Genomic DNA, 169,059 nt, shown 5'->3' on the forward strand with positions numbered 1-169,059 from the left:
TCAGGCGTGTTGTTGCCAAACTCTACGGGGATTGTATAGTCTTTGGCAACTTTCCCTGCTGCTTTTGCCTGATCTAGCAATTGTTGCTGGAAGCGAGAGTCGGCGATTTTGATCAGCTCAGTGTATACAACGTGATCAGGTTTGCCGCGTAAATCTGCAATACCATATTCAGTAATGACAATATCCCTCAACTGACGTGGAATGGTGGTATGGCCATAGTTAAACATGATATTCGACTTCAACTTGCCATTTCGAACGCTACAGCTCCGAAGCTTCATTATAGAACGTGAATCCGGTAACTGGTGGGACTGGGCAACGAAGTTGTACTGACCACCGACACCACTGACAACCTGACCGTTTTCCAGTGCATCAGAGATCGCCGAGCCGTTCAGGGTGACCATCATTGCAGAGTTAATGAAGCGCGCATGCTTGCGTTGTGCCTGTTTTAGTTGCTGGCTGCCAATGAAGTGGTCATAGAGGTCATTGACATAGTTGACACTGGTCATGCAGAACTTCTTATGGTCTTCGTCACTTAAGTTATTGAGTGCTTCATAGAAGTCTTTCGGCCCGATGAAGAAAGCACCGTGCATCACGGCTCCGCCGCTAAGTTTGTCACCTAAGCAGAACTTGGTGATCCACTGCAATGCTTCGGCGTCACCTAAGTTGGCCTGCATGGTTTGATGCTGGGCCTGAAGCTGACCGTTGAAGAATTCGACAGAGTCACGGAAAACACCGATTCGTTTCAGGTAGCTCACATCTTTTGTCGTTAACTGCTGATGAATCGCGCCATGCTCAAGTAAAGTCAGCAAGGTAGAGACGCTAACGTCTGTCGTGATTTTTTTCTTGTTTAGTAAAGTCTGAACGGTGAGGTCTTCAAACACTTCCCGCTTAAGGATCCCTGCCTTATAGAGGTTCATGAAACCATCGACCATCAGCTCACTACAGCCATAGAGGCCTTCTTCGAAAATACCCCGATCACCGACGCTGCGGGTGACCGGGAACTTCTCGGCAACGTGCAGCTCGTCCACGATTTGGTTGTAGACAGCGTTGTTCTGGTGCCGAAGCAAGGTGCTGTAAATCAGTGCACTACTGAGTGAACCGATCCCAACCTGCAGTGTGCCGCCATCTTTTACCAGCGTGCTGGCGTAGAAGCCAATCATATGATCTTCAGGCGAAATACTGGCATGAGGCGCCGCGAACAGGGCGTAGTCCTTGTTGTCTGGCTTCAGGTTCTGATCGAGGACAAAATCAAAAACATTATCAGCCACCTCAGCATGGTTTTGCATGAAAGGCATGTTGGAATTGACTTCCGCTATCATCGCAACAGGTTTACCGCTTTCCTGCATTTCTTTGAGAACCGGCGCAAAATCGAGAGCCAAATCAGAGTTGCTGCACAGGCTATAGGTAGTAACGCCATCTATCGTGCGTTTGGCGACCAACTGACCAACGACATTGACCCCTTTGTCCAGCAAGTCGCGGACGGCGTGGGTATAGTTGGTACTGGTATAGTTTTGCTGTTGCGGGCTGTTGAGGAAGCTACCTGCTTTGAAGAAAAATTCACTGATAGTGATGTTGGATGGGACCTCACCTTTTCTTAGATCCATGATGTAGTCGATATCAGGGACACCTGCGAACTCGCGTTCGACAAAGGGTTCCAGAAAGTTTTTCTCCAGTTTGCTTTTACCAACAGGCTTTTCCAGCGTGATCCCGGTTTCTATACGCAGAGTAATACTTGGATCTGCCTTGGCACGTTGGTAAAGCGCATTGACGAAGGAGACAGGTTTACCTATTGCCAGCGGAGCACCAAGGACAATCTCCTTACCGACGACCTCAATGATGTGATCGACGAGCTTTTCGGCATCAGCGAATTCCGGTGCTGCTGGTTTGGCCTGTGAGGCCATATTGGTGGCAAGAGGGGTAACGTGGGTATCAACTAACTCTAATACTGACATTTTGCATTCCTTGTTCGATATTCTTATTGGAGACAGGCATTTTCTTATTATTATCGAATTGTATTCTTCGTGTTAAAACTAGAGTCGTCACTCTAGTTTTATAATTTGATGATAGTTGTATCTCAATAAATTGAACTTAGTCACAGTGAGCATATTTAGACTAAAAAAAACACAATTTGGTGGAGGATTCTAATTTTTGAGGTGAGCTATATTTGTTTTTATAAATCAATGATATATGAGCAAGATTTTTAGATTTACAGTAATCTGTGATCTTGCTATCAGTTCATAATCCAGATTAGAAAGAATGATCTAATTCTGATTGTTACGCTTTGGTTTGGTTATAAATTCGCTTGAAATACCCAACGAGATATTAATAGGGAAAGAGTTATGATTAATCCGATGAATATGATGGGGAATATTAAATCTGTGGCCAATATGGGTGAGAAGTCCCTGAAAAATGTCGTATTGGCAGGTTTGGGTGCATACAGTAAAGGTATCGAGCAGGCCGGCATGGCTCAGCACTTAGCGACCAAGCGTTTTAACGACTTGGTTGAAAAAGGCCAGGAGGTGGAAACGGAAACCCTTGAACGCGTTAAGGTGACTCAATCTGCCATTATGAAACGCTCGGAATCACAGTTTAATACCGCCTTAAATAAAACTTGTGGCCTGGATCGCAACCGACTGTCTGATTTTGAAGATAAAGTTGATCGACTGCAGCTTGCAGTGGAAAAGCTAGCGAAAGAAGTTAAATAGCAACAACCTGCGAGTGTTTTGATTCACCGATTATTGTTTGAGGCAAATTGGCCGCCAAGCAAGTTAGATAAGGAACATCATATGCCAAGTTTGTCTCTTCTTGACTTCAGCTTCATTGCCTTTGAAACGGCAAAGACACCAATGCACGTTACCGGATTAGTCATTCTAGAGCCGCCGGCAGAACATGCCGCGACATATGCCCAGGACTTATACAGTCATTTTCTGCAGCAGACAGAGACAGTTCCTCCGTTCAACTGGAAGCTAAACTGGTCGCTGGCAGGCAAACCTCGTTGGGATGTTATGCGCAATGTCAATTTGGAAGACCATTTGCGGATCACCATGCTGCCGTCACCGGGAACGGAACATCAGCTCCAGAAGGTTGTCGGTCGTTTACACAGCCAGGTATTGGACCGCAGCCGCCCAATGTGGGAACTGTGGGTCATCGGTGGACTTGAAAACAACCGTGTTGCCCTTGTGATGAAGATCCACCACTCAATGGCTGATGGCGTGCGTGCAAGCCGTATCTTTACCGATAGTTGTTCGGCCGATGTTGAGAATTCGTTCGAGAATAAACCGTTTTGGCAATGTGACTTGCGCAAGAGCCGGTCTCAGCGCCGTGAAGAAACGCATCTGACCGACATGGTGATGAAGACGGCAATGGCTGCATCGAAGCAGATATCACTGATCCCGTCTATGTTCCGATTGGGTAGCAAACTGGCATTAAAAGCGGTGAAACTTGCCGATTGTGATTTGAAAGTGCCGTTTACCGCACCCAAGACACCGTTCAACTTGAGTCCGAAGCGCAGCCGGGCTGTTAGCTTGGGTAACTTTTCTATTGGCCAGTTAAAGCATATCAGCCGGATCACCGGTGCATCGATGAATGACATCTTGTTTACCGTGAGTGATATCGCGCTGAACCGCTACCTTGTTGACCGTGCCATACCGCTAAGAAAGCCGTTGGTAGCGATGATGCCGATCAACCTGCGTGGTAAAGGTAGCGGAGGTGTTGAAGTCAAGGGTAACAAAATGTCGGTTGGGCATGTGGAACTGGGCAAGCCCCACCTGAGTGCTTTGGAAAGGCTAGAAGCGATCCAGCACGCGACGCTAGATCTGAAGAAAGAAGCTTTGAATATCTCACCGGATGCTTATGTAAACTATTCCTTGCTGGTCAATGGCGTTTCGCTGTTTAGTGGTAAGTTTGGCCTGAATAATTTTATTCCACCTGCGAGCAATCTGCTTATCTCTAACGTTCCCGGGGCGAAAGAAAAGCTCTATTTCATGGGCGCTAAAGTACAGGAGCAGTACCCGGTATCGCTCTTGATGCCAGGTCAGACGCTTAACATCACCTTCTTTAGTAATGCCGATACCATGTACTTCTCGTTAGTGGCTTGTAACCAGTCATTGCCTGGTTTTGAGGTGATAGCTGATTACATGGTTGAAGCGTTGGAAGATATTGAGGCAGAAGTGATGAATACTGCGGTATCAGCAGTTTCGGAGCAGCTTGAATTTCGCGAGGATGAAACGCTTGCGGTTGAGACGGCAGTAGAAGCGGCAAATTATTCATTAACGCCTGAAGATGAAGAGTTCGAGGTCCTTTTTGCCGAGAAACAGAAAAAAGTCGAAGAGCTTGAGAAGCAACTGGCGAAGCTGACGGAGATGCTGTCGGCTACTGTCGAAGTTGATCCTCAGGCGGCAGCGAAAAATCAGGATAGCCTGGAAGACTCAGAGAAGAAAGCAGCAAGCCTTCACTAGAATTAACCCCACTCACGTAAATAAAGGCCATATAACGCTATGTTATATGGCTTTTTTGATGGCCGAGAGAATGATGCGGTTTTGTGGTTGAGTCGAAATTAGCACATGCTCAACAACAGAGGTTCGTTTCTTGATGAATGGGCCGAACAAGTTCTTATCGTACGTAATATCATTTAGCTCAATCATTAAAATTATCTATTGAATTATTGTTTTTTCAATAGGTTAGGTTATGAATATAAGTAAGGTTGCGTTGGCGATTTCGGCTGCATTTATTATCTCTGGATGTGGTGGCGGTGACAGTGGTGAAAGTGGAAAAATTACGCCTAAGCCGCCGACTGTGCCGACACAAGTTGACAGTAAATCGCTGTCGGTAACAGTTATAGATGGATATCTGGAAGGTGCCACGGTTTGGTTGGATAAGAAAGAAAACCAGAACTTCATGCCAGATGGAGACGAACTGCTGGCGGTAACCAATAAACAGGGTGTAGTAGTCTTTAATGACATTGACCCTGAATCCTTAGACAAATATGTATTGGTAGCAAAAGCAACAGCGGGAAAGACCATTGATCAAGACAATGGCAAGACTGTTGCCAACTCGTTTTATCTCACGGCACCACTGGTAGTTGGTGAAAACGTACAATTGGGCACCTTCAAGCAATCTGCCACCTATTCAAGTGTTGTAACCCCTTTGACAACCTTGGTCGAAATGAAACTAAGGCAGTCAGGCTCCGCTGCCAGTGCGGCTTCTATAACTGAAGCCAGTAAACAGGTTGCCTCAGAGCTTGGCCTTAACGCCGATAATGCCCAAGTTGTACTGTCTGACTTTAAGAAACTCTCATCAGTAGAAGCTGCAAAAGTTGAACAGGCGGCTGTCTCACTGGTAGTTGCCGGGGCAATGCCAACAACGTTAGATGAACTGGCAGCACAGGCGGATATTGTATTGGGGCGCAGCGGTACGGTTACCAGCAGCGTGAAAGATGCTGGTAGCGATGAGATCGTTATTTATGATGCGGATGCTGCCGATAGTGTTAAGGTCGTGAAAAAAGCAGACAGTGATGGCGACGGTGTGATCGATGCACTAGATGCTTTCCCAGACGATGACACCGAGTGGTATGACTCTGATGGTGATAAGGTAGGCAACAATGCAGACACCGACGATGACGGTGATGGGCATGATGATGATAAAGATGCCTTCCCGTTAGAGCCTTCCGAGCACAAGGATGCAGATTCAGATGGCATTGGCAATAATGAAGATCCGAACGACGATAACGACAGCGTTTTAGATAATAAGGATGCCTTCCCGGAAGACCCTTCTGAAGACACAGATACCGATGCTGATGGCATTGGGAATAATAAAGATACCGATGATGACGGCGACGGGGTGGATGATGCCCATGACCGTTTCCCTCTGAATGGAAATGAATCGGCAGATACTGATAATGATGGTATCGGCAATAACAGTGACGACGATGATGATGGCGATGGCTACATAGATAGCCAGGATAATGAGCCGCTGAACAAACTTGTTATTCCTGAAACGTTCAATGCCTGCCTTGAAACTCTGCCTGATTACCCAGAAGGCACAACAGCACGCCCTGATGGCTCAAATAGCCTGTTATACACCATTTCAAAGCTAAAAAACGGCCAGACAGAGCGTAGTCAGTCAATACAAACAGAGAGTTATGTCGGTCAGCGCGTCGGATTGCCAGACGGTAACCTTGCGGGAAGAACTATTGATGTAACCCAGATTGTCACTCAAACACCGGGGGAACAAGCAGAGGCTTGGAATCCCGGCTTTGAATTATCTTACGTCGATGCTGATAACCAACAATATCTTGGCTATGAGGATGTATTCCGCCGTTGGTGGGGGATCAATCTTGCGACCAATGCGCCCAATGATATGACGTTGAAGGAAAAGACAACGAGTTGGGTGGACCGCATTGACCATCGTTCTCCTGAAGCCGCAATAAGGCATGAGAAAATTTCTTCTGTCTATGTCGGAAAAGAAATCATTGATACATTATTTGGACTTCGCGAAGTCTGTGTCGTACAGCATGATTCCGAGTTTACGTGGAATGATGCTGGCAAATATTCAGTTGAAAGCGCTAAGCGTTATCTGGATAAGGACCGGATAGTGGTTAGAGAGGAGAAAGATAACCTTGAATATAACCTTAATAACGAGGGGGAGCCAGAGAGAGAGCCAAGCTGGGGGTATACTGATTCTGTTAAAGTGCTGAACGGCATGATTTATAACGGGGTATTGTATGGCCAGGATCCTGTAACTAGCCATATTCCTGAAGATCAGCCTCTTACGATGGCACAGTGTTTGGCAGAGTTACCTGATGCTGGGTATGAACGGAATAAAAATGACAGCCTACTGTTCGATATGGACCGCTCTAGTCGCCAAGTAAATGCGAACAGTAAAGAGGTTGAGACAACAGAGCAGTATGGAACGTACGAACTCGTCTCGTTGGTAGATTCAGGGATATCTTGGCAAGGGTATGAAGGTTTAGTTGAAAGTTTGCTAAAAGGTACATTCACAAGTGGTTATGCGTTCAGTGAACGGTATTTCGAGCATGCTAATGGAATGATGGCGGGCTTTGAAGGCCGTGAGAATGGCACTGATAAAATCGCCTGGGGTCATAAGAACACCTTGAGTCAGCAGCGCTCAGTTGAGGGTTCTTATTTCATGCCGGAAGTTCATTATCATGAAGCAAGTTTGCTAAACCCGACAGAGCAAAAAGCCAGTTTTAAGCAGGTGCAGCATGTTGTGTTTGAGGGTGTAGAACAAGTTGTTGACTTCGCGTTAGATAAGACTGTTCCAGCATGTAAATATTATTCTCGCTTGGAAACCACCTTCTATCAGGCTGATGGCTCGCCGCTGTTGGATGAAGCTAATAATCCGGTTAAGGATTTTATCAATGAGACGGTATGGCGGGATAACAAAGGGATAATCAATCGTGATCGTAAGACTCAAAAATGGGATTACGAGCATTGGTATCGCAAGTCAGCAGTGAAGCAGTAATAGTTGCGTTCATGAAAAAAGGCCGCAAAAGCGGCCTTTATACTGTCATTATCCGAAGGAATTATGCGTAAGCTGCAGTCAGCTCAGTGACCTTATCAACATACTGCTGCATTGCAGTTTCAGCATCCATGCCTTTCAGGCCTTCCCATGCCTCGTACTTGGCAGCGCCTTTGAAATCAAACATACCAGGACGCTTACCGTGTACATCACCATCCGTTGCCTGCTTGTACAGAGAATACAGTGCTAGCAACTCTTCATTTGATGGGCGCTTGGTCAGTTTTTTAACGTCTAGTTGTGCTTGTTCAAAGTTTTCTTTTAGATCAGCCATGATTTTGTCCTTAAATAGTTGTTACCTAGCCACACCCTTGAGACGAGTGTTTGGTTGATTAAAGATGAATGCCTTTCAGCAGGGCAGAGAATGCAATGAGCTCTGCCGAAGAGGCTTTTTCGCTTCTTTGTTCTTTCCCTTGATCACTTTCTTTGGAGTCAGGGAACATTCGGAAACTGCTGTTCATGATGATTTCAGCCAGTTTCGGGAATAGTGCGTGAAGCAACGAACCAAAAATACCGAGGTTGGTCGCAATACGTTTTGGCTTGTCGATAATCGCAGTAGCCAGTAGATCGGCCGCTTCATCTGGTGTCAGTGTCGGAACCGACTTATAGATTTTGGTTGGTGCAATCATAGGTGTTGCAACCAGCGGCATGTTGATGGTGGTGAAGTTCACATTCAGGTCTGAGTACTCAGACGCTGCACAGCGGGTGAATGCGTCCAGCGCTGCCTTTGAAGCCACATAGGCAGAAAAGCGTGGTGCATTGGTCAACACCCCGATAGACGAGATATTGATAACATGGCCGCCACCCTGGGCTTCCATGCTTGGTAGCAGACCAAGGGTCAGCTTCAGTGAACCGAAGTAGTTCAACTGCATAGTTCGCTCGAAATCGTGGAAGCGATCGATTGAGTTAGCAATAGATCGACGAATAGAGCGTCCGGCGTTGTTGATGAGGATATCGACGCGGCCATGTGCTTCGAGTACATCCGCTACCAACTGCTCAACCTGATCGATAGCAGAAAGATCGCACTGGAAGGTGTGCGCAACGCCACCGCGTTTTTCGACTTCAAGCTTGGTGTTGGCCAGCTTTTCTTCATCACGGGCCACCAGAATCATTTCAGCGCCATTTTCAGCCAGTTTGAATGCTGTCGCTTGTCCGATCCCTGAGCTGGCACCGGTGATCATAATGATCTTGTTGCTGACGCGTGCGCTTAGGCTGCGATCGCCTGAGATCTCAGGATCAAGATGACGTTCCCAGTAGTCCCAGATAGCGGGTGCATACGTTGGCAGGCGAGGGCACTCGATACCAGAGCCTTTTAGCGCCTTCTGCGTTTCACGGCAATCGAACTCAGTCGGATAGGTGAAGAATTTGAGTACATCCGAAGGGATCCCTAAATCTCTCAGCGTCACGTCTGTGATTTGCTTGATGGTCGGCAGAGACAAAATGGCGCTCTTGACCTGGTTCGGCACCAGGCCAAATAATCTGGCATCAAGTCGAAGCGCCATACGCGGAGCGTGACCGGCCTCGGCAAAAATATTCATGATTTCGCCGGAGCGATAAGGTTTCGGATCGGTAAGATGGAAACACTGGCTGTCGAGCCCATCCTTATGAGCAATATGGTCCAGTGCGTTGACGACGTAGTCGACCGGCACAATGTTCAGGCTTCCGCCTTCAAGGCCAATTGTCGGTACCCATGCCGGCAGCACGGCGCGAATTCGCTGGATCATTTTGAATAGGTAGTACGGGCCGTCTACACGATCTGCAACACCTGTTTTGGAATCACCGATCACCATGCCCGGGCGGTAGATCCTAAACGGTATCTTGCACTGTTCGCGGACCGTCTTTTCAGCCAGATGCTTGGTTGAAAAGTAAGGATGTTCGAGGTGTTCGGCTTCCTCAAACATATCTTCCCGAAAGTGCCCCTCGTATAACCCGGCAGCCGCGATCGAACTAATGTGGTGGAAGCAGCCCGCATCCAATGCTTCGGCTGCTTCTACAGCGTTCTTAGTTCCTTCGATGTTCACTGCCTCTTGAGCCTCGGCAGTCGCATTGAGGTCATAAATTGCAGCAAGATGAAAAAAATGATGAATCTTTCCTTTTAATGCTGCAATTGTGCTCTTGGTTAATCCGAGTTGAGGCAGCGTCAGATCACCCATGATTGGCACAATACGATCAGCCGGAACATCCCATTCCGATATACAGGTTGTCAGTTTTTCCTGGGCCTTTTCATTCCGGCAAAGGATATAGATTGTTCCTTCGCGCTTGAGCAGTTTAGTGATGAGATTACGGCCTAAAAAACCCGTTCCACCTGTTAGAAAATATGCCATTCGCTCTCCTTAATTGATGGGCAATATTCWTTATTCCTTTAAGAAATATAACTTACACTGGTCTGAGTTGTTGTCTTTAGTTAATGGCGAATTTTATTAAACAGATCACCTTTTTATTTTGTAAATCGGCAAGTATTTCAATTTCATTAAGGAAATAAATCAAAAGCAGTTAAATTAATCTATGATTGAAGGTGTGAGAAATAATCAATATCAATGACTGGTTTTTTATAAATTGGCTGGCAAATCATCGCGATTAACTTGAGAGGGTATTATGTATGATTTCATAATTGTGGGGGCAGGATCAGCAGGGTGTGTACTTGCTAATAGGTTGTCTTCAGATCCGTCAATAAAGGTTTGCCTGGTTGAAGCCGGACCAAAAGATTCAAGTGTCATGGTTCATGTGCCGCTTGGCATCATTGGCATGATGCATTCTAAGAAAATGAACTGGCGTTACTACACCGAAGAGGAATCAAACCTCAACAATAGGCAGCTATTCTGGCCGCGGGGAAAAACCCTAGGTGGTAGCAGCGCTTCAAACGCGATGTGTTATATACGTGGACACGCCTGTGACTATGATGAATGGGCCTCGTTGGGCAATGAAGGATGGAGCTACAAGGAGGTATTGCCTTACTTTAAGAAGTCCCAGCACCAGGAGCGGGGTGGAGATACCTACCATGGCTCACACGGGCCTTTGAATGTGTCTGATTTGAGGATAAAGAATCCGCTGTCAGAGGCGTTTATCAAGGCAGCCAAACAGGCTGGGCATCGATATACCGAGGACTTTAACGGCGCTGAGCAGGAAGGGGTTGGTTACTATCAGGTGACTCAGAAAAACGGCCAGCGCTGCAGTACTGCTGTTGGTTATTTGAGACCGGCAGAGGAGAGAGATAACCTAACTGTAATCACAGAGGCTTTGACAACAAGAGTACTGTTTGAGGGAACCAAAGCGACGGGAATTGAATACCTTAAAGAGGGCCAGACACATACGCTTCATTGCAGCAAAGAGGTGTTGCTCAGTGGCGGGGCGATTAATAGCCCGCAACTGCTACTGCTTTCGGGGGTGGGAAACAAAAAGCAGTTAGATCAACATGATATTCCTGTTGTGTGCGATCTGCCCGGTGTGGGCGAGAATATGCAGGATCACCTTGATGTGCTGGCAGTAACCCGCGAAAAAACCTTTCACTCAGTCGGGTTTTCACCAGTTGCTCTAATGCGTTCGATAAAAGGCCTCTTTGATTATATCTTGTTTAGGAAAGGTAATTTCACCAGTAATATTGCAGAGGCGGGAGGCTTTGTGAAGAGCTCTCCAGAGCAGGCTGTGCCGGATGTACAGTTTCATTTCTCTCCCTGCTTTTTGGATAACCATGGCCTGAATTTGTGGCAAACGGTCAGGCATGGCTACTCGTTACATGCGTGTAATCTACGCCCGAAAAGCCGAGGAAGGCTGATGCTTCGGGATAGTGATCCGGCAACACCGCCAGTTATCCAAGCGAACTATCTCGACAATGAAGAAGACATTGCTGTGATGGTAAAAGGGATTAAGCTCTCTCGTGAAATCCTGAAACAGCCTGCTTTTGATCACTACCGAGGTGAAGAAGTATTCCCCGGTAAAGAGGTGCAGACAGACGAAGAGCTTGAAGCTTTTATCCGTCGTAAAGCCGAATCGATTTATCATCCTGTTGGTACGTGTAAGATGGGACAAGATGAAATGGCTGTTGTGGATCCCAGGTTAAAAGTCCGGGGCGTTTCGGGCTTGCGTGTGGTCGATGCTTCAATAATGCCGACATTAATTGGCGGTAATACTAATGCACCAACAATAATGATTGCTGAGAAAGCGGCGGATATGATCTTGGAAGATTATATAAAAAAGTCCCTCAATGAAGAGCTGATAGCCGCCGAGGTTTTATAATTATTTATCATCGTAATTTCAGGCTGTAAATATATAGCCTGAAATTATTTTTATTTAAATTGATAATTAGAGTGATTTTTCTAATTTTTATTGTCATACTTGTTTTGCAATTTTCTATGATTCTATTTTGAACCCTTCATATTATATTTAACTCCTGACAACCACTCTCTTCAATATTTAAAAATAAGCCCCTTCTTCTTGAGAAGTGCTTGATTTCAGTATTCAGCTAATCAATGATGGTTAGTAAATGTGGCTTAACAAAGGTTGAAGTATGATTTCTAGGAATAACCTAAGTCAGAAGTTTCAGGTGCTGATGGATGAGCTATCGTCAAAAGTGTCTGAAAACAGAGAGGTGGCGAAGGAAAAGCTTGGCGATTTCATAGAGCATGGCCTCCCGCCCGTTCAAAGTGACGCAGTCATTGCCACATTAAATGGCATTCTCGGTGATTATCTGGTTCAGCGAGACAGCCGTCTGAAGCAGGAAATGGCTATTCGTGATCAGCGCCAGACCCTGAGCCTTGAAACTGACATATTGAGTCAGCAGCTTTCCGACTGTAGTGAGCGCATTGTATTGTGTGTGCATGGCTGGTGTATGAATGATGTCCAGTGGAAGCGCAAGGATCACGATCATGGCCGAAGCTTGGCAAAATACGGATATACGCCGATTTATTTACGATATAACACCGGCTTGCATATCTCGACCAACGGCGAGGCATTCGCGTTAATGCTCGAACGACTTATTTCAGCCTGGCCGTGCCAGGTAAAGGAGCTGGTGATTATCGGCCATAGCATGGGCGGGCTGGTAACCCGAAGCGCGTGCTACTATGCCCAGCAACATGAACTTGACTGGCTATCGACTCTTCGCACTTTCATCACCCTTGGTACCCCGCATAATGGCGCTCCCTTGGCGCAGCTGGCCTGTTGGATAGATGGCAGACTTGCTGATGCTCCATACTTGAAGACACTTAATAAGTTGTCTGAAATTCGTAGTAGCGGGACGAAAGACTTGAGCCAGGGATTCGTTCGCCATGGGGATTGGGAGAGGGCAGGACAGGCTCCTCATTTGCCGGGACGTCCGTTATTACCAGAGGGAGTGGTTTGTTGTGCTATTGCGAGTTGCCTTGGCCAGAACCTCAAAGATGAGAATAATCTCAAGTTGGGTGATGGGCTGGTGCCGGTTTCAAGTGCTTTGGGTGAATCGACAGCTGATCAGCGAGCGCTGAACTATCTTGACGATAATAAGTGGGTAGGCGTCGGTATTAACCATCTGGACCTGTTAACGCACCCGCAGGTAACCGGAAAAGTAGAGCAGTGGGTACTGTCTAATAGCACAGATACTCGTGACGAGCTCCCCCCCAGTAGCTAACAGCAGCAGGCGCCTCTATGCTGGGGCGCTGCACCGCTTCCGCTGATACTTCCTTTCCTTATCTTTTTCCGTTTTTAGATGTGCCTATATATGGATGTTGTTATATATAGATAATCGTATATACTGACAGCGATTAAATTATTATAGAGATGATCATGAAGAAGAACATACTCTTTCTTTGTACCGGTAACTCTGCGCGTTCACAGCTGGCTGAGGCATTGATGCGTCACATGGCAGGAGAGCACTATCTGGTAATGAGTGCCGGTACGAAGCCGGAAGGCGTCGATCCGCGTGTCTATCAGGTGTTGGCTGAACAAGGGGTATGTGCAGATAATCTGCAAAGTCTTTCTGCGAGTGATGTTCATGATCAACACTTTGATATCGTGATTACCTTGTGTGACAAGGCCAGCAACGAATGTGCCTTGTTCGCAGACTCAGATGCTCTCATTCACTGGGATTTTAAAGATCCTAAGCCTGTGGCGGGGGTAGACAGCTTCCGAGAAACCTTCGAAGGGCTAAGAGATAGGATCGCGCTATTCCTCATGCTTAACGGCAAGGCGCAGGATAGTGTTGTTGGTCCGGTGGAGTTGTTCAAGATTATGAGCGACCCGCTTCGTCTGCGGATCCTGATGCTGATTGAGGACGAGCAGGCGCTCAGTGTTGGCGATCTGACCAAGGTACTGGATGTGAGTCAGCCGAAAGTGTCGCGGCATCTTGCCTTATTGCGTGACGGCGGGGTACTTAAAGATCAGCGTGAAGGGTTGTGGATCTTCTATCGCCTGGCCGATCATCTTCCGGTGTGGATACGGCACACACTAGCAACAGTACGAAACGGTAACCCGGGTATGATCAATCAGGAAAAACTAAAATTAAGTCAGATCACCGACAGGAAAAAGCCCGGATTTAGCCTAAAAGCCAACAACCAGGTTGGCGTTTGAAATATTTATTTAATTATATTAATTAACAGGAAAGAACTATGTCTAACGCGCATCCATTTTGGACATTACCGCTAGCAGGTGGTGCTAAATTGTTACTTACGCCATGTCCGGGTACCAAAGAGGCCAACCTGAAAGATTCATTGGCTCAGTTGAAAGACGCCGGGGCAACAGCGGTACTGACAGCTTTGGAGCCGGGTGATCTACCGGGTGAAGGACTGAGTCAGCTGGCAGAAGAGTGCAAGGCTCTGGGGCTGAAGTGGTTCCACTTACCTATCGAAGATGACTGTGCTCCTGGTGACGAATTTAATGCTAACTGGCCTGAGGCCAACAAAGCGGCTCAGTCTATGTTAGATGAGGGTGGGGCATTAGTTATTCACTGTATGGGCGGATCTGGCCGAACGGGGCTGATTGCTGCCCGTATTATGCTGGACCGTGGTGTAGAGCTTGAAAGTGCGATTGAGCAGATCCAGGCACTGCGCCCAGGGGCTTTCACACGTCAGCCACACATTGACTATATCCAGCAATATAAATAAATAGTCGACTAACGAGCTACAGTATCAATGAGCCTCACGTTTGTGGGGCTTTTTTATATCAGTTAATCAATGCCTTATCTTCCATGGTTCCTTAGTAAGATCTTTGCTTTGTAATGGCAGCGTAGGTTATGCGGTTTATTTCAAAAAGATCTAGCCAGATGAGCAAGAACTCGATACTATATCTGAAATTTCGTATATATGGTTTTTCGAATATTCGTTCACCATATAGTCAGCTTTTTAACTATATTGCTTGTAGCACTATCAAAAAGGACAGTAACAATGGCAATTAAAGTGGGTATCAATGGTTTTGGTCGTATCGGTCGTCTGGCACTACGTGCGGCTTACGACTGGGACGAAGTCGAGTTTGTTCAGATTAATGATGTCGCTGGCGATGCCCATACACTGGGTCACTTGCTTGAGTTCGATTCGGTGCAAGGTCGCTGGCATCATGCGGTGAATACCGATGGTGATGCGATTGTAATCGGTGATCACAGCATCCGTTGTACCAAAGAGCGTGATATTGATGCGGTAGACTGGTCTGGTTGTGATGTGGTTCTGGAAGCGACAGGTGTCCACCGTAAAACATCTTTCCTGCAGAAATACCTTGATCAGGGTGTAAAGCGTGTTGTCGTTTCTGCCCCGGTAAAAGAAGAAGGTGTGCTGAACGTTGTGGTAGGTGTTAACGATCACCTATTTGATGCTGAGAAGCATCGTATTGTAACGGCTGCATCTTGTACCACAAACTGTATTGCGCCTGTGGTAAAGGTTATCCATGAAAAACTGGGTATCGAGCAGTCTTCATTCACGACTATTCACGACTTGACTAACACCCAGACAATCCTTGATGCTCCGCACAAAGATCTGCGCCGTGCCCGCGCATGTGGTATGAGCCTGATCCCGACGACAACGGGTTCTGCTACTGCGATAGTTGAGATTTTCCCTGAGCTGAAAGGTAAAATTAACGGTCATGCAGTGCGTGTACCGTTGGCAAATGCATCACTGACGGACATCATCTTTGACGTGAGCCGTGATACTACAGCTGAAGAAGTAAATGCTCTTCTGAAAGAGGCGGCTGAAGGTGAATTGGCAGGTGTCCTTGGCTTTGAAGACCGCCCATTGGTATCAATCGACTATAAAGGTGATCAGCGCTCAACCGTCGTTGATGCGTTGTCGACCATGGTCGTTAATGACCGTATGGTTAAAGTTTACGCTTGGTATGATAACGAGATGGGCTACGCAACACGTACCTCTGAACTAATCCGCAAAGTTGGCCTGGCATAATTCGTTGCTGTTCCGTTAGTCAAATAGCCACACCGAAATAAGAGAACTGAGCATGTTAGCTGCTTTTTCAAATTTATCGAAAGATGTCCGTCAATACATGTTAGTGACGTTCAATTACTGGAATTTCACTGTCACGGATGGTGCCTTGAGAATGCTGGTGGTGTTGCATTTCCATCAGCTGGGGTATACCCCATTGCAAATCGCATCCTTGTTCTTGTTCTATGAGTTTTTTGGTGTGGTAACCAATTTAATTGGTGGTTGGCTGGGGGCTAAACTCGGTCTTAACCGTACCATGAATATTGGCTTGGCCATGCAGGTGGTGGCCTTGTTAATGCTGGCTGTACCGTCTGTTTATCTGACCGTACCTTGGGTCATGCTGGCACAGGCACTATCGGGTATTGCTAAAGATCTGAATAAGATGAGTGCCAAAAGCGCCATCAAAACCTTGGTTCCCGGAAATCAGCAGGGAGCATTGTATAAGTGGATAGCTATCCTGACAGGGTCAAAGAATGCCTTGAAAGGAGCCGGCTTCTTTGTCGGTGGTTTTCTATTGGCCACAATTGGCTTCAAAGGTGCCGTAATTGCAATGGCGGCAGTGCTGTTTGTGGTTCTGGCTATGAGCCTGCTCTGGCTTGAGAAAGACATGGGTAAGGCCAAGGCTAAGGTCAAATTTAGTCATATCTTTTCTAAGAGCAGCAGCATTAATATCTTGTCGGCCGCGCGGATGTTCCTGTTTGGTGCCCGGGATGTGTGGTTTGTTGTTGCTCTGCCAATTTACATGGGGCAGGTGTTTGGCTGGGATCACACCTTGGTTGGTGGCTTTTTGGCGCTATGGGTTATTGGTTATGGATTCGTGCAGGGGTTCGCGCCGCGGATCACCGGGAAGGCTCGGGGAGTCGTTCCTGACGGTAAAGCTGCACTAGGCTGGGCCGGGTTGCTATCAGTGATAACTGCGGCGGTTGCCTTTGGTGTCCAGACTGGTTGGCAGCCGGAGATTACCATTGTGGTTGGGCTGCTTATCTTTGGCGCTGTTTTTGCCGTTAACTCATCGTTGCACTCATACTTAATCGTGAGTTACGCCAAAGATGACGGAGTTTCGCTGGATGTCGGCTTCTATTATATGGCCAATGCGATGGGGCGCTTGATTGGCACTATCCTTTCAGGTTGGATATATCAAACCTCCGGCCTTGCGGCTTGCTTATGGGTATCGTTCGCGTTTCTTGCGATTACAACCCTGATATCAATACGCCTGCCTGCACACCCTAAAACTCAGGTTGCCAGTTAGCGACAGCAATGATGCTTTGGCTTTCACTGTTGGCGGTATAGTCAAAATCGGGTCATTCCCCACGGGAATGGCCCGAATGCTTTTGCTGTATATAGTGATGTTTATCAACATTTTTGGATAATCGCATAAGCAACTTGTAGAGTTTCCTTTAATAAAGATAACCCATGTTGTAAAGTTTCAGGCGTTTCGCATATATAACCAGGCCATATTCCTGGAGTTGCATTATAGTTCAGAGTGTTGCTAAACCAGTGATGAATAAAACAATCGAAAAATCGCTACAAAATTTGCATGGAAATCAGTTTTTTGACCAAATTACTCATCTCCTGTTTGAGCACCTTTCACCTAAGCATTGTTTTATTGGTTGCTTCGATGAATCACGCAAGTATGCGAAAACTCTTTCGTACCGTGAAGCCGGTAACCTAAAAGAGAACTTCACTTATCCGCTGGCAGGAACCCCCTGTCAAATCGTCAACGAAAAAAGTACTGCTTGTTACTACCCATCTGATGTGATTAACCAATTTCCTGATGATATCGCACTGCAGGAATTAGGGGCTGAGGCCTACTTGGGAATACCTGTTTTTTCTCAAAGTGAGGAAGCCGTTGGCATTATTGTTTGTTTATTCGAAGAACGGTATGAACACACAGCGGAAGTACAAAGTTGGTGCGACGATCTTAGTTATCATCTTGGTGTTGAATTAAAGTATTCGGCCTTGTTATCCAAGCAAGAGAAGTTGCAGTGGGAGCTGGAAGAAGGCCAGCGAGTCGGTAAAGTCGGGAGCTGGTTCTGGGATTTAACATCAGATACGATTTCTTGGAGCCATGAGGTATACCGTATTTATGGTCTTGAGGATATGTCGATCACACCAACGATCGATTTATTATCAGAGTTTATACATCCCGAAGACCGAGACTGGGTGATTAGTACGCTTACTGGTTCACTAGAGTCAGAATCGATTAACTATAGTCTTGTCCACAGAGCACAATTGGCAGACGGTACGATTAAGTATCTGCGTAAACGGGCTGATGTGACACGAGACAGCAAAGGCAAGCCACTTCTCATGCGCGGCACGGTACATGATGTTACCGATGTCTATCAAATCTCAGCTAAACTGACCAAAACCTCCCATAAGCTGAATACGACGTACAATTCAGTCGAAGAGGGAATTTGGGAGTATGATCTTGTTAGCGGTGAGTTTTTTACTTCGCCGAAGTTCTGGAGCATTCTTGAGAGAGAAAAACCGGCTGACGGCAGTGACTTTTCTGAATGGTTGGACTGTATCCACCCGGAAGATCGCATTGAGGGACTGAACTTTTTTCAGCGTTTTATCCAGCAAAACTTCACGAGTGTATTTCAGTTTGAGTTCCGCTTAAGCGACAGCCATTATGCCCAGCTTACTGATGGCAAAGAGCGTTGGTTGAAGCTGAAAGGGAGTGTGATTGCAAAGGATGTAAAAGGCAGCCCGATTCGGATTGCCGGTATTCAGCGAGACATAACTCATACTGTTGAAGCAAGACGACAGCTGAGCCGGGCCCAGGTTGTCTTTGATAATACGTCTGAATGTATCCTGATCACCGACAAGAACAACAATATCATTTCTGTTAACCGCGCATTTGAAGAAACAACAGGCTATCGGGAAAAAGAGCTGTTGGGCTTAACCCCTAGCGTATTGTCCTCTGGACTTCATGACAACGAGTATTACCAGTCGCTCTGGTTCAGCCTGAATACCAAGGGGCACTGGAAAGGGGAAGTGTGGAACAGGCGGAAAAACGGTGAAATGTACCCCGAAGAAATGTCAATTAACGTGATACGCGACAGTAACGATGAGATCATCAACTATGTTGCGGTATTTCGAGACATCAGTCATTGGAAGAAAGCCGAAGAGCAACTGACATTCTTTGCTTATTATGATCCCCTTACCGGTTTGGTTAACCGTCGCAGTTTTATTCATCGTGTTGAAAAGCTGATTAACTCGATCCATAAGAACAGCCACGTATTCTCTTTGCTATTTATTGATATGGATGACTTCAAGTCGATCAACGATTTATATGGCCATGACTTTGGAGATAGGGTACTGACCCGCATAGCCGAGCGACTGAAGAAGATCTTTCATGAGAAAGACAACATATGCCGCTATGGAGGCGATGAATTCTGTATTTTGTTGCCGAATATCTCGGCTGCAGGTGCCAAGGAGCGCGCCCAGGATATTGTCACCGCGATCTCCAAGCCGCTGTATATTGAAGGGATTGAAATCAATACCACGGTCAGTATCGGTATCTCGGCCTTCCCGGACAGTGGATTGACTCACCATGCCTTGCTCAAGAATGCCGACTATGCCATGTATAACATGAAGGGACAGGGGCGGAATGGTTTCTGTGAATATGACAGTGAGCTTCAGTCGGAGTATATCCAAAAGCTCAAGTTACGTGATCGCCTTAAAAAGGCCATTGCCGAGGAAGCACTGACTGTTCACTATCAGCCAATAGTGAATGCTCAAACCGGTGAGATAAATAAACTTGAGGCCTTAGTGCGTTGGTATGACGAAGTCGAAGGGCACATTTCGCCGGTAGAATTTATTCCCGTCGCTGAAAAGTACGGTCTGATTAAGCAGATTGGTGCTTTTGTCCTTCATCAGGCTTGCCGGGATCTGAAAAAGCTGCATGAGGCTGGCTTTAGTCACTTGAGTATTTCGGTCAACCGATCGGTGAAAGAATTCATTAACAGCAGTGATGAACCTCAGGTCTGGGAGGTGATTGAGCAATATGACTTGCCAGACAAATCAATTATCGTTGAAATTACTGAATCCACGGCCTCTAAAGAAAGTAGTGATATCCAGAGTTTGCTGGGCTATTTCAAGCAGCGGGATATTCAGGTTGCGCTGGACGATTTTGGTACAGGGTATTCCTCACTGAGTGCTGTGGTTGAACTGCGTCCGGATATCATCAAGATAGACAGGGGATTCATCAAAGAGCTTGGCTCAAGCCAAGATAGCCTGACATTGGTTTCTCTTATCATCGATCTTAGCCATAAACTTGGCATTAAAGTGGTTGCCGAAGGTGTTGAAACAGAAGCGCAGCTAGAGATATTGCGAGAATTAAAGTGTAAGTATGTCCAGGGCTTCTATTTTAGCAAGCCGGTCCCGCTGGAGTCATGTATTGCCTTTTTGGCATCCCGCTAACTTTATTTGCGTAAACAGAGGGGAGTCCCTACTATAGCGCCTCTGAAGTCGTTGTTAGCTAGGATGAAAGTATATGCAGGCAATTTGTTTTGACTTTGATGGCACCTTGGTAGACTCAGAAGTATTCCATGCCGACAACTGGTCAAATTATCTGGCGATAAACGGAATAGAAATGCCATCGGCACAGTTTCTTACTGAGTTTGCTGGCGTTACCTGGGATAAAGTCGCCGCCGCATTACAAACCCGCTTTTCTTTAGATCTGTCTATTGAGCAGATGCTTGTTCAAATGGAACAACGAACACGTGATGCGCTTATGAAAGGGACGATTCCGGCCAAGACAGGTGTCGATAACATGCTTCGCCAGTTACATGGCCAGTTGCCTTTGGCTGTTGTCACCGGAGCGCCAAGAGAATATGTCGAAGGAATTTTGCACCGCCACGGCTGGCTTGATCTGTTCGACTATGTCTTTTGTGGTGAAGATGTCGACAACAACAAGCCTGAACCAGATATCTATCACCATGCGTGTAATACATTGGGATACAGCTCCTCACAGGTAATCGCAATTGAGGATAGTTTTACTGGTGTTCAATCGGCCTACTACGCGGGTTTGAAGGTTGTGTTGGTGAATACTGAGCAGCACGATTGGCATATCAAGCCCGACTATCACTTCGAGACTATGACGCAGGCACATTTAGTTGTGGCTGACTTGATCCGCCGTCCTCGCGACGCTGCGGAAATAAAAGATGTTGTATACGCCTAGTGCCTACGATTACGCGTATAGTATAGAAAGCGAAACAAACAGGTTTAATTATGGAAAATGATGAAATCATGACTGGCGATATGCTGGTCGAAACCGTTGAAAACCAGTTGGCAGAGGGTAATCCGATTAAGGTCAAAGAGACCTTGATGCGCTTGATGATGACTGGTACGCCACGCGAAGAGGCTATTCAGATGATTGCCTGTGCATTATCTGTTGAGGTTTTTGACGTGGTCAAAAATGAAGGTAGCTTTGATCTGAAGCGCTATAGTGAAAACTTGAATGCTTTACCGGAGATGCCTTGGGAGTTTGAAGACTGAATAACAGTTCTTCACAATATTTTATATAAGCCGCTTTAGCGGCTTTTTTTATACCTGGAAAATTGTGCACTACCACACGGAAATATCACGTATTTGTTTATTTTTTGTGATCGCGTATTGTGTTTTGATCTGGTGTGTGCGCTTTTTTACATGTGTATATTTTGTCTGAAAAAAGCCATAATCCTGAATTTTATGCTTTATTGTCGATGATAAAACGTTGAATATAGCTGCTTTTTGCACGTGATTTCATACTTTCCTGCAGATATTACCACTGCTATGCGTTTTCAATTTGGCGAAAACAACTGGATGTTGGTAAAAAGCTGGTTTACTGGTCTACTTTCACTTAAAAATACGAACAAATATTGTGTGAGCTGGGTCAAAAACAGATTATTGTGCCACAACAGAACAAAATCCTAGATTCATTTGTTGTAAATAGGTTAAAAAACGGACGCACATTCCAAGAGTTTTTCATTATTGTGTATATAACTTTTAAACAAGGCAGCAAGGATACAAAGATGATTATTGGTGTACCTAAGGAAATTAAAGTTCATGAGTACCGTGTAGGTATGGTTCCAGCTTCAGTGAGCGAAGCGGTAGCACATGGTCATACTGTGTATGTTGAAACACAGGCAGGTACAGGTATCGGTTTCAGTGATCAAGATTTCATTGATGCCGGTGCTCAAATTCTTCCAACTGCGGAAGCTGTTTTTGCCGAATCAGAAATGATTGTCAAAGTTAAGGAGCCGCAAGCTGTAGAGCGTGCAATGCTTCGCGAAGGTCAAATTCTGTTTACTTACCTTCACCTTGCTCCGGATCCAGAGCAGACAACTGATCTTGTGAACAGCAAAGCAGTATGTATTGCTTATGAAACGGTTACTGATGACAAAGGTCGTCTGCCTCTACTGGCGCCAATGTCAGAAGTTGCAGGTCGCATGTCAATCCAGGCTGGTGCATTTGCCCTAGAGAAATCTAAAGGCGGCCGCGGCATGCTTCTAGCGGGCGTACCGGGTGTAGAGCCAGCTAAAGTCGTTGTCATTGGTGGCGGTGTTGTTGGTGCTAATGCGGCGCAAATGGCTGTTGGCCTGCGTGCAAACGTTGTTGTACTTGACCGTAACATTGACGTTCTACGTAACCTGGATGCGCAGTTTGGTGGCACAGTACAGTGCGTATACTCAACGAAAGATGCTATTGAAAAACACGTATTGGAAGCTGACCTTGTTGTTGGTGGTGTACTGGTTGCAGGTGCGGCTGCACCGAAACTGGTTACTGCTGAAATGATTAAGAAAATGAAGCCAGGTGCTGCGATTGTTGATGTTGCAATTGACCAGGGCGGCTGTGTAGAAACTTCTCACGCAACAACTCACAGTGACCCAACTTACATCGTCGATGATGTTGTTCACTACTGTGTTGCAAACATGCCGGGTGCCGTTGCTCGTACATCAACGTTCGCACTGAACAACGTGACACTGCCATACATCCTGAAACTAGCTGACAAAGGCTACAAAGCCGCGCTACAGGAAGATAAGCACCTAATGAACGGTCTAAACGTATACCGCGGCCAAATCACTTGTGATGAAGTTGCCGTTGCACTGGACCTGCCATACGTTCCAGCTGAAGAAGTTCTTGCTTAATTGCAACAGCTTTAACTAACAATATTTAAATCCCTGCTCAGGCAGGGATTTTTTTTGCCTCTCTTTTATATCACCCTACCCGCAGTAGAAAACACCACCAGAAGTCGTCTAGTATCATGAATAATGCGGATTGCTCTGCCTCTTGGGTATATCTGCCTGGTGCCGACTGTTAAAGGGGGGAGTTGGGGTATATGAATGCCGTTGCCTTAGTTGTTTTCGTTATTGTGCAAATTCTATTCATCCCTATGGCTTTGTTAGGAATGGTGCTGATCTGCTACAAGCAGATTTATATCAGTAAACAGCTGGGTGTACCGTCTACCGCTGTTGAAGTGATTAAAGGCCGTTGGCTGATGCATGTCTTTGGTTTGAGAGATGATCTGGTATCGAGTCAGCTCAGTTGTGTGCTTCCGAATAACTCAATACTCGGGTTATGGCTGGTTTTCCTGCCGAGCTATCTTCGCTATCGATTAAGCGGTAGCACCTATGGCTATCCTGTGATCCCGTCACCAGAACAAGAAGGGCTTTCCCATCTTGTTACCGCACGGACTTTATATATTGACTCACTGATAGATAAACATCGACGTAGTGTGGAGCAGTTTGTATGTATGGGCGCGGGTTTTGATACGCGGTGCTACAACATGTTTCAAGCTTCTGAGGTAGCCTGTTTTGAGCTAGACATGTTAAAGATTCAGCAGCTTAAGATCGAGAGCCTGAAGAAAGCTGGTATCGATATCAGCTCGGTGACATTTGTACCTGTAGATTTTTCTGATCTTGGGTGGTACGAAAAGCTCGAGGACGCTGGGTATGATCCCAACAAAAAGACATTGTTTTTGTGGGAAGGTGTCACTTTGTATCTTGATGAACCATCGGTTCGACAAACGCTGAAGATGATGAAGCAATTCTCCGCTAAGGGAAGTGTCCTAATTTGTGATATTTATGCTGAGCGCTTTGTAAAGGGAGAATATGTTTTCGGCATGAAGCTCCCTCAATTTATTTTGGGAACTAACAAAGGGAAAAACAGCTTTGGATTGCATCTGACGGCTGATAACAAATTAACGCTATCTGATTTCATGGCAAGCGAAGGTGCAGTAGTTCAAGATACTTTTCTAATGGGTGCCAAAACAGAAAAAGGTACATTTATGGCGGTTTTTGATGCGCTGTTGGAGTAGTGCAAATAATTGAATTGAATATTTTTGAATTTATTGCAAGTGGTGTTTAACTATTTGGTGTATAAATAAATCTACTCTTGATTTGGTCTTAAGTGTTTGTTTTCAATTCCTCATTTACTAGTTGTTATTGTATAAGTGGCTGTTAAATATATAGCAGCCACTTATTAGAGTGTTTTATTAAGCGTGAGCGTAAATAACACTTCCACCTTTAATCGTATCAATGATTTGTCGTGACAATCCTTTTGGTAGCGCAGGGCAGCCCCAGCTTCGCCCTAAATATCCATGTCGCTGAATAAAGGATTCCGTCGCGTAGTCAGCACCATGGACAACAATATAGCGCCTGCGTGCATTGTCGTTAACACCGTGTGTCATGCCATCAAGTCTTAACGAGTATCCGTTCCCACCGTAGTAGGTGGTGTCTGTTAGGAAGGTCCCCAAAGACGTTTGACGGGAATTTACAGTGTTTGAAAAACGTGTCGCCTCACGACCACCACTATTCACACCGTGTGATACGAATGTGTGGTAGACGAGCTTGTTCCTTTTCAGGTCAATAACAAAGAAGCGTTTCTCAGTAGAAGGCTTGCTGTAATCAATAATAGTCAGTAACTGTTTCTTTCTTCCCTTAGTATTATAGTAAGCCTTATAGCCCTCTTTAAATACTTGAAAATCAATAACTCCCTTTAAATTAGCTTCTTTATATACGTGCTTGATGACGACATCAGGACTATTAACATTACTATATGAGTTGCTGTGAGTACTACTGGCAGATACTTGCAGCGGCAAATAGCAAAAAACCAAGATGAACAGGTAAATCGCCTTCTTCATTGTTCTTATTAAACACTCTATTGTTTGATTTATGACTAAGATGGCGAGACTTTACCATAAAATAATAAAAAGTTTAGACTTGAATGATTGCTGTACCAGTGTGCTGGTGCGCAAAAAAATCCGGTTTAATTGATGCGTGAAGTGATGTTTGTTTTTAAATACATTACGTTAAAATGAGAATTTATTATTATCAGCAGTCAGTGTCAGGATTGTGCAAAATATCCTAAAGCTGAGACTGTTACATTTGAAATGATTTTATATTCTTGTTTTATAATGTAAAGACAGTGAGTAGGATACACAAAGAATGAATTATCCTTCTTTGAACTGTTTGTCTGTTTTTTGAGCACAATATCGCATTTATTTTGAGCTTTCATAGGGGCGTCAAATTCTTGTTAAGAGCTTGGTTGCACCTTGTGACGATATTTTGACGCTTGGTTTTGCAAGGTGTAGGCAGGTAAGTGGTCGAAAAGTAGACAATTCCATAGAAAAAGCGCGGGAAATATCCCGCGCCTGGTTGCTAGGTTAGCAAGTGCTTAAATTGTGCACACTGTCGACCATGTATTATCGCTACCGGGAACAGAATTTGTCCACCAGATCGCTTCGTACACAACGCCGTTGTGAATAATTTTGTCACCTTGGTTAGCGTGACTCGGGTTTCCTGCCCAGTCTGTTTGTGGCCAGTTAGGGTAGGTGTTGAGCCCGGTTGTTACACATTCGCCACCGCCATTGTCACCGCCACCTGTCGTGATATCACCGATAGGCAGGGCGGGTTGTTCGAACTTAAAGGCATAGTCTTTACCGTTTATATTCACGCTATAGTTTGCCGGTCCGGAAATCGGCAGGTAGTACACCATGTCCAGCTCGTACGTACCGCCTGCAGGTAGGCTCTTCCATGCTGGCAGGCTGAAGGCCACGCGATGCATAACGCCATCCAAACCACCAATATTATTGGCTCGGCTATGGCCGGAGGCTATTACTTTCAGGCCGCCGCCAGACTGGTCTTTTGCGTTATCAGGGGCTGAAACAGGAATATCGAACTGGAACTCGGTACCTCCCGGTATTTCCTGCCCGGTATTGTTGGTGAAGGTTAACTTCGGATTGATAGGGTAGTTTTGATCGCCAACTTTAAAGCCGCCCACTGCAACTGTGATATCAAGCGCTTCAGTCGCAATTGCGCCGGTGGCAATCTTATTGCCATACGGAGCCGCAGACTTAAACTTATCGTAGATAGCCTTGGTCATGGTGTTACCCATATGGTACTCACCATTGCCGGTCTTACAGGCATTTTCCGTAGCATCTACAGTAGTACGGTTACCGTTGGCATCAAGGACATAACAGTTATAGTCTCCGGCGAGTTCCCAGAACATAATGCCGCCGATTTCTTTGTTCATTACATAGTCAGCTTTGGCATTGATGGACTGTTCATCTTCAGTAGACAAGAATACTTTCTTCTCAGGGTTCCACAACCAAGGTGCGACCGCAACAGAATCATAATGACGGGTATAGTTACCGGTTAGCGGATGAGTTGCCGGAGTGAGTCCGTAAGCGGCAGTATATGAACCATAGACCCCTTGAGCGAGGTTCATAGCGTGCCACATAGGGTTGGAGCCAGCTCCCATTTCATTACCTGCGGCGCCCTTGTCGTGCCACAAGTTATCGATGCCCATTGCGCCATTACCGCAGTTATTCTTCTGTCCTTCACCGGTACCCGGCAGGCATTCTGCCTGATTTGGCAGCGGAGCTAATCCCCATAACCCGTTCTCACCACCATTTACCCCTTGCCAGCCACGGGTATAGTAAGGCACACCAATGTTGATTCGACCTGCTGGCATTGAGCCGCGGAAGTAGTGGTAGGCCCAGTCGGTATTGAGGTAGCCAATTCCACCGTATTGAGCCGTGTTGTACACGTCCCACATCGCCAGTTCCGAATCTTTACCGGTGTCAAAAAGTGCCGCATTGTGGCCGACATGCTCGTTCCATGCGCCATGCAGGTCATAAGACATGATGTTGACATAGTCGAGGTATTTGGTGACATCAAACGTCTCCATGCCACGGAGTAGGTAACCAGACGAAGGTGCTGCAATAGTCAGCATATAGTGAATGCCATCTTGCGCAGAGGCCTGATCAAGTTTCTGGCGAAGAACCTTCATCAACTCCTGATATGACGCCCAGAGGTACTGGCGGCGAGGTTCCATAAACGCTTTGTCATCCGGGTTACCGGCACCAGCCATTGATGTAGGGTATTCATAATCGATATCAAGGCCATCAAACTTGTACTTGCGCATCATGTCGACGGCAGAGTCAGCGAACTTTTGAATGCCCGCATGATTGATACTGCCATCGGCATTGGTGGTCATGGTATAGAAACCGCCGTCAGCAACACGTTTGCCGTCGGCTCCAAAGTGGCCGCCGGTTTCAGCCCAGCCGCCGATCGAAATCAGCGTCTTGACGTCATGTTTGGCTTTCGCTGTGGCCAGGGCACCAAAGTGACCTTTGAAGCCTAGTGCAGGATCTATTTCAACACCGTTCCACTCCATGCCGACCGCCGGGTTGGCCGGGTCATTGACATTACCGATGTTAACCTTGCCGTCAGAACCAATGCTAACGAAAGCGTAGTTAATGTGCGTCAACTGTTCCCAGGGAATATCTTTGACAAGGTAGGACGTTTGAGGATCACCACCGGCACGCCAGCTGGTAAAGTAGCCGATAACACGTCGTGGGTGATCAGCCCCCATCAGTTCACGGCCCTGATCATCATAGATCGTACAGTATGGTACGTTAATGCCTTCGGTCTGGTAGAGGCCGTCAGGACGGCAGTCCTTGGCCGTTGCGCCACCGTTGACGACAAGTTGGACTGTTGCTGAGTCTGAGGTTGCACCTAAGTTATCTGTTGCGCGGGCATGAATGTTAAGCGTACCAGCCTGAGCCGGGGTATAGGCCAGGGTGAATGGGGCGGTAGCTGAAGTGCCGACTAGCGCACCGTTGACGAAAAAGTCGACTTTGTCGACAGTACCGTCAGGATCGTTGGCCTGAGACGTCAAGGTGACGGCGGTGCCAAGGTTGACTGAGGTAGCGGAGAGCGTCAGGTCGACTGTCGGAGCGGTATTGCCTGTGTTGCCTTCCTGTACTGTAACAGACGTCGTGGATTCCGAAACGCCGCCCTGATTGTCAAATGCCTTGGCTTTAATGGTATGAGCGCCGGCTACTGCGGTCCAGTTTGCAGTGTAAGGAGCACTAGTGAGCGTTGCGAGAAGAGTTTGTCCGATATAGAACTCAACTTTGCTGATTGTGCCGTCTGAGTCAGAGGCATTGGCTGATACAGAAATGGTGTCTCCGGCTGTGAGGTTGGCAGAGCCGGAAGGTGATGTTAGTGATACTGTTGGTAAGACGTTCTCGTCGCCTACGCGACAGTTATCGACGAAGCTCCACTCTCCGGTATTGGCCGTTGGGTTATTGCCCCGGGTCCACCAGTTGGCCTTGTAAACTTTATTCGTCTCTTGTACCTGAGCTCCTCCGCTATAAGCAACGGCGCTATCCCAGTGGTCTACAGTGCTGCAATCCATTGCGGCGTGGGCGTTGAAAGCGAGCAGGCATGAAACGGTGAGAGCACTTAACCTGAAGGTATGCTTTAACACTTTTCCGTGTTTCAAATGAGTCATTTTTTCATCCTTAAGTCTTTGTTCTATTATCGGTAAAGTTAAATTTTCGGCGTGTTTATGCTTTAGTTTCGCCGTGAAATAACTATAGAAAAATAACCAAATAAGGAACCTGTTATTGTTGTCTTTTACATGTTAACTCGCAAAAAACTGCTGATAACATGTAATAAACGCTCTCTTGTTTCGTGTCATGAAGCAATTAATTTGTAGGATGATTAATTTGCTCGTAAAATAGCAGATGAAGTTACAGGTTAGATAATTACGATATTATCTAACCTGTAGTATTTTGAGGTAGACTGCTGTTCAAGTATTGCAACTTGTAGCATATAAATCAACTCGAATTTTGGCTGGATTACTGTGCGTTCGTATAAAAGTGATGGTATTCTTTCTGAGTAACTTAACGATGGAGTATTTTCTCTAGGTACGAGTCAGTATTAGAGAATAATAGAAATTAATGGAATTCTCTGCGGTTAGACAGCCGATATATAACGCAAGAAAAGCCAAGGTGGCATATCAAGTTAGTTTTATCAATAGGGAGCAGCTGAGTAATAAATGTATTCCTGCGGCAGTCTTCCAAGATAGGTCCGATCCCCGTAACCTCAATGAGCTTCTTGAGCGTGCGGGAATAGGTAACTATTCCGATAATAAAACGATGGTCATTTCTTTTGATCGTGAGACGCTGAAGGGGATTATTGACTATTTCTTCTCTTCGAGAAGCGTGGTGCTGGAGCTTTCTCCTGATGAGGTTTTTGATGCAGAGCTTCTTAAGCTAATTAGAGCCGCCAGGAAGAGCCAATATCATATTGTGTTGAACGAGAAGGCGCTGCTAAGCGGAAATGAAAAGTTTCTTAATTATGCCAGCCACATAAAAGTAAACGCAGCAGGTAAAAGCCAGGAAATAATACAGCTTCTGGTAAATAAGGCACAAAGGCACGGCGTCCGAATAATTATTGAAAACATTGCCTCCGATGAGGAATTTAATCAATACCGTACTTTAAGTGTGGACTTTTTCAAGGGTAATGTATTTGCTAAGCAAGATTTATTTGAGATTAGAGAAAATAAGTTGCAGGAAGGGTCATTACTGAATGTATTTCAGCATGTGATGACCGAAGATTATTGTTACCGGGAATTAACCGATATCCTTGCCTCTGATTCTAAGTTGACGCATAAGTTAATTTCGTTATTAAATTCAGTCATGTATGGACGAGAAGGTAATATTTACTCAATCAAGCAGGCTATTTGTTTTATTGGTGAAAATAAAATGCGTAAGTTCATTTCGTTACTGACGGCGCAGGAGCTTACGGATACTCGTCCTGAAGATATTTATAGCAAGGCGACCAGTCGTGCGCGTTTTTGTGAGTTGCTGGCTATTAAGATGGGCCGGAGAAGGGCTGTTGTTGATAGGGCTTTTTTAAGTGGTTTATTTTCAAACTTGCCGGATATCCTTGGCCTGGATATGGAAGAGGCTTTGGATATGCTTAAGATTCATGATGATATCAAGAAGGCATTGACAGGTAACGGCGGTGAGCTGCAGCAAGTGGTCGATATGGTTATTGCTTACGAATCTGCAGATTGGAATAAACTTGCCAAGCTGACGGAGGGAAGCCGCGTTTCATTCGATTTGGTCCCTCGGCTTTACAGGCAAATGCTCAGGGAAATGAAGAGCGACGCTTATTTGCTCAATTAAGGAATAAGCCGATGAAGAAAAGGCTCAGATCAACTGAGCCTTTTTTGATCGAGTAAGGTGCTAGAACAGTTAGATTATGACTGATTGATCCGCGCCTTAAAGCGCTCTCGAGTTGCTTCGTCAGCCTGGGAATACCAATAATTCAGCATACTTTCTGCAACGTTTTGGCCTTGTTGTGTGGCTTCAGCTGTTGGCTGGGTGCTGCCAGATGCCGGAAGGATGGCTGGTAGTGTGGTTGTTGCAATAGCCGATTTAAGCGCAGCAGGTTTGTCCGTAAGGTTATACTGTGCAATTTCCTTTTCAAAATCACGGCCGAACTGCAGGCCGTGCTTAATCAGCTTATCTTGTTGAGTCTCAACAGAGTTGCCTTGCTCATCCGTCAAAGTTATCGAAGGGCTACGGTTGAACCTCTGGGCGTCTTGCTCGGTACGTAGTTTTGGTAGCTTAAGCTGATAAGTGCCGTCCTGACCGGAGAATTTCATGATGACGACATCAGATTTAAACATCTGGTGCTCGCCGTTTTCACGGTAGCTGTCTTGATAGCGGAAGGCAATTTGGTTTTCACCGTTTTCGAGTGAAAGCGGATCGTTTCCAGACGTTTCAACGCCGTTAACTAAAACGAGTTCGGCGCTGTAGGGAAGTTCTAGTGTGACATTGGCGAGAGCAGAGAAACTTAGCCCACATGCAGCTAAGGCCAGAATGGCAGTACGAAATTTCATGTCAGTTCCTTGATGGTTCTATTATCACAGCAGTTTGGCGCTGATGGCCTGAATATAACCTGAATGCTGTAGCGTATAGCACAGAGATTAATGTATAACTGATAGAAATTTAAATAGGAAGTTGAAAAGTATATGGATATCACGCTTCTTGAAGTTGCCCTGCTGCTGGTTACAGGTTTTTTAGCAGGGATAATCAATACCCTGGCGGGCGGTGGTTCGAACCTGACACTGCCCGCATTGATGGTGATGGGAATGCCGGCAGAGGTTGCTAATGCCACGAACCGAGTCGGTGTAGCCATACAGGGGCTGACTGCTGTTGTCGGTTTCCGTAAGCACAATAAACTCGATACGTCGGATACGGGTCCCATTTTGGTTCCGACTATCATTGGAGGGCTGTTAGGAGCTGCTGCAGCCGCTTACGCACCATCCGGCTGGATAAAGCCCTTGTTGCTGGGCACAATGCTGGCGATGGCATTCATTATTCTCGTCAAGCCGTCAATTGTTGCACCGGAGCCGGGAACGCTAAGTCGAAAAGTTATGGAGACACCAAGCTCATGGTGGGGGCTGGGTCTTGCTGGTTTTTACGGGGGCTTTGTACAGGCCGGGGTAGGCTTTGTTCTGCTGGCAGCCTTGGCAGGTACGTTGCGTTACGACTTGGTCCGTGCCAATGCCCTGAAAATGCTTTGTACCTTGGTATTTACTGTTGTGGCGTTAGGGCTGTTTATCGCTGAAGATCTGGTCATGTGGGGACCAGGATTGATTCTGGCGTTCGGAACCATGTTCGGGGCAAACTTGGCGGTCAAGATGGCCATCAAAGCCAAGCCAGAAACCTTAAAGTGGTTTTTATTTATTATGACGCTCTGCGGCTGTATTGCTGCGACCTTGAGTGATTAAAAAGCCAGACCATATATAGTTGGTCTGGCTTAATTGCTAGGTTGTTATTTTTGCGTACGGCTATTTAACGTAGCACGCAAAGCCTTTCAGGTAGAAGCCTTCCGGATAGGCACTGTCCAGTGGATGGTCGGCTGCCTGGCTGAAGCGCTCAATAAACTGAACCTCGCGTTTGGCATCCAGTGCCGCATCGGCGATGATCTTCTGGAACAAATTATTGTCCATCAGGCCAGAGCACGAGTAAGTCAGCAGGGTACCGCCTGGCTTGAGGATTTGCATAGCCAGCATGTTGATATCTTTGTAGCCCCGGCATGCGCCAACCAGCTGAGATTTCGATTCTGCAAATTTCGGCGGATCCATGATAACTACATCGAACTCTTCACCGCGATCACGGTAGTCGCGCAGTAACTTGAACACGTCAGCATTAACAAACTCTGCATTCTCGACAGGAAGCTCGTTCATTTCTGCATTTAGGCGCGCGGTATCCAGTGCAGGTTGCGAGACATCAACGTTGACCACTTTGCTCGCACCACCCTTAAGGGCGTACAAGCCGAATCCGCCAGTGTAACAGAAGCAGTTCAGTACGCGTTTGCCGTCTACGTATTTGACAGCGCCTTGGCGGCTATCGCGTTGATCGAGGTAAAAGCCGGTCTTATGGCCACCAACAATATCGACGTTGATTTTGACGCCGTTTTCCTCGATGGTAACAAACTTTGGCGGCTCCTCGCCTGAGAGTACACCTGTACGCTGTTTCAGTCCTTCTTTCTTGCGTACTGAGACATCTGAACGTTCATAGACACTGCATTCCGGGTAGCAGATATTCAGCGCTTCAACCAGCGCCTCTTTCTGCGCTTCGGCACCTGCGCTTAATAGCTGGCACACCAAGAAGTCTTGATAGCGGTCGATGGTGATCCCCGGCATACCGTCAGACTCGGCGGCAATAAGGCGGTAGCCAGTCAGGCCGTCACGTTGAGCCAATATATCGCGTAGGCCTTGTGCGCTGTTTAGGCGGTTAACGAAGAAGTTAACATCTACAGCTTCGTTTTTATTGAATGTCCATACCCGAACACGGATCTGAGATTGTGGAGAATAAGCGCCACGAGCTAACCATTCGCCTTTATGGTCGAAGACTTCGACGGTTTCCCCAAGAGAAGGTTTACCTTCTATACGTTGAATACCGCGAGAAAAGACCCAAGGATGACGACGGCGAAGTGACTTTTCGCGGCCTTTAACCAGATAAATTGAAGCTGTCATGACATGCCCAGTAAGGAGTTCGGAATGGTCGCGTATTATGTTGTTCGCAAGGAGGAAAAGCAAATTTATCTTGTGGCCGGGATGGAAATGAATTTGCCTCTCTTTGCCTGGCTTGTGTTTGTTGTTTTGGGAGCTGAAAGAAACAGGGCGTGCACACTGGCACGCCCTTGGATTGTTACTGGTTAGAGTTAGGCTTTAAGGCCGCTCATTAATGATTCGAGGACTTCCGCCTGTTGGTTCAAATGTTCAATCTGATTGGCAGACTGAGTGATCACGTCGCAGATCTGATTTGACTGAGAGCGAACCTGCTCGACGCTGGTAGCGATATTGTCGGCGACAGCGCCTTGTTGCTCTGCGGCCGCTGCGATTTCAGTACTGCGGTCAGAAATCAGCTGGTTACGTTCGGTTATATGGTTGATCTCGCTATCAACCGAATCCATTAGCTGTTCGCTGCTGCTTGCGTTGGTCACTGTACTTTTCATCACTTCCATCAGCTGCTGGCTGTTTTGCTGCAGGGATTCAATCATTTGCTGAATTTCAACTGTTGCTCCCTGAGTTCGCCCGGCGAGTGTTCTGACTTCGTCGGCAACAACGGCAAAGCCACGTCCCTGTTCGCCGGCACGCGCAGCTTCAATAGCTGCGTTCAGGGCGAGTAGGTTGGTTTGCTCGGAAATACCATTGATAGTGGTGACGACATCATCAATTTTGGCCGCATTGCGATCAAGCTCAATAACTGCATCGGATGCCTGGCTGATCTCGGAGCTAAGTACTGAGATAGCCGTACGGGTTTGGTTAACCTGGGCTCGGCCCTGTTCCGAAACCTGCTGGGCTTCGCGGGTTTGCTCGGAAGTTTCATGGGCATGGGTAGCCACTTCGCGGATCGATGTTGCCATTTCTTCCGTTGCGCTGGCTAACGAATCCAAATGCTGTTGTTGGTCCGTAGACAGCGATTCACTTTCGTGGCTACGCTGGCGTAAGTCACTGCTGATTTGTTGCATTAGTGCAGTTGCTTGCTGGGTCGCCAGAACCAGTTTCTGTTCCCTCTCACTAACGCGGTCAATGGTGATGGCCAGGGTACTGAATTCATCCCGAACCTTGAAGAAATTCAGGCGGTTGGTTAAGTCGCCGTCAGCGAGTGCCTGTAGGGCTTTATTGGTGGTAAACATCGCACCACCAATGAAAGTCATGATGTAGTACACAGCAGCAAGAGCGACTACGAGTATAATGGCAGTGATACTAATTTGAGTTGTTGATAAGTAGCTGAGAAGGCCTGGAAGTTCATTTGCAGTGATTGAGTAGTTCATGCCCTGCACGACGGCAGATAGCTCGCCATTACCGATACGGGCACCGGTTTTCGCAAGCAAGACAGGTGCATCGGACAGGCTGACTTGGTACTCAGATAGCAGTGCCGCCGTTGAATTTAGCTGATTAGTCGTGATTTCAATACGTTGTTCATCGGCGGCATCAACTAAAATTGCACTGATACTTAGAATAGCAATGATTGGAAGTAGGAAGAGAAGATAAAATTTTTCCTGTATTGTTATATGAATTAGATACTTATCGATCCATCGAAAGGCTACTTCTTTCATTAGTGCATCCTATTTTTTTACGGGTGTTATATAGCGGCTTATTGATAAAGCACATATTAAGTTTTTATCGGGATAGTGCGAAAATTCTTGAGGTGATCCATGTCGCAAATTTGTGTAAAAGCAATGATCAAGGGAATGGTTCAGGGAGTTGGGTTCAGATTTCATACTGCGCATGAAGGTCTAAAGCACGGGCTTACTGGCTATGCGAAGAATCTACCCGACGGTAGTGTCGAGGTACTGGCCTGCGGCCACGAAGAGAAAGTGGGGCAACTGTTGCAATGGTTGAATACCGGTCCGAGATCATCAAGAGTGGACAGTGTCGAGACCGAAGAAGTTGAGTGGCGTCATATTGACGGCTTCGAGATTATGTAGAGTCAGAACCTAGAACCTAGAACGAGAAGATTCGTGTCTAGGAACCAGGTTCCAGTCACCGGGCTAGATAGCCTTAGATGCATTTTACCGGCTTGGGTAACCCTGCCAATTTAGTGGCTTGTTTGGCAGGCCCTTTTGGAAAAAGCTTGTAGAGGTAGCGTGAGCTGCCTTTTTCTTCGCCGTATTTTTTCGCCATTGCTTTTACTAGCATGCGAATAGCTGGAGAGGTGTTAAATTCCTTGTAGAAATCTCGTACAAAGTGAACAACTTCCCAGTGTGCTTCGCTAAGCTCAATGCCTTCCTCATCGGCAAGAAGAGGGACAAGCTCAACGGACCAGTCGTCAACATTTTTCAGATAGCCGTGAGCGTCGGTTTCGATTTGTTTACCTTCAAATTCAAGCATGATGCGCCTCGATATTTTGAACCGGGCAAGAATAGTGATTAAGGCGAGAGGCTGCAAGTAAAAGTCGTAACTGGTAAAGCTGAGATATGAAAAAAGCGCCTCGAAAGGCGCTTTTTGAAAAGAGTTAATCGTAATGATTAATCATCGCCACCCATAATACCCAAGATCTGAAGCAGGCTCAGGAATAGGTTATAGATAGAGACATACAGCGTTACTGTTGCTGAAATGTAGTTCGTTTCACCGCCACGGACAATGTTCTGTGTGGTCAGCAGGATAGCTGCAGACGAGAACAGAACAAACATGCCGCTAATAGCCAGTGAAAGCATTGGCATCTGTAGGAAGATGTTAGCAATAACAGCCACTACGATAGCCACGAAACCAGCAAGGATCATTCCGCCAAGGAAAGACAGATCACGCTTGGTAGTAAGTGCGTAAGCCGAACATGCCATAAAGGTCAATGCCGTACCGCCAAGTGCCGGAATAATGGCATGGCCCATACCTGCACCGATGTACATGTTCAGAATCGGACCTAGGGTATAACCCATGAAGCCTGTTAGAGCGAACGTAAAGACGATACCCAAACCGCTATCACGGTTCTTTTCTGTCAGGAACATCAGGCCGTAAAAGCCAACCAATGTAATGATCAGACCCGGGTGAGGTAGGTTCATTGCCATCGCGAAGCCTGCAACTACAGCTGACCACACTAGGGTTAGCGATAGTAGAAAGTATGTGTTGCGTAGAACTTTGTTGGTTGAAAGTACGCTTTCGTAAGCCGAGCCACGATTGACAATACGATCGTTCATAAAAAACTCCCTTCAGGGTTAGTTATGGAGATTGCTAATAAGACATATATTGGGGTATTCACTTATAAATGCAAGTCATTAGTACATAATCGAGTGAATACTATCAGCTATATGCTCTCTGTAAGTTGTTGACACAGATAATACTTAACAATTCATTATCTTGGTGCTCTAAGTTGTAAATTTATGTTTCAACTCCTAGTTGGCTCACAAAATTGAGAATTAATCCCGGGCTTGTTGGCGAGAATGACAACAGTTGATAGGTGAGGGGGGCTAACGCGCCGAAGAGGTACCGCTGATACCAAGGATGAGCCTGTGATAAAGCAATCAGGAGGATCGCTCCTCCTGATTGCGACGACAGAGGTTACCGGATAGGTGGGGCATACTGTATGCCGCCATCACGCCATAGCGCGTTGACATCACGTCGAACTTTAAGTGGAGAGCTCATACCGATAGTACGCTCGAAGCTTTCACTGTAGTTTCCGACTTGCTTGATCACCTGGAAGCTCCAGTCGTCATTTAAACCGAGCCCTTTGCCTTTCGGGCCATCGAGACCAATCAGGCGACGAATGTCCGGGTCATTGGAATTCTTCATATCATCGACACTGATTGATGAGACCCCTAAGTCTTCAGCATGGAGCATGGTATAGAGAGTCCACTTCACAATGTTGAACCATTGGTCGTCATCTTTACGTACTGCCGGTCCAAGTGGTTCTTTGGAAATAAGTTCGGGAAGCACGACGACAGAGTCAGGATCTTCCATACCTAAGCGATGGGCGTAGAGCGCAGACTGATCGGTCGTCATGACATCACAGCTACCTTCTTTAAACCCGCCAACAGTTTTCTCTTCGGTGTCAAAAACGACGGGGGTATATTTCATTTCACGGAAATTAAAATAGTCAGCCAGATTTAGTTCGGTGGTCGTACCGGACTGGACACATACCGATTTACCATCAAGCTCTGTGGCACTGGAAACGCCAAGGCTTTTTTTGACCATAAATCCTTGGCCGTCGTAATAATTCACACCGGCAAAATTGACTCCCAACGCCGTGTCTCGATGAAGGGTCCAGGTTGTGTTACGGACTAAAAGGTCAACTTCGCCAGACTGGAGTGCCGTAAAACGTTCCTTGGTAGTGAGTGGAATGTACTTTACCTTTGTTTTGTCACCAATGGTCGCTGCTGCAACCGCCTGGCAGAATTCGACATCTAACCCTTCCCATTCGCCGTTTTCATTTGGGTTAGAAAACCCTGGTAGTCCCGTGCTGACTCCGCACTGGAGGTATCCTTGTTTTTTTACTTTCTCCAAGGTGCCGCCGGGTTGCTCAGCTGAAGTCTTGTTAGCTGCCAGTTGTTTTTCGAGACTGAGAATTTTGTCTTCCAGTGCTTTCGTGTCTGTGTCGGTTGTTGCTGTGGTTGCGGGCTGTTCAGCTTGTTCAAGCTGTTTTTCGAGGGCTTGTACTTTTGCTTCCAGTGATTTGATCAGTTCTTTGTCCTGGGCATTGTTACTGTCGCAGCCGGAGAGTAATAGTGCCAGGGTCGTAATGGCCAGAGATAACTTTAGTGTTTGTTTCATAGTTTTGTCCCGTCGATCCAAATGAGGAGAAAACAAACCTCTTGATTTCATTTAAATTACTTATGCAATAAAACTATGTAATTCGTATCATTATTCAGTATAGGAATAGATTGTAATTCTTCTAGTTATCAACATATTTTCGGATCTTGAGGGTGATAATACATAGCGTCAGCTTGCCGCAATCACACAAGTTGTGTAGAGCAGTGCCAGTGGGCGGTATTCGTCACGCTGACCGTTACGCAGGTTTATAGATTCTATTTCACCAGAGTAGAGGCTAATTGTACTGCTCCAATAACTCGATTTGATCGGCCAGTTATTTCGTAACAAGAAATGCTGCCCGTGTGTTTGAAGTTCCTTAAGTTCTTCAGCTGTCGGGAGCCTTAGTCCGTAACGCTGGCACCATTTATTCGCAGCGGTATAGTTTACCTTTGACCAGTACTGGTTATGCTCACGCACAAACATCGGTGGCATATCTTGGGTAGAGTTGATGTTTCTTGGTACGTGATATTTTAAATTGTTAAAAGTAAATGAGTAGATAACAGAGTTTAATACCACTCTATTTTCAACTAAGGTTTTTTTGCTGTTGCTGTTGCTGTTGCTGTTGCTGTTGCTGTTGCTGTTGCTGCTTTTTGCGCTAGTTTTGGTTGTTTGCGGCTTAACTGGTGCTGGTGAGTATTTTACTTGGCCAGGCAAAGTGATCCGCGTGTTGGTCTGGCGGATGAAGGTATCTTTTAGCTGGTGGCGGGCGAGCTGTAGTTTAGCCCCTTGAGCCTGTGCATGGCTTTGAAATGGCCCTATCAGGCATCGCGATTTGCCATTATCCGGGACCAAATAGCTATTATTCTTAAACAGCTTATTTATTGTTGCCGTGGTTCTTGAATTGGGTAACGACTGACCATAATGGCATTGAATCCAAAAACTACTGTCTTTGTTTTTGGGGGCTCGCCCCCATAACCCCTTTCCGATATCGCACTGGGCATTCAGATATTGCCAGCCGGACTCGACCTTATCTACCCTGCAGTTTGCTGTGCTGGACTCAATTGCGTAACTATTCAATGAAAAGCAAGAAAGGGCGAGTATAAGCCAGTATGCAGGCCGTTGTATTTGCTGACAGATCATGGTGCTAATAACTCGAGGCTAAAGTATTACGTTTTCTATGAAATCATAGGAAATGTCATATTTAAGTGAAATATCTGATGAAAGTATAGAGATATGGTGTTTTTTTTTCGAATTTGAGTGATTGAGCCAATAACTTGTTTATCACAGGGAAGGCAAGCGAAGGAAAGCTGAACCTAACTTGCACGGGTGCTCGAAAAACAACCTGAGGTATTTGTAATCGTTATATTTTTAACCGTTTGGGCTTACTTTGAGCAGTTGCCATTTTTTTGCCAAAAAAGGCTTTACAGAAAAAACTGAAATCCGTATTATTCACCGCACTTACGGAGAGATGGCTGAGTGGTTGAAAGCACCGGTCTTGAAAACCGGCATACGTTTGTAGCGTATCTAGGGTTCAAATCCCTATCTCTCCGCCACATTCTAGAAATTGGGCACAAGCCGAGTTTCACACAGAATTGGAGCGGTAGTTCAGTTGGTTAGAATACCGGCCTGTCACGCCGGGGGTCGCGGGTTCGAGTCCCGTCCGCTCCGCCACTACACTAAAGGCTCAGTCGAAAGACTGGGCCTTTTTTGTATTCCCGCGACGAGAGTCCTTCGGCCTCTTGGTCGCGGCACTGGCCGTGCGCGTTGACTCCCGTCCGCTCCGCCACTGATTTAAGCCTGATGCGAAAGCGTCAGGCTTTTTTCGTTTTAATGCACCCGAAAGTACCGCGCAGCCTTGAAATATACATTGAAATGCAATGGTTAATCGTTTACACGTTTGTATATCTTAACCCTGAAGATATAGGGTGATTCATCAAGAATAGAGCGAATATCGAAGATATATTGCCAGTTTTTGGTTTGGGTTTTGTGTTTGATGTGTGGAAACGTTTACATCATCTGTGGGTTTGATCACGGAATTAGGGGCAATTTGGTTGATACACTCCTTGTCAGTTAGAGGTGGTTGGTTCTTTTCTGGTCGGTAAGTTTGCCGCCAACCAACCGGCAATCAAGATAGGGAGAAAAATAGTGAAGGTATTAGTCACTGGAGGGATGGGGTACATCGGCAGCCATACCTGTGTTCAGATGATAGAAGCCGGTTTAGAACCTGTGATTCTGGATAACCTTTGTAATAGTAAAGAAGCTGTTCTTGAACGCATTAATCAACTGACTGGCGTGACCCCCGTATTTTATAAAGGCGATATTCGTGACCGAGATATTCTAGATCAGATATTTAACGAGCAGAAAATTGACTCTGTTATCCATTTTGCAGGCCTGAAAGCTGTTGGTGAATCTGTCGAAAAACCGCTTGATTACTATGATAACAACGTACACGGCACTTTAATGCTAATGGATGCGATGAAGAATGCAGGCATCAATAGCCTGGTATTCAGTTCTTCGGCAACCGTTTATGGCGATCCGGCTGAAGTGCCAATCAACGAAAACACCCCAACAGGCAATGTAACTAATCCTTATGGCCGCAGTAAATATATGGTCGAGGAATGCCTGCGTGATATCCAGTCTGCAGCCCCTGAAATGAGCATCACCTTGCTGCGCTATTTCAATCCAGTTGGTGCACATCCATCGGGCATTATTGGTGAAGATCCACAAGGGATTCCTAACAATCTAATGCCGTTTATTGCTCAGGTAGCCGTTGGTCGTCGTGAGTTCCTCTCAGTATTTGGTAATGATTACCCAACACCAGACGGTACTGGTGTGCGGGATTATATCCACGTAATGGACTTGGCCGATGGTCACATTGCGGCACTGAATGCCGTGGGTCAAAAGGGCGGTCTTCACATTTACAACCTTGGAACAGGTAAGGGCAGTAGCGTACTTGAAATGGTCGATGCATTTAGTGAAGCGTGCGGTCATGAAATTGCTTACAAGCTCTGCCCGCGTCGTTCTGGTGATATCGCAGAATGCTGGGCCGATACATCAAAAGCCGCTCAAGAGATGGGCTGGAAAGCGCAGTTTGATGTGAAAGCGATGGCACAAGATACGTGGCGTTGGCAGTCAAATAACCCGAATGGTTACTAAAAGTTTCTAACCGGGAAGGTCTGATTCATCTCGTTACTTTCTCGGATTAATCCAAATTTAAACGCTCGATGCTGAGCAATTGAAAATTGAGAGCCCTATGTTAGAGAACACATTTGATCCGGTTGAACACCCGCACCGTCGCTATAACCCGCTAACTGATCAGTACGTCCTTGTTTCACCCCACCGTGCCAAACGACCTTGGCAAGGAGCGGATGAAACACCTGAAGTGGCGGATGATGCAAAATACGATAGTGGTTGTTTCCTTTGCCCTACCAATACTCGCGTGTCTGGCGACAAGAATCCGGACTACCTGGGTACATACGTTTTTAATAATGACCATGCAGCGCTAACGATCGATACGCCGGATGCGCCAGAGCCGAACAATCCATTATTCCGTTGTGAAAGTGCACGAGGCCTAAGCAGGGTGATTTGTTTTTCCCCCGATCACAGCAAGACACTGCCTGAACTGCCAGTGCCAGTGATCCGCAACGTTATCGATACCTGGAATGAACAAATTGAAGAGCTTGGCAAGGAATATATCTGGGTACAGGCTTTCGAAAACAAAGGTACGACCATGGGGTGTTCACAGCCTCACCCGCACGGCCAGATCTGGGCTAACAGTTTTCTTCCGAATGAAATAGCGCGTAAAGATGACAATCTAAAAGCTTATTACCAAAAGAATGGTAGCAACCTGCTTGTTGACTACGCCAAAGCAGAGATGGAAGACGGCTCTCGTACCGTTGTTGAAACCGAGCACTGGATTGCCGTTGTCCCTTACTGGGCTGCCTGGCCGTTCGAAACTATGCTGATGCCGAAGACACACATCCGTCGTATGAATGATCTGACTGGCGAGCAACGTGATGATCTGGCACTTGCGATCAAGAAGTTGACAAGCCGTTACGATAATCTGTTTAAGTGTTCATTTCCGTATTCCATGGGCTGGCATTATGCGCCTTTCTTCAAAGATGGTGATACCTCAACGGATCATTGGCAGCTTCACGCTCTGTTCTACCCGCCATTGCTACGCTCAGCGACTGTACGTAAATTTATGGTGGGTTATGAAATGCTGGCAGAAAGCCAGCGTGATCTGACGGCAGAACAAGCAGCAGACAAGCTACGCGCACTCAGCGATATCCATTTTCGTGAACAATAAGCAGAAATTAGTAGGAACAAGAAATGATCAATCTAAAATCACAAGCACTAATTGATGCCGTAAATACGTCTTTTTCTAGTGTGCTTGGCTATAGTGCGACACACATAATTCAAGCTCCGGGCCGTGTAAACCTGATTGGCGAGCATACCGATTACAACGACGGCTTCGTACTGCCATGTGCGATTGACTACCAGACCATGGTTGCTGCTGCGTGCCGTGATGACAACATCGTTCGCGTTGTTTCTGTCGATTACGCAAATGAAACGAAGGAATTTGACCTGACCAAGGAGATTACTTTCGACCAGGACTGTATGTGGATTAACTACATCAAGGGGGTGGTTAAGTGTCTGCGCGGTCGTGGTTATGAGTTTGGTGGCGCTGATATCTCTGTCAGCGGCAATGTACCACAGGGGGCGGGCCTCAGCTCTTCGGCTGCACTTGAAGTGGTCATCGGTCAGACCTTTAAAACACTATACAACCTCTCAATCTCTCAGCAGGATATCGCATTAAATGGCCAACAGGCCGAAAACGAGTTTGTTGGTTGTAACTGCGGCATCATGGATCAGTTAATTTCTGCGGAAGGTGAAGAAAACCATGCGTTACTTATTGACTGTCGCTCGCTAGAAACCAAAGCGGTTTCTATGCCTGATGATATGGCGGTGGTGATCATCAACTCTAACAAGAAGCGTGGCTTGGTCGATAGTGAATACAATACTCGACGCGAGCAGTGTGAAGAAGCTGCGCGTATTTTCGGAGTGAAAGCTCTGCGTGATGTGACTATCGAGCAGTTCAATGCCCGCTCTGCGGAGCTGGATAAAGTGGTCGCCAAACGTGCGCGTCACGTCATTACTGAAAACAACCGAACAGAAGAAGCCGCTATCGCATTAAGTATTGGCGACATGAAACGTATGGGAGAGCTGATGGCTGAGTCTCATGTCTCTATGCGCGATGATTTTGAAATCACAGTGCCTGAAATCGACTTTATTGTTGAAACTGTGAAAAAAGTGATTGGGGAGAAGGGCGGTGTACGCATGACCGGCGGAGGCTTCGGCGGCTGTGTGGTATCAGTGATGCCTCCAGCGTTAGTTAATGATGTAAAGGCGGTAATCGAGGCGTCCTACGAAGCAGAAACCGGACTAAAAGAAACGATCTATGTTTGCAAAGCTATGGTGGGTGCCGGTGTGGTTGATGCGCTAGAGACGGTAGCGGCTTAGGTCCAGTGAGGTGTTTTCCATGGTGGTAGAAAATTACTTAAAGGATACTATGACAGCGGAGGCGGCCTATGATGGTCGCCCGGCCCAAGTGTTCACTCTCAGTAATACAAAGGGAATGACTGTCACTTTTATGGACATCGGCGCAACCTGGTTGAGTTGTCAGGTGATGGTAGCGGGCAAGGCTAGGGAAGTGCTGTTGGGAGTGAGTACGATGTCACAACACCAGCAGCAACTGGCGTATTTAGGCGCTACGGTAGGCCGATATGCAAACCGTATAAAGGCAGGGAGGTTCAGCTACCAGGATCAGGAATATCAACTTAAGAACAATCAGGCTGGGAACTGCCTTCATGGTGGGCCAAACGGCTTCGATCAGCGTCGCTGGCATGCCGAGCAGTCTGGCGAGCAGGCTCTGTCGTTTTCATTGCATTCGCAAGATGGTGATCAAGGTTTTCCTGGCAACTTAGCTGCTCAGGTACGCTATGAGTTATCTGATGATAACGAGGTGACGGTTAGTTACACCGCTATGGTCGACAAGCCTTGCCCGGTTAATTTAACCAATCACGCCTATTTCAATCTAATGGGGGCAGAAGCAGGGCATGACTGCCTTGAACATCAACTACAGATAAATGCGGCTGACTACCTGCCAACGGATAATAAAGGGATCCCTCTCGGTGATCTTAAACCTGTTGCTGGTACGGGGTTTGATTTTACATTCAGTAAAACGATCGGCAGGGACTATCTGCTAGACGAGGATCAGAAACGGGCATCTGGCTATGATCATTCCTTCTTGCTTAACGATGCCTGTTATGGTGGTAAAGCAATAGCGGCAAGGGCTGTCTCTCCGGATGGGAAGCTTATGCTGGAAGTGACGACAACGAAGCCGGCCGTTCAGCTCTATATCGGTAGTTTTCTTGTTGGCTGTCCTAATCGCACCGGTGGCGAATATGCAAATTTAGCTGGTTTTGCACTTGAAACACAGTTTTTGCCTGATTCACCCAATCACCCGGAGTGGTCGCAGCCATCTTGTATATTGCTACCAGACCAAACTTACCGACATAGTACGGTTTATCGCCTGACGGCAGTATAAGCAGAACTCGGTGGATAAAAATGAAGAAGCCCCAACTGATGATGTCAGTTGGGGCTTTTTTCGTTTATCCGGTTTCGTTAACTCTGGTTAAGCGTGTTTTAACCCTCTGTTTGTGCCACAGATAGGCGACGGACCAGAGTAGGAACAAACATACGTGTTTCATTTTCGCTATTGCTGCTTTTCGCTAGTTTAAGGGAAAGCAGAGCGGCTTGTTCCGCCATGATCTGGATTGGATAGCGGACTGTTGTTAGTTTCGGGTGCAGGTATTTGGCGATCAGGCCATCATCAAACCCGATTAGTGACATTTGTTCAGGGGCTTTCACGCCGTTCTCGTCAAGCACCGACAGGGCACCAGCAGCCATATAGTCATTGTATGCGGCAACGGCAGTGATCGGTAGATTCTTGGCGAGTAAGTTTGTCATCGCACTTTCTCCACCTTGCTCGTCCGGACTTGCGTGCTCGATATAGCTGCTTGGACTGGTTAGACCGTGCGCATGAAGGGCATCAAGGTATCCGGCCTTACGTTGCTCGACGTCTTCAATGTCATGATTCGAGCAGACATAACCAATGTGTTTGTGGCCATGACGAATAAGATACTCGGTGGCTAGGTATGATCCCTTGTGATTATCGAGCGCAATACAGCGTTCAGCAATTTCAGGGATGTATCGGTTGATTAACACCATTCCCGGTACTTCATTGGCAAGAGCAATGAGCTCTTCGTTGCTCAACCCTTTACTGTGGATCACCAAAGATTCGCAGCGGCTGTTAATTAGCAGATCAATTGCTTCGCGCTCGGTTTCAGCATGGTGATAGCCATTGCCGATCAGAAGGTGTTTGCCGTTGTGACGGGCTACACTGTCAACGGCTTTGACGAGGGCACCAAAGAAGGGATCAGAGACATCACCAACCAAGACACCCATGGTGTTGGTTGATTGGCTCACCAAGGCCCTTGCATTGGCATTGGGGCGGTACCCCAGTTTACGCATGGCCTGACTGACAGCTTCGATAGCTGTCGGGCTTGCTTTAGGGGATTTATTGATGACCCGTGAAACAGTTGCAACTGAAACGCCTGCCTCTTTTGCTACATCTTTGATGGTTGCCATATTTACCTCTGTGTTGCCTGCGGCGCCATTAAACAATGGTTGTGAAAATAAGGCAAATCAAGATTACATAATTGAAGGATATGTACGTTTACCTCTTACGAATCATACCATAATGGGATGTATACGTTACCACAAAATGCGTGGTATCAGCGAGTGCGTCCAAGGGTGTGTGATTTTCGCTTACACTGTTTGATGAAGTTTTGTTCGGAGTGTTACAGGCTAGTGAGGCTGTTTTTAGAGGTTATGCTGCCAATTACAGTGGTGGGATTATGAAATGTGATCGAATCGATCTTTTTTAATAATGGATCTATCGGTAGGGTAAACGTTTCCACTAATGTCGTGTTGATCACGGATCATTCGAACAGCAGATATTAATCTTATACCTATTACGACGAGTGAGGATTGATACTCAGTAATAATAATAGCAGTCGAGAATAATCTCGACTTTTTATGACCAAGGTGTGTAAACGTTTCCACTTTAAGTCATGTTTAGATTAACCCAGTATATGAAGCAATTCTGAAAATAAGGAACCAACCATGGATTCAGTAATTCAGCTAATAGTGTTTATTGCACTGACTGCGCTGGTAGGGTATTTGACATACCGGAAGTGTGCCGAGGCAGGCCCGCGCGGCGACGGAACAAAAGATTACTTTCTGGCTGGCGGCGGCCTGTCTTGGGTATTTATCGCCGGTTCAATTACATTGACAAACCTAAGTACTGATCAGTTGGTCGGAATGAACGGTAACCAGATGGCCCTGCTGGCGATTTGGGAGCTATGCGGCTTTGTTGGCCTATTGATCCTGGCTAAAGTCTTTGTACCTATATATTACAAGTACAACTGTACGACTACGACAGAGTTACTCGAGCGCCGTTATAACAATAAGCATATTCGCGCGACCGTAGGTAGTTTATTTTTGCTTGGTAACATTTTCATCTACCTACCGGCAATGCTATACGGCGGTGCGTTGTTTATGCAGACCATGTTCAATGTTGAAATTGGTCTAATGCCTATCGCTATTATGTTCGCCGTTGTTGGCTCAGCATACGCGATTTTTGGTGGCTTGCGTGCTGTTGCGGTATCGGACACCTTCAGTGGTGTGGGCCTATTAATCATGGCTGTTCTGATTGTATTCCTGGCATTGAGTGCGATTAACTTTGACTTTTCCGGTATCCCGGCAGAGCGCCTGACACTGATTGGTGGTCCTGACTCACCTGTACCATGGCCAACACTGCTGACGGGTATGTTGTTTATCCAGATTTTTTACTGGAGTACAAACCAGACGATTACTCAGCGTGCAATGGCGGCCAAGAATGTTAAAGAAGCGCAGAAAGGGGTATTGGCGGCAGCGGTAATTCGTATTCTTATTGTTCCGGCGATTGTGGTAATTCCTGGTATCGTATCTTACAAACTTTATGGTCAAATTGGTGATGCCGCTTATGGTCGCATCGTGGGTGACCTGTTGCCGAGCTGGCTATCCGGTGCCTTCGCTGCAGTAATGGCTGCCGCGGTATTAACAAGCTTCAACTCAGTACTGAACTCTTCAGCTGCTCTTTATGTCTGTGACATTCACCAGAAATACTTCAATGAAACGCCGAACGTTAAGCGTCTGAGTACCATTGTTTCGATCAGCTTTGTGTTGCTGGCTGTATTCCTGGTTCCGGCTTTTGCTACCGCAGATAGTCTGATTAACCTACTGCAACAGCTTAATGGCCTGCTAAGTATGCCGATCCTGTCAGCATTCATTACTGGCTTGTTGTTCCGTAATGTCCGTGCTGAAGCGGTAATTATGTCGGTGGTATTTGGTACTGCGCTGTATGGCTTCTTTACTTTTGCCTGGACACCAATCCATTACATCCACTTGATGTTCGTTACGCTATGGGCATGTGTATTCTTTGCCTTGTCAGTGAACAAGCTAGTGTTCAAAAACAAAGCAGAGTTAGCATTTGGCTCAAAAAAGCAACTGGACGTTGCCACTGAAACAAATCAATAGTCAGATTTAGGCTACAGCTAATAAATCTATATTGAATAGGGCGCTTCTTCGGAAGTGCCCGGTTTTATCAAAATGAACCATGTTAGAGGTTGCTGTAATGAAAGGTCAGCTTGTTCACCTTCAAAGTAAAGTTACCAGTCTTGTTATCAAGCCCCATCCCATGCCTGAAATTCTCTATTGGGGTAAACGTATTCAAAATCTAGATCTGGGCATTATTCCTGTCACTGACCGCGCAGTTTCACAGGCTCGTTTAGATATTGATGTTCCCCTCACGCTTTGCCCTGAAAACGGAAGAGGGCTGTTTAGTTCTCCGGGGATTGAAGGGCATCGAAAAGGCCTGCAGTGGGCACCGGTATTTTCATTAACGGCTTTTGAGCAGGAAGAAAACACGGCCACTTTCCATTGCAAGGATGACAACGCGCAGCTAGCGCTGACGATTCAGGTTTCGCTTGACCCTGAGTCAGGGGTTATTGAAAAACAGATGTCGGTTACCAACCTCGGTGAGGAGGAGTACCAACTAGATAAGCTGGTGACGACACTGGCTTTGCCAAACCGGGTCAATGAATTATTAACGTTTCATGGCCGCTGGAGCCGTGAGTTCCAGACTCAGCGTGTTGCGTTGAGTCATGGTGGTTTTATTCAGGAAAACCGTCGTGGCCGCACATCCCATGAGTATTTCCCGGGCTTAATGGTCGGTCCGCAGGGGTTTTCTGAACAGCAAGGTGAAGTTTGGGGTTTCCATTTGGGTTGGAGCGGCAATCACCAGTTACGTGCAGATGTAAAAAGCGATGGTCGACGCTTCATTCAGGCCGGGGAGCTATTTTTCTCGGGCGAAATGACACTGTCTTGTGGTGAATCCTACACAACGCCGAGTTTGTATGCCTGTTATAGCCCACAGGGGTTAAACGGTATCAGTCAGGCTTTTCATCAATATGTTCGTACACAGGTTCTTTCTTTCCCAACCGATAAGGTGCGTCCGGTGCACTTAAATACCTGGGAGGGGATCTACTTTGAACATAATCCGGGTTACATCATGAATATGGCATCGGAAGCCGCCGAGATGGGCGTTGAGCGATTTATTATCGATGATGGGTGGTTTGTCGGTAGAGACCATGAACAGGCGGCCCTGGGCGACTGGTTCCTTGATGAGAAGAAATACCCTGATGGCCTGGAGCCGGTAATCGCACACGTTAACCAACTAGGAATGGAATTTGGCTTATGGGTAGAGCCAGAGATGGTGAATCCGGACTCTGATTTGTTCCGTTCTCACCCAGACTGGCTTTTGGCCATTGAGGGGTATGAACAACCGACTGGCCGATGGCAGTACGTACTGAATTTGCAAAATGAAGGCTGTTTTAATTACTTGTTAAGTTGCCTCGACGATTTGCTAACTCGCTACAATATTGGGTATTTCAAGTGGGACATGAACCGCGAGCTTGTTCAGCCGGCCCATGAAGGCAAAGCTGCTGTACATGGCCAGACCAAGGCTCTATACCGCTTGATTGACGAGCTGCGCTCTCGTCATCCTGAGGTCGAGATAGAATCTTGTTCCTCGGGTGGTGGGCGAATTGATTTCGAGGTACTCAAACGTACTCATCGTTTCTGGACGTCAGATTGCAATGATGCGCTGGAGCGTCAGAGCATTCAAAAAGGGATGGGGTACTTCTTCCCGCCTGAGGTGATGGGAGCGCACATTGGTCCGCGGGAAAGTCATACTACGCGCCGCTGTCACTCGATAAATTTACGTGGAGTAACGGCGCTTGGCGGTCATATGGGTGTAGAGCTTGATCCGGTAAAAGAGAGCGATGAGCAGAAACAAGGTTTTGCCCGCTACATTTCCTTGCACAAGCGTTATCGTCACTTGCTTCATTCGGGTACCAGCTTTCGTGTTGATAGTACGGATAATTCGCGCTTTGTGTATGGTGTTACCAATGAAAACGAATTGTTGGTGACGCTTTGCCAATTGGTGATGCCTGATTACTCAATCGCTGAACCTTTACGATTCGGTATGCTTGAACCGCAAAGGCAATACCGGGTTGAAGTAGTCGAAAGGTCTGAGGTTCATCATCAATTAATGAAAAAAGAACCGGACTGGATGAAAGCCCCTTTGGTAGTAAGCGGTGAACTATTGAACGAGGTGGGTTTGACTATGCCTGTGCTCGATCCTGAATCGGCTATGTTGTTGCACATTCAGGCATTGTAATAATAGGAGTTCGGCGGCCAATAAGGCCGCCGTGGGATAACAGAAATATGACATCACTTGCTCAAGTTCTTGCCCGTAGAGATTGGGAAAACCCGCAGTCAGTTCAGGTTAATCGTCTTCCTGCACATAGCCCTTTGCACGGCTTTTGTACTCAGGAAGAGGCACTGAATAAGAAATCGACACAGCGAAAATTATTAAACGGCGATTGGCAATTCCAGCTTTACGCTGCGCCCGATATGGTACCGGAGAGTTTTACTGACACCGCGTTTGATTGTGAAGGCTGGCACGCCCTTGCCGTACCCTCTAACTGGCAGTTGCAGGGCTTCGATAAGCCAATCTATGCCAACATTAAGTACCCATTTGAAGTTAACCCGCCTTTTGTGCCGGAGAATAACCCGACAGGGTGTTACCGGACATCTTTTGCTATCTCAGAGCAGCAGTTAACGCAGCAAAACCGTATTATTTTTGATGGCGTAAACTCTGCCTTTCATCTGTGGTGTAACGGTTATTGGGTAGGGTATTCACAGGATAGCCGGCTTCCTGCTGAGTTTGATTTATCTTCCTATCTGGTTGAGGGTGAGAATACGCTGGCGGTCATGGTATTGCGCTGGAGTGATGGCAGCTATCTTGAAGATCAGGATATGTGGTGGCTCAGCGGTATCTTCCGTGATGTGACCTTGTTGACTAAACCACACCATCATATAAACGATGTATTTATTACGCCGAGTCTTGATGCCTGCTATCGAGACGGCTGGTTAGACATCAAAACACGCTTCACCGGGCCGGCGAACTATCAGGTTCAGGTTCAGCTGTTTGATGCTCTGCAGGCTGTGTCCGAACCAATGATTGCAAGTGCGAATGATCGAGTGGTTGATGAAAAGGGCGGTTGGAGTGATGTGTGCTTCCACCGGTTGCCTGTGAGCGAGCCGAAGAAGTGGAGTGCTGAGGTTCCGAGTCTTTATCGCTGTGTGGTGAGCTTGTTAGATGTCAGTGGCAATGTGGTAGACATTGAAGCTTACGATGTAGGGTTTAGAGCTGTAGAAATACGAAACGGCCAGCTATGCCTGAACGGTAAGCCTCTACTGATCCGTGGGGTAAACCGTCATGAGCATCATCCAGAGCATGGTCATGTGGTGTCTGAAGCCGACATGGTCCGTGATATCAAACTGATGAAGCAATACAACTTCAATGCTGTGCGCACAGCCCATTACCCGAACCATCCGCGTTGGTATGAACTGTGTGACGAACTGGGGTTGTATGTCTGTGATGAGGCCAACATCGAAACCCATGGAATGTTCCCGATGGGGCGGCTGGCGTCAGATCCTGGCTGGACACATGCCTTTATGACACGACTGACCCAGATGATAGAGCGTGATAAAAACCATCCGTCAGTGATCATCTGGTCGTTGGGTAATGAATCAGGCCATGGCAGCACCCATAATGCCATGCACGCATGGGCCAAAGAATTTGATCCTTCTCGTCCGGTGCAATACGAAGGGGGCGGGGCCGATACCACTGCGACTGATATTATTTGCCCAATGTATTCCCGTGTTGACCAGAATCAGCCATTTGATGCAGTTCCTAAATGGGCCATTAAAAACTGGATTTCACGCCCGGATGAGGATCGTCCTTTAATCTTGTGTGAGTATGCCCACGCGATGGGAAACAGTCTGGGCAGCTTTGATAAATATTGGCAGGCATTTAGGGAGTTTCCTCGACTACAAGGTGGTTTCATTTGGGACTGGGTTGATCAGGGCATCAGCAAATGGGATGAACAAGGGCGTCACTATTGGGCCTATGGTGGAGACTTTGGTGATGAACAAAATGATCGTCAGTTTTGTATTAACGGATTGGTATTTCCCGACAGGACACCACACCCGGGTCTTGAAGAAGTAAAGCACGCACAACAGTTCTTCCAGTTCTCTCTTCTGTCTGAGAGTGAGTCGTCGGTTACTGTTGAGGTACAGAGTGAATGGCTATTCAGGGCAACAGACAATGAGTTGTTACGCTGGACGGTATTGGAAGATGGCCTGACTGTTAGAACAGGTACCCAGTTATTGGCAATTAGCCCGCAAGGCAAAAGCAACATTACAGTAGATACTGACTTTAGTCGTCAGATTGGTAAAACATACCACTTGAATCTGGATATCGAGACAATACATGATTGCAGTTGGGCTGACGCTGGCCACTGTATGGCAACGGCTCAGTTTTCGCTGGTAAACAAACAGTCGTTATTGGTACCAGAGTTAATGACAGGAAGCGCACCTGAGCTAAAGGCTAGCGATCAGCAGATCACTATTTCAGGTCGTGAATTCCAACTGGAATTTGATACCCAGACTGGTGTGCTAAGCAAATGGCTGGCAGAAGGAAAAGCGCCGTTGGCATTAGGATTGGCAGATAATTTTTATCGGGCACCGCTGGATAATGATATCGGCACCAGTGAAGCCGAGAACGTTGATCCGAATGCCTGGGTATCACGCTGGCAGGCGGCGGGGATTGGCGAGTGGCAAAGGGAGTGTTTGCAATGCCGGGCGGATCGCCTTTCTGACAATATTCAGGTCACTGCCGTGTTTGCTTATCGTCATGATGGAGAATTGATGGCCACATCGCATTGGCAGTACCGTATTAATGCTGATGGTGGCATTTTGCTTGATGTTGACGTTCAAGTTAGTGAATCTGTGCCGGAGTTGCCTCGTGTAGGTCTCGAATTTGCTGTACCTGTTTCTGCACAAACATCAACGGTAGACTGGTTCGGCCGAGGGCCGTTTGAAAACTATCCGGACCGTAAGTCAGCCGCTAGACTTGGACAGTATTCTCTATCGGCTGATGAGCTTCATACACCGTATATCTTCCCGTCAGAAAACGGTCTGCGCTGTGATACTCGCTGGCTGCGAGTGGGGGATATCAAGCTTGTTGGTGATTTCCAGTTTGCGGTGAGCCGTTACAGCCAAACGATGCTTGCAGAGGCTCGCCACACGAATGAACTTGAAGCTGGTTCCCTATTGTATGTTCGCGTGGATCACAAGCACATGGGGGTAGGGGGAGATGATTCCTGGAGCCCTAGTGTACATCCAGAATTTTTACTTCATCAACGTTGCTACAGTTATCAATTAAGACTAAATGTAATGAGTTAATATACTGAACAACGTTTGTATCTGAATCTGAAGTGCGTTTCTATGAGGTGTCAACTTATCTCAGGACGGGACATGCATAGGAAAAGCAAAGCCTGAGCAATATTGCCCAGGCTTTTTGGGGTTTGAAACCGCATTTTATCGAGTAACATTGATATTTACAGTTGCTACGTTTGATAGCGTGCCGTTCGTATCCATTACTTGGTATGTGAATGAATTATCAGTATCCCTAAATGCTCGGTAAGTAAATGTACCGTCACCGTTATCACTTAAAGAGCCATGACGAGAGTTTGGCTGGTTAACTATGACCACCTCGGTAGGATCGATAGGATGTGATCCAGCCTTATCATTAGCAAGGACATCGATGATAATTGGTCTCCGGAAAGAACCCGTAACATTATCATCGACGGCTTCTGCTGTTTGTGACGGTGTTGATGAATCGTCTGTATGGCCGCCATCGAGGAACGGCTGAACAGGAGGAAGTTTTTTGGCTGAACGACCATGAGCACCAATGGCTGGTAATTCCAACCATTTCTCTATTGCTCTACCTGAACCATCATTCTGCACGCTATTCTCGTCTCCTATTGCACCTGTCGGAACAAATAGTTGCGGACGGTCGAAGGGGGCTTTCTCCCAACGGACACGTTCATCTGTTAAGGATTTTAAGAAAGCTACAAGATCAGACTTTTCGTCTTCGGTCAGATCGAGTGAACGAATATCCGGGTCCAAGTTAGAGGTTGTGCTGTTGCCGTCAAAACCTGTTGAATCTGATGAATTATCACTGGTGTGGTTACCTCCCCGGTTATAAAAGTTGACCACTTGCTCTAATGAAGACATACCGCCGTTATGCATGTAAGGGCCTGTTAGCTCAACGTTACGCAAGCCTGGTACTTTAAATGCACCAAAGACAGCATCCCTTTCGGCTGGGTCGATAGGTTTTCCTGGATCAAACTCGAAGGTCGCCGGGTCAACTTCAAAGTTATCGGGTGCATTTTTACCTGCTGCTATATCTTTGGCCTGAATAGTAAATGACAGTGGGTTGCCCCATTGATCTATACCGCCAAGCCCGAGATCTTCTTTTGTTGGACGGACACCAATGTTGTAGAAGCCGTTATCATATATTGCAGCTTTACCGTCGCTCATCAGCATTCGTTCGACAAGTCCCTCTTCTTCTTCCTCAGCAATTAGGTGAGTGGCGGCTTTAGAAAACTCCGGACCGCTGTGGCAGTTTGCGCAGTTTCCTTTTCCAAGGAAAACTCCCATACCGCGTAATTCGGCAGCGGTTAGAGCGGATGCGTCGCCATCCATATATCGGTCAAACCGTGAGTCATCTGAAATGAGCGTACTCTCATACATTTGAATAGCTAATCCCCAGAAAAGACTGAAGTTATGTTCTATTTGACTGTAATCATCTACACGCTGTGAGCTCATCCAGTACTCGTTATTGAATGCATCCATGATCATTGTGCGATAACTTGATATCAGTCCGTTTGCCGGATAGGCACTCATAGAGCCTAGTTGGCTATCAGAGCGGTCGACTTGCTGTAGGCCGAGTGGCTTCAAATCAAGTAGCTTTCTGGCAACGTTTTGGAATGTTTTTCCATCACATGCCATTTCAAATGCACTTAGTACCGGTCCAACAGCTTGTGAGGCGGCACTTGAGTTAATTAGGTTGACAGTTTTGGGGGTGAGTTTGTTCGTTTTGGCATCATAATACCAAACGTGCGCATCTTTATTTCTGCGGCCGAAGGGGTCAATACCATTGAATGTGTTATTTGCCCGGCCATCCCAGAAGTTACGGAAGTTAAAAATAGCATTGATAACAGTTGGTGTATTTCTTGGCTCTACTTTACGCGTAGCAATGTGCGTTACGTTAAAGATGTCCGAGTCTGTCGTACACTTTTCCTTGCCGTCATTAAACTCTGGAGGGTAATCATTACCCGAAAGATCAATGAAAGTAGAAGCAAATACCCCTTGAGAAGAGGTTACATCGTTAGTATCAAAAAGAACATTTGAGTCCCGGTCGTCGGGGTTCTCGTATTTCCTGAAAGGGAAATCTGAGGCACTAAGGGTATAGTTAGGTCCGCCAGCGCCACCGGAGAGCGTTTCATCGAATATTTCTTTTAGTGTTTCATCGTTATGGTTCAAGCCAGGACTTAACTGATTTTTTACCCTATTGTCTGCACCTGCGCTAAAATGGCAGCTACCACAACTTTGACCTTGACTACCTACCTGCATGTCCCAGAAAAAAGCTTTACCTAGCTTTATTGCTGCTTTTTTATCTTTAATATACTCCTCTATTCCCGGAACTGATGCAGGCTGAATCCCTTTTAAAGAACTAATTGGAGAGGGTTCAACTTCTGCATAAACAAGGCTACTGGATAACCCTATTAAACACCCTGCTGTGACAATTGCATTTAAGCGCAATATTGGCTTGTTTGTTTTTTTATTCATAATTTACCTCTGGCATCCATTCATGAATAAGAAGTGTTACGAGAGCTAACGAGTCTCTCGTAATTTAATTATGTTCGGTTAAATTTTTCTCATTTATTAATTTTGTGAAAGATAAAATTAATTATAACCCCATATTTTATCCAGTTATGTGTTTATTGTATTGGTATGTGTGTCGTAAGTTAATGATTTTAAATGCTTTGATTGGTATATGGTTTGTTGAATATAAGGTTGAGCTTTAAATTCTATTTATAGTTTTCTGTTAGTGTTGAGTTTTTGCCTAATAATCATATTCTGTTTTTAACATAAAATGAACTAAGCCCGATGTTTCATCGGGCTTTTTATTAGCGTTAAGCATTACTGTGGTTTAGCGTGAAACTTTTATCTCAACCTTAGCAGGGCTGGAGAATAAGCCGTTTTTATCTTTAATTTGATAAGTAAAGCTCGTATCCATGTTCCGCATTGGGCGGTAGCTCACTTTACCGTCACCGTGATTTGTCAGCACACCGTAACGCATGTCAGGTGCTTCAACAATTTTCACAGAGGAGTAGTCTAGTGGTGCGCTACCCGCCTTATCATTTGCCATCAGGTTGATAGTGATCTGGTGAGGGTATTTGACTTCACCATAATCATCATAGGCTTCCGGCTCTTCACTGCTTTCTTCCAGGAACCCTTTTATTGGTGGAAGATTTTCTGCGTAGCGGCCTTCTTTACCGACACTTGGAATTTCTACCCATTGCACTTCTGCCTTGCCAGTACCGTCATCCTGCACACTGTATTCGTCACCTATGTGACCGACTGGAATGAATAGCTGTGGGCGGTCAAATGGAGCTTTCTCCCAACGTACACGCTCATCGGTCAATGACTTCAGGAAGGCCACCAGGGCTTTCTTGTGATCATCGTTAAGATGAGGTAGCGGACCTAGGTTAAACACAAGGTTGGAAGCCGTACCGTTATGACCTGAAGTATCTCCGATAGGGTTGTTAGGATCTTTCCGGCGGTTACCTCCGCGGAAGTAGAAGTCGATGACTTCCTCTAGTGTTGCCAGGCTACCATTGTGCATAAATGGACCGGTTAACTCGATGTTGTGCAGAAGCGGGATCTTAAACGCACCATCTATCGCTGTTCTTGCTGATGGGTCGACAGGTCCGCTGATAAGCTCGCCATCCGGAGTTTCACCGTTTTGCGCCTGGCGAGTAAATGACAATGGATAGCCAAAGTTACTCAGTCCACCAAGGCCGAGGTCATCAACTGTTGGTCTTACACCAATGTTCATGAATCCTCTATCGCGGACTGCCTGCGCAAATGTCGGACCTACAGGTCCTTGAGTGATAACGGCGTCTGTGTTTCCGGTTAGGTGCAGAGTTGCTTGGCTAAATGCCGGACCTCCGTGACAGCCGATACAGCGACCTGCATTGGGACCACCAAAGCTACTGAATATTTGCGCACCTTGCAGTTCGAGCGGGGTTAGATCTTCTCCTTTTTCAAACTTCGAATGGCCGAGTGAGACAAGAGTACTTTCGTACATCTGGATTGCCAGTCCCCAGAATAGCGAGAAGTTATGCTCGATCTGGGTATAGCCATCTTCGTCATGGCGCGGGCTCATCCAGAACTCTTCATGGAAGGCATCCCTGATAAGTGTACGGTAGTCAGTTTTCAACCCTTTGGCAGGGTAGGCACTCAAATAACCCAAGGCACTGTCGTTTGGATGTACTTCCTGCAATCCTAATGGTTTCAAGCGAAGCAATTTTTTCGCCATGGCCTTGAACGGTTTGCCGTCACAGGTCATTTCAAAGTTACTGCCTGGAGGTCCCACAGCCTGAGAGGCAAGGCTTGAGTTAATAAGGTGTGTTTTTTTAGGGACTGTTTTGCCATGCTTACGATCATAATAAAGGACATAGGCGTCTTCATTATGAGGTCCAAACGGGTCGACACCGTTAAATATGTTATTTGCCCGCCCATCCCAGAAGTTACGGAAGTTATAAACGGCATTAATAACAGTTGGTGTGTTTCGTGGCTCAACCCGTCGAGTATTGAGGTTATTAACGTGGAAGATATCCGTCAGGTTCTCACAACGCTCTTTGCCGTCTTCAAATTCAGACCCGTAGTGGTTACCTTCGAGGTCTTTAAACTTGGCAAAGGAAACACCTTGTGAAGAAACAACGTCATCAGTCTCGTAAACGACATTGGAATCCCTGTCTCTGTTATCTTCGAGTTGGTATAACGGATAATCATCTTTAGTTAACGTGTAGTTAGGTCCGCCCTTACCACCTGAAGGTAGCTCAGGGTAACCATCGTAGTTAAATTTGTCCTGGTTTTCGACTATGGTGCTGAGTACACCCGGGCTTATTTGGTTTTTGGCGCGAATGTCAGCCCCTGCCGAGAAGTGACAACTACCACAGCTCTGGCCTTGGCTACCCGTTTGCATATCCCAAAAGAACGCTTTCCCGAGTTTAATCGCAGCATCATAGTCTTTTATGTATTCTTCGATGCCGGGAACAGGGGGGAGGTTATCGGGAAGATAACTGCTTGGCTTTTCGGGGGATGCCGCCACGGCTTGTTGTATTGAAGCCGCGAGCAGACCCGTTGCTGCGATAAATACGCCTAGCCGGGCGCGTTTTCGCATATTAATATTTTCCATTGTTTGCTCCTGAAAAATCCCCAATGGGTTGCTTGAAGTGTTTATAGTTAGAGTAAATGTGTACTGCCATTTAATAATGATCGGAAACCAGATAACTGTTGTTATTAAATGTGGGAATTAATAGAGATGAAGTAAGGCTAGGAATTTAGAATTGGTGAATTTTTATCAGTGATGATTAAATAATTAAAAACAAAGACAATGTATTATTAATGAGTCATGGCTTTTATAAAACATTAATCTGAAAGGTAATTAAATGTAAGATGCTGTATTACTAATAAGAGGTTCATCAAAAAAATGATTTATATAAGTACTGAGTTGACTAAATTTGAGAAATAAAAAAGCCCGGCAGTGGATGTCGGGCTTTACTAACAGTTACTAAGATAAATGATGTTTATTATTATTTATGCTTTCACTAGCTTCTTTTCTAATACTTCTGGGTTAACTGGCTTGGTGATGAAAGATAGAATAACAGCAATAGCCATCATTACAGCACAAGTCGTGTATGCCATGGTATAAGTGCCAGTAGTATCGACAGCAATTGCTGCTACAACCGGGCCAATGAACCCACTGATGCCCCATGCCGTATATAGTACGCCGTAGTTTGCGCCGTAGTTTTTCAGGCCGTAAAAGTCCGCAATGATTGATGGGAAAACCGCAAGCAGGGTACCGTAACCGACACCGGCCAGCGCTGGTGTGAGTAGGGTAGTGTATAACCCCCCGTTCTAATGAATGGGGGGTTATCTAAGTAAGGGAAACGACAACTGCTGCTGCCATCTAGCCTGTTAGCAAACGTCTAATTGGTTAAGATGCTGTAGATTTTGTCCTTCAGTTGAGCCCGTTCCAGTTTGAGTTGGGAAAAATGTGTATCTTCAGTAGGGATGTTGTTTCCTTCTAGTCCTCGTATCCTATGGTCGAGTTTGTGGTATCTGTCTGACATAGCTTTGAAGTTTTCATCAGCCATTTTTAACTGCTGGATTTTGCCTTGTAGTTCAGGAAACTCAATGTAGAGTGCGTGATTTTCACCTAACATCTTAATACTCCATACTATTTGTGTGTGAAGCCCTGCTTTTTCTTTGGTTTTTTTATGATCATACCAACTTGCTAAAAGCCAGATGATATAAGAGTTTAGTTGCGCATAATTAACCAAATAAAGAATGATAATCCGTATTATTGGCGTGAATCACGAAAGTTTGTTGTTCTGTTTTTATTAATAATAGAACGAAAAATCGTTGATGCGACAGCGGAAGGAACAAAAAAGGCCAAGTGACATTGTCACTTGGCCTTTCTGTGATTTAGCGCAGATTTATTGGATGAAGCTGATATAAGTCTGCAGCACAATCAGGTTGGCAATATCAATGAAGAATGCACCAACGATTGGCACCACCATGAAAGCTTGTGGTGACGGGCCATTTCTGGATACCAAGGATCCCATGTTCATCACGGCTGTCGGTGTTGCACCCATACCAAAGCCACAGTGGCCTCCGGCGATGATCGCGGCGTCATAGCTCTTGCCCATCAGCCTGAAAGTGATGAAGTAGGCAAAAATAGCCAGTGTTACTGTTTGCACCGAGAGGATCAACAACATTGGCAATGCAAGCTCAAGCAGTTCCCAAAGCTGCAGGCTCATTAAAGCCATGGCCAGGAACAATGACAGGGAGATAGTTCCCAGCGCATCAACCGTTTCGTTGTTTACTTTGTAGAGCTTGGTGGTTTCGCATAGGTTGGTAATGAATACACCGATGAAGAGGGCGTAGACAAAATCTGGGATGCGAAGCCAGCTTATTCCGAATCCGTCGATAAACTCTTTAACGTGCGCGGCACCGGCAACGCATATAAGCAGGATAAAGAGAATTTCAATTGTATTTTTGGCCGTAATGCGATCTTCTTCGTGATCACTATAGGTAACCAGATCCGGGTGCTCGATATGGTGATGTTCACCGCCACCGAATTCGGACTTCAGCTTGTGCTTGTTGATCAGTCGCTGAGCGACCGGGCCGCCAATGATCCCGCCCATAATCAGGCCAAACGTTGCAGCCGCCATCGAGAGCTCAAGCGTATGCAGCCCGAAGCTGTCCGCGAACGTTTGTGACCATGCCGCCCCGGTACCGTGGCCGCCAGAAAGCGTAATAGAGCCAACAATGAGGCCGAGAAGGGGATCTAGGCCCAGCAGAGAGCTCAGGCTAACGCCGACAGCATTCTGGATAGTGATATAGAGGGTCGCAATACCGAGGAACAAGAATACGCGCGACCCACCTTTGGCTAGCAGTTTAAAGCTGGCTGCTAGTCCGACAGTCGCAAAAAACATCTGCATCAGAGTGTCTTTGATGCTTAACTTGAATGAAACATCAATACCTTGCTGATGAAGGATAGTAATAATTACAGCGACTATGAGGCCACCGACTATGGGTTCTGGAATATTATACTTTCTTAGAACCTTAACTTTGCTATTAATAAAGTAGCCAAGAAAAAGTACGATAATTGCAATGAGCAGAGATTCCAGCTCGTTAATTTGAATTAATGAGTTCATGATAATGTCTTTACATACTTTTTTAGGCGGCAATTTTAACCCTTAAAAAGCGCCCTGCCTATATTGCAATTGAATAGCAATTGGTGTAGAGGCTTGGTTGTTGATTTGTGTGTAATGTTGCTTTTTGTGGCTTGCTGGTTTTATATTTTGTGTGTGTTGTTTTGGTATTGTTTTTAATTGTGATTATGTTTGTGTTGTTGAAAGGGTGTTTGTAAATAATTGAATGAAATTTGATATTTCATGAACCACACGTGTGTGAACATATTAAAATATATAAATGTCTTTATATACAATGACTTAGATAAAAACTATCAACTTGATGCTCATTTTGATAAAAAAAAGCAGATGAACTGTTGATGTGAGTGTTTTGTTGATGGACGTGCTGGAAATATAAAAAAACGTATATTTACTTGCAAGTATGAAAAGTGTTCAGATGGCTTTATTTTTGGTCGGTTTTATTTTTGAAATTTTCAACGAAATATTTTCTTAGTATTCAATCTATCCTTGGCTCCACTAGTTTCTGTTTGTTTTTTGTACGGTTTTGCGGGTTGTATATTGTTCAATTAATAAAATTTACGCTTGGATACAAGTATTATGGTTGATGAATTAAAAGAGTAGAAGCATAAGGGAGATGAAATGCAAAGAAGAGCGCTAACTCGCTTAGGTATAACGATTGAATTGCTGATTAGCGCGATGATTTAAGCACGGTATATTTCGACTAAGAGCGTTTTTTAAGCTTCAGCTCTTTTCTAAGCTGCTTAATATAGTCAATGCGATTTGGGTTGGCTGGTGCTGCGTCAACTTTCAGTTGTTCAAGTGCCTGTGCCTCGCTTTCAGTCACACATCGTCCATTGACCCGAATATGGGGAGCCTTGGTATCTATGGTTGCTTGCTCAGAAGCATCTTCTTGTGCCTTTGCTATCGCTTCGCGGGCTACACTTTGGTTGGTTGGCTCCTGGACAGTATACTGACGGCGAAATGCCCCCTTGGCAGAAGGTTGAGCTTTTTGGTCACGCTGTTTAAGAAAGTTATCTAAGTGGTCACTAAAACTCATAAGATTACCTGTCAGGCTATTTGGTTTGACTTGGTTCGATAACATCGATTATATGCTTGAACGTGGGAAGCAACAAATGCTATTCGCCGATTATATACCCTGGCAAATCTGCTCGCTGATAAGCTGTGGATCTGGCAAGGTGAGGTACTGCTGCTCAAAGTCTTTTAGTGGCATTGGGGCGCCAAAGTAATAGCCCTGAAATTCTTCTACCCCAATGCTGGCTAGGAATTGCTCTTGCGCCTCAGTTTCTACACCCTCGGCAACAACAATCATCTCAAGGTTATGGGCAAGCTCAACGATAGAACGAGTGATCGTAATGTTATCCTTGTTTTTAGGTAGATCCTTAACGAACTCACGATCAACTTTCAGGATATGGACCGGGAAACGGCTGAGATAGGCTAACGATGAATAACCAGTACCAAAATCATCGATTGCGATCTTAACGCCAAGTGCCTCCAGTCCTCTTAATTTATCCAGTGCAGCTTTGACATCCGCCATGATCACGCTCTCGGTGATTTCAAGTTCTAGATATTGCGGGTCGCAGCCAGTTTCTTCTATAGCCTTGCTTACCGTCTCGACTATGTTGGAGTTCAGTAACTGGCGAGCAGAAATATTGAGGGCAAAATGAAGTAAATGGTTGTCTTCTTGCCACTGTTTTAGCTGACGGCATGCTCGTTGGATCAGGTCTTCTCCCACTTCGATAATGAGCCCGGAATATTCAAGAATAGGGATGATATCAAGTGGAGACTGTATATCGCCATTTTCGTCTTCCCAACGAAGTAGGGCTTCGATACCGCAGAGGTCGTGGGTGATCGCATTCACTTTGGGTTGGTAGTAGAACTGGTATCTAGGTGTGCCAATTGTTTTTCTTAGCTCAGATTCAAGCTGGATACGCTTGATACTGTCCAGTCCCATCTGCTGGGTAAAGAAGCAGAATTTGTTGCGGCTCTCTTCTTTGGCACGGTATAGGGCAATGTCAGCATTCTTGAACAAGGTCTCCACACTATCGCTGTCATCGGGGTACAAGCTAATACCCATACTGGCAGTAATAAACAGCTCTTTGTTGTCTATACAAAGAGGCTCGCTGATATGATGAATAATACGGTTTGCCATATTGACCAGATTCTCGGGCTCCACCTCTTGTTTGATGATGATGGCGAACTCGTCTCCACCTAATCGAGCGAGAAGATCATCGCCGCGTAGCGAATTGCTGATGCGCTTTGAAACCGCGAGGAGGACTTTGTCTCCGGTTTCATGGCTTAGCGAATCGTTGATTTTCTTAAAATGGTCAAGGTCGATGGCGAATAAAGCTATGCTGCTGTGGTTTGTTTTGGCATCTTCGATGGCTTTTTCCAGATATTGCTGGAGCAGCGTTCGGTTGGGTAGCTCGGTTAAGATATCGTAGTGAGCGAGTTTGTGCAGCTTACTCTCGAACAGTACGCGTTCAGTGATATCTTTCCCTGTTGAAATATAGTGGCTTATTTTTCCTCGGTTGTTAAGGATAGGGGAAATGGTCTTTTCTTCGTAGAGAATACCGTCGTCCTTCTGTCTTCGTGCGAGTACACGCTGGATTGTCTGGCCATCTTTTAATTGCTTCTGAACTTCTCTGACATCTTTCTCATCATTCAGTGTTCGCTTGAGAAGGTTGGATGACTGGGAACCAATGATATCTTCGGACTTCATGCCGGTGAATCTTTCAAAAGCTCGGTTAACGTATTCAATAATGCCGCGATGGTTGGTGATGATAATCGAATCATTGCTCTGCTCTAGGGCGCGAGACATGCTTTTAAGCTTTTCCTCGCGTTCAATCCAGTAGGTCACATCTCTGAAGTTCAACAGGATTTCACTGCTTGAGCTGTAGGTTGTCTCGGTTGCTACAAACTCTATGTGCCGGGTCTTCAGGTTTCTTAGTTGGATGCGTGTTTTTACCGGCCGTGGATTGTTTTTGGTTTTATTTTCGTGAACGTCGTCGACCAACTGCCTGATTTGTTCGCGGTTTTTGTGTCCGCTGATGAGTTTTAGAAGGCTCTTTCCCTTGGCAGACTGGTCATTGATATTAAGGATATGTGCTGCAGCTTTGTTGATAGTATTGATCGTCATGTCTTGATTGACTGTAATGAGCCCGTCAGGGGCATGTTCCAGTACGGTTGAATATTGAAGTGCAACATCCTCGATGTTCTGTTTTAGCCGCTTTTCATGACGAAGCATTTGCGAAAGATGCCAGGCCAGGACAATACAGCCCGAAACCAATGTCATGATCAAGAGTGAGAAAATAGTAAATTTCACAATTCGCTGTTGCGAAAATGCAAGCTCAAAAACCGCTTCATTCATGTTGATATGCGAAATGATCGTCCATGGTAGATCTGTACCATCAAAAGGAAGCGTGAAGAGTTCATCTCCTAAGAACCTGTCACCAGAGAAAAATCGGGTAAAGGTATAGAGATGATCCTGCTGGAGGATCTGCCCGCTTTCAGCTTTCTGGATTTGTTCCCACAGTTTAGAGTGAGCTTCGAAGAAATCTTGCCCGTTTGTTTTTTGCCGTGATGGCATGAATTGCCAGGCACTGTCTAATGTTGGGCCTAGCAACCAGCGTCCGTGGTTGTTGATAAGCCAATATTGTCCGCTGTTCCAGTTATATTGGTTATCCAGCTCAGTCAGATAATCGCGCCCGAGATAATTAAGTGCGATTAGCCAGCTTTCACCGTTGATAGTGAAGTGACTGATAAAGCGCAGCATAGGTTTGATGGGCGTTTCAACTTCACCATCTTCTATGTTCAAGTCAAACTGTGATGTATAGAAAGTGCCGGGATTGATCTTAAGTGACTCCTGTACATATGGCCGTAGGCTTTTATCTTGCAGCTGACTCTCCTGAACACGATATGCCTGGTCGTCTTTCATATTGATACGAATAACTTCTTGGCCTTGAGCATTAATCAGTCTTATTTGATCGTAATAGGCTCGAGTCTGAGTCATCCGCTTGAAGGTATTGGCAAGAATATCTTTCTTTTCGCTGCTACTGTGTGTGCTGATACTGACCTCATTGGCTTTTTGAGTCAGGTAGCGCAGATCATCAATAATGGGGGCGAAATGCAGTCGCGTGATATGCAGGGCCGACTGATGAAGATTGCGTTCTCTCTCCTGTATCCGTTGCTCTAGCTGGATCACATCACCATGATAGATATAGAAAGCAGCCGCTGCTGTTATTGATAATAACGGCAGTAGCAGTGCCAAAAAGCGGAGAAAAGCTAGCTTCATATATCATCCATGATGTCATTGAACACCTATCTGCTAACAGTATAGTGTAGCAATGAAAAAAGGCGCATATCGATGGCGGTAATTTATCGTCATGATCACATGAATGGTATGCAAGTCTGTGTGAATTGATTTCTGACAGCCAGGCAGGAGCTAAGGAAGAGGGGAAGGGATGCGTGCGGCCAGTTATAGATTTGACATGTTTAGTTTCCTAGATAGCAACTAGCCACGAGAAGTTATTATGAATTATACAGCATGTATGAAAATTATAAGAATTAATATGAAACTGCATGCTTTATTCTGCTTCTATATTTGATACAGGATTAAAGGTTCTGGAATAAATAAGTATATTGCCGGGAACTTTTCACCTATTTTTCACCCCAATAATGCCATTAAGGTATATTTATGACGTGTATTATAAAGGTGTGGTGTGAAAAATAAACAAACAGGGTTTATTCGCCTGATTTACGCAACGAAGTATTCGTGGCTAGGTCTGTGTGCTGCCTGGCATAGCGAGGCAGCATTTCGGCAAGAGCTTGTCGCTTTCTTTATTTTGTCTCCTGTCGCTTTATTACTCCCCGTAACTGGGCTGGAAAAGTTATTGCTAATAGGTTCAGTCGTCGCAGTTATCGTCGTTGAATTACTTAATTCTGCCATCGAGGCTGTTGTTGATCGTATTGGCCCAGAAAAACATGAACTTTCTGGCCAAGCGAAAGATATGGGCTCAGCTGCTGTGCTGCTTACACTTATTATGGCGATATTAACTTGGGTGTATATCGTTTTTTCAAACATGGTTATTTAACACCCGGTTAAATTACAGGATGTAACAATGGCAAATATAGTCAAAAAGCGGCTGGGTGTTATTTACCCAATCGCCGCCGCTTTTTTTATTTTTCTTTTTCTACTTTCTTTATCCCGTCTTGGTTTGAGCTTATGGCAAAGCGATCGGGTTTCGGACACAAATGGTTGGCTTAATATAATTATTAGCGGTATTCGGATAGATATTGCAACACTTAGCTATCTATTGATATTACCCGGATTATTAACATGCATATTTGCTGGTAAGGGCGTTATAGGCAGAGCATGGCTTTTTGTGCTGAGGTTATGGTTAGTCGCGGGGCTATGGCTATTGGTATACATGGAGCTGGCGACACCTTCATTTATCATGGAGTATGATGTCCGTCCTAACCGACTATTTGTTGAGTACTTGATTTACCCGAAAGAAGTGTTCGGCATGCTCTGGAGCGGCTATAAAGTTGAGCTGTTTATCGGCGCTGTTGTCAGCATGGCAACGGTATTATTTGGCTGGAAGCTGACTCGCCATCTGGTATCAGGCCTTGTTTTTCCTCGTTGGTACTGGCGTATCCCTTTAGGGTTTCTGGTTGTTGTACTGGGTGTTATGGGGGCAAGGTCAACTCTTGGCCACCGTCCGCTTAATCCTGCCATGGTTGCCTTTGCAACCGATCCGCTGGTGAATGATTTGGTTTTGAACTCGTCGTATTCAATGGTGTTTGCCGTGAAGCAGATGTCAGCGGAAGATAGCGCGAGCAAGTATTACGATGACATGGATCGTGACGATGTTGTTGAATTTGTCCGCCAGTCTACAGGCCGAGAAAGCAAAGCGTTTTTCTCCGATGACATCCCGACGATGTCCTACCATTCAGCAAGTTATAAAGGGAAGCCGAAAAACCTGGTTATTTTGCTACAGGAGAGCTTAGGGGCTCGGTATGTTGGCGGGTTGGGGGGCATGCCGCTTACACCGAACCTTGATGGCCTGATGCAAGAGGGTTGGAACTTTACCCGAATGTATTCAACAGGTACCCGTTCGATACGTGGAATTGAAGCGGTTATAACCGGTTTTTCGCCGACACCTTCACGTGCCGTGGTTAAACTTGGCAAGAGCCAGACGGATTTCTTTACGATTGCGGGTTTATTACGGAGCAAAGGTTATCATACCCAGTTTATATACGGTGGAGAGAGCCACTTTGATAATATGAAGAGCTTCTTTCTTGGTAACGGCTTTGAGGACATGCAGGACTTTCCGACCTTTGAGAATCCGACTTTTGTTGGTTCTTGGGGGGCGTCTGATGAAGACTTGTACCAAAAAGCTCATGAGCAGTTTACGAAGCTAGCGACTTCAGATAAGCCGTTCTTCAGCTTAGTGTTTACGTCTTCTAACCACAGTCCGTTCGAATATCCGGATGGCCGTATTACGCCGTACAACGAACCGAAACAAACGCGGGAAAATGCGGCGAAATATTCAGACTATGCATTAGGAGAGTTTTTCGAGCAGGCCAAAGAGTCTGACTATTGGAATGATACCGTTTTTGTTGTCGTCGCTGACCACGACTCACGCGCATACGGTAGCCAACTGGTGCCTATAGATAGTTTTCATATTCCAGCTGTCATCGTCGGTAAAGGTATTGAAGCCAAGCAGGATTCGCGTCTGGCCAGTCAGATTGACCTTCCTCCTACGCTGTTGTCTCTAATCGGTATTGATAGCTACAATCCGATGATTGGCCATGACTTGACTCAGGATATTGAGAGCAAGGACTTGCGGGCAATGATGCAGTTCTACAAGAACTTTGCCTGGATGGATGATAATAACAAAGTGGTCATTTTCCAGCCGGATAAAGGACCGAAAGGCTTTGAATACAATAAGGATACCTCTGATCTTATTGAGCAGGTGCAACCGCAAGAGATGGTGAAGATGGCGCATGCCAATGCCCTCTGGGGCAGCCTTGCCTATCAGAATGATTATTATAAGCCTCAGGCTGATAAATAAGCGTTAAGGCAGATAGCAAAGCAGAGTATTCTGCTTTGTTATCAACTCTTCAATTAATTGAGCGCAGCTTTCTAACTGGTTAGCTCTTGCAGTAAATCGCAGACGGCATTTCCGACCCCTTCTGCAGACTGAGGGTTTTGACCTGTTATAAGCCGACCGTCAGTAACGACATTGGCACTCCATGCTGGTTGCTCAATATATTTGGCACCGTTGATAATCAGTTCATCCTGAAGAGAAAATGGAACAACCTTGTTTAGCTGTACCGCCTCTTCCTCAGCATTGCTAAAAGCTGCTACCTGCTTGCCATCAATAAGCAGCGTATCGTCAGACAGTTTGATATTGAGCAAAGCGGCAGGTCCATGGCAAATGGCCGCGACTATTCCACCTTGTTCGTAAATGGTTGCCGCTTTGTCCTGCACGTCAGGATCATCGGGAAAATCCCACATGGTTCCATGACCACCAGCAAAGACAATGGCCTGATAATCAGTTGGGTCGATATCATCAAGCGAAGGGCTATTTTTCAATAGCATGGTTAACTCTGGCGTCGACATAAATCGTACATTCAGCTTGTCTTCTTCGTCCCAGCTACGCGGGTCGACAGGTGCTTCGCCGCCCTGGATCGAAACTATGTCGGCCTGAATTCCTCGATCGACAATGGCATAGTAGGGGTGGGTGAGTTCTGATAGCCAAAAACCGGTTTTCTCGTCTGTTTCACCCATCTGCGAGTGACTGGTCAATACAATTAATGCTTTCGCCATGTTCCAGTTTCCTCTTTCGTTGCTGCGATGCCTCATCGGCGCTATTAAAGAAGTGTATACCTAAAGTAGGTAACTACGAGTTGGTATCTCAGTTACCGTGAAAATATTTTAATGCTCAGATGGTTAGTGAATTTATGGTTCTATCTTGTGATGGAGTTGAAGCTCTTGCTGATGAGATGGATAGCTATATTATTGATTTAAAAAATGATATTACTGCTTCCTGTCGATGTTTGAGCCTAAAAGGAAAAGACTTTGTATATCGGTGAAATAGCCAAGCGGACTGGCGCCTCGCCAAAGGCCATCCGTTTGTACGAAAACATTGGGCTGCTTACCCATGTCCGCCGGGAAGGAAGCTATCGGGTCTACAATGCCGAGGATGTTGAGTTCGTCAAACTTATCAAACAGGCCCAACAGTTAGGGATTAGTTTATCGGAGTTACAGCAGCTGGTGGTGAGCCGCAACACGCTCGACTGGTATGCAGTAATGGAACTACTGGACCATAAGCAGCGTAAGGTTAATGCCGAAATCGAGGCGCTGAAGGAGATGAACAAACAGATATCTATGTATCGGACTGAAATTGAGGAGTGCCTTAAGGACACCTAATCGGCCTAATAGCGAATTGTAAAAAATTTATCGTTTATTACCACTGAGAGGCAAGTTTCTGCACAGGCAAAGAAGTGATAGCCACAAAGATTTGGGGCAAAAAAGCGCATTTGTGTTCAGACGTTGATGATTAATTATGCATATATGGCCAACGTTTTGTGAAATGACCCGAAGACTTACGATGCAAATGATAAGACAGAAAGTAGAAGCGTAAATGCGCTTGCTGCTAGTGGGAACTGCTGTCAAATTCCCTACCAAATTGATGTGTAAGGGAAATGATATGAAGTGGTTTATCCGGCTTAGTGCTGGTTTGGTTTGCATTTTAGTATTGCTGGTGGGAGTTGTTATGTTGTTACCACCTCCGGAGATACCTGAGCCCGAGGGTGAGCATAAAGTTGGAGTAACGGAGTTCGAAGTGCAAGATGGGGGGCGTTTTGTCCATGTGACAGCCTGGTATCCTGCAGTAAATAATGCAGATGGTGAACGGTTACCCTACATGCCAGCCTATTTAGCCGAAGCATTAGGTGAGCAACAGGGTTTTCCCGGAGAGCTGATGACGGATGAACGCCCTACAGAGTCGATTATTGATGCAGAGGTGTTGGCCGGACAACACCCTGTGCTGCTTTTTAACCACGGTTACGGCTCTTTTGCGCAACAAAACTTGACCAATGTGGAGCAGCTGGCCAGTTATGGCTTTGTGGTTCTGGCACTTGGCCATCCTGGCCATAGTCTGATTATGAAGCGTGTTAATGGTGATCTTGTGCCTCAGCAGCAGAGCGTTGCAATTAGTGCTAATGATTTTGATGTCGACATCGCAAACAGTATTTCGACACATATTGAGCGTATACGTCAGAGCCAATCGCTGGTTGAATGGCAGCAAAAAGCGCAACAATATGAGCAAGATATCATGAGTAAGGCGGTGAGTAATTTCCAACCGTGGCTGGAGAACAATCAGTTATTACTGGACGCACTGCCGAGTATTGCCAGTGGCACACAACAAACGCGGTTAACTGGACACCTTGATCTCGACAAACTAGCAGCTTTTGGTCATTCTTTCGGCGGTTCTATAGCATCACATTTGGCAATGAATGATGAGCGTGTGAAAGCGGGTGTTAACCTAGACGGTCAGCATTATTCCTTCTCGCTAAACCCAAATAATGATTCCCCGATTTGTTTCGTCTATACGACTGACACTCAGCTGCAAGGCGTGACTCATGATTATTCCTGGATGGATCAGCAGGTAGCAAAGGCGAATTCAGGAGGTGGTTGTGAGGCCGTGTTTACGGGGGCTGCGCACATGAATTTCAGCATTCTGAACCACCTCCCATATCTAAAATATGCAGGTATTCTTGGCAGCATTGACTCGAAAGTGATGCACAATGCCAGCAATGCTCTGCTGGTTCAATTCTTTGACCAGCATCTGAGGCAAGGTCCCGAGATGATAGCTCCTGCAGGTGTTGAGTTACGGATCTACTGAGGAAGTCACTGACTCTTAAAGACGGATAACGAGGCTCTGAAGGCGTTGAGTGAACGGATATCTCTATATCGTGCTGAAACTGAGTATTGCCTTCAGAGCCTTAAATCATCCATAAACCAATCGTAAAAAGCTTATTGACTCTTCCCCTAGGGACAAGGTTTATGCTGCCCTCAGTTATAGAGGAAGAGCGTTATGAGCCGAAAAATACTGGTAATCAATGGAAATCCGAAGGCAAGCAGTTTTTGCCATGAGTTAACTGAGCAATATGTTTTATCAAGCCAGAATAAGCATCAAGTGAAGGTGCTTTCTCTCAGTGAGTTGACGTTCGAGCTTGACTTGCACCATGGCTATGATGAAATCCAGCCCCTTGAAGCTGATCTGAGCGAATTTCAATCGCTACTGAAATGGGCCGAGCATGTGGTCTTTATTTTGCCGGTGTGGTGGGGAGGAATGCCTGCAAAGTTAAAAGGGCTGATAGACAGGACTTTTTTATCGGGTTTTGCCTTTAAATATCAAGAAGGCAAGATGACTCCAGACAAGCTTCTTAGCGGGCGAAGTGCCGATATTATTCTTACTATGGATACACCGCCTCTTTATTATCGTTGGATTCAGGGTAATCCGGTCTACAAACAACTTAAGAGAACAGTGTTGGAGTTCTGTGGCATCAAAGTCGGATCGCCAACCTATATTGGCCCGGTCATTAGTTCATCTGAGCAACAGCGAGAAAAATGGAGTAAGCAAGTTTTTGCTCTGGCGGCGAAGTTGTAGCTTTCAAAGGTAAAAAGCCCCGAACCACGGTTTCATATGTGGGGCGGGGCTTTATGTCACTTAACAGCTAAGGGCAGAGGCTTAGTGTATTTCGATTGGTCCGCCGAATGACGTCACAGGCGGTACCTCACCGGTGAACTTCTCGAAATCAACCAGACAAGTGTTGGCACTGGTTGCCTGAGCAAGCTCGGATGACGGGATATCCTGAGTCAGGGTGTTCGGATCGCCATAGGTACAAACCGCACCGATTTTCTCGTTAAGCGGACCATACCAGGCACCTTCTTCAATACGGATCACGCCGCGTGCATAGCTGTCGGTGAGTACAGCCCCCGCAAGTAGCTGGCCACGGTCATTAAATACGCGAACGATATCGCCATCTTTAATGCCTTTCTCCGCTGCATCTTTCGGGTTGATGTAAACCGGTTCACGACCTTTCACCGCATAAGTTGCACGGTACTCTTCTGACTCACACATCTGGGAGTGCAGACGTTTGTCAGGGTGACACGACTGCATCCAGAACGGGTGTTTTTCAGAGCCCGGGCCGCCGTGGGAGCGTTCACTTTTCTCGAACCACATTGGGTGGCCCTGACAGTGTTCGTAACCAAAACGGTCGATTTTACGGCTGGAGATCTCGATGAAGCCTGATGGCGTACCTAGTGCATTGATCTCTGGGTCCTCACGGAAATCAGCATGGCGAACCCATGGCTTACCTTCACCAAAATCAAGTACACCTTTTTCCCAGAACTCGTCAAACTCTGGCATGTCGAATGACGCTTTGTTTGCTTCACGACAATCGGCGTATAGCTTGCGTACCCATTCCATCTCGTCCATACCACGGGTGTATTCCTTATGGCGACCGAAACGGCGAGAGAGCTCAGTGAAAATCTCGAAATCAGTCTTAGACTGATACAGTGGATCAACCAGTTTGTGCATGGCAATCAGACCGCGACCACTGTATGAGCCGTAGACATCGATATCGTTACGTTCGAACTGCGTACAGGCCGGTAGTACGATATCTGAGAAGCGGCAGGTAGCCGTCCAGGCGAAGTCTACGGTGACAACCGTTTGCAGCTTCTGGAACGCTTGCTTCATGCGGTTGCGATCCTGATGGTGGTGCCAAGGGTTGTTGCCGCTGATCACCATCATTTTGTAGTCCGGCAGAATCACCTTAGAGCCGTTGTACTTGATCTCTTTACCAGGCTCTAGCAGGCAGTCAACCCAACGTGCAACCGGGATAGTACGGCTGTAGCCATTGAAATCATTGTTGTCCCATTTAGGCTTCTGGCCCTGGTCAACGTTACGCGGGAAACCGCCGGGAGCAGCGAAGCCTGTCGAAGGTACACCGATAGAGCTGTAGTGGTGGCCGTAGGAGACACCACCGCCAGGCAGACCAATCTGGCCCACCATTGCAGCAATAACAGCGCCCATCCAATATGGTTGCTCCCCATGCTCCTGACGTTGGATACACCAGCCAAACAGGATCTGGGTGCGGCCGTTTACCAGCATACGGGCAAATTCACGGATCTTGTCGGCGTCGACACCACAGATCTCAGCTGCCCATTCAGGCGTCTTCTCGATCTTGTCTTTGCTCGTCCCCATGAAGTAAGGCACAAAGTCATCAAAGCCCAGGCAGTAAGTTTTGATGAACTTTTTGTCGTATAGTTCTTCGGTGTACAGGGTGTGCGCCACTGCAAGCATGAATGCCACGTCAGTCTGCGGGTTAATGTACATGTGGTCGTTACCAAGGTAACGCTGAGTTTTGTTCTTAACCGGGTCAACTGAAAGAACGTTGATCTCGCCGTTGGCAACTTTCTCTTTTAGTTTGTCCAGGTAAGCATATGACTCGTGTGTTTCACAGTTCCAGCCAACCTGCAGGTTTTTAACCGGGTCAGTAGCCCAAAGAACGATGTTCTTACTGTGGTCAAGGATCTCCGACCAAGACGTACCCTGTGCATAGACTTCGGTTGAACCAAGTATATAAGGCAGGATCGTCTGTCCGGCACCAGTAGAGTAGTCACCCACTTTGGTAATGAAGTTACCATGCATACCGACAGCACGTTGCATGTGGCTGGTACAGCTGTGGAACTGACCTGTCTGGCGCCAGCCGGTTTGCCCGGCGTGAAGTGCCCAAGGACCATAATCCTTCTGAACTCGCTCTAGCTCGCGGTAGAAAAGATCCAGCGCCTCATCCCAGGTGACACGGATGAAGCGGTTGTTACCACGGGTTTCGCCACTGTATTTGTGCTTTTTCAGCCAGTCAAGGCGAACCATAGGGTAACGGACACGTGATGGGCTATAAATAATGCCCTTAATGCCGTTCATCATATCGGTTGGGTGCTTATCAAGCTCTAATGGTTTGACTTCCTGAACCTTTCCCGCATAGATGTGGGCACGGAAAGCCCCCCAGTGTGAGCCCGACATTTTCCATGTACCGGTGGTTTCCGCGGCAGTTGCCTTGGCTGAAGCCAGTAGGCTAGGGCCAATGACGGAGACGGCACTTGTGGTTGCCAGACCTTTAAGAAAACTTCTTCTGCTAACAGACATACTCAAAATACTCCATCAATCTCTTAGTGGTGGCCGTCAGAAAAATCTGATGAATGTTTTTGTAGATACTTCAGTACCAGCGCCTTGCTATCGGTATCGAAGTTAACGAATGCCATCATGCCGTTGAACATGCCAGGCCAGGTGTTGGCATCAAAGTGTGCCTCATCAGGTTGGGTATGACATACAGAACAGTTCGTTTGGTATGACTGTTTCGCCTGATCCCAGATTGGTTGTACATCATCCAGCAATGCTTCTTTCTTCATCCACAGCTTGGCGGTGACACGCTGCCAAGGCAGACCGGTTAGGTCGTCTTCTTTACGCTCGAACTTCTCGACGATCTGATCGTTGGTGGCCGATTCTTTAAGCAGCGAGGCAACGGCGATGTTCATACCGAAGTCTTCCTGGATAACACGGCCAAAGCCTTTATCTTTACGCCAGCCAGATACTTCAACCTGGATTGCATCGTTAGACTGGTCGATAACTTTGACAGATGACGCCGGGTTTAGCAGGCCAGCTTCTGTTGCCAGACTTTTTTCTTCGTAAAGCGGTAGGTGACGAACACTGATGTATTCTTCGCCAGTGTTGAACTTGGTGTTTGACGCAAGCTGCTCAAGCTGAGAGATCATGCCGCCAGAGCTGTCCATGTTCTTCGGAAGGTTGTGCGCGATACCTTTGTGGCAGTCGATACAGCTCTGGTCACGCTCTGCCGCCTGCTTCATCTGGATACGGGCAGTTGGACGCATGGTTTCAAAATTCATGCTGTCGTAGTTGTGACAGTTTTTACATTCAAGTGACTTGTTGGCAGAGAATCGATCCCATTCATGCTGGGCTAGGGTAATTCGGCGTTCTTCGAATTTTTCACGGGTGTCTAGATCACCAAAAAGTTGGGCGAACACTTCTTTACTAGCCTGCATTTTACGGGCGATTTTTGCTGTCCAGTCATGTGGAACGTGGCAGTCTGGGCAGGTTGCACGAACACCAGAATTGTTTTTCCAGTGAACGGTTTCCTGAAGTTCCTGGTAAACATTGTTTTCCATTGTGTGGCAGCTAATACAAAACTCTTCGGTATTTGTTGCTTCAAGTGCTGTATTAAATCCACCCCAAAAAATGATACCGGCTAAAAAGCCACCGAGGGTTAATACACCAAGACTGATATGGATACTTGGGCGAGACAATGTCTGCCAAGTTTTAGTTAATAGTGATTTCATATCGGGTTCTCTTATTGTTGATTCTGGTTAGTTTCTTGAAGGGTTAGCCGCCGTGACCAGGAGGACCCAGGAAGAAGACCTGCATCATCCATACGAAGAAGCCATATCCACCAACTGTCATAACGCTGAGAACAGGGAAGAGAACGACTGTGATTAAAAAGAAAGTGCGCCACTCAAGCTTTCGCTTGTCTTGGCTCGCTGTGCTTATGCCATTGTTCATAGAGCTACCTGTATATTATTTGTTTAACAAAAAACAAAGRATGAATTTTACAATTCTATTTTTAGGATGATCATAAAATATATTTGCAGCAATTCAATTAGCTTGGCGTTATTAATATATTTAATCGTTATGTTTTTTGATCCTCAACGGAAACATGAATAAGAATAAATTGGTTATGATTCTTTATATTTACTTATTAATAAATGTTAATAGGTAAATAAAATATAATTAGTCTGGGTGGTGTTTATTAATTGTTATTGAGGTGTGGGTTGTGTTGCTTGTGTGTTAATTCTTACTGATTATAAACGGGGTCTATCAGCTTATGATTATGCGTTAATGATATTAGCAATTTACGGGTTATTTCCGATCACCATAAAGAGAGGGGAGATGTGAATCAACTATGAATAAGTGTAAATGTGCATATCAAGATAAAGTGGGTGGTAGCTATGAAGTTAAATAGTAATAAATCTCATTTGGAACTTAATTTCCTAATTGTTTTGCTTTCAAATAAAAAGAAAACCAGCCGCATTTGCGACTGGTTTAATAATAAATTCCAGCGATGAGTTCTATTAACGAGCAGCTTCAAAAGCCAGTGCTTTCTTTTCAACTTGACGAAAGGCTATGGTCAGAAGACCGTTTACCGTCAGGTAAAAAAGTCCGGCAACACTAAATACCACAAGGGTGTCATAGGTTTGGGCATTAATACGCTGGGCATAACCCATGACGTCCATAATGGTGATTGTGCTTGCTAAGGATGTTCCCTTAAACAGCAGGATCACTTCGTTTGAATAGGCTGGAATAGCCCGTCGTATTGCGTAAGGCAAGAGCACACCTAAGGTAGCCTTTCTTCCCATACCCAATGCCTGGCAGGCATGCCATTGGCCGGGTGGAATGGCATTAAAAGCGCCCTTAAATAACTGAGTACTGTATGCTGCTGTATTTAACGCCAGTGCAAGCATTGCACAAAACCAGGGTTGGCTTAGCCAATCCCAGAAGATACTTTCACGAACTGCATCAAATTGTCCCGGCCCATAGTAGATGAGAAAGATCTGTACAAGCAGTGGTGTGCCGGTAAAAAGAGTGATCACACCGCGGCTGAGCCAATGAACAACAGGTGTACGCAGGATCAGCGTTAATGTCATTAACAGTGCTAGCAGACAGCCGACAAACAGAGAAACGGCGGTGAGTTCAATGCTGGTAATAAGGCCTTCAATTAATTGCCAAAGATGCTGTTGGTTCATGCCGTTGCTCCTTGTGCATTGCTCATTCCCTGCGCGCTAAACTTCTTGTCCATTACCTTTACTGCTTTTTGAGTGATCAGGGTGATCACCAGATAAATGGCCGCTGCACAGGCGTACCAGGTAAAACTCTCATGGGTAGCGGCGGCAGTTAACTGGGCTTGCTTCAGGAGATCTGTCACACCAATGAGTGATACCAGCGCGGTATCTTTGAGGAGAACCAGCCATTGGTTGGTTAGCCCCGGCAGAGCATGGCGGATAGCCTGAGGGAGCACTATCCGGATAAATGCCCGAAACTTGCTGATCCCCAGGGCACTGGCGGCTTCACGTTGTCCATTAGGAACCGCTTTTAATGCACCACGCAGTGTTTGCGCGGCATAGGCAGCAAATATCAGCGACAGGGCAATAACGCCGGACAGAAACGGACTGACTTCGACATAATCACCCGTCAGAATGAATAGAACTTGCGTCGAGCCAAAGAAAATGAATAGCACAACCAGTAATTCGGGCAGACCACGCAGAATAGTAACCAGTGCGGTTGTCGGCCACGAGATAAAGCGGTAGCGGGACATTTCGCCACCGGCAAAAAGTACCGCTAAAATAAGTCCTACCAATAAGCTGGCAAAAGCCAGCTGCAATGTCAGCCAGCCAGCTTCTGCCAGGGTAAGCGCATAACCTGATAACGCCATATTACTTACCGAAATACTTGTCGAAGATCACCTGGTATTTACCGTTCGCTTTCACTGTTTTCAACGCGGTGTTTAGTTTATCTACCAGCTCTTGGTTGTTCTTGTTTACGGCGATACCGAAACCGTTACCGAAATACTGTGCATTGGTGACCTGCTCTCCTACGTAGGCAAGCTTATTGTTCTTTTCAAACCACTCAGCAACGACAGCGGTGTCACCAAATACAGAATCAATACGGCCGTTTTGCATATCGATGAATGCATCTTGATAACTTGCATAAGGGACAGCAGTTACACCGTCCATTTGTTCCATCAGGTAGCTCTGGTGGGTTGAGCCGTTCTGGACACCAACACGTTTACCAACTAGTGCTTTCTGGCTGCTAACCTTGCCTTCAATAGCAACGAAAGCCGCAGAGTTCTCGTAGTAGGCGTTAGTAAAGTTGACCTGCTGCAAGCGCTGCTCGGTGATATCAATACCGGAAATGGCTGCATCATAACGACGGAATTTCAGCGCCGGGATCAGGCTGTCAAACGGCTGGTTATGGAAAGAACACGTTGCCTTGATCTCTTCACATAGCGCATTAGCCAGATCGACATCGAAGCCCTGAATCTGGTTGTTTTCATCAACATACTCGAAAGGGGCGTAAGTGGCTTCCATGGCAAACTTGATTTCTTCCTGAGCTGCTGATTGAAATGAAACCAGGCCAATTAGGGAAGCTAGTAGAACTTTTTTCATCGCGATACTCCGTGCGTAACTGTGCTCTGCATCGTTGGCAAGAATGATGCAGGAAATTTGTTAATAAAAATAAAGGGATAAATCAGTGTGTCAGGTATTCGGCAAATTCCGGTGTGGTCGGATTGATGAATGCCTCTTTGCTGCCGTGTTCGACGATTCGACCTTGTTCAAGGTACAAAACATGGCTGGCAATCTTTCGGGCAAAATCGACTTCATGTGTTACCACGACCTGAGTAATACCGGTTTCGCTTAATTGATTGATGATCTTGACGACCTGGTTGGTGATTTCCGGATCCAGTGCAGCTGTTGGTTCATCGAACAATAATACATCTGGCTTCATCATCAGGGCACGAGCGATCGCAACACGTTGTTGCTGACCTCCTGATAGCTGTAACGGCCAGGCATCAGCCTTGTCTTCAAGCTGAAGAGTCGAAAGGATTGCCAGCGCATCAGTTACTGCTGCTTCTTTGCTAATTCCTGCTACTTTGATCGGGGCTTCAATTAAGTTTTCCAGTACCGTCAGGTGAGGCCACAGATTGTATTGTTGAAAAACCATGCCAACCTTGCGGCGCAGTTTCAGTCCTTCTTTCTCTGCGACAGACGCACCGAAATTGAATTGCTCGCTGGCAATATGTAGTTCACCGCTGCTGGCTGTTTCAAGGAGATTCAGGATGCGCAGCAATGAGCTTTTACCGGCACCACTAGGGCCGAGCAATACCAGGGTATCGCCCTTGTCACAACTGAAGTTCACATCATGAAGAACCTGCGTGGGTCCGTAGAATTTATTGATATTGGTTACTTGAATACTCATGCTGACATACTGCATTAATTGTCACTGGTTTTTTATATTACCCAAAGTGGGATCTTATGCAAGAAAAATGTATAAATAATCTTCTGTGTTATACGATTGTTTATTAATTGTTCGATTGTTGGTGTTTTTATCTGATTAAACCAGTCTGTTGCGGGTAGCTTGTTAAACAATGGTGCGAAGGGAAAAAGGAAAGGCTAACTAGGGGTGAGATTTTAGTCATCTTTTGTCTTGTTGGAAAGGGAGCTGAGGCCAGATATAACAAGGCCACCCAGAGGTGGCCAAGAGAGGGGGAACTAATTTGAAATGGGGTTTTATGCAGTTTGCACGTTTTGAAGCGACTGTCTGCGGGCTTGTACAACCAACGCATAACCTGTCAGCGCGACAAATGCAGTCGCAAACATTGTCGAGGTGACAGTAAGCAACCCGTATGCGGAAAGTGCCGATACGATACCACTGGCTGCGAAACACACCATGGTTTGCAGGAAGTTTAGCAGCCCTGCAGCCGTTGCACTGCAGTTCTTAAAGTCTTCCAGTGCTTTACTGATAATGATTGGGTAGATAGCACCATTAGCCACGGCCAGCAGACAGAATGGGACTAAGATAGGCCAAATAGTTGTCGGCTCAGTGTTGACCGAAATCAGGAACATCACAGTAACGCTGGTAATGAACAGCTTCAGGATCCAAGGAAGAAGCTGCTGGCTGTCGAACTTGTTCAGCAATGTGCGGCAGCCATAACCGCCAATAATAAAGGCAACAGTCTGAGGTGCATAACTTAAGCCGATGTCAGAGCCTGAGTAGCCCATCTCTGACATGACAAACGGTGAGCCTGTCAGGTAGGCAAAGAAAGCCGCAGAACAGGCTGCAAAAATCATCATGTTACCAATGAATTTTTTTGAGCTAAGAATTTGCTGGTAATCGCGACGTAGCTGAACGCTGATCTTATCCTGTTTCTTTTCTAAATTGGCGCTTTCAGGTTCTTTTAGTGTCATAACAGACAAAACTGCCCCAAAACCGACTAGTGCGACGAATATGCTGCGCCAGCCAAATTGGTGTTCAAGTAACGCACCGGCGAGCGGAGCAAGAGCAGGAGATAATGCTACAAGAGGCATAATGGTTGCAAATACGCGTTCGGAGACTTTACCTTCGTAGCGATCCACTACTACGGCTTGCCAAATAACTGTTGCACTACAAGCACCTAGCGCCTGTGCAAAACGGGCAACCAGCAAGAACTCGACGTTCGGAGCGAAAGCACAAAGCACGGATGCGATACTGAATAAAATCATTCCTCCCATCAGAACTTTAATACGGCCGACACGATCGGAGAGTGGTCCGTAGATAAGTTGCCCTAAGGCCATGCCAAGTAAGAAAATACTTAATGACAATCCTATAAGTGACTGTGATGTATTGAAATCTGACCGCATTGTTTCAAAAGCAGGCAGGTACATGTCAGTTGCAAGGAAACCCAGCATACTTAGACATGCAAACCAGAATGTGGTGATTTTTGAAGGTTGTTTGTTCATAAAAGAAGACTTTATCTGTATTACATTTGCGGCCAGTTTAATCTTGCTTTGTTTCACTGTGAAACGGTAATATTTAAACACTGCTTTCAAAAATTTTGATTTGATATGTTTTCATACAATGATTTGCAAGTTATTGATGTTGTTGCCAGAAGAGGTAGTTTTTCGGCCGCTGCGGAAGAGTTGCATAAGGTTCCAAGTGCAATCAGTTACACGGTAAGGCTAATAGAAGAGCGTCTTGCTGTTGATTTATTTGTTAGGTTGCACCGACAAGTACAGCTGACGCCTGCCGGTGAGTACTTTGTTGAAGAGGCACGTGCTCTGCTAAAGCGGATGGAACAGATAAAATCGCAAACTCAGCGTGTTGCCAATGGTTGGTCCCAGAGTGTGTCGGTTGCCCTCGATACCGTTGTGAGGGAAAGCCGGGTAAATACCCTGGTGCGAGATTTCTACCGTGAGTTTCCCGACGTTGAGCTGCATCTGTCGATGGAAGTGTTCAACGGGGTATGGGATGCCTTGGCTGACGGTCGGGCGGATCTGGTCATTGGCGCAACGGCAGCAGTACCGGTTAGCGGTTCGTTTGACTATCGGGATATGGGGACGCTGTATTGGAAGTTTGTGGTTGCCCCCGAACACCCGCTGGCTGCCGCTGACTATGATATAGAGCCTGAAGAGCTAGTGAAATACCCGGCTATCTGTATTGAGGATACGGCAAGGGTGCTGCCGAAGCGTGTTACCTGGGTGATGGACAACCAGCGCCGACTTATGGTGCCAAATTGGTACAGTGCGATTCAGTGTCTGAAAGCTGGATTGGGTATCGGCGTTGTACCCGAACATATGGCCCTTCCGAGAGTTGAGGCCGGTGAGTTGGTTGAAAAGCAACTGGCAACAAAGCCTGCTGTGAGCCCGTGTTGCTTGGCCTGGAATAAAGAGAGCCGTAACCCGGCGATTGACTGGTTGTTAGAGTACCTGGGTGACAGCGAGCAGCTTCACCGTGAATGGATGCGCTGAACACATCGACTAGCTCGCCGATACGGCGAGCTAGTCAATATTATTTATCTGCTGACTCAGTCTGCTCACCGTCAGTTGACTCAGGCTGGGCTTCTAGTGTTTCGGCCGTTGCATCTTGCTGCTGTGCTTCTTCCGCTTCCATTTTGGCTCGCTCTGCCTTGGAGATGTAACGAGGCTTGTTGCTGCGGTGAAGCTTTGCGTTTGTCTTCTTCTTTCTTTTTTTTAACGCTTCGTTGATTTTTTTCTTTCGGTTCATCGTGTCGGTTCGCTTGTCAAAGTAAGGCGGTGATTGTAGCGGTATCCAGATCGAAGACAAGTGGAATCTCGGCTTTTATCTACAACGGATAGGTGAGTTTGCCCTTTAGGGCATACGTTAGCGTGGCGTGGTGGGTAATATCGATCGTTAAACGGGAACAAATCAGCCCCGGCGAAACGGGGCTGTATGTTATTTGATAAGGGCGTTGATACTATCTGGGAAGCGTATCTTTAAGCGTTTGGTAACCCGCCCAAATCCGAGTTCCGGTTGTGATCCAGCAGAGCGTGCCGAATATCCAGGCAATAACAGCAAAATGCTGGGGGAGGAGGCAGAACAGCACGAAACAACCAATGGTTTCGGTGCCTTCTGTCAGCCCGCCGATATAGTAAAGCGATTTCTGTTTATAAACCGGGCTTTCGATATTGCGTTTGCTGGCCATTATGGCAAAGGCGAGAAAGCTCGAACCGGTTCCGATGAAAGAAAAGATCAAGAATGCCCCGGCAACGGCATTGGCTTCAGGATTAGCAAGAACGAATCCGAACGGCACCATTGAATAAAACAGGAAATCAAAGGTGATATCCAAAAAACCGCCGCAATCGGAGATCCCCTGACGCCGGGCCACCGCCCCGTCGAGCCCGTCAAAGATCCGGTTGAGCAGGATAAATGCCAGCGCCCAATAGTATTCTTGCATCATTAAAGCAGGCAGCGCCATCAAGCCGAGAATAAATCCTGCAATGGTGATTTGGTTGGCTGTGATCCCCAGTTTGTCCGGCAGGGCAGAAAAGGTTTGTAGTGGCCATCGAATGACCTTGATGGCATAGCGGTCTAACATAGTGTTTCTCTTCAGTCCTGAGGTGTGTCGGTCCATGGCCAGCGCAGTACGCTGCCACCTTCGGGTATATCATCATCGTCATGGGTGACCATCAACGCAGGGATTTGTTGTTGTCTTATCTGGTTGAAGACAAAACTTCTGAACTCGCAGCGTAGGGCTTTGTCTAGCTTGCTAAACGGCTCATCAAGCAACACTGCATGTGGCTTGGATAATAACATACGCATTAAGCTAACACGGGCCCGCTGTCCGCCTGATATCTCCGTCGGCATCTTATTGGCCAGTTCAGGCAGGCCAATTTGTTGTAGCGTTTCCAACGCTCTTATCTTGCGCTCATTTCCCCGGATTGTTTTGGGTAGGCCGAAGGCCAGGTTTTCCCAGATGTTTAAATGTGGAAATAAGAGATCATCCTGGAACAAGATACCTATACGTCGCTGATCGGGGGCCATTTCGGCCATACTTTGCTCGTCAAGGGTAATCTTTCCATCGAGCAAGAATTCCGGGCTCAGGTGGCCGGCAATGGCACTGAGCAAGGTTGACTTGCCACAGCCACTGGGTCCCATCAGGGTGAGAATATTGCCCGGTTCAACAGAAAAGTTTATCGGCTGAAACAAGTGTTGCTCATTATTACTTATAGTGAGGTTTTCCACAGATAATGTCATCTGGGCGTTCTCTCCGTTGTTGCTGAGTTCGTCGGGTATAGCGGGCAGAGTAGCGACTTGCCGCGATAGCCATGGTAAAGAATAGGAAAGGTAATACTCCCTGCAGTAGGCCATATATTGCACTGACGCGGCGATCCTGCCCACTGGCAAGTGCTACCGCTTCAGTGGTGAGGGTAGAGATACGGCCGGCACCGAGCATCTGGGTCGGCAGGTATTGGGCAAGACTGACACTCACCCCGACAGCCAGGCCTAGCCAAATCGCCGGCAGTAACAGCGGGCGCTTTACACGCCACCAGGTTTGCCAGCTGTTTAGGCCCAAGCTTCGGGCCGATTGATCTAGGCGAATATCGTAATTACGCCATGGGCCATCTAATGCCAGATACAAGTATGGGAATACGAAAAACAGATGGCTCCATGCTACCCACAGCCAATACCACTGACCGGGAATAAAATAGGTGGTGATTTGAATACCAAACAGCAGTGACAACTGAGGAAGTACCATTGGCAGCGCAATAAGCCAGCTCGGTATTCCCCGTTGGAACTGTTGACGATACTCGAGACAGGCAATGGCCAAAACCAGGGCACAAAGGCTACTCACCAGCGCCAGACTGAGACTGTTGGCAGCAAGCTCGACTAGTGACAGAGACTCCTGCTGCCAGAAGCGAAGACTATACCGGCTTGGCAATAAGTCAGGAAACCGCCAGCGATGGGCAAAAGACCAGAGTACTAATACCGGAATCACCAGGATAGGTATCAGAACAAACGGCGCATAGCTTGGAAAGCGCAGCTTAGCACGGGGCAGGTGTAAGCGGCGGTGAGCCTCTGAGCTTAAGTGGCGAGGGCCGTCGATTTGCCATTGGCGGCAGTGCTGCAGCATTAGCCACTCTAGTAGACGGATTAACCCGAGAGCTAGCAGAGCCAGGCCCAATAATACCATAGCGCCTACTGCGGCTCGCGGAAGCAATGTCAATTCAGGTTCATTGAACCACTGCCACACCAGTACCGAGAAGGTAGGCGGTCTGGCTGGCCCTAAAATAAGTGCCACATCGACAACCGAAATACCGTACGCAGCGACCGCAAAAATCGGTAGTCGCATGCCCGGCAGCCACTGGGGCAAAATAACCTTTAGCCAGCTTTCCTTATGGCTATATCCCAATCCGGACGCAACAGCGGTCAGGCGGTTGACTTTAATTTGCTGAAGAACAGAAATGCTCATCAATAAAAGGAACGGGGTTTCCTTGATGGCAAGGGCCAGCAGGAGGCCAATGCCATACTCGTCTTTGATTAAGCTAAACCAGCCGTTGGTATCCAGGCCCATGGCCTCAAGCAAACGGAAGAACCAGCCTGCAGGGGCAAAAGTAAATGCAAAACCGATGGCAAAGGCCACATGAGGCATCGCCAGCATGGGAGATAGAGAATGTTCCACCCGTTGCCAGTGAGGGCTATTCCAGTATTGGCGAAGGATCAGAAAGCAAAACAGAACCGCCAGTCCTGTACTGCCAAGGCCTGTAAACAGTGTTAGCCAAAGGGACTGTGTTAGAGCCGGCCATTGGATAACTGCATCAAAAGCAGACAGATTAGGGGTGGTTAGCCCTAAAGGCGGAAGCCAGGAAAAGGCGGGAATTAAAATACCTAGTACCCCGGGTACAAATGGCAGCGCGCAGAGAGCAAGGGTGAAAAGGTATAGCAAACGAATCATAAACAACCTAATGAATGGGTATTGGCTCCGTTGTTTAAGGCCAATACCCATACAGTTTTAGCTACCGTAGCGTTTTTGCCACTCGAGTTCCAGCGCAGTCAGCCAGCTCGGGTGAGGCTCTGGTATAGATTTAAACAGTGAGAAGCCTTGTGCGCCTCCTTCGGCGAGTGCACTGTGCTTCAGAACAGACGGATCGCCCCAAATCGAGGAGTCAGCCTTGCGAGCCTGCGCTTCCGGACTCATTAGAAAGTTAATCGCGACCAGCGCCCCTTCTTTAGCCGAGGCATTCCAGGGAACGGCCAAAAAGTGAATATTTGACAATGCGCCTTGGTTGAAAGCATAGGTCTGGGCGGTCTCGACCAGGTTACCATGCTCAATGGCTGCACGTGCAGCATTAGGGTTAAAGGTAATTGCCAGTAACAGCTGCTTGTCATCCAGTAACTGGATGGTTTCGCTGGTACCGGACGGGAAGCGTTTTCCTTGCTGCCATGATACCGGATGAAGCTGATCCAGATATTGCCACAGCGGGGCAGTAACCTGATCAAACTTGGCTTTATCCTTCTTGCTGTCAAGTGGCTGGTATAGAGCCTCTCTGTTGTCAGTCAGTTCAATAAGGGCTGCCTTTAGGAAGCTACTGCCGTGAAACTCCGGCGGTTGCGGGTAACTGACCTTACCGGGAAAGGCCTTCGCCAGGCTCAGTAACTCGCTGAAGTTTTGGGGTGGATTGTTCAGTGTTTGCTTGTCATGAATGAAGACGAGCTGACCGACGCCCCAAGGCGCCTCAAGGCCGTTGGTTGGCTCGGTGAAATCTTCGTCGATCGGCAGAGACTTATCGACGTATTCCCAGTTCGGCAACTGCTTGGTAAACGGACCGTACAGAAGGCCGCTTTGCTTCATTGAGCGGAAGTTTTCACCATTGATCCAAACCATATCGACACTGCCGCCGCTGTTTTTGCCGGCGGTTTTTTCTGCCAATAGCCGCTGGGTTGTCTCGGCGATGTCGGCCACTTTGACATGCTTTAGCGTCACCCCGTATTGAGCCTGAAGCTGACGCCCGGCCCAGCGCAGATAGTCGTTGATTTCCTGGCTGCCTCCCCAGGCATTAAAATAAACTGTTTGTCCCTGGGCTTTTGCAACAGTTTGCTGCCATGTGTCACCAGCAGCCTCGGTAGAGGCTTGGGCCGGTGTCAGGCTGGTAGCAAGCGAAATGGCTGCACCCAACAGTAATTTCTTCATATGTTTAACTATCCCTTTCTTCTTTTAATACAGAATTGGCTGGTTCGGAATCTGGCTGTTTTTCGCTGCTCTCCTTGCGCATCCAGCCGTGGTATTTTTCGACCCATGCAAGCAGACCTTTAGGCGCGTTGGCTTGTTTCCAGACGCCAGCAGTATATTTGACCGCTTCGCTCATGGTTGGGTAGGGGTGTACGGTTCCCAGTATTTTGTTCAGCCCTAGCCCGTGACGCATCGCAAGTGTAAATTCGGCCAGTAGCTCGCCAGCATTATTTCCAACAACGGTCGCGCCAAGGATTTTATCCTTTCCTTTCGGCGTAATCACTTTAATAAAGCCATGATCTTCCCCATCTGTGATGGCACGGTCAAGATCGTCTATCCCATAAGTAACGACTTCATAATCAATACCTTGGGCTTCAGCCTCTTTTTCGTTTATTCCTACTCGGGCAACTTCCGGAGAGGTGTAGGTGGCCGCCGGCAAGACAGAGTAGTCCGCCTTGAATTTTTTGAACTGGCCGAACAGCCCGTTGACTGCGGCATACCATGCCTGGTGCGCTGCAGCATGGGTGAGCTGGAACGGACCGGCAACATCACCGACAGCATAGATGTTCGGGTATTCAGTTTGTAAGTACTCGTTTACCTGTACAGTACCACGCTCCGTTGTGGTAATGCCGAGTTCTTCAAGCCCGAACCCCTGAACATTGGCGATACGGCCGAGTGCCAGCATGACGGCATCGAACTCGACAACAACTTGCTTTTCATTGTTGAAATCAAGGTATGCCCGCTGAACTAGGCTTCCGTCTTCTCCGGTAACAGATTCAAAACGCATGGCCCGGTGGCCCAGCTTGATATCTACGCCGTCGTTATGCAGGCTCAGCCTGACAAGCTCAGCAGCATCGCTGTCCTCGCGGATCAAGAGCTGTTCAGCCATTTCAACCAAGGTAACGTTACTGCCCAAACGGCTGAAGCTCTGCGCAAGCTCACAGCCAATCGGTCCGCCACCGAGTACCAGCAGGCGCTTCGGTTGCGCCTTAAGCGACCAGATTGAGTCAGAGGTCAGATAGTTGACTGCATCAAGCCCAGGAATATTCGGCACCAGTGGGCGTGCGCCGGTAGCGATAACAATATTCCTTGTCGTAATACGTTCACCGTTAACTTCCACTTCCCACGGTGACAGGATCCTGGCATCGCCTTCAATGCAGTTGACGCCGAGCTTGGAGTAGCGCTCTACCGAATCATGGGGCTCAATTTTGGCAATAACGTTATGTACCCGTGCCATCACTTTTTCGAAGTCGACTTCGGGTTTAGCGGTCGAAATACCGAACTCGTTAGCTCGGGAGATTTCGGCCATGGTATGGGCGGCACGGATGATCGCTTTAGAAGGCACACAGCCGGTATTCAGGCAATCGCCTCCCATCTTATGTCGTTCGATAAGTGTCACTTTGGCCTTTACCGCCGCTGCAATATAGGAGCTGACCAACCCGCCAGCACCCGCACCGATAACGACCATATTTTGATCGAATTTCGAAGGACGTTGCCAGTTGGCATAGACACGGCGCTGGTTGATCAGGTTGATAACGAATTTGGCCACTAATGGGAAGATCCCGAGCAGCGCCAGCGAAATAAGTACTGGTGCTGAAATGATGCCGCTGAGCGAGTCGATTTCACCAAGCTGGGTACCTGCATTGATGTAAACCATGGTACCTGCCAGCATCCCGACCTGACTGACGAGATAGAACATACGGGTGCTGATCGGGGTTAGGCCCATTAGCAGGTTGACCACGAAAAACGGGAACACGGGGATCAGGCGCAGAGTAAAGAGGTAAATAGGACCGTCTTTGGCAATCCCGGCGTTAATTGGCGCCAGGCGGTGACCAAACTTGCTCTGAACCCAGTCGCGTAAAATGAAGCGGCTGAAAAGGAAAGCCAGTGTTGCGCCTATCGTACTGGCAAAGGAAACCAGCAGCAGGCTCCACCAGAATCCAAATAGAGCCGCGCCGAGCAGCGTCATAATAGCTGCCCCAGGTAGCGACAGGGCTGTAACAATAACGTACAGGACAAAATAGACCGCGCTTGATAGTAGCGGCTGCTGGGCAATGGTGTCTTGCAGTGCAATTTGCTGGGCCTTCGCTTGTTCAAGCGTAAAGTATTGTCCCAGATCGAGGGCAAACCATAGGCCAATAAGGCTGGCTAATGCTGCCAGTAACAGTAGTTTTTTTCTATCCATGACTTTACCTTTTATCGTCGTCCGAAGGAGAGGCAATTGGCTGTTCTGCCGGTTGTTGGATCTCGTTTGGCTGAATCGGTAGCGAACAGAATCCTTGTTTCGGTACATCAAGGGCCGTGTTAAATTTTGCAGACAGGTTCTGGAATGAAATCAAGGCGGTGAGTTCGACAATGGCATCATCGTCATACCATTGTTTCAGTTGTGCGATCATTTCTTCATCGACACGTTGGCCTGTGATGGTAATGGCTTCAACATAGGCGAGCACGGCACGCTCCTGTGGTTCGAAAAGATCACTAACCTGCCAGTTGGCGAGTGCTTTGATTTTTTCGACAGAGTCGCAACGTTCGGCTAGCTTCATGCCATTGGCATCAACGCAAAATTCGCAGTCATTGAGTTGCGATACACGCACGCAGACCAAAGAACGCGTAACTGGCGTAACAGGTGATGATTTTCGGTCCAGGTAGCCAAAAAAGCCAGCCACAAGCCAGAATAGAGTAGGGCGGCGTCCCCAAAGCAGAGCGGGGTTTAGTACATTACCGTAGTGGCGTTTCTGTAGCCAAAGCAATGGCTTGATAAGTAAAGAATAGTGTTGTTTGGCTGGAATACGCACATGAGCCCCTTAATAATGCCTGTCTGGTTATAACTTTATGCTACAACGAGTATATCAATCTGGTAGATGCAATGATCAAACAAAATACGAGATTGGTATGAGACAGAGACCGAATAAAGGGCAAATTAATTTCAAAAAACTAGGAAAAAATCTTTAATTTCGATTAGTTGAGTGAAATGTAAACGGTTTGGCTCTTTTGTTGTTTGGCCATACTCGGCACTTCAGGCTGTTGTAACAATATATAGCCGGATGCGATAAGCGGCATGACAGCCAAGGCCATTGTTTTGCCGATATGGTAGTTGCGATACCAGTATTTTCTGGAGCGTATTTTCAGCAATATGCCCCAAAGCAGCAATATGACATTAAAGCCAATCGTCAGCGACAGGGTGTCATCAAGTGCGTCTATTGGTGCCAGTTGTCGGGTAACCATAAACAAGGCAGCAGCGGGTGGAAATAAGCTAATGATCACCAAGGCACGCATAAGCTTGGGCCACTTGCAAAACTTGTCTTTGAACATCTGGTCTGCTTGTCCAGGAAAAGGCTTGGAACAGTGCATGACAACCTCCTGCTAGAATGACAGCCCAATTCTACTAATGACAATATTGATGAAAAGGATATTGATGCTTTTATGAACAGCTTTGTGAGAGGTATCAATATTTGACGTTATATGACAAAAAATTGTCATTAGGGGGAGCAAAAAAGTGGTAATAAAATAATTATGCATAAGTGGCTATGCGTATATTTTTATTTCTATTAGTTGGATATGCTGAAAATAGCAAATAAAAAAAGAGGTGCTTAGCACCTCTTTTTATAAATATCTATTAGGTTGTTTACGGTAATTCAGAAAGAAGTTCTGAACGACGCTGCTTAGTAATTACCGACCAATGCTGGCCGCTAACTGCACCCTCAAGGGCCCATAGCAACTCGATATTTACCGACTCTTGATGGGTTTGCTGCAATGCTTTATAGGCATTGAGCGCACCGGCTTCAAAGAGCTCTTCAACTGTCGTAATACCGGCCTTTTTCAGCATACGTTCGTTAGCTAAACGTAGGTTCGGTAAATCTTTTATACGACTAGGACCTGATTTGCTTTTGGTTTCTTTATCCTGTTTAGCGGCAGTAAAGGAACGCTTTGCTTGGCAAAGAATTTTTCCAGGTTCATCCCACCATTCCTGCGGAATAGCGTAATGCTTGGTCACAACAGGGAACCCGCGTTTTTTATAAACGTAAGGAGTTAAACCTGCCTGCTTAAATTCTTCTTCATTGTCGGCATTAGCTCGGAGGTGCAACTTATCGTTTACCACAAGTGCAAACATGGTTTCACCCGCGAATATACCAAAACCGCCAAACATCGAGCGAGATTTTACATTCTCGAAACAATTGAATAATCGTAGTGATTCTTTAAGTACTGGTTTGTCCATGCTTCTTCTCGGTGAAAAATATCTTGAGTCACCTAACAACAGAGCGAGGATTTCAGATTAGCAAATTTCACAAAAAAGTTATGTCAGGAAAATGTCAGGATTCATGACATCACTTATTGCTAGATCCATCGGCAACCCCGCTACCATAAGCAACTTAGTTATTGATAAACTAACCACTTTTAGGCCGGAAGCTTTGCGTCCCATCCTTTCGGATGGTTTGCCTTGTTCGTGACTTTTTAAGAATATCTCAGATAATATTTTTGAACTTGCTCCCATTCTGAAAAGTGTGATCTTGCTTCAAGTAATAGATCCCGGTTATGGGATGAGAGCAGCATAAATGCCTTAAAATATTTACAGCAAAAAAAGAGTTAATGACAAAAAAAAACCGATATCAGATATCGGTTTTTTTGAAGGGGCGGGAGATGCCATTTACGCGTTCAGGTCTTTTACTGATTTGCGTACAACAAGCTCCGGTGCCATCTCAAAGATACGTCGTTCGTGCTCTTTATCTTTAACGCGTTCCATCAGGATTTCAATCGCTGTTTTACCCAATCGACGCTTAGGCTGGTGGATTGTGGTAAGAGGTGGCGAGAAATAAGGAGCCAGATCGATGTTGTCGTAACCGATGATAGAGATATCATCAGGAACCCGTATACCCGCCTGCTCAAAGGTACTGATCAGCGCCATTGCCATAATATCATTGAAGCAGAAAATCGCTGTTGGGCGATCTTCCATGGCAATGAATTTGTTAGCGGCAATAACAGCAGATTCACACTCGAAGTCACCTTCAAGTAGCCAGTTTTCATTGACATCAAGCTTGGCTTCGTCCATTGCTTTATAGAAGCCCTTCAGACGCTCACGACATGTTGATTTATCCGGGTGGCCAGACAAGCAGCCAATGTGGGTATGACCGTGTTCAATGAAGTATTTTGTCGCAACATAACCACCGAGCTCGGCGTTGTCCTGGATTTTGTCTGTGTGCGGGCTTTCCGGACCCCAATCCATGATCACCATAGGCAGATCTTTCTTGCGCTCAAGTAGTTCGAGGAGTTTTTCGTCAAGATCAGAGCACATGACCAGCAGGCCATCAACACGCTTTTCTGCCAGCATGCGCAGGTAATCGCGTTGTTTTTCAAGGTTGCCTTCGGTATTACATAAGATCAGCGTATAGCCTTCACCATAGCAATACTCTTCCACACCATGTACAACCTCGGCAAAGAAAGGGTTAGTCGATTTGGTAACCAGCATACCGATAGTACGGGTAGTATTGCACTTGAGGCTTCGTGCAACAGCACTTGGTGCGTAATTTAATTCATCTACAGCCGCTAATACTTTTTTCTGTGTTGCTTCCGCAACAAAGCGTGTTTTGTTGATCACGTGAGATACTGTTGTCGTTGATACACCAGCCATACGTGCAACATCTTTAATCGTTGCCATATTTATTCTTCTAATAATTTAAGATCAGAGGTCAGAACCGACCGTTTCATAATCACTTGTAATCAATAGTACCAAACAGAGTAATTATCTGACTGCATTAGATAATTAGTCTGTTTGGTACAGCGTCTAAAACGCCAAAAAGCCGCTTCATTCACGAGCGGCTTTGTTCTCTTGCCTTACGGGGCGTTTCATTGTGTAATCGCTTGCGTTCACATTCTACTGAGTGTAGCGCACAGTGCAACGTTTCTGTATCCCAACCTTGAAATTCTTGATAGATATCAACAAACTCAATGCGATTTTACACCAATTAGATGCATATCCGATTCAGATAGCTTCCGAGTAGACTGTAGCTATACCAGAAGATATGACTACCGGATAATTATCTGTCGGATGTGCTGTGATGTGCACAGGCCAGCTGTAAACTCTGCTGATCGTTTCACTGGTTAGGGCTTGCCAGGGGGAGCCATCTGCCTGGATTCTCCCCTCATTGATGATGACCAGGCGATCAGCATACTGCGCAGCCAAATTGAGATCGTGGATAACAACAATAACTGCGGCTCCGGTGCGAGCCAACTCACGAGCTACCTGAAGTGTTCGGTGCTGATGGGCAAGATCAAGCGCCGAGGTGGGTTCGTCGAGCATTAGTATACATTGTTTACCCGCCTGACTGAGCTGGGTGAGTACACGTGCAAAATGTACCCGTTGCTTTTCCCCCCCTGAAAGGGTGGGGTAGAGCCGATCTTTTAGCGAGAGCACATCGACAACCTGCATCTTCTCCCGGGCAATTTGCTGGGTTTCAGCATTCGGGATTTGAAGGGGGATGCAGCCGAGCTCCACTACTTCTTGTGCAGTAAAAGCGAAAGTTAAATTACTGTGTTGTGGTAGGACACCCAGATGCTTGGCAAGATGTTCTGGTTTAAATTCAGCCCGCGGCTTGTCGAAGAATTCGATGTCTCCCCCTGCATCAACTTCGCCGCACAGGACTTTGAGTAGCGTACTCTTGCCCGCGCCATTTGGGCCCAATAGCGCCGTCAGCTCACCACTGGCAATTGTGATGTTGAAGTCATCCAGTAATGTTTTTCCGCCTAGGGACAGGTGCAAGCCCTTGGCTTCGATAGCAGCTTGAGGGTTATTCGGTGAAACCTTCATGACATTTTCCCCTTTTGTCTGATAAGGAGGAGAATAAAGAATGGTGCGCCGAGAATCGCGGAGATGATCCCGACAGGTAATTCAGCCGGAGTGGCGACAACTCTTGCCAGCATATCAGCAATAAGCAGGATCAGGGCACCGAGTAGCGCCGATAGCGGCAGCAGGGTTTTGTGGTTTGGCCCAGTAAGCATTCTGCAAAGGTGCGGAATGATGAGGCCGATAAATCCGATGACGCCGGTTAACGAGACGGTGACACCGACGCCGGCGGCACAGAGCAAAATAAGCAGCCGCTTTAGCCTCTGTACATTCACGCCCATATGCCTGGCTTCGCCTTCCCCTAACAGAAAGGCGTTTAGCGCATTGGCATGGCGGTCAAAAGCCAGAAGCAATACAGCAAGCGTGACAAAGGCGAGGGTAATGCCCGGCCAGGTGGCACCAGCCAGCGAGCCCATCGACCACAGTGATAAGTCACGGAGCGCCTGATCGTCGGCAAAGTAATTCATAAGTCCAAGCCCGGCTCCGGATAACGCACCAATAGCGACACCTGCCAACAGCATAATTGTCACAGAGGTGCCGCTTTTATCGGTACCAAGCCGATAAACCAGATAGGTACTGGCTGCGCCGCCAATAAAGGCGAACACCGGCACGGTTCCCATGGTGAGTAGCAGCGGAAATGATGTCGCTAGAGGTGCAAAGATAACAATGGCAAGTGCTGCGCCAAGGCTTGCCCCCCCTGAAACACCAATAATACCGGGGTCTGCCAGAGGGTTGCGGAAAAGCCCTTGCATAACTGCACCGCAGAGCGCAAGTATACTGCCGATCGCGATACAGAGCAGGGTGCGCGGAAGGCGGATTTTATGGATCACGATCTCAATATGTGTCGGGAGCTCTGTTTGCCATGGCAATAGTGCCTTGAGGCTTTCTGAAAAGCTGATCGCCATCGGCCCGACCACAATTGAGGTAACGATAGCAGCAGCGAGTAGCAAAAAGCCTAACGGGAAAACAACGCTGACAGGCATTCGTTGGAGCCGTAGTATTCTTGAGTGCATAAATAGCCGTAGAAAATTTCAGGATCAGTGGTTATAGAAAACGTTATTAAGGCGCTCAGCTTCGCTCAGGCTTTTTAGGCCCAGACCGCCAATAAGTGCCGTACCATCAATGGTGGCCAGTGCTTTGTTTTGACCTGCTGGTGTCGCTGCCAGTAGCGGCATCTTTTTAAGCAGTTCTTCGGCACTGCCAATACTGCTGAGTGTGCGTGAGCTAATCAGAATAATGTCAGGTTGCATTTCCACCATGGCTTCGGTCGAGATCGGTTTGTATGACTCTACCGCACTGGCTGCAGGATTGATTGCCCCGGCAAGTCGAATGACGGTATCAGCAGTGGTATTACGTCCGGCAACGTTAGCGGGACGTCCGTCATGGATCATCAGGAATAGAACTTTTTTGCGTTCATTTTGGTCTGCTAGATTTGCATTGATAGTTGCTACCTGCTGTTTTACGACAGCTTGCAGCTGGTTGGCTTCAGCTTTTTTGTCGGTTAACCGGGCGATTTCATCAATGCGAATCAATAGATCATCGACGGTTTCTCCTGAGTTAAGAATATCGACTTCAATACCGGCTTGCTGGATCAAATCCAAGGTTGTCTTGGGTCCCATTTCGTTTGAGCCTAAAAGCCGGGTCGGATTGAGTGCAATTAAACTTTCAGCTGACAACTGGCGGTGATAACCCAGAGTCGGTACAGAGCTGTCGACCATAGATTTGCTGGTAATGTCGACCGCAACAAGCTGCTCTTGTGCGTCCAGGGCATAGATGAGTTCAGTAATGGCAGCACCGGCACTGATGATTCGTTCATTGGCCCAGACCGAACAGGTTGCGAAAAGTAATGTAGTAGCCAGAGCGATACGCTTCATGAGTTGTCCTCTTCCATTAATAATTGGGTAGCTTTTATGTCATGCTGTTGAAGAAAGGCGAGTAACTTAAGCATGTTCTCAACTGAGCCTGCCTTGTCGGCGCCGATAACAACCGGTTTGTCCGGGTTGGTTTTGATCTCTTTTAGGAGCGCCTGCTGAAACGCCTCCCAGCTTTCTACTGGTTTTCCCTGTAAAGCCCAGAAAGGCGGCTGTGCTGTCAGGTTGATCGTGACAGGATCAGACTCTGTGGTTTGAAGCACTTTTGTTTCTGTTTGCGGCAGCTCAACCTCCAGAGACTCCAGTTTGACGCTGGCAGTGAGAAGCAGAAAGACCATGACGATAAAGATGATGTCCAGCAGCGGTGTCAGATCTGGGGTGAGATCATCCTCGAACTGGCTGGCATTGTTGGTACGGATCATTGCTGAACCTCGGCCTGGTTATGTTGCTTGAGTGTGTCAGGCTGGCCATTCGGAACAAGATTCAATCCTTCGAGCCACAGATTGCAATAATTGAGGGTATGTTCCAGCTTGGCTGTCACCTTGTCTGCCCAGAGCCCGAGGAGCTGGGCACCGGTAATTGCTGGCAAGGCAATGATCAGTCCCGCCGCTGTGGTCCGCATCGCAAGACCTAGGCCATCAGCAAGATCGTTAGGAGTAACAGAGCCAGTTGAAGCTGCAATGCCTTTGAACATTTCGATTAGTCCTAGCACAGTTCCCAATAGACCGAGAAGGGGACTAATAACTCCAATCAATGTCAGCAATCGTAAGCCAGAACGGAGTTGGGTCCGTTTTTGCTGCAGCCAGATCCCTGCCGCATCTTCGCGAAGTGGTTTGTTGAAGTGTCGGTGAGAGATAAGCATCGCAACGCCTTTATAGAGTAATGGGCGCTGATTGTTCAGGTTCTCTGCCATCTTGTTGAGAGATGAGTCGTTGTTACGATCCTGCTTGGCAAGCAAGGCCGTGATTTTGTTTCTTCCGACTCCGGTACACAGTAATACCTGAATACACCGCTCCAATAAGATCATCACTGTAAGTGCTGAACAGATAAGAAGCGGCCAGGTCATGAGACCAAATTGGTTTTGTAGCTGATAGATGTTGTCCATTGTTTAATCCAACTTAAAACGAACAGGAATTTGTACACGGTGTGCAATGGCTTGTCCGTCTACGGTATGAGAAGAGAATTGCCAACGCTTTATGGCATCAAGTGCCGCCTTATCAAGCACTTGGGTGCCTGAAGATTTTACGAGTAATTGTCTGACCTGTTTGCCATTTTTGTCGATCCATACTTCAATCATTACTTGTCCTTCTATACCTCGACGTTTCGCGATCTTGGGGTACTTGACAGGATTAGGGCGGGTTGCAAATGTTGGGCGGGTAACTAGCTTGGGAGAGCTATTTACACCTGCTGCTTGTTGAGATTTGCTCTCCGCTTTGGGTTCAGAAACCGGTTTAGGTTTTTCTGGTTTAGCTTCGGCTACTTTTTTGGGGGGCTCAGGCTTATCGATCTTATTCGCGATCTCTTTGACCGGGCGTTCTTTCGCCTTTTTCGGTACTGGCTTGGTTATCTTGGGCTTAGGATCAGACTTAGGCGGCTGTGGTTTCTTTTCGACCTCAGTTTTTTTCTTTTTGACCAGCTTTTTTACTTTCGTTTCTTTCACTATCGGTTTGGGGTCGGCTACCGGTGTTGGTTGTTTAATGGCTTCTTGAACCACCTCCTTTACTGCTGGCGGCTGAGAAGCTGGTTTGGGAGCAGATATAAGATTCAGTGATACTCGAGTCGACTCAGTACCGATGGGCATAGCCATCACAATCTTGTTGGGTACTGCTGACAGAAGGGCGCTGTGGATAATGATCGATGTTGCGCCTGCAATTACGTATCGTTTAGTGTTCACTGATTTATCTCCAACTCACAATTTCAATTACCTGCTGGCTAGCCTAAAACTTAATTAAATAAATCCGGTGAATAAGTCTCTGATTTAAATATATAAATCACTAATAATAGAATTATCAAAAACTAGTTTTGGGTGAGAATGTTCCTCATTATCCATAAAGATTAAATAATATCAATTATCATTTGCAATCTCATTTTCGCGAATTTATGATGCTTGCAAATAAGATTGGTTATCATTTGGGCGCAATAAATCGCTTCTAGGTATGCGGGTTGTTTTGCGCCTGGCTGGTACAAAAAATAAAGAAAGCAATCAGAAAGCTGCTCAACAATAATCATCATGAATAAGTCTATTAATGACTGTCTTGATAACTGGTAGAGATATTTGGTGAGGAGGAGCTGACAATAGTTAGCTCGTATTACCTATGAATATAGAACGACAAATTAATCCTGAAGATCTAGATATTGAAATAACAGGTAACAACACGCCGGATCCTCTGCGTTTTGCTTTTTCCAGCAAACGTTCGGCACATGCAGGCGGAATGAGTGCCATGGTTGCTGAAGAGGAACGGCAACCGCTGCTCTTAACCGCTCTGAACAATGAAGTGGCAGCAGAGCAAAATGGAAAGCGCTGTCTATATGTTCACATTCCGTTTTGTCGAGTCCGGTGCACCTATTGTAATTTTTTCCAGTATGCATCGAGCCAGTCTTTAATTGATGAGTATTTTGAAGCCTTAATGGCTGAACTGAAGTTGAAGGCGCAGATGCCTTGGACGCAGTCGGCACCGTTTCATGCGGTCTATATTGGCGGCGGAACTCCAACCGATATAACGCCCGCGCAGGTTAACCGCTTGGGCAAGATGATACGACAGCATTTTCCGCTCACCACAGATTGCGAACTCACGCTTGAAGGCCGTATTAATCGCTTTGATGACAGTATGTTTGATGCAGCGTTAGACGGGGGATTTAATCGCTTTTCCTTCGGAGTACAGAGTTTTGATACGCAAGTACGGAGAAAGGCAAAGCGACTTGATGACCGCGATGTTGTGCTCAAGCGTATACAGGAATTAAGCGCGACCAACGCGGCACCGATTGTGATTGATCTACTGTATGGTCTTCCATATCAGGATATTGATATTTGGCAACAAGACCTCAACGATTTTCTAGATAGCGGTGCCCATGGTGTCGACTTGTATCAGTTGATCGAGATGGGCGGAACACCGATGAAAGGCATGGTAGAGCAAGGTCGCCTGCCAGAGCCTGCCGATACCCCGACGAAAGCAACGATGTTCGAAAATGGTGTGAACTTTATGGCCAAGCATCACCTTCGTCGCTTAAGTGTCAACCACTGGGCACGCGATAATAGAGAGCGGAGCATCTATAACAGCTTGGCGAAAACATCGGCCGAAGTACTGCCGTTGGGTGCCGGCGCTGGTGGTAACGTGGGTGGCTTTGGTCTTATGCAGCAACGGAGTTTGGATGCCTACATTGCTGCTGTGAAAGCGGAGCAGATCCCGGTAGCCATGATGACGCGTGTTGCCTCTCAGGCTGCGCTGCATTCTGAAGTCAAAGCGAGCTTTGATCGGGGATTTTTGTCTGCTGCTGAATTGAGTAACAAGTTTGGCTGGGACATTTTCCATTATTGCCGACCGCTGTTTGCTATCTGGCAGAGCAACGGATTGGTAAACCTTGAAGGTGACTATTTGTCACTCACATTGGCTGGCGAATTCTGGTCGGTCTCGTTGGCACAAGCGATGATAGAAGTACTGCAAAAGTATCCACTGCAGAAAGCCGCCTAATATTTAGCTATATAAATAAGTTATCAAAGGTGTTCTGAATACGGCATCGTGAGTTAGCTTAGAAATGACATTATCTGGAGAGAAACTGTGTACGAGAATAAGTCTTTTGAAGCAATGAAGTCCCAAGTCGCTGAACTACTGACATCCGATCCCAAGCTGCATGCTATGGCGATTGCTGACACACTTGGTGTCACTGAAGGCGAAGTCGTCATGGCATTTCCTGACGAACTGGTGGTTCCTGTTCCGGGAGAGAACGCTAAAGCCATTCTTGAAGATTTACCAATCTGGGGGCCAGTAACGGCTATTGTGCATTCAATGGGCTCTATTTTTGAGGTGAAAGCACCGTTTCCGAAAGGCAAGGAAGCGCGTGGATATTACAACTTAATGGGGAAACCAGGTGAGTTACACGGTCACTTACGCTTGGATCTTGTCACAGATATTGCGCTGGTCAGTAAACCGTTTATGGGGCAGGAAAGCTATTTTATCGGCTTTTTTGCCAAAGGCGGTGAGTGTGTCTTTAAAGTGTATCTGGGCCGTGACAAGCAACGTCAGCTATTTCCGGATCAAATCGAAAAATTCAAACAATTAAAACAACAATACCTTGGAGAAAAGTAAAGATGAATCAAGTAAAGCAAGAACGCCTTCAAAATCGACTTGGCCCTGAAATCAAAGAGTTTCGAGAATCATGCCTGACACTGCAATTGGCAACTGTAGATGTTGAAGGTAAGCCCAACGTAAGCTATGCGCCGTTTGCCCTGTTGGAAGATGGCTACTATGTGTTGATCAGTCAAATTGCCAAACATGCCCGTAACCTGCTTGAAAATCCGCAGGTGTCATTGATGATGATTGAAGATGAAGGGACATCAAAGACTATCTATGCACGCAAGCGACTGACCTTTGAGGCAAATGTTGTTGTCGTCGAACGAAACAGTGAGCGCTGGCTTGCTGCTGTAGCCGAGTTGAAAGCACGCTTTGGTGAGATAGTTGATGGTCTGAGCGGGTTGGAAGACTTTACCTTGTTCCGTCTTGAACCTACTCAGGGATTGTTTGTGAAGGGATTTGGCCAGGCGTTTCAAGTGAGCGGTGACGATCTGGTTGATTTTGTCCACTTGCAGGAAGGCCATAAACGAATCAAGGACGGTAGCGAGATCACGACACCAAACGAAGAGCTATAGTTAGCAAGAACTAATTAAAAAAAATTAATAACAAGGGCCTGGGTGGTTAGTCAAGCAGCATGTTGCTGTCTGGAAGCCGATAGGCCTTTGTTCGTTTAGGTTGTTATTACGGACTCTAACGGAATCGCTTGATCCGGATCATCGTAATACGAGGGCTCGCTTGCTGAGCGAAAAAAACGTGTGATAATTATTCTATTGATGACACAAACCCGAGTTTCATTTATGTCCAGTGATACTAAAAGCGGTGTGCGCTTTGCGTATATCGCCAGTTTTCTAACCCCTTTGACTTTTATGATATCAGGCATTGTTGCTGTTATTTATTCGGCTTATAAGCTGAATAAGGGCACCGATGAGCTGACATACAGCCATTATTACACCATCATCCGTACCTTCTTCTTATTCTTCACTTTCTTTGTGGTATTGGGTGTAACGGCTGCTACGACCAGCGGTATGGTTGCAGGTGCTGAATACTGGGTGCAGAGTGATTTTCTCGATAAGCTACTAAGCGCTATTCCGGTTGTTGGGCTTGTGATTGCTGCATTGGCAATCGTCAAATGGTTCGTCAAGCATATTCAGGGGATGAAACTGCTGAGCCAGAATAAAGCGATAGAGCTATAAGCAACATTGTATGAAACACTGAAACCGGAATGAATTATCGTTCCGGTTTTTTTATGTCCCTACCATTGTCGCGGAAGTGATCACCTACTTGCCGGAGTCGGGCTATATTTTCATTGATATCCCCGTAAAGGTGGGAGGAGGTAGCTTATGGCAAGTGTGTCTGTTGGTCTCGATAAGGAGAGAGCACGCCAAGTTTCCCGTCAATTGGATCGCAATAAACGCAAGAATATGCACGAGGGGATCGCTCCCTGGTGTGACTGCTGTGTTTGCGAAGCCGAGCCGTATTGGGCCGAAGTGGCAGAAGAAATGGGAATCAATCTAAGTGATTATGAAGATGATTGTTCATAGCTTGATCAATGAGAGGACTCACCGCAATAGGTTTATTGCGGTGAGGAGCTGTTGTCACACGGTCAGTTCCAGACGATTGCCTTCCGGGTCTAGAATGACACTTTCATAGTAACCATCACCGGTCCAGCGCGGACCGTCCAGGAGCTTGAAACCGTCAGTGGTAAATCTCTCAGTCATTTGATTCACTTTTTCTTCAGAGCCCAGAGAAAAAGCAATATGCGCCAGTCCGGTGAACTGAATATAAGGATCAGCAGGTAGCACCTGAAAAGAGTCCATATTCATCAGCTCAATGCGTGGCCCGTCTGGCAGCGTCAAAAAATATGATGAAAACTTCTTTTCCGGGTTTTTATATATATCACTGCACTTGGCGTCAAAATAACGCTGGTAAAACAGTTTCATGGTTTCAAGGCAATTACACCAAATCGCGACATGTTCAATCTTCATTTCCGCTCCTGATTATCCTGGGCATCCCAGTCGTAAAGTGACAGCAGTGAGGACATATAAAGAATGGCTTCTTGCTCAAGAACACTATGCGCGGTATTCAACCGTGAACGATAGTACTCAGCTAATGCTGTACCGCCTGCTTTCTGATGAATGATACTTTTGATGCTGGCTAACATATCTTCGTCCTCCACTGTTTTGGAGGCTTTATTATTCATTCAAATAAGGAACAAAAACACAGATGATAAATTTCAGGTTTCTTCCTGTTATTGGTGTTTTTTCTAGTTTAATATAGAGGAAAGGGCGTGAGTCATTAAAATGAGGAAGCGATAATGATGGATTGGAGCTGGTTTTGTTGAAGGATAAATTACTGCTTTACTATACACGCACGGCTAAGCTCGGGGTGAAAAAGGAGATCCTAATTACCCTTCATGATGTGGCGGAAGCTATGTTTACCAGCCCCCGGCACAGCAGAACGTTACTGAAGGAAATGCACACTGTCGGTTGGCTGGAGTGGGTGCCAAAGGTGGGGCGTAACCAACGCTCTTTACTTCATCTTAAATACAGTCCTGATGAACTGAGAGCCGATCTTGCCAAGCAACATATCTCAACTGGAAAGTATGAAAAAGCACTGGCACTTATCGATAATGACCAAGTGCTCTTTGGCCAGTTGTTGCAGACGACCTCAGGTGCCTCTCGACGTGAGGGGCTGCTGCATATTCAACTTACCTACCGTCGTTCGTTTTCACCTATACTGCCTCATATAGCGCAGAGAAACAGTGAGCGTTTTTTTCTGCGTCAGGTATATAGCTGTCTGACTTCCTGTGATGAGAACGGGAATCTCACCCCCCAGCTAGCCCATCACTGGACCTATGATGAAGAGACATGTCGATGGCGTTTTTTCTTGCGTCCGCAGCTGTCGTTTCATGACGGTAGTCAGATTAATGCGGAAAAAGTTGCCGAGCTGTTTATACAGCTCAAAGCATTGCCGGAATATCATAAAGAGCTGGCTCATATGGACAGTGTTTCTGCGATTAGTCCTCATTGCGTCGAGTTCGCTTTAAATCAGCCAGATCCTGGCTTTGCTGGGTTAGTCTCTGATGTCAGGTATTCGATCCAGCCAGCTACGCAGCTTGAACAGGCAGCCATGATAGTGGGAAGCGGTGCATTTCAGGTCCAGGAACACTCTAGCAAGCGATTACATCTGCAGGCATTCGACAATTATTATGAATGCCGAGCACTGACTGATTCTGTCACGGTCTGGCAAGTGGCTTCGGAGCATGCCAGTTCATTTGGTAAAACCTTACTTCAGGCTGATATTGCTCAAGAAAGCCACTCCAGTTGCTCGCATTATGTCTCTGTTTCCGGAAAGGGAGAGGGGAATGAAAACAGCCAGCAGACCAGAATTGAAGACGGATGTCTGCTGATGCTGTTTAACCATCAGTCAAGGCTCCAGTTGATGCAGAGAAAGTATCTCGATCAGCTTCTGGCTAGCGATGAGCTGGTGGTGAGGTTGCGTCACCTGAACGCACAGATAGAGGCGGTCCCGGCTAACAACCTATTACCAAGTTGGACCACAATTTATAGGCCCAAAACCCTTCAACAGTTGCTTCCGGAAACACTAACGATTGCTATTTTTGATCATCAGGCCTTGATTGGCTGCTCGACAGCCATTTCCGAAATTCTTGAACTGGCTGGGGTAGAGTGCCAGGTTCGGGTTTATTCGTTCGATGACTTTCATGAGAAGGCGCGGAAAGGGGAGTTAGGCGAAGATCTTATCCTGACCAGCTTGAACCTGGATGACAACCGTCCTACCTCGGCATTTCGCTGGATGCTTTCTAACTCCGTTCTCCATCAATGTCTGTCGCCAGATGATAGCCGTTGGTTAGCGACAGCGTTGATCAACATTCGTCAGAAGAGAGCGTTGAATGAATACCTCCACGAGTTGGATGCCATAGCCACCATGATGATAAATGAGCACTGGTTATTGCCATTGTTTCACCACCGCCAGACTCTGCGCTTCGAGGGCATATTAAAGGGAGTGTCTATGACCGCTTGGGGCTGGCCTTCAATTAAGGATGTATGGTCAGAAGATTAAAGTATTGAGAAATAAACGGTTGATTTTGAATGTTAGCTATTTTAATTTGAAACTACTATGACGATGATGACTGCGCTTACTCACCCTCTATGTTGTTGCTGTAAAGACTTAATTTACGGCCGCTTTCGTGTAGCTATCACCTAACGAATATATCGCACTATCTCCCAGGCCGTTGATGTTTACATCCGCGGCCTTTTTGTATTTATAAGGAAATGAACGATGACACAAACGACACTGCAGTTTTATAACACGCTGAGCCGGCAACTGACGCCGTTTGATTCGATAGAACCGCTCAAGGTTGGTCTTTATGCGTGTGGTCCAACCGTTTATGACTACGCCCATGTCGGTAACTTACGTACCTATTTGTTCGTGGATATTCTAAAGCGCGTGTTACAACTGAACGGCTATAAAGTTAACCATGTAATGAACATCACCGATGTTGGCCATCTCGTGTCAGATGCTGACAGCGGTGAAGATAAAATGGAAAAAGGGGCTCGAACCCAGCACAAGTCGGCGTGGGAGATTGCCACCTTATTTGAAAGCGCCTTTTTTACCGACTTGGAGCGGCTTAACATCCTAAAACCTTCTATTACCTGCAGGGCAACAGAGCATATTCAGGAGCAAATATCTTTTATTCAGTCACTTGAAGAGAAGGACTACACCTATCAAACCAGTGACGGCATCTATTTCGATACAGAAAAATTGTCGGATTATGGCAAGCTTGCTCGGCTAGACAAGAAAGGGTTGGAAGCGGGCATACGCGTTGACATGGCAGAGAAAAGGCTTCCGACGGATTTTGCCTTATGGAAGTTCAGTGGCGGGCAGAAGCGGCAAATGGAGTGGCCAAGTCCATGGGGGATTGGTTTTCCTGGCTGGCATATTGAATGTTCAGCGATGGCCGAGAAATACCTTGGAGAAACGTTCGATATCCATATCGGTGGTGAAGATCATATTCCGGTCCATCACACCAATGAAATCGCCCAGTGCCAGGCCAAAAATGGCAAGGTGCAGGCAAATTATTGGATGCACGGTTACTTCTTGAATATTAACAATGAGAAGATCTCCAAGTCCGGGGTATCTCTGCGCCTGGAGAGTCTGATAGAACAAGGCTATGAGCCTCTGGCCTATCGTTACCTAACGCTGACTAGCCATTATCGTAGCCACTTGAGTTTTTCATGGGAAGGGTTGGCGGGTGCCCAAAAGGCACTCCGTCGTTTAAGAGATAAGATTGCCGATATGCCTGCTGGTGGCAATGTGGATGACGAGTTCAAAGCGGAATTTCTAGGGTATATCAACCGTGATTTAAATATGCCGCAGGCACTTGCCCTGGTTTGGAAAGTGATAGAGAGTCAAATCGAGCCGGCAGATAAAAAGTCAACGCTGCTCTATTTCGATCAAATTTTCGGTCTGGATCTTGGTAAGGTCGTGCGGGTGACTATCCCGGATGAGGTGCAGCGGCTTGCTGAGCAGCGACAGAGTATGAAGCAACAAGGCCGATATGATGAGGCAGATAGTATTCGAGACCAGATTCTGGCTTACGGCTATCAAGTTAACGATAGTGCGGATCAGTCGTTTACCATCACGCCGCGTTAGTGTTTGATTGGCCATAGGTATTGGAAACGAAGGCAACCTGTCAGAACAAGGGATTAAAACTGACAGGTTGCATCGTTAATTACCGGAGCAGAGTGTGTTGCATTACTGAATGGCTTTTACGAGTGTGTTGAGTTCTTCGACAAGCTGTTCTGTTTTCGGATCTTGCGCTTTCATGGCTACCAACATGTCTTCCTGTAGTTGATCTTGCTTGGCCATTAATTCTTTATCATCAAGAATAGCCTGGCGCTGTTCGGCCATTTTTTGCTTGGCTGCGGCGAACTCCTGGATAAGTTCACTGCGATCTTCTTCGCTGAGCGAAGTGTCTCTTACCTGTTCCTGGATTTCCTGGGCCTTGGTAATGAACTCTTCTGGCTCATAGCCAATTTCATCGGCTTTTTTCTTAAAGTCATGCTCAAGCTGTTTGGCCTGTTCGGCAAGCTCTGGGTTTTCCTGTAGGGTTTGCTGCCTGATACTGGTGAGATCACGCTGTATGGCGTTAATTCTGTTGACCGTCTCTTTTTGAGCTGCCGGTGAGTCAGCTGATACATTGCTGGCATTTACTTGCGGGGCCAGCAGCACCATGGATAAAAGTACCAGAGGCAAAGACATTTTAATAAACCAGCTCTTCATGACAGGGGATGGTTTCGTAATCGTATTAATATTATGCATTACTGATATCTCTTTGTTGTCTGTATGTCCTTAATTTAACGGAGCGCAAAGTGAGAAATGTCAGTTAAATGTCATGAAAGCTGTGCGTTAGCTGAACGGGAGGCGGGAAGCCGCGTGAAGTGAAACAGGCAGAAAAAAGCCGGCAATCCATCTGCCGGCAACATGAGATAGTGATTTCAGCCTTGGTGATGGGCTGATTGGATTATTGTTCTTCTCCCGCCAGGAAAGCGGTATCTAATTTACAGAATGCCAACAGCAGATTGACTGCAGCAGCATAAAAACCAAATTTATCTCGAGCGCTACATGCTTGGGCAAAGGCTGGTAACCAGTTCAGCAACATGGTTTCAAGGAATTTATGCTGTGCCTGCATGACATCTTCGGCTTTTTGCTCGTCTTCCTGCTGGTTGGCCAGAATGATCAGGTTGCCCATGAAGTCTAACTCGACGGCAATATGGTCGGCGGGTTCGTTGAACTCCTTACGCTGGGCAATATTGTAGTCAGCCATCAGCTTGTTCATATCCTGCGCTGGTTTGTCATTCAGCAGGCCACTTTCGCCAACATACATCGAAGCGTAGGGCAGGGCACCATTTTTAGGTGTACTCAGGAACAAGCCACAGAAATCTGCTGCCAGCTCAAGTTGCGCATCTTCTCGGGATTCTAGCTTTTTCAAAGCATCACGAAATGCTTCGACAGGTTGTTTCAGCTCCGGTGTCATACCAAGGCCTGACAAGAATGTGCACATCTCTCCGCCATGATATTCAGTGATATCTTCTTGTGTGAGTTCACGAGATAGAAGAGAAGACATCCACCAGTAAATTTCTGCACGTTGTTCGTTGAAAGCAATAAACTCTTGCATGGGTACTCCAGAGTAAAGCGTTCCGGCTTATAAGGTTTAAATTGTGATCCTGCCGGTTTGCATAAAACATATTCAGATAGAACATTAACTTACTGAATGATTATATGTGAATAGGCTCTTTATAGGTATAAAAGGTAATAAAAACGGGGCTATTCCCGTAAACATAATAGGCACCGGGGGCAATTAGCCCCCGGCAGCCAAAGTCAGCTTACGCCAGGTCCATAGCCGGGAATAACGGGTTAATGTCCGTTACTTCTTCCGGGCCGTTGAAGCCGGTGACAGCCGGTACCTTACCGGTATATTTTTCAATATCGACCAGCGCAGAGGCTGCCGATGTTGCCTGCGCCAGTTTCGATGAACCCACATCCTGAGTCAGAACGTTTGGATCACCGTAAGTACAGATTGTACCCGGCTTGCCACCTTCCAGTGGGCTGTACCAGGCGCCTTCGTGAATACGGCAAACGCCAGACTTGTAGTCATCGGTAACAACTGCACCGGCAAGCACCTGGCCGCGGTCGTTAAATACGCGAACAATATCCCCGGACTTAATACCGCGTGCTTTTGCATCTACTGTGTTGATGTAGATAGGCTCACGATCCGCGACAGAATAGGTTGCGCGGTGATCGGTTGATGAACATAGCTGCGAGTGCAGGCGATGTTTAGGGTGCGTGCTCTGTAAGTTGATCGGGAACTTGTTAGAACGCGGGCCGCCGTGGCTTCGCTCGTTCTTTTCAAACCACATTGGGTGGCCCTGACAGTCGTCATAGCCCATATCCGCAATAGTTTTACAGTAGATTTCGATCAGGCCAGATGCTGTACCTAGTGGCTCAAGATCCGGTTCCTTACGGAAAGACTCGTGGCGAACCCACTCTTTACCTGCTGGGAATTCGACAAAACCTTCGCCTTCCCAGAACTTCTTGAAGTTTGGCATACGCACGCCAAGGCCGCGGCCCTGCAGGCGAGCGCCGTTGTAGATGTGCTCGATCCATTCCATTTGCGTTTTACCGCCAGTGAACGCTTCTTCGCGGTCGTAGCGACGGCATAGCTCACGGAAGATATCGAAGTCATCTTTGGCTTCGAACATAGGGTCAACAACTTTAGGCAGGGCAATGACACCTGCGTTAGAGTGGTTACCGTACTGTTCGATGTCGTTACGCTCGTGCGTTGTTGTTGCTGGCAGAACGATATCGGCAAAACGACAAGTCGCCGTCCACTGGTGATCAACAGACACAACTGTTTCAAGTTTGCGCCACACCTTGATCATCTTGTTGCGATCCTGGTGGTGGTGGAACGGGTTGTTACCACAGAAGACCGCCATCTTCATTTCAGGGTACTTCACATCGTGGCCGTTCCACTGAATGGTTTTGCCTGGATTTTCAATACAGTCAACGAAACGCGCGACAGGGATGTAGGTCGAGAAGCCTTTGAACGAACCGTTGTGGATAGGGTCAACGCCAGTTACACCGCTAAAGCCTGACATCAGCGGACCGTTTGAGGTCGTCGAACCGGCATCGTTGTAGTGCCAGCCAAAGCCGAAACCACCGCCAGGCAGACCAATCTGACCAAGCATGGCAGCAATAACAACCAGCATCCACGCGTACTGCTCACCGTGCTGCATTCGCTGCAGGCACCAGCCGCCGATGATCTGCGTGCGGCCAGAAGCCATCTGGCGAGCTAGGGCGCGAATCTCGTCAGCCTTGATACCACAGATTTTTTCTGCCCATTCCGGTGTTTTCTCGACACCGTCTTTCTCGCCTGTCAGATACGGAACGAACTTGTCGAAACCTGTCGTGTAGTCTGCGATAAAGTCTTTGTTGTACAGGTTCTCGCTGTAAAGGGTATGAGCGATAGCCAGCATTAGCGGAACATCAGTCTGCGGGTTAACAGGCACCTGCTCACCACCGACAAGTTTCTGAGTATCAGAACGAACTGGATCAATGTAGATCACCTTGATCTCGTTGTTCTTCACTTTCTCGGCAAGCTGATGGTAGTAGGCATACGGACTGTGATCCGGTACCAGCCAGCCAACCTGCAGGTTTTTAACCGGATCTGAGCCCCAGATAACGATGGTATCAGAGTGCTCTAGAACCAGCGGCCATGAAGTCTGCTGTTCGTAAACTTCCATCGCACCGGCAACGTATGGCAGGACAACCTGAGCAGCACCGGTTGAGTAGTCACCCATTTTACCCAGGTAAGTACCGTGAAGACCGATAGCGCGGCTCATCATGGTACCGGCAGAGTGCAGTTTACCGACTGACTGCCAACCTGTGTGGCCAGCGTATAGTGCGCTAGGACCGTAGGAATTCTGAACGCGCTCCATTTCGTGATAGAAGAAGTCAAGCGCCTGAGACCATGGCACGCGCACGAAACGGTTATCACCGCGCTGAGTCGTATCAGACTTGTAGCCGTGTTTTAGCCAGTCGATACGCACCATTGGGTACTTAACACGTGCCGGGTTATATACAACCTCGCGGACGCCGTTGATCATGGTCGTCGGGTGCTTGTCTTTCTCGAACGGAACAGTATCAACCCAGACGCCATTTTCTACTTTTGCACGGAATGCACCCCAGTGAGAGCCTGAAAGCACGTCTCCGGTGAATGTAGCTTTAGTGTCAGTTGCAGCCATTGCTTTGCGTGGAGCAAGCAGGCTTGTGCCAACCACAGTGGCAGCACTTGCTGCAACCATACCGGACAGGAAGCGACGGCGAGAAACGCCTTTACTTAGAATTTGAGTCGCCATAGTTAAATCCTTAAATTAAAATTCTTTTTCGAAAGGCGGTGGGCATCGTGTTACCCACCGCGCATCAGGAATTAGTGCGCGCCAGCGCCGCCGGTGTCTTTACCGTGGTTCTGTAGGTACTTCAGCAGAGTACGCTCTTCGGTTTTACTAAGACGGTAATAGGCACTCATCGCATTCAGGCCAGAGATCCAGCCGTTAGCCGTGAAGTGTGCCGGGTCTGGAGCTGCATGGCAGGCATTGCATGTTGAGCCGTACATGTCTTCTGCGTAGTTCCAGATTGGCTGGATGTTGTCGATCATGTCTTCAGCTGTGATCCAGGCTTCCACCGATACGTGCTGCCATTCAATGTCAGTAGCGCTGTCAGTTTGCTCTTCAATCAGCTGCTGAGTGGCTTTAACATCGCCGCGAATGGTGGCCTTGAAGACGCGCTTGCCCATGTATTCGGTCATTACGCGGCCCTTGCCAGATTTTTCAAGCCAGCCGTCAACCTTGATTTTCAGCATGTTGTCCTGGCGTTCAAGTACTGTCACTTCCGATGCAGGAAGCAGTTTACCTTCGGCTTTGCCGTTAGCATCGGCAGAAGCGTACAGGTCTTTCTCACCCAGCGAGTACAATGTCTCGGATGCGCCACCTTGTGCGTTTGCTGTCGCCTGAAGCTCCTGGAAGTCTTTCTGGAAACCGCCTGCCATGTTTGGCAGTTCGTGGGCGATACCTTTGTGACACTCAATACAGTTCATGTCGGCAGCAGCGGCTTTTTTCATTTCCATTGCTGCTTTTGCCGATTGTTTGCTGTGATCCATATCGTCGTAAGAGTGACAGCTCTTACAGGTTTTGGATTTCTGTCCACTCATTCGATCCCATACCGCCTGGGCCATTTCGAGACGGTGGTCTTCGAATTGCTCCGGTGTATCAATCTTACCTGTCACGAAGTGGTGGTAGAGATCTTTGGCTGCTTCGAGCTTGCGGAATACTTTGCCCGGGAAGTCTTTCGGTTGGTGGCAGTCAACACAGATTGCCTGGACACCAGAAGCATTTTTGAAGTGAACGGTTTCTTTGTATTCGTCGTAGTTCTGCTGCATGGTGTGGCAAGAGGTACAGAATTCGATAGTCGAAGTGACTTGAAAGCCCTTGTGGACAACAAAAGTGCCCGCAAGTGTAATACCGATACCGACTAAAACCAGTGCAAGAATTGGATACTTGCTGCTTGGTTTAATCAACTTTTGCCAAAGTTTTTTCATAGTGGAAGATTCCATAAAAGAATGAGTGTCTGCCGTAAATAACGGTGACGTATAATTTTTTATGGTTTAATCTTAATTCCGCGATATGAATAAGGATATGGGTGGCGGTTAACAGGATAGTCGGCTTTATGACAAATTGTTAATAACCGCGTATTGTGCTACCGTTTTAAAGACTGCCGAAATAAATAAAGAGATAAAAATGAGTCATCACGTACTTGTTGTAGAAGATGAGATTGTTACCCGCACTAAGCTTGTCGGGTATTTTGAAAATGAAGGTTACAAAGTAAGCCAGGCCGAGAGTGGTGATCAAATGCGTGAGATCATGGCTAGCGAAAAAATAGATTTGGTGATGCTTGATATTAACTTGCCAGGTGAAGATGGCCTGTTATTAACCCGTGAGCTGAGAAGCCGTTCAGAAGTCGGTATTATTTTAGTTACCGGACGTACCGACAGTATTGATCGTATCGTCGGTTTAGAGATGGGTGCCGATGATTACGTTACTAAGCCTTTTGAACTGCGTGAGTTGCTGGTGCGAGTGAAAAACTTGTTGTGGCGCATATCTTTAGTAGAAAAAGCGCGCGACGAAACCATGGTTGAAATGCAGGAAGACAGCATCATTCGTTTTGGTGACTGGCAGTTCGATATCAACAAACGAGCACTGACCCATAACGGTGTTCCGGTTAAACTCACCAAGGCTGAATACGAGCTATTGGTTGCATTTTCGTCTCACCCAAATGTCGTTCTTAGCCGCGAACGTATTTTGAATATGCTCAGTCATCGCGTCGAGGCACCTAATGATCGCACCATTGATGTACTGATTAGACGAATGCGATCCAAGATGGAAATCGACCCGAAAAATCCACAAATCTTTGTCACAGTCCACGGTGAAGGTTATATGTTTGCCGGTGACTAAATCAGTCATGATTGTCGAATGAATATTCAAATTATTATTCCGGCAGGCTGAAACAATTTGAAATATAAAAGCCGATATACACTGTATATCGGCTTTTTTATTGGCTTGATAAAGGTACTTTTATTGATCTTGGTCAATGGTTGTTAATTGTTATTAACAAACAGGTTGTGAACTAATTGTGGTTTTATTGAAAGTGTTGATGTCACAACGGTTTAAATTTTAAAAATCAATATGCAAGTCGTGTGTTTTTTAAATAAATTTATATGTTACACATAGAAACAAATGTCGAGTTTTTCACTTATTGGACTGTTAGCCGTTTATATTGCGAGTTGCGAAACGTTGTCGACAGATTGGGTTGGGCGAATTTTAGCCAGTCGGGTGGTTAAATAGTGGGCGTTCGGCATTGATAAAAAATAGCCAGGCATTATTTCCTGGCTATTATATATCTCTCATTTTAGCAATTTCGGCAGCCGTTATTGTTTATCTAAAATTGTCTTAGTCAGTGAGACAATTTTTGGAAAACTAAACTCGCTTTCAGCGGCAAGCGCCTGTTGCTCGCAAAGCACATCGTTCAAAATTTTATCTGTAGTCAGCGGGTTGGCGAGGACAACTCGAAGTACCGTCGTGATCTTCCTTTCCCACTTCGCTGGGGTCAGGCGAGTACGCGAGACAAATGACTTACCTGATTCACGCTGTTTTTTCTGAATGAACTTCGTCAGGTCGTTCAGTGCGTCCAGTAGTTCTTCTCTTTGCGCCGGCGTGGCGATCTTAAGCGCGCGCTGGGTGGCTTCAGGAACATAACGGTAGGTCAGCAGACACAACTCGGGTTCTGAAATTAGCTCGAAGTCAGGATGCGACTCGATGAGTTGGGCAAAGTACTTGGCCTTTTCGATGCTGTTGTTTATCAGCATCTCATAGCCTGGACGACTAATGATGTTCATGCTGGCAAACAACAGCATTGCCATTCCGCTTCGAGAACCTTCCAGGGTATGGCTACCAAGGTCTTTTGAACCTTTACGCAGGATATACTCGGCATGGTGTTCGATGGCGGTCATCAGCGCAGGGTTCTTGAATATGACCATACCAGCGCCCATAGGGACATAAAGCTGTTTATGGGCGTCAATCGTTACCGAATCAGCGCGCTCAATGCCTTTGAGAAGCGGTCGGTACTTGTTTGACATCAGGGTCGCACCACCCCAGGCGGCATCGACATGGAAATGGCAACCGTGTTGCTCGGCGATATCAGCAAGTTGCTCAAGCGGATCGATATTGCCTGTTTCTGTCGTACCGGCGACGCCGACGATGGCAAAGGGCTTGATGTTACGCGCTTTGAGTGAGTCGAGTGTTTTGTTTAGCTCATCGAGGCAAACCCGGTTATTGTCATCGGTCTTGATTGAGACGACGCTCTCACGGCCGATACCCAGGACATCAGCGGCCTTTTTCAATGAATAGTGGCCACGCTCTGATACCAACACCGCCAGATCATCATAACCGTAGTGTTTCATTGCTCGGAAAAGACCTTCCTGAGCAACTCCGCGAAATTCCCCGTCAGGCTTGAGGGTATTGTTGCGTGCAACCCAAAGGGCTGTGATATTGGCAACAGTTCCGCCTGAACAAAATGCACCGAGAGAGTGGTTGGCGCTATGCATCCACTGTTGGTAGAAAGCCTCTTCCTCATTAAAGATCAGGTTATGAAGCATACCCAGCACCTGGCGTTCCAGTGGGGTAAATGCTTTGGAGGTCTCAATTTTTACCAGATTCTGATTCAGCCCGATCATAATCTTAGACAGCGGCATCAAAAAGTACGGTAGCGCCGATGTCATATGACCAATAAAACTTGGGGCAGAGGTATGTACCGACTGTGCCACGAGCTTGTCGAGTAGAAAATGGGTATGCTCAGAGACGAAAGATGGATTCTCCGGTATATCAGCCGATAAGAAGTCTTTCTCGATTTCTGCAAGTGGCTTTTCACGGGCCGCAATGTGCGTCTGCAAAAACGCATTGAGGTTTTCCGATATCTCTTTCTCAATTCGACCTAATGTCGAATCGGGTGCCTCCGGCACGGTAAATATGCGATGCAGCGACTCTTCGGAAGCATCGGCTTGTCTATTATCAACTGCCATATTTAGCTGTTACTTAAGGTGAAAGTTGGCAAATTGTTGCTAATTTAATGCAATTTGCCATGCTTGTCCCGAAAAAAATGATCTCAGCTCTCTGTTCAACTTATCAGTAATAAGAGAGTTAGGGGTAAAAATCGGCCTTAAATGACCAATTTTGGGTTTGCATCAGAACTTATAATTGATACCTGCACTAATCAGCAAGGCGTCTTCGTCATAGAAGTTGATGTTGGAGTTACTCTCATTATAACCTGCCAGAGAGACGAGCCCCCAATTCTCCCAACCAAATGGTTCCTGGTATTCGTAGGCAAGAAATACACCCCAGCGATTGTCTTTCTGTCGTTCATTGAAAATGGGGTTAGTTTCATCGAAATCAGCCAAGTCATAGCTGAAAGTCAAAGCCAGGCTCGAACTTGGTAGCATTTGAATGATACCGATCTCAGCGCCGTATGTGTCATTGGCCATGGCATCGCCATCGGCTGCAAGACGCGTGTAGCTGACAGCAGTACGGAAAATCTGTTCCCGGCTGATTGGTTTGAGGTAGCTAAGCTGAGTAAACAGGATGTCTCCTTCACGCTCTAGCAGTGCCTGTTGCTCCGAGGTTAGAGTTTGTTGGCCGCTCTTCTCTGAGTCAATCTCCTGCTTGCCGCCTGAGAGCTCGACAGAAAAGTTAGAGCCGAGAATACGATCATACTGCAGACGTACGCCTTTTATCGTACTGTCGGTTTCGGTGCGTGGGCTGTTGGTGACAAAAGGGTCTTCCCACGTATCACTTGAGAGCAGGCCGGGCACATAGCTAATACTGATTTGCCCGTTATCAGGAATACGTTGGCGATATCCTAGCTCGACATGAAAACGTCCCAGTGCAACATCGGACCGGCTGGTACCAAAGTAGATTTGCCTGTCCGCCTGCGCCATGGTGTAGCTAATTGTTCCAAGCGGGCTAACGAAGCTATCACTCTGTGACTCACCGTTGTTGTCCAGATCTGCCGTGACATTATTGTCCGTATTAAATTGCGATGTGGTATTGGTGTAGCCTGCCAGTATCGAAATGTCACCACCAAAACCGGGTGACCATTGTGGCGGTCCTTGATTGGCTAAGACTGATGTTGAGACAAAACCGGCAACGAGGCAGAGTTTTATAGGCTTCATTTATTGCTCCTTGCAAAGCCATAAGATATTTAAGGTTATGACTTTATTAATAAAAAGTCACTTATACGCCAATCTAGAATACGCTATGTCATTGAAAGGTCAAATCACAAATTTGCTACTAGGAATCGTATGCTACGATATTTTCAAAAGGCGATGAGAGTATCACCGGGAAGAGGACAAACTCCCGGTGATTTGCGCAGAGGGTTACTTACATTCAATGGCAGCAATGGTCGTCATTTTTTCATTGTAAGCATTTAGCGGTTTGTCGATGTTGCCCGGATGAGTCAGCAAATCAGCAAATGCACTGCGTAGCTCATAGTTTTTTGGGTGTGGCTTGCTTTGACGATCATCGAAAGATTTCTTGGCAAAACGGCCGAGTTCATTATCTTGTTGGGCAAGGTTCTTAACATCTTGCTGGGTTAGTTTTAGCCAGCCTTCGATGGGTTGTTCCAGATCCAGCTGCTGTTTGTCGTTCTCCAGATACCAGTCAACGGCTTCTCTGTTTAATTCAAAATGGTGTTTGCGACCTTCCAGGAACCATTTACCGACCTCTTCAAGGTTTTGATCTTTCTTCACGGCCAGTTCAACCAGGCTCTGATACCACGATAGGGAAGCATCGACATACTGATGGTACTTGTCACTTTCACAACTGGTAGATGCCGCTAGCACAGACGACGGGAGTAGAGCGAGAGAGAGTAAAATAGCAGGTAGCTTCATTGCCTTTCCTTGAGTGCGACTTTGTTAATTATATTTGCTTGTGGGTGCAATTGTAACGATATGATAGAGATAAGGAAAAGGATTCTTTACGGGAATGAATCACAGCTAGCAAAGTTTTTGTCTCGGATCTGTACTGAGATGTTTAACAATAAGCGGCGGTTAAAGGGTAGGGTAGTCAGGTAAATATAAGAGGCTCCGAAGAGCCTCTATAAAATTTGTATCAAGCGAATACTGTTACTGGTTTTGTTTTCTCATGGCTACAGAGATGCAATATGCTGCTCCGCCCCATGTGGTGCCCAAACCAAATAACATCATGATGATTGCACCGAATGTCATAGTTATGCCTCCTGATGAGATTGTGGTTTAGATGCCAGGTTGATAATGACCGCAACAACAAACATTGCTGCCACCAGTCCCCAGCCCAGTACTAGTAGATCAGACATCGCATAGCCGCCATATCCGTCGTTGAATGTGTTGACAAGGTTCGTTGCCAAAATAACCGCCAGCATTGCAGGGCTCAGGAAGCGGATACATACCTCGAACCATTTGCCGATGCTAAACTCGGAGATGTTGTTCACATAGCTTCGAACATCGGCAACCTTGAACAGCCAACCAATAACCGCTAGTTCAATCAGACAACTTGTTAGCAGTGCTACGTTGTTGATGAAGTAATCGACCAAGTCTAGTAGCAGTAAGCCACCGTTGGTAGCGAAAGCCATTGATACTACGAAGCCGGTACCACAGACAATAGAAGCGGCTTTTTTGCGTGACCAGTTCAGTTTGTCAATGATGGCAGAGGTGACAGCCTCGATAATCGAGATATGAGAGCTCAAGCCTGCAACAACCAGCGCCAGGAAGAACAGTGGACCAAGGATATACGGAGCCGGTAACAGGTTGATAGCTGCCGGAATGGTGACAAATGCCAGACCAACCCCTGCTGAGACCACTTCAGTTAGCGGTTTCGCCTGCTCTTGTGCCATGTAACCAAGTACACCGAAAATCAGAACACCTGCAGTGATAGAGAAGCCACAGTTGATTAAAACTGTCATGAAGGCATTGTTGTTGATATCTGATTTTTCAGGCAGATAGCTAGAGTATGCAATCATGATGGCAAACCCGACACTCAGGGTGAAGAAGATTTGGCCGTAGGCTGCAGACCAGACCTTGGCATCCAGGATCTTGCTAAAGTCAGGCTGGAATAGATAGTTAAGACCATCTAGAGCACCAGGCAAAAAGACGATACGGGTAATCAAGCCGATAACCATCAAGAAGAGCAACGGCATCATGATCTTGCTTGCACGCTCGATACCGCCTTTTACACCGGTAAAGATGGCTGCAAATGTAATTGCCCACGCAATTGCCATAGGAATTGCAATGTGGATCTGTAGGCTACCCAGCTTGCTCGGTGAGTTGTCACCCAGCTTTAGATATTCGCCGAAGAAGAAGGCATTGGTATCGCTTCCCCAGCTCTGGTTGAAGGAAAAGCTTAGGTAAGAAATTGCCCAACCGATAACCGCAACGTAATAAACAGCGATAATCGCGGCAATAAACACCTGGAACCATCCAAGCCACTCTAGCTTGCCGCCCATTTTAGAAAAGGCACGGGGTGCAGCACCACGAAGCTTATGACCAAGACTGAATTCCATAATCATAAATGGAATACCGGCAGTTAACATGGCGAAAAGGTAAGGAATAAAAAATGCGCCGCCGCCGTTCTCGTATGCCATATAGGGGAAACGCCAAATGTTCCCAAGGCCGATAGCAGACCCTACTGCTGCAAGGATAAACCCTGCACGAGAGCCCCATTGTTCGCGTTTCATAAACATCTCCTTATGTACTGCAATACTCTATGAAACAAGTAAATTAAAGTGAATTATTCTAGATTTTTACTTCCTGAAACGTGGGATCTGGATTGAAAGACCACGTTAATAACTTGAGATTAACCATAGAAAATATGTAAAGCAATAGACTGTAGGTTTGTTAACTGCGTGATACCTTAGTGTTAACTTTTGTTCAAACTGCGATGCGCCGCGCAAAGATTACTGCACTATCATAGGTAGGCAGAGGAAATAACTGCATTTAGAAGGTTGGGTAGGGTGAAATATTATTTTTCCTGGCTGCCGATATTGACTGATAAATCATCAAAATACAGCGCTTACAGGTTGTCTGGTTCTATAAGGCCAGATAATCCGGCCTTTAGAACAAATACTCAGAAAGAAATAGTAACACCAACATTTGTTTGAAGCTGGCTAAGCCATTCCGAATCAATACTGATTAGGCAGGTTTGCGACCCCGTAGGCAGCTGGCAGATAGCAGAAGTATCACCGTCTATAAGGTTGGCAAGCCACCGGGCCTCAAAAACAAGTCGTGTGTTGTTGTTGATGTGGTATTCGAGGCCACCCAGGAGGCCAGCAGAGAACAGCAGATCGTCCTTTGACCATTCGGCATCAACGATAGTCGCGCCGAGGCTGGCGCCGAAGAAAGAGTCCCAGTGAGTCAATGCGTCAAAGCGAAGGCTGCTTTGAAGGTGTACATATGTAAATGAACCGTCACCCTCGATATCTCTGTATTCATTAGGCTGGTGGCTGACGAATAATCCGACACGCCCGAGATCCATATCGGTTTCAATTGCGATTGCAGCGTGGGGATCACTTTCAGGCCGGATCTCGATACCGTTTTCGTCAGTGATCTGGTTTGAGAAGCTATAGCCGATATAGGGAGTAAGGTAAATGGTATTTTCAGCGAAAGCTGAGTTTGAAACGAAGGATGCAAATACTGCGCCAATGAGAGTTGCAATTATTGATAGCTTCATTTTTTGACTCTATTCCTCTGATTCAACATATAACTTATTGTGACAGTAATCTGAAAATGATGCTTTTTAATTAGTCATAAGCTTGAACTCACCCTAAACTAGAGTTAAAACTATGTTAAAACATTATAGATAATGGGGATATAATTATGGATACTGACCTAAAGCTAGCGCTTTGTACTGTTGCAGTAGTGATGACAGTGTTGTTGAGCTTCGGCATTGTCTCAATTACTGCGTAACAGGTTAATAAATTAGCTATTTTAAGAGTGATATTCCGTTTCGGTTAAACTAAGGATAGTACACTGTCGACAGTAAATTCTCGTATTCTTTGATGTGGGGAGATTATGGTGAATCATCTGCCGTTTAGTTTAAGTGATTCCGATCTACAACTTGTTAACACTTTTTCCTCGCAGCTTTCGGGAGCCAGGAAGAAAAGGATTGCCTTAGTCGTTCAGGGAGGTGGGCAGCGGGGTATATTTACCGCTGGGGTCTTTGACGCCTTTCTGGAAGCTGAGTTTGACCCGTTTGAACTTTATGTCGGCACTTCTGCTGGTGCGTTGAATCTTTCCTCGTTTATAAGCCGTCAACACAAGTTTGGCTATCAGTTTATTGTCGATTACACCACTGACAATGAGTTCTTCAACTTATATAAATATCTGAGTAAGCAAAAGCCGATGAATCTGGACTGGGCATTGGAAACAGTTGCGCCTGGTGGTTCGTTGCAGCTTGATGTAAAGACCGCCCGGCAAGTACTCAGCCATCGACTCGCGTTGGCTTGTGCAACGCGCAAAGATACGCTTCAGGATATCTACCTGCCAATGTTCAAAAGTGACTGGTGTGAAGTGCTGCGTGCATCTTGTGCCATTCCGGTTATCTATAATCAGCCTGTAAATTTACGTGATCTTGAATGGGTAGATGGTGGGGTAAGTGCGGCTGTACCCGTCAAAGAGGCTTGGCAACGGGGCGCTGATTTGGTGGTGGTGGTCCGGACTGAGCCGGTACAGCTGCCGGAGGGAGAGACTAGTCCCTTTAATGATTGGCGGGAAAAGATTGAAACTGTGCTGCCTGATTATATTGACAGGCTTAGCCTGAACCAGTCGATTGATCGGGTCAAAGCTATCAGAAGTGATCTTACCCAGCGGCTTGAACAGTGGAAGTTGTGGAATGACAAACCGGATGATGATCCAGGCAATGAATCGATTGAAGCCGGCGATGACAGCAGCCAAATCATTACACCTCGAAACAGTAATTGGCGATTATTGTCAGCAGACAATATAGAGCGATTCTTATCAATTACCGGAAAAGGTAAAAGTGCAGAAATCATAGAGATGCTTAACCGTTACTACCGCTCTTATGATGAACTTAATGGTTTTTTGCTTAATCCGCCAGATGGCCTGAAAGTTATCCAGATAGCCCCGGAAAAAGCATTACGCAGCCGGGCATTATTGAGTGATAAAGACGACCTTGAAGTCGACTACCGAGAAGGTAAGGTGGTGGGACGGTATTTTGTTGATCATTTTGCCGACATACTCAATGAAACGACGACCTTGACCCCCAAGCACAAATGCTGAGCGGATTCATGCTTTATACTAATCTGGATAAGTAGTTGTTCAGATAGTTGCGCAGGAAAAATTACTTAGAACAAGGCATGAATTGCAGCTAACTAGTTACTCTAATTACAAAATTCATAACGCAGTTAAAAGTGATTTTAACCAGCAAGAATGATCAAATACTTATGTAGATTGGTATTAGTTCGATCAAAAAAGGAACGCCGTGGCGTTCCTTTTTTGTTGTTCAGCAAGGTTGCAATTAAGCAAGAACCTTCTGTAGCCACGGCCAACCCTGCTTCTTGCGGCTTAGCGTGTTTTCCATCATCAGCATGCCGTTGTCAGCGAACTGATCAAGCGTTGCATTCCACTCGCCCTTGTAAAGCAGACGTGTAGTGCTGGTGGTGATGTCAGTCAGCATAAGGGCAGCCATTGCCAGGCCATCTTCGTCGCAGCGACGCTGAAGATCAGCTTCAAGATCGCTGATCATGCTGTCTACTTGCTCAAGAGTCGCAAGTTCAATCTGACCTACAACGACGTTACGGTCGTTGAATGGGTAAGCTTTAAGATCTTTTTCTACCAACTCGGCAGCAGAAAGGCCCGCGATGTCAGTTTTAGCGATCAGCAGATCTTTGATGAATGCATCTAGATCTTGTACATCTGCAAGTTGAGCCAGTTCAGCTACCGCATCCTTGTCTTTTTGAGTACAAGTTGGAGATGCAAAGCCTACTGTGTCACTCAGGATTGCTGACATCATAAGGATAGCCAGTGGGCGAGTGATTTCAGTGTTTTCCATCTTGAACAGGTTGAACATGATGGTACAAGTACAACCAACAGGCCAGATCCAAGCTTCAAGCGGGTTTGTTGTCATCACGTCACCCAGACGGTGGTGGTCAACAATCCCCAGGATTTCTGCGTCAGCAATATCGTCAGGTGCCTGTGCCAGATCGGTGTAGTCAACAAGCCAAACTTTTTCACCCGCAACACCGGTACACATTTCTGGTTGTTCAACACCAGCTTGTTCCAGAATGTGCTGAGTTTCGCGGTTTAGTTCACCTTGACGAACCGCTTTTGCTTCCAAACCACGTGCTTTAAGAAGCTCTGCGCCTACTAGTGCTGAACAGATGCTGTCGCTATCAGGGTTTTTGTGCCCTACTACTTGAATCATGTTGTTTCCTTCACTGCGTCGACTGCAGCACCGGAGGCTGCAAGACTGAATTAAAAAATCTGCCTGAGAGCTGGGCTCAAGATCAGGACAGAAAAAGTAAACCGTGCAATTTTAGAGCTTTTACAAGAAATAACAATTGAAGTTGTGTAAAAAAGATGTGGCTGCTTATTTCCGCACCTAATTTACCCCGTTATCGATATGTATGGGGTCTATCTGCGCCGGTCTACCAACAAAGTGTCTCAGCCTGTGTTGGATGAAGCGATTGTGACACTGCATAGTCAGGATGTTCAGTTGGGGTAAATATTTATTTTTCCTTGGTATTTTGATAGCTTAGCGGCTAACAAATGTAGAAAGAAGTTATTGCCGTGAATGCCAAAAAAGCACTGAAAAAACTGAAGAAGAAAGTAGAGAAAGTGCCCAACCGTTCGGCAGAGCAGCTAAAGCAGCTTGGCAAGGCAGCAGCGTCCGTCGCCGGGGTTGATGAGGAAGTCAGGCGAGAGGTAAAAGATATTTCGCAGCAGGCGATGCTCAATGCTGTCTCTGAGCTAGCAACCCCGTTAAATCCGGTTTTGTCATGGTTTCGTGAAGGCGGCGAGCTTCAATTCTCTGCATCTTCCTCGCCCTCATTCCGTTCCGCGATAAAATTGCCGAGCTCTTCGAATGCGAAGCAATCATTGGTACGCGTTCCGCTTAAATCACCGGCTTGCAAGCGCTGCCCGGCACTCAATAACGGTATCTGTAAGTGTGCAGCAAAGAAGTTTAATATTCGTGTTTAGCGTCTTTATCCGCAAATTTCTACAGGCTCATTATTACCCGACTGACTGACGGGCCAACCAGGCGTTTTAGCGCCATTACCGCCATCCCCCTTGCAAAGGTCTTTGTCCCATTTGTTACTGCGTTTTCAATAAACGTGGGTCTGCTTGAAGCACGGGTCCAGCCATGACTATCTAATATCTCGAGCAAGCTCTCGCAATCTAGTTCTTTGTCGTCGAAGCTAATCGCAACCGAACCGGCATAGCGCTTATGCTTGATTGCACCTATGGCATCAATTTGTTGTAAATCAGCAATTAGTTCTTTGACGGCTTTTGGGTTTTGGCGAATGAAGTCTGAGCGCACCCGTAAACGTTGATTTGTTTTGTGAATATACGTGTTCATAAAAAGTGCCAATCAAGATGATTATGTAGATAGAAATCATTTTCATTCGCAACATTATCACTCCAATTGACGGAGCGCAAAGAAAAAGCGAATAAATAACTTCAGGCTAACCTTAAGTGATTGAATTTATAGTTTTATATATATAATCCGCTTATGAAAAAACATATAGATACAGCTTTGAAGCTAAGACGCTGGGTGACAGTTGGGCACCATATTCCTGGACGAGTGAGACTGAAGTACAAGCTGGGCATCTTGGCCCACCTTGCCACATTCAACAGTTCAGAGATTGAACGTGCACTGCAGAATATACCGGCGTTTAAAAATTACAAACTGAATAATGCGACTGGCAGTTTGCTCATTGAGTATGACGCTTCCATCGTCAAGCCACACTTGATAGACGCATTGTTTTCACAATCCGAACAAGATGCAGAGCGAGCTTGTTATGCACTTGGTGCTTGTTTAGAAATAGACGGAGCGAATCATGAGTAATGAAGAGAACCAGGGGCAGCCTGACAACCCTTATGGCCAATACGGTGAGCCGCCGGAGTGGGCCCAGCAAGTGCCACCACCGGGTTATTACGGTTATCCGCCCCATATGATGCACCCGTACTACCACGGACATCCAGGAATGATGCATCCCCATGCTCATCCTCATGGAAATGTACATCCGGGTCACATGCATCCTGGCCAAATGCATCCAGGGATGGTACCGCCCCCACAAGCAGGACATGTGCATCCTGGCTACATGAATCCAGGCCAGATGCATCCGGGAATGGCTCCACCGCCTCATGCCGGTTATATGCACCCGGGAATGGTACCACCTCAGACCGAGCAACAAGCGTCAGAGGAAAACGATCCAATGTTCGAGCAGGCCCAGGCAATGCTCGAAGGTGCCCTCGGTGAAGAAGCCGGGATGTTTAAGCAGATATTAGGAACTATGGGTATGAATGATAAAGAGTTTTGGAAAGGCGCAATGGTTGGTGCCGCAGCTGCACTAATCCTAAGCAACGAAAATGTCCGTAAGGGCCTGATGGGAATGGTATCTAACGCTGGCGATATGCTGAAAAGCGGTGGTGCATCGGTAAAAGATACCGCAACCCAGACAGCTTCTTCCGTTAAGGAGAATGTATCTACAGGCGGAGAAATTTTCCGCGATACTTATGAAGCGGGCAAAGAAGGTTTCAGAGAGTCAGTTGAGCGTCATAGCCACGAAAAGGCATCTGCCCAAGGAACTGATTATGATGATGAATTTCCTGCGCACGACGATTTTGAAAAGTAAAAATCTATGAGCAATTCATCTGACAAACTAAACCCAGCAAGTCGAGCCATGTTGGTCGGTGCCATTCTTGGTGGCACGGCGTCCGCGGCCAATCAGTGGAAGGCGCATCAGTCCGGTGAGATCGATACCAATCAGCTGGTATCGACTGTCGCCAAAGATTCGCTCAAAACTGGCCTGGCAAGTGGGGCGACGACATACATCGCTGAAAAAATGGCAGGCAGACCGGTACTTTCAATGCTTACTGTACTCAGTGCAGGGGCAGCCGGTTTGTACATGATGGAACAATATGCGGAAAAGAAACAAAATGAGCAATAATAACCCATACAATCCTTACTATGGCTACCCGTACTACGGTGGTCAACAACAGCCTGCTACTGAGCCAACATATAAGAAGCAAAACACCAAGACTCACTTCGTTATGGGTGTGGCTGCTGGTGCCGCGGTTGCGTACCTGCTTACCAACAAGAAATTTCAGCAAGGTGTCGCTGCGACAGGTGAGAAGGCATGGTCAGCGGTTCGTGGTGAAGTCGAAGAGCTAAAAGAGCGCCTGGAAGATACACAGGCCGAGCTTGAATACTACCGCAATCTTCACAAGGGTGAGGAATGATTGGACTGCAAGTTCGACATCATCTTCCTGGGCGGATCCGATTCAAAGTTCCTGCGCTAAAAGCGTATCGGGATATCGGTGACTGGATCAAGCAAAGCCTGATGGCCATTCAGGGGGTGCGCGAGGTTCGGGTTAACGAGCATGCCTGCTCGGTGGTTATTTCGTATGAGACGCAGCTACTGGACTGCAAAACCATCAAGGCGCGTCTATCGGCGCTAGATCTCAATGAAGCAGAAGCTGCCGATTCTGAGCATGAATACACCCGCGGTGATGTGGCGATGAATGTTATCGGCACACTGTCTGCTGCAATGCTACCCAAACGTTGGGGCGCACTTGCTACTGCGAGCTTGATTGCACCAACGTTATTTGAAGGGATCGACGAGCTTAGAAATAAGCGTGTTTCAGTCGAAGTCCTTGACGCGGTTGCTGTTGGTTTGTCCGCCTGGCGGGGTGATTACCGTACCGCAATGATGACCCAGAGCCTGATCAGCCTGGGTGAATACATGGAGCAGCGTACCAGCCGAAGCAGCGATCAGCTGCTGGCAGAGTTAATGAGGCCACAGGAATGTCTGGTGTGGCGCATTGATACCGATGGTAAGACGCAGTGTAACTCCTCCGAGCTGGTGGCCGGCGATTTGATTGAATTGATGCCCGGCAACGCAATTCCGATTGACGGTACGATTGAATCCGGCGCTGCACTGATCAATCAGTCGACGCTAACGGGTGAAAGCGTACCTGTCCGTCGTGAGCCTGATGCCGTGGTGTATTCAGGGACGACTGTCCATGAAGGCTCGATCAAGGTACGGGTAGAGAAAGTCGGCAGTGAAGCAACCACAGCTAAAATTGCCAAGCTGATTTATGAATCGCTGAGCGAGAAAAGTGAGATCCAACAGGTGACTCAGGACATGGCGGATCGCCGTGTCAAAATCACTCTGGGGATCGGTGCCGCTGTGTTTGCGCTGACTCAGGACGTCAATCGTCTTGCCTCGGTCTTTTTGGTCGATTATTCCTGCGCGCTAAAACTCAGTACGCCAGTTACTTTTAAGTCGATAATGTATCGGGCTGCGCAGAACGGTATTCTGCTTAAGGGCGGCAGTGCCATCGAGAAGCTAGTGAAAGTGGATACCTGTGTCTTTGATAAGACCGGAACATTGACTTACGGCGATATGGAAGTGACCGATGTGGTCCCGCTCTGCAGTGATAATAGCGCCAGGGATCTGCTGGCCATCGCGGCATCGGTAGAAGAGCACAGTAGTCACCCGTTATCCCAGGCTGTGGTAAATGCGGCGAAGCATAATGAGTTGCCGCATATTGATCATGGTGAAGTAGAGTACGTAATTGCCCATGGCCTTCGCAGCACGCTCAATGAGCACTGTCTGGTGATGGGAAGCCGCCATTTCCTGGAAGTACATGAAGAAGTTGATTTTACACCGTTCGAAGCAACTATTCGTGATCTTGAGGAACAAGGGCGCCACCTGATCTATATCTCGCATCAGCATAAGTTGATAGGCCTGATTGGCCTCCGAGATCATTTACGTGACGATGTAACGCAGACGCTTCAGGTGCTTCGTGATTCGGGAATACGCGAGCTCGTTATGATATCCGGGGATCGTGCCTTCAAGGCGCAGATGCTGGGGGATGAGCTTAAGCTGGACAAGGTCTACGCTGAGGCTACTCCGTCGAGCAAATCGAAAATTGTCGAGGAGCTGCGCCAATCCGGTCGTACCGTGATGTTTGTTGGTGACGGTGTCAATGATGCTCCGGCGCTGACGAAAGCCGATGTCGGTGTGGCGATGTGCAAAGGCACAGAACTGGCCAGACAGGCCGCGGATGTTGTACTGCTGAGAGACGAGCTATACGGTGTTGCCGAGTCAAGACAACTGGCACAGGTTGCTATGTCGTTAGTTAACAGCAATATTAAGCTGGCAGAATACGTTAACAGCGGCATTATGTTAGCTGCTGCGTTGGGTATGCTTAGCCCGACGGCGAGTGCCTTGTTACATAACGGGACAACCTTGGCTATTTTGGCGCGCTCAGTGGCAGCCAAAAATGCTTAGGTAGGCGCTTTTACCACGGATTATTAGATGAATGCCCGGCAAACGCCGGGCATTGTCGTTTAAGCCGTCGATAATTTATTCCCTGTTTTCAATAGCTAGTATTCTTGCTATACAATCAGGCACATAGAAATAAAATAGAACATATGAATAAAAGGGGAAAAGAGTGGAGTCAGCTTTTTATGTCGACAATATGTTATGCCGCCAGCATCAGTTTGCTTTGCCGCTTGACTATGCCAACAAGGATGGAGAAACGATAACGGTCTTTGCTCGTGAAGTCGTTTTGAAAGAGAGCCGTGATGCGACACTGCCATGGCTTGTTTATTTGCAGGGCGGCCCAGGTTTTCCGTCTCCTCGTCCCGATGCCAACAGTGGTTGGCTAAAGCGTGCATTACAGCAATATCGGGTGCTGCTGCTGGATCAGCGTGGAACAGGCAACAGCCAGGTTATCAGCGCACAAACTCTGGTCGGTCAATCAGTCAGTGATCAGGTTGAGTATTTGTCTCAGTTTAGGGCTGACAATATTGTCCGCGATGCTGAAGCCATTCGTGAGCAGCTGGGTATCGAACAATGGGCCTTGCTGGGGCAAAGTTTCGGCGGCTTCTGTACCTTGCATTATTTGTCTTGTTATCCCGATAGCCTGTCGAGAGCCTATATTACCGGCGGGATCCCGTCATTGACGCGTCATGCCGATGAGGTGTATCGCGCAACATACAAACGGGTGCTGGATAAGAATAAGGCGTTTTTCGATGCGTTTCCCCAAGCCCAGCAAATGTGTAATCGGATTGCTGATCATCTACTTGCCAATGATGTACGGTTACCCAACGGCCAGATATTTACGGTTGAGCAATTTCAGTTAATCGGTATCAATCTAGGCCGAAGTGGAGTAAATGCGGCAATGTATTACTTGCTGGAAGAAGCCTTTGTCGAGGTCGATGGGGCTCTTCAGTTAAGTTATAGTTTCCTTAATGCAATGCTGGCAGAGCAGTCTTATCTGACTAATCCAATTTACGCAATTTTGCATGAGGCGATTTATTGTCAGAACACAGCCTCACAGTGGTCGGCCCACCGAGTACGTTCCGAGTACCCGCAGTGTCAGTATGAATCGGGTAAGGATTTGTGCTTTACCGGTGAAATGGTCTACCCGTGGATGTTTGATCAACTGGAAACATTAAAACCGCTCAAAGCTGCTGCGGATCAACTCGCCGATAAATCAGACTGGCCGGTGCTATACGATCAGGAGCAGTTGTCACGTAATACGGTTCCTGTTGCGGCTGCGGTGTACGTCGAAGATATGTACGTAGAGTTTGACTATAGCCGAGAGACGTTAGCCCAGCTGGGCAAGGCGAAGGCATGGATGACCAATGAATACGAGCATAATGGTTTGCGATCTGACGGTGAACGTATTCTGGACAGGCTTATTTTGCTTGCTGATGAGCTAGAACAGCGCGGCAATGCGCAGTGATATAATAAGTAACCAATAGTTACAAATGCTGCCGCATTTGTCTAACTGGCTTTTTTGATATTAAAGTTGTATATATATTGCAACTTTAATGTCTGGGATAGAAAAATGAAAAACTCAGCAGGTACTTTCAGTCTTGTTGGCCTACTGCTCCCGGTAGTGCTTAGTTTCTGGTTATTGGCTGCACATTTTTTGCGAATGGGGAACTTATATGTGTTTGCCGCTCTGGTGTCCTTTCCGTTGCTATTAGTTGTCAAGAGCGCCTTTGTTGCACGCTTAATGCAAGTTAGCCTGGTTGTGGCTTCATTAACATGGATGCAAATCACGTATCAGATGTTGATGACCAGAATGATGATGGGTGATGACTGGCAACGAATGACCATCATTATGGGAGTGGTGATCTGCTTTACGCTTCTTTCTTCCTGTCTGTTTTTACATGCCAGGCTTGAACGTCACTACGGGCTAAATTAACTCCTTTTTCAGTTGTTGCCACATCATGCATAATGAGAAGCACCCGTAAATGTTATAATATAACATTTAACTTCTCGGTAACGGCCATACTAATAGTGTCGCTATGATTACTGCTGTGACAAGAAGTGCTGTTTTAGTGTAATTATTTTAGATATCATCTAAGCAATAAAGAGGAATGCTCAAATTCCATACAAGTACTTTAATATCAGAGTATTATGGTAGTTGGGTATAAAGTAAGGTTATCTGCTTTTATGGGGTATAGGTATAATACCCATGCCCGATACGGTTCGGTGATAGCGAACTATTTGTGGCTTTTATTCCCGTAATGGCAATTCAGAAGTACTTAGGAACAACATGGTTAATGTACGGGCGCGAGTGCCTTTCAAAGTCGGCTTGAACAGTGATATCGAAGCCGATCTACTTTCTTTTAACGGACTTGAGTCAGGTAAAGAACATGTTGCCCTGATTTTTCAGGACGCTGATAAACAATCTTCACCTCCGCTGGTTCGAATGCATTCCGAGTGCCTGACGGGCGACGTTTTCCACTCTTCGCGCTGTGATTGTGGTGAACAGCTAGACGAAACACTGAACAAAATGGGCGAGCAGGGTGGCGTATTGCTGTACCTGCGTCAGGAAGGGCGCGGTATTGGTTTGTACAATAAAATTGATGCTTACGAGCTGCAAAGCCAGGGCATGAATACTTATGAAGCCAACAATCACCTTGGTTTTGGTGATGACTTGCGTGACTTCACCGAAGCGGCACTGATGCTTAAGGCGTTGGATATTACCGATATTCGCCTGATCACTAATAATCCGAAGAAAATTAATGAGCTCGAAGCTCTGGGTATTACTATCTCAGAAGTGGTCGGTACCAAGGCCCATGTAAAAGACGGTAATGAGAGCTACCTGAGAACAAAAGCCAGCCGTGGTAAGCACCGCTTTAACTTCGACTGATTAGAGTCTTCTTTGTCTCTTGATCACTTCTGTGATCAAGAGATCTTTCATTCTTCGTTTTATTTCCCTCGTAAATCAAACACATCTGCCTTGCTCAAGGTGAATTACTTTATCCGCCAACTTCTGCGTTTGTTGCGCGGAATGCGAAACCATTACTATCGTATATTGGGCGGCTAGCTGACGGATCAGTGCTTCAATTTGATCTGTCGTATCAGGGTCTAGCGATGCTGTTGGCTCATCAAGCAGTAACATTTCAGGCTCGAGGGCAAGAGTGCGAGCTAGACATAGGCGCTGCTGTTGTCCTCCGGACAACGTATTTGCCGGCCTCGAAAGTCGATCTTTTACATCATCCCAAAGAGCGGCTTGTTGCAGTGCCGAAATTGCCTGGGCATGAGCGTGCTCCCCTGAAACGTGATTGACAACCTTTAGTGGCAACAACAAATTATCAATGACAGTTCCTGGCAACAATTGAGGGTGCTGGAAGACCATACCAACTTTTCGGCGTAGATTTGGTAGCTGGTGTGTTTTCAGCGCATTTACAGCCAGGGATTCTCCGTCTAGCGACAGCGTGATCTGGCCTTTGGTATAGCTATTATTGAAGCAGTCATTCAGGCGGTTTAGTGCTCTTAGCAGGGTTGTTTTTCCAGAACCTGATGTTCCTGTCAGTACATGGATTTGGTTTTTTTTCAGACTAATACTGAGATTAGAAATGATTGGCTGTTTGTCAAAGTAGATGCTGAGGTCAGTTATTTTTCCAGCCATTGAAGGGGGTAGAGTCAAGTTCATGTTATTGCCGCCGTGAAGTGGTACGAATCAAAAAACTAGCAACAGAAAAAATGGTGGCAGTAAGGCACAGTAGTGTGAGAGCCGCACCAAAGGCCATTTGTAGTTCGGTGTCACTTTGGTACTGAGCACTGTAATAAAAAATAGTAAAGGGCAGTGCTTCATAGCGATCGAATATGCCTCCGGGTAAGCCTGCATTTGCGACTACGCCTGTTAGCATTATCACGGCTGTATCTTCAGCGGCTCTACCTGCGGCAAGCATAATGCCACCAGATATTCCCTTGGCTGCTTGTGGGAGCAATACCGAGCGTAAAGCTTGCCAATGTGTCATTCCGAGTGACAGGGCGGTAAGTTCGAGCGAAGGAGGAAGTGCAAGTAAAGCCGTGCGGGTAGCGACAGCCAAATAGGGAATGATAAGGATTGCCAGGCTTAATGCTGACAGGACTAAGCAGGTGTTAGCAGAAGGGATCAACCAATTTCGCAGAAACAGGATTAATGTAAAACCGAACAAGCCCATCAAAATGGAAGGGATACCGGCCAGGATATCAATGCCAAAAGCTAATACCCGGCTGAATCGAGTTGCCGGACTTATCGCGAGCCATATCCCTGTCGCGACTCCTGGGAGCAAAGCAAGTGATAGTGCGAAGGTGACAACTGTCAGTGTTCCTACGCAGGCAGGCCATATGCCGTCCCATATAGGTTCAATGCCGAAGATACCCTTCAGTGGGTCGGTATCACCAAAAAAGAGAGTGAGATCAAAGGCCGATGTGCCGCGGGTAACGATAAATCCAAGCAATATAGTTAGGCAGATAAGTAATCCAACCGTAGAGCACAAACACCATAGATGGAACAGACGTGCCTTCATAGCTGCTCCTTGGTAGCGGTTTTATTGTGTGAAAGTTCTAACCTTCTGATCAATACAGTGACTGCTGTGCTGATTAAGAGCAACAGTAACCCTGCCGCAAACAGAGAGTTATAGGCAGAGCTGCCGTTTTCGGTCGCCAAGACCAATCCGATATGGGCGGTTAAGGTTCGTATGGAATCGAGTACATTGCCTGTTAGTTGCGGGGCATTACCTGCCAGCATCAGTGGCAGAAGTGTATCGCCAATGGCTCGGCTGAAACCAAGCAAAGCAGCTGCGGCCATCGCCTTCGTAGAGTTGGGTAAGATGATAAACCATATGGTTTGGATATCAGTAAACCCCAAGGCCGTGGCATTTAGGCGCAGCTGTTCCGCCATCGGGCGGCAATGAGACTCAAGCATCAGGATCATCACAGGCAAGATAAGCAGTGTAACAATTGCTGCCGTTGCCAACAGGCAATATCCCGAGCCGTATCGGAAAGTCTCCCTTAACAGCGGAACGAGTAAGAATACTGCGGCAAGGCCATAGACGACGGTGGGGATCCCTGTCATCAATCTCACTATTCTTCGTACCCATACAGAGACGGTTTTATAACGCTCAAGCAGGCAGAAGCTAGTGATGCCAATGGCTAACGGAAAGGCCAGAATAAGGGCCAGAATGGCAACCATTCCTGATCCCAGCACCATTGGTAAGATACCATATTGCCCTTGTTCGGGTTGCCAGCTAAGGGAAAGAACCGAATCTCCGGCATTGAAAAATACTGGCAGGGCAAAAAAGCCTAAGAAACCAAACAGCATGATCATCAGAACGGCTACCGTGATGGCAAGCATCAAGAGTACCCGTTCTGTTGTTATTGTTTCTTTCATCGAAGCTTAACTGCGAACCGGGATATAGCCAGCAGCCTGAATGTACGATTCGCCCTGAGGGCTGAATATGTAATCGATAAACGCCTTGGTGAGACCTTGTGGTTCACCTTTGGTGTTCATATACAGCTTTCGAACGATCGGATATTTGCCAGATGCACAGGCTTCGTTACTTGGGTGGATGTTGTCTAGATCGGGGGCTTTAACTGTCTGGTCGATATAGCCAACGCTCGTATAGCCAATTGCTGCCGGATCACGGGCGATAGCTGTTTTCATTGCACCGTTTGAAGGGACAACATTGGCATGGCTGACCAGTGGGATATTGTTAAGTAGTTTTTTCGAAAAAACAGCACGGGTACCACTGGCCTCGTCACGGGTAAAGACGTTAATCGCGCGGTCTTCGCCCCCGAGTTGTTTCCAGTTGCTGATTTTGCCCGAGAAGATATCAATGACTTGTTGGGTGCTTAAGCCTTCGACTGGGTTAACTGGGTTGATAATTGCAGCTACACCATCAATCGCAAAGGGGAGGGAGATGAGTCCGTGCTTAGCTTCGCTGGGTTTTAGCGGACGTCCTGTGTTGCCAATATCGACGAGCCCTTTTGCGACTTGCTGGGCTCCGACCCCGGAACCTCCACCGGCTATGGTGATTTTTATATCACGGTTTGCCTTCATGATGGATTTTGCTGCTTGTTTCATGACTGGAATGTGTGCTGTACCGCCAGCAATATTGACCGTTCCGGAAAGGCCATCAAACTTGTCGAGCTCCGTTGCCTGAGAGTGAGAGGCGAAAACGAATGCACTACAGAGTAGCAGTCTAATAACACTAGATTTAAACCACATAATATCTCCATTTATTTTTATCAGTTACATCAGTGACATGGCTGTACAATTAGCGAACAGCTTAATGGTGTGTATTGGCTTGATAAACCAGAGTTATTATGGGTGAAGGTTCATAATGTCTATTGATTTAAATCATGATTTCCATTTAGAGACATGGTGGTCAATAGACACTTTGAGAAAAATCCTCAAGAAACTTGAGGATTATAGCCTTAAAACAATAGCCGCTAAGCAATTACCTTGAGAGCAATATATGGAGCTGCGAAGTGTTATCAGCGTTCGCCTAACACTTCAAAGTCATCGTAAGCTAATTTTGCGGTGCCATCTGGTTGTATGACCCAATGCTCTTCATGTACAACGCCGAAGGCCTTGTTCATTGTCCACTCAGAGCGAAGAATGAAGCAATTGCTGTCTTTTTTCTCCCATGTTGTGTTTTGATATTCAACCTGCTGATAGCCTGAATCTATGATGTGTTGCCAGAAGCCACGAATTTCTTCTGTACCAGTGAATGTGCCAAACGGGCGAGCATGCATAACGGCATCTGCGGTGTACTGCGCGGCGCATCCAGCTGCATCTTGTTGATTGAAAGACTTTTTCCATAGTTCAATGCCAGTCTTGAATGTTTCCGGAGCCTGAGTTGTCATCGTCTTTTCCTGCTTTGCTTCATATTTAGTCGATGATTAAAGCTTAAATTAGATATTGGCGGAGAAAAACAGAGTAATATGTAAATACTGTTTGATAAAACTGAACAATACTATGAACTACCTTCGCCATATGTCTGTGTTTGCCAAAGTGGTAGAGCGGGGCTCGATAAGCGCTGCTGCCGAAGATTTGAGCCTGTCGAAGTCGGTGATCAGCCAGCACTTAAAAGTGCTTGAGCAAGAACTGGGTATTACGCTGTTGAACAGAACGACACGCAGACAAACGCTGACCGCTGCCGGGGCCGTTTTTTACGAGAAGTGCCAGCAGATGAATCAACTGGCCCAGGAAGCGTGGGAAGGGGCAAGAGAAAGCCAGCTTACACCGACAGGTTCAATAACCATTACGGCGCCGCATGCCTTGATGGGGAGTATTGTGGCCCCGGCCATCGGTGAGCTTGTGTCGGTTTACCCGGCTATTATTCCACACCTTGTCGCAGACGACGGCCGGGTTGATATTATTGAGCACGGTATCGATCTTGCGATAAGGGTCGGCGAATCAGCATCAAGCAGTTATCGTCAGCGTCGAATCGGTCAGTTCAGGGATGTGCTGTGTGGTTCCCCGCAATATATCGCTCAGTTCAGTGATACCCTCGATTTTTGCGAAGATCTGTCCGAGAAAATGGCTGACTGCAATTATGTTGCTAATGTCTGGCAGGGCAAATATGTCGTACATCATCTTTATCACCAGTCACAGCCAGAGCCTGTGACCTTGATGATGCACCCAACCCGGTTTGCAGATTCATTGCCGACAACGCTGGCATTGATTGAAGCGGGTGCCGGGCTGGGGATTATTCCCGAGTTTATATTTAGCGAACGAGAGCAGGCGGGCTGTCTGGAAGAAGCGATTCAGGGGACTTATCTTGTACCTACTCCTGTTTATGCGACGCACGCTTTTAATAGCACGGTACCATTACTGGTAAGACTGTGTATTGATGCTATTGAATCCAGGTTATCCACACCAGCATAGGTTTAACATCGCACCATACTTGCTGTTTATATAATCCCATTGAAGAATATGGATGAATTATCCATTATTTTTTCTAATCCATTTCATAATAATGTTTCGTGCGAGTAGCACGGTAATTTCTTGCCTGATAGTGATTTCCCAATTACTATCACCGCTCATAAAAACAGAGCTTGAATCTAATAATTTTTCTTAATGAGTTAATTGTTTGGAAAGGATTTATTGCTTGGTTTTTTATCCTGCATCTTGGCGGTTTTTCTTAATATACGACAAGTATTCAATATTTTATTCTGTGATGAGGGACAGGTTGTGGCTCAGCAATCTTCTTCTGCCAAAATGGCAAAATTGTTATTTTTAATAATCATTATGACCGCGGTTGGTCAGATGACGCAGACGATGTATGTGCCATCTATTCCGGCAATGTCTGATTTTTTTGCTGTTAAGTCCTCTTATCTGCAAGCTGTTATGGCGGCATATTTGATCCCTTACGGCCTGTCACAGTTTTTCTACGGGCCGCTATCGGACAGGGTTGGTCGTCGGCCGGTGATTATCATCGGGATGAGTATATTCCTTGTGGGTACGCTGGCTGCCTTGTTTGCATCATCGTTTGAGCTGTTTTTGCTTGCCAGCTTTGTTCAGGGGCTGGGGACGGGCTGTAGTGGTGCTATGTCGCGGACTGTGACGCGAGACTGTTATGATGGTGCAGATTTGCATCGGGCCAATAGCCTGGTAAGTATGGGCGTTATTTTCTCGCCATTGATCGCGCCAGTGCTGGGGGGATATTTGTCTTCGGCACTTGGCTGGCAGGCCAGCTATACCTTCCTGCTGATATTTGGTGCCCTGGTGACTCTGGCAATGATGTTCATGTTTACCGAGACATTACCGGTAGAAAATCGTCGCGCTGAACGTGTACTGGTGAGCTATCGATATGTGCTGGGCAACCGCCGCTTCCAGGGGTATGTATTGTGTCTGATTGCGACTTTTGCCGGGATTGCAGTATTTGAAGCGGCTGCGGGCGTATTGCTTGGCAGCGTGCTGAAACTGGATCCGAAGACAGTAAGCTGGCTGTTTGTATTGCCTCTGCCTGGTTATTTGGCTGGCTCTTGGTTGTCATCGGCACTGGTTAAACAGCTCGGAAATACTCGGGTTATGTACTTGGGAATGCTTGCCATTGTTGCTGGTGCGCTGGCTATTTTGATCCCGGGTATGGCGGGGCTGGTTACTGTCAGTTCATTGATTGGCGGTGCTTTTGTTTACTTTATTGGTGCAGGTATCTTATTCCCTGCAGCAACAACTGCAGCGATTGAGCCTTTTCCGCATCATGCTGGCACAGCCGGAGCCGTATTGGGTGGGCTTCAAAATCTGGGCGCGGGATTGGCAACTCTGGCAGCATCATTGATGCGAGCAGAAGACCAGTATAGCCTGGGCGCGGTGATGACAGTAATGGCAGTATTGGTTGTGCTAAGCCTGTTGTGGGTTCGCCGCAGCCAGCAACACGATACACCTGTTCTGGCGTAAGAGACGGCAGGCATAGCGGATAAGAAACCGCGGATAAATAAAAGGCGGAACGTATGTTCCGCCTTTTATATATGGGGTGTCGTGAGATTAATCTCGTTTCCAAAGAATATGGCAGAACTTGTTTTCCGGATCGCGGCTAACGAGCATGCGAGCAAACACATCATCCAGCTCGTCGTTTTCTTCATTGACTAGGCCGATGCGAACCTCGGCGAAAACTTCTTTATCGACATCGAAACCGACATGGCCTGCCCAGTCGTCTTTTGTCTCGACGATCTCAGCTGCGCCGCGATCTTCAAATTGTGCGGTGAATAGAATAACGTCAGCAGGCTCCAGGCTGTCGGCAGCCATTTCAAGGAAAATGTCGTAAGCCGCGTCAATAACGTCGTCGTAAGAAATCAGGTTTGAAGTTTCCATGAACTACATAAATCTCTGGTATTGATTGAGGCACTATTATACCCACTAAGCTCAAGCTTGGCGATAAAGTCCTCGAACGGCATCGGCCGATCGAAGTAATACCCTTGGCAGAACTCGATCCCTAGTTGTGCAACATGCGATGCTTGTTCTGCAGTCTCGACGCCTTCGGCAACCAGAGAGCACTGAAGCTTATGCCCCATTTCAACGATGTTGCCAAGAATAGAGTGGGTGACGGCATCTGTGACAGAAGACGCAACAAAGGTGCGATCTATCTTCAAAGTGTCGAAACTGAGCATTTGTAGCGTCGATAACCCGGCGTAACCGGTACCAAAATCATCTAGTGCCCAGCGTACTCCTACGTTACGAAGATTTTCCATGCCTGCCAGTAGTGCACCAATGTCGACATTGGCGAAGGTTTCACGTTCGGTAAACTCTAGCGTTATGTCATGCTGCAACGAAGGGTGCTGTTTTATCATGGTTATCAATGAGTCAACGTATTTCTTGTTGGCAATCATAGATGCCGTTACATTTATTGATAGATAAAATGTTGGCGAAATTTCATTAATTACCATCTTCTCGTAAGCGGCTTTTTCAAGAAGCTGAAGTGTGATTTGTTGAATTTGACCTGACTGCTCTGCCGCGGGAATAAACTCGGCAGGCGAGATGATAATACCGTGAGGATGCAGCCATCGAACCAGTAGCTCAGCGCCTTGCCACTCACCGGTTTGAGCGTTAACGATAGGTTGGTAAAATGCAAAAAACTCTTTTCTATTAATACCACCCTGAATATCACTGCGTAATGAGTATCGCCAGTTGAAATATGCATAACTGAGTAATGTGATGATTACAGATAGGCTTATTATTACTAAAATCGCATAGGGAAGTTGATTAAGGTAAACACCGACAAGCATATCATTGGTGTAACCAGTCACCACCGAGTAGGGGTATTTGTTAGAATTGGCCGAGATAGAGTACAAAATAGGACTCGATAGATTCTGCTCGCAGTGATATGACGTCTCGTTGAGGTCATCCAACATACAGCCATACAAAAATCTTTTATCTGTCAGTTGCTTAAGCCAGAATCTCATGTATTTGATATCAAATAGAACTTTATACCAACCCGCATTGACTGGAAGTATGAAAAAAACGCCGTCAATATGTCTTCGCTGACTGAATGAGCGGTAAATTACCTGCTGGCTGTTATTGGTAATGTGATTCAGTTGTAAGGGGGTTAATAGTTGTTGGGTATCGATGTTTCTGTCACCGCACAGAATATTACCACTTTCAATGTAGGTGATTTCTTGTAATACACTGGAGTTAAACACCATCTCTTCAAGCTTATCTCGGCTCTCTTCACTGCATGGCAGATATATATTACTGAGTGAGTTTAGTTGGTTATCAACATTTTCCAAAACCTTGTCCATAGTATCGATCAGGTAGGCGACAGTTTCCTCTGAGCGATTATTGGCTTGATATTTTACCCATGCGACATTAAAAAAAACACCGATAATAGCAGTAAAAAATAGCAGCTTAATGATGTGGGTTTTCTTCATTATGGTAGGTAATAGCTAAGTAAAGGTTTAAATGAAGGGTGAGAGGATATATGAGTTTTGTTGGATTGAATATAAGAATTAAAGATTTATTAATATAACTTGAATTAAGTCATTTTATTGGCGTGTATATTCTATTTGTGCCGATTATATGTCACATGAAGCCCAGTAAACCATACATATTAACGCTCTCAAATGATGCTTAAGAATTGTTTTGTACTTGTGTAATGAGTTAGATTATTCGATCTGTAAAGCTATGATTTGATAGAATGTCATCTGCAGGTGTTGACTCCTGCGGAAGAAAGATTGAATACGACAGATCCTTGAAGGAAAAATGTGTGGCGAGAGCTCTACCTGTAATTGATGGCGATACGCCTTTTCAACATTTCTATACGCCAGTATTACTGGACGCAGTAAAGCAGTTCAAGGCTGGATTAGGCGAGCCGCTACATAGTATTTACGCGTTCGGCAGTGTTGCCCGTCGAGAAGCCATCGCCGGAAAATCAGATCTCAACCTGACAATCATTGTTAAGCGCCCTCTGAATGCGTCAGAACAGTCGGTGCTGAGCACTATCCGCTTGCGACTTGCTTCCCGGCATGCTGTTATCCCTGCTGTTGATTTGAAAGTAGTTGAGATCAGTGAAGTTCTGTCTATAGAGTCAATATTTACCTGGGGTTTCTGGCTAAAACATTGCTGTATCTGCTTATATGGTGATGATTTGTCCACGCGTTTTGGACTTTTTGAAGCTAGCTGGGATATTGCCAAATCGCTGAACGGAGATATTGGCGATGAGCTGAGCAGCTATCGCAAGAAAATAATGGCGACCAAGGTTGTTCAGAATTATTTGGACTACTGTGAATATATCAGTAAGAAAATGCTGTGGAGCTGCTTTTCTTTGGTGATGCACCGGGAGCAAAATCTTGCGCTGTCTATAGAACAATGTGCCGAGGCTTTTATTAAATATTATCCCGAGAAAGAGTTGGAAGTAGAACGCTTGTTTATTTTAGCCAGTCGCCAGCAGGTACCCAAGAAGGCCTCGTTGTTTATGATGGACTCTTTTGGTGGGTGGATAGTCTCTGAATTTGATCGTATCGATCGTAAAATTGGTTAACCTTTCATGAGGAAGGCTCGCGCTGCCTCGTAATCTAATTTGTTGTGCTTGAGGTATTTTTGCAAACTCATTCAACGGGCTTTGTACTAACAAGGCAAAGTCGAGACGTACGTGGCCAAACAGAGATCGTGCTATGGGTCAAAACCGAACAGGGGCCTTGTCGTCTCATTGTCCAAGGTGACAAACCTGTCTGTTTTGTGACTAGCCATGATCAGCCCAATGCGGAAACTATTCTTCGTGCTGGAAATATGTCGGTCAGCTGGCGTCAACTGCCGTTAAAAAGCTTTCAGCACAAACCAATGTACGCCTGTTATGCCCAGACGGTTCGCGATAGCTTGCAATTGACGACGTTGCTGCGCTCTGAAGGCATTGAGGTGTTTGAGGCCGATATCCGATTGGCTGATCGCTTTTTGATGGAGCGTTTCATTCGTGGCGGCATTGCGTTTAGCGGCCACAGCCAGCAGAAAGCAGGCTACCTTGAGTATCAGCAGGTAAAAGCGAAAGCAGCTGACTATATTCCCAAGCTCTCCGCGGTTTCTCTGGATATAGAGTGCTCTGAGAAGGGCGTATTGTATTCGGTAGGCTTACATAGTGAGCAGGATAGCCGTGTGATTATGATCGGTGCATCAGTTGAGGACGAAGCAGAAAACAGCTGGGTGCAATGGGTGGATTCTGAAAAAGATCTGCTGCTTGCCCTGGAATCTTGGTTTATCCAGTTCGATCCCGATATTGTTATTGGCTGGAATGTGATTGATTTTGATTTTCGGCTTCTGCTCAAACGTGCTGAATGGAACAAGCTCAGCCTGCGGATAGGAAGGGGGAAACAGCCCCCACATTGGCGCCAGTCGAACCAAAACCCCAACCAAGGTTTCATTACCATCCCGGGTCGGGTGGTGTTAGACGGTATTGATACGCTGAAAACGGCCACGTTTAATTTCCGTTCCTGGTCGCTGGAGTCTGTCTCGCAGGAATTGCTGGGCGAAGGAAAGCAGATACATAATGTGCATGATCGCATGGACGAAATTAATCAGATGTTTCGCCATGACAAGCTTTCCCTTGCCCGATATAACCTGCAGGACTGTAAGCTGGTCTCGCGAATATTTCAGCATACGCACTTATTGGATTTTGCGGTGGAGCGAAGTCGGTTGACGGGTGTCGAGCTTGACCGCATCGGTGGCTCTGTTGCTGCCTTTACCAACCTTTATCTTCCTCAACTACACCGTGCCGGTTATGTAGCGCCTAGCCTGGATAGCGAAAACTGGATTGCCAGTCCTGGCGGCTATGTCATGGATTCCAAGCCAGGTTTATACAATTCGGTACTAGTGCTGGATTTTAAATCCCTGTATCCATCTATTATCCGCTCATTCCGTATTGATCCTATGGGGCTGGTGGAAGGTCTTCAGCTTGAAGAAGGCAAGGGTGATGGGCAGGCGGTTGCTGGTTTTCGTGGCGGGCGCTTCCATCGTGAGAAACACTTTCTGCCCAAAATGATCGAGGACCTCTGGCAGGCGCGTGATCAGGCCAAACGTGACGGTGAGAAGGCATTCTCTCAGGCGATTAAGATCATAATGAATTCGTTTTACGGGGTGCTGGGATCGTCTGGATGCCGTTTCTTTGATCATCGGCTGGCATCATCAATCACCATGCGTGGCCATGAAGTATTGTCGTGCACCAAAGACATGATTGAAGAGAAGGGCTATACCGTTATCTATGGGGATACGGATTCCGTTTTTGTTCATTTAGGAAAAAGCCATACGCAAGAAGAAGCCGATTCTGTTGGCCGACAGTTGGTTATTGATATTAACGCAGCCTGGGAGCAGCGACTGCGGGATGAGTATAACCTTGATTGCTATCTTGAGCTTGAGTACGAAACCCATTATCAGAAGTTCTTGATGCCGACGATCAGAGGGGCCGAAACAGGGTCGAAAAAACGCTACGCCGGGCTGGTGGTTGAGAACGGTAAGGAGAAAATGGTGTTCAAAGGGCTGGAAACCGTGCGTACTGACTGGACACCACTGGCTCAAGAGTTTCAGCAAACGCTTTACGATATGGTCTTCCACGATCAGGATGCTGATGAATATGTCCGGGACTATGCCAATAAGACACTGGACGGTGAGCACGATCACTTGCTGGTGTATCGCAAACGGCTGCGACGAAACTTAAACGAATACCAAAAGAATATCCCGCCGCAGGTGCGAGCAGCCCGTATGGCTGATGAGATGAATGCCAAATTAGGTCGTCCTCTGCAGTATCAAAATAAGGGGGTGATTGAGTATGTGTTTACCATTGCGGGGGCTGAACCGCACGAGTTCAGGCAGAGCCCTATTGATTACAATCATTACCTTGAGAAGCAGTTAAAACCGGTTGCTGACGGGATCTTACCGTTTATAGGCAAGCACTTTGATGACATTACCGCGCCGCAGATGGGGCTGTTTTAATTTGTCCCTTGATGAAATCACAATACAATGACAAAAAAACGCGCTAGAAAGCGCGTTTTTTTGGATCGGATAAGATCAGGCTTGATCAGTTGAAGAACTCAACGTTATTCACGGTTGATTTAACGGCATGGATAGGATCAAAGTTGATAGCGCCACGATTCGGTGTACAGATTTTAAATACATTCCCGCAATCGAAAATAGCCAACACAACTTCATCGGTACGAAAGACCGCTGGTAATGTTTTGCCGATCTCGCAAGTGCAGCTGTTGCCTTCGTGTTCCCACTCGAGCTTGAACACACGCTGGGCTTGAGCTGGCGCAGAGACATGATTGGCAATTGATGAAAAAACAGACTCGGCCTGGGCTGGGCTAGACGCCGATGGTACAAAAAAATCCATGGTTCCCTCCTGATATACGTAGCAAAGAGAAATAGTCAGTCTACGTTAATAAATATTCAAGCTATCGGTCCTGATAACCCGGAAACAGTAACAGAATAGGGGAACACTTGGCAACATACTTGAATAATCAAGCATAATAAATTGTCTGACATATACCCATTATGCCTGCTGACTTCATCTATTGATCAGAAAGCGTTAACCTGACTGGCAGCCCAGTTTCTCACTCTGCGAAACAAGATTGGACGTGGTGTTGGCTTCTGCATATTATCAATTAAGGTATTAGATGCGGGGAGGGTAGGATGGAGCAACTTGAGTTTTTCTCAATCCCTAGCCCATGTGTCGGGGTATGCCAGGTAAATGAACGCGGGTATTGCAAGGGTTGTATGCGGAGCCGGGATGAGCGCTTTAACTGGCAGAAGATGACGGCAGATCAACAACGTAATACTTTGCGGCTATGCCGACAGCGCTATATAAGGGTGATGCGCAGAAGCAAAGCAGACAATCAGCAATTATCGCCTGAGCAGAATTTAAGTCCGCAGCAGTCATTATTCGACGAGTAAGGCCAAACAACCTAACCCACAGATGTAAAAAAAGCGCCATAAAGGCGCTTTTTTAGAAGAGTATGAACTCGCAATTAGATGCGGATGAAGTCCATGTGCTCAACTTTTGGCTTGTACGCGTGACGCTGGATGTCTTGTGGCTTAACCTTAACTTCTGCGCCGTCGATCACTAGAGTGATACCTTCGTAGAACTCAGGCTTGTCCATCTGGTTGATAACTACGCTGTGCTCTAGAGCGATTGCAATCGGAGCTGCTTCGCCACCGTAAACGATTGCTGGGAACTGCTCTGCGTGACGTAGACGGCGGCTCGCACCTTTACCTAGGTCTGTACGTACTACTGCTTCAAATTTCATCTTAAATACTCTTTAAGTTAACTAAATCGGACTACATGAGTAATGCGACCTTACTCAATGTCCTAAATCGAGCGCGGATACTAACATTGGAATGTGCATCCAGCAAGATAAATCCGTGAAAAGTCGTTTAAATATCTATATTAGCAGCTGCCTGTGCATTCCTTCCCCGTTTTAGCCGTTAATTGCCCAGTATCGAGTGAGATATCCATATTGGTGTTGATATCTATCTGACATATAACTAGCTAAAATAATTTAAGAAATTGCAAGCGTATTTTTACACCCAAAGACGCCAAAAGGCCGAAAACGCGAACTAGATCACATTGATAATGATAGTAATTCTCATTATTGTTTGTAACAATCCGTCCCGTCTTCTAATTGATAATACTATCTATAAGCAGGGACTATGAATTACAAGCTTAATATCATTGCCAGTTCAGTTGTGCTGGCTCTTTCTCCATCACTTCAGGCACAAGAAGAAATATCCATTTTTGATGAAGTTGTTGTTTCGGGTACACGCTCGGAGCAAAGTATTAAAAATGTGCCGGCAAGTGTTTCTAAAGTGACGTCTGAAGAAATAGAACAGAATCTGGCAACTGATGTAAAGCAGGCTTTGAAGTATGAGCCAGGAGTGACGGTGAATGGCCGTGGCCGTTTTGGCATGGAAGACTTTACGATACGTGGTATGAGCGGTAGCCGGGTTAAGGTGATGGTTGATGGTGTAGAGCAACCTTCTTCCTATAACCCGGGCGCTGATGTGATGCGCAAAAACTCAAATACGTTCGAAGTGGATACACTGACGGCGATTGAAGTGAATAAAGGCCCTTCCTCGAGCCTATACGGTAGCGATGCGCTTGGTGGTACTGTGCTATTGAGAACCAAGAATCCGGAAGACCTTCTGGAAGCGGGCGATGATACTCATGTTGGCGTAAAAACAGGTTATGCCAGCGCCAACGATGAATACAAAGCGACGGTAGAGGTGGCAAACAGAACCGGTGACCTTGAGTCATTGCTGATCTACACTTATCGCGATGGTCATGAAACGCAAGCTCACGGTGACGGTGCTGACATTGAAGGCCCGGATCGTGGTGCTGCTGATCCATTCAATATTGCTTCACACAATGTGCTGGGCAAGATTTTCTATCAAATCAATGATGAGCACCGTGTTGGCTTTACCGGTGAATACTACACCCGAAGTGCTGATGGTCGTATTCTGTCTCGTGAAGGTTACGATGGCGGTGGCGGTTTCATGCCTGGCTTTGTTTATACAAATGTACGTGCCGATGATAAAGACGAGCGCGTAAGGCTAGGAGTTGAGCACGAATGGTTGGCAGGTAATGTGGCTTTTGATTCGTTGGAGTGGAAACTGAACTGGAGCCACAGTGAATCAGAGCATGACAGTTATGATCACACTGGCCGATATCAAAATCGTAAGCGTGCAAGATCGGGTACCGATGAGAGTGTTCAGTTCGATGTGCAGCTACAAAAAGAAATTCAGCTGGCCGCGAGTCGTCATGAGCTGACTTACGGTGTTGCGGCATCTGATAACTCTTTCGAATTGGAATACACGGATCACTTCCTGGATGACGGGACGTCTAAACCAGGTACGACGGAAGTGCCAAAATCTGATTCTGAAAAGCGCGCTATTTTCGCCCAGGATCAGATGTTCTTCATGAATGATAAACTGGTAGTGACAGCTGGTCTTCGTTATGACGATTATAAAGCGACTCCGGAAGCTTCATCTGGCTTAGAAGAGCATAACAGCGATTCGCTTACTTCACGTTTGGGTGCGGTATACCATTGGAACAACAATTTCAGTACTTATGCCCAATATAGTGAAGGGTTCCGAGCGCCTACCATTCATGAGCTTTATTACGATAAAGACAATACATCTCACGGCTACAAGATTGTCTCAAACCCTAATCTTAAGCCAGAAGAGAGCAAGTCTTACGAGGTTGGTCTTCGCGCAAGTAACGGTGTCGGCGCTCTGGAACTGTCTGCGTTCTACAACGACTACACCAACTTTATTAAAGAAACAACGACGGAGGAAGGCGGCATCGATGTTACAACCAATGAGAATATCGATGAAGCTGAAATCTATGGTGCCGAATTCAAAGGTAGCTTGTGGTTAGATGAAGCGTTGGGTGCACCGATGGGTTCATATGCGCGTCTATCTCTAGCCTATCTTGACGGTGAAGATAAAAAATCCGGCGAAACGCTTAACACGATTGCCCCGTTTACAACGGTTGTTGGCTTAGGGTACGACGCACCAAGCGAGATGTGGGGGAGCGAGCTGAGCGTGACTATGGTTGCTGCTAAGTCTGCCGATGACTGGGAAGCGCCTGAAGAAGGTAGCGATCCGAATGTGGAAGCGCCAAGCTACACTGTGGTAGATCTGACGGCATACTACCGTCCTGCGAATGATTTGACGTTACGTGCAGGACTGTTCAATGCCTTTGACGAGAAGTACTGGCAATATCAGGATCTTGAAGGCGTTACAGCGTCAACTCAGGGTGTCGATAGCCGCACTCAGCCTGGCCGTAACTGGGGTATCACGCTGGACTACAATTTCTAGTTGAGTGTTGTTCCTAGCAAAATAAGAAAGACCGCCAAGTGCGGTCTTTCTTGTATATAGATAATATCGCCATTGTTTGATGATTGCTTATTAGCTTTTTTGGTACTGGTCCAGATCGAACAGCTTATCCCGGATTGCCCAGAAACGACCGCTTTTTCGGGCTATAATAATTTCCGGCGGGCGTAGACGGTGTTCATTATTGGCCACTTTGGTCGGAGCCGTATCTGTAAAAGGGCGATGGCGATCTACCAGATGCGGGTTGATAAACTTCTTCAGGAAGCTATCTTTCTGGGTTTTGGTCGCCAAGGGCCAGACTTCACTGATTTCGGAGCCTTCGTCACTGGTGTAAATCACCTTGAGTTGGGGTTTGTCGAACTTGTTTTTCCCCGGTTCCAGGCGTAGATCAGTACACTTCATGATCATGGCGTCTTTGAGCTTCAGCGCATCGCGGAGCTTTTTGTCGGGATCAACCATCACGGCATTGCATAGGTGGCAGCGTCGGGCAGCGATATCATTGTCTGCGCCGCACTCCTTGCAATATTTGGCCCTGAAGCGATATCCGCATTCCTCGCGCTCGCCATCATCGTCTTCAAAGTAGCCCTGACAGCGACGGCCATAGTGCTCGATAAGAAAACCGGCAGGATCGAGTTTTCCCCAGAAGCTATTTTTAAAGCCGCAGGCCGGGCAGGGAACCATGATCACTTCACTATCGCTGTTAGGTTTGGGATCGCCAACTTCTGGCTGATAAAGGTCGTAGCAGTTTCCGGCATATTCCAGAATCAGACAGTCTTTTTTTCCTTCAAACAAACGCAGGCCACGTCCGACAATTTGTTGGTAAAGGCTGATCGATTCTGTCGGTCTTAAGATAGCAATCAGGTCGACATGGGGGGCGTCAAACCCGGTTGTCAGCACCGAGACATTCACTAGGTATTTGATTTCTTGCCGCTTGAACGCTTCGATGATCCGGTCTCGTTCGTCGAGCGGAGTATCACCAATCACCAAAGCGGCATTTTCACTGGCAAGGTAACCCATGATTTCCTGAGCATGGTTCACTGTCGAGGCAAAAATCATCACGCCACGGCGATCCTTGGCGTAGTCGATAACCTGCTCGATGATCATAGGTGTTGCACGGGATGACTTTTCGATCACACTATCTAAATCGGCTTCACGGTAGTTGCCGTTAGCTGAAGGCTTGAGGCTTGAGAAGTCATAGCCCATAACCGCCATATCCATAACCTTGGGCTCGGTAAGAAAGTTCTCATCCAGCAGATAACGGATAGGTAGCTCGAAAATGCAGTCTCGGAAGAAGCGATCCTGCTCGGTACGGACCTGGCCGCGGGTGTGGTATTTGTAGATCCACCCCATGCCGAGGCGGTAGGGGGTTGCCGTTAGGCCAAGGATCTTGATCCCCGGATTAATCGCCTGCAGGTGGCTGATCACTCTCCGGTAGGCGCTGTTCTCATCATCGGGCACTCGGTGGCACTCATCAATAACCAGCAGGGAGAACTCATTGGCAAATTGATCAAGACTGTTCACCATCGACTGGACCGAAGCGAAGACAACCTGGCGATCCGTTTCCTTTCGTCCTAGCCCGGCCGAGAAAATAGAGGCCTTCAGGCCATAGCTTTCGTATTTGCTGTGGTTCTGCTCGACCAGCTCTTTGACGTGGGTCAGAACCAGTACACGGCCGCGGGCTATACGGGCAAGTTCGGCAACCACAAGGCTTTTTCCCGCGCCGGTCGGCAAGGCAAGTACCGCCGGGGTACTGTGTTTGCGAAAATAATGTATCGTCGCTTTGACGCTGTCTTGCTGATAGGGGCGGAGGGTATACATATTCACTACTACTGATGGAGATCAACGGATGAGCCAGTTTGCTCTCGAGGGAGAGAGTGTACCTGAAAGCTGTAGCCAATGGCGATAGGGGGAAACTGTTGATATGTATCGGCCCACCATTAAGTGAGCCGGGATAGGGAGGATAGGTATAGCGTGTGTAACAACGACATATTGAGAGGCTAAATCGTTTTGTTCAGAGCTACATTCAGAGCGTTGCTCAATTTTATAGCGTTAAGACGCAATGTTCAGCGGCATCTCTTCCTGTTTGATCACCTTGGTCATCATGCAAAACTGTCGACGAGGAACAAAGCCGTGTTTTTCATAGAAGCTTCTTGCTCCGGCATTACCGATGTTCACTTCGAGCGACAGGGCATGTACACCCGCTTCGGTCACGTGTTGCTCGATTTGTGGGATCAGTGCAGTTCCTATACCTTGCTGTCTCCATTCTGGCTTGAGATAGAACTGATCGATGAGACCAATGCGGCCCCCATATTCGAGGCTGAAGCTATAACTGACGATGATGTGGCCAGCGATCAGTTTCTCGCCTTCTTGTTCGACTTCGATAAACCAGGCCTGACCTAGCTCCGGGTTACTGATTAACTGGTGAACCGCTTGACTCGTCTGTTCGGCTTTTTGAGGGAGGACTTCATATTCAAAGAGTTCCTCAACGAGTTTAAGTAGCATATCTGTTGATGACAAACTTGGCGCAACAAGTGAGATGTTCATAGTACGACCTTTGTTGTTAGGTTTTTTCATCAAATCCGTTCTGATGATACTGTATGTTTATACGTAACCTATGTGTAACATGTTCATAATTAAAGACCACGAAAAGCCAGAAATGTTCTATTTTTTGTAGCTTAGTTTGTGTTTGATTGAAAAGCTGGATCTTTCTCTCAGTTGCGGAAATTCTTCGTAAAAAAGATTGCAGATTGCCATGCACCTGTGTCTATGTCCGCTTCGATAAAATTGGTATGATACGCGTTTTTGCACCATGCGGAGCCAGTAATGAGGCTTGATAAATTCCTAAGTACCACTTTGGGTATTACCCGTAAAGAAGCCGGTAAACTATTAAAAAACAAACAAATTGAAGTGAACGGCGAGACCGTGAAAAACGGTTCGTTGAAAGTAACCGATGACTGCGACGTCGAGTTTAACGGCCGTTCTCTGAGCTTCAGCGGGCCAAGGTACTTCATGCTTAACAAGCCACAGGGCTTTGTATGCTCCCATGTCGATGATTACAACCCGACGGTGTTTGTGCTGTTGGACGAGGTCAGCCCGGAGAAGCTGCATGTGGCAGGGCGTTTGGATGGTGATACCACCGGATTGGTATTGTTGACTGATGACGGTCAATGGTCACACCGTATTACGTCTCCTCGCCACGAGTGCGAGAAAGTGTATTACGTTGAACTGGCAGATCCGCTACCGGAAGAGACGATTCAGACATTTGCCGAAGGGGTACAGCTGCGCGGCGAGAAAGAGCTTACTCGTCCGGCCAAATTGGAGATCTTAAGTGAGCGTGAAGCGCTAATCACCATTTCGGAAGGAAAGTACCACCAGGTGAAGCGAATGTTTGCGTCGGTGGGTAACAAGGTTGTCGGCTTGCACCGTGAGCAGGTGGGTAATATTGAGCTAGACGAAGAGCTGGAGCCGGGCGAGTACCGTCCGCTGACAGACGAAGAGATAGCCTACTTTCTGAAGTAACAGAGACAGAAAGAGCGACAGACAAGGGCGGTATATCCGTCCTTTTTTGTGCCTGTTAGGGCAATTATATCGTTGGGTAAAACAGAAATAGATAATTTCCCGCCAGGAAAGAAAATTCGTCGTACAATATCCGGCTACCTGTTCGAACCTCCAGTATTGAGAATTTATGACGACACAAGACAGTCAGAAGCTGAGCTTGCAATTGATCCTTATTTTGGGTGCCATTGCTGCGCTAACCCCGCTGGCAATAGACATGTACCTTCCTGCTATGCCAAGTATTGCAAGAGATTTGGCTGTTTCCCCAAGTGCTGTACAAACAACCTTAACAGCCTATACCGCCGGCTTTGCCATCGGACAGCTATTACACGGCCCTCTGGCCGATAGTTACGGGCGTAAGCCAATTCTGATTATTGGCGTGGTGCTTTTTGCCATTGCAGCCTGCGTCAGTGCAATGAGCCAGGGTATCGTCGAGCTAACTTGGGTACGTGCGGCTCAAGGCTTCGCTGGTGCCTCGGCGGCGGTCATCATTCAGGCTCTGGTGAGGGATATGTTCGAACGTGAGGAGTTTGCCCGTACCATGTCATTTATCACCCTGGTGATGACAATTGCTCCGCTTGCGGCCCCGATGATTGGTGGTTATCTGTCGATTTGGTTTGGCTGGCGTTCTATCTTCTGGGTACTGGCCCTGTTTGCCGTTATCGTCATTGTGGCTGTACTGGGTAAAATTCCGGAAACGCTACCTGTTGAAAAGCGACTGCCTTTTCATCTTGGCTCGACTTTGAGAAATTATGCCCGCATGCTCACCACACCTACTGCGGTTGGTTTAATTTTCAGCAGCGGTTTTTCTTTCGCCGGAATGTTTACGTTTCTGACCGTTGGCTCCTTTGTCTACATTGATTTGTATCATGTCAGCACTGAAAACTTCGGTCTACTGTTTGGTTTGAATGTTGTGTGTTTGATCCTGATGACCAGCATTAACGGTCGGCTGGTGAAAAAGATGGGATCGCACTGGATGCTGCGTTTTGGCCTGATTATTCAGCTAATTGCCGGTATCGGCCTAGTGTGTGGTCAACTTTTTGAATTCGGCTTGTGGGGCGTCGTTGTTCCCGTCATGCTTTTTGTCGGTACCATTTCTATTATCGGTAGTAACACGATGGCCTGTCTGCTGGCCAAGTATCCACATATGGCGGGCACGGCATCTTCGCTGGCAGGGACGATGCGATTCGGTACCGGAACCGTTGTTGGCGGGATGGTTGCGATGATGCCAGATGCAACAGTTTGGCCAATGGCATTGACCATGGCGACATGTGCAGTATTATCTGCGGGTTTTTATTGGTTTATGTCCCGAGACGCTTAAGGCACCACATGGCAAACTTTTATCAAGAAATTTATAAACTGGTCTCTGATGGGCTTCAGGAACTGGCCGATTCCCAGCAGGCGGGTAAAACGCCTCATAACCCGGTCAGTGAGACTCACTTCCTGAGTGCCTGGGTCACCAAGGCAATCAAACAGCAGCGTTATGATCACTGTTTGGCCAAAACATTGCTGGCTTGGCAGCAGCAGGCCCGTAGTATGGGGAAAAATGCCCAGCTGAAGCAGCAGTTTGAGCATATTTATCAGACCTTTTCAGGTATTCCTCGTGATGAGGACGTTGCCAGAGCGACGACAAGCGAGCAGCTTGAATCTCTTTATGAGTTATTGGAAGACGCTGACTGGCTCGTGACGACAGAATATGAAGTAAACCGGAAAGTGACGCATCATACCGATGGTCAGGCTTCGCTGGTGGTATGTTCGAAGCAGTTCAAAGAAGGGATTTCTGAGCAGGGTGAGGTGATTAAGCCAATATCGCTCTATGTTCGTGGTGATGCACAGTTCTTTGTCGATACCGCCTATAAAGCGGGACTACTGATGTATAAAGTCACCGACTATAAGTCGAAAGTGAAGTATCACGGTGAATATATTATTTACCCGCACAACGGCGGTACACACCTGCCTGAGTTGCCGACAGCTTCTTGAGTCTTCATAAGTACTGATTAGTACACGTTTTGATATTTTGGCAGGCAATACTCGATTTGAGCTTGTATCTCGCCTGCCTTTTCTAACATATTTTTGCCCCTTAGTGAGTTTCGACCTTTTTTAGATTGATTAAAATATCTAATGGATGTGCCACTACAAATATCATTTCTGATTAATTCAACCAGGTAGAAAGTAAGTTGCATCAGAAGAGTTTGTTTTGATCACACATTATTAATCGAGGTTCGTATTATCATCTTCACCAAGTAATCACATTTCCCAAGGTACTGAAATGAATAGAGTGTTTGCAGAGATCCAACAGCTATGCAAAGACATAGTGTCAACAACATTGACGCTATTTAAGGTGATGATCCCTATGATTATTCTGGTCGAAATCGCAGATAAGTTAGGTGGGGTAGAACTTCTTAGTGAGCTGTTAGAGCCGTTGATGAGTATATTAGGGCTACCTAGCTCGATGGCTCTTGTATGGGCAACCACCATGTTGACCAACTTGTATGCTGGCATACTAGTCTTAGTTAATACCGATGTTGCATTGAGTGTTGCTCAAGTAACTGTCCTTGGCAGCCTATTACTTGTCTGCCATGGCCTTCCCATTGAAGGGATGATCTCTAAGCGAGCTGGCGTGCCAATGTGGACAACGTTAGCAGTGAGAATTGGCGGCGGTTTATTATTTGCGTGGCTACAAGCTATCTACTACGCACATACAGAACAAAGCCAAGAGCTTGCTCAGATCCTGTGGAGCAATGATACAGCGGGTTATGCCAATTACTATGAATGGACGTTAGGTCAGATTGAAAATCTCTTTGCCATCTTTTGTGTGATATCTGCTCTTATCGTGATGCTGAGACTGTTAAAGCTCTTTAGAATCGAGCATCTAATGTCGTTGTTGATGGTGCCTTTTTTGAAGGTACTAAGAGTCAGTCGGGAGGCGGCTAACTTGGCTGTTATCGGCATCACATTGGGTCTTTCCTATGGTGGTGGTTTGATTATCAATGAATCCCAAAAAGGGCGCCTCACGAAACATGATGCGGTAATCACAGTGTTACTTCTGAACTTGGTTCATAGCGTATTTGAAGATACCGCTTTGATTATGTTACTTGGCGCTGACCTAAACATGATTCTGTGGGCTAGGATAGTTTTCTCAATTGTTGCGATGGCAGTTATCTCTCAGATCTATCTAACGGTGGTCGCCAAAAAAAGCACAAAAGTTTATCAATAAATGCCAGCATTAGGAGCAACGCAACCCGCTAATTTCTCTGTCTCTTGAAATTCGCAACGAGGTTTTGTCCAACTGCGAGTCAGCTTAGTTGCTGCTGACATTGTGTTTGCGCACCAGCTATCAGCTTTAAATAGCACTACAGAGCGCCTAGGATTTTAGCTGGCTGATGCATCAACTAATACCAATTTGGATAGCAACTGGCTATGGTGTGAGTAGACCCTGTCGGTAGTAATGATTTACAAAAGAGGATAAAAAAACAGCTAAAGAAAAACACCGAGAAGCTATACAATACTCGAGTTGCGAGGTCGCAGCATGGGATACTCATTCACAGAAAACCTCAAAGTAGCCACATATGTCTAAAGATTTTAATTTCACCACAGAATACACTCTCGACAAGGCCTTTTTTGCAGAGTGTTATGATCAAACTAGTCGTCCTGCTGAATTTCCCAAAGCCTATTTAAAAGGAATACTTTTTCTTCTTTTTGGGGTGGTTTTAGTAAAATTTGAGCTACTACCCAGCGGTTACGTTGGTTGGTTCTTTATTGTTTTGAGTATTATTGAGGTGCTTAGTGTTTATTTTAAGAGAACCTGGTGGTTATGGCGACAAACACTTAGCATGAGCTCTGGAAGCAAAGTGGTATTTCATGTCGACTCTAACGGTGTAAGTTATAAAAGCGGTAAAAACACCCGTAACATCGCCTGGAGTGAAATCGACCAACTTCAACAAAGCGATTTAGGTTTTATCCTTCATATGGGTAAACAGCGCCAATATGTCAGTAAATCTTGCTTAAATGATGAAGTGATCGCGTTCATGGTAGAGCAGCACGCAGTATCAAAAATGAACTAACGTCAATGCACGCAAAATAGAGGTAATGAAACGAATACGTCAGGTCTTTCACTTTGCTTTTGATTAGAATGGTTGAGCTTCTAGCTAGGGGTGAAGTATCACGGTGAATATATTATTTACCCGCACAACGGCGGTACGCACCTTTCTGAATTGCCAACGGCTTATAAAGTACAGCTAAATATGTGCTTACTTTTAAACGGTCTGATATTTTGGCAGGCAAAGAGATACTGGAACTGAGTACCTCTTGCCTGCTTTTTATAATTTGTTTATGCCCATAACCTCTCATTTTTGTCAAAAACGGGACTCCAAACCCGATATTATCTCCTGCATCGTTATACAATTTAGCTGAAAGGCGTAACTCAGAACTGGACAGAAGCGAGCCAGTCTATTTGGTCGAGATATACCTGATAGAAAGCTTTCCATGTTCCAAATAGCAAAACGGCATCGCTTCTTTAAGCATATTTATCCTTACGCTGTGTTTGTATTAGTCTTAGAACTGAATTTATATATTAAGGCGCTTTCACCTTGGTATTGATGATGCTGTGAGTAAAGTTTAAAGGTTGTGTAGATGAGAAGTTTAGGATTAAAAAAGGTACTGATTTTATCAGTTGTTCTTCTAGTTGGATTGTCCGTTTCTATTTCTAGCTATGTACTTTTTTTGCAAGAAAAACAGGGCTTAACCAATGATATTATTAAGAATGGTCAAGATTATGTTAAGGGGCAAAGTCTTGCTATCGAAAGTCTTATTAATGAAAAAGTGAATGGGCTGAGTGGGCTCGCCAAATTGTATAAAAATCAAGACTTTCAAGGTAGTAGTGATGAAATTATTCAACAAGCAAAAATTTTAGCTGCAACCTTTAATACTGGAAGTGCCGCGATTTCATTTGAAGATGGTCGATCGTTCTGGAATGTTGAGGCAGAAGATTATCCTGATCACTTGTATACAGGTGATGTTAGAAAATTAAGCTGGTATATAGAAGGACGCCAAGCGCCAGGGGTTACTGTCTCGGAGCCTTACCTATACGGAAGTACGTATTGGATAACTATTATTGAAAAAATTAACAATGGTGCTTTTTCCACGGATATGGAGTTGGGGTTTCTAAATGAAATCGTCAAAAGGGCCAATAATCTGCCGGGTACCACGGCTGTCATTTTAAATAGCGACACGACTATCCTGGCAAGTTCGTCACCAGATTTGGAACTAGGGAAGAAAGCGACCTCTTACCAGTGGTTTTCAACGTTGGCTAATAAAGCGGTGGATCAAGATAGTACAACGGAGACCTACCACGTTAATGGGGAAGAGAAGATATTTTTCTCACAGAGAATAAAGGCTGGAGACAAAAATTGGTATTTTTGTATTGGTATAAATGAATCGGTTGCGTTTGCTAAATTGGATGCTTCAGCTACTTCAGCAATAGTTATCACATCTCTAGCAGTTATCATCAGCATGCTACTTACTTTTGGTATCCTAAATATACTTTATCGCCCCATTATCGCCTTAAAACAGACAATTCTTGACTTATCCAGTGGTAATGGCGATCTCACTCAGCGCATTGAAGTTCGTACTGATGATGATTTGGGTCAAATATCTCAAGGTATTAATCAATTCATTGAAAACCTGCAAGGTATGATGCTGGAGATAAAAAGTACAACGGTAGAGTTGCAATCTCATACTGAGCGCATGCGAGAGCAATCTAAAAAAAATGATGAGAATTTAAATTCACATTTAGCCGAAACTGAGCAAGTCGTTACTGCAATCGAAGAAATGAATTCAACAGCGGATGCGATGGCAACAGATGCGTCTAATACTGCTGAAATTACGCAAAGAGCCAATGAGGTTGGTAGTACTTCACGTATTATTGCCGAACAATCAAAGAAAACCATTTCTGACCTTATCACTGATGTTGATAGTGCCGTTGACAATGTTGCTCAAATGAGTGAAAAAACAGAAAACATTAATGGCATTTTAGAGGTAATAAATAGCATTGCTGAACAAACAAACCTGTTAGCTTTAAATGCTGCAATTGAAGCGGCGCGCGCAGGCGAACAAGGCAGAGGTTTTGCGGTTGTTGCTGACGAAGTACGTAGCTTGGCAAGCCGTACTAAAGACAGTACAGAAGAGGTCGAATCCGCGCTAGAGTCTCTACTTCAAGGCACTCAAGATGTCGTAAAATCAATGGATAACACAAAATCTCGTTGTCAAGAGACGATTTCTAGCTCGAGTGAGGTCGAAGAAAGCTTAGGTTCTATGAGCGATTTCGTGAATGATATTCATGATTTAAGCTCGCAGATCGCAACTGCCGCTGAAGAACAAAGCTGCGTAACTCAAGAACTGACCCGGAACATGACAGAAATAAACAATATCGTTCGTGAATTAGAAGAGAATGGTAAGAGCGCTCTTCAAGAGGCTGATGATATTGCCAATTTAAATAAACAGCTTTCAGCTATTGTGGGACGTTTTAAATTGTGATGAAGTAAACTTAATTGGTTACCCGTACTATTATTTATATATCAAAGCCTTGACGGAAGTTGAGGCTTTATTTTAGGTCAACACTCCGGCTCGTCAGGCAAAAATACCTATACCCAAACTACCTCAAGAGGCTATTTCAGCGAGAATTACTTGGCTACTAGGCTAGGCACCGATTAGCAAATCTAGTGTTTCTACATTAATAATCGGTAACAACGCATAGAAGCCCCTATCTACTTAAAAGAACAGGAGCTCGCCCTTTGGGAGATAGCCAGTTGGTTCGGCATTCCGACGCCCATTTCTGTGTCAAATAACGTTGAAAGGACGACCATTCCTACCCTTATTTTTCTTGAACTGAACACGCTGAACTCACTCTGAATCCTGCATCTTGAGGTAGTTTGTGCTCCTTCAGTCAATGCCGATAAGTCAAGGGGTAGTTAATCGGTAAAAAAATTCTGGCAAACTTTGGGGAAGAAATGTTTGAACGAGTTTATTCGAATAAAGCGGCAGTTTAATTGGCGGTTTGATCTCGAAAACCTGCTGGAAGAGCTAATTTATGCAAGTATCCGTACAGCGCCGATGCCCCAGCGTTTACTTAGACTGGCTGAGGCTCGGTGTGGTAATCAAGAAAAATTAAGCTTTAGGTAGGATTGTTTCTACTTCGCTATGTGGACGAGGGATAACATGAATACTTACAAGTTCACCTACATTTTTAGCAGCAATTGCGCCTGCATCTGTTGCTGCTTTTACAGCGCCAACATCACCACGTACCATAACAGTAACTAAGCCGCTGCCAACTTGTTCACGTCCAACAAGTTCGACGTTTGCAGCTTTTACCATAGCATCAGCAGCTTCTATCGCGCCAACCAAACCTTTAGTTTCAACCATTCCTAGGGCATTTAAAGACATGTTATTCTCACTTTTTGTTTAATTAGTTGATATTAAGACATTTTTTTTAGTTCGTTAATGATCATTTTAGTGATCATATCTACATCTACTGACCCTTCTGTAGATGTTACGTCAGTATCATTAGTGGGTGCATTGTTACTATAGGATAGGGATAGTTCCTCCGTATCATAAGCTACACGACGAATATCAAAAAGGTGCTCTGGTGTAACGTTGTCAGAAGTAGAACTTCCGCCTATCGCGCCACAGCCCAATGTAAACGACGGGAACAGATTCGTAGACAGGCCAACAGCTCCGTGCGTTGAAGGTGTATTGACCAACATGCGTGATACCGGCTTTTTCAGGCCAAACGCACARATAACAGACTCGTCCTTAGAATGGATAGCTAAAGAGTGGCCTACACCCCCGTTATGRAGCAGTTTAATCGACAGTTCACAGGCTTCATTCCAACCTTCTACCGTGTAGTAGCCGATTAAAGCGGTCAGCTTCTCTTTCGAGAACGGGTATGCAGGACCAACACCAGACTCTTCTCCGATAAGAAGTCGAGTATCAGATGGAACCGTAATTCCGGCTAAGTCAGCAATATACTTCGCGTCTCTGCCTACAATAGCGGGGTTCATAGAGCCATTAGGGCGTTCCATGACTCTCTTCACGTTATCAAGCTCTGAACCTTGAAGRAAATATCCGCCTTGCGCTTTAAGCGTTGCTCTCACCTGAGCATCAATCACCTTATCGGTAATAATGGCTTGTTCAGAGGCACARATTGTCCCGTTGTCAAACGTCTTACTCGCCATTATTTTGGTTACAGCGTCATTGATATCCGCTGTGCGCTCGATATAAACAGGAACATTACCAGCACCCACTCCAAGAGCTGGAGTTCCGGAGCTGTATGCAGCTTTCACCATACCAGGGCCACCGGTTGCCAGAATAAGGTCCACTTTTCGCATCAGCTCACCGCTGCCTTCAATCGTTGGGATATTCATGACGCTAACCATGTCTTCGCTTACACCACAAGAACGAAGAGTCTCACGGATAAGAGTGACGGTTTTCCCAATACATTTGCTTGCACTCGGGTGTGGTGTAAATACGATGGCATTGCCTGACTTTAAGGAAATCAAGGATTTATAAATTGTTGTAGAAGTCGGGTTGGTTGAAGGAACAATGCCCGCGATAACACCGGTAGGAACAGCGATTTCGATGATTTTCTTAGCGATATCGTTGTTAATCACCCCGATAGTTTTCATATCTTTAATGGCTTGGTACAGTTTTTCACTCGCCAATCGGTTTTTAGTGGTTTTATCTTCTACCTTACCAAACCCGGTTTCCTCTACAGCCAGTTGAGCGAGTTCGGTCGCCTGTTTAGTCGCTGCTTCTGCAATGGCTTTAACAATACTATCTACACGCTCTTGGCTTAGCTGAGCAAATTCATTTTGAGCGGAGCGAGCGGAGTGAACTAAAGCTCTCGCCTCTTGAATTGATAATAGATCTTTATCTACCATTATTTACGCCTCATAATTATTATGCGTTAAAGTTAATGTCGTTTAAGCCATATACTTTTTGGGCTTCTTTAAGGAAAAGGGTATCCTTTCTCTTAAGGGGAAGGTCAACAATATCATTCAAATAATGACGCATATGTCAGATTCAGTGTGTCACTACACGTTTAGCGGGTATCATAATTTCCGTCACATATTTGTCGCTATCTTTAGTCGTCCAATAATCTATAACGTATCGTTCATAGCATTCGTCTGCTAGCGAATAGTTATTTAATTTTGCCCAGGTTGCTATTTTTTCATAGGTTTTTTTTATAGTAGAGTGACTTCCTATGTGGTAGCACCTAGCCATAGGCTGAGCGCCTATGAAAATGGTTTTCTCTGATGGGCAAGGAGTGGCTGTTTTTTGTAAAATACAAGTCTCTTTTGCTCCTCCTGTAACACGCGCTTGGTGAGATTTGAACTGTAATATCACAGGGCCTACAATATTAGCTTTCATCTTTTCGACATAATCTGTAAACTCGATATTAATGACTGAAGCGCGAATGTTTTCATCAAAGCTTTGTTTTAAATATAGATAGTCATCACCTGAGAAAAATTGTAATGAAACATCTGTATTTTGATTCTCTTGAACACTTTTAGCTTCTAGTATCAGATTATACCAATCGTTTACTGAGTTATACCTAACCTCTAAGCCTTTCTGCTCTTCAAAGAGTTCGGACATTTTACGCTTGAATACCTCTTGCATGATATTATCAATATTATAATCGCTACAAGAAATTAGTTGATTCATTTCATCGAGTGTAAATCCCATTTGTTTATAGTACTTTATAATGGGAATAAGAAATAGGCTATCATCAGTATAATAACGATAGTTATTAGAATTAAATCTTTTTGGTTTAATTAGTCCGATTTTATCATAATAACGAAGTGCTTTAGTTGAGATATTACACAATTTGCTGACATCGCTAATTGAATATTTGTTCAAACTAAATTTCTCCAAATTGTTTGTTATTATAAAGAGTTGAGAGTGTTATAGAACAGAACACTCTCAACTTATTCTTGTTAATCAATGATATAACGATTTATGGTTTTAGCACCTTCATCATGTGCTCTAAAATACAAAATCAATTCATCTTCTTTTGACATTTTGCTTCCGGCACTTTCGAGTAAACCGTTGGCTTCCGCAGTTAGTAAAGCCTCTAAAATAGCGTTTTTAGTAAAGGCTTTAAACGACCCATACATTGGACTAAGCGTGTCCATTACTTCAACTGTGCTGGCCTTTTCAACTGTAGTGAAATATTTTAGTATCGCATAATTTAACGGTTTCATTGGTTATTATCCTTTTTGAATAAGTCCATTGGGTTCATAGCAATTACAAAAATACCAAAAACCATTATTATCGCTGCAACCCATGCAATCGGAGCCATTGTCCAACCCGCAATACCAAAGGCTATGCCCAGAACTAGCCAACAACATAAAGGTCCCCAGAAAGAAAACGTACCGTTACAAGCCATGCCTAACGGAGCACCACACATTGCATTTCCTTTATACCAGAACATAAATGCACCATATGCCGCTAAGCCCGCTATTATGAAATATGGCATTGATTGAGAGTCAGCTAACGCTTGGAAAACCATGGCAGTTCCATTTTCACCGGCAATAAACCCAAATATTGGAACCAGAAGAATCAAGTTAGTTAACCCTGAAGTAACTTGACGTATAGTGATACCGATTTCTGGATCAATCATAGAAGTGCCGTAACCCGCTACACAACCTTCGATACCCCAAAATAGAGCGGCAAGGAAGCCAAAGAAGATACCTAACATTACGGTTGGAGAAGCGTCTGCATCTAGACCAGCAGTTCCGCCAATAAGAACACTAGCAAAAAAGCAGATTGCAATGCCTAGCATCATGCGAGCTGTTAGTTCTTGCTTGAAAATGACACGAGCTAAAACGGCACCAATGGCAGGGCATAGGGCACTAATAGGCACAACAATGGATCCGGCCATCTGTAAACCGACTACATAGGCTGTACTTGCCAAGGGGCCACCGATAATAGCTGATCCTATCATTATGGCTCCGGGTCTAGTTCTTATTGAGCGAGTAAAGTCACCTAGGCGACCACGTACGCCAGCAATGCCCAGTGCCCATATTGCACTAGATGAGTCAGTCAAAGCAGCTCCAATGGCGGCAAGAAGATATGTTGTTGCGAATAGAGAGAGGCCGGAGCCTTCGCCATACCAAACACTCCAGATACCCATAGACATCGCTAGGGTCATGAAGGCCGTATAAAATCCGTATGAAAGCCCTGAAAACAGAGCGGTAGAAATTCCTTTGCGGCGAAAGTCACGTCGTAATTTTTGTTCTGCGCTATCGGAGGTAGGTGTGCTGATAGCACTATCTAAATCTAAAACTGTTGTTTTTTCCATGTATTAAATGCCCTTATAGATACTTTATTTATTGGTGTATTAGTATGTGGCTGTAGACATGAATGGCTGAATATTCTCCATAATTTAAGATGCTCTTATTCTTAATATAATAGTATCGCTCATCTCATATTTACCCTTCTTTCGTTAACTAAAAATTTACTTTATATTAACAAGAGGGGTTGTTTCATAATTAAAAAAAAGAACCTAATGTAATTGATAACTTATATATTAACTATCGCGACGATATACCCATTAAATGGAATATCAATTGATAGTGTTTTCCTTTGTGATATTTATCACGATAAATATTCCTTCGAAGAATGTGAGATCAGCATTACATTTTAGCGACGTATACAATTGCAAATAATCGTAATGTGCGTGAGTTCAAATTATTCAATTCCGTTTTCCTAAATAACATTGACCTTCCCCTTAAGGGGAAGATTAGGATTCTGTATTTGGAACTAACTCATTTAACGAAATGATTAAAGTGAGGTGTAGTAAAATGGGAGAATTCATTCGGTATCAGGGTGAAGAAGCGTTAGGTCTTATTGAAACATTGGGAATGGTTCCTGCTATTTTCGGTGCTGATGCCATGCTCAAAGCCGCAAATGTAAAGCTCGTAGCGTATGAAAATATAGGTTCTACACTGGTCACTGTCATGGTTAAAGGTGACGTAGCAGCAATTACAGCATCAGTAGAGGCTGGTACTACAGCGGCAAAAAGCATTGGAGAATTAACCGCATCTAATTCAATGCCGCGCCCGATTAAAGCGATTGGGGATATTGTTTCAGTTCACGGTTTGCCTGTAGAGGGACCACAAAACGAATTAGGTGAAAGCCCAGCAGCAATGGGATTTATCGAAACATTCGGCATTGTGTTTATTCTAGAAGCAGCAGATGCAATGATTAAGGCAGCAGATGTAGAGCTTGTTGGATATGAAAATGTTGCATCGGGATATATTTCAGTACTCGTGCGGGGGGATGTTTCCGCTTGTATGGCTGCTGTAGAAGCTGGGGTTCGTGCTGTTGAAAATATGGGAGCAAAAGTTTATAGCTCAATAGTAATTCCTTCTCCGCATCCAGATTTACTGAAAATTACACAAATATATAACATTGATAATTTATTACCTTAAATTATCAGTGTTAATTGTTATTTGAATGCCATCCATAAGTAAGTCAGGAAGTACTTTTTTGATGACTATTTTAATTTCACATAAGAAAAATTATTAAAGCCTGTTTGTTATATGCAAGGGATAGGTGTCCCAGTATCGATTATCGCTAGCTATTTTCAAAGTATTGAGAGAAAAGGGTATGAAGAAAGAAGATGTAATTAATATTATCAAAAATGCTGGCATTGTTGGTGGCGGTGGTGCTGGATTACCTACTCATATAAAGGCTGATACTAATGTAGATACGATATTAGTAAATGGAGCGTCTTGTGAACCGCTTCTTATGAGTGACCCTTACCTTATTGAAACTGCAGGAAAAGAAATGCTGAAAGGCGTTGAAGTCATGATGAATGCCACTGGGGCTAATCGTGGCATTGTATGCTTAAAGGCGAAACATAAGGCTGCATTGAAATCCTTACGAACAGTGGTTGAGGAATTTGGTGACTCACGCATTGAAATATTTGAGTTAGAGAACTTTTATCCAATCGGTGATGAGCATGTATTAGTCCATGAAGTTCTTGATAGAACGATTCCTCAAGGTGGGTTACCACTCCATGTTGGGGCTGTCGTAAGTAACGTTGAAACATTTTATAACATAGGGCTAGCTCTTGAGAACATACCTGTAACTGATCGCTATCTTACTGTTTTTGGAGCGGTAAAAACACCGATGGTTGTTCGCGCATCGGTAGGAACAAAAGCGTCGGAGATTATTGAATATGCAGGCGGCGCGACAATCGATGATTATGTTGTCGTTGATGGTGGTCCAATGATGGGGCGTGTGTTGTCAGACATAAACAGCCCGATAACTAAAACGACAAGTGGTATTCTGGTACTTCCTCCAGAACATACTGTGGTAGCAAGAAAAATTATGCCTCCTCAGCAAGTACGTAAATTGACAACATCAATGTGTTGCCAATGCACACAATGTACTGAACTTTGCCCTCGCTTCTTATTAGGGCATGACATACAACCCCACAAACTTACCAAGCTTGGAACGGAAGATATTCTGAATAATAAAGAGGCTCATAAGGCATTACTTTGCTCAGAGTGTGGCGTGTGTGAAAAATTTGCTTGCCCGATGGGGCTTTCTCCACGTGAACTAAATGCACAAATCAAAGCGAAATTGAGAGAAGGTGGTGTTCGTTTGGAGACGACGGGAGAGTCACAAGAAGCTCATCCATTCAGACAAAGTCGTCGAATTCCTACTCAGCGTCTTATTCAGCGTCTTGATCTCGAGAAGTATGATGTTAGTACATCTTATGGAGGCGAGATTGTTCCTGAACAGGTATTTATCCCATTGTCCCAGCATATTGGTGCTCCTGCTAATTGCATCGTAAAAATTGGCGATAGCGTAGAAAAGGGACAGTGTATTGGCGAGATCCCAGACGGTAGCATGAGCGCAAGAATACATTCGAGCATCTCTGGTGTGGTGTCTGCCATAGCAAACAATGTAATAACAATTAGAAGTTAATAGGTGAATTTTATGCGATTGCAAACAATAGGTTGTGTTGAACTCAACAGTGTAGCCGTAGGTATTCAAGTAGCAGACGCGATGATCAAAGCCGCTAGTGTGGAGCTAGTTATGGCCAAAACAACCTGTCCTGGTCGTTATCTGATTGTTATTGCGGGGGACACTTCGGCAGTGACGAGTAGTGTTGAATCGGGCTGTATGATTGGTTCTTCGATGGTAGTCGATCGATTCATAATACCTCGGGTACATCACTCAGTAGCGTCTGCTCTTCAAGGTGTTCCTGAAGCGAATGATATGGCTGCTCTTGGTGTCATTGAAGTGTACACCTGTGCAGGGTGTATCTTAGCTGCTGACGCAGCAGCAAAAGCCGCAAATGTTCAGGTTCTGGATATTCGTTTCGCGGCAGGGTTAGCGGGTAAAGCATTTGTTATTTTGTCTGGTGATGTGTCTTCAGTACAGGCGGCGGTAGAAGCGGGTGTGACAGGTGTTGGTGAGTCCGGACCAGTATTGAGTCATGTGGTTATTCCAGCCCCTAGCCAGGAACTGCATAAATATATTGTTTAATAACTTCTGAGCTCCAGAAAGGTACATCTTCATGTATGAAGAAATGAAACAACGTATAATTCAGGAGCATGTTCCAGGTAAACAAATTACCCTGGCTCATGTTATTTCTAATCCTCAACCTGAACTTTTCAATGTGTTAGATCTCGGTAAAGAGAAAGGTAATGCTATTGGGATTATGAATATTACACCATGTGAAGGTGTAATTATTGCTGCTGATGTTGCAACGAAAACTGTGGCAGTAAATATTGTTTTTTTGGAACGTTCAGATGGCTCTCTTATGATAACAGGCGATGTATCTAGTGTTGAGACAGCTATTCAAGAAGTGATCAGTTATTTTACCGAAAAGTTAAATTATGATTGTGTTTCTATGACGCAAATGTAAGTCAGCTTAATGTTTCGTAACACCGTTTTTAAAAAGTAAAATTAGACCTGTTTCACTTAACACTTTTCTCTATTTAAAAGGGGGATATATTGACCTTCCCCTAAAGAGGAAAGGTAGGCTGGTATTTAAAGCAAGAATAAAACAAAGTAAATCTGCAACTAGGCGGTGCTAATCATGATAATGGATAAGGATTTAGTTTCCATACAAGAATCAAGGGTTCTTATGGAAAATGCAGCTAGTGCACAAAAAGAGTTAGCGTTATTTTCTCAAGAAAAACTTGATGCCATTGTCGAGGCTATGGTTGGTAGTGTTTCAAAGCAAGTTGAAAGCTTAGCAAAGCTCTCTTTCGAAGAGACAGGTTATGGGCGTTGGCAGGATAAAGTTCAAAAAAACCTGTTTGTTACTCAGCAGGTTTTAACACATTTACGCTCACTAAAATGCGTTGGCGTTATCTCGAAAGATGAAGAACAGCGCACATTGGATATAGGTATACCTTTTGGTGTTTTAGTCGGGTTATCTCCGGTAACCAGTCCGGTCTCAACGACCATCTATAAGGCACTTATTGCCATAAAATCAGGTAATAGCATTGTTTTTTCTCCTCACCCGCACGCAACTAAATGTATAAAAGCTGCTCTTGATTGCATGATCGAGGCTGCTGAAAAAAGTGGTTTGCCAAACGGATCGCTATCCTACATGGATACAGTGACAAAAGAAGGGACAAAAGAGTTATTAAACCACCCTGATACCGCTCTGATTTTGCTTTCAGGTGTTCCTGGTATGGCTGAGTTAGGGCGCCGCTCAGGAAAGCCCGTCATATATAGTGGAACCGGAAATGGCCCTGCCTTTATCGAACGAAGTGCTGATGTTCGCCAAGCAGTTCAAGATATTGTTTTTAGTAAGGTTTTCGACAATGGAATATCTCCTTCAGCAGAGCACTCGATTATAGTTGATGAATGCATTGAGCCTCAAGTACGCTCACTAATGCAAGAGCAAGGTGTCTATTTCATGATGGAAGAAGAGTCATGCGCACTTGCAGAACTACTATTTTCAGAGACTGGAAAGCATAGACTAGGGATGGTCGGTGTTTCAGCCAAACAGTTGGCTAAAAGAGCCAATTTCTCTGTTCCTGACAGCGTTCGCCTTTTAGTTGCAGAGCGCAAATATGTCACTAAAGACGACCCTTATTCTAAAGAACTTCTAGCACCTGTACTTGCTTACTATGTTGAAGATGATTGGATGCACGCGTGCGAAAAATGTATCGAATTACTACTTCATGTACGCAATGCGCATACGCTAACTATCCATTCTAATGATGAAGAAGTTATCTCACTTTTTGCTCTAAGAAAACCGGTGGGGAGATTATTAGTTAATACACCAGCCTCCTTTGGTGGGATCGGTTTAACTACAAACTTGACGCCTTCAATGTCACTTGCAAATAGAACTTATGGGCTAGGGATGACGGCAGATAATATATCTCCAAGTAATTTAACCTATATAAGAAAAGTTGGCTATGGTGTGAGACAGGTCGATAATTTTCTCTTTAAGCAAGAATCAAAACCTCAATGTGAGGAAGGTTCTATTGATTCTGTCCAGAAAGTAATTCAGGAAGCGCTTAGAGCGATACAAAATAGTTAAATAGTATAAAAACATAGATTAGATATTTGACGTTAAACAATAACCTAGTAATAAGGTGAAAGATTATGGATCTTGCGGGTTTTGCCAATAAACTTGAAGAAGCAACTAAAAATTTATCAGAAGATGATCGTAATTCGTTAAAGCAAATTTTCCAGAATGTATCGAAAGAAGTGTTTTCTCAACCAGCTTCCGAGTCAAAGGTAATGCCAGTTGGTACAACAATTCCTGATGGCCCTACAGAAAGACATGTCAAACTAAAAGAAAAATTCTTAAAACATGTCCCGTCTATCAGTATTAACCGTGCACGTATTATTACTGATGTATACAAAGAAAATATCGGTATGCCACCGGCTCTTTTACGCAGTAAAAGCTTTCTTCGCAACTGTGAAACCGCACCTCTGATCATTCAGGATAATGAACTGATTGTTGGTGCGCCTTGTGGGACTCCCCGTACAGGCTGTTTTTCTCCTGATGTTTCCTGGCGCTGGCTGCGTGACGAAATAGATACCATAGGCACTCGTCCTCAAGATCCATTCTATTTGTCAGAAGAAGACAAAAAAGAGCTGCTAGAGAATATTTTCCCGTACTGGGCAGAGCGCTCTGTTGATGAGCATTGTGAAGGCTTATACCGTGAAGCGGGATTGTGGGAGCTATCAGGTGAGTCTTACGTGTCTGACTGCTCTTATCACGCAACCAGTGGTGGTGGTGACTCAAACCCTGGTTATGACGTGATTGTCATGAAAAAAGGCATGTTAGATATCCAACGTGAAGCGCAAGAGAAGTTGGATGCACTCGATTACCAAAACCCGGATGACGTAGAAAAAATCTACTTTTACAAATCGGTTATCGAGACCGCAGAGGGGGTGATGGTTTACGCGAAGCGTCTCTCTGATTATGCCGCCCAACTCGCAGAGAAAGAAACTGATCCACGCCGTAAACAAGAGTTGCAAAGAATTGCTGAAGTGAATGCCCGTGTTCCGGCTCACCGTCCGGAAACGTTCTGGGAAGCGATCCAGGCGGTTTGGACCATTGAATCTCTTTTAGTAGTAGAAGAAAACCAGACCGGTATGTCCATTGGCCGAGTCGACCAGTATATGTATGACCTGTTCATGGCCGACCTGAAATCAGGGCGTATGACAGAATATGAAGCTTTTGATCTTGCCGGTTGTATGCTGATTAAAATGTCAGAGATGATGTGGTTAACCAGTGAAGGTGCATCGAAGTTTTTCGCGGGTTATCAACCTTTTGTCAACATGTGTGTCGGAGGGATCACTCGTGAAGGACGCGATGCAACCAATGAGCTGACTTATCTGTTGATGGATGCGGTACGCCATGTTCGAATTTATCAGCCGACGCTGGCGACTCGAGTTAACAATAAGTCTCCTCAAAAATACCTGCGTAAGATTGTGGATGTTATTCGCTCAGGTATGGGCTTCCCAGCCGTACACTTTGATGATGCACACATTAAGATGATGCTCGCGAAAGGTGTCTCAATGGAAGATGCGCGAGACTACTGTCTGATGGGGTGTGTAGAGCCACAAAAATCCGGTCGTCTTTATCAGTGGACGTCAACGGGGTACACCCAATGGCCAATCTGTATTGAATTAGTGTTGAACGGCGGTGTGCCACTTTGGTATGGCAAGCAGGTTTGCCCGGATCTGGGCCCGCTAAGCCAGTACGACACCTATGAAAAATTCGATAATGCCGTTAAAGAGCAAATTAAATACATCACTAAATGGACCAGTGTTGCGACAGTGATCTCGCAAAAGGTTCATCGTGATCATGCTCCTAAACCACTCATGTCAATGTTGTATGAAGGCACTATGGAATCGGGGCGTGATGTCTCTGCTGGTGGTGCCATGTATAACTTTGGTCCCGGTGTTGTATGGAGTGGCTTGGCGACTTATACCGACTCAATGGCAGCCATTAAGAAACTCGTGTTTGATGAGAAGAAGTACACATTGGAACAACTGAACGAAGCCTTGAAAGCGGACTTTGTCGGATACGAGCAGATTAAGGCCGATTGCTTGGCTGCGCCAAAATACGGCAACGATGATGATTATGCGGATGATATCGCCACCGACCTGGTGTACTTCACCGAAACAGAGCATCGTAAGTTTAAGACACTTTACTCTGTACTGAGTCACGGAACGCTATCGATTTCCAACAACACGCCTTTTGGTCAACTACTTGGTGCTTCAGCGAATGGTCGTGACGCCTGGTCGCCACTGTCAGATGGTATTAGCCCGACTCAGGGAGCGGATTTCAAGGGCCCAACTGCCATCATCAAGTCAGTATCCAAGATGGAAAATGACTACATGAATATCGGTATGGTGCATAACTTCAAACTGATGTCAGGGCTGCTTGATACGCGCGAGGGAGAGGATGGGATTATCACCCTAATCAGAACCGCGAGCATGCTTGGCAACGGCGAGATGCAGTTTAACTATCTGGACAATGACGTATTGCTTGAAGCCCAAAAGCACCCTGAAAAATACCGTGATTTAGTGGTACGCGTGGCGGGATACAGTGCTTTCTTCGTGGAGCTGTGTAAAGACGTACAAGATGAAATCATCAGTCGAACAGTACTGAAAGACTTTTGAACCACTGCGACTCCTGCCGTAGAGGCAGGAGTTAATTTAGGAAGTAGTTGCGCCATGATAGAAAGAAAAGCACGTATTTTTAATATTCAAAAATACAATATGTATGATGGTCCGGGCATACGCACACTCATCTTTTTTAAAGGTTGCCCTCTGCGCTGCGAGTGGTGCTCTAATCCGGAAAGTCAAAAATATCATCATCAAATCCTATATAAAGATGAATTGTGCACACAATGTCGTATGTGTGTAGAGGTTTGTCCGACGGATACCCACTACCTGGATCCTGTCACCTTTGAACATAAAGTATCAGATGACAATTGTATTGGCTGTGGAATGTGTGTTGATGCTTGTCCTACTAATGCATTAGCCATGATAGGTGAAGATAAAAGCATCACAGAGCTACTTGATATCATTGAAGAAGATAGACACTTCTATCACACAGGTGGCGGTGTCACTTTGGGTGGCGGAGAGGTTCTGGCGCAGCCGGAAGCTGCGATTAATTTACTCGCCATGTGCAAATACTCAGGTATTAACACGGCAATAGAGACGTGTGGTTATGCTAAAAGGGAAGTGATCGAGAAAGTGGCAGAGCATACAGATCTATTTCTGTATGACATCAAACACATGATCTCAGATGAGCATTATCGATATACTGGCGTCCACAATGAGTTGATATTGGATAACTTGAAGTGGCTTCTTGATAACAAACAAAATGTAAAGATTCGATTTCCACTGATTAAGGGTGTAAATGATAGTGAAGAGAACCTGCGCCTATTAGTAGAGCTTATATCGCCTTATAAAGATTTTAAAAACTTTAAAGGAATAGATTTATTGCCTTACCACAAAATGGGGGTGCATAAATATGCTCAGCTGGGTCGTAAATACGCTTTCGATGATTATTCTAGGTTTACACAAGAAGAATTAGTAAAAGTAGAGAGCTATTTGAAAGAGAGGGCTATCCCTGTGTCGATTATCGCTCACTAATTATTATGTAAGCCTTAAAGGAAAGTATGATGAATGCTATCGGAATGATTGAAACAAAAGGGTTATTAGCAGCAGTTGAAGGTGCTGACTCTATGCTCAAATCTGCTGATGTCTCTTTGATAAATAAGAGTTCTGCTACTGGTGGTCTGATAACGATTACTGTGACAGGAGAAGTTTCTGCTGTGCAAACGGCTGTCGAGGTCGCGGCAGATGCAATTTGCCGTCTTGGTCAGAACTTATTGATTTCAAAACACGTTATTGCGAGACCAAGCTCAGCGTTAGAAACGATCATTCCGATTATTCCGTCAGTAACACAGAAAAAAAATGTAGAAGATATTGAACAAGAAAATGTTGAACAAGAGTCTTCATCTGTAGCGGAAACACAGGATGATGCTGAGCCATCTATTGCAGAAAAAATAGATGCAACTGACGATGCGCCTGAACTTGAGTCTGTCGAAGAAACGCCGCCTATTTATAATGAGCCTAAATTACAAAGGATGAAGCTAGCTAATTTGCGAAAGATAGTTAGCGAACTGCCTGAAACAAATATAAAAGTAGATTTAAAAAAGGCGACTAAAAAAGTACTAATTAAGGTTATTTGTGATAGCCAAAATAAAAAAGGGCATAAATAATGGTAGATAAAGATCTATTATCAATTCAAGAGGCGAGAGCTTTAGTTCACTCCGCTCGCTCCGCTCAAAATGAATTTGCTCAGCTAAGCCAAGAGCGTGTAGATAGTATTGTTAAAGCCATTGCAGAAGCAGCGACTAAACAGGCGACCGAACTCGCTCAACTGGCTGTAG

General features: G+C 46.1%; 145 protein-coding genes, 2 tRNA genes, 1 pseudogene and 1 riboswitch (1 of these 149 cut by a window edge). Of the genes and pseudogenes, 73 read left to right on the forward strand and 75 right to left on the reverse strand.

The window, feature by feature from the left end; all coding sequences use genetic code 11:
* A protein-coding gene (locus tag L4D19_RS17275) for an acetyl-CoA hydrolase/transferase C-terminal domain-containing protein (protein ID WP_428453497.1) crosses the window boundary here: on the reverse strand, positions 1-1,952 show its 5' portion. The gene continues 292 nt to the left of window position 1, outside the view; only the first 1,952 of its 2,244 coding nucleotides appear in the window; the start codon lies at positions 1,950-1,952; its stop codon lies off the left edge, out of view.
* Positions 1,953-2,339: 387 nt separating this feature from the next.
* Here L4D19_RS17275 and L4D19_RS17280 point away from each other — a divergent pair, with 387 nt between their 5' ends.
* The 3 genes from L4D19_RS17280 (at position 2,340) to L4D19_RS17290 (ending at position 7,482) form a co-directional block, all read left to right on the forward strand.
* A complete protein-coding gene (locus L4D19_RS17280; RefSeq protein WP_428453498.1) occupies positions 2,340-2,705 on the forward strand; it encodes a phasin-related domain-containing protein in 366 nt (121 codons plus the stop codon).
* An 81-nt stretch (positions 2,706-2,786) separates the two neighbouring features.
* On the forward strand, positions 2,787-4,457 hold the full coding sequence (locus tag L4D19_RS17285; protein ID WP_428453499.1) for a wax ester/triacylglycerol synthase family O-acyltransferase: 1,671 nt from the start codon (positions 2,787-2,789) through the stop codon (positions 4,455-4,457).
* A gap of 229 nt (positions 4,458-4,686) precedes the next feature.
* Entirely contained in the window at positions 4,687-7,482 is a 2,796-nt protein-coding gene (locus L4D19_RS17290) for a hypothetical protein (RefSeq protein ID WP_428453500.1), read from the forward strand.
* A 61-nt stretch (positions 7,483-7,543) separates the two neighbouring features.
* Here the strand turns inward: L4D19_RS17290 and L4D19_RS17295 are convergent, their stop codons facing one another.
* Together L4D19_RS17295 and L4D19_RS17300 are read right to left on the reverse strand one after the other, a co-directional pair.
* Entirely contained in the window at positions 7,544-7,810 is a 267-nt protein-coding gene (locus L4D19_RS17295; RefSeq protein WP_075761956.1) for an acyl-CoA-binding protein, read from the reverse strand.
* A 58-nt stretch (positions 7,811-7,868) separates the two neighbouring features.
* Positions 7,869-9,860 (reverse strand): SDR family oxidoreductase, encoded by a 1,992-nt coding sequence (locus tag L4D19_RS17300; RefSeq protein WP_428453501.1) that lies wholly within the window; start codon positions 9,858-9,860, stop codon positions 7,869-7,871.
* 271 nt (positions 9,861-10,131) lie between these two features.
* Here L4D19_RS17300 and L4D19_RS17305 point away from each other — a divergent pair, with 271 nt between their 5' ends.
* The 11 genes from L4D19_RS17305 to L4D19_RS17355 all read left to right on the forward strand — a co-directional run bounded on the left by L4D19_RS17305 (position 10,132) and on the right by L4D19_RS17355 (position 24,225).
* The gene (locus L4D19_RS17305) at positions 10,132-11,769 is read left to right on the forward strand and encodes a GMC family oxidoreductase (protein ID WP_428453502.1); all 1,638 of its coding nucleotides are present in this window, start codon (positions 10,132-10,134) and stop codon (positions 11,767-11,769) included.
* Positions 11,770-12,040: 271 nt separating this feature from the next.
* Entirely contained in the window at positions 12,041-13,135 is a 1,095-nt protein-coding gene (locus tag L4D19_RS17310; protein WP_428453503.1) for a PGAP1-like alpha/beta domain-containing protein, read from the forward strand.
* A gap of 152 nt (positions 13,136-13,287) precedes the next feature.
* Positions 13,288-14,073, forward strand: a complete 786-nt coding sequence (locus tag L4D19_RS17315) for a metalloregulator ArsR/SmtB family transcription factor (RefSeq protein ID WP_428453619.1) — start codon at positions 13,288-13,290, stop codon at positions 14,071-14,073.
* A 38-nt stretch (positions 14,074-14,111) separates the two neighbouring features.
* Positions 14,112-14,606, forward strand: coding sequence for a phosphatase domain-containing putative toxin (locus tag L4D19_RS17320; RefSeq protein ID WP_428453504.1), 495 nt, complete (start codon positions 14,112-14,114; stop codon positions 14,604-14,606).
* Between the two features lie 279 nt (positions 14,607-14,885).
* Complete coding sequence (locus L4D19_RS17325; RefSeq protein WP_428453505.1) at positions 14,886-15,887, forward strand: ArsJ-associated glyceraldehyde-3-phosphate dehydrogenase; 1,002 nt, start codon at positions 14,886-14,888, stop codon at positions 15,885-15,887.
* A gap of 52 nt (positions 15,888-15,939) precedes the next feature.
* Positions 15,940-17,172 (forward strand): organoarsenical effux MFS transporter ArsJ, encoded by a 1,233-nt coding sequence (arsJ, locus tag L4D19_RS17330; RefSeq protein WP_428453506.1) that lies wholly within the window; start codon positions 15,940-15,942, stop codon positions 17,170-17,172.
* A 251-nt stretch (positions 17,173-17,423) separates the two neighbouring features.
* Positions 17,424-20,348 (forward strand): sensor domain-containing protein, encoded by a 2,925-nt coding sequence (locus tag L4D19_RS17335; protein ID WP_428453507.1) that lies wholly within the window; start codon positions 17,424-17,426, stop codon positions 20,346-20,348.
* Positions 20,349-20,421: 73 nt separating this feature from the next.
* Entirely contained in the window at positions 20,422-21,108 is a 687-nt protein-coding gene (locus tag L4D19_RS17340) for an HAD family hydrolase (protein ID WP_428453508.1), read from the forward strand.
* 50 nt (positions 21,109-21,158) lie between these two features.
* Positions 21,159-21,425, forward strand: coding sequence for a hypothetical protein (locus L4D19_RS17345; RefSeq protein WP_428453509.1), 267 nt, complete (start codon positions 21,159-21,161; stop codon positions 21,423-21,425).
* A 515-nt stretch (positions 21,426-21,940) separates the two neighbouring features.
* On the forward strand, positions 21,941-23,056 hold the full coding sequence (gene ald / locus L4D19_RS17350; RefSeq protein ID WP_428453510.1) for an alanine dehydrogenase: 1,116 nt from the start codon (positions 21,941-21,943) through the stop codon (positions 23,054-23,056).
* Positions 23,057-23,247: 191 nt separating this feature from the next.
* The gene (locus L4D19_RS17355; protein ID WP_428453511.1) at positions 23,248-24,225 is read left to right on the forward strand and encodes a class I SAM-dependent methyltransferase; all 978 of its coding nucleotides are present in this window, start codon (positions 23,248-23,250) and stop codon (positions 24,223-24,225) included.
* Positions 24,226-24,402: 177 nt separating this feature from the next.
* On the opposite strand, the gene L4D19_RS17360 is transcribed toward L4D19_RS17355, so the two are convergent.
* On the reverse strand, positions 24,403-25,050 hold the full coding sequence (locus tag L4D19_RS17360; protein ID WP_428453512.1) for a murein L,D-transpeptidase catalytic domain family protein: 648 nt from the start codon (positions 25,048-25,050) through the stop codon (positions 24,403-24,405).
* A 533-nt stretch (positions 25,051-25,583) separates the two neighbouring features.
* Positions 25,584-28,709 carry a chitinase C-terminal domain-containing protein gene (locus L4D19_RS17365; RefSeq protein ID WP_428453513.1) on the reverse strand — a complete coding sequence of 1,042 codons (3,126 nt, stop codon included), beginning with the start codon at positions 28,707-28,709 and terminating at the stop codon, positions 25,584-25,586.
* A 451-nt stretch (positions 28,710-29,160) separates the two neighbouring features.
* On the opposite strand from L4D19_RS17365, the gene L4D19_RS17370 reads away from it, so the two are divergent.
* The gene (locus tag L4D19_RS17370; RefSeq protein ID WP_428453514.1) at positions 29,161-30,393 is read left to right on the forward strand and encodes an EAL and HDOD domain-containing protein; all 1,233 of its coding nucleotides are present in this window, start codon (positions 29,161-29,163) and stop codon (positions 30,391-30,393) included.
* A gap of 74 nt (positions 30,394-30,467) precedes the next feature.
* Here the strand turns inward: L4D19_RS17370 and L4D19_RS17375 are convergent, their stop codons facing one another.
* On the reverse strand, positions 30,468-31,112 hold the full coding sequence (locus L4D19_RS17375) for a YccT family protein (RefSeq protein WP_428453515.1): 645 nt from the start codon (positions 31,110-31,112) through the stop codon (positions 30,468-30,470).
* Between the two features lie 132 nt (positions 31,113-31,244).
* Here L4D19_RS17375 and L4D19_RS17380 point away from each other — a divergent pair, with 132 nt between their 5' ends.
* The gene (locus L4D19_RS17380) at positions 31,245-32,006 is read left to right on the forward strand and encodes a sulfite exporter TauE/SafE family protein (RefSeq protein WP_160648397.1); all 762 of its coding nucleotides are present in this window, start codon (positions 31,245-31,247) and stop codon (positions 32,004-32,006) included.
* 60 nt (positions 32,007-32,066) lie between these two features.
* Here the strand turns inward: L4D19_RS17380 and L4D19_RS17385 are convergent, their stop codons facing one another.
* Complete coding sequence (locus L4D19_RS17385) at positions 32,067-33,257, reverse strand: class I SAM-dependent methyltransferase (protein WP_428453516.1); 1,191 nt, start codon at positions 33,255-33,257, stop codon at positions 32,067-32,069.
* A gap of 24 nt (positions 33,258-33,281) precedes the next feature.
* On the opposite strand from L4D19_RS17385, the gene L4D19_RS17390 reads away from it, so the two are divergent.
* Complete coding sequence (locus L4D19_RS17390) at positions 33,282-33,443, forward strand: hypothetical protein (protein WP_428453517.1); 162 nt, start codon at positions 33,282-33,284, stop codon at positions 33,441-33,443.
* Between the two features lie 2 nt (positions 33,444-33,445).
* Here the strand turns inward: L4D19_RS17390 and L4D19_RS17395 are convergent, their stop codons facing one another.
* Positions 33,446-34,846, reverse strand: a complete 1,401-nt coding sequence (locus tag L4D19_RS17395) for a methyl-accepting chemotaxis protein (RefSeq protein WP_428453518.1) — start codon at positions 34,844-34,846, stop codon at positions 33,446-33,448.
* A 99-nt stretch (positions 34,847-34,945) separates the two neighbouring features.
* Here L4D19_RS17395 and yccX point away from each other — a divergent pair, with 99 nt between their 5' ends.
* Positions 34,946-35,218 (forward strand): acylphosphatase, encoded by a 273-nt coding sequence (yccX, locus tag L4D19_RS17400; RefSeq protein WP_075761763.1) that lies wholly within the window; start codon positions 34,946-34,948, stop codon positions 35,216-35,218.
* Between the two features lie 73 nt (positions 35,219-35,291).
* Here yccX and tusE read toward each other — a convergent pair whose 3' ends face one another.
* The 4 genes from tusE to L4D19_RS17420 all read right to left on the reverse strand — a co-directional run bounded on the left by tusE (position 35,292) and on the right by L4D19_RS17420 (position 39,050).
* Complete coding sequence (gene tusE, locus L4D19_RS17405; RefSeq protein WP_075761764.1) at positions 35,292-35,621, reverse strand: sulfurtransferase TusE; 330 nt, start codon at positions 35,619-35,621, stop codon at positions 35,292-35,294.
* A gap of 137 nt (positions 35,622-35,758) precedes the next feature.
* Positions 35,759-36,424, reverse strand: a complete 666-nt coding sequence (locus L4D19_RS17410; RefSeq protein WP_075761765.1) for a Bax inhibitor-1/YccA family protein — start codon at positions 36,422-36,424, stop codon at positions 35,759-35,761.
* 361 nt (positions 36,425-36,785) lie between these two features.
* Positions 36,786-37,994, reverse strand: a complete 1,209-nt coding sequence (locus L4D19_RS17415; protein WP_428453519.1) for an amino acid ABC transporter substrate-binding protein — start codon at positions 37,992-37,994, stop codon at positions 36,786-36,788.
* 168 nt (positions 37,995-38,162) lie between these two features.
* Entirely contained in the window at positions 38,163-39,050 is an 888-nt protein-coding gene (locus tag L4D19_RS17420; RefSeq protein WP_428453520.1) for an adhesion domain-containing protein, read from the reverse strand.
* Between the two features lie 385 nt (positions 39,051-39,435).
* On the opposite strand from L4D19_RS17420, the gene L4D19_RS17425 reads away from it, so the two are divergent.
* From L4D19_RS17425 to galM, 6 genes are all read left to right on the forward strand, one after another.
* A tRNA-Ser gene (locus tag L4D19_RS17425) sits at positions 39,436-39,526 on the forward strand.
* A 41-nt stretch (positions 39,527-39,567) separates the two neighbouring features.
* Positions 39,568-39,644: transfer RNA gene (locus L4D19_RS17430), tRNA-Asp, on the forward strand.
* Between the two features lie 474 nt (positions 39,645-40,118).
* On the forward strand, positions 40,119-41,129 hold the full coding sequence (galE, locus tag L4D19_RS17435; protein WP_428453521.1) for a UDP-glucose 4-epimerase GalE: 1,011 nt from the start codon (positions 40,119-40,121) through the stop codon (positions 41,127-41,129).
* A gap of 97 nt (positions 41,130-41,226) precedes the next feature.
* Positions 41,227-42,282 (forward strand): UDP-glucose--hexose-1-phosphate uridylyltransferase, encoded by a 1,056-nt coding sequence (locus tag L4D19_RS17440; RefSeq protein ID WP_428453522.1) that lies wholly within the window; start codon positions 41,227-41,229, stop codon positions 42,280-42,282.
* A 23-nt stretch (positions 42,283-42,305) separates the two neighbouring features.
* Positions 42,306-43,496, forward strand: a complete 1,191-nt coding sequence (galK, locus tag L4D19_RS17445) for a galactokinase (RefSeq protein WP_428453523.1) — start codon at positions 42,306-42,308, stop codon at positions 43,494-43,496.
* Positions 43,497-43,515: 19 nt separating this feature from the next.
* Positions 43,516-44,583, forward strand: a complete 1,068-nt coding sequence (gene galM / locus L4D19_RS17450) for a galactose-1-epimerase (RefSeq protein ID WP_428453524.1) — start codon at positions 43,516-43,518, stop codon at positions 44,581-44,583.
* A gap of 98 nt (positions 44,584-44,681) precedes the next feature.
* On the opposite strand, the gene L4D19_RS17455 is transcribed toward galM, so the two are convergent.
* Positions 44,682-45,686, reverse strand: a complete 1,005-nt coding sequence (locus tag L4D19_RS17455) for a substrate-binding domain-containing protein (RefSeq protein WP_428453525.1) — start codon at positions 45,684-45,686, stop codon at positions 44,682-44,684.
* A gap of 537 nt (positions 45,687-46,223) precedes the next feature.
* On the opposite strand from L4D19_RS17455, the gene L4D19_RS17460 reads away from it, so the two are divergent.
* From L4D19_RS17460 to L4D19_RS17470, 3 genes are all read left to right on the forward strand, one after another.
* Entirely contained in the window at positions 46,224-47,678 is a 1,455-nt protein-coding gene (locus tag L4D19_RS17460; protein WP_428453526.1) for an SLC5 family protein, read from the forward strand.
* A gap of 97 nt (positions 47,679-47,775) precedes the next feature.
* The gene (locus L4D19_RS17465) at positions 47,776-49,881 is read left to right on the forward strand and encodes an alpha-galactosidase (RefSeq protein WP_428453527.1); all 2,106 of its coding nucleotides are present in this window, start codon (positions 47,776-47,778) and stop codon (positions 49,879-49,881) included.
* A gap of 47 nt (positions 49,882-49,928) precedes the next feature.
* A complete protein-coding gene (locus tag L4D19_RS17470) occupies positions 49,929-53,015 on the forward strand; it encodes a beta-galactosidase (protein ID WP_428453528.1) in 3,087 nt (1,028 codons plus the stop codon).
* Between the two features lie 135 nt (positions 53,016-53,150).
* Here L4D19_RS17470 and L4D19_RS17475 read toward each other — a convergent pair whose 3' ends face one another.
* The 7 genes and pseudogenes from L4D19_RS17475 to L4D19_RS17505 form a co-directional block, all read right to left on the reverse strand.
* Complete coding sequence (locus tag L4D19_RS17475; RefSeq protein WP_428453529.1) at positions 53,151-55,466, reverse strand: cytochrome c peroxidase; 2,316 nt, start codon at positions 55,464-55,466, stop codon at positions 53,151-53,153.
* A gap of 364 nt (positions 55,467-55,830) precedes the next feature.
* Entirely contained in the window at positions 55,831-58,104 is a 2,274-nt protein-coding gene (locus L4D19_RS17480) for a cytochrome c peroxidase (RefSeq protein WP_428453530.1), read from the reverse strand.
* A gap of 401 nt (positions 58,105-58,505) precedes the next feature.
* A pseudogene (locus tag L4D19_RS17485) lies at positions 58,506-58,805 on the reverse strand (MFS transporter); the annotation flags it as partial.
* Between the two features lie 92 nt (positions 58,806-58,897).
* On the reverse strand, positions 58,898-59,134 hold the full coding sequence (locus L4D19_RS17490) for an HP1242/YdcH family protein (protein WP_428453531.1): 237 nt from the start codon (positions 59,132-59,134) through the stop codon (positions 58,898-58,900).
* Positions 59,135-59,407: 273 nt separating this feature from the next.
* On the reverse strand, positions 59,408-60,631 hold the full coding sequence (gltS, locus tag L4D19_RS17495) for a sodium/glutamate symporter (RefSeq protein ID WP_160648414.1): 1,224 nt from the start codon (positions 60,629-60,631) through the stop codon (positions 59,408-59,410).
* Positions 60,632-61,349: 718 nt separating this feature from the next.
* Positions 61,350-61,685, reverse strand: coding sequence for a hypothetical protein (locus tag L4D19_RS17500; protein WP_428453532.1), 336 nt, complete (start codon positions 61,683-61,685; stop codon positions 61,350-61,352).
* A 90-nt stretch (positions 61,686-61,775) separates the two neighbouring features.
* Complete coding sequence (locus L4D19_RS17505; protein WP_428453533.1) at positions 61,776-64,940, reverse strand: sensor domain-containing protein; 3,165 nt, start codon at positions 64,938-64,940, stop codon at positions 61,776-61,778.
* Positions 64,941-65,367: 427 nt separating this feature from the next.
* On the opposite strand from L4D19_RS17505, the gene L4D19_RS17510 reads away from it, so the two are divergent.
* Positions 65,368-65,739: a diacylglycerol kinase gene (locus L4D19_RS17510; protein WP_428453534.1), complete on the forward strand. Its 372-nt coding sequence runs from the start codon at positions 65,368-65,370 to the stop codon at positions 65,737-65,739.
* Between the two features lie 27 nt (positions 65,740-65,766).
* On the forward strand, positions 65,767-67,722 hold the full coding sequence (locus L4D19_RS17515) for an LTA synthase family protein (RefSeq protein WP_428453535.1): 1,956 nt from the start codon (positions 65,767-65,769) through the stop codon (positions 67,720-67,722).
* 71 nt (positions 67,723-67,793) lie between these two features.
* Here L4D19_RS17515 and L4D19_RS17520 read toward each other — a convergent pair whose 3' ends face one another.
* Positions 67,794-68,480, reverse strand: a complete 687-nt coding sequence (locus tag L4D19_RS17520) for a type 1 glutamine amidotransferase domain-containing protein (protein ID WP_428453536.1) — start codon at positions 68,478-68,480, stop codon at positions 67,794-67,796.
* A gap of 252 nt (positions 68,481-68,732) precedes the next feature.
* Between L4D19_RS17520 and L4D19_RS17525 the strand changes: the two genes are divergently transcribed.
* The 3 genes from L4D19_RS17525 to L4D19_RS17535 all read left to right on the forward strand — a co-directional run bounded on the left by L4D19_RS17525 (position 68,733) and on the right by L4D19_RS17535 (position 71,328).
* Positions 68,733-69,083 (forward strand): MerR family transcriptional regulator, encoded by a 351-nt coding sequence (locus tag L4D19_RS17525; RefSeq protein WP_428453537.1) that lies wholly within the window; start codon positions 68,733-68,735, stop codon positions 69,081-69,083.
* Between the two features lie 346 nt (positions 69,084-69,429).
* Positions 69,430-70,560, forward strand: coding sequence for an alpha/beta hydrolase family protein (locus L4D19_RS17530; protein ID WP_428453538.1), 1,131 nt, complete (start codon positions 69,430-69,432; stop codon positions 70,558-70,560).
* A gap of 192 nt (positions 70,561-70,752) precedes the next feature.
* On the forward strand, positions 70,753-71,328 hold the full coding sequence (locus tag L4D19_RS17535; RefSeq protein ID WP_428453539.1) for an NAD(P)H-dependent oxidoreductase: 576 nt from the start codon (positions 70,753-70,755) through the stop codon (positions 71,326-71,328).
* A gap of 81 nt (positions 71,329-71,409) precedes the next feature.
* On the opposite strand, the gene torA (L4D19_RS17540) is transcribed toward L4D19_RS17535, so the two are convergent.
* The 8 genes from torA (L4D19_RS17540) to punC all read right to left on the reverse strand — a co-directional run bounded on the left by torA (L4D19_RS17540) (position 71,410) and on the right by punC (position 80,291).
* Positions 71,410-73,872: a trimethylamine-N-oxide reductase TorA gene (gene torA, locus L4D19_RS17540; RefSeq protein WP_428453540.1), complete on the reverse strand. Its 2,463-nt coding sequence runs from the start codon at positions 73,870-73,872 to the stop codon at positions 71,410-71,412.
* Positions 73,873-73,895: 23 nt separating this feature from the next.
* The gene (torC, locus tag L4D19_RS17545; protein WP_428453541.1) at positions 73,896-75,080 is read right to left on the reverse strand and encodes a pentaheme c-type cytochrome TorC; all 1,185 of its coding nucleotides are present in this window, start codon (positions 75,078-75,080) and stop codon (positions 73,896-73,898) included.
* Positions 75,081-75,123: 43 nt separating this feature from the next.
* Entirely contained in the window at positions 75,124-75,300 is a 177-nt protein-coding gene (gene torE / locus L4D19_RS17550) for a trimethylamine N-oxide reductase system protein TorE (protein ID WP_160648424.1), read from the reverse strand.
* A gap of 569 nt (positions 75,301-75,869) precedes the next feature.
* Positions 75,870-76,541, reverse strand: a complete 672-nt coding sequence (gene artM, locus L4D19_RS17555) for an arginine ABC transporter permease ArtM (RefSeq protein ID WP_428453542.1) — start codon at positions 76,539-76,541, stop codon at positions 75,870-75,872.
* Entirely contained in the window at positions 76,538-77,227 is a 690-nt protein-coding gene (artQ, locus tag L4D19_RS17560) for an arginine ABC transporter permease ArtQ (RefSeq protein ID WP_428453543.1), read from the reverse strand. The genes artM and artQ overlap by 4 nt, the downstream gene beginning before the upstream one ends.
* A 1-nt stretch (position 77,228) precedes the next feature.
* Entirely contained in the window at positions 77,229-77,960 is a 732-nt protein-coding gene (locus L4D19_RS17565; protein ID WP_428453544.1) for an arginine ABC transporter substrate-binding protein, read from the reverse strand.
* 82 nt (positions 77,961-78,042) lie between these two features.
* The gene (gene artP / locus L4D19_RS17570; RefSeq protein ID WP_160648428.1) at positions 78,043-78,771 is read right to left on the reverse strand and encodes an arginine ABC transporter ATP-binding protein ArtP; all 729 of its coding nucleotides are present in this window, start codon (positions 78,769-78,771) and stop codon (positions 78,043-78,045) included.
* 311 nt (positions 78,772-79,082) lie between these two features.
* A complete protein-coding gene (gene punC, locus L4D19_RS17575) occupies positions 79,083-80,291 on the reverse strand; it encodes a purine nucleoside transporter PunC (protein ID WP_428453545.1) in 1,209 nt (402 codons plus the stop codon).
* Between the two features lie 105 nt (positions 80,292-80,396).
* Here punC and punR point away from each other — a divergent pair, with 105 nt between their 5' ends.
* Complete coding sequence (gene punR, locus L4D19_RS17580) at positions 80,397-81,299, forward strand: DNA-binding transcriptional activator PunR (protein WP_160648430.1); 903 nt, start codon at positions 80,397-80,399, stop codon at positions 81,297-81,299.
* A 40-nt stretch (positions 81,300-81,339) separates the two neighbouring features.
* Here the strand turns inward: punR and L4D19_RS17585 are convergent, their stop codons facing one another.
* From L4D19_RS17585 to L4D19_RS17660, 16 genes are all read right to left on the reverse strand, one after another.
* The gene (locus L4D19_RS17585) at positions 81,340-81,555 is read right to left on the reverse strand and encodes a DUF2986 domain-containing protein (RefSeq protein WP_428453546.1); all 216 of its coding nucleotides are present in this window, start codon (positions 81,553-81,555) and stop codon (positions 81,340-81,342) included.
* Between the two features lie 211 nt (positions 81,556-81,766).
* A complete protein-coding gene (locus tag L4D19_RS17590) occupies positions 81,767-82,387 on the reverse strand; it encodes a CDP-alcohol phosphatidyltransferase family protein (RefSeq protein WP_428453547.1) in 621 nt (206 codons plus the stop codon).
* An 11-nt stretch (positions 82,388-82,398) separates the two neighbouring features.
* The gene (locus L4D19_RS17595; protein WP_428453548.1) at positions 82,399-83,046 is read right to left on the reverse strand and encodes an ATP-binding cassette domain-containing protein; all 648 of its coding nucleotides are present in this window, start codon (positions 83,044-83,046) and stop codon (positions 82,399-82,401) included.
* The gene (locus tag L4D19_RS17600) at positions 83,012-84,745 is read right to left on the reverse strand and encodes an ABC transporter permease (protein ID WP_428453549.1); all 1,734 of its coding nucleotides are present in this window, start codon (positions 84,743-84,745) and stop codon (positions 83,012-83,014) included. The genes L4D19_RS17595 and L4D19_RS17600 overlap by 35 nt, the downstream gene beginning before the upstream one ends.
* 57 nt (positions 84,746-84,802) lie before the next feature.
* The gene (locus tag L4D19_RS17605; protein ID WP_428453550.1) at positions 84,803-85,981 is read right to left on the reverse strand and encodes an ABC transporter substrate-binding protein; all 1,179 of its coding nucleotides are present in this window, start codon (positions 85,979-85,981) and stop codon (positions 84,803-84,805) included.
* A gap of 4 nt (positions 85,982-85,985) precedes the next feature.
* Complete coding sequence (locus tag L4D19_RS17610; RefSeq protein ID WP_428453551.1) at positions 85,986-88,205, reverse strand: dihydrolipoyl dehydrogenase family protein; 2,220 nt, start codon at positions 88,203-88,205, stop codon at positions 85,986-85,988.
* A 4-nt stretch (positions 88,206-88,209) separates the two neighbouring features.
* Positions 88,210-88,815 (reverse strand): carboxymuconolactone decarboxylase family protein, encoded by a 606-nt coding sequence (locus L4D19_RS17615; RefSeq protein ID WP_160648437.1) that lies wholly within the window; start codon positions 88,813-88,815, stop codon positions 88,210-88,212.
* 163 nt (positions 88,816-88,978) lie between these two features.
* Positions 88,979-89,371 (reverse strand): hypothetical protein, encoded by a 393-nt coding sequence (locus tag L4D19_RS17620; RefSeq protein ID WP_245823891.1) that lies wholly within the window; start codon positions 89,369-89,371, stop codon positions 88,979-88,981.
* 274 nt (positions 89,372-89,645) lie between these two features.
* Positions 89,646-90,236: a TfoX/Sxy family DNA transformation protein gene (locus L4D19_RS17625; protein ID WP_075767814.1), complete on the reverse strand. Its 591-nt coding sequence runs from the start codon at positions 90,234-90,236 to the stop codon at positions 89,646-89,648.
* Positions 90,237-90,363: 127 nt separating this feature from the next.
* Positions 90,364-90,468: riboswitch (cyclic di-GMP riboswitch) on the reverse strand.
* Positions 90,469-90,665: 197 nt separating this feature from the next.
* Complete coding sequence (gene purR / locus L4D19_RS17630) at positions 90,666-91,673, reverse strand: HTH-type transcriptional repressor PurR (RefSeq protein WP_428453552.1); 1,008 nt, start codon at positions 91,671-91,673, stop codon at positions 90,666-90,668.
* A gap of 324 nt (positions 91,674-91,997) precedes the next feature.
* Positions 91,998-92,822, reverse strand: a complete 825-nt coding sequence (locus tag L4D19_RS17635; RefSeq protein ID WP_428453553.1) for a heme ABC transporter ATP-binding protein — start codon at positions 92,820-92,822, stop codon at positions 91,998-92,000.
* Positions 92,819-93,871 (reverse strand): FecCD family ABC transporter permease, encoded by a 1,053-nt coding sequence (locus L4D19_RS17640; RefSeq protein ID WP_428453554.1) that lies wholly within the window; start codon positions 93,869-93,871, stop codon positions 92,819-92,821. Before L4D19_RS17640 ends, L4D19_RS17635 begins: the two co-directional genes overlap by 4 nt.
* A gap of 24 nt (positions 93,872-93,895) precedes the next feature.
* The gene (locus L4D19_RS17645; protein ID WP_428453555.1) at positions 93,896-94,732 is read right to left on the reverse strand and encodes a heme/hemin ABC transporter substrate-binding protein; all 837 of its coding nucleotides are present in this window, start codon (positions 94,730-94,732) and stop codon (positions 93,896-93,898) included.
* Positions 94,729-95,151 carry an ExbD/TolR family protein gene (locus tag L4D19_RS17650; protein WP_428453556.1) on the reverse strand — a complete coding sequence of 141 codons (423 nt, stop codon included), beginning with the start codon at positions 95,149-95,151 and terminating at the stop codon, positions 94,729-94,731. Before L4D19_RS17650 ends, L4D19_RS17645 begins: the two co-directional genes overlap by 4 nt.
* Entirely contained in the window at positions 95,148-95,834 is a 687-nt protein-coding gene (locus tag L4D19_RS17655) for a MotA/TolQ/ExbB proton channel family protein (protein WP_428453557.1), read from the reverse strand. The genes L4D19_RS17650 and L4D19_RS17655 overlap by 4 nt, the downstream gene beginning before the upstream one ends.
* A gap of 3 nt (positions 95,835-95,837) precedes the next feature.
* Positions 95,838-96,623 (reverse strand): energy transducer TonB, encoded by a 786-nt coding sequence (locus L4D19_RS17660; protein WP_428453558.1) that lies wholly within the window; start codon positions 96,621-96,623, stop codon positions 95,838-95,840.
* Positions 96,624-97,044: 421 nt separating this feature from the next.
* Between L4D19_RS17660 and hutW the strand changes: the two genes are divergently transcribed.
* From hutW to L4D19_RS17685, 5 genes are all read left to right on the forward strand, one after another.
* Positions 97,045-98,418, forward strand: coding sequence for a heme anaerobic degradation radical SAM methyltransferase ChuW/HutW (gene hutW / locus L4D19_RS17665; RefSeq protein WP_428453559.1), 1,374 nt, complete (start codon positions 97,045-97,047; stop codon positions 98,416-98,418).
* A 114-nt stretch (positions 98,419-98,532) separates the two neighbouring features.
* Positions 98,533-99,033 carry a heme utilization cystosolic carrier protein HutX gene (hutX, locus tag L4D19_RS17670; protein ID WP_428453620.1) on the forward strand — a complete coding sequence of 167 codons (501 nt, stop codon included), beginning with the start codon at positions 98,533-98,535 and terminating at the stop codon, positions 99,031-99,033.
* Between the two features lie 2 nt (positions 99,034-99,035).
* Entirely contained in the window at positions 99,036-99,593 is a 558-nt protein-coding gene (gene hutZ / locus L4D19_RS17675) for a heme utilization protein HutZ (protein WP_428453560.1), read from the forward strand.
* A 222-nt stretch (positions 99,594-99,815) separates the two neighbouring features.
* Positions 99,816-100,211, forward strand: a complete 396-nt coding sequence (locus L4D19_RS17680; RefSeq protein WP_075767803.1) for a hypothetical protein — start codon at positions 99,816-99,818, stop codon at positions 100,209-100,211.
* 147 nt (positions 100,212-100,358) lie between these two features.
* Positions 100,359-100,559: a hypothetical protein gene (locus L4D19_RS17685; protein WP_075767802.1), complete on the forward strand. Its 201-nt coding sequence runs from the start codon at positions 100,359-100,361 to the stop codon at positions 100,557-100,559.
* Between the two features lie 54 nt (positions 100,560-100,613).
* Here the strand turns inward: L4D19_RS17685 and L4D19_RS17690 are convergent, their stop codons facing one another.
* Together L4D19_RS17690 and L4D19_RS17695 are read right to left on the reverse strand one after the other, a co-directional pair.
* Positions 100,614-101,003, reverse strand: a complete 390-nt coding sequence (locus tag L4D19_RS17690) for a VOC family protein (RefSeq protein ID WP_428453561.1) — start codon at positions 101,001-101,003, stop codon at positions 100,614-100,616.
* On the reverse strand, positions 101,000-101,179 hold the full coding sequence (locus tag L4D19_RS17695) for a hypothetical protein (protein WP_428453562.1): 180 nt from the start codon (positions 101,177-101,179) through the stop codon (positions 101,000-101,002). Before L4D19_RS17695 ends, L4D19_RS17690 begins: the two co-directional genes overlap by 4 nt.
* 173 nt (positions 101,180-101,352) lie before the next feature.
* On the opposite strand from L4D19_RS17695, the gene L4D19_RS17700 reads away from it, so the two are divergent.
* Entirely contained in the window at positions 101,353-103,098 is a 1,746-nt protein-coding gene (locus tag L4D19_RS17700; RefSeq protein WP_428453563.1) for an SgrR family transcriptional regulator, read from the forward strand.
* Between the two features lie 219 nt (positions 103,099-103,317).
* Positions 103,318-104,691, forward strand: coding sequence for a cysteine--tRNA ligase (gene cysS, locus L4D19_RS17705; protein ID WP_428453564.1), 1,374 nt, complete (start codon positions 103,318-103,320; stop codon positions 104,689-104,691).
* Between the two features lie 102 nt (positions 104,692-104,793).
* Here the strand turns inward: cysS and L4D19_RS17710 are convergent, their stop codons facing one another.
* The 4 genes from L4D19_RS17710 to torC (L4D19_RS17725) form a co-directional block, all read right to left on the reverse strand.
* Complete coding sequence (locus L4D19_RS17710; protein ID WP_428453565.1) at positions 104,794-105,360, reverse strand: hypothetical protein; 567 nt, start codon at positions 105,358-105,360, stop codon at positions 104,794-104,796.
* 202 nt (positions 105,361-105,562) lie between these two features.
* Entirely contained in the window at positions 105,563-106,216 is a 654-nt protein-coding gene (gene torD / locus L4D19_RS17715; protein WP_428453566.1) for a molecular chaperone TorD, read from the reverse strand.
* Positions 106,217-106,424: 208 nt separating this feature from the next.
* Positions 106,425-108,956: a trimethylamine-N-oxide reductase TorA gene (torA, locus tag L4D19_RS17720; RefSeq protein WP_428453567.1), complete on the reverse strand. Its 2,532-nt coding sequence runs from the start codon at positions 108,954-108,956 to the stop codon at positions 106,425-106,427.
* A gap of 71 nt (positions 108,957-109,027) precedes the next feature.
* Positions 109,028-110,194, reverse strand: a complete 1,167-nt coding sequence (gene torC / locus L4D19_RS17725) for a pentaheme c-type cytochrome TorC (RefSeq protein WP_428453568.1) — start codon at positions 110,192-110,194, stop codon at positions 109,028-109,030.
* A 199-nt stretch (positions 110,195-110,393) separates the two neighbouring features.
* Here torC (L4D19_RS17725) and torR point away from each other — a divergent pair, with 199 nt between their 5' ends.
* The gene (gene torR, locus L4D19_RS17730; protein ID WP_075767788.1) at positions 110,394-111,107 is read left to right on the forward strand and encodes a two-component system response regulator TorR; all 714 of its coding nucleotides are present in this window, start codon (positions 110,394-110,396) and stop codon (positions 111,105-111,107) included.
* Between the two features lie 473 nt (positions 111,108-111,580).
* On the opposite strand, the gene panP is transcribed toward torR, so the two are convergent.
* The 6 genes from panP to L4D19_RS17760 all read right to left on the reverse strand — a co-directional run bounded on the left by panP (position 111,581) and on the right by L4D19_RS17760 (position 117,905).
* A complete protein-coding gene (panP, locus tag L4D19_RS17735; RefSeq protein WP_428453569.1) occupies positions 111,581-113,230 on the reverse strand; it encodes a pyridoxal-dependent aspartate 1-decarboxylase PanP in 1,650 nt (549 codons plus the stop codon).
* Between the two features lie 162 nt (positions 113,231-113,392).
* Positions 113,393-114,376: a DUF2860 domain-containing protein gene (locus L4D19_RS17740; protein ID WP_428453570.1), complete on the reverse strand. Its 984-nt coding sequence runs from the start codon at positions 114,374-114,376 to the stop codon at positions 113,393-113,395.
* Positions 114,377-114,580: 204 nt separating this feature from the next.
* Complete coding sequence (locus L4D19_RS17745) at positions 114,581-115,093, reverse strand: hypothetical protein (RefSeq protein ID WP_428453571.1); 513 nt, start codon at positions 115,091-115,093, stop codon at positions 114,581-114,583.
* Between the two features lie 234 nt (positions 115,094-115,327).
* A complete protein-coding gene (locus tag L4D19_RS17750; protein WP_428453572.1) occupies positions 115,328-115,429 on the reverse strand; it encodes a MetS family NSS transporter small subunit in 102 nt (33 codons plus the stop codon).
* Positions 115,430-115,431: 2 nt separating this feature from the next.
* Positions 115,432-116,913 (reverse strand): sodium-dependent transporter, encoded by a 1,482-nt coding sequence (locus tag L4D19_RS17755; RefSeq protein WP_428453573.1) that lies wholly within the window; start codon positions 116,911-116,913, stop codon positions 115,432-115,434.
* A 389-nt stretch (positions 116,914-117,302) separates the two neighbouring features.
* Positions 117,303-117,905 (reverse strand): hypothetical protein, encoded by a 603-nt coding sequence (locus L4D19_RS17760; RefSeq protein WP_428453574.1) that lies wholly within the window; start codon positions 117,903-117,905, stop codon positions 117,303-117,305.
* 146 nt (positions 117,906-118,051) lie between these two features.
* On the opposite strand from L4D19_RS17760, the gene cydH reads away from it, so the two are divergent.
* Both cydH and L4D19_RS17770 read left to right on the forward strand, forming a co-directional pair.
* Positions 118,052-118,141, forward strand: coding sequence for a cytochrome bd-I oxidase subunit CydH (gene cydH, locus L4D19_RS17765; protein ID WP_428453575.1), 90 nt, complete (start codon positions 118,052-118,054; stop codon positions 118,139-118,141).
* A 105-nt stretch (positions 118,142-118,246) separates the two neighbouring features.
* On the forward strand, positions 118,247-119,473 hold the full coding sequence (locus L4D19_RS17770) for a patatin-like phospholipase family protein (protein ID WP_428453576.1): 1,227 nt from the start codon (positions 118,247-118,249) through the stop codon (positions 119,471-119,473).
* A 238-nt stretch (positions 119,474-119,711) separates the two neighbouring features.
* Here the strand turns inward: L4D19_RS17770 and L4D19_RS17775 are convergent, their stop codons facing one another.
* Positions 119,712-120,617 carry a manganese-dependent inorganic pyrophosphatase gene (locus tag L4D19_RS17775; RefSeq protein WP_160648458.1) on the reverse strand — a complete coding sequence of 302 codons (906 nt, stop codon included), beginning with the start codon at positions 120,615-120,617 and terminating at the stop codon, positions 119,712-119,714.
* Positions 120,618-120,982: 365 nt separating this feature from the next.
* Between L4D19_RS17775 and L4D19_RS17780 the strand changes: the two genes are divergently transcribed.
* Positions 120,983-121,393, forward strand: a complete 411-nt coding sequence (locus tag L4D19_RS17780) for a hypothetical protein (RefSeq protein ID WP_428453577.1) — start codon at positions 120,983-120,985, stop codon at positions 121,391-121,393.
* 19 nt (positions 121,394-121,412) lie between these two features.
* Here the strand turns inward: L4D19_RS17780 and L4D19_RS17785 are convergent, their stop codons facing one another.
* Positions 121,413-121,772, reverse strand: coding sequence for an HMA2 domain-containing protein (locus tag L4D19_RS17785; protein ID WP_428453578.1), 360 nt, complete (start codon positions 121,770-121,772; stop codon positions 121,413-121,415).
* Positions 121,773-121,925: 153 nt separating this feature from the next.
* On the opposite strand from L4D19_RS17785, the gene L4D19_RS17790 reads away from it, so the two are divergent.
* From L4D19_RS17790 to L4D19_RS17825, 8 genes are all read left to right on the forward strand, one after another.
* Positions 121,926-122,261, forward strand: a complete 336-nt coding sequence (locus L4D19_RS17790; protein WP_160648461.1) for an HMA2 domain-containing protein — start codon at positions 121,926-121,928, stop codon at positions 122,259-122,261.
* Positions 122,254-123,051: a YtxH domain-containing protein gene (locus L4D19_RS17795; protein WP_428453579.1), complete on the forward strand. Its 798-nt coding sequence runs from the start codon at positions 122,254-122,256 to the stop codon at positions 123,049-123,051. Before L4D19_RS17790 ends, L4D19_RS17795 begins: the two co-directional genes overlap by 8 nt.
* A 6-nt stretch (positions 123,052-123,057) precedes the next feature.
* The gene (locus L4D19_RS17800; RefSeq protein ID WP_428453580.1) at positions 123,058-123,366 is read left to right on the forward strand and encodes a magnetosome protein MamC family protein; all 309 of its coding nucleotides are present in this window, start codon (positions 123,058-123,060) and stop codon (positions 123,364-123,366) included.
* Positions 123,356-123,658, forward strand: a complete 303-nt coding sequence (locus L4D19_RS17805; RefSeq protein WP_428453581.1) for a YtxH domain-containing protein — start codon at positions 123,356-123,358, stop codon at positions 123,656-123,658. The genes L4D19_RS17800 and L4D19_RS17805 overlap by 11 nt, the downstream gene beginning before the upstream one ends.
* Entirely contained in the window at positions 123,655-125,715 is a 2,061-nt protein-coding gene (locus L4D19_RS17810; RefSeq protein ID WP_428453582.1) for a heavy metal translocating P-type ATPase, read from the forward strand. The genes L4D19_RS17805 and L4D19_RS17810 overlap by 4 nt, the downstream gene beginning before the upstream one ends.
* Positions 125,716-125,878: 163 nt before the next feature.
* A complete protein-coding gene (locus tag L4D19_RS17815; RefSeq protein WP_428453583.1) occupies positions 125,879-127,177 on the forward strand; it encodes an alpha/beta fold hydrolase in 1,299 nt (432 codons plus the stop codon).
* A 105-nt stretch (positions 127,178-127,282) separates the two neighbouring features.
* A complete protein-coding gene (locus L4D19_RS17820; protein WP_428453584.1) occupies positions 127,283-127,645 on the forward strand; it encodes a hypothetical protein in 363 nt (120 codons plus the stop codon).
* A 354-nt stretch (positions 127,646-127,999) separates the two neighbouring features.
* Entirely contained in the window at positions 128,000-128,599 is a 600-nt protein-coding gene (locus L4D19_RS17825) for a GTP cyclohydrolase II (protein WP_428453585.1), read from the forward strand.
* Positions 128,600-128,674: 75 nt separating this feature from the next.
* Here L4D19_RS17825 and L4D19_RS17830 read toward each other — a convergent pair whose 3' ends face one another.
* The 5 genes from L4D19_RS17830 to L4D19_RS17850 all read right to left on the reverse strand — a co-directional run bounded on the left by L4D19_RS17830 (position 128,675) and on the right by L4D19_RS17850 (position 132,588).
* Positions 128,675-129,385, reverse strand: coding sequence for a phosphate ABC transporter ATP-binding protein (locus L4D19_RS17830; protein WP_489685920.1), 711 nt, complete (start codon positions 129,383-129,385; stop codon positions 128,675-128,677).
* Between the two features lies 1 nt (position 129,386).
* Complete coding sequence (locus L4D19_RS17835) at positions 129,387-130,247, reverse strand: PstA family ABC transporter permease (protein WP_428453586.1); 861 nt, start codon at positions 130,245-130,247, stop codon at positions 129,387-129,389.
* Positions 130,244-131,110, reverse strand: a complete 867-nt coding sequence (locus tag L4D19_RS17840; protein ID WP_428453587.1) for a PstC family ABC transporter permease — start codon at positions 131,108-131,110, stop codon at positions 130,244-130,246. The genes L4D19_RS17835 and L4D19_RS17840 overlap by 4 nt, the downstream gene beginning before the upstream one ends.
* A gap of 6 nt (positions 131,111-131,116) precedes the next feature.
* Positions 131,117-131,947 carry a phosphate ABC transporter substrate-binding protein gene (locus L4D19_RS17845; RefSeq protein ID WP_428453588.1) on the reverse strand — a complete coding sequence of 277 codons (831 nt, stop codon included), beginning with the start codon at positions 131,945-131,947 and terminating at the stop codon, positions 131,117-131,119.
* A 269-nt stretch (positions 131,948-132,216) separates the two neighbouring features.
* The gene (locus L4D19_RS17850; protein WP_075767769.1) at positions 132,217-132,588 is read right to left on the reverse strand and encodes a nuclear transport factor 2 family protein; all 372 of its coding nucleotides are present in this window, start codon (positions 132,586-132,588) and stop codon (positions 132,217-132,219) included.
* Between the two features lie 112 nt (positions 132,589-132,700).
* Between L4D19_RS17850 and L4D19_RS17855 the strand changes: the two genes are divergently transcribed.
* Together L4D19_RS17855 and emrD are read left to right on the forward strand one after the other, a co-directional pair.
* Positions 132,701-133,612, forward strand: a complete 912-nt coding sequence (locus L4D19_RS17855) for a LysR family transcriptional regulator (RefSeq protein WP_428453589.1) — start codon at positions 132,701-132,703, stop codon at positions 133,610-133,612.
* A gap of 333 nt (positions 133,613-133,945) precedes the next feature.
* The gene (gene emrD, locus L4D19_RS17860; RefSeq protein WP_160648519.1) at positions 133,946-135,127 is read left to right on the forward strand and encodes a multidrug efflux MFS transporter EmrD; all 1,182 of its coding nucleotides are present in this window, start codon (positions 133,946-133,948) and stop codon (positions 135,125-135,127) included.
* Positions 135,128-135,214: 87 nt separating this feature from the next.
* Here emrD and L4D19_RS17865 read toward each other — a convergent pair whose 3' ends face one another.
* Complete coding sequence (locus L4D19_RS17865) at positions 135,215-135,541, reverse strand: HI1450 family dsDNA-mimic protein (protein ID WP_428453590.1); 327 nt, start codon at positions 135,539-135,541, stop codon at positions 135,215-135,217.
* Positions 135,523-137,094: an EAL domain-containing protein gene (locus L4D19_RS17870; protein WP_428453591.1), complete on the reverse strand. Its 1,572-nt coding sequence runs from the start codon at positions 137,092-137,094 to the stop codon at positions 135,523-135,525. The genes L4D19_RS17865 and L4D19_RS17870 overlap by 19 nt, the downstream gene beginning before the upstream one ends.
* A 335-nt stretch (positions 137,095-137,429) precedes the next feature.
* On the opposite strand from L4D19_RS17870, the gene L4D19_RS17875 reads away from it, so the two are divergent.
* Both L4D19_RS17875 and L4D19_RS17880 read left to right on the forward strand, forming a co-directional pair.
* Positions 137,430-138,203 carry a nucleotidyltransferase domain-containing protein gene (locus tag L4D19_RS17875; RefSeq protein WP_428453592.1) on the forward strand — a complete coding sequence of 258 codons (774 nt, stop codon included), beginning with the start codon at positions 137,430-137,432 and terminating at the stop codon, positions 138,201-138,203.
* A 59-nt stretch (positions 138,204-138,262) separates the two neighbouring features.
* The gene (locus L4D19_RS17880; RefSeq protein WP_428453593.1) at positions 138,263-140,641 is read left to right on the forward strand and encodes a DNA polymerase II; all 2,379 of its coding nucleotides are present in this window, start codon (positions 138,263-138,265) and stop codon (positions 140,639-140,641) included.
* 85 nt (positions 140,642-140,726) lie between these two features.
* Here the strand turns inward: L4D19_RS17880 and L4D19_RS17885 are convergent, their stop codons facing one another.
* Positions 140,727-141,038: a hypothetical protein gene (locus tag L4D19_RS17885; protein WP_428453594.1), complete on the reverse strand. Its 312-nt coding sequence runs from the start codon at positions 141,036-141,038 to the stop codon at positions 140,727-140,729.
* 299 nt (positions 141,039-141,337) lie between these two features.
* Here L4D19_RS17885 and L4D19_RS17890 point away from each other — a divergent pair, with 299 nt between their 5' ends.
* A complete protein-coding gene (locus tag L4D19_RS17890; RefSeq protein WP_428453595.1) occupies positions 141,338-141,598 on the forward strand; it encodes a DUF1289 domain-containing protein in 261 nt (86 codons plus the stop codon).
* Between the two features lie 74 nt (positions 141,599-141,672).
* Here the strand turns inward: L4D19_RS17890 and rplY are convergent, their stop codons facing one another.
* Positions 141,673-141,951: a 50S ribosomal protein L25 gene (rplY, locus tag L4D19_RS17895; protein ID WP_160648477.1), complete on the reverse strand. Its 279-nt coding sequence runs from the start codon at positions 141,949-141,951 to the stop codon at positions 141,673-141,675.
* A gap of 403 nt (positions 141,952-142,354) precedes the next feature.
* Between rplY and L4D19_RS17900 the strand changes: the two genes are divergently transcribed.
* Positions 142,355-144,523 carry a TonB-dependent hemoglobin/transferrin/lactoferrin family receptor gene (locus L4D19_RS17900; RefSeq protein ID WP_428453596.1) on the forward strand — a complete coding sequence of 723 codons (2,169 nt, stop codon included), beginning with the start codon at positions 142,355-142,357 and terminating at the stop codon, positions 144,521-144,523.
* Positions 144,524-144,613: 90 nt separating this feature from the next.
* Here the strand turns inward: L4D19_RS17900 and radD are convergent, their stop codons facing one another.
* Positions 144,614-146,356 carry a DNA repair helicase RadD gene (radD, locus tag L4D19_RS17905; RefSeq protein ID WP_428453597.1) on the reverse strand — a complete coding sequence of 581 codons (1,743 nt, stop codon included), beginning with the start codon at positions 146,354-146,356 and terminating at the stop codon, positions 144,614-144,616.
* Positions 146,357-146,587: 231 nt separating this feature from the next.
* Positions 146,588-147,082, reverse strand: a complete 495-nt coding sequence (locus L4D19_RS17910) for a GNAT family N-acetyltransferase (RefSeq protein ID WP_428453598.1) — start codon at positions 147,080-147,082, stop codon at positions 146,588-146,590.
* Between the two features lie 279 nt (positions 147,083-147,361).
* Between L4D19_RS17910 and rsuA the strand changes: the two genes are divergently transcribed.
* The 7 genes from rsuA to L4D19_RS17945 all read left to right on the forward strand — a co-directional run bounded on the left by rsuA (position 147,362) and on the right by L4D19_RS17945 (position 154,627).
* Positions 147,362-148,057, forward strand: coding sequence for a 16S rRNA pseudouridine(516) synthase RsuA (gene rsuA, locus L4D19_RS17915; protein ID WP_428453599.1), 696 nt, complete (start codon positions 147,362-147,364; stop codon positions 148,055-148,057).
* A gap of 166 nt (positions 148,058-148,223) precedes the next feature.
* Entirely contained in the window at positions 148,224-149,414 is a 1,191-nt protein-coding gene (locus L4D19_RS17920) for a Bcr/CflA family multidrug efflux MFS transporter (protein WP_428453600.1), read from the forward strand.
* 8 nt (positions 149,415-149,422) lie between these two features.
* Entirely contained in the window at positions 149,423-150,073 is a 651-nt protein-coding gene (locus L4D19_RS17925) for a DUF2913 family protein (protein WP_428453601.1), read from the forward strand.
* Positions 150,074-150,362: 289 nt separating this feature from the next.
* Entirely contained in the window at positions 150,363-151,310 is a 948-nt protein-coding gene (locus tag L4D19_RS17930) for a hypothetical protein (protein ID WP_428453602.1), read from the forward strand.
* Positions 151,311-151,662: 352 nt separating this feature from the next.
* On the forward strand, positions 151,663-152,157 hold the full coding sequence (locus L4D19_RS17935) for a YcxB family protein (RefSeq protein ID WP_428453603.1): 495 nt from the start codon (positions 151,663-151,665) through the stop codon (positions 152,155-152,157).
* A gap of 90 nt (positions 152,158-152,247) precedes the next feature.
* On the forward strand, positions 152,248-152,394 hold the full coding sequence (locus tag L4D19_RS17940; protein ID WP_428453604.1) for a hypothetical protein: 147 nt from the start codon (positions 152,248-152,250) through the stop codon (positions 152,392-152,394).
* Positions 152,395-152,725: 331 nt separating this feature from the next.
* Entirely contained in the window at positions 152,726-154,627 is a 1,902-nt protein-coding gene (locus L4D19_RS17945) for a methyl-accepting chemotaxis protein (protein WP_428453605.1), read from the forward strand.
* A gap of 630 nt (positions 154,628-155,257) precedes the next feature.
* Here the strand turns inward: L4D19_RS17945 and L4D19_RS17950 are convergent.
* From L4D19_RS17950 to L4D19_RS17970, 5 genes are all read right to left on the reverse strand, one after another.
* Positions 155,258-155,533, reverse strand: coding sequence for a BMC domain-containing protein (locus L4D19_RS17950; protein ID WP_075765454.1), 276 nt, complete (start codon positions 155,531-155,533; stop codon positions 155,258-155,260).
* A 32-nt stretch (positions 155,534-155,565) separates the two neighbouring features.
* Complete coding sequence (locus L4D19_RS17955) at positions 155,566-157,029, reverse strand: acetaldehyde dehydrogenase (acetylating) (protein WP_428453606.1); 1,464 nt, start codon at positions 157,027-157,029, stop codon at positions 155,566-155,568.
* Between the two features lie 142 nt (positions 157,030-157,171).
* Entirely contained in the window at positions 157,172-158,008 is an 837-nt protein-coding gene (locus L4D19_RS17960) for a MerR family transcriptional regulator (protein ID WP_428453607.1), read from the reverse strand.
* 77 nt (positions 158,009-158,085) lie between these two features.
* Positions 158,086-158,352, reverse strand: a complete 267-nt coding sequence (locus L4D19_RS17965) for a hypothetical protein (RefSeq protein WP_428453608.1) — start codon at positions 158,350-158,352, stop codon at positions 158,086-158,088.
* Positions 158,349-159,452, reverse strand: a complete 1,104-nt coding sequence (locus tag L4D19_RS17970) for a hypothetical protein (protein ID WP_428453609.1) — start codon at positions 159,450-159,452, stop codon at positions 158,349-158,351. Before L4D19_RS17970 ends, L4D19_RS17965 begins: the two co-directional genes overlap by 4 nt.
* A gap of 502 nt (positions 159,453-159,954) precedes the next feature.
* Between L4D19_RS17970 and L4D19_RS17975 the strand changes: the two genes are divergently transcribed.
* From L4D19_RS17975 to L4D19_RS18010, 8 genes are all read left to right on the forward strand, one after another.
* Positions 159,955-160,584, forward strand: coding sequence for a BMC-T shell protein (locus tag L4D19_RS17975; protein WP_083651896.1), 630 nt, complete (start codon positions 159,955-159,957; stop codon positions 160,582-160,584).
* A gap of 178 nt (positions 160,585-160,762) precedes the next feature.
* Entirely contained in the window at positions 160,763-162,091 is a 1,329-nt protein-coding gene (locus L4D19_RS17980) for a 4Fe-4S dicluster domain-containing protein (RefSeq protein WP_428453610.1), read from the forward strand.
* A gap of 12 nt (positions 162,092-162,103) precedes the next feature.
* Positions 162,104-162,655 carry a BMC domain-containing protein gene (locus tag L4D19_RS17985; protein ID WP_428453611.1) on the forward strand — a complete coding sequence of 184 codons (552 nt, stop codon included), beginning with the start codon at positions 162,104-162,106 and terminating at the stop codon, positions 162,653-162,655.
* A 31-nt stretch (positions 162,656-162,686) separates the two neighbouring features.
* Positions 162,687-163,037, forward strand: coding sequence for a BMC domain-containing protein (locus tag L4D19_RS17990; RefSeq protein WP_428453612.1), 351 nt, complete (start codon positions 162,687-162,689; stop codon positions 163,035-163,037).
* A 174-nt stretch (positions 163,038-163,211) separates the two neighbouring features.
* On the forward strand, positions 163,212-164,672 hold the full coding sequence (locus L4D19_RS17995) for an aldehyde dehydrogenase family protein (protein WP_428453613.1): 1,461 nt from the start codon (positions 163,212-163,214) through the stop codon (positions 164,670-164,672).
* Positions 164,673-164,737: 65 nt separating this feature from the next.
* Positions 164,738-167,275, forward strand: a complete 2,538-nt coding sequence (cutC, locus tag L4D19_RS18000) for a choline trimethylamine-lyase (RefSeq protein WP_428453614.1) — start codon at positions 164,738-164,740, stop codon at positions 167,273-167,275.
* 54 nt (positions 167,276-167,329) lie between these two features.
* The gene (gene cutD / locus L4D19_RS18005) at positions 167,330-168,256 is read left to right on the forward strand and encodes a choline TMA-lyase-activating enzyme (RefSeq protein ID WP_428453615.1); all 927 of its coding nucleotides are present in this window, start codon (positions 167,330-167,332) and stop codon (positions 168,254-168,256) included.
* 26 nt (positions 168,257-168,282) lie between these two features.
* A complete protein-coding gene (locus L4D19_RS18010; RefSeq protein WP_428453616.1) occupies positions 168,283-168,888 on the forward strand; it encodes a BMC domain-containing protein in 606 nt (201 codons plus the stop codon).
* Positions 168,889-169,059: the final 171 nt, after the last annotated feature.

The organism is Photobacterium kasasachensis, assembly GCF_050336885.1.
Lineage (GTDB): Bacteria > Pseudomonadota > Gammaproteobacteria > Enterobacterales > Vibrionaceae > Photobacterium > Photobacterium kasasachensis.

Bases quoted from the DNA above. Each gene is read 5' to 3' on its own strand.
- L4D19_RS17950 (WP_075765454.1), bottom strand. From the start codon at position 155,533: ATGTCTTTAAATGCCCTAGGAATGGTTGAAACTAAAGGTTTGGTTGGC.
- L4D19_RS17795 (WP_428453579.1), top strand. From the start codon at position 122,254: ATGAGTAATGAAGAGAACCAGGGGCAGCCTGACAACCCTTATGGCCAA.
- punR (WP_160648430.1), top strand. From the start codon at position 80,397: ATGTTTTCATACAATGATTTGCAAGTTATTGATGTTGTTGCCAGAAGA.
- L4D19_RS17900 (WP_428453596.1), top strand. From the start codon at position 142,355: ATGAATTACAAGCTTAATATCATTGCCAGTTCAGTTGTGCTGGCTCTT.
- purR (WP_428453552.1), bottom strand. From the start codon at position 91,673: ATGGCAACGATTAAAGATGTTGCACGTATGGCTGGTGTATCAACGACA.
- L4D19_RS17385 (WP_428453516.1), bottom strand. From the start codon at position 33,257: ATGACAGCTTCAATTTATCTGGTTAAAGGCCGCGAAAAGTCACTTCGC.
- L4D19_RS17970 (WP_428453609.1), bottom strand. From the start codon at position 159,452: ATGGAAAAAACAACAGTTTTAGATTTAGATAGTGCTATCAGCACACCT.
- L4D19_RS17380 (WP_160648397.1), top strand. From the start codon at position 31,245: ATGGATATCACGCTTCTTGAAGTTGCCCTGCTGCTGGTTACAGGTTTT.
- L4D19_RS17985 (WP_428453611.1), top strand. From the start codon at position 162,104: ATGCGATTGCAAACAATAGGTTGTGTTGAACTCAACAGTGTAGCCGTA.
- emrD (WP_160648519.1), top strand. From the start codon at position 133,946: ATGGCAAAATTGTTATTTTTAATAATCATTATGACCGCGGTTGGTCAG.
- L4D19_RS17370 (WP_428453514.1), top strand. From the start codon at position 29,161: ATGGAATTCTCTGCGGTTAGACAGCCGATATATAACGCAAGAAAAGCC.
- L4D19_RS17535 (WP_428453539.1), top strand. From the start codon at position 70,753: ATGAGCCGAAAAATACTGGTAATCAATGGAAATCCGAAGGCAAGCAGT.
- L4D19_RS17505 (WP_428453533.1), bottom strand. From the start codon at position 64,940: ATGAAGCTAGCTTTTCTCCGCTTTTTGGCACTGCTACTGCCGTTATTA.
- hutW (WP_428453559.1), top strand. From the start codon at position 97,045: ATGAATATAGAACGACAAATTAATCCTGAAGATCTAGATATTGAAATA.
- L4D19_RS17305 (WP_428453502.1), top strand. From the start codon at position 10,132: ATGTATGATTTCATAATTGTGGGGGCAGGATCAGCAGGGTGTGTACTT.
- torD (WP_428453566.1), bottom strand. From the start codon at position 106,216: ATGCAAGAGTTTATTGCTTTCAACGAACAACGTGCAGAAATTTACTGG.
- L4D19_RS17395 (WP_428453518.1), bottom strand. From the start codon at position 34,846: ATGAAAGAAGTAGCCTTTCGATGGATCGATAAGTATCTAATTCATATA.
- L4D19_RS17460 (WP_428453526.1), top strand. From the start codon at position 46,224: ATGGATTCAGTAATTCAGCTAATAGTGTTTATTGCACTGACTGCGCTG.
- L4D19_RS17835 (WP_428453586.1), bottom strand. From the start codon at position 130,247: ATGAAGGCACGTCTGTTCCATCTATGGTGTTTGTGCTCTACGGTTGGA.
- L4D19_RS17655 (WP_428453557.1), bottom strand. From the start codon at position 95,834: ATGGACAACATCTATCAGCTACAAAACCAATTTGGTCTCATGACCTGG.
- L4D19_RS17280 (WP_428453498.1), top strand. From the start codon at position 2,340: ATGATTAATCCGATGAATATGATGGGGAATATTAAATCTGTGGCCAAT.
- L4D19_RS17690 (WP_428453561.1), bottom strand. From the start codon at position 101,003: ATGAAGATTGAACATGTCGCGATTTGGTGTAATTGCCTTGAAACCATG.
- L4D19_RS17945 (WP_428453605.1), top strand. From the start codon at position 152,726: ATGAGAAGTTTAGGATTAAAAAAGGTACTGATTTTATCAGTTGTTCTT.
- L4D19_RS17935 (WP_428453603.1), top strand. From the start codon at position 151,663: ATGTCTAAAGATTTTAATTTCACCACAGAATACACTCTCGACAAGGCC.
- L4D19_RS18010 (WP_428453616.1), top strand. From the start codon at position 168,283: ATGATGAATGCTATCGGAATGATTGAAACAAAAGGGTTATTAGCAGCA.
- torC (WP_428453568.1), bottom strand. From the start codon at position 110,194: ATGAAAAAACTTTGGCAAAAGTTGATTAAACCAAGCAGCAAGTATCCA.
- L4D19_RS17850 (WP_075767769.1), bottom strand. From the start codon at position 132,588: ATGACAACTCAGGCTCCGGAAACATTCAAGACTGGCATTGAACTATGG.
- L4D19_RS17830 (WP_489685920.1), bottom strand. From the start codon at position 129,385: ATGAACTTGACTCTACCCCCTTCAATGGCTGGAAAAATAACTGACCTC.
- L4D19_RS17695 (WP_428453562.1), bottom strand. From the start codon at position 101,179: ATGTTAGCCAGCATCAAAAGTATCATTCATCAGAAAGCAGGCGGTACA.
- L4D19_RS17975 (WP_083651896.1), top strand. From the start codon at position 159,955: ATGGGAGAATTCATTCGGTATCAGGGTGAAGAAGCGTTAGGTCTTATT.
- gltS (WP_160648414.1), bottom strand. From the start codon at position 60,631: ATGAACTCATTAATTCAAATTAACGAGCTGGAATCTCTGCTCATTGCA.
- cutD (WP_428453615.1), top strand. From the start codon at position 167,330: ATGATAGAAAGAAAAGCACGTATTTTTAATATTCAAAAATACAATATG.
- arsJ (WP_428453506.1), top strand. From the start codon at position 15,940: ATGTTAGCTGCTTTTTCAAATTTATCGAAAGATGTCCGTCAATACATG.
- L4D19_RS17885 (WP_428453594.1), bottom strand. From the start codon at position 141,038: ATGGATTTTTTTGTACCATCGGCGTCTAGCCCAGCCCAGGCCGAGTCT.
- L4D19_RS17585 (WP_428453546.1), bottom strand. From the start codon at position 81,555: ATGAACCGAAAGAAAAAAATCAACGAAGCGTTAAAAAAAAGAAAGAAG.
- L4D19_RS17415 (WP_428453519.1), bottom strand. From the start codon at position 37,994: ATGAAACAAACACTAAAGTTATCTCTGGCCATTACGACCCTGGCACTA.
- L4D19_RS17745 (WP_428453571.1), bottom strand. From the start codon at position 115,093: ATGAAGCTACCTGCTATTTTACTCTCTCTCGCTCTACTCCCGTCGTCT.
- L4D19_RS17565 (WP_428453544.1), bottom strand. From the start codon at position 77,960: ATGAAAAAAGTTCTACTAGCTTCCCTAATTGGCCTGGTTTCATTTCAA.
- L4D19_RS17995 (WP_428453613.1), top strand. From the start codon at position 163,212: ATGATAATGGATAAGGATTTAGTTTCCATACAAGAATCAAGGGTTCTT.
- L4D19_RS17810 (WP_428453582.1), top strand. From the start codon at position 123,655: ATGATTGGACTGCAAGTTCGACATCATCTTCCTGGGCGGATCCGATTC.
- L4D19_RS17755 (WP_428453573.1), bottom strand. From the start codon at position 116,913: ATGAAACGCGAACAATGGGGCTCTCGTGCAGGGTTTATCCTTGCAGCA.
- L4D19_RS17775 (WP_160648458.1), bottom strand. From the start codon at position 120,617: ATGATTCAAGTAGTAGGGCACAAAAACCCTGATAGCGACAGCATCTGT.
- L4D19_RS17290 (WP_428453500.1), top strand. From the start codon at position 4,687: ATGAATATAAGTAAGGTTGCGTTGGCGATTTCGGCTGCATTTATTATC.
- L4D19_RS17980 (WP_428453610.1), top strand. From the start codon at position 160,763: ATGAAGAAAGAAGATGTAATTAATATTATCAAAAATGCTGGCATTGTT.
- hutZ (WP_428453560.1), top strand. From the start codon at position 99,036: ATGAATCAAGTAAAGCAAGAACGCCTTCAAAATCGACTTGGCCCTGAA.
- hutX (WP_428453620.1), top strand. From the start codon at position 98,533: ATGAAGTCCCAAGTCGCTGAACTACTGACATCCGATCCCAAGCTGCAT.
- L4D19_RS17310 (WP_428453503.1), top strand. From the start codon at position 12,041: ATGATTTCTAGGAATAACCTAAGTCAGAAGTTTCAGGTGCTGATGGAT.
- L4D19_RS17750 (WP_428453572.1), bottom strand. From the start codon at position 115,429: ATGACATTCGGTGCAATCATCATGATGTTATTTGGTTTGGGCACCACA.
- L4D19_RS17455 (WP_428453525.1), bottom strand. From the start codon at position 45,686: ATGGCAACCATCAAAGATGTAGCAAAAGAGGCAGGCGTTTCAGTTGCA.
- punC (WP_428453545.1), bottom strand. From the start codon at position 80,291: ATGAACAAACAACCTTCAAAAATCACCACATTCTGGTTTGCATGTCTA.
- L4D19_RS17365 (WP_428453513.1), bottom strand. From the start codon at position 28,709: ATGACTCATTTGAAACACGGAAAAGTGTTAAAGCATACCTTCAGGTTA.
- artM (WP_428453542.1), bottom strand. From the start codon at position 76,541: ATGAACCAACAGCATCTTTGGCAATTAATTGAAGGCCTTATTACCAGC.
- panP (WP_428453569.1), bottom strand. From the start codon at position 113,230: ATGGCAGTTGATAATAGACAAGCCGATGCTTCCGAAGAGTCGCTGCAT.
- L4D19_RS17790 (WP_160648461.1), top strand. From the start codon at position 121,926: ATGAAAAAACATATAGATACAGCTTTGAAGCTAAGACGCTGGGTGACA.
- L4D19_RS17600 (WP_428453549.1), bottom strand. From the start codon at position 84,745: ATGATTCGTTTGCTATACCTTTTCACCCTTGCTCTCTGCGCGCTGCCA.
- torA (WP_428453567.1), bottom strand. From the start codon at position 108,956: ATGGCGACTCAAATTCTAAGTAAAGGCGTTTCTCGCCGTCGCTTCCTG.
- L4D19_RS17740 (WP_428453570.1), bottom strand. From the start codon at position 114,376: ATGAAGCCTATAAAACTCTGCCTCGTTGCCGGTTTTGTCTCAACATCA.
- L4D19_RS17530 (WP_428453538.1), top strand. From the start codon at position 69,430: ATGTTGTTACCACCTCCGGAGATACCTGAGCCCGAGGGTGAGCATAAA.
- L4D19_RS17520 (WP_428453536.1), bottom strand. From the start codon at position 68,480: ATGGCGAAAGCATTAATTGTATTGACCAGTCACTCGCAGATGGGTGAA.
- tusE (WP_075761764.1), bottom strand. From the start codon at position 35,621: ATGCTTGAATTTGAAGGTAAACAAATCGAAACCGACGCTCACGGCTAT.
- L4D19_RS17470 (WP_428453528.1), top strand. From the start codon at position 49,929: ATGACATCACTTGCTCAAGTTCTTGCCCGTAGAGATTGGGAAAACCCG.
- L4D19_RS17820 (WP_428453584.1), top strand. From the start codon at position 127,283: ATGAAAAACTCAGCAGGTACTTTCAGTCTTGTTGGCCTACTGCTCCCG.
- L4D19_RS17590 (WP_428453547.1), bottom strand. From the start codon at position 82,387: ATGTTAGACCGCTATGCCATCAAGGTCATTCGATGGCCACTACAAACC.
- L4D19_RS17855 (WP_428453589.1), top strand. From the start codon at position 132,701: ATGAACTACCTTCGCCATATGTCTGTGTTTGCCAAAGTGGTAGAGCGG.
- L4D19_RS17920 (WP_428453600.1), top strand. From the start codon at position 148,224: ATGACGACACAAGACAGTCAGAAGCTGAGCTTGCAATTGATCCTTATT.
- L4D19_RS17295 (WP_075761956.1), bottom strand. From the start codon at position 7,810: ATGGCTGATCTAAAAGAAAACTTTGAACAAGCACAACTAGACGTTAAA.
- L4D19_RS17635 (WP_428453553.1), bottom strand. From the start codon at position 92,822: ATGAAGGTTTCACCGAATAACCCTCAAGCTGCTATCGAAGCCAAGGGC.
- L4D19_RS17965 (WP_428453608.1), bottom strand. From the start codon at position 158,352: ATGAAACCGTTAAATTATGCGATACTAAAATATTTCACTACAGTTGAA.
- L4D19_RS17490 (WP_428453531.1), bottom strand. From the start codon at position 59,134: ATGTTAGGTGAAAATCACGCACTCTACATTGAGTTTCCTGAACTACAA.
- L4D19_RS17390 (WP_428453517.1), top strand. From the start codon at position 33,282: ATGGTCGCGTATTATGTTGTTCGCAAGGAGGAAAAGCAAATTTATCTT.
- L4D19_RS17785 (WP_428453578.1), bottom strand. From the start codon at position 121,772: ATGAACACGTATATTCACAAAACAAATCAACGTTTACGGGTGCGCTCA.
- L4D19_RS17805 (WP_428453581.1), top strand. From the start codon at position 123,356: ATGAGCAATAATAACCCATACAATCCTTACTATGGCTACCCGTACTAC.
- L4D19_RS17825 (WP_428453585.1), top strand. From the start codon at position 128,000: ATGGTTAATGTACGGGCGCGAGTGCCTTTCAAAGTCGGCTTGAACAGT.
- L4D19_RS17440 (WP_428453522.1), top strand. From the start codon at position 41,227: ATGTTAGAGAACACATTTGATCCGGTTGAACACCCGCACCGTCGCTAT.
- L4D19_RS17345 (WP_428453509.1), top strand. From the start codon at position 21,159: ATGGAAAATGATGAAATCATGACTGGCGATATGCTGGTCGAAACCGTT.
- L4D19_RS17605 (WP_428453550.1), bottom strand. From the start codon at position 85,981: ATGAAGAAATTACTGTTGGGTGCAGCCATTTCGCTTGCTACCAGCCTG.
- L4D19_RS17355 (WP_428453511.1), top strand. From the start codon at position 23,248: ATGAATGCCGTTGCCTTAGTTGTTTTCGTTATTGTGCAAATTCTATTC.
- L4D19_RS17685 (WP_075767802.1), top strand. From the start codon at position 100,359: ATGGCAAGTGTGTCTGTTGGTCTCGATAAGGAGAGAGCACGCCAAGTT.
- L4D19_RS17710 (WP_428453565.1), bottom strand. From the start codon at position 105,360: ATGCATAATATTAATACGATTACGAAACCATCCCCTGTCATGAAGAGC.
- artQ (WP_428453543.1), bottom strand. From the start codon at position 77,227: ATGGCGTTATCAGGTTATGCGCTTACCCTGGCAGAAGCTGGCTGGCTG.
- L4D19_RS17610 (WP_428453551.1), bottom strand. From the start codon at position 88,205: ATGGATAGAAAAAAACTACTGTTACTGGCAGCATTAGCCAGCCTTATT.
- L4D19_RS17650 (WP_428453556.1), bottom strand. From the start codon at position 95,151: ATGATCCGTACCAACAATGCCAGCCAGTTCGAGGATGATCTCACCCCA.
- cutC (WP_428453614.1), top strand. From the start codon at position 164,738: ATGGATCTTGCGGGTTTTGCCAATAAACTTGAAGAAGCAACTAAAAAT.
- ald (WP_428453510.1), top strand. From the start codon at position 21,941: ATGATTATTGGTGTACCTAAGGAAATTAAAGTTCATGAGTACCGTGTA.
- torC (WP_428453541.1), bottom strand. From the start codon at position 75,080: ATGAAATCACTATTAACTAAAACTTGGCAGACATTGTCTCGCCCAAGT.
- L4D19_RS17760 (WP_428453574.1), bottom strand. From the start codon at position 117,905: ATGAAGCTATCAATAATTGCAACTCTCATTGGCGCAGTATTTGCATCC.
- L4D19_RS17320 (WP_428453504.1), top strand. From the start codon at position 14,112: ATGTCTAACGCGCATCCATTTTGGACATTACCGCTAGCAGGTGGTGCT.
- L4D19_RS17910 (WP_428453598.1), bottom strand. From the start codon at position 147,082: ATGAACATCTCACTTGTTGCGCCAAGTTTGTCATCAACAGATATGCTA.
- L4D19_RS17840 (WP_428453587.1), bottom strand. From the start codon at position 131,110: ATGAAAGAAACAATAACAACAGAACGGGTACTCTTGATGCTTGCCATC.
- L4D19_RS17640 (WP_428453554.1), bottom strand. From the start codon at position 93,871: ATGCACTCAAGAATACTACGGCTCCAACGAATGCCTGTCAGCGTTGTT.
- L4D19_RS17340 (WP_428453508.1), top strand. From the start codon at position 20,422: ATGCAGGCAATTTGTTTTGACTTTGATGGCACCTTGGTAGACTCAGAA.
- L4D19_RS17480 (WP_428453530.1), bottom strand. From the start codon at position 58,104: ATGGAAAATATTAATATGCGAAAACGCGCCCGGCTAGGCGTATTTATC.
- L4D19_RS17335 (WP_428453507.1), top strand. From the start codon at position 17,424: ATGAATAAAACAATCGAAAAATCGCTACAAAATTTGCATGGAAATCAG.
- L4D19_RS17285 (WP_428453499.1), top strand. From the start codon at position 2,787: ATGCCAAGTTTGTCTCTTCTTGACTTCAGCTTCATTGCCTTTGAAACG.
- L4D19_RS17595 (WP_428453548.1), bottom strand. From the start codon at position 83,046: ATGACATTATCTGTGGAAAACCTCACTATAAGTAATAATGAGCAACAC.
- L4D19_RS17625 (WP_075767814.1), bottom strand. From the start codon at position 90,236: ATGGACAAACCAGTACTTAAAGAATCACTACGATTATTCAATTGTTTC.
- L4D19_RS17870 (WP_428453591.1), bottom strand. From the start codon at position 137,094: ATGAAGAAAACCCACATCATTAAGCTGCTATTTTTTACTGCTATTATC.
- L4D19_RS17500 (WP_428453532.1), bottom strand. From the start codon at position 61,685: ATGAGTTTTAGTGACCACTTAGATAACTTTCTTAAACAGCGTGACCAA.
- L4D19_RS17890 (WP_428453595.1), top strand. From the start codon at position 141,338: ATGGAGCAACTTGAGTTTTTCTCAATCCCTAGCCCATGTGTCGGGGTA.
- L4D19_RS17990 (WP_428453612.1), top strand. From the start codon at position 162,687: ATGTATGAAGAAATGAAACAACGTATAATTCAGGAGCATGTTCCAGGT.
- L4D19_RS17645 (WP_428453555.1), bottom strand. From the start codon at position 94,732: ATGAAGCGTATCGCTCTGGCTACTACATTACTTTTCGCAACCTGTTCG.
- cydH (WP_428453575.1), top strand. From the start codon at position 118,052: ATGGATACTGACCTAAAGCTAGCGCTTTGTACTGTTGCAGTAGTGATG.
- L4D19_RS17475 (WP_428453529.1), bottom strand. From the start codon at position 55,466: ATGAATAAAAAAACAAACAAGCCAATATTGCGCTTAAATGCAATTGTC.
- yccX (WP_075761763.1), top strand. From the start codon at position 34,946: ATGTCGCAAATTTGTGTAAAAGCAATGATCAAGGGAATGGTTCAGGGA.
- L4D19_RS17770 (WP_428453576.1), top strand. From the start codon at position 118,247: ATGGTGAATCATCTGCCGTTTAGTTTAAGTGATTCCGATCTACAACTT.
- torA (WP_428453540.1), bottom strand. From the start codon at position 73,872: ATGTCTGTTAGCAGAAGAAGTTTTCTTAAAGGTCTGGCAACCACAAGT.
- L4D19_RS17865 (WP_428453590.1), bottom strand. From the start codon at position 135,541: ATGGAAACTTCAAACCTGATTTCTTACGACGACGTTATTGACGCGGCT.
- L4D19_RS17930 (WP_428453602.1), top strand. From the start codon at position 150,363: ATGAATAGAGTGTTTGCAGAGATCCAACAGCTATGCAAAGACATAGTG.
- rsuA (WP_428453599.1), top strand. From the start codon at position 147,362: ATGAGGCTTGATAAATTCCTAAGTACCACTTTGGGTATTACCCGTAAA.
- L4D19_RS17680 (WP_075767803.1), top strand. From the start codon at position 99,816: ATGTCCAGTGATACTAAAAGCGGTGTGCGCTTTGCGTATATCGCCAGT.
- artP (WP_160648428.1), bottom strand. From the start codon at position 78,771: ATGAGTATTCAAGTAACCAATATCAATAAATTCTACGGACCCACGCAG.
- L4D19_RS17845 (WP_428453588.1), bottom strand. From the start codon at position 131,947: ATGTGGTTTAAATCTAGTGTTATTAGACTGCTACTCTGTAGTGCATTC.
- L4D19_RS17375 (WP_428453515.1), bottom strand. From the start codon at position 31,112: ATGAAATTTCGTACTGCCATTCTGGCCTTAGCTGCATGTGGGCTAAGT.
- rplY (WP_160648477.1), bottom strand. From the start codon at position 141,951: ATGAAATTTGAAGCAGTAGTACGTACAGACCTAGGTAAAGGTGCGAGC.
- L4D19_RS17410 (WP_075761765.1), bottom strand. From the start codon at position 36,424: ATGAACGATCGTATTGTCAATCGTGGCTCGGCTTACGAAAGCGTACTT.
- radD (WP_428453597.1), bottom strand. From the start codon at position 146,356: ATGTATACCCTCCGCCCCTATCAGCAAGACAGCGTCAAAGCGACGATA.
- L4D19_RS17325 (WP_428453505.1), top strand. From the start codon at position 14,886: ATGGCAATTAAAGTGGGTATCAATGGTTTTGGTCGTATCGGTCGTCTG.
- L4D19_RS17360 (WP_428453512.1), bottom strand. From the start codon at position 25,050: ATGAAGAAGGCGATTTACCTGTTCATCTTGGTTTTTTGCTATTTGCCG.
- L4D19_RS17465 (WP_428453527.1), top strand. From the start codon at position 47,776: ATGAAAGGTCAGCTTGTTCACCTTCAAAGTAAAGTTACCAGTCTTGTT.
- L4D19_RS17300 (WP_428453501.1), bottom strand. From the start codon at position 9,860: ATGGCATATTTTCTAACAGGTGGAACGGGTTTTTTAGGCCGTAATCTC.
- galK (WP_428453523.1), top strand. From the start codon at position 42,306: ATGATCAATCTAAAATCACAAGCACTAATTGATGCCGTAAATACGTCT.
- L4D19_RS17620 (WP_245823891.1), bottom strand. From the start codon at position 89,371: ATGCACTGTTCCAAGCCTTTTCCTGGACAAGCAGACCAGATGTTCAAA.
- torR (WP_075767788.1), top strand. From the start codon at position 110,394: ATGAGTCATCACGTACTTGTTGTAGAAGATGAGATTGTTACCCGCACT.
- L4D19_RS17800 (WP_428453580.1), top strand. From the start codon at position 123,058: ATGAGCAATTCATCTGACAAACTAAACCCAGCAAGTCGAGCCATGTTG.
- torE (WP_160648424.1), bottom strand. From the start codon at position 75,300: ATGAACAATGGCATAAGCACAGCGAGCCAAGACAAGCGAAAGCTTGAG.
- cysS (WP_428453564.1), top strand. From the start codon at position 103,318: ATGACACAAACGACACTGCAGTTTTATAACACGCTGAGCCGGCAACTG.
- L4D19_RS17515 (WP_428453535.1), top strand. From the start codon at position 65,767: ATGGCAAATATAGTCAAAAAGCGGCTGGGTGTTATTTACCCAATCGCC.
- L4D19_RS17925 (WP_428453601.1), top strand. From the start codon at position 149,423: ATGGCAAACTTTTATCAAGAAATTTATAAACTGGTCTCTGATGGGCTT.
- galM (WP_428453524.1), top strand. From the start codon at position 43,516: ATGGTGGTAGAAAATTACTTAAAGGATACTATGACAGCGGAGGCGGCC.